This is a genomic window from Kitasatospora sp. NPDC048286 (genome assembly GCF_043201735.1).
Taxonomy (GTDB): Bacteria; Actinomycetota; Actinomycetes; order Streptomycetales; family Streptomycetaceae; genus Kitasatospora.
Map to the genome: position 1 here is coordinate 57672 of NZ_JBICZE010000007.1, position 228014 is coordinate 285685.

Below are 228014 nucleotides of genomic sequence, written 5' to 3' on the forward strand. Positions count from 1 at the left end.
CCGGCGCACCCGGGTGCGGAGTTCCTCGATGGTGGGGGTCTCGGGCGGCTCCTGGACGCTGTGCGCGTCGTTGCCGACCACCCGGTGGAGGCCGTCGGGCAGGGGGAAGACCATGACGGTGCCGTACTCGTTGAAGGCAGTGTGCGCGGCGGGCGGCGCGTCGAGCGTGACGTCGGCCATCCAGGCCCACCGGGTGGCGGACGTGCCGGGGAAGCCGATGCCCGCGGCGGTGCGTACGGTGCTGCGGCTGCCGTCGCAGCCGACCAGGTAGGCCGCGCGCAGTTGCCGGTGCCCGGTGGGGGTGTCGACCTCGACGGTCACCGCGTCGTCGTGCCGGGTCAGACCGGTCACCCGGTGCTCGCGCAGCAGGCGGACGCCGACGGCCTCGGCGTGGGCGGCGATGAGTTCCTCGGTGCGGACCTGCGGCAGGACGAGGGTGAACGGGTAGGGCGTGTCCAGCCGGGAGAAGTCCATCCGGGTGGTGAGCGCGGCGAAGTGCCCGTTGGGCACCCGCAGTCCTTCGGCGAGGAAGGGCGTCACCAGTCCCCGGGCGGCGAACAGTTCGAGGGTGCGCGGGTGGACGGTGAGGGCGCGGGAGTGCGGGTCGGGCTCGGCCCGGGTCTCCAGCACGGTCACGTCGACGCCGTGGAGGCGCAGCTCGCAGGCGAGCCAGAGCCCGACCGGTCCGCCTCCGGCGATGACGACCCCGGTGGCGGCGTCCGGTGCGGTGGCGTGTTCGGCGGTGGCGGGTGCGGTGGTGGTGTGCGTTCCTTCGGGCATGACGAGACTCCCCTTCTTGGTCAGTGACCAATAACGATGCCTCCAGTAGACTAGGTCAGTGACCAAGAAGCAAACCCCGGCCGCCCCGCGAACCCGGCTCGACCCCACCGCCGTGGTGCGGGCGGCACTCGAACTGCTCGACGAGAAGGGCGCCGACGCCGTCTCCCTGCGCGGCACGGCCGAACGCCTCGGCGTACGGATGAACACCGTGCTGTGGCACGCCAAGACCAAGGCCCGACTGCTGGAGCTGATGGCCGACGCGATCGTCGCCGGGATCCCGCTCACCGACCTGCCCGCGGCCCCGGACGAGCGGGCGCGCGAACTGGCCCGCCGCTACCGCCGCTGCCTGCTCGCCCACCGCGACGGCGCGGCCGTCGTCGCCGGCACCTACGCCGCCGAGCCCGCGACCCTCGCGTTCGCCGAGCACCTCGTGGCGGCCCTGCTCGACGCCGGACTCGACGAACGCCGGGCCGCCTGGACGTTCTGGAGCATCCAGTACCTGACACTCGGCCTGACCCAGGAGGAGCAGGCACTCGCCACCTCCGGCGAGGAACACACCCTCGGCCCCGCACTCGCCGCCGGCAGCTACCCCGCGCTCGACCGGGTGGTGCCGCAGCTGGAGGACACGGCGTTCGACGAACGCTTCGAGTTCGGCCTCGACCAGCTGCTGCGCCCCCGACCTATGTGAGCAAGCGTCAAGTACGTTTGACGCCCGGACAAGCCGCTGGTCTACTCCCTCCCCATGACCGCCACCACATCGCCGCCACCTGCGCCGGACGCCCTCGCCGTCGTCGAGTCGATCGCCGACCTGGTCGGCGAGAACTACGTCTTCCCCGACGCCGCCCGGGAACTGGCCTCCCTGCTGCGGCGCCGGAGTGCCGAGGGCTCCTACCGCACCGAATCCGCCCAGGAGTTGGCCGAAGCGGTCACCGCGGACCTGCGGTCCGTCAACGGCGACCTGCACCTGGCCCTCAAGTACCACGCCGTGCCGGTGCCGCGCGAGCGGGGAGCGGCGGTGCTCGCCTCGATGCGGAGGGATTTCGACGCCTCCCTGGATGGTGTCCCGCGGGTGGAGATCCTCGACGGCGGCGTCGCGGTCCTGGAGATCGCCCCCAAGATGTTCCCGCTGGACTGGGCGGCGCAGCCGCTGGCCGCGGCGCTCTCACTGGTGGCCCCCGCCCGCGCCCTCATCCTGGACCTGCGCCGCAACACCGGTGGCGATCCGGACACGGTCGCCTTCGTCTGCGGCTACCTGCTCGACGGCCGCACACACCTCAACACCATGGTCTCGCGGCAGGGAGAGGTGGCCGCGCAGTCCTGGACGCCCCCGTTCGTCCCGGGCGCCCGCTTCGGCGGCGGCAAGCCGCTCTTCGTGCTCACGAGTGGCAGCACCTTCTCCGCGGGCGAGGAACTCGCCTACGACCTGCAGCAGCTCGGGCGCGCCGAGGTCGTCGGGGAAGCCACCCGGGGCGGCGCGCACCCGCGCGAGGGCTGGACGGTGCACCCGCACCTGGAGCTCAGCGTGCCCGTCGCCCGCGCGGTCAACCCGGTCTCGGGCACCAACTGGGAGGGCACCGGCGTCCGGCCCGATGTGCCGTGCGACGCCGAGGCGGCACTCGACCGCGCGCTGGCCCTGGCCGTGGCGCGCTTGACCCAGGAGGCTGATGGGGATGCCGGGCCCCGGCGTCTGGGGCAGCTCTGATCCGATCCGTTGTTCCCAGCTCAGCCCCGCGACTCGTCAACCACCGGGGCCCGAGCCGGTACCGGACTCGCTACGCCACTGCCCGCCGGACGCGGTAGTTCCAGCGCGTGAGTGACCGGACGACGGTTTCGGCGCCGATGGGGTTGGCGCTGTGGACGAAGACGGTTCCGATCCGGAAGGGCCGCCCGTTGAAGGCGGCCTCTTCCATGAGGGTCACCACGGGCATGATGCTGTCGTCGCCGCCGAGATCGTGGTCGAGCCAGAGTTCGTCGACGAAGACCTCGCGATGCTCTTCCAGGAGCTGGACGCCCTCACGGCTGGTGCGGGCGATCCGCGTGACTCCGGGGAGCGGCCGGAGGTCGTCTATGCCGAGGATGACGGGCGTCGGTACGACTGAATCCTCTTTCATCTGATCATCCTTTCAATCGGGCGGCCGCCGGAGCAACGGGGATATCGCGCCCGGCGGGTGACGATGGCCGCTTCCCGCGCCGCTCGGCCTGTTTGCCGACAGAGTGTCGGCAATATGCGACTTAGGTTAGGCTAACCAAAGTTATCGGGGTCTCTCCGACCCGGCCGCATCCGATCCCTGGAGGCCGCATGCCCGCGCCCGCACCCGTCCCGTTCTCCACCATGCTCCGCACCGCCAGCAGCGAGGAGCACGAGGCCGCAGAGCGGTCCTCGTTCATGAGCCGCCTGCTGGGCGGACGCCTCGGGATCGAGGCCTACGCCGACCTCACCGGCCAGCTCTGGTACGTCTACCGGGCGCTGGAGGAGCGGGCCGAGCAGCTCGCGGAGCACCCGCTGGCAGGCCCGTTCATCGACCGGGCGCTGCTGCGCACCGACGCCATCGAACGCGACCTGGCACACCTGCGCGGGCCCGACTGGCGGGACGGGCTGGCGCCGCTGCCCGCCACCGCCGCGTACGTGGCGCGGGTGGAGGAGCTGGCCGCCGAGTGGCCCGCCGGCTACCTCGCGCACCACTACACCCGCTACCTGGGCGACCTGTCGGGCGGCCAGATCATCCGGGGCGTGGCCGAGAAGGCCTGGGGTTTCGAGCGCAAGGGCGACGGCGTGCGGTTCTACGTCTTCGAGGAGGTCGCCAACCCCGCCGCCTTCAAGCGCGAGTACCGGTCCAGGCTGGACGCGGCGGGTGCGGCGATGGACGAGGTCGAGCGGCGCCGGGTGGTCGAGGAGTGCAAGCGGGCCTTCATACTCAACGGGGCGGTGTTCCACGACCTGGACGGGCGCTACCCGCTGAGCGCCTGAGCGTTCCCACTCCCCCGCGGTGAACGCACCGGCCCCGGCGAGCGGTTGCTCGCCGGGGCCGGTGTGCGTTCCCGACCGGGGTCAGGCCTGCGCGCCGCTGCGGCGGGTGCGCACCAGGACGGTGGCGCTGCCGCCGACCAGCAGCAGTCCGGCCGCGGTGGCCAGCAACGGGAGCACCGGGGTGTCCGCTCCGGTGGCGGCCAGCGAACCGGTGCCCGTGCCGGTCAGGCCGGTGCTGGTGAGCGAGGCACCTCCGGCCGTGCCGCCGCCCGAACCCTGGCCACCCGCAGCCGGGTTGGCGCCGGCGGTGCCGGACGTACCGGTGGCGGGCAGCGCGGCGTCCTTGTCGAAGGCCAGGGTGGCGCTGACCGGGTCCAGGGCCGTACCGGCCGGGTAGTTGGAGAAGACCGGGACGCCCTCGGCGGTGAGCGTGGCCGGGACACCGGTGAGCGTGACCAGGCCGTTGACCGGCTTCAGCGCGGAGACGGGGACGTCGAGCTTGGCGATCCGGGCGCCGCTCAGCGTGGTCGACTTGCCGTCCGGGGACTTGCCGTTGACGTCGGCAGTCAGGAAGGCACCATCCCGGTCGATGACCAGACCCGGTGCGGAGAGCGTGGTGTCGAGCGCCCAGCCGTCCTTGCCGGGGTGGGCGAGGAAGCGGACCGAGCCGGTGAAGCCGGCGGTCAGCGTGTGGTCGGCGGTGTTGTACGCGCCGGTGGCGCTGCCGAAGCGGTAGTCGGCCGCGCCGCCGCCGAACTCGACCTTGCCGGCGGCCATCGGGGATTCGAGGTACTTGCGGAAGCTCTCCTTGACCGTCCAGTTCAAGGTGCCGTTCAACACGGGCAGGCGGTCGGGAGCGGTGCTGGGGGTGCCGGTCTGGGCTGGTGTCGTGCTCCGGGTGGCCGTCGGCGAGGGGGTGGCAGTGGCCGACGGCTCGGCGGGGGCCGACGGCGTGCCGGACGGCGTGCCGGTCGGCTGCGCCGTCGGCGAGGCCGTACCGGACGGGGTGGACGTTCCGGACGGGACCGGCGTACCGGACGGCACCGGCGCACCGGACGGGACCGGCGTACCGGACGGAGCGGGCGTCGCCGGGCTCTGCTTGAGCAGCAGCGACAGCGGGTCCATATCCGCCCCGGCCCGGTAGAAGCCCGCGAAGGCCTGGGCGCCCTGCTCGGTCAGCTTGGCGGCGGTCGGCACCCCGGTGGTGGTGTCCCGCCCGACGGTGAAGGTCACCAGCGGCACGTCGTTCCGTCGGGTGGTCTCGGTGGCGCTCGTCGACTCCTTGGAGGCGGTGTCGGCGGTGAGCGTACCGGTGGTGCCGGACGTGGTGACCTTCAGGTCGCTGAGCGCGATGTCCAGCGCGCCGTGGTGGGCGGTGAAGTGCACGCCGCCGGTGAAGGAGGAGCTGAGCGCGTGGGTGGCGAGGTCGTACTCGGCACTCGCCAGGCCGAAGTGGAAGGTGCCGTCGGTGTTGCGGGTCGCACCGCCGGTCAGCTCGACCGCGCCGCCCTGGGAGGCGGGGCCCTCGATGTAGGTGCGGAAGCCGGCCTTCACGCCCCAGTCCAGCGCGCCGGTGTCGTACGTGACGCTGCCAGGGGCGCCGTCGGCCAGGGCCAGCGCGGGGGCGCCGAGGGCCGTCAGGCCGAGGCCTGCGGTGGCGGCGGCGAGGGCGGCCAGCCGGGTGCGGTTGCGGGACATGGTGGTTGCTCCGTTCGGATGGGGGGATGGCGGGGGGAAGGGTCAGGCCGTGCGGTCGGGGCCCGGGGCGGCGGCCGCGCGGCGGCGCCGGACCAGCAGCCCGCCGGTCGTGGCGAGCGCGGCGACCAGCACCGCGCCGCCGGCCGCGGCGGCCACCGGGAAGCCACCCGAGGACGAGCCGGCGGAGGACGCGACGGGCGAGGCGGCCGGCGTTGCCGGGGCGGCCGAGGCGGCGGGCGTGGCCGGGGCGCTGCCGAGGTCGGGCAGCGGGGGCAGTGTGGCGGCCGGGTCGAGGGCGACGGCGAAGCTCAGCGGGTCCATCTCGGTGCCGGCCGGGTAGAGGCCCCCGAAGGCCTCGGCCCCGCCCTGGGCGAGCTTCAGCGGCAGCTCGACGGCCTTCAGCAGGCCGCCCTCGGCCTTGAGCCCGGTGGGGTCGAAGGTCGCCAGCTCGACGCCGGGCAGCTGCCGGGTGGCGCCGTCCGGGGTGCGGCCGGAGACGTCCGCGAGCAGTCGGCCCTGGCCGCCGGCCACGGTGACGCCCGGGTTGGCCAGGGTGAGGTCCAGCCCGTGGCTTTCGCCGCCGCGCAGGCCGGTGAAGCGGACGGTGCCGGTGAAGGCGGCGGTGAGCTCGCCGGTCGCTGGGTCGTACTCGCCCTTGGCCGGGGTCCAGCGGAAGAAGGCCCCGCCGTCGGCCGCGCCGCCGCCGAGTTCCCAACGGCCCTGGGCGATCGCGCCGGTGACGTAGTCGCGGAAGGTGCGGCGCACGCCCCAGTCGAGGGCGCCGTTGCCGAACTCGGTCTTCGCGGGTGCCTGGGCGGCGGGCTCACCGGAAGGGGCGGCCCCGGCGACGGGCGCGGAGCCGACGGAGGGTGCGGCCCCGGCGACGGGCGCGGCCTCGGCGGAGGGCGCGCCCGTGGGCGCGGCACTCGGCGACGGCGCCGCCGAAGTCGCCTGAGCGGCAGGCAGGTTGACCGACAGGCTGAGCGGGTCGAGGGCCGTTCCGGCCTGGTAGAAGTTGCCGAAGGCCTTCGCCCCGGCGTCGGTGAGGGTGGCCGGGACGTTACTCAGGCTCAGGGTGCCGGCCGCGCCGCGCAGGTCGACGCCGGCCAGCGAGAGATCGGCCAGCTTGGCCTGGCTCGCCTCGCTGACCTGCCCGGTCTCCTTGGACTTGCTCCTGACGTCGGCGTAGAGCCCGGCCGCACCACCGTGGACGGCCCGGAAGGTGAGCCGCCCCAGGCTCAGGTCGAGCGCGTCGGCGCCGTTCTCCTGGTGCCCGGTGAAGCGGACACCGCCGGAGAAGCCCGCGGTCAGCGCACCGGTCGCCGGGTCGTACGCGCCGGTCGCGGAGTGGAAGCGGAAGGTGCTGCCGCCGACCGTGGCCGCGCCGCCGCTGAGTGTCCAACTCCCCTTGGCGATCGGCCCGGTGACGTAGGCCAGGAAGGACTGTCTGATCCCCCAGTCGAGCCGCCCGCCGGAGACCCTGCCCTCGGCGGCGACCGCCCGGGCCGGCAACAGGCCCGCCACCGACAGGGCGGCGAGAACGGCCACCAGGGAGGCGGCCAAACGGCGGAGCCGGCTGGGCAGGAACACGCGGATCACTCCTCGAAGGGTCACGGGGGCGCGGCGGGGGGAGGGGTCGGCAGACCGCCACCCCCTTGCAAGACTTAGGTAAGGCTAACCTAATATATAGATCAAGAGCCCCTCCCCGTCCGGTCGGAGGCGGCGACAACCCCCGGCGAAGGGAAGCACGTTGAGCAGCAGTACGATCCGAACCCGGGTGGCCCGCAGGCCGGCCCTCCTGCTGCTCCTCCTCGGCCTGCTACTCCCCCTCACCGCCTGTGGCTCCGCCACCAGGACGGCCACGACCGCCACCACCACCCGCGCCCCCGACGCGGTCGAGCCGCTGCCCGTCGAGCCCGTCCCGCAGCTCCCGGCCACCACCCCCTCCGCCGACGGCCGCCAGGTCACCGTCACCAGCGCCGAGCGGATCATCCCGCTCGACGGCAGCCTCGCCGAGCTGGTGTTCAGCCTCGGCCTCGGCCCCAAGGTGGTCGCCCGGGACGTCTCCACCACCTTCCGGCAGGCCGCCGCGCTGCCGGTGATCACCCAGGCCCACGACGTGTCCGCCGAGGGCGTGCTCTCGCTGCGTCCGACCGTCGTCCTCGCCGACCGCTCCACCGGCCCGGCCGAGGCGATCGCGCAGATCCGCGCGGCCGGCGTCCCGCTCCTTGTCCTGGACGACGCCAAGAAGCTCGCCGACGTCGGCCCGCGCATCGACACCGTCGCCACCGCGCTCGGCGTCCCGGACGCCGGACGGCAGTTGAGGGAACGCACCGAACAGCGGATCGACGCCGCCAGGGCCGCCGTCCCGGCCACCGGCCGCCATCCCAGGGTGGCCTTCCTCTACCTGCGCGGCAGCGCCTCCGTCTACCTGCTCGGCGGCCCCGCCTCCGGCGCCGGCTCGCTGATCGAGGCGGCCGGCGGCGAGGACGCCGGCACCGCCGCCGGGCTCACCGGCGACTTCACCCCGCTCACCAGCGAGGCCCTGGTCAAGGCCGCGCCCGACGCGATCCTGGTGATGAGCAAGGGGCTCGACTCGGTCGGCGGCGTCGACGGCCTGCTCGCACTTCCCGGCGTCGCCCAGACCCCGGCCGGGCTCGACCGCCGGATCGTCTCGATCGAGGACGGCCAACTGCTCAGCTACGGCCCGCGCACACCCCAGGTGCTCCAGGAGATCACCGCCCAGCTCCACCCGGCGGGTGCCGAGTGACCACCGCCGTACGGGAGAAGAGCCTCCGCGGACCGTCCAGGACCACCCTCGTCACGGTCGCGCTCACCGCCGCCCTGGTGCTCTGCGCCCTGCTCGCGGCCGGCACCGGCGCCTACCGCATCCCGCTCGGCGACGTCCTCGCCTCCACCACCCACCGCCTCGGCCTCGGCGGACACGCCCTGGACCGGGTGCCCGAGTCGGTGCTGTGGAACGTCCGGCTGCCCCGGGTGGCCCTCGCCCTGCTGGTCGGCGGCTCGCTCGGCTGCGCCGGGGCGCTGATGCAGGGCGTGTTCGGCAACCCGCTCGCCGAACCCGCCGTCATCGGCGTCTCCTCCGGCGGCGCGGTCGGCGCGGTGGCCTGCATCGTGCTCGGCCTGGACGCCCTCGGCAGCTGGACGGTCACCGCCTTCGCCTTCGCGAGCGGGCTGTTGACGGTCTTCGCGGTGTACGTCATGGCCCGCTCCGGCGGGCGCACCGAGGTGGTCACCCTGATACTCACCGGCGTCGCCGTGAACGCCTTCTGCGGCGCGCTGATCGGCGTCTTCCTGTTCACCGCCGACTCCGCCGCGATCAGCCAGGTCACCTTCTGGCAGCTCGGCTCGCTCGCCCAGGCCACCTGGGGCAAGGTGCTCGCCGTCCTGCCCTTCGCCGCCGTCGGGCTCACCATCGCCCCGCTGTACGCCCGCAGGCTGGACCTCCTGGCCCTCGGCGAGCGCCCCGCCCGCCATCTCGGCGTCGACGTCGAGCGGATGCGCCTGACCCTGATCACCGTGGTCGCGCTGCTCACCGCCGCGGCCGTCGCGGTCAGCGGCATCATCGGCTTCGTCGGCCTGGTCGTCCCCCACCTGCTGCGGATGCTGACCGGCCCCGGCCACCGCTTCCTGCTCCCCCCGTCCGCGCTGGGCGGCGCCCTGGTGCTCGTGACCGCCGACCTCGCCGCCCGCACCCTCGCCGCACCGGCCGAACTGCCGCTCGGGGTGCTCACCGCACTGATCGGCAGCCCGTTCTTCTTCTGGCTGCTGCGCCGGACCAGGACCCGCCAGGGAGGCTGGGCATGAGACTGCACCGACACCGGACGATCCCCGAACGACCGCTTCCCGGCAACGAGTTGCTCACCGCCGAGGCCGTGCGGCTGACCGTCGGCGGCCGTGCGCTGCTGGCCGGCGCCTCCGTGCGGGTCGCCGCCGGCGAACTGGTCGCACTGCTCGGGCCGAACGGCGCGGGCAAGTCCACCCTGCTGTCCGTCCTCGCCGGGGACGTCGCGCCGCACGGCGGCGGGGTGACCCTGCGCGGCCGACCGCTGTCCGCGTACGGCGCGGCCGAACTCGCCCTGCACCGCGCGCTGTTGCCGCAGTCCGCCGCGCTGTCCTTCCCGTTCCCGGCCGACGAGGTGGTCCGGATGGGCCGCGCGCCCTGGGCCGGTACGGCGGCGGCCGCCGAGGACGAGGCGGTGGTCGCCGAGGCGATGGCGGCCACCGAGTCCACCGCCTTCGCCGGGCGCCCGTTCACCGCCCTGTCCGGCGGCGAGCGCGCCCGGGTGGCGCTGGCCCGGGTGCTGGCCCAGCGCACCCCGCTGCTGCTCCTGGACGAGCCGACCGCGGCCCTCGACCTGCGCCACCAGGAGCTGGTGCTGCGGGTCGCCCGGGACCGCGCCGCCGCCGGGGACGGCGTGGTCGTGGTGCTGCACGACCTGTCCCTCGCGGCGGCCTACGCGGACCGGGTGGTCCTGCTGACGGGCGGGGCGACGGTCGCCGACGGACCGGTCGCCGAGGTGCTGCGGGCGCCGCTGCTCAGCGAGGTGTACGGGCACCCCGTCGAGGTGCTGGCGCACCCGCGCACCGGGGCGCCGCTGGTGCTGCCGGAACGGACCTGACGCCAAGGGGACCGGTCGTCCGGCCGGAAGCCGACCGGGCAAGGACACCCCCGGGGCACGCCACTCCCGAGCGCGAAGGCGGCCACGCCCCCGCCACGCCGGTGACCCGCGCATCGCCCGCGGGCCACCGGCGGGCCGTCAGGGTGCCAGGCGGTAGGCGCGCAGCACGGTCTGCTCGACGGTGGAGCCGTCGGCGGCGCGTGCCGCCGGTGGTGGCGCGGCCGGAAGGTCTCGCGGGTGTCCAGGTTGACGAGGTTGACCGTCGACCAGGTGTTCCAGGTGCCCGGCCCGATCGGCGCCCCGTTGCGGTCGACGGCCGTGACGGTGACGTCGTGCCGCACGGCTTCGCGGGTGAGCGCGTAGGCGGTGGTGACGGCGGCGCCGACCGCACCGCCGACGCGCCCAGGGTCCCGCTCTGCGCCACCATCGCCCTGCCCGTCGTCACCCCCCGCCCCGGCGTGCCCAGCCCGCAGGAGGTCGCCCCGCGCACCAGCTGCCACCTGGTCGACCTCCCCTCCGGTGCGCACGGCGAGGCCGTGACCCTGACGCACCCGCAGAACGGCCGCACCTCCCAGTACGTCCGCCTCCAGCGCACCGACGGCCGCACGGTGACCCTCCAGCAGTGGACCGACCAGCCGAACGCCGGCCTGGCCGAGGCCGCCCTCCTGGCGATCGCCGACGACCCCGCCTGGCAGTTCTGACCGGCCCTCCCCCGCCGGGCCGCCGTGCCCCGCGCCCCTCCCGAAGGAGCGCGGGGCGCGGCGGCACCGGTGGCCGGTCCTCAGCGACGGTACGCGGCGGTCGCGATCTCGCCGAAGGACCGGATCAACGGGTTGGTGTCGCCCTCGTTCCAGGCCGCCACCACCCGGCTCGGCGGGATGTCGGTCAGCGGCACCACGGCCAGCTCCGCGGGCAGGTTGTGTCCGAGCGGGGCCAGGCCGACCGTGCCGTTCCACAACACGGCCTGCAGGCACTCCTGGACGGTGCGCACCACCGGGCCCTCGCGCGGCCTGCCACCGTGCCAGTACGACTGCCAGCGGGGGTCGGTGCCCTGCGGGAACCGGAACCAGCGGCGGTCGTCCAGCTCGGCCGACCGCAGCCCGTCACGGCCGGCCAGGGGGTCGTCGGCGCGCAGGACCACGCCGACCGGATCGGCCCGCAGCGTACGCACCGTCAGGGCGGTCTCGTCGAACGGCGCCCTGGTCAGCGCGACGTCGACCAGCCCGGCTCGCAGCCCGCAGGTCGGGTCGGTCAGATCGGTCTCGCGGATGCGGATGTCGACGCCGGGGCGGCTTCGGCGGAAGGCGGCGGCCAGCCTGGCCGCTCCCGGGTCGGTGCCGTCGCCCAGGATGCCGATGGTGACGGTCGCGACGCCGGCCGCCGCGCCCACGCGCACCCGGACGCGCTCGGCGTGGTCGAGCAGCGCCCGCGCCTCGTCGAGCAGCACCGAGCCCACCGGGGTGAGCGTGACCCCCGTCGGCGAGCGGGCGAACAGCAGGGCCCCGACCTCGGCCTCCAACCGCTTGATCGCCCGGCTCAGCGGCGGCTGGCTCATGTGCAGTCGGGTGGCGGCCCGGCCGAAGTGGAGTTCCTCGGCGACCGCCACGAAGTAGCGCAAGGTCCGTAGCTCCACGCTGCAACGATACCCACGGGGTATCGGCCCCGCGGAACGGGTCTTGGACACCGGCGGGGCCCCGGCGGTGCACTCGTGAGCATGACCGAAGAAGCGAAGACCAGCGAGCCGCGGACCGCCCCCGCCGTGTCGGTGGTGGGCCCCGGCGACGGCGAGACGATCGTTCTGGGCACCACGCGCATGCGCGTTCTCGAGGACGGCAGCCACACCGGGCACCGACTCGCGATCGCCGAGTCCGTCCTCGCCCCGCACACCCAGGGGCCGCCGCAGCACCGCCACCGCGAACACGACGAGGGCTTCTACGTCCTCTCCGGCACCGTGCGGTTCACCGTCGGGGAGGAGGAGTACGACGCCGCCGCGGGCACGCTGGTGATGGTTCCGCCCGGCGCCCCGCACACCTTCGCCAACCCGACCGACCAGCCGGCCGTCATGCTCAGCACCTTCACCCCCGACCTGTACGTGCAGTACTTCCGGGACCTCCAGGAGGTGCTCGCCGCCGGCCGCCCGCTGACGCCGCAGACCAACGCCGACGCGATGAGCCGCTACGCGACCGAGCCCGCCACCGACCGCGCCTGAGCCGGGGGGGCGTCGCCGGGGTGTGACCGCGGTCTCAGTGACGGCCCGGTGGGCAGTGACTCAGCGTGACCAGGGTGGGGCGGTCGGCGATGCCGTCGGGGTTCAAACGGTGAGTGCGCTCACATGCGGTTGCGGTGCACGACGACGGCTAGGAATGTCCGTTTTGCCCGCTTTTTGCCAGGGGGTGGATGGTGTTTGCGCAGGTCGGAAGGGGGTGGCGCGCTCGGCGTGGCCCCTCCTTCGAATCGGAGCCGCTCTCCTCGCTACGACGCCGGGTCGTAGCGAGGGGGTCTTGGCGGGGCCCGTTGCGGTCTGGCAACTTTGCATTCGTCGCCAGCCACACCGGCTCCTGTCCCGCCGGATGCGGCTTACCGCCGAGTCACACCCCGCGACCGTTCGGCCCCTGTCCGGCCACGGTCGGGGCGGGGCGTGACACCGGCCCAACCCGATTGAGGTCCTGCTCTACATGCCCGCTTTCAAGCTCCGTATGCGCACCTCTGCCGCGATCCTCGCCGGCGCCGCCGGCGTGACCGCCCTGGGTGCCGCCGTGGTCCCCACGGTCGCCTCGGCCGCCGACGCCTCCCCGCAGGCCCTCGCCGCCCAGATCGTGCCGGCGGACCAGCTCGCCTCGTTCAGCCAGATCATCTCCCACGAGTCGGGCTGGAACGTGACCGCGACCAACCCGAGCTCGGGCTCCTACGGACTGGGCCAGGCCCTGCCGGCCTCCAAGATGGCCTCCGCGGGTGCGGACTGGAAGACCAACCCCACCACCCAGATCAAGTGGGCACTGGACTACATGAACACCCGCTACGGCAGCCCCAACGCCGCCTGGAACTTCTGGCAGTCCCACCACTGGTACTAAGCCGACCCCTCGGCTTCCCCCACACCCCGGGAGCCGGACAGGGACCACCGGAGTGACCCACGAGGGCCCGCGCCGCGCAACCGCGCGACACGGGCCCTCACCCCGTTCCCAACCCGCCGGAACGGCCCGCCGGGCACCGGCGGGCCGCCCCGGGCCCCTGAGGTCAGTACCAGTTGGTGCAGGCGATGTTGTAGCCCCACTGGGGGTTCCCGTACGGGCTCCCCGCCCACTCGGCCGCGGAACAGGCGCGGTACCACACGCCCCCGTCGTCGTACTTCGTCGGCAGGGTGTACCAGCCGCCCGGGCCCACGTACGTCCGGTCGAGGAAGCTGTTCCAGGTCCGGCCGCCGTCGTGGGACTGGTCGTAGTAGAACGCGACGTTGCCGCTCCCGGCGTACAGCCAGCCGACGACGTAGTGGTGGTTGTCACTGCCGACGTACTGGTTGATCTCGACCGTGTTCACGTGCCCGTCGGGGTTGTAGGTGGCGGTGTTCCACACGCCGCTGTCGAGGGCGGGCTTCGCCGACGCGGCCCCGGCCACGGGTGCGGCGCTCGCCGTCGTGGCGGCGAGGGGACAGAGTGCGAGGGTGGCGGCCGCTGCCGTGGCGGCGGCTATGGCGCGAAGACGCATCGTTCCTCCGGTCCTGAGGGCTTGGCTGGCTCTTCGACCGACGACTGGACGTCGGTGCGCGAGGAGTTCGGTCGGCCGGTGGTCCACCGGCACGCGCCGGTCCTCGCTCCCCGGTCCCCGGCCCCTGCTCGGGACCGGCCCCGGTGCGATGGTTCCAGGAAACGCCACGCCACCTGACGGGTCGAATCATTCGAAGTTCTTCGACGGATCGGCGGAGGAGGGGCCGTTCGTGGTACGGACCCGGGTGCCTTCGCCGACCGGACACGGTCCCCGCCTCCGGTCACTCGTCAGGGCGTGATCGGCCGGGCGTCAGCCCGCCGCCCCGCCGCTGACCTGCCAGTCCCTCGGCGTCATGCCGTAGGCGTCGCGGAAGGCGCGGCTGAAGTGGCTGGAGTTGGCGAAGCCCCAGCGCCGGGCGATGCCCGCCACGCCGAGCTCCGCGGCCATCGGGCGCAGCAGGTCCCGGCTGCAGCGCTCCAGCCGCTGGGCGCGGATCCACCCGCCGACCGTGAGGTCCTCCTGCTGGAACAGCTTGTGGAGGAAGCGCACCGACATGAAGTTCGCCTCCGCGATGGTGGCCGGCGAGAGGTCCGGATCGCGCAGGTTGCGCAGGACGTGGTCCTTGACCCGCTCCAGCGAGGCCGCGGTCCGCGAACCCTGCGGCCGCACCAGCCCGGCCCGGTCGTCGACGAGCAGCGCCAGCAGGTCGAGCGCCGTGGACGCGGCCCGGCGCCCGACGGCCTCGTCCAGCCCGGCCGCCTCGCGCGCCATCTGGCGGAGGTAGCCGGCCAGCAGTGCGGCACTGCCCTCGGCGCCGTCGAAGGTGGTCGCGGTGAGCGCCCTCAGGTCCTCGTCCCGGACGTCGAGTTCCGCACGGGGGAAGTGGAAGGACGTGAAGGCGAACTCCTCGTCGATCCTCTTGCGGAACACCCGGGAGGTGTCGGTGAGGGAGAATCCGCCGGGCCGGATGAGCGTCTCCCTGCCGTCCTGCTCCTTGAGCGCGGTGCCGCGCTCCTGCAGGCTGAGGATGAGCGTCGGCGCGTCGGCGTCGGCGATCAGGCGCCTGGTGCGGGTCACCGTCTGCGGCCCGGCCTGGACCCTCGAGATCCGCACCGGACCGAGCCGGTGGCCGGTGAGCTCCCCGGGTGACGGCACCTCCTCCAGGAACTCCACGGCCATCGGCACGAAGGCGTGGGACACGGCGTCGTGCCACACGTCCGCCCGGTCGGAGGCGGACAGCGATGCGGTGGAGAGAGATGCGGTGGAGCGGGAAGGGGACACCGGGTTCCTCTCTGGTCGACGGGTCATCGGAACACCGGGCCCGGGGGGTCCGGCCGGGTGGCCGGCTCGGCGCCGCCGCGGGTGTCGCGCCACCGGCTCGGCGAGATGCCGTACGAGGCACGGAAGAGCCGGCTGAAGTGGGCCGGGTCGGTGAAGCCCCATCGCTGGGCCACGCCGGAGACCGTGCTGTCACCGCCGTCCTCGCGGGTGAGTTCCTCGGCGCTCTCCTGGAGCCGGCGGCGCTGGATCAGACGGCTGACGGTGGTCCCCTCCCCTTCGAAGAGCTTGTGCAGGGAGCGGACGGAGATGTCGTGCGCGGCCGCGATGCTCTGCGGCCCGAGTTCCGGATCCCTGAGGTGCCGGTCCACGTAGGCGTGGATCTCCCGGATCCGGGCGTACCGGGAGTCCTCCGTGCGGGAGTCCTCCGTGGCGGGCGTGTCACGGGCGGCCTGCTCGGCGACGAGGGTGGCCACCAGGTCGGTGACGTTGCGGGCCAGTCGGCCGGCGACGAACTCGGGGCAGTCCTCGGCGGTCTCGGCCAGGGTCAGCAGGGACTGCGCGACCAGGGCGGCCACCGGCCCGCCGGCGTCGGCCACGGTGGCCGTCACCCGCGCCAGCTGCTCGTCCCGCGCGCCGAGGGCCCGGCGGGGGATCAGGCACACCCTGACGTCCACTCCGTCCGGGTAGTCGACCACATGAGGGGTCTCCGAGTACCAGAAGGAGACCGCTCCCGCGGGGACCTCGGTCGTCCTGCCGTCCTGCCGCACCACGGCGCCGGTGGCCCCCATGACGGCGACCACGAGGAACCCCTCGGCCTGCCGGGTGCCACGGGCGATCTCCCGCGGGCCGCGGGTGTAGCACCGGGGGCCCGCCTCCGTCGTGAGGAAGAGCAGGTGCCCCAACTGCCGGGTCGTCATCCGGCCCGGGTCCGACGGAGGCTCGTACGAGGCGACCGTGAAGGGGACGGCGGCGACGGGGACGGCCCCGCTCCGGCGGCGAAGCGTGCTCCCGTCGTCCGGCTGCCCGGCCGTGTCGGTCACGGATGCCATCGGTCCTCTCCCTCCGCTCGACATGGCTTCCAGCATGGGACACGGGATGACTTACGTCGGCGGCAGGATGACTGCGAAGCGACTGTAGGTGATGTGGCGCCGAACACATGACTATCCGCGCACTCGAACCGTGCAATGCGCGCACCTACACTGCAACGGTCCAGGTCAGACCACTGGCGCAGGCGCAGGCGCAGAGGAACTTCGGATGTCAGGCACCACACTGTTCGGCCGGGACGAGGAACTGGCGGCCGTCGACGCACTGGTCGACGCCCTGCCCGGGCGGGGCGACGCGCTGCTGATCCACGGGGCCCCCGGGATCGGCAAGTCCGCCCTGCTGGACCACGCCGCCGCCCGGGCCGGGAGCGCCGGATTCACCGTCCTCAGGGCAGCGGGTGTCCGGGCCGAGACCGAGCTGCCGTTCGCCGGGCTGCACCAGCTGACCCACACCATGACGGAGCGCATCCCGCACCTGCCCGCCGTCCAGGCACAGGCCCTGCTGGGCGCCTTCGGCATGGCGGAGCCGTCCGACGACGCCTCCGCGCCCCGGTTCTTCATGATCGCCCTGGCCACCCTCGGCCTGCTCGGCGAGGCGGCCGCCGAAGCCCCCGTACTGCTGGTCGTGGACGACGCCCAGTGGCTGGACGCGCCGACCCTGGACGTCCTCGGGTTCGTCGCACGCCGCGTCGGCGCCGAACCCCTCGGCCTGCTCCTCGCCGTGCGCGACGACCGTACGGCCAGGCGGGGCGTCCCCGACATCCGCGAGCTGCACCTCGGGCCGCTGGCCCCGAGCGCGGGCGACGCCCTGCTGGACGCCCGCAGTCCCGGCCTCGGCCCGGGGGCGCGCCGCCGGGTGGCGCGGTTGTCGGCCGGCAACCCCCTCGCACTGATCGAGCTCCCCCTCTCCCCCGCGGCGGACGGGGAGCCCACGGGGTTCGTGGGGTCGCCGGTGCTCCCCCTCACCGCCCGGCTCGAGCGCGCCTTCTCCTCGTGGCTGGCCGACCTTCCGTCCGACACCCACCAGCTGCTGCTGGTCGCCGCCACCACCGACGACGGTGCGCTGACCGAGGTGCTCGCCGCGGCCGCGGCCCTGACCGGCACCGAGATCTCCGCGCTGTCGCTGGAGCCCGCCGTGGCCGCCGGCCTGGTGCGCGTCGACGGGTTCCGGATCGCCTTCACCCACCCCCTGGTGCGCTCCGCCGTCCTGGGCTCGGCACCGCTCGCGGACCGTCTGGCCGCCCACGGCGCGCTCGCCGACACCCTCCGGGGACACCCCGACCGGCAGGCGTGGCACCGGGCCTCGGCCGGCGGCCGTCCCGACGAAGCGGTGGCCCGGCAACTGGACCGGGTGGCTCTCGGCGCGCGAGAGCGTGGTGCCGTCGCAGCGGCCCTGACGGCGCTGGAACGCGCCACCGCGCTGAGCGAGGACCCTTCGGGACGGCGGGCGCGCCTCCTCGGTGCCGCGGAGCTGTGCTTCGAACTCGGCCGGGCGGATCGCGTGTCGGCCCTGGTGCAGCAGGCCGAATCGCTGGGCCCGGACGTGCTGGAGCGGGCCCGCGTGGTCCTGCTGCGCGAATGGCTGGAGTCGGAGTCCGACACGAGCACGTCCCGGATCCACCTGCTGATCGCCACGGCGGAGCAGGCCGCCGAGGCCGGCGATCCCGAACTCGCGTTGCGGCTGCTGCGTGTGGCCGCGTGGCGTTGCTGGTGGGCGGACCCGGGGCGGGAACTGCGGGAGCGCGTCGTGACGGCCGCCGAGCGGCTGCCGGTCCCGGAACTCCACCCGGACCTGGTGTGCACGCTGGCGGGGGCCGCCCCGCTGGAGGCCTCGGCGACGGTGATCGACCGGCTGCGGCGCCTCGAACGCGAGGGCGGGTACGACGTCGTGGCCGCCGCCACCCTGGGCAACGCGGCCATCATGGTGAACGGGTTCGACCATGTCACCGGCTTCGCCCGCCACGCGGCGGACGGACTGCGCCGTCAGGGGCGTCGGGGCCCGCTGACCAAGACGCTGGTGCTCCTCGCCCTGGCCACCGTGCACACCGTCGACTGGGAGACCGGGCTCCCGGCGGCGGCCGAGGCGGCCCGGCTGGCCGAGGAGACCGCGCAACCGCGCTGGCTGACCGGTGCCCGGGTGGCGAAGGCACAGTTCGCCGCGCTGCGCGGCGACCTGGACACCGCGCTGGTCGCGATCGGCGAGGCGGAGGGCCAGGGGCTGACCGTGGTCGACCCCTCCAAGCTCGCGTACATCCAGATCGCCCGCGGCCTCATCGCCCTGGCCGCGGGTCGGCACGCCGAGGCGTTCTCCTGCGTCTGGCGGGTCTTCGACCCGGCCGATCCCTCCTACCACCCGTTCATGCAGACCATGGCCATCGCCGAGTTGGCCGAGGCCGCCACCGGCGAGGACCAGCGCGCCATGGCGAAGGCGGCCCTGCGACAGCTCGTCACGTCCGCCGGGGCGAGCGAGGTCCAGATGATCCGGGTGAGCCTGGGATTCGCCCGGGCGCTGCTCGCCGACGACGAGGACGCCGAGGAGCGGTTCCGGGCGGCCTTCGATCTGGACATGTCCCGGGCACCCTTCGTCCGTGCCCGGCTCATGCTCGCCCACGGCACCTGGCTCCGGCGCCACCGCCGGGTGATGGAGGCCCGCACTCCGCTGCGGATCGCCCGGGAGTCCTTCGAAGCCATGGGCGTGGAGCCCTGGCGTGAACGGGCGGCCCAGGAGCTCCGTTCGGCGGGCGAGGGCAGCAAGAGCCAGGGCCGCCCCGACCGGGACCTGCTCACGCCCCAGGAGGTGCAGATCGCCCAGCTGGCGGCGCAGGGCCTCTCCAACAAGGAGATAGGCCGGCAGCTGCACCTGTCACCCCGGACGATCGGCACCCATCTGTACCGGATCTTCCCGAAGCTCGGGATCACCTCCCGCAGCCAGCTGAGCGACCGGCTGGACGCGCCGTCGACCTGACCGTCGGCGCCCGGCCGCGTACCCACGCCGGAACGCAGCGGACGGGAGAAAAGGTGGAGACAGGAATCGAACCCGTCTGAACGGCCCTGCAAGCCGTCGCCTCACCACTCGGCCACTCCACCGCGACACCGGTGGAAACATTACACGGGTATGAACCCGGAACTCTCCGGAAGCGGCGTTTCTTCACTCCGGAAGGCTCTTAGTGGGTCTAGTGCTATTTCTTCCGACATGGCCTCGAAAGGCTCCGGAGGCCCGCACGGGGAAAGGCCGGTTGCGCTAGCCTGTGCCGATATCTCCAACCCGATGGGATTTCATTGATGGCCGTCGAGGAATCACGGTTCCCCCGAACCGCGGAGCTGCGCAGCGAAACCGCCGCGAACCGGTGCCAGTACAAGAACCTGCCCCTGCGCGACCTCCCCCCGCTCGGTGTCGTGCGCCGCGCCCGGATCGCCCGCGAGGGCCTGCGTGAGCGCCGCGACGGCGTTCCGGCGCCGGGCCGGCCCTCCCGCTTCGCCGAGGGGGACTGGGTCCGGGTGAAGGACGAGGCCGCGGTGCGCGCCACCCTCGACGACCGGGACCGCCACCGCGGCCTGTGGTTCACCGGCAGCCAGTGGTCGTTCTGCGGCGGCGTCTACCGGGTCGAACGCGTCGTGCGCCGCATGGTCGACGACCACTACCGGGTGCGGCGCCTGTCGGGCACCGTCGCGCTGGCCGGCGCCACCTGCCACGGCGCCGACGGGGCCCAGGGCTGCGGCATGGACTGCGCGCTGCTGTTCCGCGACGAATGGCTGGAGCCCGCCCCCGCGCCGGCCCCCGCCGAACGGCCCGTCACGCTGTGGGCGACGGTGCGCGGCCTCGCGGAGATCCACGCGACCCTCGGCCCCGACGGGCGCCTGCACGGCGTCCCCTTCCAGGCGGGGATGGAGCGCCACGCCGGCACCCGGCACGGTGCCATCGAGCTGCGTCACCGGTCCCTCGTGTGGTGGCAGTACCCCGCCGGGGGGCGGTGGTTCATCCTCGACGGGCTGCGCTGCGGCGGTGAGCCGCTGGCCGCGGGCTGCGACCGCCGGTGCGCGCTGCTGTGGCACGAGTCCTGGCTCCATGTGGAGCCCGCCGCGGGGGCCGGCGCGGATCCGACCGCGGGATCCGCCGCCGTCCCCCGCTGAGCGGCCGCCCCCACCGAGCGGCCGTCGGCGGCGGTCAGCGCCGCCAGCGGTCGCGCACCAGCTTCGCGGCCAGGTGCAGCGGTCCGTCCCGGTCGCCCACGTAGCAGCGGGGAAGCGCGTACTCCCCGCTGTGGGCACCGGGGCTGACCGCGCACGCGTGGTCGTAGCCGGCCTCGGCCACCGCCTCCACCGCGGCGGCGTCGAGCGAGCCGTACGGGTAGCAGAACCCCGCGACCTCCCGGCCCGTGAGGTCCTCCAGGACGTGGCGGCTGTCGGCGACCTGGGCCTCCAGGTCCCGCGCGTCCAGGCCCGCCAGCCGCCGGTGGGTCAGCCCGTGCGAGCCGATCTCCATCCCGGCGGCCGCGGCCTCACGGACCTGGCGGGCCGTCATCAGCGGCTTGCGCGGGCCCTGCCGGTCCCAGTCGTTGTAGCCGCCCAGCCGGTCGGCCACCACGTAGACCGTCGCGGTGAAGCCGTGCTCCGCCAGGGCGGGCATGACCTCCTCGACGAAGTCGCGGTACCCGTCGTCGAAGCTGAGCCCCACCATGCCCGCCGCGGTGCCGTCCCGGTGGGCGCGCATCAGCGTGCCCACCGACACCCCGCGCAGGCCGCGGGCGGACAGCCAGCGCAGCTGGCGGCGGAACCGTGCCGGATCGACGGTGATCAGATAGGGATCGTCGAGCGCCGGCGCCACCGAGTGATACATGAGCGTCCACGGAAAGCCGCCCGCGACTGCACCGGGCCTCTTTTCCGAACTAATACGCGGCTGAATGATTCGCATGTTCCGCTCCAGCTGTCCGATGGCGCCGACTGTGCGGGTGGACCCCGAGGAAATTGCATTCTGGCAGCGCCGGCCCCGGCTTCATTCCGCGCCGGGCGGCGCCGCGCCAATTCACCCGGATGCCGGATCGGGAATCGCCCGCCGAGGGTCCGGCCCGAACGGCCCGGATCCGACGCCGAGGCCGCCGGAAGCGGACTCGGGAGCGGTGCGGGGACCCGGCCGGCCGAGGCCGTCGCCGTCGCTCGCCCGGCCGTCACCCGCCACCGCATCCACGCCGCCTCCGTCGCAGGACCGCGCGGAAGGTCTGGTTCCAGATTGTGACGTGCTCCTGTCTAGTTCGTCTCCGTCCTGGTGTGGTGGGATGAGGCCTCACGGGGATGAACCGCTGACGGGGGTGTGTGCTGGTGCTGAGTCGATGGCTGCGGGAGCTGGACGGGGACGCGGCGTGCCTGACGGCCGTGGGGCTGGTGCGGCTGGGGGCCGAGGACCGGCTGAGCACGGCGAGCGAGTCGACCACCTGGGTCGGCGGGGTGCGGGCGGCCTCGTTCGCCGATGCCTGGCTGGCCTTCGGGGACGGGTCCGCGGCCGGGCTGCGGGCGCCCGCGCCGGCGGTGCTGCGGGCCGTGGTGGCCCGGGCCGCGGAACTGGTGCTCCGCCGCTGCCGGGAGGACGGGCCGGCGGCGCTGGAGTGGCTCGGGCAGCGCTCGGCGGAGACCCGCGAGCAGGCGCAGCGGGCCGGCTCCTCGCACCCGGCCGAGCCCTGCGCGCTGACCCTGGTGTGGCACGGGGTGCAGGCGCTGACCGCCGACGACGGGCCGGGCCACATCCACCGGATCGAGGAGCGCGCCGAGGCGTACGTACGGGAACACCACCGCCGCCGGGACACCCTGGCGCTGGTGCTGTGCTGCACCGGGATCGCCGCGTCCGCGCTGGTGGAGCTGTGCGAGGGCGATCCGGAGCGGGTGGCCGACTGGCTGGAGCAGGACGCGGCGCGCTGCATGCCGCGCGGCGGCCGGGTGCCGCTGTGGGTACCGGGCCGGCCCGCCCAGCCGGCCGGCTGAGCGCGGCGGTCGGCCGAGCGCGGCGGTCGGCCGAGCGCGGCGGCGGGCCGAGCACGGCGGCGGGAACCGGGCGAGCGCGCCGGTCAGGCCGCGTCGAGCAGCCGGGCGACCTCCGTCATGGCCGGCCCCAGCGGCAGGTCGAGCCGGAGCGCGGCGAGTTCGTCCCCGCGCGTCGCCCCCTGGTTGACGATCGCGACCGGCAGTCGCGACCGGGCGGCACGGCGGACGAAGCGCAGCCCGGACAGCACCGCCAGGGAGGAACCGAGAACCACCAACGAGTCGGCCGCGTCGACCAGTTCGTAGCAGCGCTCGACCCGGGGCGGCGGGACGTTCTCGCCGAAGAACACCACGTCGGGCTTGAGCACCCCGCCGCAGTCCGCGCAGGCGGCGACCCGGAAGCCGTCCACCACGGACTGCGGCAGCCGCGCGTCACCGTCGGGCCGCAGCTGCGCGCCGGGCCGACGGAAGCCCGGGTTGAGCTCCTCCAGCCGCCGGTCCAGCTCGACCCGGGTGGCGGTGCGGCGGCAGTCGAGGCAGACCACCCGGTGGAGTCCGCCGTGCAGCTCCACGGCCTCCCGGGTGCCGGCCGCGTGGTGGAGGCCGTCCACGTTCTGGGTGATGACCGCCGCGACGTGCCCGGCCCGGCGCAGCCGCTCCACCGCGTGGTGCCCGGCGTTGGGCCGGGCCCCGGCGATCGCCGGCCAGCCGGTGTGGCTGCGGGCCCAGTAGCGGCGCCGGGCGTCGGCGCTGCCGGTGAACTCCTGGTACGTCATCGGGGTGCCGCTGCGGCGGCGGCCGGTGGCGCCCCGGTAGTCGGGGATGCCGGACTCCGTGGACAGGCCCGCCCCGCTGAGCACCACCGCGCCGCGCCGGTCCAGCAGCCGTACCAGGGCTTCCAGCCCCTCCCCCGGCGGGACGACGGCCTGGCCGCCCGGATGTTCGAACGCGTCCATACCGTCGAGGTTAGACCGCCGGGCCGCGGCCACCCGGCGGGACGGTCGGATCCTCGGCGGCGCGGGTGGCGAAGGCCGTGATCCGCTCCAGGGGCGGGGCCCAGCCGCGGGTGGTGTCCACGGCCAGGCAGGGGGCGTCCAGCGCGATCGGCACCCAGGACTCGATCGGCCGCTCGCCGCGCGCGATGCGGCCCAGCAGCTCGCCGTCCGCGTGGACGGCCCGCCCGGGCGCCTCGGCGGCCCGACGGGCGATCCGCTCGCGGGCGACCTCCGGCTCGACGACGCAGCGCACGACGCGCAGCTCGGCGAGTTCGGCGAGCGGCGCCAGGCCGGGCCGCCACAGCCGGTCCTGGTAGGCCGCCTCGGCCACCACGTCCGTCCCGGCGCGCAGGTGTCCGTCGAGGGTGTGGAAGAACGCGGCCAGCGTCCGCCGGTCCAGTTCCTCGGCCGGCGTCTCCCGGGCGGCGGCCATCCGCTCCTTGATCTCGTCCCGGCAGACCGCCGGCCGGCCGAGCGCATCGGCCAGGGCGTGCGCCAGTGTGGTCTTGCCCGCACCGGGCGGGCCGCTCACGACGAGCAGCTGCGGGCGTCGGTGCACGGTCGGGCGTCGCGTCATGCCCGGTGAGTCTGCCCGGGAGGGCCGCCGCCCGCCACCTCCCCCGCGAGTGGCGGACGGCGGACGGGCGGTGGAGGCCGCCGGGACCGCCGCCCCAGTGGACCTTCCCCCGGTACACCAGGCCGACGCGCAGGTGAACGGGGCCGAACCGCCGCTACAGGAGCAGGTGTTGACGCACCCGGGGGCGCGCACCTCGGCGAGCGGCGCCGCGGCCCCCGTCCCGCCGGGCTCGGCGGGAGGCGTCACGGGCGGCGGGCCCAGGCGGAGATCATCGGGGCGGTGGCCAGGTCGAGCCGGCCGGTGGCGACGTTGGCCAGGTGGCGGTCGATCTCCTCGTCCGTCGCGAGGCCTTCGGCCACCAGCAGCCGGCGGATCTGCCGGACGGTCGCGTCCTCCAGGACGGCGCAGGCCGGCGAGGTGATCGGGAAGTACGCGTCGGCCTGGACGTCGATCAGGCCCGCTTCGCGCAGCGCCCTGGGCAGCGTCCGGCCGTACGCGAGGTCGGCGCCGCGCCCGGCCATCAGGGTGCGGAAGCCGGACCGCAGGCGGTTGGCGAGGCGCTCGTCGGGGCCGGACTCGTCCGGGCAGAGCAGCGGTTGCAGGGCCGGGTCGGCGTCCTCCAGCAGCAGCCGGCCGCCGGGGCGCAGCGCCCCCACCATCCGGCGCAGGGCCTCGGCGCGGTCGGCGACGTGGACCAGGACCAGCCGGGCGTGCACCAGGTCGAAGCCGCCGGGCGGCGGCGGGTCGGCCGCCACGTCGTGGCGCAGCACTTCGATCACGCCGCCGGCGGCGGGGGCGGTCCAGGAGACGTCGATGTCGGTGGCGACCACCGCGCCGGTCGGGCCGACGCGTTCGGCGAGTCCGAGCGGCACCGAGGGGCCGCCCGCGCCGACCTCCCAGCAGCGCATGCCGGGGCCGATCCCGAGGGCGTCGACGTGCCGGAAGGTCACCGGGTCGAACAGCTCGGCGAGGGCGTCGAAGCGGATGCCCGCCTCGGTCTGCCGGTTGTCCAGGAGGTAGCCGTGGTCGCTCTCGTGCTCAGCCATGCCGGAATTCTCGCAGGCGGGCGAGGCGACGGGGCGGCCGGCTCGGGGCGGCCGCCGGTCAGGCGCCGGGCGGCCGGCCGTCCCTTCGACCGAAAGCCTTGACAGCACGGCTTGTTGACGAAAAGTCAGTAAGTTCCGCCCACCGCCTTGACGGCGCGCGGTCACGCCTGGAACGTATGGAACCCGGAAACGCCGCGCGCTCCCCGGTCCCCACCGCTCGGGAGCCCGCGAGAGGACGTCTTCTCGCCCCTCACCGAGGAAGAGGTTTCCCATGCGCTTCAGCCGCCACCTTGCCGTCACCGCCGCCGCCGTCTGCGCGACCACCGCGCTCGCGCTGGCCGCCGTCCCCGCCTCCGCGTCGCCGGGGGCCCTCGCCGCCGGCCCGGTGCTCACCACCGGGAGCGCGGGCGGCACCGCCGTCGCCGTGGGCGACGCGCTCTCCGCGCCGCTCGCCTCTGGCACCAAGGCGACCTTCTACTCGACCGCGACCAGCACCACCGGCGTCACCTGCGCCACCTCCCAGCTCTCGGCCTCGGTGCTGAGCAACCCGGCGGCGCCGGGCAGCGCGACCGCGTCGCTGACCGGGCTGACCTTCGGCTCGTGCACCGCAAACGTCACCGGGGTCACCTCGGTGCGCAGCCTGACGGTCGGCAACCTGCCGTACGGCGTCACCGTCTCCGACGCGCCCGGCCTGCCGGTCACCCTGACCGGCGGGTCCGCCGGGCCGATCCAGGCCACCGCGGTGCTCGACACCTGGTTCGGCACCATCACCTGCTCCTACCAGCTGAGCGGCGCCTTCACCGGCAGCGCCGACAACACCGCGCACAGCCTGGCGTTCCGCACCGAGCACTTCGCCAAGAGCGCCGGCTCGACGCTCTGTCCGGGCGACGGCTACTTCTCCGCGGCGTACGGCCCGGTCGCCGACACCGGCCAGCCGGGAAGCCCCGTGGTCGTCGTCAACTGACCTCGCCCGCAGGACCGCTGGGGTGGGTGCGGCGGCGCTGCCGCGCCCACCCCGGCAGCAGCCAGGCCCAGGGCACGCCGAGCTCCCGGGTGGTGGCCCGGAGTACGGCGATCAGCGCCAGCAGCATCAGCGCGCCGTGGGCCGGCATCGACAGGTACGGCGCCACGCCGGGTGCGATGAACTTGAGGTAGCTGCCGAAGGACGAGAGCTGGACCAGGACCGGCAGGTACCAGAGCTGCCGGGGCCGTTGGAAGGCGACGATCACGCTGAGGACGTCCGCGACGTAGAAGTAGCGCTCGTGCATGGACGGCAGCAGGAACGGCACCGCGATCGCGAAGACGGTGGCCAGCAGCAGGATCCTGGTCCCGGTGAGCCCCGCCTGCCCGCTCCCCTCCGTGGACCTCCCCGGCTCCGCCCCGCCGTCGGTGCGTCGCACGGCCCGGACCGCCAGTGCGACCAGCGCCAGCACCAGCACGCCCGCGACCAGGACGCCCGCCCGGCGCACCGGGTCGTCCCCGCCGGGCGGCACCGAGACGAACTGGTAGATCGACGGCGCGTTGAGCGCGAGGTCCCGGTAGGTCCCGGTCTGCCGGGCGTACACCGTCAGCAGCGGCCAGGGGTCGGCGCCGAGCAGCAGGGCGGGCACGTCGAGCGCCAGGTACACGGCCGGGACGGCCAGCAGGCACCGCCACGGTATCCGCCGGTACAGGACGACGACGAGCAGCAGCGGGAAGAGGAAGACCGCCTGGAGCTTGAACGCCAGGGCGATCCCGAAGAACGAGCAGGTCCACCAGGGGCGGCCGCGCAGGAGGTGGTGGACGCCGCCGATCAGGAAGGCGGTGAATATCGCGTCGGCCTGGCCCCACCACCCGCTGTTGGTCACGACCGTGGGCAGGAACAGCACGGTCACCGCCGCGGCGAACGGCCGCCAGGGCCGGTGCGGGCCGCACCGCGAGACGATGCGGTGGGTGTAGTAGGCCAGCGCCAGGTCGAAGAGGATCGACACGCACTTGACCGCCGCCATCCCGGGCACCGGAAGGTAGCCGAGCGCGGCCATCAGGTACAGGTAGGGGACGTTGTAGTCCGAGAAGCCGATGTCGCCGAGGGCCTGGAATCCGCCCTTCGCCTCGATGTACCCGTACCAGGGGCCGAGGAAGTAGTGCCAGTCCGGCGACTCGTACTCCAGCAGCAGGCCGCGGAGCAGGAGCGCGAGCGCCACCGCCGTCACCGCGGCCACAGCCGGCACCATCCGATCGGCCGGGCGGCGGGGCAAGGTCCCCCGCTCCGGCTCGGCTTCCCGGTGGTCGCCTCGCGGGTCGGTCTCTGGTCGGGCTGGGCAGCGGTTCATACCACCAGGACGCAGCAGCCGCCGGAGACGGATGACAACGGGACGGTACGGATTTCCGCGGGCCGGGCCGGCCGGGCCCGTCCGGCCCGGCCGCCCGCTCAGGCCCCGGCCTCCCGGTGCCGCCACCGCACCGGGTCCGTCGCCCTCGCGGCCCCCGCCGCGCCCGGTGCGCTCCGGGCCGGCGCCCGGTAGCCCGCGGTGGAGAGCACCAGCATCTCGTCGGCCCCCGGCTGGAACTCGTAGGCCACCCGCTCCACCCGGCTGGGGACGCCGAGCTCCGCGAGGTCCGCGCGCAGCGCCCCCAGCCCCTCGTAGCGCGCTCCGGTGTCGTACACCACCAGTGGGAAGACCCGGACCTCCCGGCGCGCGACCCGGGCGAGCTCCAGCAGGCCCGCCCGCTGGAACTCCCCGCCCAGCCGGTTGCCGTACGAGAACAGCAGGTGCGAGCAGAGCGCCAGGTCGAAGGAGTCGTCGGCGAAGGGGAGTCCGGGCAGCGAGCCGGCCACGTAGCGCTCCGGGCGGGCGGCGATGTCGGCGCCGAAGGCTCGGGCGTTGGCGGTCCACCGGCGGATCATGTCGTCCGCGTCGGCGTACCAGGACCAGACGTACCCCGCGGTCTCCTTCACCAGCAGCTCGCGCTTGAAGGCGGTCTCCCGTTCCACCAGCACGCCCAGTTCCTCGCGGTGCTCGGCGTACTGGCGGTCGACGGCGACGGCGTCGATGCCGAGCCGCCCGGCCTCGGCGACGAAACTCGCCGCGCCGGCCGGGCAGTCCAGGATGCGCTGCTCCAGGTCGCGCTCGGTGAGCGCGAACATCGCCCGGTACTCCGCGAAGGAGCGCGCGCTGACCAGCACGGCTCAACCCCTCCCGACGAACGGCATGGTGGTCGGCAGCACCACCAGGGACTGGATGGTGGTGTCCGGCGGCTGCGAGGCCATCAGCACCAGGGCCTCGGTGAAGCGGTCCACCGGGATGGTCGCCTCGACGGCCATGGTCCGGTCGGCCTGCATGGCGGCCGGCTGCGGGCCGCCGTCCACCGGGGTGACGTTGCCGACGTCGATCTGCCCGCAGGAGATACCGTACGGCCGGCCGTCCAGGGCGAGCACCTTGGTGAGGCCGAGGACGGCGTGCTTGGCGGCGGTGTACGCGATCGAGTTGGGGCGCGGCACGTGGGCGGAGGGCGCGCCGTTGTTGATGATCCGCCCGCCCTGCGGGGTCTGGGTGCTCATCACCCGGAAGGCCTCACGGGCGCAGAGGAAGCCGCCGGTGACGATGGTGTCCAGCACCCGGTTCCAGTCCTCGAACGGGGTCTCGGTGATCGGCCGACGCGGGGCGGCGGCGCCCGCGTTGTTGAAGAGCAGGTCCAGTCGGCCGTACCTGTCGAGCACGGTGTCGAAGAGCCGGGCGACCTCCTCCGGGCTGCGGATGTCGGTCGGGACGGGCAGCACCCGGTCGGCCCCGGGGCCGGCCAGGGCCGCGGTCTCCTCCAGGGCGTCCTTGCGGCGCCCGGCGACGACCACCGTCCAGCCGGCCGCCAGCAGGGCCAGCGCCGACGCCCGGCCGAGGCCGCTGCCCCCGCCGGTGACGATCGCCACCCGTCCGTGCGGCGCGGTCCCGCCGCCGCCCTCTCCCGTGGTCGTCACAGCGCCCACTCCTCCCCCTCGTTCACCCAGATCCGCAGCATCCGCCGGGAGTACGGCCCGGGCTCGTCGACGTACGGCGAACGCCCGTGCAGCACCCGGCTGTTGCGGATGATCAGCAGGTCTCCGGCGGCCATCGGCAGCCCGAAGGCGATCTCCGGCCGGTAGAGCACCTCGTCCAGCACGCCGAGCGCCTCCCACTGACGGTCCGTCAGTTCCGGTCCGCCGCGGTCGGGGGAGGAACGGACCGTACGGGTCTGGTAGTAGCAGCCGATCGTCCCGTCCTTGCGGTCGTACAGGATCGGGGTGACCACCACCTGCGGACCGGCCCGGCCGCTGCGGTCGAAGGTCCAGTCCTCGCGGAGCGTGGTCAGCGCGTCCGGGCGCTCCCGCTGGATCAGGTCGTGGACGTGCCGGGCGCTCGCCAGCTTGGTCAGCCCGCCGCCGTCGAAGGCGGGCCGCAGGCAGAGCAGGACCAGTAGGTCGCAGGTGTCGCAGTGGAAGCCCAGTTCGGTGTTGCCGTCGCCGTCCTGGTCGTGCAGCACCGAGGTGAGGTCGCCGCGCCCGTTCTGCGGGACGATCCGGCCGAAGTCCCGCAGCAGGAAGGAGAGCACCTCGGTGATCTCCTGCTCCGGGCGGGCCGGGTCCACCAGGCCGCTCACATGGGTGACGCCCACCGAGTCGGCGGCGTTCCGGACGAACTCCCGTAGCCGGCCCCGCACTTCCTCGGCCGCGCCCCAGCGCCCGGCCCGCGCGTCGGCCCAGAGCAGCCGCCGCTCCCGCTCCCCCAGCGGGAGCGACCAGAGCTCCCGCCGGGCGTCCAACTCCAGGCTGCTCCAGCCGATTTCGGTCACCGCATCCATGTCCTCTCCTTCCTACCGGCCGCCGGCCGCGACGGCCTTCGCCCACAACTCCAGGCCCTCGTCGATCTGTTCGGCCGTGACGACCAGCGCCGGGATCATCCGGACCACGTTCAGGTGGATCCCGCACAGCAACAGCAGCAGGCCGTGCTCGGCCGCGGACTGCTGGGCGCGCCGGGCCGCCTCCGGGTCCGGGGTGCCGTCCGGGCGGCAGAACTCGCTGGCGGCCATCAGCCCGAGCCCGCGGACGTCGGCGATCCCGGGCGTCCCGGCGGCCACCGCCCGCAGCCCGGCCAGCAGCCGGGCGCCCTGCTCGGCCGCGTTCTCGACCAGCCGCTCCTCGCGCAGCACGTCCAGGGTCGCCAGGGCGGCGGCACAGGCCACCGGGTTCCCGCCGTACGTGCCGCCCTGCGATCCCGGCCAGGCGCGCCCCATCAGCCCGGCGGGCGCGGCGATCGCGGACAGCGGGAAGCCGCTGGCCAGGCCCTTGGCAGTGATCAGGACATCGGGGAGCACCCCGTTCTCGTGCTCGTGGGCCCAGAACCGGCCGGTGCGGCCGAAGCCGGTCTGCACCTCGTCCACCACCAGCAGGATCCCGTGCCGGTCGGCCCGCTCCCGCAGCCCGGCCAGGAAACCGGGCGGCGCCGGGACGTAACCGCCCTCGCCGAGCACCGGCTCGACGAACATCGCGGCCGTCTCGGCGGGCGCGGAGACGGTGGCGAGCACCTCGTCCAGTCCGCGCAGGGCGTGCGCCACCGCCTCCTCCTCGGACAGTCCGAGCCGGAAGGCGGCCGGGAAGGGCGCCACCGCGACCCCGGGCATCAGCGGGCCGATGCCGGCCCGGAACCGGGTGCCGGCCGTGGTGAGCGAGGCCGCGCCCATGGTGCGGCCGTGGAAGGAGCCCTCGAAGACGATCACGTTCTGCCGGCCGGTGGCGTGCCGGGCGAGCCGCAGCGCGGCCTCCACCGCCTCGGTGCCGGCGGTGGCGTAGAACAGCGAGTCCAGGCCGGCGGGCAGGACCTCGCCCAACCGCTCGGTGAGAGCGAGGAGTCGGTCGTGCAGCACGGTGGTGTACTGCCCGTGGATCAGCCGGCCGGCCTGGTCCCGGACGGCCTCGACCACCTTCGGGTGACAGTGGCCGGTGCTGGTCACCCCCACACCGGAGGTGAAGTCGAGGTGACGGCGGCCGTCGGCATCGTAGAGGTGGAGTCCTTCGCCGCGTACCGCGACGACCGGGGTGGCCTGCTTGAGCACCGGGGAGAGCTGGGACACGGGGCCTGCCTTCACGGGTTGGTCCTGCCTGCACGGATGTCGTCTCGGATGTCGTCACAGCTGCCGTGACGGGTGTCGTCACGGATGTCGTCATGGCTGTCGTGACGGGTGTCGTCACGGATGTCGTGACGGGTGGTCGGGGTCGGACCGACGGGCGGCAGGTAGCCGGCCCCGGCGGCCCAGGTGAGCGCGGCCGACCACCACCGCGGGGTCGGCGCGGCGAAGCGCACGCCCAGCCGGTCGAGCACCGCGGTGGTGTACGCGCTGTCCACCAGGACGCGGCGCTCCTCCTGCGCCGCCCAGGCGGCGGCCACCCGGGCGGCCGTCGGGTGGCGGCGCTCGGCCCGGGCGAGGGCGGCCGCGAAGGCCTCCTCGTCGGTGAGCCGCACGGGGTGGCCGTGCCCGGCCAGCCACCGCACCAGTTCGTCGTGCGGGACGGCGTGCGGCGACTCCACGTGGTACGCGCCGGGCGCGGCGTACCGGTCGAGGGCGATCGCGGCGATCCCGGCGGCCACCGTGTCCACGTACGAGAACGCGAAGGCGGTGTCCGGCCGGCTCGGCGCGGCGCCGGCCAGCAGGTAGCCGCGGATCAGCTGGTAGATCCGGTTGTCCCCGGCGTTGGCCTGGAACGCGCCGGTCCGGCTGTGCGCCGCGATGTGGCCGCTGCGGTGCAGGTAGGCGGCGTGCCCGCCCGCCGCCCAGGCCCGGACGGCCCGCTCGGCCCGGTACTTGGTCCGCTCGTACGGGGTGCGGAAGTGCTGGCCGATCTCCAGGTCCGCCTCGCTGAAGCGACGCGGCGGGCCGTCCACCCCGCCCGAGACGGCGAGCGTGGAGACGTGGTGGAGCCGGGCGTCCGGGGCGTTCTCGCCGATCCAGTCGAGCAGCCGGCGCACCGCGAGGTGGTTGGTGCGCTCCAGTTCGTCGGGCGAGGCCACCAGCCGGACGTCCGCCGCCGCGTGCACCACCAGGTGGGCGCCCCTGGCGAGTTCGCGTCCGGCCGGGGAGAGGCCGAGGCCGTCCCGGTCGACGTCCCCGGCGAGCGCCCGGACGGCGCCTCCGGCTGCGTTGTCGGCTCCGGCTCCGGCTCCGAGCCGTTCCAGCGCCGTGGCGTCGTCCGTGGCCCGCACCAGGCAGGTGACCTCGGCACCGCGCCGGACGAAGGCCTCCAGCAGGTGCCGGCCGAGGTAGCCGGTGGCGCCGGTGAGCAGCACCCGGGCGGGTTCGCGCACCGTCGCCCGGGCGGCGGTCGGGGAGACGCCGGGGTGCAACAGCTGGCCGGAGGTGGACAGCGCCGCCCGGACGGGCGGTGCGGTGTCCGGCGCCTGCGCCTCGGCCGCCACGGCCCGGGCGAAGCGCCCGGTGATCCGCCCGGCGGCGGGGTGCGGCAGGCCGGGCCGGCCGTACACCAGGTCGGCTACCAGCCGGTGCTCCACCACCCGTGCGGTGAGGCGCAGTTCGTACAGCGGGTCGCCGCCGGCGCAACGGGCCGTGCCGGCCTGTTCGGCGGCGACGGTCCAGTCCAGCGCGGGCTCCTCGGGCAGCCGGAAGGTGCCGAGGAAGTTGAAGCCGACGACGGGCCGTTCGCCGGGCGCGTCCATCGGCCGGACGGGCGTCTCGCGCAGTCGCCGCGCCACGGTGTCCGGGGTGGCCCCGGCGTCCAGCTCGACGTGCTTGACGGCTGTGAACCAGCCGACGGTGTCCAGGAATTCACCCGGGTCGCCGACCGCGTCCCGGCCGTGGGTCTCGACCTCCACCGCGAGCCGGGGGCGGCCGTCGTCGCCGGTGACGGCCTTCGCGAAGGCGGCCAGCAGCACGGCCTCCAGCCCGGCCCCGGCACCGTGCCGGGCGATCAGCCGGGCGGTGGCGTCCGGGTCGAGCGCCCAGCTGAGCGTGCCGGGCGCCTCGAACTCCGCTGCCGCTTCGGCTTCCTGGGCTTCCTCGGTCTTCTCGGCCGTGCGCTTCTCGTCGCCGTCGACCTGCTGGGCATCGGGCGAGGCGAGCGCCGCCCAGGCGTAGAAGTCGGCCGTCGGCGGCAGGTCGACCGGCTTCCGGTCGAGCACCGCCCGGTACGCGTGCGCCAGGTCGTCCAGCAGGATCCGCCAGGACAGTCCGTCGACCACCAGGTGGTGCGCGATCAGCGCGAGCCGGTCGTCCGTGCCGGGCGGGCCGGTGAACAGGTGGGCGCGCAGCAACCGGCCCGCCGACGGGTCGAGGCTGCGGTGGAGTTCGCTGCAGACCCCGGCGACGGTGTCGGCGAGGTCCCCGGCGGCGCGCGGGATCCGCGAGAAGGAGACCGGGTCGAGGTCGGCCACCGCCCGCGGTTCGCCGCAGCCGTCCGGGGTGACCGGCCGGCGCAGCGCCGGGTGCCGCTCCAGGACGGCCGCGACGGCGGCCGAGAGTGCCGCCGAGTCGACGGCGGTACGACAGCGCAGCAGCACGGACTGGTTCCAGTGCCGCAGGTCCCGCGGCGTCCGCTGCCCGTACAACCAGCGCTGGGCCGGGGCGAGTCGGAGCCCGCCGGTGGAGCCGCGCGGGGCCGGGGCGGACGGCGCGGCCGGGACGGCGGCCGCCGCCAGGCCCTCCGCCGTCGGGTGCCAGTAGAAGTCCTCGTAGGCGACCCGCAGGCCGGAGCGCCGCAGGAAGGCGATGGTGCGCATGGCGAGAATGGAGTCGCCGCCGAGGCCGAGCACGTCGGCGCGCGGCCCGACCGCGGGCAGGCCGAGGGCGCCCGCCCAGAAGCTCGCGATCTCCCCGGCGAGGCCGCTCCCGGCGGTGTCGCCCGGCTCCCCCACGCCGGCCGCGCCCGACTCGGCCCGGGCCTCGACCAGTTCGGCCGCCAGCTCGGCCAGCCGCTGCCGGTCGAGCTTGCCGTTCGGTCCGACCGGGAACCGCGGCAGCACCAGGATCGGCTGCGGCACGGAGTAGCCGGGGAGCCGGTCCCGCAGGTACGCCCGTAGCCCCTCCAGCCCGGCCGAGCCGTTCGAGGAATCCGACAACCCTACGATGCCCATCAGTTGGTTGCCGAGCGAGGTTTCCCGCAGCAGCGCCGCCGAGCAGACGACGCCGGGGTACCCGTCCATGGCCCGCTCGACCTCGGCGAGGTCCACCCGGTACCCGCGGACCTTCACCTGGCGGTCCACCCGGCCCAGGAAGACCAGCGTCCCGTCGGCCCGCCGGCGGCACAGGTCACCGGTGCGGTAGACGGGTCGGCCGTCGTGCCGGACGAAGCCGCGGGCGGTCTCGGCCGGCCGGCCGTAGTACCCGGCCGTCACGCCCCGGCCGCCGATGAGCAGTTCGCCCACAGCGCCGTCCGGGGCCTCCCGGCCGGTGCCGTCCACCACGGTCAGCAGCACCTCGCCGATCGCGGTGCCGATCGGTACGGTCGGCTCCTCGGCGGGCAGTTGGCGGGCGGAGGTGACGAGCAGGCAGGTGGCGCCGACGGTGGTCTCGGTCGGGCCGTAGTGGTTGACCAGCCGCGCGGTGGTGCCGCCGTCGAGCAGGGCGGCGGCGAGCTGGCGGGGCAGCGCCTCGCCGCCGAGCAGCACGGTGCGCAGCGGCGGGGAGTCGGCCGGGCGGCCCTCCAGCAGGGCGGTCAGGTGCGAGGGGGTGGTCTTCAGCACGTCCACCCCGGCCCGGCGCAGCGAGGCCCAGAAGGCCTCCGGGTCGCGCACCTCGCGGTCCGGCACGAGGTGCACCGAACCGCCGGTGGCCAGGGCGAGCAGCCAGGAGGTGTGGCCGAGGTCGGCGGCCAGGGTGGTGACGTGCGCTGCGCACGGCGCGTCGGCCGCGGTGAGGTCGAGCCGCCCGGCCAGCGCCCGGGCGTAGTGCACGGCGTTGGCGTGGGTGACGGCCACCGCCTTGGGCTCGCCGCTCGACCCGGAGGTGAAGGAGAGGTACGCGAGGTCCTCGCCCCGCACCTCGGCCCGCGCCTCACTCTCTCCCGACGGCAGGCCCGGCAGCGCCTCGACGTCCACCACCTCCCCGCCGAGCCCGCCCTCGGTGGCGAGCACCCGGGCCACCCGGACGGAGGCCAGCCGCCGGGCCAGGTCCGCCGCCGACCAGTCCGGATCGGCCAGTACCGCGGCCGCGCCCGAGCGCAGCACCCCGTGCAGCAGCACCAGCATCCGGGCGTCCCGGGGCCCGACCAGGGCGACCCGGTCCCCCCGGCCGGTGCCGGCGGCGGCCAGCCGGTCGGCGATCCGGTCGGCCGCGGCGTCGACGGTGCGGTAGTCGAAGCCGCGGACGCCGTCGGTCAGGGCGGTCCGGTCGGGGTGGGCCCGGGCGAGGTGGGCGAGCAGCTCGGGCAGCGAGCGGGCACAGTGGGCGGGGTCGGCCGGGTGGCCCGAGGACGCGGACCGGACGTGCTGCGTCGCGGTGGTCACGCCGACTCGTCCCCCGTCCGGCCCGCCCGGGCGGGCTCGGCGACCACCGCCGGGTCGCCGACCAGGTAGCCGTCCAGCAGCGGCCGCTCGGGCAGCCGTCCGGCCAACTCCCAGGCCAGCATGCGGTGCAGGCCGTCGAGGTGGATCAGACCCGACCGGACCGCGAGGTCCCCGTAGTCGGTGTGGTCGACCGGGGAGGTGCTGAGGAAGAGGGGCGTGAACGGGGCCCGGCGCAGCAGCCGGAGCTTCGCCGCGCAGACCGGGTTGGCGGTGGTCCAGACCGCCCCGCCGGCGCGGACCCGCTCGGCCGCGTCGGCCACCGTCAGTCCGCGGCGCGGCACCAGTTCGAGCTCCCCGCCCTCGCTGAGGTGCCAGGGCAGCACGACGCCCAGGACGTCCGCCCGGGAGAGCCGGATCCGCCACCAGCCGCCGCGGATGCGGTCGGCGCGTTCGATGTTCTCCTCGCCGTACATGTTGCTGTTCGCCTCGTGGGCCCGCTCCACCGGGTGGTCCCGCAGGTAGGCGTCGTGGACCTCGGGGTAAGCGGCGGCGGTGACGATCTCCACGGCAGTGCTCCTCAGACGGTTCCGGTGTACTCGGTGCCGGACGGTCCGGTGCCGGCGTACTCGGTGCCGGACGGCCCGGTCCCGGCGTACTCGGTGCGCCCGGTACGCCCGGTACGGCTCGTGCCGGTGTACTCGGTGAAGTGCCGCTCCGCGAACAGCTCGGGCCACTGGCCGTCGGCCAGGTCCAGTTCGCGGGCCCGGGCGAGCATCCGCCGCCAGTACGGCTTCACCGGGCGCCAGCGCGCCCCCACCTGGCAGTAGGAGGCGTCGACGAAGTACCGGGGCCGGCCCGGCCCTTCGGGCGCCGGCCGACGGGTGTGGAACAGCGCCGAGTTGAGCAGCACCGTCGAGCCGGGCGGCAGCCGGTCGATCACCACCTCGCCGGGCAGTTCCGCGGTGCCGTGGTGCGCGTAGGCGGACTTGTCGGCGGTGCGCAGGTGCGAGCCGGGCAGGACGGCCAGACTGCCGACCTTCCCGTCCAGTCCGCCGAGGTAGTGCAGCGCGTGGACCATCAGCAGCGACGGGTCGGAGCGGTCGTTGGGCTCGCAGTCGTGGTGCCAGGCCTTGCCCGGGATCCCCGGGTCCTGGCGGTCGCTATGCAGGTGATGGAAGACGAAGTCCGGCCCGAGCAGACGGGTCAGGGCGAGCAACAGCGGTGGGAAGGTGAGGAGTTCACCGTGGGCGGGAAGTTCCAGCTCCAGCAGCGGCGGCGGTCCGTACCGTAAGGGGTCGGCGCAGGCGGCGATCGAACGGGCCCGCAGGCCCTCGTCCACCCACCGGTCGACCTCGGGGGCGAGCCGTTCGCGCAGCGCTTCCGGCAGCAGGCCGGGCAGGACCAGGTATCCGGCTTCCAGGAACTGGCGGCGGTGCTCGGTGTCGAGGGCCTCGCGCCCTCCGGATGGCGGTGTCACCGAACCGATCCCCTCCTTCTGTTCGGCGTGGCACACACAGGGACGTGGCGCCACGGGGCGTGGCGCGGGCAGTGGAGGTACACGGCGTCATCCAGACCTCGGGTGGCGGCGGAGCGTCCGTCACAGGCGCCTCGGCCGTCACAGCTGAATCGCGATCACCACGAAGAGGCATGCGTTGATCACGCAAGGTAGTCCGCCTCAGGAGTATGAACCTGTCCTCGCGTCCACGACAAGGCCGATGCCAACCCGTGGACACCTTCCCGCCACCGTGCCGTTCAGCTCCGGCCACTACTCGGCTCCCGTCCCACGGGGAACTCCGCGCCGTTCGCGCCCCGGTGATTCGCCGCCGCAACAGCGGATGCGGCACAGTGAGGTCATGAGCGACAGGACCAACCCCGCCCCCGGACCGGTCAGGCGCCGCCCGGTCCAGCAGCGCAGCCTGGAGCGGTACGGCCGCATCCTGGACGCCTGCGCCGGACTGCTGGACGAGGTCGGGGCGACCGCGCTCACCACCAAGGAGGTGGCCCAGCGCGCCCAGGTGCCGATCGGCACCCTCTACCAGTTCTTCGCCGGCAAGGAGGACCTGCTGGCCGCGCTCGCCGGCCGCAACCTCGACCGCTACCTCCAGCGCCTGGACGCCCGGCTGGCCGCCGCCGCACCGGTCGGCCCGGCCGTCTTCACCGACCTCGCGGTGGAGGAGTTCGTGGCGATGAAGCGCGCGGTGCCGGGCTTCGGCCAGCTGGACTTCGGCCTGGCCGTCCCGGCCGTGCCCACCGACTTCCTGGACGACCGGCACCTGCTGGACACCGGCGTCGACAACAACACCGCCGTCGCCCTTCGGCTCCAGTCGCTCGGCGGCGAACTGTTCCGGGCGGGCGACCCGACCGCCACCACGCTCACCCTGCGGGTGGCCCTGGAGGCCGCCGACGCGGTGCTCAAACTGGCCTTCCGGGAGGCCCCGGACGGCGATCCGGCGCTGATCGCCGAGTGCAAGCGGCTGGTCCGCGGCTACCTCGCGCAACAGCCGTCCGCCCGCTGACGCCCGCCCCGGGCGCCCGAGGCGTTGCGCACCCGCCGCCCCCGCAGCACAGTGGATAGCGGGAGAGGCCGCGCAGGCGGCCGGCACACGACCCGAGGGAGCAGACCATGCACGCGGCGGTAGGTGACCAGCTCCACATCCACAGCAGGTCGGTGGGCATGGTGGACCAGAAGGGCGAGATCGTCGAAGTCCGGGGCACCGACGGCCAGCCGCCGTACGTGGTCCGCTTCGAGGACGGCCACGAGGGCCTGATCTACCCCGGCCCCGACTGCAACATCGAACAGCGCCAGGCGGGACACTGACCGACGCCCCCGCCACCTTGCCCCGCGCGAGGTGGTGAGGAGCGGTGTCCGCCCCCGCGACCCCGCTGCCCGGGGCGCTCGCCGGGCTCGCGCCACTGCTGGACCACTACGGGTACCTCGCGGTGGCGCTGCTCGTGCTGCTGGACAACTGCGGCATCCCGGTGCCCGGGCAGACCATCCTGGTGCTGGCCTCGGTGTACGCCGGCGCCGGGCACCTCGACTTCGCCGCCGTGCTGCTGACCGCGGCCGGCGCCGCCGCGGTCGGCAACAGCCTCGGCTACCTGATCGGCCACACCGGCGGGCGCGCCTTCGTCCACCGCTGGGGCCGCTACGTGCTGCTCACCCCGGCCCGGATGGAGCGCGCCGACGGCTTCTTCGCCCGGCACGGCGGCAAGGTGGTCACCGTCGCCCGCTTCGTGGACGGGCTGCGCCAGTACAACGGGATCATCGCCGGGACGACGGAGATGCCCTGGCGCCGGTTCCAGCCGTTCAACCTGCTCGGCGCGGCGCTGTGGACGGCCGTCTGGGGCACCTTCGGCTACGTCGCCGGGGCCCACATCGGCACCGTCTACCACACGGCGCTGCGCTACCAGGTCTGGTTCGCGGTCGCTCTCGGTGTGCTGGTCGCGGCCTTCCTGCTCCGGCAGCTGCTGCGCTACCGGCGCCGGCGCCGCGCGGGCACCGACGCCGACGCTCCTGTGGACGGGCCCCAAGGCCCCGACGGCCCCCAGGGCCCCGACGACGCCGGAGGCCCCGACGGCCCCGAGGCTCCTAGCTGAGCGGGAACACCTCGAACGACACCGCGAAACGCGTCCCCAGCCGGGTCCCGGCGCCCCGGCCGGCGCCCTCCAGGAACTCCCGCGGCTCCGCCATCGCCCCGCCCAGGCCGGCCAGGTACGCCCGGTGCTCCTCCAGCGAGGCGACGCCCCGGTCGAAGGTGTCGGTGGTGTCCACCGCGTGCCCGGCGTCCGGCGAGGCCGCCGCCCAGATCTGCCGCACGCCGTTCCACGGTTCGTGGCCCTCGGCCAGCAGCTCGCGGAACACCCAGCGGTTCCCGGCGTCCCGGACCCCGTCCAGGGTGGCCCGGCCGACCGCGATGTGGTCGGCCTGGTTGAGGAACACCCCGCCGTAGGTGTCCCGGAAGTTGCTGGTGATCACGATGTCCGGCCGGTGTCTGCGCACCAGCCGGGCGATGTCCCGGCGCAGCGGCAGCCCGTACTCGACCACGCCGTCCGGGTAACCGAGGAACTCCACGGTGTCGACGCCGACCACGCGCGCCGAGGCGAGCTGCTCGGCCTCGCGCAGCGGGCCGCACTCGGCCGGGTCCAGCCCGTCGATGCCCGCCTCGCCGCTGGTGACCATCGCGTAGACGACCGTCTTGCCCTGCGAGGTCCAGCGGGCGACGGCCGCGGCCCCGCCGTACTCCATGTCGTCGGGGTGGGCGACGATCGCCAGCGCCGTCCGCCAGTCCTCGTCGACGGGCTCGAAGGGCTCGGGGGCCTGCTCGCTCATGCTGCTCGTTCCTCTCGGTGCGGCTCACGGTCGTCCGGGGGCCCGGCCGCGGACCATGATCCGGCGGCCGACTGGGAACCTACCCCGCGTCAGGTGGCGTCGAAGGGGCATGACCCGCTCCCGGCTCGCCTTCGTCTACGCGGCGCTCGCCCTGCTCATCGTGGAGACCGTCGCCGCCGTCATGCTGTTCCTCATCGCCTCCCCGATGATCGGCGGCCTCTCGCTGCGCCACGACACCTGGGACGTGCCGCTCGGCGTGCGGATCGCGTCCGTGGTGGGCGTGTCCGCCGTGCTCAACATGTGGGCGGTCAAGGCGGTGTCCCGGATGGGCATGGCGGGCGAGCGGACCGGGCGCCGCAGGCTGGCCCTGGCCGGCGCCGCGGTGGTCCAGCTCGGCCTGGCCGCGCTGGGCCTGCGGCACGAGAACACGCCGGCCGTCCTCTACCCGGTCGTGGTGCTGCTCCTCCTCGCGGCGCTGTGCGGCCGGCTTGCCTCTGACGCGGGCGTCAGGGGTTAGCGTCCGGGCGTCCGGCGGCGGCACCAGCCGCCGCCTCCCCCGCTTCGAGGAGCGCCGCCATGGCCCTGCCCACCACCGTCCGTGTCGTCCGGCTGACCGCCGCGCCCGAGGGGTTGCCCACCCCGGGGGACTTCGCCGTGGTCGAGGAGCCGCTGGCGGCGCCCGGACCCGGGGAGGTGCTGGTCCGCAACCGGGCCTTCCTGGTCTTCCCCGCCCTGCGCACGCTGATCGGCGGCGCGGGCTCCGGCCTTCCGCTGCCGGGCATCGCCCCCGGGGACGCGCTGTTCGGGCCCGCCCTCGGCGAGGTGCTGGCCGCCCCCGGGGGCGGGCCGCTGCGCCCGGGCGACCTGGTCACCCACCTGTACGGCTGGCGGGACCACGCGCTGGCCGGGGCCGCACAGTTCACCCCCGTCCCGGCGGACTTCCCGGACCCGCTCGCCCTGCTCTCCCCCGCCGCGGCCGGCTACGGCGGGCTGACCCGCTCCGCCGGGGTGCGCCCGGGCGACGTGGTGCTGGTGACCGGCGCGGCAGGAGCGGTCGGCACGGTGGCCGGACAGGTCGCCCACCCGCTCGCCCGCCAAGGCCAAGCGGCTGACCGCCGAACTCGGCTACGACGCGGTGCTGGTGCCCGGCGAGCGGCCGTTCGCCGAGCAGCTGGCCGGGGCCGCGCCGGATGGCGTCGACGCCGTGCTGGACCTGGTCGGTGGCGAGCAGCTGACCGCCGCCGTGGACGCGGCCCGGCGCGGCGCCCGCTTCGCCCTGGTCGGCGCGCTGGACGGGCAGCTCGCGCCGGAGCGCCGGGGAGGCGACGCGCCGACGGTGATCGACGCCTTCCGGGTCCTCACCCTCGGCCTGAGCCTGCGCGGCTTCACCGTACTGGACCACCCGGACCTGGAGTCCGAGTGGCGGGAGCGCCTGGCCGGCTGGCTGCGCGCCGGGGAGATCGTCCTGCCCCGGACGCCGGTGGCGGGCATCGACCGGGCCGCCGAGGCGTTGGCCGGACTGTTCACCGGGGACACCTTCGGGACCACCGTCGTGGAACTCTGACCACCCGGTACGACGACCGGGTACGACGACCAGGGAGCGGGCATGCGGATCGGCGACGCGGCGGCAGCGGCGGGCACCACGCCCAGGGCACTGCGCTTCTACGAGCAGCGCGGCCTGCTCCACCCGCCGGCCCGCTCCGCCTCCGGCCAGCGCGAGTACGGCCCGGACGACGTCGCCCGGGTCCGGGTGATCCGCCAACTCCTCGCCGTGGGGCTGACGGTGGACGACCTGGCCAGCCGGGCCCACCGCCTCGACCTGCTCGGCCAGGACCCGCCGGTCCGCTGCTCCGGCGCTCCCGGCCCGGACACCTTCGCCCCCGTCGTCCACGCCCGACTGGCCGCCCTGGACGCCGAGATCGACCGCCTCACCGCACTGCGCGCCAGGCTCGCCCACCACATCGCGACCGGCGGCGCGGACGTCCCGGCCGAGGCCTGACGGATGCGGAAAGCCAGTCCGAAGGATGCGGGAAGCCCGTCCGGCACCTCGCGACGGGGGTGCGCGTGGTGCCGGACGGGAGTTCGGGGGTGTCAGGACGCGTCGGCGGCGAGTCGGGCGTCGGCGGCCGGGGCGGCGGCGCTGTCCTGGCCGGTCCAGCTGATCCGGGTCGCACAGAGGGAGACGACGGCCGCCGAGGCGGCAACGGCGGCCATGCCCCAGAGCAGGCTGGTGGCACCGGCGATGAAGCCGATCACGGCGGGCCCGGCCAGCAGGCCGGTGGTGCCCATGGCCGCGACCAGCGAGAGGGCGTCGGCGCCCTGCCGGGCGGCGGCGACGTAGACGCACGGGGTCACCGCGGCCACGCCGAGGCCGACGCAGGCGAAGCCGAGCAGGGTCGGGACCACGCCGCCGACCGCCAGCGCGAGGGCGAGTCCTAGGCCGGCCAGCAGGCTGCCGGTGCGCACGATCCGGCCGTCGCCGAAGCGGGTGCGCCAGCCGTCCGCGAAGATCCGGGCGCAGACCATCATCACCGAGACCACCGCGATGCCCATCGGGGCGAGTCCGGCGCCGGCGTGCACGTAGTCCTTGAGGTAGAGCGCCGACCAGTCGTTCATGGCGCCCTCGGTGACGGTGCCGAACACCATCGCCAGGCCCATCCACAGGGTCGCGACGGTCGGCAGCACGAAGCCGCGGCGCTGCTTCTTCTCCGCCGTCTCGGCGGCGTCGCCGGTGTCGGAGGCGTCGGCGGCCGCGGCCGGGCCGTCCGCGAGCAGCCCGGGCCGGGCGGCCACCACCAGCACCGCGAGCAGCGCGGCGGCGAGCCCGAAGTGCACCGCCAGGGTGCCGGTGGCGGAGGTGACGCCCGAGGCCAGCAGCGCGGCGAGCAGCGAGCCGGCGCTGAAGGTGGCGTGCAGCCTGGACATCGTGGTCCGCTCGAAGCGGGCCTCCAGCGCGGCGCCCTGGGCGTTCATCGCGACGTTCAGGCAGCCGACCGCGACGCCGTCGAAGAACAGCACCAGCAGCGTGACCGGGTAGTTCGGCACCACCGACAGGGCGAGCAGGATCACGCCGAGGGCGAGTGCGGACAGCACCGAGAGCAGCCGGGAGCCGAGCCGCCGCATCAGCACCGCGACCACGGGGAAGGACACCGCCGCGCCGATGCCGCAGGTCATCAGCAGCAGGCCGATCTGGGCCTCGCCCAGGTCGAGCCTGGCCTTGAGCGCGGGCACCCGGGAGACCCAGGTCGCGTACTGGAATCCGAGGACGAAGAACAGTGCGCCGATGGCCACTTGGGACCGGCGGAACTCGTCGCGAACGGGGGACATCGGTATCAGCCCACTTCGGCTCTGGGACGCGGCCCGGGGACCGGGTCGGTGGAGTGCGGCAGCGGCCGGGCCGGGACGGGGTCCAGCGGCATCGCCATGTAGACCGCCCGGGTGCCGTAGCTCTCGGGCAGTTCGATCTCGGGCCGGGCGCGGTAGCCCAGCGGGGTCCACAGCACGTGCGAACCGCGGACGGCGACCAGCGAGGCGGTGCGGTAGCCGGACGCCCGGGCGGTCTCCTCCAGGTGCCGCAGCATCCGCAGGGACAGGCCCCGGCCGCGCAGGTCCTCGGAGATCACCAGGTCGTGGGCGTGCATGTTGGTCGGCCGCTCGCCCGCGCCGGGCGTGGCGCCGCCCTCGTCCTCGCTGCGGCCGAGGTCCGGGCAGCGGAACAGCGGGTACGGCAGGGCCAGCAGGTAGCCGCCGAGGCCGCCCGGGTGCTCCAGCACGAAGCAGGTGTCCGGCGAGGCGCGGTGCCGGGAGCGGAGCGCCTCGCGGCCCTCGGACAGGCCGCTGGCGGCGTAGGCGCGCTCCTCCAGCGCGACCACCTCGTCCCAGTCCTCCTCCCGGAGCAGCCGGATGCGGTACTCGCTCATGCGCTTCCTTCCTCGCGGCGCCCGCCGACGCAGGTGTACGGCAGCGGCGCGAAGCCGTTGAACCCCTGGGTGGCGTAGGCCGTGGCGTACGCGCCGCAGGAGTGGATCCAGACCGGGTCTCCGGAGCCGAGCGCGCGCGGGACGCGTACCAGGCCGTCCTCCTGCGCGTACGCGTCGTCGCTGTCGCAGGTCGGGCCGGCCACCGCGGCGTTGACGAACTGGCCGCCGGGGTGGGTGGGGAACTCCAGCCGGTACTGCAACTGGTCCATCTCGTACAGGCCGTTGAACTTGCCGCAGCTCAGGTAGAGCCAGTCGTCCCTGGTGCCGTCGAGGCGGCGGCGGGAGGTGAGCCGGGAGACGTGGGCGCGGATCGCGCCGTGGTCGGCGACGAGGTGGCGCCCGGGCTCCAGCAGGAACTCCAGCGGCCCGGCGTTGACGGCGCGCAGCCGTTCCATGCCCTCGCGGATCACCGTGAACATCTTGTCCAGTGGCGGGTCGAGCGGGCGGCCGCCGCGGTCGAGGACGCCGAGGGCGGGCAGGCCGCCGCCGAGGTTGATCCGGGTGGGGGTGATGCCGCGCCAGTTGAGCGCCTCCAGCACGGCGGCCAGCGAGTCGATCGCCGCGGCCCAGGCCTCGGCGGTCATCTGCTGGGAGCCGACGTGCACCGACAGGCCGGAGGGCACCAGCCCGGCGGTGCGGGCTTCGTCGAGTACCCGCAGCGCGTCCTCGGGTGAGCAGCCGAACTTGTGACTCAGGCCCCACAGGGCGCCCTCGCCGCTGGTCGCGATCCGGCAGAACACCCGTGCGCCGGGGGCGTGTTCGGCGATCGCCGCGACGTCCTCCACGCTGTCGGTGGCGAAGTCGCGCACGCCCAGCCGGTGGGCCTCGGCAATGTTGCGGTCGGACTTGACGGTGTTGCCGTAGTGGATCAGCCCGGGCGGTACTCCGGTGCGCAGCGCCTGGGCGATCTCCTGCGGGCTGGCCGCGTCGAAGCCGGAGCCGAGCGCGGCGAGGTGGTCCAGCACCTCGTCCACCGGGCAGGCCTTCATCGCGAACCGGACGGCCACGCCCGGCAGTTCGGCGCAGAGCGCGGCGAACTGGCGGCCGATGCCGTCGAGGTCGTAGATGATGGTGTCCTCGGTGGCGGCGGCCAGTGCGGCGCGCAGCGCGGAGTGGTCGTGCTCGTCGGGGCGCGGCGGGTTCGCCGGGGGCGCGTCGGTGTGCACCGCGGAGACGGCCGGGATGCGGTGCGTGGTCCCCGTGGTCCGGTGTGTCGCGGTCTGGTGCGTCACGGTCTGCGGTGTCACGGTCTGGTGTTTCACGGTCGGGCGTGTCACGTGGAGCTCCCCCTCGGCCGGCGCGGCAGCCGGTCGGCGGGGGTGGCCTTGCTCGCCCGCACCAGCGGGCCCCACGCGTCGATCAGTGTCGCGAAGTCCTCGATGTCCGCCTGCGCCTCGTCGAGCAGGCGCGCCCGCAGGGGCGCCAGGTGGTCCGCGAACTCGGCGTACTTCCCGCCGAGCCGCCGGTAACAGCGGTCGAGTTCGGCGAGCCTGCGGTGGTTCTCCGCGCGGTCCGTCGCGGCGCTGCGGCGGGCGGAGTCGGCGATCGGCTCGGGGCGGACGTGGTGCTGCTCGTCGAGCAGGGCGTCGCCGGCGGCCTCCATCTCGGAGTAGACCGGGTAGAGGTAGAGCATCGACAGCAGGAACTTGGCGTAGCGCAGCTGGTAGGCGGTGAAGCCGGGGCCGGTGCGCCGTTCCGGGGTGTGGTAGTTGACGATGTGACGGTTGTGGGTGACGCCCGGCAGGGTCGCGTCACGCACCAGGTGGTGCAGGAAGTAGTCGCTGCCGATGGTGTCGGTGGCGGGCGGCAGCGGCACCCGTTCGTACACCTCGTGGTGGAGGCCGATGTTGCACATGTCGATGTGCCAGATGTCGGGCAGGTCGAGCACCGCGCGGTCGGTGGTGAACGGTTCGGTGCCGCCGCCGGTGAAGGATTCGGCGACCAGTTCGCGCTTCTCCTCCTCGCTCGCGCCGGTGGGCGCCCAGAGCGCGACGACGTCGTGGTGGACCTCGGGGTCGATTTCGCGGATCTCGCCGACGTCGACGGAGAGTTCACCGACGAAGGAGGCGCCGACCAGGGCGACCTGCTTGTCCGCGTGGACCGGGTCGAGGGTGTTCCGGGTGACGGCGGCGGCCGCGTCGGCGGCCTTCAGCCCGAGCGTGGCCAGCTCGTGCTCGATCGGGAACACCGGTTCGCCGTCGAGCAGTTGGTAGCGGCTGTCGGAGTCCCGGCGGTGCACCGACTCGCAGCCGAGGGCGGCGGCCAGCAGGAACGCCCGGTTGGTGCAGGCTCCGTAGGAGACGGCGTCGGGCAGCATGAGGTCCAGCAGCCGGTCCGGTCCGGCCTCGCCGGCCGCTCCGGAGCGCTCGATCACCGAGCACAGGAAGCCGCGTTGGGCGTCCTCGTCCAGGTGGTGGACGACCACGCCCTCGACGGCCGGCAGGGCGGCGAGGGCCCCGGCGTGCCGTTGCCTGGCCGCCGGGTCGGCGGAGTCCAGCACCAGCAGATGCACCCGGACGCCGAACCGCCGTACGGCGTGGGCGGCTTCGGCGCCGATCGCGGTGATGGTGTCCGCGCACTCGCGGTTGGTGGGCAGGGTCAGGCAGACGTCGCGCATTCCCGCTCCCCCGTGGCGGCCGGCCGGTCGTTCCCGTACTCCTCGAAGGGCTTGCCGCTCCAGGACCGCAGGCCGAGCAACTTCTCCCCCAGCTCGGTGAGTTCGGCGGTCCCGTAGCGCTGCGCCTCGGGCCGGTCGGCGTCGCCGACCAGGGTGCGGTTCCAGTCCGGGGTGGCGAGCGTGCGCCAGGACTCCACCCGGGAGCGGCGCAGCCTCTCGGACTCCTCCAGGGCCGGCATCATCGACAGGTACTGCACCGCGCGCACGCCGTTCTCGGAGGTGTTGCGCTCCACGCCGTGGGCGAGCAGGCCGTTCCAGATCAGCAGGTCGCCGGCCTTCAACTCGGGCCGCACGACGGGGAACTCGGTGCGGTCGACGTCGGGGCGGATCGGGTCGCGGTCGGCCGGCTGGGCGGCCTGCCACGCGTTGAAGCGGCGGAACAGCTCCGGGTCGCACTGGAAGCCGCCGTGGTCGGGGGCGGTGTCGTCGAGCGCGACGATGCCCTGGACGCGCTGCGGCAGGATGCCCTGGGTGGTGTCGACGTCCCAGTGCAGTTCGATGTCGAAGCCGCGGTCGGTGGGCTCGATCAGCGCGCGGTCGCGGTTGCGGACGTTGGGCGGGTTGAGGTTGAGCCGGTCGAGGGTGACCCAGAGCTCCTCGCAGTCCCAGACGTCCACGAAGGCGTCGTAGACGCGCTGCGACTGGCGGCTGTCCCAGAGGAGTTGGTGGTGGTAGGCCTCGACGAAGCCGTAGATGTGCAGGTGCCGGTCGAGGTCGTCGCGGTAGTCGCGCTCGCGGTACCAGTCCTCGGGGCGGTCCGGTGACAGGCCCTGGAACTCCCAGGCGAAGTCGAGCAGTCGGCGCGCGGCCTCGGCCGGGATCGCCTGCTTCACCACCACGTAGCCGTAGGTCTGCCAGAACGCGTGGTCCTCCTCGGAGAGCACCCGCAGCGGGTGCTTCTTGCGGATGTCGCGCAGGGCCGTGCGGGCGAGGTAGCTCTCGGTGTCGGCGCTGAAGTAGGGGCGCTCCGACGCGGCCCGGTACAGGTACTCCCCGGCGGGCGCGTCGGGGCGTTCGGCAGGGCTCGGCATGGGCAGTCACTCCATGGTTCGTAGTCGGCGCAGCGCTTCCTCATGCGCTCGGTGCGGGCACGGCGGGTCGGCGGCCGGTGAACGGCCGCGGCGGGAATTCGGGCGCACGGCGGAGGGTCCGTCCGCACACGGTCCTTGCCGCCTCGCCCCACGGGCACGGAACAGCGCCACGTCAGGGGGCCAACTCGCCCGCCCGGCAGGGCGTCTCACCCCACATCAGCCACTGCCGGACCGCGCTCTCCATACGTTGGACTAGACCAACTAATGGTGTCAACCCTTTCCCGCGGGTTGCCGATTGGGAAATCGGCGCAGCTCACAACGCCTCTCGGGGTTCGCTTTATGTTTCGGAGACTGACATAAGCGCGGGTATGTTTCCGGAATTGACATAAGCGCGAACGGTGAACCGGACGGGCCGGCCGTACGTTGGGCGTATGGCACGCGCGCTGACGGCTCCCTCGTGGCTGACCGAGGGCCTGCGGCCCCGGGCCGCGCCGATCCCCCGGGCCGCGGTCGCCCGCGCCTCCGTCGCACTCGCCGTCCCGCTCGCGGTGGGCACCGCCACCGGGCGGCCCGCGTACGGCGCGCTGGTGTCGATGGGCGCGCTGTCCGGAGTCATCGGGGACACCGCCGACGCGTACCGGATGCGGGTGTTCAACATCGCCGTGCCCCAGCTCTTCGGCGCCCTCGGGATGCTGTGCGGCACCCTGGTGTTCGGCTCCGGCTGGGCGGCCGTCGCGACGGTGACCGTCGTCGCCCTGGTCTCCGGCATGATCTCCTCGATCGGCGCGGTCGCCTCCGTCTCCGGACTGCTCCTGCTGCTCAACGCCGTCGTCGGGGCCGGCCTGCCGCTGCCCTCGCCCTGGTGGCTGCCGCCCGCCCTGCTGCTGCTCGGCGGCCTGGTCGTGCTCGCCCTGACCCTGCTCGCCTGGCCGCTGCGCCTGGGCGTCCCCGAGCGGGTGGTGGTGGCCGACACCTACCGGGCGGTCGCCGACCTGCTGGCGGCCACCGGCACACCGGAGTACGACGGCCGCCGCCGCGAGCTCACCCGCTCGCTCAACCAGTCCTACGACCTGCTGCTCGCCCGCCGGGCCCGGCAGCACGGCCGCTCACCCACCCTGGTGCGGCTGCTCGCCCAGCTCAACGCGGTGATCCCGGTGGTCGAGGCGGCCCCGGCGGCCCAGCTGCGCCCGCCCGAGTTCGGCCCGCTGTCCGCCGGCTACCCGGCCGCCGTGCGCGCGCTGGCCGACGCCGTCGAGCAGGGCCGCACCGGCCCGCCCCCGCCGCTCGACCTGCCGGTCCCGGCCGGCCCCTCCACCCGCGCGCTGGTCGAGGCGGTCGGGCACGCCGCCGCCGTCGTGTACGAGGCCGCGCCCGACCCGTACGCCGACGAGGACCGGCTCGGCCGGCCCGCCCACCTGGCGGTCCGGGCCCGGCGCGCGGCCAGGGCACTGCTGCTGTCCGACACCTCCTGGCGGTACGGGCTGCGGCTGGCGCTGTGCATCGGGCTGGCGCAGGTGCTGGTCTCGGCGATCGCGGTGCCCCGCTCCTACTGGGTGGCGCTGACCGTGACCTTCGTGATGAAGCCCGACTTCGGCTCGGTGTTCTCCCGCGCGGTGCTGCGCGCGCTCGGCACCGCGGCCGGGCTGCTGATCGCCATCCCGGTGCTGGCCGAGGTGCCGCACGGCTGGTGGGACGTCCCGGTGATGGCGGCGCTGGCCGCGCTGATCCCCGCGCTGTCCGCCAAGGGGTACGCCTTCCAGACCGCGGCCATCACCCCGGTCATCCTGCTGCTCTCCGACCTGCTCAACCACCAGGGCTTCCACCTGGTGCTGCCCCGGCTCTACGACTCGCTGATCGGCTGCGGCATCGCGCTGCTGGTCGGCTACCTGCTGTGGCCGGAGTCCTGGCACACCCGGATCGGCGACCGCCTCGCCGACGCCGTCCAGGACACCGCCTCGTACGTGTCGCTGGCCCTCACCACCGCGCCCGGACAGGACGAACCGGCCCGCGCCCGCTACCGGCGGCGGCTCTACCGGGACCTGTCCACGGTGCGCAGCGAGTTCCAGCGGGCGCTCACCGAGCCGCCACCGGTCGGCCCCCGGGCGGAGGCGTGGTGGCCGGTGGTGATCGCGGTCGAGCGGATCGTGGACACCACCACGGCCACCCGGGTGCGGATCGAGCACGGCGCGCCGGTGCCGACCCCCGAGGACGTCGCCGCCGTCACCCGGGAGCTGACCGGCCTGGCCGAGGCGCTGCACACCGGGGCGCCGCTGCCGGCGGCGGAACCGGACGTGCTGTCGCCGGACTGCGCGCTGGCCCGGCTGCACCACGAGGTGCACGCGGCCCGCTCGGTGGCGGCGCCGGTGGCCTGAGCGGCGGCCGGTGCGGCCGCCGTCGGCCGAGGGCGCCGGCCGCCGGGCTCGGCCGCGGCATCGCCGGGCTCAGTCCTGGATCCGCCGCCAGGGCCGGTCCGCCTCCAGCGCGAAGGCCAGTTCCAGCAGCAGCCGCTCCTGCCCGTGCGCCGCCGACAGGTGCACCCCGACCGGCAGCCCACCGGGCGCGGAACCGGCCGGCAGCGCGATGCCCGGACCGCCGGTCACGTTGTTGACCGGGGTGAAGGCGACGTAGCGCATCAGCCGGTCCATCAGCTCGTCGAAGTCGACGTTCGGGCTCAGGTGCCCGATCGGCGGGGCGGTGTGGGCGAGCACCGGGGAGAGGATCACGTCGTGGCCGCGGAAGATCCCCGCGTACACGCCCTCGGCCCGGCGCAGCCGCCGCAGCACGCCGGGGGTCCGCGGGAACTCGGCCTGGAACCGGCGGCGCAGCCCGGTGGTCAGTCCGTCCAGCTTCCCGGCCCGGAAGCTCGGGTCGATCAGCAGCCGGCCGGTGGCCGCGATGGCCCAGGCGATGTAGCCCCAGTAGCTGACGAAGTCACGGGAGAACTCCTCACCGAAGGGCAGTTCGGTCGGCTCGACCAGATGGCCCATCGCCTCCAGCCGGGCGGCCGTCTCCTCGACCACCCGCCTGGTCGGCTCGTCGGTCTTGGCGATCGGCGAGTCCACCACCAGGCCGATCCGCAGCCGCCGTTCACCCGGCCCCTCGACCAGGCCGAGCGGGGGCAGCGCGGGGTTGGCGCGGTGCCGCTCGGCGGCGGCGAAGAAGGCGGCGGTGTCGCGCACCGAGCGGGTCAGCACGCCGTCGGTGACCAGGTCGATCGGCAGTTTGCCGCTCTGGGCGTTGGTGACCAGCCGGCCCCGGGTGGGCTTGAGCCCGACCAGTCCGCAGCAGGCCGCCGGGATGCGGATCGAGCCGCCGCCGTCGTTGGCGTGCGCGATCGGCACCACACCGGAGGCCACCAGGGCCGCCGAGCCGCCGGAGGAGGCGCCGGCCGAGTGCGAGGGCTTCCAGGGGTTGCGCACCGGCCGGGCGGCGGCGAACTCGGTGGAGGCGTTGAGGCCGAACTCGGGCAGCCTGGTCTTGCCGAGGACGGCGAGGCCGGTGGCGAGGAACTGGTCGGTGAAGCGCGCGTTGCGGCGGGCCGGTCGGGCGCGGTAGGCCGCGCTGCCCATCGCCGTCGGCAGGCCGCGCAGGTCCACGTTGTCCTTGAGGTACGTCGGCACGCCCCACAGCGGGCCGCCGATGCCCTCCCGGCTGATCCGCGGCCTGTCGTACGAGGCGTGGGCGACGGGCAGCAGCGCGCCGTCCACCCGGGCCGCCCGGTCGACGGCCGCGCGGACCAGCTCCCTCGGGTCGGCCTCGCCGGCCCGCACCAGTGCGGCGAGCGCCACCGCGTCGTGAGCGCCCAGGGCGTCGTCGGCGAACGCGTGGACCCGCTCGTCGGTCATCCGAACTCCCCACTCCTGCCGGGCGTCTCGCCGTCCGGCGATCGCACCGGCTGGTCGTTCCTGCCCGGTTCTACTGACCGGTAATCTCGCAAGGGCTTCGAGTGTAGGCGTGGCCGACAGCTCCCGCCGAGCCGGGGCGCCGTTCCGCGGATGAACGATTCGTCACATCGCCGAGGGCGCACGACCGTTCAACCCACGCCCCCGCGTTCACCCCGTCCGCCGGTCCACGATCGTTTCACCGCACGCCGCCGGGAAAGATCACGTTCACGATTCGTCCCGGTCCTCCCGCCCCAACCAAGGTGACGCCCGTGCCGACCCCCTTCTTCCCGACCACCCGGTTCACCGCGGCCCTGGCCCCCGGCGGCCTCCCCCTGCTCGGCCACGCCCCCGCCCTGCTCCACCGCCCGCACGAGTTCGTGGCCCGGCTGCCCGCCCACGGCGACCTCGTCCGGCTGCGGCTCGGCCCGCTCCGCGCGTACGTGGTCTGCCACCCCGAGCTGGTCCACCGGATGCTCGCCGACGACCACACCTTCGACAAGGGCGGGCCCCTCCTCGCCAAGGCCAGGGAGGTCGTCGGCAACGGCCTCGCCACCTGCCCCGCCGCCGTCCACCGGCGCCAGCGCCGGATGCTGCAGCCCGCCTTCCACCGTGAACGGCTGCCCGGCCACGCCGCCCTGATGGCCGAGGAGATCGCCGGCGCCACCGCCCGCTGGCACGACGGCGACGTGATCGACGTTCCCGCCGCGATGCACCGCCTCAGCACCGCCGTCACCGCCCGCTGCCTGTTCGCCGCGCACGAGCGGGCCGGCTCGCCACCGGTGCACCGGAGCATGGACGTCGTGACCCACGGCCTCGCCCGGCGGCTGCTGCTGCCGCTGCCCGACGCCGACCGCCTCCCCACCCCCGGCAACCGCCGCTTGCGCCGCGCCCGGCAGGACCTCCGGGAGACCACCCGGCGGCTGATCGCCGACCACCGCGCCACCGGCACCGACCGGCACGACCTGCTCTCCACGCTGCTCGCCGCCACCGACGAGGACGGCCTGGGCCTGTCCGACGCCGAGATCCACGAACAGGTGCTCAGCTTCCTGCTCGCCGGCGTGGAGACCACCGCCGCCACCCTGTCCTGGGCCTGGACGCTGCTCGCCGCCAACCCGGCCGTCCGCGGCCGGCTGCACGCCGAGCTGGACACCGTCCTGGACGGCCGTCCCGCCCGCCACGAGGACCTGCCCGCCCTGCCGCTCACAGCACGTATCGTCAGCGAGACCCTGCGGCTCTACCCGCCGCCGTGGATCCTCAGCCGCACCGCCACCACCGACGCGGAGCTCGGCGGCCACCGCATCCCGGCCGGCACCACCCTGCTGTTCAGCCCCTACCTGCTGCACCGCCGGGCCGACCTGTTCCCCCGCCCCCACCGCTTCGACCCCGACCGCTGGCTCACCACCGCCAGCCCCGCCCCCGGCACCTACACGCCGTTCGGCCTCGGCGCCCGCCGCTGCATCGGCGACGACTTCGGCACCACCGCGGCCGTCCTCGCCATCGCCACCATCGCCGCCCGCTGGAGCATCACCCCCGCCCCCGACCGGCCGGTCCGCCCCCGGCGCGGCTCCTCCCTCGCGCCCCGGCCCTTCACCGCACGGCTGACCCGCCGCATCCGCTGACCGGACGCCGACCGGCGTCCGGGGACGGGGCTTCGGTACTGTCCCGGCGTGGCCGGCCGTACGGGCGCCGGCCGGAACCAGGCCGCTCGACCGGGACACCACCACGCCATGAACGCTCGAACCCCACGGGGACTCCTGACCGGGGCGCTGCACGCCGTCCGGACGTACCCGCGCCGCTCACCGCTGACCTTCGGCTACGTCGTGCTGCTCCTGCTCGGGCACGTCTGGGTCGAGAGCGTGCTCGCCGCCGACCGGGCGGACGCGCTCCGCGACCACATCAGCACCAACCTCGACAACCTGCACGACCACCCGGTCACCGCCCTGTTCGGCAGTGCGCTGCTCTTCGACGGCACCCTCACCGAGGTCCTCTCCACCGGCTTCGGCAGCACCCTGATCACCCTGGGCCTGGGCGTCTGCTGCTGCCTCGCCTGGACCGAGCGCCGCCACGGCAGCCTGCGCGCCGCCGCCGTCTTCCTCGGCGGGCACATCGGCGCGACCCTGCTCACCGCCGCGGTGATCCTGCTCGCCCTGCGACACGGCTGGTACCCGCAGGACGTGCGGCAGGCCTCGGACTACGGCATCAGCTACGGCGCCCAGACCGTCCTCGCCCTCGCCACCCTCGCCGTACCCCGGTGGGCCCGGCTGCCCTGGGCCGCCTTCGTCCTCGCCTGGCCGCTCGCCGGCGGCGGCGGCGAATGGCCAGGCCCGCTCCCGGAGTTCACCACCGTCGGCCACCTCCTCGCCGCCGCCCTCGGCTTCACCCTGGCCGCCGCGGTGGCCCTCACCGCCTCCCGCCGCCGTCGCGCCGGGGCTCCGGGATCCGCCTGACGACACCCGCACGGGACCCGGGCGGGCGTCAGCCGGGCGGGCGTCCGCGGGGCAGCGGCGGGCGTCCGCGAGGTCGGCGTCAGCGGGGCGGGCGGCGGTCGGCGGCGATGGCGGCGAGCAGCCGCTCGATCTCCGCCAGCCGGCGCCGCAGGTCCTCGACGTCGCCGCGGGTGGCGTTCTGCTCGTCCGCCTTGAGCTCGACCAGCAGCTGCCCGTCCGGCTCCAGCCGGGCGCGGGCCACCTCGCCGAGGTCGTCGCCGTTCTGGATCCGGACGGCGTGCTCCAGCTCGGACGGGCGCAGCGCCAGGTCGTGCAGCGCTCCGGGCACCAGCCTGCCGTCCCGGACCACGGTGGTGGCCCTGCCCTCCAGGATGCGGGCGGCCCTCGGGTCGCGGGCGAGCCAGCGGGTGACGCCGGCGTTCACCGCGACCAGGGTGACCGCCCCGATCGCGCCGCCGAACAGGCTGTTGTCGTTGCCGATGATGGCGTTCTGCACCACGTTGGAGAGCAGGAAGACGACCACCATGTCGAAGGTGTTGAGCCCCGCCAGCCCGCGTTTCCCGGCGAGCCGGAACAGCACCAGGATCAACACGTAGACGGCGATCGTGCGGAGGACCTTCTCCACGATCGGAATCTGGACCGCCACCAGGTCGTGCCACACTGCCCCGCTCCTCCCGCCTCGGCTGTTGGGAACGGGGCAGAGGCTACGCCTCGGTCACCGCTTCGGCCTGCCACGCCGGGCCGCCGCGCCGCGCCCGCCGGCCTTGGCACCTCCGGCCTTCGTGCCCTTCGGTCCCCCGGCCCGCTGGCCGCCCGCCTTCTGGGCGCCCGTCTTCTGGCCGCCCGCCTTCTGGGCACCGGACTTCTGCCCACCGGCCTTCTGCTGCTGCGGCTTGCGCGGGGCCGCCGCCTTCCCGGGCCGGTCCTCGGGCGCCGCCTGCCCGGCCCCGCGGCCGCGCGAGCTGTTGACCGTACGGCCGCGGACGATCCCGATGAACTCCTCCACCAGGTCCGTCGTCCGCTCCTGCGGCCAGGACAGCGCCACCTGGGACTGCGGCGCCTCCACCACCGGCCGGTAGGTGAGGTCCCGGCGGTGGTGCAGCCGGGCCAGCGACTGCGGCACCAGGAGCACGCCGACGTTCGCCGCGACCAGCTCGATCGCGTCCTCCGTGCTGTCCGGTCGCGCGATGGCGGGGCGCCCGGGCAGGGTCTCGGCGGTGAAGCCGAGGGAGTCGTCGAGCGGGTGGAAGACCACCTCCTCGGCCAGGTCCGCCAGCGGGACCTCCTCGGCGGCGGCGAGCCAGTGGTCCTTGGGGAAGACCACGACGGTGGTCTCGGTGTAGAGCGGGATGGCGCTCAGCACGTCCTTGTCCACCGGCAGCCGGACCAGCCCGGCGTCCGCGCCGCCCTCGCGCAGGGTGCGCTCGGCATCGCCGAACGGGACCGCGAGGAGGTCCAGCGGCACGTCCGGGAGCCGCTCGCTCCAGACCCGGACCCATTTGCCGGGGGTCACGCCCGGGACGTACACGAGCCGGAAGGACGGGTTCACCTGCATGTCTGTCACAGGGCAAGGCTACCGACCGTGACCGGAAGCGCCCGCGCGCTCCCTTACCCTTGTCACCATGACATCGCTCAAGCAGAAGACCAGCCAGACCATGAAGCCGGCCACGGCGGCCAAGAAGCTGGGGATCTACCTCGACGCCGCGCCGACCGACTTCCAGGAGGGCGTGGTCTCCCGCGAGGAGCTGAACGCGCTGCAGGCCGAGCCGCCGCAGTGGCTCCAGGACCTGCGCAAGAACGGCCCGCACCCGCGCCCGGTGGTCGCCGCCAAGCTCGGCATCTCGATCTCCGGCCTGGCCCGCGGCGGCGTGACGGAGGCGCTGACCACCGAGCAGATCGAGGCCGTCAAGGCCGAGAACCCGCTCTGGCTCCAGCACGAGCGCGCCAACCAGGTGGACGTCCGCAAGGAGACCGCCCGGATCAAGGAGAAGCACGAGAAGGAGGCCTCCGCCCAGGCCGCCAAGGAGGGCAACGCCGCCCAGGCGCGCTGACCCGTCTCCCCTCGGTGCGGCCGTGGCGGAAGGGGTGGAACTCCCCTCCCGCCGCGGCGTATTGACCGGGCCGTCGATCGCTCCGAATAATCGGCGGGATCGGGCGCGGCGGTACGCCGCACCGCGGCAACCGCACCGGGGGAGCGACCAGTGATCGAGCAGCCTCAGGACACAGGGCGGACTCAGGACGCCGAACAGCACCAGCACGCAGGGCAGCCTCGGGACACCGGGCAGCCTCGGCACGCGGGGCACGCGGGGCTCGCCGCGCTCGCGGACGAGTTCTTCGCCGCCGAGAACACCCACAACCCGTTCGACGCGACCCTCAGCGGGGTCGAGGGCTACGCCCACCTGGTGCCCGACCCGTCCCGCGAGGCCGCGCACCGCCACCGCGGGACGCTGCGCGGCTTCGCCGACCGGCTGGCCGCGATCCCGCCGGACACGCTGGCCGGCGAGGACCGGATCACCCACCGGGTGCTCGCCCGGCTGATCGACAACGGCATCGGCCAGATCACCCACGGGCTGGCCGACTTCAGCGTCTCGGCGACCATCGTCGCCCCGCAGAACGAGGCCTTCTCCGCGCTCGCCATGACCTCGGTCGAGCAGGAGGGCGCCGAAGCCTACCTGGAGCGCCTCGCCGCCCTGCCCGGCTTCTTCGACGCCACGCTGCGCCGCACCCTGGACGCCGCCGCCGAGGGCCGCCGCCCGCCGCGCAGCGGGGTCGACGCCGCCGTCGCCCAGCTGGAGGCCCACCTGGCCACCGCCCCGGCCGAGGACCAGCTGCTGCGGCCGCTGGCCGGCCGCCGGGAGTCCGAGCGGGCCCTGGCCGTCGTGCGCGACGCCGTCCGCCCGGCGGTGGCCCGCTACCGGGCCGGGCTGGCCCAGCAGCTGGTACCGGTCGCCCGGCCGGACGACAAGCCCGGGGTCTGCCACGTGCCGGGCGGCGCCGAGGGCTACGCGGACGCCGTCGCCCGCTTCACCCGGCCGGGGCTCACCCCGCAGGAGGTGCACCGGATCGGCCTGGAGGCCGTGGCGGCGCTGCGCGAGGAGTTCGCCGAGCTGGGCGGCAAGGTCCTGGGCATCACCGAGCCCGCGGCCGTGCTGACCGCGCTGCGCGAGGACCGCTCGCTGCGCTTCGGCAGCGCGGCCGAGATCGTCGCCCTGGTGGACGGGGCGCTGGAGCGGGCCCGCCTCGCCTGCGCCGACTGGTTCCGCCCGTACCCGATCGCCGACTGCGTGACCAGGGAGATCGACCCGATCGAGGCGGAGAACGCGCCGCTGGCCTACTACCAGCCGCCGGGCCCGGGCGGGCTGCCCGGAACCCACTGGATCAACACCCTGCGCCCGGAGAGCCGGTTCAGCTACGAGTACGAGGCGCTCGCCTTCCACGAGAGCGTGCCCGGCCACCACCTCCAGCTCGCCGTCGCCCGGACCCTGCACCACCTGCCGCTGTTCCGGCGGAACCCGAGCGGCCAGCTGACCGCCCACGTCGAGGGCTGGGGCCTGTACACCGAGCGGCTCGCGGACGAGATGGGGCTGTACAGCTCGGAGCTGTCCCGGTTCGGCATGCTCTCGATGGACGCGCTGCGGGCGGTCCGGCTGGTGGTGGACACCGGGATGCACCACTACGGCTGGTCCCGGGAGCGGGCGATGGCCTACCTGCGGGCCAACACCGCGACCCCCGCGGCCAACGTCCGCAACGAGATCGACCGCTACATCGCCTGGCCGGGCCAGGCCACCGCCTACCTGATCGGCCGCCGGGAGATCGTGCGGCACCGCGAACGGGCCGAGGCCGCGCTCGGCGCCCGGTTCGACGTCCGGGAGTTCCACCACCAGCTGATCGGGCACGGCAGCCTGCCGCTGGGGGTGCTGGAGGAGCTGGTGACGGACTGGATCGCGGCGCAGTAGGCCGTACGTCCCGCCGCCCTGCCACCGCTGCGCGTCCGCCTCGGTGCCGTCCGCCGGACGGCACCGGGGGCTCCACGCCCGCCCCGGTGCCGTCCGGTCGTCGTCAGAACCGGACGGTCCGCAGGACCGAGCCACCGCCCTGGAGCCCGGCCAGGTAGAGGGTGTGCCCGTCCGCCCCGAGCTGGACCTGGACGACGGAGTCCAGGCCGAAGCCGGTGACGGTCTCGCCGGGGACGGCCGCGCCGGTCGCGGGGTCGTACGAGAGCAGCGCGGCCTGCGCGGTCTTCGCGCCGGTGAACACGCGGAGCCGGCGCGAGTCGGGGCTCGCCCCGAGCAGCTGGGGGCCGTTGTCGAAGGGCCCCAGGGAGAAGCCGGACCGGAAGGTGTTCGTCGCCGGGTCGAGGGTGTCGAGGGAGACGGTGCCCCATTCGCGGTAGCCGCTCGCGTAGACGGTGCGGCCGTCGGGGGCGGGCACGACCGCCTCGGCGGAGCCGAAGCCCGCCACCCGGTCGATGACCTGCGGGACGGCGCCCTCGACGTCCAGGTGGTACAGGTTGTCCGCGGTGCCGACCCAGGCGTCGGTGGCGTCGGGGCCGAGCACCACCTGGTTCACGGTGAAGCCGGTGAGCGTCACGCTGCCGGGGAAGGTCCGGGTGGCGGGGTCGTAGGCGAGGACGCGGCCGGCCCGACTGCCCATGCGCACGCCGTAGGGGCCGTACTGGGACAGCCAGAGCCGGGTGCCGTCCGGGCTGACGGTCACCTCGTTCAGCCCGCCCTTGGTCATCGCTCCGGGGCGGGGCTGGTCGGGCGTGGCGATCCGGGCGAGCAGCCCGCCGGTGACGGCGTCGAAGGTCAGCAGGTCCCAGTTGACGGTCACGTATACCCGGCTGCCGTCCGGGCTGACGGTCGGACGGCCGACCATGTCGAAGGAGGAGACGGTGAGCAGGTCGGTGCTCACCCCGGTCCGGAGGTCGAGACTGCGGACCACGCGGGCCCCGTGTCCCGGGTCGATGTCGTAACTGGCCACCACGAACGCGCGGCTGGCGTCCGGGCTGACGGCGAACGACTCGCCCTTCGCTCCCAACGCCACGGTGTCCGAGGCCACGGTGTCCGAGGCGACGCCCTGCCGGACCGTCACCGCCGGGCCGGCCGGCGCGGCCGCCACCGCCTCCGTCCCGGTCACCAGCAGCGCCCCCGCCGCCACCACCGCGCCAAGCCAACGCGCTTTCCGCACAAGCCCGTTCATGCTTCCCCTCCCGCCGGTCGGATCGCGGCTTCGCCGCGTCCGCGTCAGGCTACGACACGTTCGCGGGGCCCGCGTAGCGGTTCGGCCGGAGTCGGTCCCACTCCGGCCGAACACAGCCCCTTCACGACACCGCCAGAACCGGAATCGGCCACGGCGTCGGCGTCATGCGTCATGCGTCATGCGTCATGCGTCGGCGTGGGCCTCGGCGTCAGCCGGATTCGCCGCCGTCGCGGAAACGGTTCCGCGCGCCCGGCGAAGGCTTCCCGCGCCCGAACGCGGCGTCACCCCAACGGCCCTGCCGACACGGTAGGGTCCGCTGGCACGGCCACCGGCACGCCCGGCGACCGCCGCCCGCGCCCACCCCGTTGGAGGAACCCGTGCCGGCTCCCGCCCGCCGCGCCCTAGCCATGGCCGCCGCCGTCCTGTTCGCCGCCGCGGCCGCGGGCTGCTCGCCCGGCGGCGGCCACACCGCCGGGAGCGTCAGGTCCGACTCCGCGGCGGCCGCCCCGCCCGCCGCCTCGATCGTCACCGGCCCCGGCCCGAAGGACAGGTACGAGGTCCAGCCGCAGCCCGCGCCGGGCAGCTGCCACTACCGCCACACCGCGGACCAGCAGCCACTGCCGGACCCCGCCTGCACCCCGGGCGCGATCAGCCCGGCGGTCAGCCAGGACAACCTCAAGGACACGATCTGCAAGCCGGGCGGCTACACCTCGACCATCCGCCCGCCGGCGAACGTCACCGGCAAGGAGAAGGCCGAGAACGCCAAGTCCTACGCCTACACGGGGCCGCTGGCCGACGCCGAGTACGACCACCTGATCAGCCTCCAGCTCGGCGGCGACCCCAACGACCCGCGCAACCTGTGGGTCGAGCCGCCCTCCCCCGGCCACGTCCCCGGCAAGGGCCCGAACAACCCCAAGGACACGGTGGAGACCCACCTGCACACCGCGATCTGCAAGGGCCAGATCACCCTGGCCGCCGCCCAGCAGGCGATCGCCACCGACTGGACGACCGCCGAGGGCCGACTCGCCGTCGGCACCGGCTCCGCCCCGACCCCCGCGCCCGACGCCGACGGGGACTGACGGGGACTGACGGGCCGCCCCGGCTCAACTGCTGGGCACAGCATCACCGTTGCGACCACTCGGGTGACGGGACAGGTGAGCGCCGGCCCACCGCCGTGACACCCGCCCCACCGGTAACCTGACCGAACGCGTGAACGAGCGACATCAGGGGGCGGGCGCAGTGGCGAGGACGGGCGTCAAGGGGCTGGGCAGAGAGACGACGGATCTCAGGGCCGGAGCGGTGTTCGCCGTGCTGTCGGTGGTGCTCGACGGCTTCCTGCTGTCCAGGATCTGGCGCTGGGCCGGGGAACAGACACCCGGGGAGCACCACTCGGCGGTGCTGCAGACCTGGGGGCTCCTCGCGGGCATCGCGTTCACGGTGCTGCTCGGCGTGGCCGTCGCCGGTCAGCGGTCGACCCCGCAGCGCCGCTGGCGCTGCGCGATGCTCGGCCTCCTCCTCGGCCATCTGGCCCTGGCGGCCTTCCTGGCCCTCGTGGTCGCCCTGCTCCTGGGCGGCGCCATCGGCGGCATTCCCTAGCAAGTGATACCGGACCGCCCGGGCCCGTCGACCACCCGGCCGCCGCCCGCCGCCCGGCCACCGAGGGGTCCGGGAGACGGGCGGCGAAGGCGGGGGCCCGGCCGGTCAGGCCACCGGCGGGACGACCGGCAGGTTGCGCTTGTGCTCGGTGCGGCGGTAGTGGCCGAGGACGGTCCGGAAGACCTCCTCGCTGACCGGCAGGCCCTCCAGGAAGTCGTCCAGGGCGTCGTAGCTGACACCGAGGGCGTCCTCGTCGGGGCGGCCGGGGGCGAGGTTCTCCAGGTCGGCGGTCGGGACCTTCTTGACCAGCTCGGCCGGCGCGCCCAGTGCCTCGGCGATCGCCCGCACCTGGCGCTTGGTCAGGCCGGACAGCGGCATCACGTCGGCCGCGCCGTCGCCGAACTTGGTGAAGAAGCCGACGGCGGCCTCGGCGGCGTGGTCGGTGCCGACCACCAGCCCGCCCTTGGCGCCGGCCGCCGCGTACTGGACCACCATCCGCTGGCGGGCCTTGACGTTGCCGCCGACGAAGTCCTCGTGGCCGTGGTCGGTGTAGGTCAGTCCGGCGGCCTTGAGGGCGGCCAGCGCGCCGTCGGTGGCGGGCTTGACGTCGACGGTCAGCACCTCGTCGGCGCGGATGAAGCCGAGCGCGAGCTGGGCGTCCGCCTCGTCCGCCTGGACCCCGTACGGCAGTCGCATCGCGGTGAAGGTCACCTGGCGCCCCTCGGCCCGCAGCCGCTCGACGGCGAGCTGGCAGAGCCGCCCGGCGGTGGTGGAGTCGACGCCGCCACTGATCCCCAGCACCAGGCTGCGCGCGCCGGTGGTCCGCACCTGGTCGGCCAGGAACTCCACCCGCCGCTCGGCCTCCTCCGCGGGGTCCGGCACGGGCACGACCCCGAGGGCACGGGCGATCTCCCGCTGGACGTCGGCAGGCAGGGGCTCGGTCATTCCGACTCCTCGGGACGGTGGGTACGTGACGCGCTCACGAGGATACGACCCCCGGCGGCACGGCCGTCACGGGCGGGGGGTCTCCCCCGGCTCCGCCCGCCCCTCGGGTCCGTCGGGCTTGCGCAGCGAGACCGGCTGCCCCGGGCCCGGTCCCGGGTGCGCCAGGATGTCCAGCACCACCCGGCCGTCCACCGTCTCCTTGGCGACCAGCAGCGCCGCCAGCTCGTCCAGGTGGTGCCGGTGCTCGGTGAGCAGGTCGAGGGCCCGCCGCTCGGCCCGGCGCAGCAGGCCGGCCACCGCCTCGTCCACGGCGCGCTGGGTCTGCTCGGAGTACGGGCGGCGCAGCAGGTCCTCGGGGTTGTCGCCGAGGTAGTGCGGGGTGCCGCTGGAGTAGCCGACCGGGCCGAGCTCCGGGGAGAGGCCGAACTCGCGGACCATCCGGGTGGCGACCGAGGTGGCGTTGGCGAGGTCGTTGGCGGCGCCCGTGGAGCCCTCGCCGAAGACCACCAGCTCCGCCGCCCGGCCGCCGAGCTGGACGGTGAGCAGGTCGGTCAGGTAGCCCTCGCTGTACAGGTGCCGTTCGGCCTCGGGTAGCTGCTCGGTGGCGCCGAGGGCGACGCCGGCCGGGAGGATCGTCACCTTGGCGACCGGGTCGGCGCGCTCGCACAGCGCGGCCATCAGCGCGTGCCCGGACTCGTGCACCGCCACGGCGTGCCGTTCCTCGGGCAGCAGCGCGTTGGAGGACTCCCGGCGGCCGAGCAGCACCCGGTCTCGGGCTGCGTCGAGGTCGTCGGCGGTGAGGACGGACCGGTCGGCGCGCACGGCGTTGATGGCGGCCTCGTTGACCAGGTTGGCGAGGTCGGCGCCGGAGAAGCCGGGGGTGCCGCGGGCGAGCCGCCCGAGGTCGACGTCCGGGTCCAGGTTCTTGCCCCGGGCGTGCACGGCGAGGATGGCGGCCCGTTCGGCCTGGTTGGGCAGCGGGACGGTGACCTGCCGGTCGAAGCGGCCGGGGCGCAGCAGGGCCGGGTCGAGGGCGTCCGGGCGGTTGGTGGCGGCGATGACGACGATGCCGGTGCTCTGGTCGAAGCCGTCCATCTCGGCGAGCAGCTGGTTCAGGGTCTGCTCGCGCTCGTCGTTGCCGCCGAGCCGGGTGCCGCCCGCGCGGCGGCCGCCGACCGCGTCGATCTCGTCGATGAAGATGATCGACGGCGCGCGTTTGCGGGCGTCGTCGAAGAGGTCGCGGACCCGGGAGGCGCCGACGCCTACGAACATCTCCACGAAGCCGGAGCCGGTGACCGAGAGGAAGGGCACCGAGGCCTCCCCGGCGACAGCGCGGGCGAGCAGGGTCTTGCCGGTGCCGGGCGGCCCGACCATGATCACCCCGCGTGGCCCCTTGGCCCCGGCGGCGGCGTACCGCTCCGGGCTGCGCAGGAAGTCGACCACCTCGCTGACCTCCTGCTTCACCCCCTCGTAGCCGGCCACGTCGGCGAACCCGGTGTTCGGCCGCTCGGCCTCGATGATCTTCGCCCGGGACCGTCCGATGGCGCTCAGGCCGCCGCCCAGCGAGCGGGCGGCCATCCGGCCGGACCAGAGGAACAGCGCGCCGAAGACCAGCAGCGGCAGGAACAGCAGCAGAGTGGACCAGATCGAGCCGCCACTGCTGGTCCGGCTGCCGGTGACGGTCACCTGGTGGTCGGTGAGCGCGCTGCTGAGCTGGGAGGTGTCCAGGGCGGTGGGGATCTGGCTGGTGAAGTGGGTGCCGTCCTTGAGCGTGCCGCTCACCCCGCCGGTGTCGCTGACGTCCACGGTCTGCACCTGGCCGGCGTTGACCCGGCTCACGAAGTCGCTGTAGCCGTAGCGGGTGCCGGGCTTGCCGGGGTTGGAGAAGAGCACCAGCAGGAGCAGCGTCACCAGCACGGCTACGGGCAGCAGCCAGCGGCGCCACGAGGGCGGCGGGGGCTTGCCGGGGCCCCCTGGGCCGCCCGGGCCGCCGGGCCCCGGGCCCTGGTTCCGCCCCTGGCCCGGGCCCTGGCCGCGCGGCTGGTCCCAGCCCGGCCTCTGGCCCGGACCGGTGCCGGGGCCGGCGCCCGAGTCGGTGCCCGGGCCGGAATCGGGCCCCGGTGGAGTCGTGGGGTGACGGGCAGCGCGCAGCCGGATTCGTACGATCATCCACGCTCACCGCCTCTCGGGGCCGAACTCTCGGGAGGCCGAACAGCCTCCGCCCCTCCATGGTCGGACGGTCCGCGCCCGGACGGGAGACCGAACGGGGTGGTAACGGTCCACCCGGGGGAGAACGGCGCGTGCGGCACCCCGGGCCGACAGCCGCAGAGCGCGGGCGTCCGCCGGGCTCCGGCCCCCGGCTGCTCCGCCGGCCACGGTGTCGGCCACGCTCACGGCACATCCGGGCACGGGGAGTGGGCGATCGAGCGGCCTGCCAGGGCTGTTCGTGACCTAGAGTAGCCGCATGGTCGACGAGGAACTGCCCGCCATACGCACGACGCCCGAGGCCGCCATGGAACCCCGGGCCGGGGACAGCGACCGGGAGGCGGTGGCCGAGCAGCTGCGGGTCGCCGCCGGCGAAGGCCGCATCGACCTCGCGGAGTTGGAGGAGCGACTCGACCTGACCTACGCCGCGCGGACCTACCGCCAACTCGACGTCCTGGTGGCGGACCTCGGCGGGCGGGTCGGGCCCGGAGCGGAGTCCGCGGAGGAGGCCCTCGTGCTCCGGCCCCGGATGAACAACATGGTGCAGGCCGGCCGGTGGTCGGTGCCCCGCCGGATCGTCGCGGAGACCAGGATGTCGCTGCTCACGATCGACTTCACCGAAGCCGTCTGCCCCCACCGGGAGGTCACGGTGGAGGCGTCGACCGGCATGGGCCACGTGCGGCTGATCGTCCCACGCGGCTGGGGCGTACGGATCGATCCGTCGAGCACCAACACCGGGAACATCGTCAACAAGGCCGCCGAGTCGGCGGAGCCCGGCGCCCCGACGCTGGTCCTGATCGGCCACCCACGGTCGGGGCCGATCAGGATCAAGCAGCGCCGCCGGGACTGAGGGGCGGGGGCGGTCTGGCCTGGCCTGGCCTGGCCTCTGGCCGCGTCGGGCCTGCTCGGGTCAGGAGAAGTCGAGGCCGCCCGTCCGGGTCCGCTTGAGTTCGAAGAACTTCGGGTAGCCGGCCAGCAGCCGCACGCCCTCGAAGACCCGTACGGCGTCCTCGCCGCGCGGGATGGCGCTCAGCACCGGGCCGAAGAAGGCCACGCCGTCCACGTGGATGGTCGGCGTGCCGACCTCCTCGCCGACCGGGTCCATGCCCTCGTGGTGGCTCTTGCGCAGGGCCTCGTCGTGATCGGTGCTGTTCGCCGCCTCGGCCAGCTCCTCCGGCAGGCCCGCCGCCGCCAGCGCCTCCCGGATGACGGTGTCGTCGGCGGGCCGGTCCTGGTCGTGCAGCCGGGTGCCGAGCTCGGTGTACAACTCGCGCAGCACCTGCGGGCCGTACTGCTCGGCGGCGGCTATGCAGACGCGTACGGGGCCCCAGCCCGTGGTCATCAGGCGCTGGTAGCGCTCGGGCAGGTCGGTGCGGCCCTCGTTGAGGACGGACAGGCTCATCACCCGGAAGTTCAGGTCGAGTTCACGCTGCCGCTCGACCTCCAGGATCCACCGCGAGGTGATCCAGGCGAACGGGCATACGGGGTCGAAGTAGAAGTCGACCTTGACGGTGTCGCTGTCGGGCCTGTGGCCGTTGTCGAGGGGCTGGATGGCGTGGTGGGCAGGGTGCTGGTCGAGCACGCTGTTCGTCACATCGTTCGTCACGTCGTTCGTCACGTCGAAGAGGCTAGCGGCCGAATGGCCCACCCTCCAGGGCCAATCGACAGCTGCCGTGGTGGGCCACTCTCGCACCCGAGCTCACGCCCGACCGCCCCGCTCAGGCACACGTCGTCCCGTCCGCCGGCACCGTGCCGTCCAGCAGGTAGGCGTCCACGGTCTGCTTCAGGCACGCGTTGCCGGTGTTGTAGCCGCCGTGCCCCTCGCCCTGCAGGGTGACGCTGACGCCGACCCCCGCGCCGAGCTGCTGCGCCATCGCCCGGGCGCCCTCCACCGGGGTGGCCGGGTCTCCGGTGGTGCCGACCACCAGGATCGGGGCGGCGCCCGGCGCGGAGACCTCCGGATGGGCGGTCTTGCCGGGGACGGGCCAGCCGGTGCAGCCGCTCAGGCCCCAGGCGGTGTAGGTCCCGAACACCGGGGAGGCGGCGCGGAACTGCGGCAGCTGCTGCTGCACGTCCTGGTCCGAGTAGCGCTGCCGGGCGTCCACGCAGCTGATCGCCCGGTTCGCGGCGTTCAGGTTGTTGTAGTGCCCCTGCGGGTCGCGCCCGTTCAGCGCGTCGGCGAGCTGGAGCAGCGTGTCACCGGTCCCCTGTTCCATCGCCTCGGTGAGCCCGCCGGCCAGCGCGGGCCAGGTCGCCTGGCTGTACAGGCCACCCGCGATGCCGGTGACCGCCAGGCTCTCGGTGAGCTGCCGCCCCTGCTTGGTGGGCAGCGGCGACTGGTCCAGCCGCTTCAGCAGTGCGGCGACCTTCGCCGTCCCCTCGTCGCCGCCCGCGCCCGTCGGGCAGGCGGCACCGGCCTGGGCCGCGCAGGCCTTCATGAAGTCGCCGAGGGCGAGTTGGAAGCCCTGGGCCTGGCCGAGCGCGGCCTGCTGCGGGTCCTGGGTGGGGTCGACCACCGAGTCCAGCACCATCCGGCCGACCTGCTGCGGGAACAGGTGGGCGTAGACGCCGCCGAGCTGGGTGCCGTAGCTGAAGCCGAAGTAGGACAGCTTCTGGTCACCCAGTACCTGGCGCATCAGGTCCATGTCGCGTGCGGCGCTCTCGGTGTCCACGTACGGCAGCACCGCGCCGGAGTTGTGCTCGCAGGCGGCGACGAACCCGGCGTTGGTGTCGTCCAGGGCCTTCACCTCGCCGGGGGTTTCGGGGGTGCCGTCGGAGGCGGTGGCGGCGTCCATCGCCCGGTCGTCCAGGCAGGTCACCGTGGCGCTGGCACCGACTCCGCGCGGGTCGAAACTCACCAGGTCGTAGCGGGTGTTGAGGGAGGCGTAGGTCGCGGCGAGGGCGTGCAGGCCGACCACGCCGGAGGCGCCGGGGCCGCCGAAGTTGAACAGCAGCGAGCCGATCCGCTGCTGCTCGTCCTTGGCGGGGGTGCGGATCAGGGCGAGGTCGATCGTCGCGCCGTCCGGTTTGCCGTAGTCCAGTGGGACCTTGAGGGTGGCGCACTGCCAGTCGGCCGCGGGCGCGGTGCCGGCGCCCTGGGCGCTGGTGGGGGCGGCGCAGGCGTGCCAGTGCAGGCGCTGGGTGGCCAGGGCGGTGGCGACTTCGGAGGTGCCGGTGGCCGTCCCGGTGCCGGTGGCCGGCGAGGTCGGTGCGGGCTCGGCGGCGGAGGGTCTGTCGGCCTGGCAGCCGGTGGCGGCGGTGAGCAGCAGGGCGGTGAGGCCGAGCGCTCCGGCGCCGCGGACGACGGTGTGCATGGGGTGGGTCCACCTCTCGGTCGGCCGGGCGCCCCGGCGCGCGGTCACGGGCCTTTGGGCCTTTGGGCGTTTGGGCCTTGGGCCTTGGGCCTGCGGGTTTGCGGGCCTTTGGGCCTGCCGGACGCCCGTGCGCTCGGCGGGACGGCGTACGCCCGGCACTCGGTTCGTCGACGCACCGCAGACCCTAGGGGCTGGAGCCCGCCGGTACCGTGCGGAGGCTCACGGACGGGGGCGTGCGCCGAACCGGCTGCCACCGGCCGAACGGGTGAGGGGCCGGTCTGCGCGGCCCGGCTGCGGGGCGCCTGCCTCCCCCTGCCCGGTCTCCGCCCTGCCGATCGGCAGGGTGGAGACCGGGGGTTACGCCTCGGGAACCTCCCGATCGGCACATGTGCGACGGACCGGCAGCACGCAAGGATGACGGGCATCGGGGCCCCGCCGGTGGGGCCCGGGAAGGAGCCCTGCCGTGACCGCCCTGTTCCTGTCGCTCTCCCTGTCCGCCGCCTTCTGCGTCCGCCTCCGCTTCGCCCTCGGCGCAGGCCTCGGCGCAGGCCTCGGCTCCGCAGGCTTCGACTCCGCAGGCTTCGGGGGTCGCCGACGCGCCCCCTCAGCGCAGCGCCATGCCCGGGGTTCCCCGCACCGCGTACGCCGGCAGGCGCAGCCCCCCGAGGGCCGCGCGGGGCAGGCTCAGCCCGAAGCGCCGTTCGACGGCGCCGAGGGCACGTCGCCGGGCGGCGCCGCCGGCCTCCCGCCCGGGGTCACAGGAGGTCACGCCGTCGGCCTCCAGGACTCTGGCGGCGACGAGGTCCGGCACCAGCAGGTCCGGCTCCTGGCCCCAGCGCCAACGCTCCTCGCCGAGGCCGAAGCCGCACAGCACGGCGCCGTCCCGGGCGTAGTCGAGCAGGGCCGGCCGCTGCTCCGGCATCGGGCGGAAGTGCACCACCTCGGCTCCGTCACGCGCTATCTCGGTGATCAGCTCACCGCCGGTGGAGTCGCCGTACTCGATCGCGAACGACCAGCCTGCGCAGCTGCCGACGCGGATCACGCCGTCGCCGTCGTCACCGGGGCGGTAGACCTCGATGTCCAGGTCCCGGATCTCGGCGTCGCTGATCGGCTCGGTCGCGGTGGCCGGGTCGGCGCCCATCCGGCGGGCGAGCTCCTCGGGCGTGATCCCCCGGGCGAAGACGACGCCGCCGAGTTCACCGTCCGTGTCGGCGCCGCCCGTCGGGCATCGCCCGGTGCCGGGCCCGCCGATCTCCGCGAGCCACTGGATGCCGTCGCCGTCCTGCCCAGCTCCCCCGTGCGTGCCGTCGGTCATGCCGCCCTCCCCTCGCGCACGGCCTGCGGTGACCGGGCGCGCCGGTGGGCACCCTAACCGACCCGGCCGACAGCCGGACTCCGATCACCGGATCACTGCTGGAACCAGCCGTACGCGGGCCGACAACCACCGCCGATCGATCGGAAGGAGACTGACCCGAAGCCGAACTCGCCCGGCCCGAGCCGCCGTTCACCCGGACACGGCCGGCGCCTCCTGTCCCACCGCTTCGAACAGCATCTTCGCGGCGACCATCGCCCCGTCGGTGCGGATGCCGCCGGCCACGGCCTCCGCCCGTGCCCTGGTCTCCGGCGCCAGGGCCCTGGTGAGCGCGGCGGAGAGCGAGTCGACGGTCGGCGTGCGGTCGAGGTGCGCCACACCGATGCCCAACTCGGCCACCCGGGCGGCCCAGTAGGGCTGGTCAGCGATCCGGGGGACGACCACCTGGGGCACCCCCGCCACGGCCGCGGTCGTCGTGGTGCCCGCACCGCCGTGGTGGACGACGGCGGCCACCCGGCGGAACAGGGCCTGCTGGTTCACCTCGCCGACGACGTGGCAGTCCTCCCGGCCGTCGATCGGGGCGAGCCCGGCCCAGCCCCGGGCGAGGAGCAACCGGCGGCCATGCGCGCGGGCCGCTTCGACGGCCACCCGCGCGATGCCCTCCGGAGCGTACGCGGCCATGCTGCCGAAGCCGACGTACACGGGCGGTTCACCGGCGTCCAGGAACGCCTCCAGGTCGGTCGGGAGCGGGCGGTCGTCGGGCAGGATCCACGCCCCGGTCGGCACCACGTCGAGTTCCGTCATGCCCTCGGACGGGCACAGCACCGGGTCCGCCGCCAGCCATGGCCGCTCGGTGAAGACGTGGTCGCGGACGTTCTCCACCGGCGGCAGTCCGATCGCCGCCCGGTGGCTGTTGAGCGCCTCCCCGTACAGCGCGTTCACCCGCTGGGCGTCCTGCTCCCACAGCTTCCGGTAGTCGGTCTCGTCCTCCGGGGACGGCGTTCCCGGCCGCTGCCCGGGCCGGAAGTGCCGCGAGGGCAGCCCGAAGATGTGGAAGCAGGCCAGCACGTAGTGGAGGCCCAGCTTCTCCGCGACGTCCCGCGCCCCGGCCGGCATCAGCCCGGTCGCCAGCAGCACGTCACAGCCCTCGGCAGCGGCGGTCAGCGTCTCGAACCGCGCGGCGACCAGCTCACGGGCCAGCCGGAACGCGTCCTCCGCCGTCGGCGGCTTCGGACCGGCGACCACCGACCGCACCGTCGGGCCGAGCGGCACCAACGGCACCCCGGCCCGCGCCAGCACCGCCACGAACTCCTCGTCCGGCGGCGCACACACCCGCACCTCCGCACCGAGCCCCCGCAGCGCCGCCGCCAGCCCGGCCAGCGGCTCGACATCCCCGCGCGATCCCCACGTCGTCATCAACACACGCATTTCACGACTCCCGTTCCCGCAGGTCATGGCCTTACGAACGGGATTCTGCGACAGATCGGGGGCCTTGCCGCAAGCCCCGGGTCACGCTATAGCTTGATAGTGGCAAGGGGATTGACTCTCCTTGCCCCTTCCTTTGGCCGCGTGGTCCCGCCCGCTCTCCCGAACCGGCCATCCCGTAGCAATCCCGCCGGACCCCCAGCGCAGACTGCCGGCCGTCCCCAGCGGCCCCCGCTGCCCTCGCCAACCCGCGGGACCCGAGCAGCCGCCATGCATCAGCCAGGGACGCGCTCCACCACCCGGCCGCACCAACCACCCACCAGCACGGCGCACAGACCCGCCACCACCACAACGCCCGCCGGCAGAAGCGCGCCCCGGGCCAGGCCCCGCACAACGCCGGCCAGGCGCTCACCGCGCTGTCGGCGGTGACCGCCGGCGCCGACCCTGCGGCCGGCGAAGAGTCGCGGGGGGTGGTCACCGTCGGCCGCCGCGCGGACCTCCCCGTCGCCCGCTCAGCACGCCGGACACCGACGGGCACGCGGCTGCTGCCCGGGCACTGGACCGCGCGGGCGAGGCGCCGCCGAACGAGCTGAGTCCAAACCAACTGCTGCTGCAAGTCCTGCTGGAGGGCGACCAGGCCACCGAGACAGCACGCCCGCGACGACCTGACCCCACACCCTGTTGCCGGCCGTCCTGGTCGCCCTCGCCGCACTCGCTGTCCAGGCGCACGGTTGGGGGCTCGGCGTAGCCCCCGGCTACCTCCCGGTCACCATGATCGGTACGGGCCTACAAGCGGACGGGCCGACAGGCGGCCGGGCACGAGACCCGCCCGGCTCCTCGCTCCTCCGCGCGCGCCTGTCAGCCCGTGAACCGGCCGTCCCGCGCCACCACCCGGCCCGCGCGGACCACCAGTTCGCGCGTCGGCAGGTCGACCACCACCTGCGGCAGGCACTCGCCCGTCACCAGCATGAAGTCGGCGGGCGAGCCCGGCTTCAGGGTGGCGGCCGGCAGGTCCAGCAGTTCGGCGCCGCCGTCGGCCGCCAGGGCGAAGCAGTCGGCCAGCTGCTCGTCGGTGCGGGCGTCGGTGGTCCAGCCGAGCAGGTGGGCGCGGTGCAGGAGGTCGGCATTGCCGTACGGGCTCCACGAGTCGCGCACGCCGTCCGAGCCGAGGCCGACCCGCACCCCGTGCGCCCGCAGCTCGCGGAACGGCAGCACCTGGTGGGCGGAGGGCGCCACGGTGGTGAGGCCGACTCCGGACTCGGCCAGCTCGGCGGCGAGGTCGGCGAGCGGCGCGCCGGTCAGTTCGGGGACGCAGAAGGCGTGGCTGACGACCACCCGTCCGGCCAGTCCGGCCGCCCTGGTCCGCGCGGCGATCTCGCGCAGCGGGCCGAGGCCGCGCTCGCCCCGGTCGTGCAGGTGGATGTCCAGACGCAGTCCGTGCTGTTCGGCGAGTCCGAACAGCAGCTCCAGCTGGGCGGGTCCCTCGCCGTCGGAGCCCTCGGCCGGGACGCCGTCGAAGCCCGCCGGGTCGATCCCGCCGATGGCGTCGATCAGGCCGCTCGCCGCCGCCTCGGCGAGCAGCGCGCCCGCGCCGGGCATCCGCCGGACGCCGTGCTGGGGGAAGGCCACCAGCTGGACGTCCAGCACTCCGCCCAGCCGTTCGCGCGCCTCGGCGAGGCCGGTCACCCCGGCCAGTCCGTACGCGGGCGCCACGTCCACGTGGGCCCGCACGGCGCGGGTGCCGCGCGTCACGGCGTGGCTGAGCAGCCGGTGGGCGCGGTCGGCGACGGGGGTGCGCTGGTGCCGGTGGAGGTCGACGTCGCCCTGCACGTACTCGGGCAGCGAGCCGGCCGGGCGGCGGCTGTACCAGGGCTCGCCCCAGGCGGTCTTGTCGGGGTGGATGTGGGCGTCCACCAGGGTGGGCAGCGCGATCCGGCCGCCGCCCTCGACCACCTCCGGCACCGCCCCGTCCGGCAGTCGCTCGGCCAGCTGACCGTCCACGGCGATCAGGTCGACGGCCCGGTCGGCGCCGTACGGGCGGACGTTCCGGAAGAGGGTGACGGAGGGCCTGGTCATGGGCTGCTCGCTCTCGTTCCTGGTCCCGGGGTGGTCGGTGTACGTGTCCGTGGACGGAATGTGCTCACCAGGCAAAACGTCCCACCTTTCCTTCAACAGTCTGTTTATCATCTCCGGGTTCCCGTCCCCCGTCCGGAGTCGCTCACGCATGCCCACACCACCGCCCGCCGACACGCCGCGACCGCATCCGCTGCACGCCCTGCGGGCCGCCGTCTTCGCCATCGGCGCCCTGCTCCTGCTGGTCGGGGTGGGCGTACTGCTCGACCAACCACTGCTGATCCCGTCACTGGCCGCCAGCGCCGCGCTGGTGCACGGCGCGCCCGGGCTGCCGATCTCGCAGCCGCGCAACCTGATCGGCGGTCAGCTGATGTCGGCCCTGATCGGCTTCGCCACCCTGGCCGTCACGGGCAGCACCACCTGGGGCGCGGCCGTCGCCGCCGGGCTCTCGCTGGGCGCGATGATGCTCACCCACCTCTCGCACTCCCCGGCCGTGGCCACCGCCGTGATCGTCGTCCTGCAGGCGCCGCACCCCGTGCCCTTCCTCCCGTTGCTCGTGCTGGCCACCGGACTGCTGGTGCTCATCGGCCTGCTGCCCTGCCGGATCGGCGGGCACCCGGTCCGTTACCCGGTGTCCTGGTGACGGCCACGCGGCGATGACGGCCACGCGGCCGCGACCGGCCGCACGGTCACGACCGGCCTCGCGCCGGTACCTGACCTCCACTCTCCTGCCGAACGCCGACGGCCGGGTCATCCGATCGGATGACCCGGCCGTCATCCGTTCCGCCCGACCGGGGCCACCGCCCCGCCGACGCCGCCGAGCGCCCGCGACGGCAGGCTGGGACCGTCGCGCAGTCCGCCACCCCGCCGAGGAGCCCCGCCATGACCGCCCGCCCGCTCTCCCCCGCCGACCAGGCCCTGCTGGAGGCCGCCGACCGCGGCGACGTCGACGCCGTCCGTACGGCCCTGACCGCGGGCGCGGCCCTCGAGGCCCGCGACGTCCAGGGCCGTACGCCGCTGCTGCGGGCCGCCCTCGCCCACGGCGCCGATCCGCTTCTCCCCGACGCCGACGGCGTCACCGCCCGTGCCCACGCCGAGCGCCGCGGCGCTGCGCACGGCGGAGACCGCCCTCAACGACGGCACGGGCACTACCGACTGAAGCCCACCCCGCCCCGAGGGGCCGGGATCAGCGCTCGGCCAAGGCCTGATCCCCCTGCTCGGCCAGCGACTTGATGCCGTCGAGGGTGGCCGCCATGCCGGTGCGCAGCTCGTTCAACCGGAAGTCGACGATCTTCTCCTCCAGCTCCGGCGTGGCGTCGATGAACAGGCTGGGGCCGCTGCGGCCCGGACCGATCACCACCGACTGGCGCAGCCGGGTGCCGCCGTCCTCGGGGGTCAGCTCGAAGCGCCACCGGGCCAGCGCCCCGAGGAGGTCGGACACCGGCTCGCCGTAGCGGCCGTCCGCGTCCATCACGCCCCAGGCGAAGACGCGCCGGTCGCCCGGCCCGGCCGGTGCCGTCGCCCCGGTCGGCTCGGTGATCTCGGTCAGCTCGGTGATCTCGGTCAGCTCGGTGATCTCGGTCAGCTCGGTGATCTCGGAGACCGTCCGCCAGTCGGGCATGCCCGCACGGCTGTTGTGCCCCTCGAAGCGGGCGCCCACCGCGGGGCCGTCCGCGCCGTCCAGCCAGGCGACCCGCTGGAGCTCCGGACTGAGCCGGGCGGGCAGGCCGATGTCCGTCACCAGGTCCCACACCCGCTCCACCGGCGCCGCGACGAACACCTCGCACTGCGTACCCGGACCTTCGGCGTACCGCATTCCCGTCCCCCTCTGCCTTCCTACGTCACCGCTCTTGCGCATCGATGCGGGTCGACACCCGCCCGCGACCCCGCCTCGGCGTCCGGACGCCGGCGAGGACAGCGGGCGGGTTGCCGCCCTGGGCCCTGCTTCGATGATCGATCCGGCGGAACACCCAAGTCAATCCGCCGATTTACTGGGACGCCTCCAAGCGATACCTTGGGCCTCCGTGACCATTGACGACCTCCGTGTCTTCGCCGCGGTCTGCCGGGCCGGCTCGCTCAGCGCCGTGGCCCGCGAGCTGAACTGCACCCAGTCCGCCGTCAGCCAGCACGTCAGGCGGCTGGAGCGGGAGGTCGGCCTCGCCCTGATCGAGCGCCACCCGCGCGGGGTCGTCCCCACCACTGCGGGGAGCCTGCTGCGCACGGCGGTCGCCGCCGGCCTCGGCAGCATCGACCACGCGCTGCACCGGATCGCCGAACTCGCCCGCGGCGAGGGCGGATCCGTACGGATCACCACCGGCGCCACCAGCATCCGGCACTTCATGTCCGCGGCCGTGGTGGACTTCCGGCGGCGCTTCCCGCAGGTCAGTCTGGAGTTCCAGACCGAAGTGTCCAGCCGTAGCTGCCTGGAGTCGCTCAACGCCGGGCGGGTCGACCTCGCCTGGATCACCCTCGGCGCCCCGGCCCGGGGCGTCGACCGGCGGCCGGTGGTCGAGCTGCCCTGGGTGCTCGCGGTCGCGGCGGGTGACCCGCTCGCCGCCCGGGCCCGGATCTCGCCCGCCGACCTCCAGGACGCCCGGCTGATCGGGCTGCCGCAGAACTCCGTCTCCCGCTCCCAGGTCGAGGCCTGGCTGGGGAAGTCGGGCATCCGGCCGGTCTTCGACACCAGCGTCGCCGACTGGGACACCGCGATCCTGCTCGCCGAACTCGGCCTCGGCCACGCCGTCGTCCCGGCCCTCCCGCAGTGGCAGGGCCCCGGCCACCCGGGCCTGCGGCTGCTTCCGCTGCCCGACCTGCCCGCCCTCACGGCCGGTTGGGCCGTCCGCGACTGGGAGAACCTCGGCCCGCTCGCACGCGCCTTCGCCGACACCGTCGCCACCCACTGCGGTCGCGACACTCCGCGGCCCGGAGGCCCGGAGGCGGGCTGACGGCGGCGCGGCCGGCCGCCGTCACCCCTCGCCCTCCGGAGCCGTCCGTCCCCGGCCGACAGGACGGGACCGACCGGCGTCCACACGCCGTCCCGAGCCGCCGCCGTCCGCAGCGGGGCGAAGTCCTCCGGCGGGACGTCCAGCAGGCTGCGCACGCGCTCCCCTCCCCGCACGGCGTTCGCCACCTCGCACCGCAACCGCGGTGGTGGCTACGGCCGGTGGGACAGCCGGTGCCACAGCGCCGGCCGCGACCAGTGCCGGCCCCGCGGTTCCGCCTACGCCCGCGCCCATGCCCACGTCCACGTCCGCGCCCACGCCCGGTCCGACCGACGGGTGAGACCGAACCCTTCCGCCCGTTCCTCCAGCCGCACGGCCGCCGTACCGTTGTCGCGTAGCCGTCGTCAGCCGCTGTGGAAGGAGTCGCTGCGCCCGATCTGCGCGAAGCCCCGGCGGGCGTACCACTCGAGCGGCCAGTCCACCGCGTCCGCGAGCAGGAACAGCTGCGGGACGCCGACTTCGGCCGCCAGTGCCAGGCCGGTGGCGAGCAGGGTGTCGCCGTGCCCCGCGCCCCGATGCCGTGAGGCGGTCACCAGGTCCTCCAACTGGGCCAGCCCGAGGGACGGTTCGAGGTAGAGGTCGCTCCAGGCCGCGACCTCGCCGACCCGCGTCCGGGCGGCCAGGAAGTGCACCCCCGCGGCACCGCGCAGCCGGGCGGCGCGGCGGTCGGTGAGCTGCCGGCCGAGCTCCTCGTCCTCGCTCCACTCCCGCTGCTGGCGCAGCACCGCCTCCCGCATCTCGGCCAACTCCACGGGAAATGCGGCCGGTTCGGGCCGTAGGCAGCCGCCCGTCGGCCGGGCCAGGATCACCACGCTCTCCCGCTCGTACCCCGCCGCCGTCAGCACCGGGGCGGCCCGCTCGCCCGAGTCCGGGTCCAGCACCGTGATGCGGTACCGGAGGCGCCGCCCCAGCCATCGGGCGGCGAGCTCGGGCAGCATCGCCGGATCGGTGCCCGGCCCCTCGACGATCAGCTGGTTGTGCTCCTCCGAGCGGGCGAACTCGGCATCACGGACAGCGAACACCCCTGGGAACTCTGGAAGTTCGAGGAGTTCAGCCGCCTGGCGGCGGGCGAACGCGGAGCGGAAGGTGGTCACGCGCGCAAGCAGATCCGACATCCCGCCATGATCACCCCCGCGACCGCCCGCGGACAACGGCTTTCCCGGGCCCGCACCCGCGCGCCCCGCACACCACACACCACACACCGGCAGACCGCGCCTCGCACACCGCCCCGGCGGACTAACGCTCCAGGAACCGCCGGATCCCGTCCCGCACACCGTCCGTCGGCACGGTCGCCGCGAAGGCCGCCGCCTCGACCGCCAGCCCTTCGTCGATCGGCAGGTTGATGCCCCGGGTCACGGCCCGCAGGCAGGCGGCCACGGCGGTCGGCGCGTGACGGATGATCCGCTCGGCCAAGTCGCTGGCGGCGTCCAGTAGTTCGTCCGCCGGGACGACGGAGTTGACCAGGCCGAGCCCTGCGGCCCGGGTGGCCGGGATCGGGTCGCCGGTGAGGATCAGCTCCAGACCGCGCTTGCGGCCGACGTGCCGCGGCAGCCGCTGCGAGCCGCCGAAGGGCGGCGGGAAGCCGAGCGAGATCTCCGGCTTGGCGAAGGTCGCGTGCTCGGCCGCGACGGCCAGCGGGGCGGCCTCGGTGATCTCGCAACCACCCCCGTAGGCCAGGCCGTTGACGGCCACGATGACCGGCTTGGGGAACTCCTCGATCCGCCGGGTGAGGGTGTGCCCGCGCCGGACGAACTCGCGCAGCGCCCGCTCCGGCCCGCCAGCGATGCTGGCCGCCAGCGACGGGATGTCGGCGCCCGCGCTGAACGCCCGCCCGCCGGCGCCGGTGAGGATCACGGCGCGGACGGTGTCGTCGGCGTCGATCAGGTCGAGCTCGGCGAGCAGCGCGTCGATCGTCGGGTAGTCGAGGGCGTTGAGCTTCTTCTCCCGGTCGATGGTGAGGGTGACGACGTGCCGGTCCCGCTCGCTGCGGATGGTCATGGGCGCGTGCTCCGTTCCTGGCCTCGCTGCTGGATGTGACGAGGCTAGGAACACCCGCCCAGGACAATCCACTTATTGTCCTGGATACACTCCGGTACCCGCCCGCACGCCCGGGCGGGCCTCCGCCCCCAGGAATCCCACTCCAAGAACTCCACTCCAAGAACTCCACTCCGGGAACTCCACCCCCAGGAACGGCAGGTGCCCCGTGCGGCCGCCCACCTACAAGGCCGTCGTCGACGAGTACGCGGCCGCCATCCGCTCCGGCGCGCTCCCGGCCGGCACCCGGCTGCCGACCCACCGCGCCCTCGCCCGCGAACGGCGGATCGCCCTCGCCACCGCCACCCGGGTCTACGCCGAACTGGCCGCCGCCGGACTGGTGGTGGGCGAGCAGGGGCGCGGCACCTTCGTCCGGCTGCGGTCCGGCTACGACGGCCCCGAACCCTCACGAGCGCTCCCGGTGCCTCGGGTGGCCGACCTCTCCTTCAACCAGCCGCTCGCCCCCGGGCAGGGCGACCAGCTCCGGCGGGCCCTGCGCGCGCTCGCCTCCTCGGGCGACGCCGAGGCCCTGCTGCGCCAGCACCCGCCGGGCGGCCACCGGCACGACCGGGCCGCGGTCGCCACCCACCTGCTGGACCGCGGGATCGACACCCCGCCCGAGAACATCCTGCTCACCAGCGGCGCGCAGCAGGCCCTGGACTGCGTCCTGCGCACGCTCACCCGCCCCGGGGATGTCCTCGCCGTGGACGCGCTCGGCTACCCGGGCATCAAGCTGCTCGCCACCGCCCACGGGCTGGACCTCGCCCCCGTACCGGTCACCGCCGCGGGCCCGGACCTCGACGCGCTCGACCGGCTCTGCCGCACCCGGCCGGTGCGGGCGGTGTACACCCAGCCCACCGTCCACAACCCGCTCGGCTGGGTGCTCGACGCGGCGCAGCGCGAGCGCCTCGTCCGGCTCGCCGCCGACCACGGCTTCATCCTCGTCGAGGACGGCACCTACGCCTTCCTGGAGGCCGGACCGCCCCCGCCCCTGCACACCCTCGCCCCCGAGCGCACCTGCTACCTGGCAGGCCTCTCCAAGAGCGTGGCACCCGGTCTGCGGTTCGGCTTCGCCGTCCTGCCCACCCACCTGGTCCGGGCCGCCACCACCAACCTGCGCACGGCGGCCTGGGGCGCCCCCGGGCTGATCACCGCCCTCGCCACCGGCTGGCTCACCGACGGCACCGTCGCCCGGCTGGAACGGGAACGCCGTACGGACGCCGCCGCCCGCCAGTCCATCGCCCGCACCGCCCTGGCCGGCCTGACCACCACCGCCCACCCCACCTCGTACATCGTCTGGCTCACCCTCGAACCCCACCAGCGCCCGGACCACGCGGCCGCCGCCCTGGCCGCCGAGGGCATCCTGATCTCCACCGCCGACGCCTTCGCCACCACCCCCCATCACCCCAACGCCCTCCGCCTCGCCCTCGCCACACCCCCGCTCCCCACCCTCCCCGCCGTCCTCACGCGCCTCCGCACCACCCTCGAAGCCATCGCCCCCTGACTCCCCCCAGCCGGCACAGCATCAGAAGTCGGCCTCGCCGACTTCTCCCTCCCCCGCCGCGCGGGCGAAGCGGGCGCTCCAGTCGGCGAGCAGGCTCCGCAGGGCGGGTGGGGCGAGTACGTGGAACTCGGCGCCGAGGGAGCCCAGGGCCATGGCGGGCCAGTCGAGGGAGTCGGCCGTCATCCGCAGGCGGCAGCGGTCGGGGGTGACGGGTTCCACGGTGGCCCAGCGGCCGACGCGGGCGCGGACGTGGTCGGCCGGCGCCTCGACGAGGGCCTCCACGAGGTGCGGCCGGGGCATGCCCTGGAGGCCCGCGCGGACGAACTCCGCCGCGTCGGCGGCCGGGAGGGCCCGCGGGGCGAAGCGGGCGCCGCTGCCGGACGGGGCGGTGAGGCGGTCGATGCGGAAGCTGCGCCAGTCGGCCCGGTCGAGGTCGTACGCCACCAGGTACCAGCGGCGGTTCAGGCAGACCAGCCGGTGCGGTTCGACGTGCCGCTCCGTACCGCGCCCGTCGGCGGCCGTGTACGAGAACCGCACCCGTTCGGCGTCCCGGCAGGCGAGCGCCACCACGGTCAGGACGTCCGGGTCGACGCCCGCACCCGTCCCGGTCCCCCAGTCCACCGGGACGGTCACCGCGCGCAGTGCCTCCACCCGTCGGCGCAGCCGGACCGGCATCACCTGGACCACCTTCGCCAGCACGCGCACCGAGGCCTCGGCGACGCCCTCCACCGGGCTCTCGGCCGCCGCCTGCAGGCCCACCGCGAGGGCCACCGCCTCCTCGTCGTCGATCACCAGCGGCGGCAGCGCCGCGCCCGCCGCCAGCTGGTAGCCGCCGTCGACGCCGCGCTGCGCCTCGACGGGGTAACCGAGTTCGCGCAGCCGGTCGATGTCGCGGCGCAGGGTGCGGACGGAGACGCCGAGCCGGTCGGCCAGTTCCTCGCCCGGCCAGTACCGGTGGGTCTGGAGCAGGGAGAGCAGTCGCAGCGTCCGGGTGCTGGTGTTGGCCATGCCCCCGATTCTCCCGGGATTCAGGACAGGAAGTGGCCGCAATGGTCCGTAGCGTTGTTCTTGCCCGAGGGAGCGGGACCCGAACAGGGCCCACCAGACCCGCAGGGCCCACCAGACCCGCAGGACCCGCAAGACCAGAGCAAAACCAGAGCAAGACCCGTGCAGGAACCGTGCAGGACCCGAACGAAAGGCCGTCACGATGACCACGCCCACCACCCCCGCCGCCACCCCCCGGAACCTCACCGGCGAGCGCGCCGACCTCCTGGTGGCCCTGGAGAAGCAGCGGCACTTCCTGCGCTTCACCACCCGCGACCTCACCGACGAGCAGGTCGGCCTGCGGACCTGTGCGAGCGAGCTGTGCCTGGGCGGCCTGATCAAGCACGTGACCAGCGTCGAGCGGCTCTGGGCGGAGTTCATCGTGCAGGGGCCGTCCGCGATGCCCGACTTCACCAGCTGGACCGAGGAGGACCTCGCCCGCCGCGCGGACGAGTTCCGCATGCTGCCCGGCGAGACGCTGGCCGGTGTCCTCGCGGCGTACGCCGAGGTCGCCCGCCGCACCGACGAGCTGGTGGCCGGCCTCCCCGACCTGGACGCCACCCAGCCGCTGCCGAAGGCCCCCTGGTTCGAGCCGGACGCCGAGTGGTCGGCCCGCCGGGTGCTGCTGCACATCGCCAACGAGACCGCCCAGCACGCCGGCCACGCCGACATCATCCGCGAGTCCCTGGACGGCGCGAAGAGCATGGGCTGAGCCGGTCCCGGACCGGCCGGGGTCCGCCGGCAGCCGCCGCCGGACCCCGGGAACCCACGGACCTGCCCCGGAACCGCCCCGGAACCGCGCTCAGGCCCGCCCGACGAAGGTGAACCCGGCGCCGTCGACCACGCCGCGGACCAGGGCCTCGTCCAGCGGCTGCGCGGAGGCCACGGTGACCCGGCCGCTCGGTGCGTCGGCGCTGACGTCGGTGACACCCGGCAGGACGGCGAGTCCGGCACTGACCGTCTTCTCGCAGTGGCCGCAGCTCATGCCGTCGACGGCGAAAACAGCGGTGGTGGACATGGCGGCGCCTCCGATGGCAGGTCAGACGGAACGAGGTCGACCCGGACGGATCGACCCGCCCCCCACCACACCCGAATCCGACGGCGGCGCCCAGGGACACGCCGCCCGGGTGACACCATCGAGCGGTTCCGGGAACCGCCCGGGCCTCCCGTCCGACTGGCGTCCGCACGGCGGCCGGCCGTGGTGACGCGCGCCACTCCCTGAACCGCCGCCGCTCCCCGCCGCGTCACTCCAGGTACGACCGTTTCGCACGTTCGGGCGACGGCCCGGCCCGCAGATCCCGTCCTGTCCCGTCCTGGAGCACTTCCGCGATGTCCACCCCGGCCCCGTTCGGCGGCCACCCGGCCACCACCGCCCTCCCGCTCACCCACACCGGCCACACCGCAAGAACCGCCCGCACCGCGGGAGCGGGCTGTTGAGGGCGCCCGCGCTGCTCGCCCGCCGACGCCCCCGGCACGCCGTCCTCGCCCTCGCCCTGGTCGCGGCACTGGCTGCCGGGCTGCTCTGGTGGCGGCCGTGGAGCGGGGGCGAGGACGGGGACCGGCTGGCCTTCACCACCGCGCCCGGCGGCTCCGCCCGCTTCGGCACGGGCGAACACCTGTACCGCTACAAGGTGCGGGTGGAGAACGGGATCGCGGAGAGCCCGGCGCAGTTCGCCGCCGAGGTGGACGCCGTGCTCGGCGACGTCGGGCACGGCTGGGCGGCCGGCGGCACGGCCTCGTTCCAGCGGATGCCCGCCGACCCGGTGGACTTCACCGTGTACCTGGCCACCCCGGAGTCCACCGACCGGATCTGCGGCCAGTACGGACTGGACACCGGCGGCTGGGTGAACTGCGGCGTCACCCACCAGGTGGTCATCAACCTCAAGCGCTGGAACGAGCTGTCCGAGTTCTACCAGGGCCGCCCCGAGCAGTACCACGCGCTCGCCGTCAACCACGAGGTCGGCCACATCCTCGGATACGGCCACGTCGACTGCCCCGGACCTGGCGCCCCGGCGCCGGTGATGATGCAGCAGATCAAGGGCCTGCACGGCTGCGTCCCCAACGGCCGGCCGTACTCGGACACCGGCGCCCTGCTCACCGGCCCGCCCGTCCAGGCCCCGAGCAACGCGCCCTGACCTGCCGGCACCCGCCCCCCGTGCCGGGCCGCCTGCCGAAACACGGATAATCCTGGTCGGACCGGACGCACCGCACCGCGCGCCCGGTCCCGGTCGTGTTCCAGTCGGTGCCGGTGGAGGAGAAGCGTTGAACGGTGTGCCCGGCGGGGAGATCCTGGACTGGCCGGTGCTGCTGGAGGCCGCCGAGGCGGCCGCCCGGGCGACCACGGGCCGGGGCCGGGTCGCCGACTACATCCCGGCCCTCGCCAGCGCCGACCCGGAGGCCTTCGGCATGGCCGTGGCCACCGTCGACGGGGAACTGCACGGCGTCGGGGACTGGGAGCGGCCGTTCTCCGTGCAGAGCGTCTCCAAGCTGTTCTCGCTCGCCCTCGCGGTGGCCTACGGCGGCGACACGCTCTGGCGGGGCGTCGGCCGCGAGCCGTCCGGCAACCCGTTCAACTCCCTGGTGCAGCTGGAGACCGAGCACGGCATCCCGCGCAACCCGTTCATCAACGCGGGCGCCCTGGTGGTCACCGACCGCCTCCAGACCATGACCGGCGACGCCTCGGGCGCGGTACGGGAGTTCCTGCGCCGCGAGTCCGGCAACCCGCTGCTCGACACGGACCCGGTGGTCGCCGCCTCGGAGGCCGAACACGGCCACCGCAACGCCGCGCTGGCCCACTTCATCGCCAGTCACGGCAACCTGGAGAACCCGGTCGAGACCGTCCTGGAGCACTACTACGCCCACTGCGCGGTCGCCACCAGCTGCCGCGACCTCGTCCTGGCCGGCTCCTTCCTCGCCCGCTACGGCGTGCGCGCCGACGGCACCCGGCTGATGTCCCGCAGCGAGGCCAAGCGGATCAACGCCGTCCTGCTCACCTGCGGCACCTACGACGCCGCCGGCGAGTTCGCCTTCCGCGTGGGCCTGCCCGGCAAGAGCGGCGTCGGCGGCGGCATCCTCGCCATACTCCCCGGCCGCGCGGCCGTCTGCGCCTGGGGCCCGCGCCTGGACCAGGCCGGCAACTCCGTCGCCGCGGTCGCCGCCCTGGACACCCTGACCACCCTCTCCGGCTGCTCGGTGTTCTGATCCCCGGCGGGGAACCGGGCCCCGGCCGTCCGCACAGCGACCGGGACCCGGTGGTTCGAAGGGCGGCCGGCCGCCCTCGGGGAGGGCTACTCCACCGTCACGCTCTTCGCCAGGTTGCGCGGCTTGTCCACGTCGCGGCCGAGGGAGACGGCGGCGTGGTAGGCCAGCAGCTGGAGCGGGATGTTGAGCAGCAGCGGGTCCAGCTCGGGCTCGCTCTTGGGCACCAGGATGCAGTGGTCCGCGAGCTTCTCCTCGGGCCGCCGGTGGGCGATCGCGATGACCCGCCCGGAGCGGGCCTTGATCTCGCCCAGCGTGGTCAGGTTCTTGTCCAGCAGCTCGTCGTCCGGAACCAGTGCCACGGTGGGCAGTTCGGGGCTGATCAGCGCCAGCGGGCCGTGCTTGAGCTCGCTCGCCGGGTAGGCCTCGGCGTGCACGTAGGAGATCTCCTTGAGCTTCTGCGCGCCCTCGCGGGCCACCGGGAAGCCGCGCACCCGGCCGATGAACATCATGCCCGTCGACTCGGCGTACTCGGCGGCGAGTCCGGCGATCGCCTCGCTCTGCTCCAGCACCTCGCGGATCTGGTCGGGCAGTGCCTGGAGCGCCGAGACGATCCGACGCCCGTCGGCGGGCGACAGGTCGTGGATGCGCCCGAAGTGCAGGGCGAGCAGCGCGAAGGCGACCACGGTGGAGGTGAAGGCCTTGGTCGAGGCGACGGAGACCTCGGGACCGGCGTGCAGGTAGATACCGCCGTCACACTCTCGGGCGATAGCGCTGCCCACGGTGTTGACGACGCCGAGCACCCGGCCGCCCTTGCGCTTGATCTCCTGGACGGCGGCCAGCGTGTCGTAGGTCTCACCGGACTGGCTGACCGCGACGTACAGGGTGTCCGCCTCGATCACCGGGTTGCGGTAGCGGAACTCCGAGGCCGGCTCGCTGTGCGCGGGGATGCGGGCCAGCTCCTCGATCAGCTGCGCGCCCATCTCGCCCGCGTAGTAGGCCGATCCGCAGCCGAGGATCTTCACCCGGCGGATCTCGCGCAGCTCCCGGGCGTCCAGGTTGAGGCCGCCGAGGTGGGCGGTGGCGAAGCGCTCGTCGAGGCGGCCGCTCAGGGTGCGCTCGACCGAGCCGGGCTGCTCGTGGATCTCCTTGAGCAGGAAGTGCTCGAAGCCGCCGGTGTCGTAGGAGTCGACCTCCCAGTCCACGGTGGACGGCTGGCGGTGCGTGGTGCGGGCGTCCGCGGTGAAGGTGCGGAAGCCGTCGGCCCGGACGGTGGCCAGCTCGCCGTCCTCCAGGTGGACGACCTGGCGGGTGTAGCGGACCAGCGCGGAGACGTCCGAGGCGGCGAACATCTCCTTCTCGCCGATGCCCAGCACGATCGGGCTGCCGTTGCGGGCGACCACGATGCGGTCCGGCCGCTCGGCGTCGAGCACCGCGATGCCGTAGGTGCCGACCACCCGGCTCAGCGCGGCGCGCACCGCGTCCTCCAGCTCCACGCCCTCGGCGACGTTCGCCGCGATCAGGTGGGCGAGCACCTCGGTGTCGGTCTCGGAGTGGAACACGGCGCCGTCGGCGGTGAGCTTGGCGCGCAACTCGTCGGCGTTCTCGATGATGCCGTTGTGGACGACGGCGATCCGCTCGGCGTTGTCCAGGTGGGGGTGGGCGTTGGCGTCGCTGGGGACGCCGTGGGTGGCCCAGCGGGTGTGGCCGATGCCGGTGGTGCCCTTGAACCGGGCCGGCACGGCGGCGGCCAGGTCGGCGACCCGGCCCTTCACCTTGCGGAGCTTGATCCCGCCGCTGCGCCCGGTGACGGCGACGCCGGCCGAGTCGTAGCCGCGGTACTCCAGCCGCGCCAGCCCCTCCAGCAGGAAGGGGGTCGCGTCCTTGGGGCCGATGTAGGCCACGATTCCGCACATGCGTGGTCTCCTCTTCGAAGTCTTCGGAAGGTCGGGAACGACGGTCTAGTCGGGAACCGCGGTCCGGTCGGGAACCGCGGCCCGGTCGGAAGGAACGGCGGCCCAGCCGGCTCGGACGGCTCAGCCGTAGACGATCCGCCGCAGCTGGCGGGCCGACAGCTCCGGCGCCGAGACCCGGCGCTGTGGCAGCTCCTCGGCGAGCCGGGCGAAGATCTGCTCGTTGGTCAGACCGCGTGCCTGGAGCTCGGTGTGGCGGCGGCGCACGTACTCCTCGGTGCTCTCGGAGAAGTACGCCAGCACCTCCGCCACGACCCGCGCCGCCTCCCGGGGCCCGAGCGGGCTGGTCCGGGTGAGGTGGGCGAGGAGGTCTTCGTGAGGGTGGGATGAGCTCGGCACGAATGAGGAGCCTAGGTCGGGCTCCCCGCCGAAGCCAAAGTTTCTGCCCGAAATCGGGCAGACATTACGACTTTCAGACCACGTTCACGCCTCCTTCACATTCGACCGTCGATCGGCCACCCGATCACCCCCGTTCTCGAAAGCCCCTTGAAGCGACGCCAACTCCGCACGTAGCGTGACCCCCTGAACACGAAGCGGAAGACCGGAGGCTTGCGGATGTGCGGGATCACCGGATGGGTCGCGTTCGAGCGCGACCTCACCGCCGAACGGGGGGTCATCGAGGCGATGACGGCCACCCAGGTCCGTCGCGGCCCGGACGCCGGCGGCGTGCACCTGGAGCCGCACGCCGCGCTCGGCCACCGCCGGCTCGCGGTGATCGACATCGCGGGCGGCGTCCAGCCGATGACGGTCGAGCACGACGGCCGGACGCTGGCCGTGCTCACCTACAGCGGAGAGGTCTACAACCACCGCGAACTGCGCGCGGACCTGGAGGCGGCCGGGCACCGCTTCCGCACCCGCAGCGACACCGAGGTCGTGCTGCGCGCCTACCTGGAGTGGGGCGAGCACCTGGCCGAGCGGCTCAACGGCATGTTCGCCTTCGCGATCTGGGACGTGCGGCGCGAGGAGCTGCTGCTGGTCCGCGACCGGATGGGCGTCAAGCCCCTGTACCTCCACCGCACCCCGGACGGGGTGATCTTCGGCTCCGAGGTCAAGGCCCTGCTCGCCCACCCCGCCGTCCGCCCGGTGGTGGACCTGGACGGGCTGCGCGAACTGCTCGGCTACACCCGCACCCCCGGCCTCACCCCGTACCGGGACATCCACGAGGTCCGGCCCGGGCACGTGGTGCGGGTGCGCCGCGAGGGCCTCACGGTGCGCCGCTACTGGGCGCTGGAGGCGCGCGAGCACGGCGACAGCCTGGAGGCCACCGTCGCCACCGTCCGGGCCCTGCTGGACGACATCGTGCACCGCCAGCTGGAGGCGGACGTCCCGCTCTGCTCGCTGCTCTCCGGCGGCCTGGACTCCAGCGCCGTCACCGCCCTCGCCTCCCGGACGCTGGGCGCCGCCGGGGCCGGCCCGGTGCGCTCCTTCTCCGTCGGCTTCGCCGGGCAGAGCGAGACCTTCCACGCCAACGACGTCCGGCAGACCCAGGACGGCCCGTTCGCCCGGCTGCTCGCCGAGCACGTGGGCGCCGACCACAGCGTCGTCGAGCTGGACGCCGCCGACCTGACGGACCCGTCCCGGCGCTCCGTCGTGCTGCGCGCCCGTGACCTGCCCAACGGCGTCGGCGACATGGACACCTCGCTGCTGCTGCTCTTCCGGGGCGTGCGCCGGCACTCCACCGTCGCGCTGTCCGGCGAGTCCGCGGACGAGCTCTTCGGCGGCTACCGCTGGTTCCACGACCCCGAGACCATCGCCGCCGAGGACTTCCCCTGGGCGCTCGGCCTCACCGGCATCGCCGGCGGCGGAGCCACCCCGCGCGAGTACCTCCTGGACGCCGAACTGCTCCGCAAGCTCGACCTGGACGGCTACCGCAGGGCCCGCTACCGCGAGGCGATCGCCGAGGTCCCGCACCTGCCGGCGGCGGATCCGCTGGAACGGCGGATGCGCGAGATCTCGTACCTCAACCTGACCCGCTTCGTCTGCATCCTGCTCGACCGCAAGGACCGGATGAGCATGGCCAACGGCCTGGAGGTCCGGGTGCCGTTCTGCGACCACCGGCTGGTGCAGTACGTCTTCAACGCCCCGTGGGCGATGAAGACCTTCGACGGACGGGAGAAGAGCCTGCTGCGCGCCGCCGTCCGGGACGTGCTGCCGCCCGCGGTCGCCGAGCGGCCCAAGAGCCCGTACCCCGTCACCACGGACCCGCACTATCCGGCGAAGCTGCGCGCCGAACTGGCCCGGCTCGCCGTCGAGCGCACCTCACCGGCCCTGGACCTGCTCGACCGGCGGCGCCTGACCGACGCGCTCGCCCCGGACACCGACCCGCAGTCCGTCCGGCTGGCCGTGGACCTCGCGCTGGACTTCGACGCCTGGCTGACGGAGTACCGGGTGACGCTGGAGCTGTGAACGCGGGCGCCCCGCGGGCCCCGGGAGAGGCCCGCGGGGCGCCGGGGCGCGGGTGCCGCCACCCGGACGGCGCAGTTGGTGACGTCCGCGCCCCCATACTCCGTCCGGGTGATTGTGCGGAGCCCCATCCCGCCGGGCCCTGCGGTCCCACGGTGCGGTAGCGTCGCCGACACCTCCCGAACGGCGGGCGAATACGCGGATTACCCGCTCATCTGCCGTCAGGATGGAAGCGAAACGTTCACCTCGATCCGCCGGGGGATCCCGTCATGCAGCCGCGAGTCTTCGCGATTCTCACCGCCCTGCTCCTGGGCGTCCTGGGCCTGGGGTCGGTGGCCGTCACCGACTGGTCGCCCGCGGCGGCCACCGCGCCCCAGGCCGCCGCCCCCGGGGGCACCGCCGCCGGCGCCAAGCCGGCCGCGGCCGGTGCCGCGAGCGCCACCCCGACCGGCGACCCGGCGGTGTGGACCCGCTCCACGCTGCGCAACAAGCTGATGGCCGAGATGGACGCCACCGACCCCGGCGTCGCCCTGGCCGACCTCGACAAGATCACCAAGGAGAAGCCGTACACCGTGCGCTTCTGCCACCCGATCGCGCACGAGCTCGGCCACGCGGCGGTCAAGCGCTTCAACGCCGACTTCCAGAAGGTCATCTCCTTCCCGCACGAGACCTGCGCGGCCGGCTACCTGCACGGCGCGGTCGAGGAGATGCTCAACGCCTCCACCCAGCCCGAGACGGACCTGCTCAAGCTCTGCGCGCCCAAGAACAACGGCCCCTGCATCCACGGCGTCGGCCACGGCACGATGTTCGTCGCCAAGCAGGACGTCGCCAAGGCCCGCGACCTGTGCAACAAGTTCCCCTCCGACCAGAACCGGATCCGCTGCTCCGAGGGGCTGTTCATGCAGCTCTTCGGCCCGGACGAGGAGGACGAGCAGGCCAAGGCCAACCTCCCGGCCGACAAGCTCGCCCAGGACCCGCTCTACCCGTGCAAGGACCAGCCGGCGCTGTTCCAGTCCGCCTGCTTCTTCTACGCCCCGACCTTCTACCTGTCCTCGCACGACTACCCGAACCACCCCGAGGTCTACGCCGACGCCCTCAAGTGGTGCCTCGGCGGCAAGGCCGGCGGCGGGGCGGTGGACTGCAGCCGCGGCGTCGGCTCGCGCACCATGAAGTACAACCTGGACCGCGAGGACTGGGCGGCCGAGCAGTGCGCCACCGCCGCCGACGGCTGGCAGCGCAAGGCCTGCGCCGAGGGCCTGGTCAGCTACTACACGGTCAACTACACCGACGGGGGCGCGGCCGGACGGCTCTGCGCCAAGATCACCAACAAGGAGATGCAGGGCTACTGCCGCTCGGCGAGCGGCCTGTCCAGCACGCTGGACTGACGCCCCGGCCACCCGGACCGACACCCCGGTCTCAGCATGAGGGCCCGCGCCGCACGGCGCGGGCCCGTTTGCGTAGGATCACCCGATCATCGCCTGATCAGGGTGCGCCAAGAACGCCGCGCCTCGCCCCACCCCTCCCCGGCCTCCCTGGAGCACGCCATGACCACCGAGGACATCCCCGGCGCCGATTTCCGCCGTGCCGCCCACGCCACCGCCGACCTGGTCTCCGACTACCTCGCCGAACTTCCCGGGCGCCCGGTCTGGCAGCCCATGGACGAGGCCGCCCGCCAAGCCCTGCTCGACGCCCCGCTGCCCGCCGAGGGCCGCCCACTCGACGAGCTGGTCGGCGCCATCGGGCGGGACGTCCTCCCGTACCCGATGGGCAACGGCAACCCGCGCTTCTTCGGCTGGGTCAACTCCGCCCCCGCCCCCGCCGGGGTGCTCGCCACCCTCGCCGCCTCCGCGATGAACCCCAGCTCGGCCGGCGGCGACCACGCCGACGTCCACCTGGAGCGCACCGTGGTCCGCTGGACAGCCGAGCTGGTCGGCTTCCCGCACCCGGCCGGCGGCGGCCTGCTCACCTCCGGCACCTCGATGGCGACCATCGTCTGCCTCGCCGCCGCCCGCAACCGCGCCGCCCGGCGGGCCGGCCGGGACGTCCGCGAGGAGGGCCTGGCGGGCCTGCCCCCGCTGGTCGGCTACGTCACCGGCGAGACCCACTCCTGCGTCCGCAAGGCCGCCGAACTCCTCGGCCTCGGCAGCCGCCACCTGCGCACCGTGGCCACCGGCCCCGACGGCCGACTGGACACCGCCGACCTGCGGGCGGCCGTCGAGCGCGACCGCGCGGCCGGCCTGCTGCCCTTCCTGGTGGTCGCCTCGGCCGGCACCGTCGGCGCCGGCGCGGTGGACGAGTTCGGCCCGATCGCCGACCTCTGCGAGGAGCAGGGCCTCTGGCTGCACGTGGACGGCGCGTACGGCGCCTTCGGCCGGCTCGACCCGGCCATCGCCCACCGCTACGCCGGCCTGGAGCGCGCCGACTCGCTCGCCCTCGACCCGCACAAGTGGCTCGGCGTCCCGGTCGACTGCGGCTGCGCGCTGGTCCGCGACACCGAGGAGCTGCGCGGCACCTTCAGCCTCGTCCCGTCCTACCTGCGCGACGAGTCGGCTGGCGCACTCGGCTGGTTCTCCGAGTACGGCACCGAGCAGACCCGCCCCTTCCGGGCCCTCAAGGTCTGGGCCACCATCGCCCACAAGGGCCGCGCCGGCCTCGCCCAGGACATCGCCCACTGCACCGCGCTGGCCCGACGACTCGGCGAACTCGTCGAGGCGGAAGAGGAGTTGGAGCTGCTCGCCGAGGTGCAGACCTCGATCGTGGCGTTCCGCCACCGCGCCCCCGGACTGGACGACGCCGCCCGCGACACCCTCAACCGCGACCTCCCCGTCGCCGTCCAGCGGCGCGGCCGGGTCTTCGTCACCGGCGCCCGCCTCGGCGCCGCCGAGATGCTCCGCGCCTGCCTCCTCAACGCCGCCACCACGGAGGACGACCTGCACCTCCTGCTCGCCGAGGTCAAGGCCGCGGCCGCCGAACTGCTCGGATAGCGGAACCGGATCCGCGCCCACCGCCCCGGCCCGTCCGGCGGGCGCGGATCCGACCGGCGGTCAGTCCTTCGCCTCGACCTCGACCGCCGCGCGGACCTCCAGCGTGTTCTGCGCCACGTCCTCCGTCCTGCCGGCGCCCGTGTGGTCGACGACGATGCCGACGGTGCTGCCGTCCGCCCAGACGCAGGCGGTCTCCGAGGTGGACGGGTACACCAGCACCGCGCACATCAGCTGACCGCCGAGCGGGCCGGCCGGGAAGTCCTCCACCTCGGTGACCGTCTCTCCCCCCGCGTCGCCGTTCCCCAGGCGCCCGAAGTACTTCAGCACCTCCTGCTGCGGATCCGAGAAGATCCCGGTCAGCCCGATCACCGTCAGCGTGGTCTCGGTGGTCCCGGCGGTTCCGTAGCCGGCCACCGTGACCTCCCGGTACGGGCTCAGGGCGGTCAGCCGCCGCTGGTAGTAGCCGCGCGCGGCCCGGGCGTTGCCGTCCTCCGGCATCCGCACCTGGTAGCCGAGCTCCTCCGGCAGCAGGATCCGGTGCGGGGGCGGGGCACCCGCACCGGTCACGGCCGCGACGGTCAGCGCGGTCGCCAGACCGACGACGACCGCGCCCGCCGTCACGAGCTTCAGGGGCACCCTGCGGTACCAGGGCAGCGGAGCCACCGGCTCCAAGGTGTTGGCCCAGATCGCCTTCAGGCCGCTGGATCTCTCGGGGGCCTGCTCGGATTCCATACCGACCGTCTCATCTCACTCGCATGATCAAATGCCGAACGAATTCACGGATGGTATGGCAACGCACCGAGCCCACGCACCGGTGTTCCGGGGGCGGCTCCGTCAGGAGCGGCTTCCGGGGTCGTTCGGGTGCGGTTCCAGGGCCGTCACCGTGGCCGTCATCCACGGCCACAGCGGCAGGGTGCCGAGCACCTTCTCCCGGAGTTCCGCCTCGTCGGCCGCCCGCCAGACGCCGATGCTGCGCCGCTCGCCGACCGGCCGCCACAGCCGTGCCAGGTGGCCGGCGGCGGCCAGCTCGCGGGCGCGGACGGCCTCGGCGGCGCGGCGGCGGTCCACCTCCTCCTCGGGGGTGCCCGCGGGCACGGCGGTCGTGATCTCGACCAGGAACTCGTTCACGGCAAGGCTCCGTTCTCCAGGGATCCGCGGCGGGGTCACACCTCTCGCCGCCCTTCGCACTACCAGGTCCCGCAACTGCCCTGAGCCGCCCGCACCGCGCCGGCGGGGCGCGGTGCGGGCGGGCCGCCTCAGCCCCGCCCGGCGGGCCGCACCGTGCAGGCCGCGTTGGCGAGCATCGGCCCGAAGCCGCCGAACAGGGCGCCGATCACCTGGTGGCAGGTGGCGGCCTCCTCGGGCGTCCTGGGGCCGTTGTCGGCGGCGCCGGCCGGCCGGGCGAGGGCGAGCGGCGCGGCCAGCAGCAGGGCGCAACAGGCCGTCGCCAGTGCGGAGTTCCTCACGGACGTGGAAGCGGACATCGGAAAGCCCCTTTGGAAGGAGTCGGGATCGGCGGAAAGCCGAGCCATCCCTATCCGAAGGGGCTCCCCCGCTCAGGGATCCTGGGCCATCCGTGAGCGTTTCCGGATCATCCGACCGGAAGCGGCAGCCGCTCGGCGGCACCGTCCGGTCAGCGCCCCGGCCGCCCGCCGGGCACCGTCCGCTCCACCTCCCGGATCGCGGCGGCCAGCTCGGCCACCCCGTGCTCGCGCAGCACCCCGTAGTGGTCGCCGGCCAGGTCGACCACGGTGGGCGGGGCGGCCGAGTAGCCGCTGCGGCCCTCGATGAAGGAGTAGTCGTCGCCCGCTGCCTTGAAGAGGGTCACCGGCGCCTCCAGCCGCCGCTCGGCGAGTTCGCGGAAGCTGTACTCGAACTCGTAGGTCTCACCGACGATCCCGGTGATCCGCCGGATCAGCTCCTCGTCCAGCTCCGGCAGCATCCGGTGCACGAAGGCGACGAAGGTCGGCTCGTCCACCGTCTCGGCCAGGCAGCGTTCCAGTTCGGGGCCGCCGATCCGGCCGGTGAACACCCCGAACAGGATGGTCAGGTACACCGGGTCGGTGTACGAGGCCTCGCGGCCCCGCCGACGGCCGTCGTTCCGGCGCACCTTCGGGTTGCCGGGGCAGATCAGCAGCAGGCGTTCCACCCGCTGCCCGGCCCGCTCCAGCTGCCAGGCCGCCTCGAAGGCGACCCGGGCGCCGAAGGAGAAACCCCACAGCGTGTACGGGCCCCGCGGCTGCACCCGGCGCAGCTCGGCGACGTCGGCGGTGGCCATCTCCCGGATGGTCGGGTACGGCGTCTCGCCGGGGTTGACGCCGTACGCCTGGACGCCGTAGAACGCCCTGCCCCCGCTCGCCTCGCGGCCGAGCGGCCGCAGGTTCATCGGGTAGCCGCCGAGGCCGGGCCAGCAGAACACCGCCCGGCCGGCGTCGCCCGGGTGCAGTGGTATCAGCCGGGAGGCCGCGCCCCTGCCGCCGCTCTCCCCGCGGCCCGCGCCGTCGCCCTCCCCGCGCGCCCGCTCGATGCGCGCGGCCAGGTCACCCAGCCGGGGGCACTGGAAGAGCACCTGCAGCGGCAGGGCGACGCCGAACTCCCGGTTGATCCGGTTGACCAGGGCGACGGCGATCAGCGAGTTCCCGCCGACGGCGAAGAACTCGTCCGTCACCGACACGTCCTCGTAGTCCAGCGCCCGCCCCCAGGCCTCGGCCAGCCACCGCTCGTACCCGGTGGCCGGGGCGACGAACTCGCCGCGCACGTCGGCCGTGCGGACGGCCTCGGACGCGGCCAGCGCCTTGAGGTCCACCTTGCCGTTCGCGGTGAGCGGCAGGGCGTCCAGCACCAGCACCCGGTTGGGCAGCATGTAGTCGGGCAGCAGGGTGGCCAGTTCCTCCTTGATGATCTCGGCCGGGCCCTTCATGTGGACGGTGTCCTCGTGCATGCCCTCGCTGCGGATCTGCTCCTCGCTCACCTTGCCGCCGAGGAAGAAGTACGACGGCCCCGGGGTGATCCCGCGGCCGGCCAGGATCTCGTCGATGCGGCGGGCGGCGGGCAGCGGGTGGCCGGACTTGGAGCTGTAGCCGGAGGACATGAGGCCCAGGGCCAGGCCGTTGCACTGGAGGCGGTGCAGCACCGCGCCGAGTTCGACGTACTGCAGCCACTCCTCCTCGGCGCGGCTGACGGCGGTGATGCCGAACGAGGCCCGGGCGTAGACGGCCTGGTTGATCGCGATCACGTGCCGGGACTCCACCACCTCGTCCGCAACGTGCGTCAACTCGCCGTCGGCGTACCGGTAGAGGCCGCCGGGCAGGCCGTCCACCCGGCCCTCGTGGGCCTGGACGTACAGCTCGACGCGCTCGGCCCGCGCCGGGCCGCCGGCCCGGACGACGGCGAAGCCGCCCAGGTAGTGGTCCTCCTCGGCGACGTCCAGCCGGTCCTTGGCCGCCGGGTCGGGGCCGAGCGGGCGCACGTCCAGCCCGTACCCGGGCAGCACCTCCGCCAGGACGCCCAGCATGTGGCCGGTCTCGAACTCCAGCACCTCCCGGATGTTGTTCCTGTAGACCGGCTCGACGGCGCCGTGCTTCCCGGAGAAGTGCAGCGTCAGGCAGGCCTCGGGCGCGGGCTCGGCGGGCCCGATCCGGACCAGGACGTGCTCGACCGGGTGGTAGTAGTACAGCCCGGCGGCGAGCCCGTCCAGGCCGTCGGTCTCCAGGTACAGCTGGGTCGCGTACAGCGCGCCGGGCGAGGCGTAGGAGTACTTGGGCAGCAGCCGCTCCTCGCTGTGGAACTGGCCGAACCACCGCAGGACGCGGCCGAGTTCGGGCAGGCCCAGAAGCTCCGGGTCGCGGCCGGTGGCGTCGGCCGGGCGCGGGGCGAGCAGCGCGGTGAGGTCGTCCCGGGTGACGGCGCCGCCCTCGTAGAACCGGTAGGTCTTGCGGGCGAAGGTCTCCCGGCGCTGGTCCTCGGTCTCCTTCCGTCCGGGCAGCTCGACCCGTTCCCGGCCGGCCAGTGCACTCCGGTCGCGCAGGCCCGGGTCGGACAGCTGGGCCTTGACCTGGAGCTTGCTGGCCTTGGACTGGTGGTGGCCGCCGTGGCTGCCCTGGTCCATCAGGGCGGCCTCGCGCGGGTTGAGTTCGACGCAGGCGACCAGGTTCGGGTGCCCGGTGCGGTCGTCCCCGGTGACGACCGCGGCCGAGCGGCGCACCCAGGTGTGCTCCTCGATCGCGCGGGCGATCTCGTCCAGCTCGACCCGGTACCCGCGCAGCTTGACCTGGTTGTCCACCCGGCCGGCGAACTGCAGGGTGCCGTCCGGGTTCCGCTGCACGAGGTCGCCGGTGCGGTACAGCCGCTCGCCGGAGTCGAACGGGGCGCGGACGAACCGCTCCGCGGTCAGCTCCGGCCGGTTCAGGTAGCCGCGGGCGAGCTGGACGCCGCCGATGTACAGCTCGCCGACGCCGTCGGCGGCGACCGGCAGCAGCTCCTCGTCGAGGACGTAGCACCGGGTGTCGGCCACCGGCCGGCCGATCGGCACCGAGCCCGCGCCGTCGCCCGGATCCGCCGGGTCCACCAGGTGCGAGGTGGCGTTGATGGTGCACTCGGTCGGGCCGTACAGGTTGACCAGCGCGGCCTGCGGCAGGGCCTGGAGCAGGTCGCGGGCGAGCCGCCGGGAGAGTGCCTCGCCGCCGGCGAACACCCGGGTCAGGCCGGTGCAGTCGGTGAAGCCCTCGGTGTCCAGCAGCGCCCGCAGCAGGGTGGGCACGCACTGGAGCGCGGTCACCCGGTGCCGCCGGACGGCCGCGACCAGCGCCTCCGGGTCGCGGTACAGGCCGGGCGTGCCGGCCACCACCCGGGCGCCGACGGCGGGGGCGAGGATCTCCCACTGCGCGGCGTCGAAGCTCATCGGGGTCTTCTGCAGCACCGTGACCTCGGGGTCCAGGTGCCCGGCGGAGTGCATCCAGCGCAGCTGGGAGACCACCGAGCGGTGCTCGATCATCACGCCCTTGGGCCGGCCGGTGCTGCCCGAGGTGTAGATCACATAGGCGAGCGACTCCGGCGCGGCGGCCTCCTCCGCCGCTTCCTCCGCGGCTTCCTCCGCCGCCGCGTCCGGCACCGGCTCGGAGTCCTCGAAGGTGACGACCGCGGTCCCGGCGGGGGCCAGTGCGGCGAGCCGCTCGCGCAGGTGCGCCTGGGTGAGCACGATCCGGGTGCCGCTGTCCTCGATCATGTAGCGGATCCGGTCCTCGGGGTACTCGGGCGACAGCGGCAGGTAGCCGGCCCCGGCGTGGAGCACGCCCCAGGCCCCGGCGACCAGTTCGACGGACGGCTCGACGTACAGGCCGACACAGCCGTCCGGGCCGGCGCCCAGGCGGCGCAGCCGCGCGGCCAGCCGGCGGGCCGTCCCGGACAGCTCCCGGAAGGTGAGGCCGCCACCCTCGCCGAGGACGGCCGGCGCGTCGGGCCGGATGCCCGCCTGCCGGTCGAGCAGCCCGGTCAGCGCGGTGCCGACCGGAGCACGGCGGGCATGCGGGACGGCGGGGGTGGCGGTGTCGGTGGTGGGGACGGACGGGGTGTCGCGCATGAGACATGACCTTCGATGGTGCGTGGACGGACGGCCCCGGCGCTCCTGCTCACCAGGAGCACCGGGATCGCCACCCACCGTCGGCCGCCCGGCGTCCCGGCCGCATGAGGCACCGGTCGGGACCTGCGCCGGTGCCGTCCCGGCCGGCCCGCCCGACGTCCCGGGCGGGAGCCCGCCCGGTCCCACGCCGCCCGAGCGCCGCCCGGGCATTCGCGCGTTCACGATCACGTAACCGAACGGAAGCGCACCGTCGGTAGCGTCGGCGGCATGAAGGCATCCCGCACGCGCCCCGAACGGCTCTGGCACCGGCCCTTCCGCAGGTCCGACCGCAGGTGCGCGGCGCCCCAGGGCCAGGCGACCCGGCTGCCCGCGCTCACCGGCGGCCCGTACCGGACCGGCCGGCCGCAGCCGCCCGCGGAGCGTGCCGCCGGTCAGGCACCGGAGGCCCCGTCCCGGCTGTCCCTGCCGGACGGGACCGAGCTGCTGCTGCGCCCGGCCGGGCCGGCCGACCGGGCGGCGGCACTGGCGATGCACGGCCGCTGCTCCCCCGCCGCGCTGCGGCTGCGCTACCACGGCCCGGTCCGCGACGCCGGCCGCTACCTGGACCACCTGCTGGACCCCCGGCACGGCCGCAGCCTCGTCGTGACCGCCCCGGACGGGCGGGTCGTCGCGCTCGGGCACCTGATGTGGGACGACGGCGAGGCCGAGCTGGCCGTCCTGGTCGAGGACGCCTGGCAGCGGCGCGGGCTGGGCCTGGCGCTGCTGCGGCGGCTGTCGGCGGTGGCCCGGGCGGCCGGTGTGGGGACGGTGTACGCGGTGACCCACGGCGACAACGCCGGGCTGATCGCCGCGATGCGGCGGCTGGACGCCCCGCTGGACTTCCGGGCCGAGGACGGCACCCTGGTGATCACCGCCACGTTGGCCGCCGCGGATCCGGCCGGATGCGCCCACCGTCCGAACCGCTGATCATTTCTTCACCAGATCCTTACCCGGGCCGCTCGGGAACCCCGCGGTGCCCGTGGAGCGTCGTGAAGGAGTGGGGGTTTGGAGCCGATCCCTTGGGGCTGCTCCGTACACCGCTCTCCCCGACAGGCCGTCAGCGACGCCCGCGAACGCGTCGCAGCAGGCGGCACGGGGTCCGGATCGTCCGGTCGGGCTACGGAGTCGGTAGGCTGACCCCCGTCCCCGCCGCCCGTCGGCCCGTTATCCGGCCACGGGTGGTGCCGCAGCAAGGAGGAACCACTGAGCATGGCAGGCACCGAATCGGAGCCCACAGGCGCACGCGACGCCTCGCTGCCGGCCCGCGCCAAGATCGCGGTCACCGCCGGCCGGGTCGCCGCCGCCGTGTCGCGCAAGGCCGGGCGCGGGAGCGGCTCGGTGATCGGCGGCAAGGTCGCCCTCAAGCTCGACCCCGACCTGCTCGCCACCCTCGCCGACCACCTCGACGTCGTCCTGGTCAGCGCGACCAACGGCAAGACCACCACCACCCGCCTGATCGCCGAGGCGCTGCGCGCCGCCGGCCCGGTGGTCTCCAATGCCCTGGGCGCCAACATGCCGGCCGGCATCACCTCCGCCCTGGCCGGCGGCACGGACGCCCGCTTCGGCGTGATCGAGGTCGACGAGAAGTACCTGGCGACGGTCGCCCGCGACACCCGCCCCAAGGCGATCGCCCTGCTCAACCTCTCCCGCGACCAGCTCGACCGCGCCGCCGAGACCCGGATGATGGCCGAGAAGTGGCGCGAGGGCCTGCAGAACACCGAGGCCGTGGTCATCGCCAACGCCGACGACCCGCTGGTGACCTGGGCCGCCTCCTCCTGCAAGAAGGTGGTCTGGGTGGCCGCCGGACAGGCCTGGAAGGAGGACGCCTGGTCCTGCCCCGCCTGCGGCGGTGTCATGCAGCGCCCCGGCGACGACTGGTTCTGCCAGGACTGCGGCTTCCGCCGTCCCAACCCGCACTGGGCGCTCCAGGGCACCCACGTGATCGACCCGCAGCGCGGCGCCTGGCCGATCCAGCTCCAGCTGCCGGGCCGGGCCAACCTGGCCAACGCCACCAGCTCCGCCGCCGTCGCCGCCGTGTTCGGCGTCGCCCCGCAGGTCGCCCTGGAGCGGATGCGCTCGGTGGCCGCCGTGGCCGGCCGCTACGACGTGGTCCAGTACCAGGGCCGGGACATCCGCCTGCTGCTGGCCAAGAACCCGGCCGGCTGGCTGGAGACCTTCTCGCTGATCGACGGCCCGCCCGCCCCGGTGATCCTCTCCGTCAACGCCCTCGACGCCGACGGCACCGACACCTCCTGGCTGTGGGACGTCGACTACGAGCGCCTCGCCGGGCACCCGGTCTTCGTGATGGGCCAGCGCAAGCTGGACCTGGCCGTCCGCCTGGAGGTCGCCGGGCTCCAGTTCCACGTGGTGGACACCCTGGAGCAGGCCGTCCGGATGGCCCCGCCCGGCCGGATCGAGGCCATCGCCAACTACACCGCCTTCCAGCAGCTGCGGAAGGTCGTGGCCGGCTGATGCCGCGCCCGCACACCAGTCTTTACGTGACGGAAGGCCTTCGAGGATGAGTGAGAGCAGCCTGCGCGTGGTCTGGGTCTACCCGGACCTGCTCAGCACCTACGGCGACCGGGGCAACGCCCTGGTCGTGGAGCGCCGGGCCCGCCAGCGCCACCTCAACGTGACCCGGATCGACGTCCGCTCCGACCAGGCGATCCCCACCAGCGGGGACATCTACCTGATCGGCGGCGGCGAGGACCGCCCGCAGCGCCTGGCCGCCGAGCGGCTGCGCGCCGACACCGGCCTGGTGCGGGCCGCCGAGAACGGTGCGATCATCTTCGGCGTCTGCGCCGGTTTCCAGATCATGGGCCACGAGTTCATCAACGACCTCGGCGAGCGCGAGCCGGGCCTGGGCCTGCTCGACGTCTGGACCACCCGCGGCGAGGGCGCCCGCTGCGTCGGCGACGTGCTCGCCGACGTCGACCCCCGGCTCGGCCTGCCGCAGCTGACGGGCTTCGAGAACCACCAGGGCGTCACCCACCTCGGCCAGGGCGTGCAGCCCTTCGCCACCGTCAACGTCGGTCGGGGCAACGGCACCGGTGACGGCACCGAGGGCGCCTGGCGGGACACCGTGTTCGGCACCTACCTGCACGGCCCGGTGCTGGCCCGCAACCCCGCCGTGGCCGACATGCTGCTGAAGCTGGCGCTGGACGTCAGCGCGCTGCCGCCGGCGGACACCACCTGGTACGACGCGCTGCGCGCCGAGCGCATCGCGGCCGCGACGCGCCCCCAGTAGTACATCCGTACGCCCCGGCCGGGTGCCCGCCATGCGGTCACCCGGTCCGCGGGCGGCCCCGGAAGTACCACAATGGGGCTGCCTACTGCACACCCTCCTCGGCAGCAGGCTGCAATTCCGCGCGGGGGCGCCGACGGCGCCGCTCCCGCGTCGGCTCCTGCCCGGCCGGACCAGGGGCCGTATGCTCGACTTCGCGGCCGTTTTCGGACGTTCTGTCCGGATCGGCCGGTCCTTCACCCCTCGGCCACCTCCCCGCCACCCCGGCGTGGGAGCGACCCGTTACGGTGACGGCTCGTCGTCCCAGCCTGTAGTCCGGCCGTTCCTCGGTTCTGCTCGGGAGTTGCAAAGCTAATGCGTATCGGAGTGCTGACCAGCGGCGGTGACTGCCCCGGCCTGAACGCGGTGATCCGTTCCGTGGTCCACCGGGGGGTGGTCGACCACGGCGACGAGATCATCGGGTTCGAGGACGGGTGGCGCGGGTTCCTGGAGGGCCACCACCGCCCCCTGACCCTGGACTCGGTGAGCGGCATCCTGGCCCAGGGCGGCACCATCCTCGGTTCCTCCCGGGTCCAGCCGAGCCACCTCCGGGACGGCGTCGAGCGGGCCAGGAAGTACTGCTCCGACCTCGGCCTGGACGCGGTCATCCCGATCGGCGGCGAGGGCACCCTGAAGGCCGCCAAGCTGATGAGCGACGCGGGCCTGCCGATCGTCGGCGTGCCGAAGACCATCGACAACGACATCGCCGCCACCGACGTGACCTTCGGCTTCGACACCGCCGTCTCGGTGGCCACCGAGGCGCTGGACCGCCTGAAGACCACCGCCGAGTCCCACCAGCGGGTCATGGTCGTCGAGGTCATGGGCCGCCACACCGGGTGGATCGCGCTGAACGCGGGCATGGCGGCCGGCGCCCACGCCATCGTCGTCCCGGAGCGCCCGTTCCACATCGACAAGCTCACCGAGGTCGTCCGCGAGCGCTTCGACCGGCAGAAGAAGTTCGCCATCGTGGTCTGCGCCGAGGGCGCCAAGCCCGAGCCCGGCACCATGCACTGGGAGGAGGGCACCAAGGACATCTACGGCCACGAGCGGTTCACCGGCATCGCCACCCAGCTCTCCCGCGAGCTGGAGCACCGTCTCGGCAAGGAGGCCCGCCCGGTGATCCTCGGCCACACCCAGCGCGGCGGCACCCCGACCGCCTACGACCGGGTGCTCGCCACCCGCTTCGGCTGGCACGCCGTCGAGGCCGTCCACAAGGGCGCCTTCGGGCACATCACCGCACTGCAGGGCACCAACATCAACCTGGTGCCGCTGGCCGAGGCGGTCGCCGAGCTGAAGACCGTGCCGCAGGACCGCTATCTGGAGGCCGAGACGGTCATCTGACCGCCCGCCCGCACCCGCAGGCCCCCGGACCCGCCCCGCGCGGTCCGGGGGCCTCGTGCTCGCCGGATCCGGCGGACAACGGCCCCGGCTTCGGGTGGGCGCGGTCTCCCGCCTCGGGTGGGCGCGGCCCGGCCCCGGCCGTTAGCGTGTCCGGCATGGAGATCCTCGCGTACGGAGTGCAGGCCGACGAACGGCCACTGCTGGAGCAGGCCTTCGCCGGCCGGCACGGGCTTCGCTGCCTGGACGTGTTCCTCAACCGCGACACCGCGCCGCTGGCCGTCGGCTACCCGGCCGTCAGCAGCAGCGTCAACGCCGTCCTGGACGCCGAGACCCTCGCGGCGCTGGCGGCGGGCGGCACCAAACTCATCGCCCAGCGCTCCACCGGCTTCAACAACATCGACCTCGACGCCGCCGCCGAGCTCGGCCTCACCATCGCCCGGGTCTCCTACTACAGCCCGTACTCGGTGGCCGAACACGCCTGGGCCCTCGCCCTCGCCGTCAACCGCCGCCTCACCCGCGCCGCCAACCGCACCCGCGAGTTCGACTTCCGCCTCGACGGCCTGCTCGGCCGGGACGTCCACGGCATGACCGTCGGCGTCATCGGCACCGGCAAGATCGGCGAGTGCTTCGCCCGGATCGCGGCCGGCTTCGGCACCGAACTCCTCGGCTGGGACATCGCCCCCAACCCCGCCTGCCTCGACCTCGGCATGCACTACACCGAACTGCCCGAACTCCTCACCCGCGCCGACCTGGTGAGCCTCCACGTTCCCCTCCTCCCCGCCACCCACCACCTGATCGACGGGGACGCGCTGGCCCGGATGAAGGACGACGCCATCCTGATCAACTCCAGCCGCGGCGGCCTCGTCGACAGCGCCGCCCTGGTCGAGACCCTGCGCGCCGGACGCCTCTCCGGCGTCGGCCTCGACGTCTACGAGGAGGAGACCGGCCTCTTCTTCACCGACCGCTCCATCCAGGGCATCACCGACGACACCCTCGCCCGCCTCGTCACCTTCCCCCAGGTCCTGGTCACCAGCCACCAGGCCTACTTCACCCGCACCGCCGTCGGCCAGATCATCGACGCCACCGCCCGCAACATCGACGACTTCGCCGCCGGCCGCCGCAACGAGAACACCCTCGTCCCCAAGAGCACGTGAGCCGCGGTGCTCGACGGCCGGCCGGACCGGCAGGTGCGGCACCGCGCCGCCGCGACCGGGACTCCCGACGAATCCGTGGCCGCCGCCTTGCAGGACGCGGCGCGACGGGCCGCCCGGCGCGGCGGCATCGCCGCGGCCGTCACCGCGCTGGAACATGCCGCCGCGCTCAGCGAGGACGCCGACCGGCGTGCCGAACTCCGGGCAGGGGGGAATCTCACTGAGCGCTCCAAGGCGGGTGACGGGTGACGGAGGGTCGGCGCCCCCTGGCTGGGTGCCGGGTTCGGCGGACATCGGTCGTGCCGCCGTCCGCGAGGTGGTCAGGCCTGCCGGCCCCGGCGGCGCAGCCAGGGGGCGCCGCGTCCGCGACCTGGCGCCGGCCGCTGTCGACGGTCAGCGAGTGCCCTTCGACCGCCGGCCCCTTTCCGCCCCCGAACCATCACGATTGTCTAACTGACCGTCAATTCACAGAATCTGCTTACGCTTTCCTCTCGCCGTCCGTAGTCTTCCCAGCGTCATCCGACCGCCGAGCCGATCGGCGCGGGCCACAGGGAGTACGAGGCGCGTGAGGCTCTACGGACAGGAGGCCGTCCTCGACGGCCTCGTCCCCCAACTGGTGGGACTCGACCGCACCACCAACCGACGACCGCACCACCGGCGCGCCGCCCCGGTCGTCCACCTGGTCGGCGCGCGCGGCAGCGGGAAGACCACCCTTCTCGACGACCTCCGGAACAACTACCGCAACCGGGTCCCCCTGGTCCGGGCCGACCTGGCAAGGGAGGACTTCGGCTTCGAAGGACTGGGGAGGCTTCCGGGCGACGACCTCCCGAACGCCTCCCACCACACCAGCCTGCTCTACCTGGTCTCCCACTACCTGCAACTCGCCGTCCCGGGCTCCTGGACCAGCCTCAAGTTCCGCAGGCTCTCCCTCGGTCTCCTCGTCGTCACCACCTGGCCGGCCTCCACCCCCGCCGACCCCGACGAACCGGCCGACCTCCACAACCTCCGGCAGCAGCTGGACCGCTTCCGGACCGTCATCACCGCCGACAGTGTGGACCGCAGACGCCGCAACGAACTGATCAAGCAACTGTTCGACGCCTTGCTCCCCCTGATCAGCACCGTCACCGCGATGCCCCCCGGCGCCGACGCCCTCGCCCAGACCGTCCTCACCACGGCCCGCGACGCCCTCCTCTCCCCGCGCGGTGACCGGGGCGCCCTCAACTGGTGGAAGAAGAGGCTCGGCGACTACCAGGGCGACGCCATCCAGAGGCTCTACCGGTTCGGCCAGACCTTCCAGCAGCAGGACCACCGACGGAACGGGATCGAGGCACTCCTCACCGCCGCCCTCATCGCCGACATCGACGACAGCTACGACCTCAGACGACGTCTCAACGACACCCCCCGGCCGCTCATCCTGCTCGACAACCTCGACGCCCTCCCCGACGACCGGCTCATCGCCCCGCTCCGAGACGCCTTCGCCCACCTCGACGCCGACCGACCCGGCACCCACCCCGTCTTCGTCGTCACCACCCAGGGCCCCTCCCGGGGCCTCCCGCCCCTCACCCGCGACCCCATCCCGGACGGGACCTGGATGACCATGGGCCTGCCCCCCGTACGGCAGCGGGAGATCCGGACGATGCTCGGCACCACCCTCTACCCGACCGAACTCCCCCTCCTCGTCGACCGGCTCAGCGGCGGACGCGCCGCCACCGCCTGCACCCTCCTCGACGCCTTCGACAGGGTCCACCAGGCCGCCGACCGCACGGGCGCCGCCGGCAGCACCCGCGCCCTCACCGACCAGCTCCGCTCCCCCAGCGACACCGGGACCCTCGCCGGCCTCCTCCACGACCTCGTGGACCAGTTCCTCCCCGACCCCGCCCTGCGGGCCCGCATCCGCCTCCTCTCCGCCGCACTCGACCGCGGCGAGGCCATCGCCCTGCTCACCTCCTACCGCCAGGAGACCGACCCCGTCGACCGGCTCGAAGAAGTCCAGGCCCACCTCACGGCCAACCACGCCGACCCGTACCACTGGCCCTCGTACGGACCCGGCACGCCCTACCTCGCCGACCGCGCCCTGCGCACCCTGCTCCTCCAGGAACTACGCGCCGAAACCTCCTGGGCCGGCTGGGAGCAGATGCACAACCTCCTCCGGGACCGCTACCCGAGCCCCACGGACGGCACCCCCCGCTCGGCGGAAGCCGAAGCCAAGTACCTCCACCACACCCTCGCCCTGGGCCACATCGCGGAAGTCACCAACGCCCTCCACCGGCGCTTCCTCGCCGACCGGCCCGCCGACTGGCTCACCCTCCTCAACGTCGTCTGCTCCGCCCCCCAGCCCCCCGACGTGCAGACCGTCCCCGCACCCCTGTCCTGCCCCACCTGCACGGGCCCCGGTGCCGCCGCCGGCTCCCCCACCGTGCACCTCGCCGTCGCCCGCCTCCTCACCGCCCTGTGGCAGCAGTCCGCACCCCTCGCCGCCACCGACGAGGACCACGTCAACGAGATCGCCGCGCACCTTCGCACCCTCCGCGCGGTGAGCGACGACCCCGAACTCAGCCTGCTCCGGGCCCGCGACCACTGGCCCGTCCAGCTCCGGCAGGGCACGCAGGCACCCGACCTGCCGATAGAGAGAGCGAACGCATGAGCATCTCCGACATCTACGACGGCTGGGGGCGGCTCACCAAGGTCCTCGCCCTGGTGGCGGCCCTCGCCGTCGTCGCGGGCGCGATCGTGGCGGGCATCGAACTCACCCGCCCCGATCTCTCCTGCGGCAAGGGCGTGAGCAAGCAGACCCCCCACGGGGAGTGCACCGGCGTCACCGACGGCGCGTTCAGCTTCTCGCCCGCCCTCGACGCCGTCTCCCACCGGATCAAGGCGGAGAACGACAGCATCGCCGACCGCCCGCACGTCACCGTCGCCGTGATGGTCCCCATGACGGGCCTCGCCCAGTCCGTCAGCCAGGACCGCGTCCTGCGGCAGCTCCAGGGCGCCTACCTCGCCCAGTACCGCGCCAACCACGACGACGGCGGCAGGACCCCGCCCATCCGGCTCGTCCTCGCCAACCCCGGCTCCGACAGCTTCAACTGGAGGCCGGTCACCGAACAGCTCGCCGGCATGGCCGCCTCCACGCAGGACAACCTCCGCGCCGTCACCGGATTCGACCGCAGCGTCCCCTCCACCAAGGAGACCATCGCCCACCTCACCCGCGACCTAAAGATCCCCGTCGTCGGAGGGGCCATCACCGCGGACGACCTCGCCAACAGCCCCCAGGGGCCGAAGGACTTCCCCGGCCTCGTCCGGGTCGTCCCCACCAACACCGGCGAGGCCGACGCGCTCTCCTACTACGGCGCCCAGACCGGTACGCCCGAGAGTGCCGTCGTCGTCGAGGACACCCGCGAGGACGACAACTACATCACCACCCTCAAGCGTGCCTTCGAACGGAACACCAAGATCACCGCCGCCCACCAGCCCCAGACCTACACCTCGCCCCAGGACATCAACCAGGTCGGCAACATCCCCAACGTGTTCGACATCATGATCCAGAACATCTGTCAGTCCCAGGCGAACACCATCTACTTCGCCGGCCGCTACCTCCAGCTGCGGCTGTTCATCAACCGGCTCGGGGCACGCGGCTGCACCATGAAGCCGTACACCCTCATCAGCGGCTCCGAAGCGAACTCCCTGCTCACCGACCCCGAGCTCGACTGGGCGGCCCTCTCCAAGAACGTCACCGTACGCTACGTCTCGCTCGCGCACCGGGACATGTGGACCGGACCGACCGTCAACGGAGGCTCCGCCGAGGACCTCCAGGCACTCTCCGCCCGCGTCGACCAGGCCGCCAAGGAACCGGTCGGCCCCATCGGCCCCACCGACCTCTTCGACTCCCGCACCATCGTCATGCACGACACCGTGTGGACGGCCATCAGCGGCATCCGCCTCAGCGTCTCCGGAACCACCCCGCCCGCCACCTCCGCCAACCCGCTGCCCAGCATCACCGACGTCGCCAACATCTGGCAGTTCATGCACTCCAAGGCGATGGTCAAGGGCGCGGGCGGCTGGATCTGCCTCGACCAGAACGGCAACCCCTACGACAAGGCCCTCGCCATCGTCGAACTCCGGGACAACCCCCACGCCGCCAAGTTCGTCGGGCTCGCCTGGCCGACCGGCAAGCCCCCGGAGGAGGACTGCACCGCGCCGAACTCCTGAGCACGCCTGCCGGGCATGCCTTCCGAGCGGGATCGGCCGGCGGTGCCGGCACGGTGACCGACGTCCTGGTCGTCACCGGCGCGCAGAGGAGCACCCCGCCCGCGCTGCCGGCCCGGGTCATGGCGGCCACCACCCGCGCCGTCGTCGACCGGATCACCGACGACGACACCGCGGGCCGCCGGACGCCGACGCGCACGGGCGACGGCGTCCGGCCCCGGAAGGCGGCGTCGGCTCAGAAGGCCGCGTTGGCGCAGGCCAGGCGGCTGCCGGCCTTGCCGGCCGAGCCCGCGGCCGTCTCCGTCTTCATCGCGTGCAGGATGACCGACTTGGGCGCCCGGCCGTCGGAGAAGTCCCAGGGCTGCTTCGACCAGACCACGGCGTGGCCCTGGGCGTCGGTCTGGAAGTCCAGCCAGATCTCGTTGGTGGGGTTGGCGAACTGCGGGTCCGTCGAGGCGCCCTTCGGGTCGGGGGTGTGCTCGAAGTGCCCGCCGGCCGCGTCGCCGTTGGCACCGCAGGCGTTGACGTGCGCGTGCGAGCCGTAGACCGTGCTCGGCAGCAGGCCGCTGACCTCCATCCGCACCAGCGTGCTGCCACCCGCCGCGACGACCTGCACGGTGGCCTTCGCGCCCGCCGGGACCTTGGTGGTGTCGTACGTGGGCGCCGCCGGGTTCGCCGCGAAGTCACCGAAGACGGCGTCGGTCTTGTGGGCCGCGCCCAGGTCGGTCTTGGTGTCGCCGTCGGTCATCGCGCCGTGCATCGCCGTCCCGGGGGCCATGTGACCGGAAGACATGTCCATGTCCATGGTCGACGGGGCCGAAGCCGTGGCCGGCGCGGCCGAGGCGGACGTGCCGGACGCCGCCGGGGCGGTCGCGGAGGAACCGCAGGCAGCGAGCAGCGGAGTGGCCACGAGGGCGGCGGCGAGAGTGAGGGCGGAGCGCTTCATGATCAGTTGGCCTCGTCTGTTCGGTACAGGAGTCGGCGGCGCTCGGCGCGACCGCCTCGACGGGCACCCGGCCGGTCCCTCCGGCGGCTGCCCGCCAGAGTGCACGTAGCACCCGCACGACCGGTTCAATCAGTGCTGGTCGAACGGGGTGGCGGCGTCACCGCGACGGCCGTCGGCGGCGGGCGACACCCCGGAGCCGACGAGGCCGGTCGCCCCGGTCGCCCCGGTCGGCGCGGCCGCGGGGTGCGCCGCCGGTCCGTGTTCCGTCGCCATCCTCCGAGCCTCCCTGCCGACCGGTCGGCCGGTCCGGCCAGGACGGGCGCGCGGTGGGGAGCCACCCGTACGGAGGGGGCGGGGGTAGGCCCGAGGTAAGGCCCGCCTAGGCTGTATGCCAAGCAAAAGGGGCGAACCGGACCCGCACCAGGGACCACGAGGACGGAAAGCAGGACCCGCCGATGGGCGACGGAATGTCAGGAATGCACCACCACGGCGGGATGACCCAACTAGGCCCGTTCACCTTGTCGAACGTCTGGACCTGGTCCCCGGACTGGGTGTTCCTGATCGGCGGTCTCGTCGTCCTGGGGCTGTACGCGGCGGGCGTGGTGCGGCTGTACCGGCGCGGCGACCGCTGGCCGATCGGCCGGATGGTCGGCTGGGCCCTGGGTGTCGCCAGCCTGCTGCTGGTCACCTGCACCGGGCTGAACGACTACGGCATGGTGCTGTTCAGCGCGCACATGATCCAGCACATGGTGCTCTCCATGCTGACACCGATCCTGCTGCTGCTCGGCGCCCCGATCACGTTGGCCCTGCGGGCGCTGCGCCCGGCCGGCAAGGGCCGTCCGCGCGGGCCGCGCGAGCTGCTGGTGGCGCTGCTGCACAGCCGGTACATCCGGATCGTGTCGCACGCGGCGTTCACCATCCCGATGTTCATCGCGAGCCTGTACGGGGTCTACTTCACCCCGCTGTTCGACTTCCTGATGCAGTACCGCCTCGGGCACATCTTCATGATGGTGCACTTCCTGCTCACCGGTCTGGCCTTCTTCTGGCCGATCATGGGCGTGGACCCTGGCCCGCACCGCCCCGGCCACGTGATGCGGATCATCGAGCTGTTCATGGGGATGCCGTTCCACGCCTTCTTCGGCGTGGCGGTGATGATGGCCGGCCACCCGCTGGTCACCACCTTCACCGTGGAGGGCGCACCACCGGGGACGAACCTGCTGGAGGACCAGAAGCTGGCCGGCGGCATCACCTGGGCGTTCGGCGAGATCCCGACCGCGATCGTGCTGATCGCGCTGGTCTACCAGTGGATGGGCTCCGAGCAGCGGCAGGCCCGCCGCCGCGACCGTTCCGAGGAGCGCACCGGCGACGCCGAGCTGGAGGCGTACAACGCCTACCTGGCCTCGCTGCACAAGCGCGACCGGCGCGCGGGCGCGGCCCCGACGGCCCCGGTCGCCCCGGTCGCCGGCGCCGCCCCGGCAGCCGACGCGGGCTGAGGCCCGCCGTCCGCCGCGGAACGCTCGTTCCCGGGAACCCCCGTTCCGCCTCCGGAACGGGGGTTCCGCCGTTACCGGGGCCTGGGACAGCGGTGCCACCCGGTGCGGAACGGTCGTTCCGGCGCGGGCGTTCGAACAGGTATGCACGTCCTGCTGATCGTCGCCGTCCTGCTCTGCGGGTACGTCCTGCTCTGGCTGCTCGGCTTCCTCGGCTTGGCGCTGTACCACCGCCACCGCAGGCCCGCGCCGGCCGGCCCGGACTACCTGGTGGTCCTGGGCGCCGCGCTGGACGGCTGTGAGCCCGCGGCCCCGCTGGCGGCCCGGCTGGACGCCGCACTGGAACGTCTCGCCGCCGAGGAGGCCGCCGGGTACGCCCCGCTGGTCCTGGTGACGGGCGGGAAGGGCCCGCACGAGGAGTGCACCGAGGCCGCCGCGATGGCCCGCTACCTGGTGGCCAGGGGCGTCCCGGTCGAGCGGATCCGGCGCGAGGAGCGCGCCGTGAACACCGCCGAGAACCTGCGCTTCAGCGCCGCCCTGATGGCCGCCGAGCGCCCCGGCTACCGCTGCACGGTGGTCACCAACGGCTTCCACACCGTCCGCTCCGCGCTGGCCGCCCGCCGGGCCGGCGCCCCCCCCCGCCGCGGTGCTCGGCGCGGACGGCCCGCTGGCGCACGGCCCGTACCTCCTGCTGCGCGAGGCCGTCGGCACCGCCCTCGCCCTGCTCGGCCGCGCCTGAACCGGGACAGCCCGAAGGCCCCGGGTCCGATCCCTGGGTTTCAGGAATCAGAGCCGGGGCCTTCGTCAGCTCGACTCGACCGGAATCAGCCGAGGTTGGCGAGCGCCTCGTTGAAGGTCTTCGACGGGCGCATCACGGCGGCGGCCTTGGCCGCGTCCGGCTGGTAGTAGCCGCCGAGGTCGACCGGCGAGCCCTGGACGGCGATCAGCTCGTCCACGATGGCCGACTCCTGCTCGGCCAGCGTCGCGGCCAGGCCGGAGAAGGCCTGGGCCAGCTCGGCGTCGGCGGTCTGCTTGGCCAGCTCCTGGGCCCAGTACATGGCCAGGTAGAAGTGGCTGCCGCGGTTGTCGATGCCACCGAGGCGGCGGCTCGGCGACTTGTCCTCGTTGAGGAAGGTGCCGGTGGCGCGGTCCAGGGTGTCGGCCAGCACCTGGGCGCGGGCGTTGTCCGTGGTGCTCGCCAGGTGCTCGAAGCTGGCGGCCAGCGCGAAGAACTCGCCCAGGCTGTCCCAGCGCAGGTAGTTCTCCTTGACCAGCTGCTGGACGTGCTTCGGGGCGGAGCCGCCGGCGCCGGTCTCGAACAGGCCGCCGCCCGCCATCAGCGGGACGACCGACAGCATCTTGGCGCTGGTGCCCAGCTCCAGGATCGGGAACAGGTCGGTCAGGTAGTCACGCAGCACGTTGCCGGTCACCGAGATGGTGTCCTCGCCGCGGCGGATGCGCTCCAGCGAGAACTCGGTGGCCTCGACCGGGGACTTGATCTCGATCTGCAGGCCGGCGGTGTCGTGCTCCGGCAGGTACTGCTTGACCTTCTCGATCAGCACCGCGTCGTGGGCGCGGGTCTCGTCCAGCCAGAACACCGCCGGGACGCCGGTGGCGCGGGCGCGGGTGACGGCCAGCTTGACCCAGTCCTGGATCGGCAGGTCCTTGGTCTGGCAGGCGCGGAAGATGTCGCCCGGCTGGACGGCCTGCTCCAGCACCACGTTGCCCTCGGTGTCGACCAGGCGGACGGTGCCCGCGGCGGCGATCTCGAAGGTCTTGTCGTGCGAGCCGTACTCCTCGGCCTTCTGGGCCATCAGGCCGACGTTCGGCACCGAGCCGATGGTCGCCGGGTTCAGGGCGCCGTGGGCGCGGCAGTCGTCGATGACGGCCTGGTACACGCCGGAGTAGCTGCTGTCCGGCAGCACGGCCAGGGTGTCGGCCTCCTTGCCGTCCGGGCCCCACATGTGGCCGGAGGTGCGGATCATGGCCGGCATCGAGGCGTCGACGATGACGTCGCTCGGCACGTGCAGGTTGGTGATGCCCTTGTCGGAGTCGACCATGGCCAGGGCCGGGCCCTCGGCCAGCTCGGCCTCGAAGGAGGCCTTGATCTCGGCGCCCAGGTGCGGCACGTTGTCGAGCCCGGCCAGGATGCCGCCGAGGCCGTTGTTCGGGTTCAGACCGGCGGCGACCAGCACCTCGCCGTACTTGGCGAAGGTCTTCGGGAAGAACGCGCGGACCACGTGGCCGAAGATGATCGGGTCGGAGACCTTCATCATGGTGGCCTTGAGGTGCACCGAGAACAGCACGCCCTCGGCCTTGGCACGGGCGACCTGCGCGGCCAGGAACTCGTTCAGGGCGGCGGCCCGCATCACCGAGGCGTCGACGACCTCGCCGGCCAGCACCGACACCTTGTCGCGCAGCACGGTGGTGGTGCCGTCCTCGCCGAGCAGCTCGATGCGCAGCGCACCGTCGGCGGCGATCACGGAGGACTTCTCGGTGGACCGGAAGTCGTTCTCACCCATGGTGGCGACGTTGGTCTTGGAGTCGGCCGTCCAGGCACCCATGCGGTGCGGGTGGGTCTTGGCGTAGTTCTTGACCGACTGCGGGGCGCGGCGGTCCGAGTTGCCCTCGCGCAGGACCGGGTTGACGGCGCTGCCCTTGACCTTGTCGTAGCGGGCGCGGACGTCCTTGTCCTCGTCGGTCTGCGGGTCGTCCGGGTAGTCCGGCAGGGCGTAGCCCTGGGCCTGGAGCTCGGCGACGGCGGCCTTGAGCTGCGGCACCGAGGCCGAGATGTTCGGCAGCTTGATGATGTTGGCACCCGGGGTCTTGGCCAGCTCACCCAGCTCGGCCAGCGCGTCGCCGATCCGCTGCGCCTCGGTCAGACGCTCCGGGAAGCTCGCGATGATCCGCCCGGCCAGGGAGATGTCGCGGGTCTCCACCCGCACACCCGCGGTCGAGGCGTAGGCCTGGACCACCGGCAGGAACGAGTAGGTCGCCAGGGCCGGAGCCTCGTCGGTGTGCGTATAGATGATGGTCGAGTCAGTCATCGGTACTCCGCTTCACGTCTCCAACGTCTTGACGTCAAGATATCTCGTCACAGGCCTCCGGCTCCACCTCCCCCCGTCTTCGGGTGCCCACCGCTCCTGCGGAGGGCGTGACGGGAGGCGTGACCGGGGGATGCGACCGGGGCCGAATTCCACGGTGGTCCGGGTCGGGACGCGTGGCAAGCGGAGGGCTCGGGCAGTGGTCCAGGGCCCGTCCTGTCGATCAGCTCGGCCCCGGGAACGATCGGCGGGACGGGCCCCGGTCCAGTCGGGTGAGCCGGGCGTCAGGAGTGCGTCAACGCACGACCCCATTCGGTCAACGGCGCGTCAGGACCGGGGATCCCCGGGCCGGTCCGCCCTAGCGTCGAGGCAGTAGTTCCGGCAGGCACCACCACCCCACTCGGGAGCATCCGCATGGCCCGCGTCGTCTGGCACGTTCCGGTCACCACCTCCGGCACCGGAAGCACCACCGCACTCCGCCTGTTCCGCCTGCGCGACGGCCGCCGCTGCGCGGTCGGATTCTCCAGCCCCGAGGCCCTCGCCGCCCTCCTCGGGCCCGGCCAGGCCCGCACCGAGCTCGCCGAGCCCGCCCTCCGCGAGCTCACCGCCCCGCTCGGGATCGACACCCTGGTGCTGGACCCGCGACTGGTCGCCCCCTCCGTGTCCACGCCGTCCGCCAGCGCACCGTCCCTGACGGCCCCGCCCGGCACCGCCCCCGTCGGCCCGGCCCCGGCCCCGACCGTCCAGTTCCAGCACCGGTGACCGCCCCGCTCCAGCTCGTCCCGGACGATCCGGCCCAGGGCCCGCCGGGGCCGGGGCGGGCCCGGCCGGCCCGGGCGCTGCACGCGATCGCCCGGATCAGCCACGGACCGGTCCCGCTCGACTTCGACCGTCTCGCGGCGCAGTTCCCGGCCGTCCAGAGCGGCCTGGCCCTGGCCGGCGAGGCCGACCTCGAGCTGCGCCTCGCCTGCACCGGCCCCGAGGAGTTACGGGCGATCGCCGCCGCCCTGCACCGCGCGGGCGCCGCCAGGGTGCACATCGACCTCGTCCTGCGCTCCCTCACCCCCGCCCCGGTCACCCTGCGCCCGGTGCCGTGACGCCGGTAGCGAACGGCGCCCCGCTCCCCTGCCCGGGGGCGGGGCGCCGGGCCGCGCTCACTCCTCCCCGGGGCGCGGATCCGGGTTGATCGCCTGGCCGTCGACGGGCTGGCCCCAGGCGTCGTCGCCGGCCGCGTCGACGCAGTAGCCGCTGCCCTCGACGTGCCCTCCCGCGCTCCGGCACTGGTCGGCGGTGACGTCCCGGCGCCCGCTCGCCGCCGCCGGTCCGGCGGCGGCGAGCAAGGCCCCGGCGGCGCCCGCGGCGACGGCGGCGAGCAGGAGGACGGAGGCGGTCGCGGCGGCCCACCGGGCCGGGAGTGAGCTGTTCATGCGGACCACGACAGCACGCCACCAGGCCCCCCGGCGACCACAGGACGCCCGCCCGGGTGGCCGCCGCCCACCGCCCGCCGGTCTACGGCCGCGCCAGCGCCGCGATGGCCGCGAGCAGCAGCGCCGAGCCCGCCAGCAGGCCCGCCGTCAGCGGCTCGCCGAGGAACAGCACGCCGATCACCGCCGCGGTCGCGGGCTCCAACAGGACCAGCACCGCGGCCGTGGTGCTGGGCACGGCGGTCAGGCCGGTGAAGTACCAGCGGTAGGCGAACAGGGTGGGGACCGTACCGAGGAAGAGCAGCGCCACCGCGGTCACCACCGGGTCCCCGCCCGTCGGCAGGACGCCCTGGGCGCCCTGGACGGCCGCGAGCGGCAGCAGGCAGAGCAGGCCGGTGGTGAAGGCACCGGTGCCGGCCCTGGCCGAGCCGCCGCCGCGGGCCCAGAGGGTGAGGCCGCTCTGACCGGCGCCCGCGAGGACGGCCAGCGCGACGCCGAGCGCCGGGCGCGGGCCCGCCGCCGGGGCGGCGACCAGCAGGGCGAGGCCGGCCAGGGCCAGGGCCACCGCGGCCGCGGCGCGACGGGTCAGCCGCTCGCCGAGCAGCAGGTGGGCCCCGAGGCTGGTGAACACCGGGCCGGCGCCGATGGTGATCAGCGTGCCCAGCCCGAGCCCGGCGTACCGCACCGAGCCGAAGTAGGCGCACTGGCTGACCGCCAGGCCGAGTCCGGTCAGCCCGGCGGCGCGCCACCGGGCGGTGCCGCGCTCACCGCCGCGCCCACCGTGCGGTTCACGGCTCGGCAGCAGGGCCAGGCAGAGCGCGGCGACGCCGAAGCGCCAGCAGGAGACGCCCGCCGGGCCGAGCCCGCCGGTGCGCATCAGCAGCGCGGACACGGCGCCGCCCACGCCCCAGGCGACGGCGGCGGCGGAGATGGACAGGAGGCCGTGCCGGAAGGGCACGGCGGCGTTCGAGGTCATGCGTCGGTACTCCACGATGAGTTGCCGGTTCGGGTCCGCGGGGTACGCGGGCGGCAGTCACCGCCCCGGCTGCGGGCTGGTCCCGTCGGGCCGGAGTGGGTGGAGTGGGCCGCCCGCTAGCGGGCCGGCGGGGGGAGGATCACGAAACGCACAGGAACAGCCTATGCCGCCGTTCGGTGATCGCTTCAGGCCCGCTCGGGCCGCCTACGAGACACCACGGACCAGCCGACCTGCGGCGAGGTCGAGTCCGCCGGCCGTCGGCCCCCGTCGAGCGGCGGGCGCCCCCCGTGCCCGACCCGGCACAGCCCCTCGGCGCGAACCTCGGTGCCCGCGATTTGGCATGCCGTCATTCCGGTCCGCCATCGCAGACAGGCCGACAGCACTCCAAATGAGCGAGGGGGGCCGGACGCGATCTCACCGACCTCGTCCGCATCGTCAACTCACGTTGGAATCAGGGGATTTGAGAAACGTGACAGCCAGGCAAATCGACCGGGGAGACAGTTCGATGACGCATCTGACCACCCATTCGGCCCCCACCGTCAACCATTTGGCACGGATTAATATGACAAGCAATTAGCCAGTCGATACGTTCATTCATGTCGGCACCAAGCCGATCCAGTCCAGATCAGGAAACCAGGAGAAGGTCCATGAAGAACATGACCACCGCCATTGTCCTCGCGGCGTCGGCGGCCGTGGCCGTGACCGGCATCACCTACGCGTCGGCCGCTTCCGAGCCCGTGACTCAGGCGGCCCCGGTCGTTCAGAAGGCCGCCCCGGCGGCCGCTCCCGCCCCGGCGGTCGCTCCCGCCCCGGCGGCCGTTCCCGCCCTGGCTCCGCTCGACGGCGGCTCGAAGGGCAACGAGGGCAAGGGCGAGGAGGGGCGTCGCGGGGGTCGCGAGCACCACGAGCGTCGCGGCATCATCCACGTCAACGAGCGGTCGTACTCCGCCGACGACTTCGGCTGCATCACCGTCGTCAGCGGCCTGGGCGCCAAGACGCTCAACATCCGCAACGACAGCCACCGGTCCGTCGAGCTCTTCAGCGGCGCCGTCTGCGACAACGGCGCCCCCATCGCCACCGTCGGGCCGCACAGCTCCAGCGACGGTGTTCGCCCGCGCCACCACGGTCACGGCATCGAGGTCGAGGACGGCGTCGTCGGCAGCTTCCGGGTCGTGAGCCACGACTTCGGCTTCGGCGGCGGCTTCGGCGGCGGGCGCGGCGGCGGCGGCGGCTTCGACAAGAAGTGATCCAACGGCATAAGTGGAGCCCCGGCCCGCCGTAATCGGGCCGGGGCACCGACATGGGCATCCTCCCACAGGTCCACACGCTCTGCCCGCGAACGATGACCGTCGCGGCGGCGCAGCAGCGACCGCCCCATGATCCGGAGAGCTGAACCCACCACATCGACAGCACCTTGGGCAACGCTGCGCGGAGGTCCCGCGATCCGGTCGATCGGATCGCGGGACCTCTTCACGGTCACCCGCGGCCACCGCTCGACACCCACCGGCCCGCGCCCGCCCACCCCGTGTCATGGCTGTACGAAAGCTGTCACTTCCATGCGTGGATGGGCGCTCCAAGTTGCCGGGGCCCGAGAGGGAAGCTCAATTCGCGCTCAAACGGTGAACCTGCTCACCGGTCACGTAACAGACAACTGAACAGACAGCCTCCTACCTGCAAGGACGTCCAGAAAAAAAATGTAAACATTCAGTAATGAAATCTGTGCAGGGGCAGCTGAAAAGTCCTACTGTGTGGCAACTCTCATCGCTCCGCCCACCTCGGGGCCCCCACCCACAGAGAGATCGTTCATGGCTTCCCTCAACCAGATCTCACCGCCCGATCAGGGCACCGGCTCCGACTCCGGGACCACCCACCGGTCGCTGCGTCGCCACGTCGGGCTCGTCGGCCTCATGTGGGCCTCGGTCGGCTCGATCATCGGCTCCGGCTGGCTCTTCGGCGCGAAGGAGGGCGTCATGGCGGCGGGCCCGGCCGCTGTCCTGTCCTGGGGCATCGGCACGGTCGCGATCGTGCTGCTCGCGCTCGTCCACGCCGAGCTCGGCAGCATGTTCCCGGTCTCGGGCGGCACCGCGCGCTACCCGCACTACGCCTTCGGCGGCCTGGCCGGCATGTCCTTCGGCTGGTTCTCCTGGCTCCAGGCGGCCACCGTCGCGCCGATCGAGGTCGAGGCGATGATCGGCTACGCCCGGCACTGGCCGTGGGCGGCCGGCCTGCTCAACGACAACAACACCCTCACCGTCAGCGGCTTCGTCGTCGCCACCGTGCTGATGGCGGTGTTCGTCGCGGTGAACTTCCTCGGCGTGCGCGTGCTGGCCCGCACCAACAACATCGCCACCTGGCTGAAGATCTTCGTCCCGCTGCTGACCATCTTCGTGCTGGCCGTGACCAACTTCCACGGCTCCAACTTCACCTCGCACGGCTTCGCGCCGTTCGGCGCCAAGGGCGTGCTCGCGGCGATCAGCACCAGCGGCATCATCTTCGCCCTGCTCGGCTTCGAGCAGGCCATCCAGCTCGCCGGCGAGAGCCGCAACCCCAAGCGCGACATCCCGCGCGCCGTGCTCGGATCCGTCGCCATCGGCAGCCTGATCTACACCCTGCTCCAGGTCGTCTTCATCGGCGCCCTGCCGGTCAGCACCTTCGCCAACGGCTGGGACAAGCTCGACTTCCCCGGCATCGACGGCCCGTTCGCGGGTCTCGCCACCCTGGTCGGCCTCGGCTGGCTGGCCTGGGTGCTGTACGCCGACGCCGTGATCTCCCCCGGCGGCAGCGGCCTGATCTACACCACCTCGACCTCCCGCATCTCCTACGGCCTGAGCCGCAACGGCTACGCCCCGCAGCGGTTCGAGGAGCTGGACAGGAACGGCGTGCCGTGGTTCGGCCTGGTGATCGCCTTCGTCACCGGCGTGATCTGCTTCCTGCCGTTCCCGAGCTGGCAGGAGCTGGTCGGCTTCATCACCTCCGCCAGCGTGCTGATGTACGCCGGCGCCCCGCTGGCCTTCGGCGCGATGCGCCGCCGCCTGCCCGGACACGAGCGCCCCTACCGGCTGCCGGCCGGCGGGCTGATCTCCCCCGCCGCGTTCGTGGTCTCCAGCCTGATCATCTACTGGTCCGGCTGGCACACCCTCTCCCGCCTGGGCATCGCGATCGTGCTCGGCTACCTCCTGCTCGGCAGCTACGCCGCGTACGCGATCAGGAAGGGCCTGCCGAACGCGCCCCGGCTGAGCTGGAAGTCCGCCCAGTGGCTGCCCCCGTACCTGGTGGGCCTCGGCGTGATCTCCTGGCAGGGCGGCTTCGGGGACGGCACCGGCCGGATCCCGATGTGGGGCGACATGGCCCTGGTGGCGGTGTTCTCGCTGGTCATCTACTACTGGGCGATCCGGGTGGCGCTGCCGACCGAGGCGATCGAGCAGGAGATCGCCGACGTCGAGGTGGTCGACGAGGGCGGCCACTGACCGACCCCGGACAGACGCGGAAGGGCCCGCCGTGCGACCGGCGGGCCCTTCCGCGTCCCGTCCTCAGAGGCCCAGAACCGTCCGCAGCACCGTGGTGAACTCGGCCTCCGCGTCCTGCGCCGGGCCGGTCGAGCGCCAGCCGACGAAGCCGTCCGGGCGGACCAGCACCGCACCCCGGGGGCCAATGCCGTGCAGCGCGGCGAAGTCCGCGCCGGGCTCCGGCGCCAGGTCGTCCTCGGCGCCGTCGCCGACCCGGAAGCCGTCCAGCGGGACGGCCAGCCGGTCGGCCGCGCGCCGGGCGCCCGCCTGCCAGGCGCCGCCCTCCGGGCCGGTCAGCAGCACCATCGCCTGCTCGTACAGGTCCAGCGTGGACAGCCGCACCCCCGCCCGCAGCAGCCACTGGTGCGGGGCCCGGCTGCCCGGCTCGCCCGCCGACTCGAACTGCTCGGGGACGACCGGGCCGTTGCGGTCCGCGCCGACCACCGCGCCCACCGGGTACCGGTAGCCCAGCGCCACCGCCAGCACCCCGGCCTGCCGGCCGACGCCCGGCACCACCGCGTAGCCCGGGTGGCTGTGCTCGGCGGAGCGGGCCGAGGCCCGCTCACCGGTCACCCGGGCGACCGGGCGGCGCTCCTGCCCGTACGACTCCAGCAGCCGCGGCCCGGCCCAGCCGCACAGCACGGCGGCGATCTTCCAGGCCAGGTTGTGGGCGTCCTGGATCCCCGTGTTGGAACCGAACGCGCCGGTCGGGGACATCTCGTGGGCGGAGTCCCCGGCGAGGAAGACCCGCCCGGCGCCGTACCGGTCCGCCACCCGCTCGGCGGCGTGCCAGGGCGCCCGGCCGGTGACCTCGACGTCCAGCTCCGGCAGCCCGACGGCGGTGCGGATGTGCCGCTCGCAGCGCTCGTCGGTGAAGGCCTCCAGCGGCTCGCCGTGCTCGGGGTGCCAGGGCGCGTGGAAGACCCATTCCTCCTGGTTGTCCACCGGCAGCAGCGCGCCGTCCGCCTCCGGGTTGGTCAGGTAGCAGGCGATGAAGTGCCGGTCGCCGACCACCTCGGCCAGCCGTTTGGCCCGGAAGGTGATGCTGACGTTGTGGAACAGCTCGCCCTTGCCGGACCGGCCGATGCCCAACCGCTCCCGGACCGGGCTGCGCGGGCCGTCCGCGGCGATCAGGAACTCCGAGCGCACCACCCGCTCCTCGCCGCTCTCCCGGCTGCGCAGTACCGAGGTGACGCCGTCCGCGTCCTGCTCGAAGGAGACCAGCTCGGTGCTGAACCGCAGGGCGCCGCCGAGCTCGCGGGCCGCGCGCCGCAGCACCGGCTCCAGGTCGTTCTGGCTGCACAGGCACCAGGAACTGGGGCTGAACCGGGCCAGCCGGCCGCCCGGGTCGATCTCCCGGAACAGCCACTCCTGCTCGGCGCCGGTCAGCGACGGCGCCTGGAGGATGCCGTGGTTGGGGGCGAGGACCGAGGCCGCCTCGCGGATCGCCGGCTCGATCCCGGCCACCCGGTACAGCTCCATGGTGCGGATGTTGTTGCCGCGCCCCCGCGGATGGTGCGAGGTGTCGGCGTGCTTCTCGACCAGCAGGTGTCCGACCCCGAGCCGACCGAGGAAGAGTGAGGCGGACAGCCCCACCAGCGAGCCGCCCACGATCAGGACCGGCACCCGGTCGTCAACCTTCGGATTCATCAATTGCTCCGCCCTGTCAGGGGATTCCGCGGCCCGGCGGTTGGGCTCGGCGCCGCCCACGACGGGCCCGCTCAGCCGGGGGCCCCGCTCTTCCATCCCCCGCCGGAGGGGGCCCGTGGCACTCCTTCGCCCGGATGGCCCGCAAATCTCGCGCCGCGCCCGGTGCGCCGCCCACGATCGACCTCAGGCCTGGCGCCGACTCGCCCGGCCGAACCGCCGTCGCACCGCACTCCCAGGCCGGGGAGCACCCGCCGGACACGGCCGACACGGCCCGCAGCGTGCGGCCCAGAGCAGAAAGTGGATCATGACGACTCTGTCAGAACCCCAGCCGAAGCAGCAGGACGAGGCCGACACCCGGCTGCGGGTGGTGCTGATGCTGGAGATCCAGGACGGCGCCCAACAGCGCTTCCTCGACGTGTACGAGCAGCTGCGCCACCAGGTGGCCTCGGTCCCCGGCCACGTCAGCGACCAGCTGTGCCAGTCGATCAACGACCCGCGCCAGTGGCTGATCACCAGTGAGTGGAAGGACCAGGAGACCTTCCTGGAGTGGGTGGACAGCCCGGCCCACCGGGAGATGGTCAAGCCGATGCACGGCTGCGTCAGCGACAGCTTCCGCTCGCTGCGCTACGCCGTGCTGCGCGAGACCTCGGCGGCCGGCTCGACCGGCACCCGGGCCCCGCTGGAGGTGCCACCCGGGCTGCCGCGCACCGCGCCCGCCGGGCACGTCGGCCCGCCCAAGGCCGAACCGGGCCCGGACGGCATCGTCCGCCACGCGCTGACGTTCACCGTCAAGCCCGGCAGCGAGCCCGAGGTGGCCCGCATCCTCTCCGGCTACTCCTCGCCCCGGGCCGACGTGGACCAGCACACCCGGCTGCGCCGCACCTCGCTGTTCATGCTCGGCAACCGGGTCGTCCGCGCCGTCGAGGTGATCGGCAACCTCGGCGACGCGCTGCGCCACGTGGCGATGCAGCCCGAGGTGCGAGCCGTCGAGGAGGCGCTCAACCCGCACCTGGAGGAGGCCCGCCAGCTGGGCGACCCGCAGGCCGCCCGGGCGTTCTTCGCCAGGGCCGCGCTGCCCGCCCGGCACCAGGCGATCGCCAGCTCCCCCGCCTCCGCGCGGCTGCACCGGCACGCCGTGCTCTACCCCGTCCGCCCGGGCCGCGGGCAGGCCGTGGCCGAGCTGCTGGCCGAGCACGACAACCTGGCCACCGCCGACCCGACCGGGCCGGTCGCGGCGGCCACCGTCTTCCACCGCGAGGACGTGGTGGTACGCCTGGTCGACCTGCGGGTGCCGGCCGAGGCCGACCCGGCGGCCGCCCTCGGCGTGGCCGACGACGAACAGGCCGCCGTGCTCGCCGGGCTGCTCGACCTCGGCCCGCAGGGCGACCTGCGCACCGTGGCCGGGCTCGGCGCCTTCCTCGCCGCCCGCGCGATGAACCCGGTCACCGACCGCACCTCCCCCGACCCGATCAACAACTGACGCTCCGACACCTTCACGGGAGATCTTCATGACCACGCAGTCCCCACGGATCGTCAGCGTCCACGAGGCACCGGAGAACCGCCGTCACGGCGCCGAGCTGCGCACCATGCTCACCCCGACCACCTGCGGCGCGACCAGCGGCTTCATGGGCCTGGCGATCGTCAAGCCCGGCGAGCGGATCGGCGAGCACTACCACCCGTACTCCGAGGAGTTCGTGTTCGTCGTCTGCGGCGAGCTGGAGGTGGACCTCGACGGGAAGCCCCATCCACTCAAGCCGGACCAGGGCCTGATGATCCCGATCAACATGCGCCACCGCTTCCGCAACGTCGGCGACACCGAGGCCCGGATGGTCTTCCACCTCGGCCCGCTCGCCCCACGCCCCGACCTCGGCCACGTGAGCACCGAGGGGACCGCGGCCTCCGGCCCGCCGGAACACGCCAAGGTGGGCTCGTGACCCGGCGCGTCGCCGTCACCGGGATCGGTGTGGTCGCGCCCGGCGGGGTCGGCGTCCCGGCGTTCTGGGACCTCCTGACGGCCGGCCGCACCGCGACCCGGGGCATCACGCTCTTCGACCCCGCCGGGTTCCGCTCCCGGATCGCCGCCGAGGTCGACTTCGACCCGGCGGCCCACGGGCTGGGCCCGGAGGACGTCCAACGGGCCGACCGCTACGTGCAGTTCGCGATGGTCGCGGCCGACGAGGCAATCGCCGACGCCGGCCTGGACCTGGCCGCCGAGGACCCGTGGCGGATCGCCGTCTCGCTCGGCACCGCCGTCGGCGGCACCACCCGGCTGGAGCACGACTACGCCCTGGTGAGCGCGTCCGGCGCCCGCTGGGACGTGGACCACCGGCAGGCCGAGCCGCAGCTACACCGGGCCTTCGCGCCCAGCACGCTGGCCTCCGCGGTGGCCGAGCGGACCGGCGCGCACGGCCCGGTGCAGACCGTCTCCACCGGCTGCACCTCCGGACTGGACGCGATCGGCTACGGCTTCCAGGCGGTCGAGGAGGGTCGCGCCGACATCTGCGTCGCCGGCGCCTCCGACTCCCCGATCTCGCCGATCACCGTCGCCTGCTTCGACGCCATCAAGGCCACCAGCGAGCGCAACGACGACCCGCAGCACGCCTCCCGCCCCTTCGACGCCGACCGGGACGGCTTCGTGCTCGGCGAGGGCGGCGCCGTCCTGGTGCTGGAGGAGCTGGAGCACGCCCGCCGCCGCGGCGCCCGGATCTACGGCGAGATCGGCGGCTTCGCCACCTTCGGCAACGCCTACCACATGACCGGCCTCACCAAGGAGGGGCTGGAGATGTCCCGGGCGATCGACCACGCGCTCGCCCACGCCCGGGTGGACCGCACCGAGGTGGACTACGTCAACGCGCACGGCTCGGGCACCAAACAGAACGACCGCCACGAGACCGCCGCGGTCAAGCGCTCACTGGGCGGGCACGCCTTCGGGACCCCGATGAGCTCGATCAAGTCGATGGTCGGGCACTCGCTCGGCGCGATCGGCGCCATCGAGGTGGTCGCCTGCACCCTGGCGCTCGTCCACGGCGTCGTGCCGCCGACCGCCAACTACGAGACTCCGGACCCGGAGTGCGACCTCGACTACGTGCCGCGCACCGCGCGCGAGCTGCCGCTGAGCCACATCCTCTCGGTCGGCAGCGGATTCGGCGGATTCCAGTCCGCCGTCGTGCTCAACAGAACGGGGTGAGTTCCATGACGTCACGTCAGCAGGGCCGCCGGGCGGTGGTCACCGGCCTCGGCGTGGTGGCGCCGAACGGCGTCGGGGCCGACGCCTTCTGGAAGGCCACCAGGCAGGGCGTGAGCGTCCTGGACCGGATATCCCGCGAGGGCTGCACCGACCTGCCGCTGCGGATCGCGGGCCAGGTGAACGGGTTCGATCCGCAGTCGGCGATCGACAACCGCTTCCTGGTGCAGACCGACCGCTTCACGCACTACGCGATGGCCGCCGCCGACCTTGCGGTGTCGGACGCCGGGTTCCGGCCCGACCCGGAACAGCCCTTCGCGGTCGGCGTGGTGACCGCCGCCGGCTCCGGCGGCGGCGAGTTCGGCCAGCGCGAGCTCCAGCAACTCTGGGGCCAGGGACCGAAGTTCGTCGGACCGTACCAGTCCATCGCCTGGTTCTACGCGGCCAGCACCGGCCAGATCTCGATCCGCGGCGGCTACAAGGGCCCCTGCGGGGTCGTCGCCAGTGACGAGGCCGGCGGACTGGACGCCGTCGCGCACGCCGCCCGGGCGATCGAACGCGGCACCGACGCGGTGGTGGTCGGCGCCGCCGAGGCCCCGCTGGCGCCGTACTCGATGGTCTGCCAGCTCGGCTACCCCGAGCTCAGCCTGGCCGAGCAGGCCGATCGGGCGTACCTGCCGTTCACCGCGCAGGCCTGCGGCTTCTCCCCCGCCGAGGGCGGCGCGATGCTGCTGCTGGAGGACGAGCAGTCGGCCCGCCTGCGTGGCGCCCGCGTTCGGGCGCAACTGGCCGGCCACGGCGCCACCTTCACCGGGGCCTCCCGCTGGGCGGAGTCCCGGGAAGGACTGGCGGCCGCCATCCGGATCGCACTGGACGACGCCCGCATCACGCCCGATGAGATCGACGTGGTCTTCGCGGACGCCCTGGGGCTGCCCGCCGCCGACCGCGCCGAGGCCCTGGCACTGGCCGACGCGCTCGGCCCGGCCGCCGAGCGCATCCCGGTCACCGCGCCCAAGACCGGTACGGGCCGTGCCTACTGCGGCGCGCCGATGCTCGACGTGACCGCCGCCGTACTGGCCATGGAGGACGGCGTGCTGCCGCCCACCCCCAACGTCACCGAGGTCTGCCACGACCTCGCCCTGGTGACCGGCCGCGCCCGCCCGGCCGAACTGAACACCGCGCTGGTGCTCAGCCGCGGGCTGATGGGCTCCAACTCCGCGCTGGTGCTCCGGCGCGCGCGGCCCTGAACCACTCCGTCACACCTTCGAAGGGACACCCCGTGAGCAACACCCTCAGCTATCCGGAACTCGCCGAGCTGCTCCAGGCCCGGGCCGGCGTCACCGTCGACCCGGGCGACCTGGCGCGGCCGGGCGCGGAGTTCGACACGTTCGGCATCGACTCGCTCGGCCTGCTCGGCGTCGTCGGCGAGCTGGAGAACCGGCACGGCCTCAAGGTCACCTCGGGCGCCGAGTCGGCCAAGACCCCGTCCGAGTTCCTGGAGCTGGTCAACTCCTCCCTCACCGCGAAGGCTGGTGCCTGAGATGCCCGGACACACCGACAACGAGATCGTCATCGCCGCTCCGCTCGACCTGGTCTGGGAGATGACCAACGACCTGGAGAACTGGCCGCAGCTGTTCAGCGAGTACGCCTCGGTGGAGGTGCTGGACCGGCAGGGCGCCCGGGTCCAGTTCCGGCTCACCATGCACCCGGACGAGAACGGCCAGGTGTGGAGCTGGATCTCCGAGCGGGAGACCGACCGGGACGCGCTCTCGGTGCGCGCCCGCCGGGTCGAGCCCGGCCCGTTCGAGTTCATGGAGATCCGCTGGGAGTACGCGGAGGTGCCGGCCGGCACCAGGATGCGCTGGATCCAGGACTTCGCGATGAAGCCGACCGCCCCCGTCGACGACGAGGGCATGACCGGCCACATCAACCGCAACTCCAAGATCCAGATGCAGCTGATCCGGGAGAAGGTCGAGAAGCGGGCGGCGGAGCTGTGACCGGCGTGCACAGGGCGCTGATCGTCGCCCGGATGAAGCCCGAGGCCGCACCGGACATCGCCGAGGTGTTCGCCGAGTCCGACCAGGGCGAACTGCCGCACCTGATCGGCGTCACCGGCCGCAGCCTCTTCCAGTTCGGCGACGTCTACCTGCACCTGATCGAGGCCGACCGACCTCCGGGCCCGGCCGTCGCCAAGGTCGTCGGGCACCCGGAGTTCCGGACCGTCAGCGACCGCCTGACCGCCTTCGTGCAGGCGTACGACCCCGCCACCTGGCGGGAACCCAAGGACGCGATGGCGCGGGAGTTCTACCGCTGGGACCGCTGACCCTGCGACGCCGCTGATCCGCGGCTCCCTGATGGGCCCGCCCCCGGCCGCGTGCCGGGAGCGGGCCCACGCGTGTCCGGCGGCCGGGTGACCCGGGCGGATTCACCCGGATCGACCGGCCAACCGGGTGAACACTCCCGGGACTCCACCCGAAGGGCGCACGCTGCGCACCGGCGCTGCCACGCTCCGGTGGCAGGCAGCCGCACGGTGGATGACGGTGGATCAGGCGCACCCACCGCGAGTCCCCTTGTCCGACACCGTGTCGGGCAGTCGCGGTCCTGAGCGCCGGAAGGATCATCCTCATGCGTTCTGCACGCACGCTGCTCGCCGGGGCGGCCGTCGCCGCCGCGCTCACCGTCGGCACCCCCGTCGCATTCGCCGACGGAGCCGCCGACCAGGGCAAGAACCTCACCTGGCAGGAGAAGCAGGACAAGCCCGAGAGGACCTCCGACAACGAGCGAAGCTCCGGCAACTTCAAGGGCGACGACGACAGGAAGGGCGGTGGCTCCGAGGAGCGCAAGGGTTCCGACGAGCGCAGGGGCGAGGACCAGAAGGGCTCCGACGACCGCAAGGGCGAGGACCAGAAGGGCTCCGACGACCGCAAGGGCGAGGACCACAAGGGTTCCGACGACCGCAAGGGCGAGGACCACAAGGGTTCCGGCGAGCACAAGGGCGAGGACCACAAGGGTTCCGGCGAGCACAAGGGCGAGGACCACAAGGGCTCCGGCGAGCACAAGGGCTCCGAGGCCAAGGGCGAGGACCACAAGAGCCCGCGCGGAGGCGTGCACACCGGTGGCGGCGGCCTGGCGCTGTCCGGTGGCGGGCTCGCCTCCGGCGCGGTGCTGCTGCTCGGCGGGCTCGGGGCGGGCGCGTTCGCCCTGCGCCGCCGCCGTTCCTCCGGCGCGGTCGCCTGACCCCCGGCACCATGCTTGCGCCGCCTCCGGGCGCCCGCCCCGCACGGGGCGGGCGCCCGGAGGCGGCGGGCCGTTGCGGAACCGGTCGATCGGAGGACAGGAATGACGGGCGCTCCCGCCTCTGGAATGCCCCGGCTGCTGCGCGCGGGAATGGGCGCGGCGGTGGTCGGGCTGCTGCTGATCTACAACTCGGTGGACACCGGGTCGAACGCCGGCGCGCAGGACGGCCGGCCCGCTCCCCCGGCGGCCGGCGCGCCGGCCGTCCCCGGGCCTTCCGGCGCCGCCTCCACGGCCCCGAGCGCGACGTCACAGGCGCCGGTGCTCAAGCGCGCCAAGCCGACCCGGCTGCGGATCCCGCAGATCGCCGTGAACGCGCCGTTCACCGAACTGGCCCTCAACCCGGCCGGCCAGCTGGACGCGCCGCCGCCGAACGACAAGAACCTGGTCGGCTGGTACCGGGACGGCGTCAGCCCGGGCGAGCGCGGCAGCGCGGTCGTCGCAGGGCACGTGGACACCTCCAAGGGCCCGGCGGTGTTCCTGCTGCTGAACTTCCTGCTGCCGGGCAACAAGATCGAGGTGAGTCGCGCGGACGGGACGGTCGCGGTGTTCTCGGTGGACTCCGTGGAGACCTTCGCCAAGAACAACTTCCCCGACGCCAAGGTGTACGGCAAGACCCCCGACGCCCAGCTCCGGCTGATCACCTGCGGCGGCACGTACGACAAGAAGCGGCGGGACTACCTGGACAACGTCGTGGTCTTCGCCCACCTGGAGTCCTCGCACCCCGGGTGACCCGGCCGGCCGCGCGTGCACGACCGCCGGCCCCCGGCCCCCGGGGGGGATCCAGGGGCCGGGGGCCGGCGGTCGTGTGGCCGTACGCGCGTAGGGGCGTACGGGCCGGGGCGGCGGTTCAGCCGTTCACGACGGCCTCGAAGGCGTGCAGGTAGGGGTTGACCGGGCAGACCCCGGTGACCGTCAGTCCGGCCTCGGCCATCAGCCCGACCATGCTCTCCTCGGAGTGCTTGGCACCGCCCACGTTGAGCATCAGCATCAGGTCCATGGCGGTGGTGAAGCGCATCGACGGGCTGTTGTCGACCAGGTTCTCCACGACCACGACGCGGGCGCCGGAACCGGCCGCCTTCACCACGTTGGAGAGGGTGCGGCGGGTGCTGTCGTCATCCCACTCCAGGATGTTCTTGATGATGTAGAGGTCGGCGTGGACCGGGATCTCCACCCGGCAGTCGCCGGGGACCAGCCGGGCCCGGGCGGAGAAGACGCCGCCGTCCTGGAGCCGGGGATCGGCGCCGGCCACCACCTTGGGCAGGTCGAGCAGGGTGCCGTGCAGCGCCGGGTGCTTCTCCAGCAGGCTGGCCAGCACGTGACCCTGGCCCCCGCCGATGTCCGCCACCGAGTCGATGCCGGTGAGGTCCAGGTACTCGGCGAAGTCCTCGGCGGACTGCCGGCTGGAGGTGGTCATCGCCTTGTCGAAGACCTTCGCCGAGTCGCCCGCGTCGCTGTGCAGGTACTCGAAGAACTCCTTGCCGAACAGGTCGGGGAAGACGTTGCGGCCGGAGCGGACCGCCTCGTCCAGCTTCGGCCAGGCCTCCCACGTCCACGGCTCGGTGCACCAGAGGGAGATGTAGCGCAGCGAGTTGGGGGCGTCCTCGCGCAGCAGCCGGGACATCTCGGTGTGCTCGAAGCGGTCGTCGCCGCTCTCCGCGAAGATGCCGTAGCAGGCGAGCGCGCGCATCAGACGGCGCAGCTGGCGGGGCTCGGTGTCGAGGGCGACGCCGAGGTCGGTGACGCTGGTCGGGGTGTCGCCGAGCACGTCGGCGACACCGAGGCGGGCGGCCGCGCGGACGGCCGCGGCGCAGGCGGCGCCGAAGACGAGTTCGCGCAGGCGCATCGCGGCCTGGGAGGTGGTGTGGGCGGGTGCGGTGGTCATGGCTGGGTTTCCTCGGGTCCTTGGGAGTTCCTGGGCGGCTGGCGGCGAGGGGGTGCCGGGGCTCAGCAGCGGCCGTCCGGCTCGGAGCGTTCACAGGTGTTGTGGGCGAAGGTGTTGTCCGCACCGGAGTCGCGGTCGGCGAGGTCGGCCGGGCCGTTCCCGCTCAGCGTGTTGCCGGTGATCACGGCGCGGGCGTTGGAGACGCCGACGACGCTCCTGAAGAGGACGATGCCGCCGGAGAAGTCCGAGGTGCCCGTGTTGTCGAGGACCTCGTTGTCGGTCACCCGGACGTCCTCCGTGCCGGTGAGCACGATGCCGGCGCCCTGGATGGCGCCCAGGCGCGGGTTGGCCGGGCAGAACTCGTTGTTGGCGACGACGCTGTTGCGCCGGACGTCGAGGTCCCCGGCGCGGGGCACGCCCTCGTCGCCGACCACGAAGACGCCGGCGCAGTTGCCGCTGATCTCGTTGTCCTGGACGGCCAGCCCGCGCAGCCGGCGGACGGTGACGCCGACCCGGTTGCCGGTCAGCTCGTTGCCCTCGACCACGGTGCCGCCGGTATCGGGCGAACCGCCCTCGCGATAGGCGTAGTTGGCGAGGAAGACGCCGGACTGGCCGTTGTCCGTCGAGCGGTTGTCGCGGATGGCGGCCCGGGTGGACATCTCCTGGCTGATGCCCTGCTGGGCGTTGTCGTGGACGTAGGTGCGGCTGACGGTCAGACCGGTGGTGCCGCTGGCGTCGATGCCGTTCTTGCGGAAGCCGGCGACGGCGAGGCTGTCGATGGTGACGTCGGGCAGCGGCTGCTCCTCGGTGCCGACCACGCAGATGCCGTGCCCGGCGGTGGCGCAGGCGTTCTCGGTGCCGTCCCCGGGGGTGATCACGGTGTCGGCGCCGGAGCCGAGCAGGGTGAGGCCGGGGGTGGTGATGCGGACGCTGCCGTGGAAGGTGCCGGGGAGCACCTTGACGGTGTCGCCGGGGCGGGCGGCGTCGACGGCCTGCTGAATCGATTCTCCGGGGTGGACGAAGCGCATCGGGAGGCCGCTGTCGGCGTGGGCCGCGGGGGCGGCGGCCAGCGTGGTGAGGACGGTGGTCAGGGCGGTGGCGGCGGCGGTGGCCGCGGCGAGGTGGTGGACCCGTCGCGTGGGCATGAGTGGTGACCTGGTTTCTTTCGGCGCGTTTCTTGCGGCGCGCGCGGTGTTCGTGCGGGTGTGTCGCGGTCTCCCGCACGGTCCGGCGGTGTGGGCTGACGCGCTGTGCGCGGGCGGGGACGGCCGGTGGGTGCAGCCGGTGTCGACGGTATGGGCGGCCGGGTGGGCCCGCCACCAGGGCTGGGCTGCGGGGCTGACCGGGCGTCGACCGGAGGTGGGACGGCCCGGCGTGGCGCGGGGGCGGGCGCGCCGGGCGTGGCGTGCGACGGGGGTGGGCGGCGGGAGGTGCCTTGCGGTGGGCCTTGGGGTGGGCCTTGGGTGGGGGCGGATGTGGCGACGCGCCCGACCGCGGGTGGCGGTGGGGCGCGTCGGGTGCGTCGGGTGCGTCGGGTATGTCGCGTGTGTCAGGTCGCGGCCTGCGGCCCGAGGCGGACGGGCACCGCGGCGAGGTGCCAGGCAGCCGGGTTCGGTCCGCGCTCGACGGCATCCGGCCCGACGGCGAGCGCCAGCTCCGGGTACGTTTGCAGCAGCGTGCCGAAGGCGACGACCGCCTCCTGGTGCGCCAGCACCGCGCCCAGGCAGCGGTGGGTGCCGTGGCCGAAGCCCAGGTGTGCCTCGTGGTGCCCGGCGCGGTCCGGCCCGCCCGCCCGGCAGACGTCCAGGCGCTCCGGCTCGGCGTAGGCCCGCGGGTCGTGGTTGGCCCCCGCCAGGATCGGCATCACCGCCTCGCCCTTGCGGACCGGGGTGCCCGCCAGGGTGAGGTCCTGCGTCGCGTAGCGCGGCACCCCGCCGATCGTCGGGCCGCACCAGCGCATCAGCTCGTCGACGGCGGCGGGCAGCAGGCCCGGGTCGGCCCGGACCAGCTCCAGCTGTTCCGGGTGGGCGAGCAGCGCGGCCGTGCCGTTGCCGATCAGGGTGGCGGTGGTCTCGTGGCCGGCCACGATCAGGTTGAGGATCAGCGAGACGGTCTCCACCGGGGCGAGGGTGTCGCCCTCGGCGGCGGCCAGCCGGGAGACCAGGCCGTCGGCCGGCTCGGCCCGGTGGCACTCGACCAACTCCCGGGCGGCGGCCACCATGGCGCGCAGCGCCTCGTCCAGGCCGGGCCCGGCGCCCCGGCCGAGGTAGGAGCTCCAGCGGCGCCACTGCGGGCGGTCCACCTCGGGGATGCCGAGCAGCTCGCAGATCACCGCGACGGGCAGCGGGTAGGCGAAGTGCGCGACCAGGTCGACCACGCCGTCCGGGCCGGCGTGTTCGGGCAGCGCCCGGGCGTACTCCTCGGCGAGCCGTTCGATCCTGGGCCGCAGCCGCTCCACGGCGCCGGCCGTGAAGGCGGGGTGCACCAGGCCGCGCATCCGGCGGTGCCGGGCGCCGTCGGCACCGAAGACCCCGGCGCGCAGGTACTTCGCGCACTCGGGCGGCATGCCGCGGGCGCGCCAGACCTGCTCGGTGCGGTGCGCGGGGACGGGTGCGGCGACGTCGTCGGGCGCCGGGCCGTCGGGGGCGGGGCCGTCGGGCAGCAGGTCGTCGGGGGCGGCGCCGTCGACGGCGTTCACGTCGTTGACGAAGCGCGGGTCGGACAGCACGGTGCGGACGTCCTGGTAGCGGACGGCGATCCAGAACGGTTCCACGCCGGGGATGGTGGCGCGGGCGAGCGGGGCGCGCTCGCGCAGGTCGGCGAAGGCGGCGAAGGGGTCGCGGATCAGGTGGTCGGCGCGCAGGTCGACGGTCTCGGCCGGCTCGGCGGTGGTCACGGCTGCCTCCTCAGGAGTCGTGAGGTCCTTCTGGTCACGGATCGTGACGGAGCCAGGGAACACGGTTTCCGGTTTCCGGGCCGAATTCACTCGATCGGGGACAGCGGATCGTTTCTCCGGTCGCCTGGAGCCCGGCCTCCGGGCCCCTGACCTGGCCCGCCCGACGACCGCGTCCGGGCGCGTGACATGCTCGGGGCCATGACCACCGTGCCCGTGCCGCCCGTACCCTCCGTCGCCGCCCTCCGCAACCCGATCGGCGCCCACGTCCCGGTGGCCGGTCGCGGGCTGGCGGGCACCGGCCTGGCGTACGCGGACCGGGTCGGCGCGGAGACGGTGCAGGTGTTCGTGGCCAACCCGCGCGGCTGGGCCACTCCCCCGGGCAACCCGGCCCAGGACGAGGAGTTCCGCACCGCCTGCGCCGAACAGGGCGTCCCGGCCTGGGTGCACGCCCCGTACCTGATCAACTTCGGCTCGGACAACCCGGCCACCCGGGAGCGCTCGGCCGACTCCCTGTGGCACTCGCTGCGCCGCGGCCACGCCATCGGCGCGCTCGGCGTCGTCCTGCACACCGGCTCGGCGGTCGGCACCGCGCCCGGCGGCGGCTCGCGCCGGGCCGAGGCGATGGCGCAGGTCCGGGCGGACGTCCGGCCGCTGCTGGAGGAGCTGGACAAGCTCGGCGAGGACGCGCCCTGGCTGCTGCTGGAGCCGACGGCGGGCCAGGGCAGCTCGCTCTGCTCGCGGCTGGAGGAGCTGGCCGAGTACGTGGAGGCGCTGGACCACCACCCGAAGGTGGGAGTTTGCCTGGACACCTGCCACGCCTTCGCCGCCGGGCACGACCTGGCGAAGCCGGGCGGGGTGACGGTCGCGCTGGACGCCCTGGCCGCCGCGGCCGGGCCCGGCCGGCTGCGGCTGATCCACGCCAACGACTCCGAGGACGTCGTCGGCGCCCGCAAGGACCGGCACGCCAACATCGGGGCCGGGATGATCGGCGCCGAGCCGTTCCGCGAGCTGTTCGAGCACCCGGAGACGGCCGGGGTGCCGCTGGTGGTGGAGACCCCGGACCGCAAGCACGGCGGGGACGGCACCGGGCACGCGATGGACATCGCGGTGCTGAAGGAGCTGCGGGACCGGGCGGCGGTCCGCGTCTGAGACGCGTGGCCGGACAGCCACCGCCCGGCCGCAGGGCCGCGGCCGGACAGCCGTGAGCCCGGAGGCCGACGGACGGCCTCCGGGCTCGGGGAGCCGAGGAGATCAGCAGCCGCAGTCGCTCTCGCCGTGCTCGGCGAAGTTGAACCAGGTGGCGTGCGGACCGAACAGGCCGACGCCCGCGGTGCCGGACTCCAGGCTCTGTCCCTCCGACTGCGTCGGAGCGAAGCCCCCCGCCATGGCCGAGGTCGGGACCGCCACCACGGCACCGGCCACGGCGACGATCACGGCGAGCTTGCGGATCTTCCCACGAAGCGACATCTGATGTCCTTTTGGTTCGTCTCTGGTCCTCGGACCCGTGCCCCCGACCGGCCGGACCGGCCGCCCGACGGGCCGGGCGACGCCCCACCGGGGAGGCGCCGGGCCCACGTTTGCACACGAACCCGCACCTCCGGGCACGCGCCGCAACCGGGCTGAGGCATTCGGGTGAGGCAACTCCCCCGGCCGGGCGAATCCGGGCGCACACCGGACGAATCCGGGCGTACATCCGTGAATCCGCTCGAACAGCCTGCCGGAGGGCGCCGGACGAGTGCCCGTCCGGGCGCCCCGCGACCGCAAGTCTTGCGGTGACGGACCGGGCGAACTGAACAAATCCCGGCGATTTGGCGCACGGTCCAGCCTCATCCGAGCATGAAAAGTCGCTCCATGGCGCTCCACCGGGAGCGAGCAGGACCACGAAAGGCGCACCACCCTCATGCAGACCAGTCCCGCCGCACCCCCGCAGGCGGCTCGACCGAGCGTTCCGGAGACCCCGGGGCCGGTCGGCTCCGCGCCCCCGGGCCCGACGCCCGAGAAGAACAGCCGCCGCTTCGGGCTGACGACCGCCACCGCCCTGGTGATGGGCAACATCATCGGCGGCGGCATCTTCATGATCCCGGCCGCCGTGGCCCCGTTCGGGACGGTCAGCCTGCTCGCCTTCGCGGTGCTCACCGTCGGCGCGATCGCGCTGGCGCTGGTCTTCGGGCAGCTGGCCCGCCGCAGTCCGCGCACCGGCGGACCGTACGTCTACGCCCGCGAGGCCTTCGGGGACTTCGCCGGCTTCCTGTCCGCCTGGTCGTACTGGATCACCACCTGGGTCAGCAACGCCGCGCTGGCCGTGGCCGCCGTCGGGTACCTGGACGTGCTGCTGCCGCTCCACCACTCCATCCCGCTGGAGATCACCGCCGCGCTGGCCTTCCAGTGGCTGCCGGCGCTGGCCAACCTGGCCGGCACCCGTTACGTCGGGGCGGTCCAACTCGTCTCCACCGTGCTGAAGTTCATCCCGCTGGTGCTGGTCTCGATCGGCGGCCTGTTCTTCTTCGACCCGAAGAACCTCGGCCCCTTCGACGCCACCGGCCACGGCTGGGCGGGCGGCATGTCCGCCGCGGCGGCGATCCTGCTCTTCAGCTACCTGGGTGTGGAGTCGGCCGCGATGAGCGCCGGCCAGGTCCGTGACCCGGAGCGCAACGTCGGTCGGGCCAGCGTGCTCGGCACCACCGGTGCGGCGGTGGTGTACCTGCTCGGCACGGTCGCGGTGTTCGGCACCGTCGCGCACGAGCAACTCGTCCACTCCAGCGCGCCGTTCTCGGACGCCGTGGACGCCATGTTCGGCGGCACCTGGGGCGGCACGGTGATCGCGATCGCCGCGCTGGTGTCGATGGCCGGGGCCCTGAACGGCTGGACCCTGCTCTCCGCCCAGGCCCCGTACGCGGCCGCCAAGGACGGCCTGTTCCCCGCCGCCTTCGGCAAGGAGCGGCGCGGGGTGCCGACCTTCGGTGTGGTGGTCGGCGTCTCCCTGGCCTCGGCGCTGACCGTGATCAACTTCGCCAGCGGCGCGAAGGGCGCCTTCGAGATCCTGGTGCTGGTCACCACCTTCACCGCCACCGTGCCGTACCTGCTCTCCACCGCCGCCCAGCTGTACTGGCTGGTGCGCGGGGCCGGCGAGCGGGTCGACCGCGGACGGCTGGTGCGGGACGCCGTCCTCGGCCTGGGCGCCTTCGGCTTCTCGCTCTGGCTCGTCGCCGGAGCCGGCTACGCCGCCGTCTACCAGGGTGTCCTGTTCCTCTTCGCGGGCGTCCTGGTCTACGTCTGGATGGCGGCCCGCCGCCGCGACTGAACGCCCAGCCGCACCTTGGCAGCGGCCGGAAAACCGGACACATCAACATGAACCACCGTGACGCGCACCGGACTTGTCCGGTGCGCGTCCAATATCCACGAGGATTTCACTTCCCCGATCTACCCGCGTAGGTGACGGGATCGCCACACTGGCGCACGCAATTCAGCAGTTCATCCGATCTGATGATGGAGCGTCCGCCATGGCCCCCACCGCACCCGCGCGCCGGTTCCTGTCCGCCATACCGGCTGCCGCCGCCCTCGCCGCCGTGACCGTGGTCACGGCCGGCACCCCCGCCCAGGCCGCCCTGCCGACCCCGATCTCCGCCGCCACCGCCCGCAGCTACCTCGCCGCGATGCCCGCCACCGCGGAGACCCACGGGAACACCTACGACCGCACGCTGTTCCCGACCTGGATCACCATCAGCGGCACCTGCGACACCCGCGAGTGGGTCGTCAAGCGGGACGGCAGCAACGTCGCCACCGACACCTCCTGCAAGTCCACCAGCGGCAACTGGTCCTCGCCGTACGACGGCGCGACCACCACCAACGCCTCCTCCTTCGACGTCGACCACCTGGTGCCGCTCTCCGAGGCCTGGGCCTCCGGCGCCTGGTCCTGGACCACCGCGCAGCGCCAGGCCTTCGCCAACGACGTCACCCGCCCCCAGCTGCTGCTGGTCTCCGCCAGCAGCAACCGCTCCAAGGGCGACCGCGACCCGGCCGAGTGGCTCCCCCAGGCCTCCTACCGCTGCACCTACGCCCGCGCCTGGGTGCAGGTGAAGCAGTACTACGGCCTCGGCGTGGACAGCGCCGAGAAGACCGCGCTCACCGGCATCCTCAACAACTGCTGAACCCGGCAACCACCGCGGCCCGGCGCTCACCCCGCGCCGGGCCGCGGTGCCGTGCGCGCCGGGCCGGTCGACCGGTTCGCGGGGCAGCCGGCCTCGGGCCGGTCGACCATCGGGCCGGTCGACCGTCGGGCCGGTCAGTCGGTCGAGTCCGGCGGGAAGGCGACCGGGTAGGCCTCGGCGAAGTCGGCCGAGCGGGCCACCTCGCGCCACCTGGTGTCCTCCGCCAGGAGCTGCCGGTCCATGGCGATCGAGCCCTCGGCCGCGTTGACCCCGAGCGGCAGGTGGTGCGGGACGTCGCGGCGCTTGGCCACCCGCACCAGGATCTCGGCGGCGCGCACCGGGTCACCCGCGGCGCCGGCGCCGCCCTGCCGCATCCGCCGGTTCATGGCGCCGACCGTCTCCTCGTAGGCCTCCGGGACGTCGTGGACGACCATCGAGGAGCCGGCCCAGTCGGTACGGAAGCCGCTGGGTTCGACCACCAGCACCCGCACGCCGAACGGCGCGGTCTCGGTGCGCAGCACCCGGCTGAACCCGTCGATGGCGAACTTCGCGGCCTGGTACGAGGCGATGCCCGGCGAGCCGCCGACCCGCCCGCCCATCGAGGAGAACTGCACGACCAGCCCGCCCTTCTGCTCGCGCAGCAGCGGGAGCGCGGCCTTGGTGACGTGGTAGACGCCCCAGAAGTTGGTCTCGAACTGGGCGCGGAAGTCCGCGTCCTCGGTGGTCTCGATCGGCGAGACGTTGGCGTAGCCGGCGTTGTTCACCAGCACGTCGATCCGGCCGAAGGCGGCCCGCGCCTCGGCGATGGCCGCGCGGGCCGCCGCCGGGTCGGTGACGTCCAGCGCGATCGGGTGGATCCGGTCGCCGAACTCCTCGACGAGGTCGGCGAGTTGCTCGGGCTTGCGGGCGGTCGCCGCCACCCGGTCGCCGGCTTCCAGCGCGGCACGGACGAGGGCGCGGCCGAAGCCGCGCGAGCTGCCGGTGATGAACCACATCTGTTCCGTGCCCTGCTCGATGTTCTGCTCCATGCCGCTAGTAAAACACCGTTGCGTTATTAGCGCAACGGCGTTGCAGTATTACGGCAACGGCGTTGCCCTACCATGGGCGAGTGGATGACGCATCGGAGTTCCAGCGGGCGCGCTCGCCCGAGGCCAAGCGCCGGCGCGAGGCCGCGATCCTGGCGGCGGCGCGGTCGCTCGGCCGCGAGCAGGGCATCAGGGACATCACCCTGACCGACATCGCCGCGGCCGTCGGGATGCACAAGTCGGCACTGCTGCGGTACTTCGAGACCCGCGAGGAGATCTTCCTGCGGCTGACCGCCGAAGGCTGGGCCGAGTGGTCGGACGCCCTCACCGCACGGCTGCGGGAGACCACGGAACCCGGCCCGGCCGCCGTGGCCGGGGCGTTCGCCTCCACCCTCGCAGCCCGCGGGATGTTCTGCGACCTGCTCGCCCACGCACCGCTCAACCTCGAACGCAACGTCTCGCTCGACGCCGTACGCGACTTCAAACTCGCCACGCTCGCCGCCCGCGTGCCGATCAGCGCGGCCGTCCGAGCCCAGCTGCCCGCCCTGGACGAGCAGGACGTCGTCGACCTGGTCGCCACCGCCGTCTCGCTGGCCGGGGCCATGTGGCAGATCGCGAACCCGGGCAGCGAGGTCGCCGCCCTCTACCGCTCCGACCCCCGACTGGCCCACGCCGTCATCGAGGTCGAACCCCGGCTCACCCGCATCCTGACCGCCACCGTCACCGGGCTGGCCACCGGACGGACTTGAGCGCGGCCCGCCCCGTCCGACCGCTCCGTCCGCCCGGGCCGGCACCCGTTCCGGGCCGCCACCGCGTGCACTCGGATGGATCATCTGACGTGCCGCGCAAGGGATTTGACCCTACGGTGCGGTGCCAGGGGGTTATCCGAGCGGAAGGCTGATTCTGAACATGGCTGGCAAATTCGAACTGTTCGTGGACGAGGGCGGCATGCACCGGTTCCGGCTCAAGGCGAGCAACGGGGCGATCGTGGTGACCGGCGACCCGCAGGAGAGCAAGGACGACTGCCTCAAGAGCATCGAGTCGATCCGCAAGCTCGCGCCGTACGCGGAACTCAAGGAGACCGCCGGATCGGTGTGACGGGCCGGGCTTCCGAGGACGCGGGTCGGTGGTGCAAATCGCCGACCCGCGTTCGCCTCCACGACAGATCCCTTTGGCCGGGTGCACGCCGGACCCGGACAGAACACCGGCATGCGCGTCGTCATCGTCACCGAATCCTTCCCGCCCGAGGTCAACGGAGTCGCCCACAGCGTGCTGCGGACGGCCGAGCACCTGGTCCGCCGGGGCCACCAGCCCCTCGTCGTCACCCCCGCCCCGGCACGGGGCGCCGAGTGCCCGCCGGAGACCTTCGGCGGGCACTCGGCCGGGGAGATTCCCGTGGTGCGCATCCCGTCGGTGCCGCTGCCGGGGTACCCGCAGGTGCGGATCGCGCTGCCCAGCCGGCAGCTGGCGGCCGCCGTCGCCGGGCACCGGCCCGACATCGTCCACCTGGCCAGCCCCTTCGTGCTCGGCGCGCGCGGGATGCAGGTCGCGGCACGGCTCGGGGTACCCGCCGTGGCCGTATACCAGACCGACCTGGCCGGGTACGCCCACGCGTACCGGGCCGGGCGGGGCCTCGGCGAGGCCGCCGCCTGGCGGCGGATCCGGGCCGTGCACCGCGCCGCGGCCCGCACCCTGGCACCCTCCACCCCCGCCGCCCAGGACCTCACCGCGCACGGCGTGCCGCGGGTGCAGCTGTGGCCGCGCGGAGTGGACTCGGCGCGGTTCCACCCCCGGCACCGGGACGAGGCGCTGCACCGGGCGCTGGCACCGGGCGGGGAGGTGCTCGTCGGGTACGTCGGACGGCTGGCGCCGGAGAAGCGGGTCGACCTGCTGGCCGCCGCCTCGGCGCTGCCCGGCGTCCGGGTCGTGGTCGTCGGGGACGGCCCCTCCGCGCCCGGCCTGAAGGCCTCGATGCCGGGCGCCGTGTTCCTCGGCCGCCGGACCGGTGACGAGCTGGCGCGCTGCTTCGCGACCCTCGACGTCTTCGTGCACACCGGCCCGCTGGAGACCTTCTGCCAGACCATCCAGGAGGCGATGGCCAGCGGCGTGCCGGTGATCGGCCCCGCGGCGGGCGGCCCGCTGGACCTCGTCGCCCACCACCGCACCGGCCTGCTGGTGCCGCCCCGGGACGGCACGGCGGTGGCCCGGGCGGTCGCCGAGCTGGCCGCCGACCCGGCGCGGCGGGCCGCGTACGGGCAGGCCGGGCGGGCCGAGGTGACCGCCCGCACCTGGGAGGCGGTCGGAGACCTGCTGCTGCGGCACTACGCCGAGGTGCTGGCGGAGCACCGCGGGCTGCCACTGCCGGCGGCCGCCGCCGCGCCGGCTGAGCCGGTGGCGCCCGTCCTGCCGGAGGAGCTGCCGGCATGACCTCCGGATCCGACGGCGAGACGCCGACCGCTCCCGACGGTGCGACGCCGGCGGTCGGCCGGGCGTCGGAGGTCGGCGCGGCGCCGAGCGCGGGCGAGGCCCTGACGATCGTCCGGCTCGCCAACTTCGTCACCCCGGTCTCCGGTGGCCTGCGCACCGCGCTGCGCCACCTGGGTGCCGGGTACCGGGCAGCCGGGCACCGCCCCGTACTGATCGTCCCCGGGGAGCGGCGCTCCGAGGAGGAGACCGAGCAGGGCGTGGTGGTCACCCTGCCCGGCCCGGTGCTGCCGGCCAGCGGCGGCTACCGGCTGCTCACCGACCGGCGGGCAGTGGCCGCCGAGCTGACCAGGTTCTCCCCCGACCGGCTGGAGGTGTCGGACCGCACCACGCTGCGCTGGACCGGCGCCTGGGCGCGGCGGCACGGGGTGCGCTCGGTGATGGTCTCGCACGAGAGCGCCGCCGGGGTGCTGCGCACCTGGGGCCTGCCTGGCCCGCTGGCGGACGCCGCGGCCGACCGGCTCAACGCGGCCACCGCCCGCGCCTACGACTCGGTGCTCTGCACCACCGACTGGGCGGCGGCGGAATTCCGGCGACTGGGCACCCCGAACCTGGTCCGGGCCCCGCTGGGAGTGGACCTGGACGCGCTGCGACCACCGACGCCGGCCGCACGGGCGGCCGAGCGGGCACGGTACGCCGCGCCGGACGAGACCCTGCTGGTGCTCTGCTCGCGACTCTCGGCGGAGAAGCGGCCCGAACGGGCGATCGACGCCCTGGCCGCCCTGCGGGCCGGACGGCGGCCCGCCGTCCTGGTGGTGGCCGGCACCGGCCCGCTGCGGGAGCGCCTGGCGGACCGGGCCGCCCGGCTACGGCTGCCGGTGCGCTTCCTCGGACACCTCGGCGGACGCGCGGAGCTGGCCCGGCTGCTGGGCTGCGCGGACGTGGTGCTCGCCCCCGGGCCGGTGGAGACCTTCGGGCTGGCCGCGATGGAGGCGCTGGCCTGCGGGACCCCGGTGGCGGTCAGCCGCTCCTCCGCGCTGCCCGGCCTGGTCGGGCTCGCCGGGGTGGCGGCCGTCGACACCGGCAGTGGATTCGCCTCCGCGGTACGGCAGTTGCTGGACCGGCCGGAGGAACTTCGGCGGTCCGCCGCCCGGGCGCAGGCCGAGCGGTACGGCTGGCCGGCGGCGGTGGCAGCGTTCCTGGCGGCGCACGGCGTACGCGACGACGAAGCGGTGGACGGGGGTCGGGATGAGCATGCTGGAAGCCGGGCGTGACCGGACGGCGCGGGAGCGCCCCGCGGCGGGCGAGCTGTTGCGCTTCGTCGCACTCGGGGACTCGCTCACGGAGGGGGTCGGCGACCAGGTCGGCGAGGGCTGGCGCGGCTGGGCCGCCGTCCTGGCCGACTCGCTGGCACCCGAGGGGCGGAGCGTCGAGTTCACCAACCTGGCGTACAGCGGGGCGCTCACCACTGAACTGACGACACGTCAACTACCGGAGGCGATCGCGCAGCGGCCCCAGCTCGCGGCGGTGGTGGTCGGCGGCAACGACACCCTGCGCACCGGCTTCGACATCCGGCGCGCCACCCTGGAACTGGACGCCACGATGGGTAAACTCTCCGGCCACGGCGCCAGGTTGCTGACCGCCTGCCTCCCCGACCCGGGCAGCCTGCTCCGGCTCCCCGCGCCGCTCGCCCGCCCGCTGGCACGCCGGATGCGGGCGGTCAACACCGTGGTGCACGCCCTCACCGAACGCCACCGGGCGGTGCACCTGCACATCGCCGAACTGCCCTGGCTGACGGAACGACGGCTGCTGAGCGTGGACCGCCTGCACCCCAGCGCCGAGGGCCACCACCTGATCGCCCGACGGTTCCACGACCTGCTCACCGAGGCCGGCCACCCCCTCGGCCCACCCCCGGCCGCCGCACCCGCCGAACCCCCACCGACCCTGGCCGCCGACCTCTGGTGGATGGCCACCCGGGGCACCCGCTGGCTCGCCGCCCGCAGCACCGACCTCCTGCCGGGCCTCCTCGCCCTCGCGGCCACCGAAGGCACCGCCCGACTGCGCGGCGGAAGCGGGCGACACGACGAGCAGATGGCCCGGGCGGCGGCACAGGCGCTCGCCTCCCTGGGGTGAGGGGCGCACACCGGAGTCCCGGCGGGCGGGCGGGACAGCGGAAGCGGACGGGCCCGCCGAGGCGCCGGGCGTGTCTCGGCTGTGAACCCCGGGTCGCCCGATCGTGGTGGTCGGGGGTGCCGTCGGATGGGAACCATCGGGGTGGCCCGGGTTGTCTTGTCCGGGGAGGGTGCGGCGGAGGGTGCGGCGGAGGGAGTCAGGGTGGAGAGCGCGGGTGCGGGCGGCCGGGAGGTCATGGCGGCGGCGGGGGTGCTGTTCCCGGACGGGGCGGGGCGGGTACTGGTGGTGCGGCTGCCGTACGACCGGAAGCATCCGGTGGCGATCCCGGGCGGCGGCTGGGAGCCGGCCGACCGGTCGCCCCGGGAGACCGCGCTGCGGGAGATCCGCGAGGAGTTGGGCTTCACGCCCCGGCTGGGGCCGCTGGCCGGCGTGGACTGGGCGCTGCTGCGGGACGGCGACCGACCGATCGTGGTGTACCTGTACTGGGCCGAGCCGCTGACGTCCGAACAGGTCGCGGCGTTCCGGCCGGACGCGGCGGAGGTCGGAGGCTGGACCTGGCTGACGACGGAGCAGGCCGGGCACGCGCTGCCGCCGCGGCTGTCGCGCCGGATGACGGCCTGCCTGCGGGCGCCGCGCGAGGCCGGGCCGCTGGAGCTGGAGGACAGCCGGCCGGTCGGGCACACGCTCGGCTGGCTGCCCGCCGACGGGCCGGTTCCCGCGTACGCCGGGCTGGCCGCCGCACCCGGGCTGACGCCGTCGACCGAGGAGCGGCCGGAGCCGCCGATGGACCGGGACACCTACTACGCCACCCGGCCGCGCATCCGGGCGAAGGCGCGGGCGCTGTTCACCGATGACGCCGGCCGGGTGCTGCTGGTGCGGCTGCGGCCGTGGGACGGGCCGCGCGGGCGGGTCCCGTACTGGACGCTGCCGGGCGGCGGGGTCGAGGCGGACCGGGAGATGCCCAGGGCGGCGGCCCGGCGGGAGATCCGCGAGGAACTCGGCTGGGAGGCCGAGCCGGGGCCGCTGCTGGCACTGGACTGGCAGCCGGGTGCGGCGGCCGACCCGGAGGCGGACCCGGCGACCGGCCGGGACACCGCCGTCCTGGTGTACGTGTTCGACGGGGGCACGGTGACGGAGCGGATGCTCGGTTCGATCGTGCTGCCGGAGGCCGAGCTGGTGGAGTGGCGGCTCTGCGCTCCGGCCGAGGCGCGGGCCCTGCTGACCGGCCCCTCCTGGGACCGTACGGCCGCCGCGCTGGCCGCCCGGGAGCGGCCGGGCGGGCCGGTGGAGCTGGTGCGCGGACGGGCCGTGGAGCCGGACTCGCCCCGGGAGTGAGGACTGGCGGAAGGGACCCCGGCGGCGGGCCTGAGCCGCCGCCGGGGCCTCGTCCGGCCTGGCGGTCCGTCCCGCCGGGAGCGGTGCGTCAGACCTCCAGGTCGGTCTCGATCCGGCTCAGCTGGTGGCGGGCCATCGCGAGGTTGGCGCGCGCCTTGTCCAGGGCGAGGTAGAGGAACAGGCCCTTGCCGGTGCGGCCGGCGAGCGGACGGATCAGGTGGTACTGGCTGGTGAGGGTGATCAGGATGTCCTCGATCCCGTCCTGGAGGCCGAGCATGTCCATGGTGCGCATCTTGGCGCGGACCACGTCGGTGTTCCCGGCGGCGGCGACGTTGAGGTCCAGGCCGCCGGGGCCGTCGAGGGTGGCCAGCGCCATGCCGCTGTTGTAGTCCACCAGGGCTGCGCCGATGGCGCCCTCGATGCTGGTCATGGCCTGCTTGAGTGCGCCGGCTGCGTCGGTCATCTGGGTAACTCCCGTTCGGTGGTGGGTGGTTCGGGTGGGTGATGGCGCGGTGGTCGGCCCCGGTCAGCCCGCTTCGCGCGGGTCCTTGGGCACGAGGGCGTCGTTGAGCAGCCCCGCGATGCGCTGCGCGCTGCGGCGGGCCTCCAGGTGCAGCCGGCCGACGTTGACGTCGGGGTGCGCCAGCAGGGTCAGCACGCAGCTGCCGCCGGCCGCGTAGGTTGCGACGTAGCCGTTCTCACCGCGCACCAGCGACTCGCGGAACTCGCCCTGGCCGGTGGTGTCGGCGAGCCGCTGGGCCAGCGAGAGCGAGGCCGCCGTCATCGCGGCCAGTCCGGAGGGTTCGGCGCCGTGGGTGTCGTGCGCGATCAACAGGCCGTCCACGCTGGCGACCAGCCCGCCCGCGAGGTGCGGGACGCGGTGTTTGACGGCGCGCAGTTCGGCGAGCAACTCGGTCTCCAAGGCGATCAGTTGTCTCCTTCCGACACGCTGTTTGAGCGCCCGCCTCATGGCCGGGACGACGGGGTCGCGGGCGGGGAGTGGGTCAAAGTCGGGCCTCCAGAAGGTTTCGGACCCGGGTCAGCAGCGCGATGTCCGGGTCGGGGACGGCCAGCGGGTGGGCCGCTGCCGCGGTGGGCGGGTGTTCGGAGCGTGTGGGGGCGTCGGGGGCGGCGTGGCTCCCGGCGTCGGGCCCGGCTGGGCTCCCGGGGTGGGTCCCGGTGTGGGGTGCGGCGGGTGCGGGCGCGAACACGGGTGCGGCCGTGACCGGGGCGCCGGGGAGTCCGGCACCCCGCAGGCTGGCGCCGGGGACCCTTCGGTGCAGCCCTCCGGCCGGTCTGCTCGCGACCGGCGGTCCGACTTCGGCCGCAGGTATGGCTGTTGACGGATCGTCGGGCACCGTGGCCGCCTTCGGCGCGTCGGCCTGGCGTGCGGCGCCCGCTGGGCACGAGGCGCCCGACGGACGCTGGACGTCGGGCTGCCGGGGCGCGTCCAGCAGTCCGGCGGCGGCCAGTCGGCGGACGTCGGCCGTCACGCCGAAGCCGGAGCGGCCGAGCAGCCGGGCCAGGTCCGCCGGGGTCCTGCGACCGTCGGCGTGGTCCAGCAGTTCGCGGCGCCGGCGGCCGGAGGGGCGGTGGGACGGCCGACGGCCGTGCCCGGCCGGCCGGACGGGCGCGGTGTCGAGCTGCCCCCAGGGCCAGATCCCGTCGAGCAGCCGGCGTCGGCGCTCGACCTCGCGGCGGATCCGGCCCGGGGCGACCTGGGCGACCGGTCCGAGCCAGTGCCTGACGTCGGCCTCGAACCGCCAGACGCCGCCGCCCGGGTCGGCGAGGACGAAGAAGGCGGCGTCGAACAGCGTTCCCAGGTGGCCGAGTTCGAGCTCTCCCCGGGTGAGCAGCCGCCGTTCGACGAGCGCGTCGCCGACCGTGGCGCGCGGGCCGTGGACCCGGAGCAGCTCCGCCCAGTCCTCGGGGGTGATCCGGCCGCAGCCGGTGAGCAGGTCGGCCAGGCCGGGAGCCCGGGAGGATTCGGCGGCGGTCACCTGGCCGTCGACCAGGTGGAGGCTGCCGAGCGGCCCGTGGAGGGCGCCGGTGGCGCGGCGGTCGGCGAGCAGGGTGAGTGCCTCGCCCGGGGTCCTCGGGGTGGCGGTTTCCAGCGGGGGCGGCGGCACGGTGCCGGTTGCGGCGGTCACGCGGCGCTCACCCCAGCACCAGTTCCTCGGTGAGTGCCTGGAGGCGGAAGCGGGCGACGGCGAGGTTGCCCTCCGCCCGGTCCAGCCAGAGGTGCAGGACGAGCCTGCTGTCGAAGACGGTGTCGATGAAGCGGATCAGGTGGTAACTGCGGCCGGCGGTGACGATGATGTCCTCCAGCGGGGCCCGACGGTCCTCCGTGGCGGTGAAGGTCTGGCTCTCAACGGCCGCCCGTACCAGGTCGGTTGCCTCGGCGGCGGAGGTCTCGTGCTCTCCGGCCGGGCTGTCGCCGAGGCTGCCGAGGGCGAGCCCACTGCTCCAGTCGACCAGGCTCGCGGCGCGGGCCCCGGGGATCGCCATCGCTCCGGAGAGGCATTCGTCGATACCGGGCACACCGGCTCCTTCGCGGGGTCTGGGCGGCCGGGCGCGGCGCCGACCGATTCACCACCAGCAGTGGCTAGTTCGACACGGAAGGCTACTGCCGGATTCCATACGACGAACATTCCAATGGCATATTCACATCAGTAGAGACCAGTTCCAGCCAAGAACTGACGTGACATCAGAACGGGCCGGATGGCCGCGTCACTGGTGGACCGGGACCGTTGGGGCACCGTTCATCGGCCACCTGGTACGGCACCTTGGCCGACATCGAGCCCCGAGGGAGGGTTTCGAGGCCGAAAGTGCGATAAGAGGACATGGCTCTGGAGCGCGAACACGACGAAGGGGCCCGTTCCGCTGGACGGAACGAGCCCCTTCGATGGGAGCGCCAGGCCCGGGTCGCACGGACTCTCCCTACTGAAAGTAGGGTGTGCTCTGGTAGCACCACTGACGCCTGTTCGAGATTCGTTTCCCTGGAGGTCACTTCCTCTCGACGGGAAGAACACTAGCAGGTCATCACGCCTGGTCAGAAATCCCGGCCGGGGCGCCCGGACCGACCGGAAGCGGCCGGCCCAGCAGCGCCCGATAGCCCCCGACCAGCGCGGTGAGTCCGAGCTCGAAGGCCCGGTCGGCGCGCTCGCGCCCGGCGGGGACGGCGTCCAGGGCCCCGGCCAGCCGCGGGGTGGCGACGCGGTCGACGGCGTCGACCATGACGTCCGGGGCGACGAGGTCCAGCGCCGAGCCCAGGACGAAGCTCTCCAGGGCGGTGATCAGGCCCATCACGTCCTGGGCGGCGAAGCCCGCGTCCTCCAGGGTGGCGACGGCCCGCTCGTACAGCTCGTGCATGAACGGTTCGGCGAGTGGCGCGGTGGCCAGCAGCCGGACGATTCCGGGATGTTCGGCGAAGGCGTCCCGGTAGGCGTGCGCCCAGGTGCGCAGCGCGGCGTCCCAGGGCTGGTCCCACATCGACTGCTCGCCGATCGTGCGCACCAGCTCGGCGCGCATCAGGGCGACGATCTCGGCCCGGCCGGCCACGTGGTGGTAGAGCGCGGACGGGCTTACCTTGAGCGCACCGGCCAGCGCGGGGATGGTGAGGTCCCCCGCCTCGTCGACCAGCCGGAGCGCGGTGTCCACGATGCGCTGCCGGTCCAGCAGGGGTGTGCGCGGCCTGGGCATGCCCGGTTCCTCACCTTCGGGGCCGCCGAGCCGCCCGTCGGCCCCGGCAGGCCAAGATCGTCGTTATCCAAGCGTTACTGAACGGCTTTCAGTAAAACCCTTCCGCACCCGCCGGTGCCGCGCCTACGGTAACCGAACCCCATTCGGTTAGGCAGGCCGCGCACCCGTCGGCCCGCCCTGCCCCGGAGAGGACGCACACCCCCGTATGCGTGCCGAAACGATCTTCACCGGCGGCCGGATCCACACCGGAGACCCCGCCCTCCCCCGCACCCACGCCCTCGCCGTCAGCGCGGGGCGGATCGCCGCCCTCGGCGACGCCGCCCTCGCCCTGCTCGACGAAGGCACCGAGACCGTCGACCTCGGCGGCGGCGCCCTGCTGCCCTCCTTCGGCGACGGCCACGTCCACCCGCTGCTCGGCGGCATCGGCCTGCGCGGCGTGCCGGTCCGCGGCTGCACCAGCCTGGAGCAGGTCGTGGCGGCCGTCCGCGACTGGGCGCAGCGCCACCCCGAGGCCGAGTGGATCACCGGCGACGCCGTGGACCCGTGGCTGGCCGAGGGCGGACTGTTCGACGCCCGGCTGCTCGACGCCGCCGTCCCGGACCGGCCGGTGCTGCTGCGCACCATGGACCACCACACCGGCTGGGCCAACAGCGAGGCGCTGCGCCGGGCCGGATACGGGCCGGACACGCCCGAGCCGGTGGGCGGCGAGATCGTCCGCCGGCCGGACGGCAGCCCGCTCGGCACCCTGCGCGAGTTCGGCGCGCTCAACCCCGTCCTCGCCCTCGTCCCGCCACCGCCGTTGGCCGAACAGGTCACCGCGCTGCGGGAGACCACCGCCGCGCTCGCCGCCGCCGGACTCACCTGGCTCCAGGACGCCTGGGTCGAGCCCGCGCAGGTGGACACCTGGCTGGCGGCCGTCGCCGGGGAGGACCTGCCGGTCCGGGCCGGGCTCGCCCTGCTGCTCGAACCGGACGGCTGGCGCGAGCGGCTCCCCCGCCTGGCCGCCGACCGCGACCGGGTCGAGGCCGCCGGACGCGGGCAACTCACCGCGCGGGCGGTCAAGTTCTTCGCCGACGGCGTCATCGAGTCCGGGACGGCCGCGCTGCTGGAGCCGTACAGCGACTGCCCGCACTCCCACGGCGTCGCCAACTGGACCGGCGCCGAGCTGGCGGACGCCGTCACCGCCGTGGACGCGCTGGGCTTCCAGCCGCACATCCACGCGATCGGCGACCGCGGTGTGCGGATCGCGCTGGACGCCGTCGAGGCCGCCGTCCGCCGCAACGGGACGCGTGCCCGCCGGCCGGTGATCGCCCACGTCCAGCTGGTCCACCCGGACGACCTGCCGCGCTTCGCCGAACTCGGCGTGATCGCCAACTTCGAGCCGCTGTGGGCACAGACCGACCCGCTGATGACCGAGCTGACCCTGCCCCGGATCGGCCAGGAGCGCGGCTCCCGGCAGTACCGGATCGCCGCCCTGCTGCGCGACGGCGCCCGGGTCTCCTTCGGCAGCGACTGGCCGGTCACCCGCTACGAACCACTGGCCGGGCTGGCCACCGCCGTCACCCGGCAGACCCCGGACGGCCTGCCCGACGGCGGCTGGCTGCCCGAGGAGCGGATCGGGCTCCCCGAGGCGCTGGCGGCGTACTCGGCGGGCGTGGCGCACCAGGCCTTCGAGGAGACCGAGTGGGGTGTGCTGCGGCCGGGCATGCGGGCCGACCTGGTGCACCTGGCCACCGACCCGTACGCGGTGCCGGCCGGCGAGCTGGCCTCGATCGAGGTGGCCGGCACCTGGCTCGGCGGGCGGCGCACCCACGGTGGGCCGCCCGGTGGCGACCGCGGCCGCTCGGCGGGCTCCACGCGCTCCACGCACCAGAGCCGCTGAGGCGTCCCGTTCGCCCGGCCGTCCGGCCGCGTGCCCGCTCCGACGGGCTCGCGACCGGTTCCGGCTGGTTCCGGCCGTCCCCCACGGTGGCCGTGACTCGTTCCCCGGTCGGCGGCCGACGCCCCGTCCGCCGCCGACCGCCCCACCCCCCGTTCGTACGACCCCAGGAGAGCTCCCCCATGACCCCGCCCTCCGACGCGGCCTCCTCCTCCGCACTCCGTCCGCCCGGCTCCGCTGCTCCCAACGCCTCATCCGCCGCCGCTCCTGACCCGGCCGGTTCGGCCGGCTCGCCCGGCGGGCTGGGGCGCGGGGTGCTCGGCACCGGCGACATCGTCTTCTTCGTCGTGGCCGCCGCCGCGCCGCTGACCGTGATGGCCGGCGTGGCGCCGTTCGCGATCTCCTTCGGCGGCATCGGCGCGCCGGTCGCCTACCTGGCCACCGGGGTGGTGCTGGCGCTCTTCGCGGTCGGGTTCACCGCCATGACCGCGCACATCCGCAACGCGGGCGCCTTCTACGCCTACGTCACCCGCGGCCTCGGCCGGGCGGCCGGGCTGGGCGCGGCACTGCTCGCGGTGCTCTCGTACAACGCGATCCAGATCGGCATGTTCGGCGCCTTCGGGTTCTTCGCCCACACCACGGCCGCCGACCTGCTCGGGCTGGACCTGCCCTGGCCGGTCTGGGCGCTGCTCGGGGTCGCGGTGGTCTGGTTCCTCGGCTTCCGCTCGATAGACCTCGGGGCCAAGGTGCTCGGGGCGCTGCTGATCGCCGAGACCGGCATCCTGCTGGTGCTCGCGGTGGCGGTGCTGGTCAAGGGCGGGGCGCACGGGCTGAGCCTGTCCTCGTTCGCCCCGGAGCACGTGTTCTCCGGCGGGATGGGCGGGGTGCTCGGGCTCTCCTTCGCCGCCTTCATCGGCTTCGAGGCCACCACGATCTACCGCGAGGAGGCCCGGCAGCCGCACCGGACCGTGCCGCGCGCGACCTACGCCGCGATCGCCTTCCTCGGCCTCTTCTACACCTTCGTCACCTGGATGATCGTGCAGGCCTTCGGCGACGCCGAGGCCGTCGCGACCGCCACCGCCGACCCGGCCGGGATGTTCTTCACCGCGATGACCGACTACGTCGGCGGCTGGGCGACGGACGTGCAGCGGGTGCTGATCGTCACCAGCCTGCTCGCGGCGCTGCTCGCCTTCCACAACACCATCACCCGGTACGGCTACGCGCTGGCCGCCGAGGGGGCCGCCCCGGCCGCGCTCGGCCGGATCCACCCGCGCCACGGCTCGCCGTGGATCGGCGGCATCGCGCAGTCGGTGCTGGCGGCGGTGGCCGTCGGGGTGGCGGCGCTGGTCGGCGCGGACCCGTACAACCAGTTCTTCCTCTGGGTGAACTCCCCCGGGGTGGTCGGCATCCTGGTGCTCCAGGCGCTGGCCGGCCTCGCGGTGTTCGCCTTCTTCCGCCGCGAGCGGGCGGCCGCCGCGAGCACCGGGGCGTTCCGTACCGTCGTGGCGCCGCTGGCCGCCACGGTACTGCTGTGCGGGGCCACGGGGCTGGTGGTGTGGCGGCTCGACCTGTTCACCGGCGCCGGACCGGAGGTCAACTGGCCGCTGGTCGCGATCGTGCCGGTGGTGTTCCTGACCGGCGTCGGAATCGCGTTGCGGCTGCGGGCCCGCCGGCCTGAGGTGTACGCGCGGCTCGGCACGAGCGAGGTCGACGCGGGCTGAGCGGCGGGCGGGTGGCGGGTGAGCGGGGGCCGGGAGTCCGGGAGTCCGGGAGTCCGGGAGTCCGGGGGTCCGGGGGTCCGGGGGTCCGGGGGTCCGGGGGTCCGGGCCCCGGGCCCCGCTCAGGCCTGGCCGACGGCTTCGGCGAGGAGCCGGTAGGAGTCGAGCAGCGCGGTGCGGTCGTAGGTGCTGGTGGTGACCAGGAACTCGTCCGCCCCGCTGCGTTCGACCAGCGCCGCCAGCTCGGCGGCGGCCTGCTCCGGGGTGCCCGCGATGTGGCCCTTGGACGACTGCTCGAACGCGGCCCGTTCCCGGGCGGTCATCTCCCGGGCCAGGATCTCGGCGGCGGGGGCCAGTGGCGGGAACTCCCCGTGGGTGCGGGAGTACGCCCCGGACCAGGCCTCCGGGACGAGCAGCTCACGCGCCCGCTCGGCCGTCTCGGCGACGGCCACCGCGCCCGAGACCACCACGTACGGCTCGGCGGCCTGCGCGGAGGGGCGGAACCGGCTGCGGTAGCGGTCGATCGCCGCGAGCATCCGCTCCTTCCCGCGCGGGGCGGCGACCACCAGTGGCAGCCCGGCCTTGGCGGCCAGGTCGGCGCCCTCGCCGGTGGCCAGGACGAAGGCCGGGACGTGCAGGCCCTCGGCGGGCCGGGCGTGGACTCCGCGGTGTGCCTGCTGCGAGCCGTCGAAGTAGCCGAGCAGCTCGGCCAGCTGGGCACCGAAGCCGTCCGCGGCGTCCTTCTCCCGCCCCAGCGCCCGCCGGACACCGTCGGTGAAGCCCACCGAGCGCCCGAGCCCCATGTCGATCCGCCCCGGGAACAGCGCGGCCAGCACCCCGAACTGCTCGGCCACCACCAGCGGCTGATGGTTGGGCAGCATCACCCCGCCGGTGCCGACCCTGATCCGTGTGGTGGCCGCCGCCACCGCCGCGGCGAGCACGGTGGGCGCCGATCCGGCCGCCCCCGGCACGCCGTGGTGCTCGGAGACCCAGAACCGGTGGTAGCCGAGCTGCTCCGCCTCCCGGGCGAAGGCCACCGTGTCCCGCAGTGCCTGGGCCGGCTCCTGGCCCTGTCTGGTCCGGGAGCGGTCGAGCACGGAGAGCCTGATCGTGGGCGCGGCACTGGTCACTCGACGGACAACGCCCGCCCGCCGCATGGGCATTCCCGAACAGCCGGGCCCGGGGCCGAGACCGACGGCCGGAGCCGGGGCGGAGACCGCAGGCCGGCCGGTCAGGCGCCCGCCCCGGGTATTCGGCCCGGGCGGGGGTGCGCGGGCTCGGCCCCGGTACCGGCCCCGGCTCCGCCCCTGGCCGTGACCTTGCGGCGGCCCCAGGGCTTGTACACCGAGAGGACCACGTTGACCAGGTAGAGCGTCAGCGCCACCGCCGGAACGATCACCGTGTTGTAGCGGACGAAGCCGAGGTCCGCCACCGTGATCGGGCCGGTCGGATGCGCGTCCGCCACCCGCACCGCGTCGTGCAGCCGGTCGGGGAGGGCGAGGACGGAGGCCGTCATCGCCCCGAGCGTCAGCCAGAACTTGGCGCTCACCCAGTGGTACCGGAACAGCCCCCAAGGCGTGCCGAGCCCGAGCACCACCCCGCTCAGGAAGGTGAGCAGGCTCAGCGGCAGGATCAGCGCGTCGCCGAGCAGGCCCATCGCCCGGTAGGCGGTGCGCAGCCGCTCGGCGTCCCCGGCCGTCAGCGCCGTCACCGCCAGGGTGAGCAGGCAGAGCATCAGCGCCAGCCAGCTCACCGAGGCGACGACGTGCAGGACGACCAGTGGTTTGCGCGCCGCCGGCGGCAGGCGGCGGCCCGCGGACGCGGGCACGGGCACGGATGCCGCCCCGGCCTGTGGCATCGGCTCGGACGCCGGGACGGCGCCGGTGGGCGAGCGCACGGGTACCTCCTTCGAGTCGGGGTCACGAGGACGGCCCCAGGCTCTCCCGTCCGCGCCTCATCCGGCATCTGACGGTGGAAGTAACCTCGCCTACTCCCTGGCGAGTACGCGCCCCCGACGACAGCAGCGCCGCGCCTCCCCCGGGAGCAGCACCGCACCTCCCCCGGGAGCAGCACCGCTCTCAGTCGACCACCGCGAACCCCTGTGCCGCGCCGAGCCGGTTCAGCGAGGCCTGCCCGGGAATCCCGTCCGCCGCGCCCGCCTCGTACCCGCACCGCCGCTGCCAGGCCGCGTACGCGGAGACCGTCCGGCTGCCGAACGAGCCGTCCACCCACCGCTGGTCGAGCAGCCCCTCGTCGACGAGCGCCTGCTCCACTATCGCCGCCTCGGACCCGTACGTCAGGTGCCCCTGCTCGGCTCCCGGGTCGGTGCGGGCGGCCGCGATCACGTGGGACACCGAGACCGTCCGCGGGCCGGGCAGGTAGCCGAGCAGCCGGCGCAGCGAGCCCTCGCCCGGGACGCCGTCCGCCGCCTGCCCGGAGTAGCCCAGACTCCCCTGGTAGTCCGCGTAGTTGTCGGTGTCCGCGTCCGTCCAGTCCGGGCCGGGGCCGGAGCGGTAGTGGTCGCCGAAGCCGTGCGAGACCAGCGCCCGCCCGACCGCCGTCACCTGGTAGCCCCGGGCGCCGTAGCCGTACGGCAGGCCGTTGATGCTGACCTGGTAGCGGGCGGGCGTGGCCGGGGGCACCGGGTGCTGCTGCGAGGGCGGATCGTCCGGGAAGCCGGGCCCGGCGGTGAAGTCGGGCCAGGAGCCGGGGTCGGTGTGGTCGTTGTAGGGCACGTGGGCGTGTGCGTACCAGCCGCCGAAGGCCTCCCAGGCCCGCTCGTCGCGGTGGCCGGAGAAGTCGGTCGGCCGGCCCATCGGCCAGATGTCGGGCACGCCCCAGGAGGAGATCCAGGCGTGGATCCGGTTCCAGCCCGCGCAGGGGGTGTCGACCAGCCGCGGGTAGACGCGGCCCTGGTAGCGGCAGTAGGGGAAGAACACCGCCTCGATCTGGATCACCACCCGCCCGGCCCGATTGGTGCGGGTGGGGCTCTGGGCGGGGCTGAGCAGGCTCTTCGAGCGGGAGTCGGCCGGGAACAGCTGCGCCGTGCGGCCGCTGAACGGGTCCCAGACCAGGTGCGGCGCGTCACCGGCGCCGCTGCCGGTGAAGTAGCCGACCAGGTCCTCGTAGGAGCACCAGTCCTGCGGCGCCGCGGCGGTCGCGTTGCGGTCCCAGGTGATGTGGGCGATGGCCTTCGGCGGGTACTGCTGATCGGTCGGCGCGTGGTCGCCGAGGTCGTGGATATCGGCTCCGGGCAGCCACAGGTCGGGCATGACGGGCTCCTCCGAACGGCGTAAGGGCATCACCTCGGGTATCGGCAGGTGGGGTTCGCGGATTGACCCCGACGGCGTGATGCCCGGCGGTGAACCCCCCGCACCCGTGCGGCCGTTCGACTCGACAGGGGGCATTCGCCCCCGCGTGCGATTCGAGCGCCCGTGCGGGGGCACCCGATCGCCCGGAAGGGGGCGCATTCCACCCCCGGCGGGGCCTCGCTGTCAATCGTTGACATCAAAAGTGGTCTAGTCCACGGTTGTCCGGCGGACCGGCCCGAGCTTGCGCACGGGGCCCTCATGTACGCCCAACTGGCCTTTGCCGCAAGGAATCTGACGAACCGACGGAGATGCCCGCACCATGCAGAGAATCTGCCTCGCCCTGCCCACCATGCGCCCCTGCCCCGAGACCATCACGGACCTCGCCGAGGAGGCGGCCTACGCCGTCGCGACCTTCGGGGTCGAGGTGCACCTCCTCGTCCTCGACACCACCGACGCCGCCGACTTCGCGCGGAACGCGGGCGCCGTGGCCGCGCTGGCCCCCACCCCCGGCGTGGTCGTCCACCACCTGGGCGAGGCGCGGCAGCGGGAGTTCCTGCGCCGGGTGGCCGAGCGCTCCGGCGCCGCCGACCCCGAGCTGCTGCTCGACCTGATGCTCCCGCGGGCCGTCGCGTACGGCTCCTGCGTCAACCGGCTCTTCCTGGGCGCGGCCGCCCTGGGCTGCACCTCGGCGCACCTGCGCAACGACGACTTCGACTACCAGGTCGTCGACGGTCGGAAGATGTTCCCGATCCACCACGAGCTGCTCTCGATCGGCCGGCCGGCCGGCGAGGCGGTGACCGGCGTGACCCGCTCCGAGCTGGACCCGGCCGACGCGGACAAGCCGGTGATGCTGGTCAGCGGCTCCTTCATCGGCGAACTCAACGTGGACATCGGCGAGATCCTGGAGCTGGACCCGGCCGTCTACCGCGAGGTGGTACGCCTGTGGACCCCGCCGGTGTGGTCGCAGGAGGAGCGGGACGCGATGGTGGACGTCTCCTTCAAGGGCGACTCCGAACCGTTCGGCACCGACGAGTCCGTCCTCGGCGTGCCCGACATCTGGGACGTCTACATGTGCAACATCGCCCTGGACCACCGGGCCTACGAGGTGCTGCCGCTGCTGCCCTCGATCGAGACCATCGGCAGCGACTACGCCCTCCTGCACGCCATGGTCCACTCCGGGATGCCCGGCGTCGTCCACAACCGCCACATCGTCAACTACTACACGCCCGAGCGCCGCACCGGCGCCGGCTTCGTCTCCTACCAGCTGCGGTTCGTCAAGTTCCTGCTCTCGATGCTGTACCTGTACCCGGTCTACGGCGGGATGATCGACCTCGGCCGCGGGCTGCTGGACGAGCGGCACGGGCTGAGGGTCGAACCGGTCCTCGACCTGGTGCGGGGCAGCGTCGACTGGGACCGGGCCGGGAACGAGCACTGCCTGGACGTCCTGGACCGCTCCTACCGCAAGCTGGGCGGCAAGTACGCCGAGCTCGCGGACGTGGTGGCCGGGCGGCGCCGGCAGCTCCTGGACGAGGCGCGGGCGGACGCCGAGCGCTGGGCGGTGCTGGTGGAGGCCTGGGCGGCGCTGGTGGCCGCCTCCCGCGCGGAGGGGCTCGGCGCCGCCTCGGAGGGTCCGGCCCGGTGAGCGAGGACCTCCGGATCCGCCTCCTGGCCGACGGCGACTGGGACGCCGTGGTCGCGCTGGAGCACGACGCCTACGCGGCCGACGGCCTGTCGGAGGGCCGGGAGGCGCTGCAGTCCCGCGCCCGCAGCTCGCCCGGCACCTGCTTCGTGCTGGAGCGGCGGGGCGCAGTGTGCGGCTACCTGCTGAGCCTGCCGTACCCGCCGCTGCGCTGCCCTGACCTCGACCGGCCGGAGGCGGCGGCATACGAGTCGCGCAACCTGCACGTGCACGACCTGGTGATCGCCGAGGAGCTGCGCGGCCGGGAGGTCGCGCTGGGGTTCATCCGGCACCTCCGGTCGCACGCGCAGGAGCTGGGCTTCGAGCGGATCTCGATGGTCGCGGTGCGCGGCGCCGACATCCTGCTGCGGCTGCTCGGCTACCGGGCGCACCGGGAGGTGGCGGTCCCGGCGTCCTACGGGCGGCGCGCGGTGTACATGTCGATGCCGGTGCGCTGACCTGCGGGGATACGCGAACGAGCGATCACTCCTTCGGCCTAGTTTGAACGGCGAGGATCACCCTGTCGGGTGCGGCTGGTGGCGGCTGTGTTCCCCGCGCAGCCGCCCGCAGTACCCGCCGGCAGTACCCGCCGCACGCCCGAGGAGCCAGCGCATGAAGGCCGCCGTCGTCCGCGATTTCACCGCACCGCTGGTCGTCGAGGACCGTCCGGTACCCGAACCGGCCGCGCACCAGGTCCGGGTCCGGATCGAGACCTCCGACCTGTGCCACACCGACATCCACGCCGCCCACGGCGACTGGCCGGCACCCTCGTCCTGGTCGCCCTCCCGGCCGGCGGCACACTCGAACTCCCCGTCTTCGAGACCGTGCTGAACGGCACCAAGGTCATCGGCTCGATCGTCGGCACCCGCGAGGACCTCGCCGAGGTCTTCCGCCTGCACGCCCTCGGCCGCACCCGGGTCATCCGCGAAACCCGCCGCCTCGAGGACGTCAACACCTGCTTCGACGAAGTCCTCAGCGGCAAGGTCTCCGCCCGCCTGGTCTTCGACCTGCGCCGACCGACCCCACCCGGCCGGGCCACACCGCGAAAACCGCTGGCGGGCCCGGCCGGACGGCGGCACGATGCCCGGATGCCGCCGCTGCTGTACGCCGTCGCCCGCAACCCCGCCCTGCCGCCGGACCTCCTGGAGCTGCTGCTCGACACCGCCGACGCCGACGAGGAACTGGCCCACGCCCTCGCGGAGCGGACGGACCTCGACCCGAAACAGGTCCGGCGGCTCGCCGGGCGGCACGAGGAGGCCGCTACCCGACTCGCCGTCGGCGGGCTGCTGCCCGCCGCAGAGGTCGATCCGCTCGCCCGGCCGGGCGTCGCGATCGCCCTGCTGGAGGAAGGGCGTGGGGCTCCGACCTGGGCCCTTGCGCTGTCCGGCGTTGCGGACCGGTACCTCCGGATCCGGCTGGCCTCCTGCCCGGGGCTTCCGGACGAGGCCGCCGAAGCCCTCGCGGCCGACCAGGACACCGACGTGGTGGCCGAACTCGGCCTCCACACCCGCCGACCGGACCTGCTGGCCCGCCTCGCCCGACGCCCCGGGAACGATGTGCGGCGCTGGGTCGCGGCGAACGAGGCGGCTCCGCCCGAGCTGCTCACAGCGTTGCTCGCCGACGAGGACGTCCACGTCCGCGGCCACGCGGCGGGCAACCCGGCGACCCCCGCGACGGCCGCCGCCCGGGTCCTCACAGACGATCCGATGGTCCGGCGGAAGCTCGCCGAGCACCCCGGGCTGCCGGCCGGGCTCTACCACCGGCTCGCCGAGGACGACACCCCCTGGATCCGGGACAACCTCGCTCGGAACCCCGGGATCGACCCGCCGCTGCTGCGCCGGCTCGCCACCGACCCGGACCGCGACGTGCGACACCGGCTCGCCCACCACCCGTACGTCCCGCTCGACGTCCTCGGTCGCCTCGCCGTCACCGTCCGGCTCGGCCCCACCCTGCTCCCCCGGATCGCCGGCGCCTCCCCGGACGAACTCGCCACTCTCGCAGGCGACTCGGAGCCCCGCGTGCGGATGCTCGTCGCCCAGCACCGCGACCTGCCCGCGCCGGTGCGCGACCGGCTGGCCGAGGACCCGGACGCGAGCGTGGCGAACTCCGTCGCCCCGCACGCCGGCCTCGCGCCCGCCCGGCTCGCCGGTCTGCTCGACCGGTTCGGCTCCACGGTGGCCGCCGCGCTGGCCGCCAATCCCGACGCCCCGGCCGCCCTGCTCGACCGCATCGCCGCCACCGAACCCGTCCCCGCCAAGGCCCTGCGAGCCATCGCCGCCCACCGCCACGCCACCCCCGACGCCCTCGCCCGCTGCCTCACCTCCCCGGACCCCCGCACGGCCGAGGCCGCTGCGGCCAACCCCGCACTGCCCCCGAACGCCCAACGGGCGCTGATCGGTTAGAGCCCGTCTGCCGATCGGCTCGGATCGGGGCGCGGCATCGGGGTGCCTGCGCCGCGAGGCGGAGGCGGGAGCGCACCTCCCGGCCGAAGGCTGAGCGCGGAGCCACTGCGGTGGGGGCACCTCCCGGCCGAAGGCTGGGGGCCATCGGCGACCGGCGACCGGCGCGGTGGGGGACCGCAGGACGCGCCTGTACCGGTGGCGTCCGGGTGGCGTTGCGGTTGCGTCTCCGTTCCGTTCGGCGTGGGTACGAACCGGGCCGCGGTCCGGAATGGTGAGGGCAACCACTCGTGCGGCAAGGGGAGTTGCCATGGGGGACGGCCTGGGTCCGGCATCGGACGCGGTGGCGGCGCTGCTCGGGGACGGGCCGCATCAGGCGGTCGCGGACGTCCTGCGGGCGCGGTTGCGGATGGTGCCGGAGGGGGCCCGGGCGCTCGCGGCGGCGGAGGCGAGCCCGGGGGACGCGCAGGCGCGGGCGCTGCTGACCGCCGCCGTCGCGCACCTGCTGGCCTCGGACCCGGCGTTCGCGCACTACCTGGCCACCACGGGGCTCGGGAAGCCCGGCGATCCGCCGACCGTCCAGCTGTGCGGCGAGCCCGGCACCGTGCAGCTGCGGCTCGGCCCGCCGTCCGCGCCACCCCCGGAGGGCCCGACCACCGTCCACCTGCGGACCGGCCCCGCGGACGCCCGCGCCCGGGCGTTCGCCGCCCGCAGGAGCGGCACCGGGATCGTGGTGGCGCTCGCCCTGGTGCTGGTCGCCGCGCTGGCCGCGCTCGGCGTCCACCTCGCCTCGCGCCCGCTGCTGAAGCCGGGCGGGCCCGATCTGGCGCACGCCGCACGGCCGCTGGACGATCCGAGGCTGGTGGCGAGGGTGCTGCCCGACGAGGGGACGATGACGGGCGGCTGGCGGCTGCGGCTGGGGCCGACGGCGGGGATCGGCAGCGGCAGCGAGCTGCCGTGCCTGCTGCCGGACTCCTGCGACCGGCAACTCGCCTACGGCGTCGTGACGTACGGTACGGATGCGGCGCAGACCGCGGAGTTCGACGTGGTCACCTTCGCCTCCCCCGAGGCCGCCACCCGCGCCTTCCGCAACGCGCTCGACCGGGCCGGTGACCCGAAACCGTCGACGGCCGTCCCCCTGATCGGCGACCAGGGCGCCGTCCGCGTCCAGGACGGCCGGTCGGCGGTGGCCGTGATCCGGGTGGGCAGCGTGCTGCTGCTCGTACGCGTCGAGGCTCCGGGCGCCGACCTCGACACGTCCGGGTTCCTCGGACTCGCCCGGCTGGCCGCCGAGCGCGCCCGGCAGGTGCAGGAGGGGCAGCTGCCCGATTCCTCCTGGCCGACGGCGACCCGACGGGACTGACCGTAGCCGCGGCCGGCCCGGGCCCGCCAACCGCCGACCGGCGGGGCGGCGGGGCGGCGGGGCGGCGGGGCGGCGGGGCGGCGGGCCGTCGCCCGAATGCATGTATCGGTCTCTTGACTGGCGTCACCGACGCGCGATACTGGGCTCACTCCCCGCTCGCACAACGAGGTGCCGCCCATGGAGCTCTCACCCTCGGCGCACGTGGACACGTTCTGCCGAGACCACCTCCCACCCTTCGAGCAGTGGCCCGAACTCCTCTTCGAACTCCCGGAGTTGGCCTATCCCGACCGTCTGAACTGCGCCGCCGCCCTGCTCGACGACACCATCGAACGCCTCGGACCTGACCGCCCCTGCCTGCTCACCCCCACCGGGCGGTGGACCTACGGCGAACTGCGCGACCACGCCGACCGGATCGCCCGCCTGCTGACCGAGGACCTCGGCCTCGTCCCCGGCAACCGCGTTCTACTGCGCGGACCCAACACCCCTTGGCTGGCTGCCTGTTGGCTCGGCGTACTGAAGGCCGGCGCAGTGGCCGTCACCACCGTGCCGCTGCTGCGCGCCGCCGAGCTGACCGAGCTGCACGACATCGCCGGGCCCGTCCTCGCCCTGTGCGACCACCGCTTCCTGGACGAGCTGCACCGGGCGCGGACCCCCGGCCTGCGCGTCCTCGGCTACGGCGGCACCGGCCCCGAGGACCTCACCGCCCGCTGCGCCGCCAAGCCCGCCGGATTCCCCGCCGTCCCCACCGCCGCCGACGACGTCGCGCTGATCGCCTTCACCTCCGGCACCACCGGCCGCCCCAAGGCCACCCTGCACTTCCACCGCGACGTGCTCGCCATCGCCGACACCTTCTCCCACCACCTGCTCCGCCCCACCCCCGAGGACCTCTTCACCGGCACCCCGCCGCTCGGCTTCACCTTCGGCCTGGGCGGCCTGCTGGTGTTCCCCCTGCGGGCGGGGGCCGCCAGTCTGCTGCTGGAGCAGACCACCCCCGAGCAGCTCGCCGAGCAGGTCCGGCGCCACGGGGTGAGTGTGCTGTTCACCGCGCCGACCGCCTACCGGGCGATCCTCGCCGCCGGGCTGGCCGACCGGCTGGCCGGGGTGCGGCGCTGCGTCTCGGCGGGCGAGCCGCTGTCCGCCGCCGTCTGGCAGGCCTTCCACGCGGCCACCGGGCAGCGACTGATCGACGGCATCGGCGCCACCGAGCTGCTGCACGTGTTCGTCTCGGCCGCCGACCAGGACATCCGCCCCGGCTCCACCGGCCGGCCCGTCCCCGGGTTCCGGGCCGCGGTCCTGGACGGGCAGGGCCGCCCGGTGCCGGACGGCGAGCCCGGGCTGCTCGCCGTCAAGGGCCCGACCGGCTGCCGCTACCTGGACGACGAGCGCCAGCTGGACTACGTCCGCGGCGGCTGGAACCTCACCGGCGACACCTACGTCCGGGACCGCGACGGCTACTTCTGGTTCCGGGCGCGCAACGACGACATGATCGTCTCGGCCGGTTACAACATCGCCGGGCCCGAGGTGGAGCACGCGCTGGCCGCCCACCCCGACGTGGCCGACTGCGCGGTGGTCGGCGCGCCGGACGAGCGGCGCGGCACGGTGGTCAAGGCGTACGTGGTGCTGCGTGCGGGTGTGCCGGCCGGGCCCGAGACGGCGCGCGGGCTCCAGGAGCACGTCAAACGCGCCATCGCACCGTACAAGTACCCGCGGGCGGTCGAGTTCGTGCCCGAGCTGCCGCGCACCGCGACCGGCAAGCTGCACCGCGCCGAGCTGCGCCGACGGGCCGCGCGGACTCCCGCCAGTGTCAGCGTCGAGCGCCGGGTGGAGTGGTTCGACACCGATGCCGCCGGGCACTACCACTTCTCCGCCGTGCAGCGCTGGGCCGAGGCGGCGGAGGCGGCCCTGCTGCGCCGGCTGGGGCTGGCCGACCTGTTCGGGCGGATCCCCCGGGTGCACTTCGAGGCCGACTACCGAGAACGGCTCTGGTTCGGCGACCTCGTCCGCACCGAGCTGCGGGTGGACCGGGTCGGCGGATCCTCGCTGCACTACGCCTTCGAGGTGCACGGTCCGCACGGGCTGGCCGCGAGCGGGCGGATGTCGGTGGTGCACTCGGCGCCGCACGACGGGGGCTCCCGGCCGTGGCCCGCGCAGGTCCGCCGGACGCTGGCGGAGGCCGGGCCGCAGCGGCCGGAGGTGGTCGCATGAGCCCCCGGGCAGCCACGAGCCAGGAACCGGCCACCAGCCCCGAGACGGCCACGAACCCCGACGCCGCCACCAGCCCCGAGGCGGACACATGACCGCGGCACGCGACCGCGCCCGGATCACGGTGGTCGGCGCCGGCCCCGGCGGGCTCTACTTCGCCGCCCTGGCCAAACAGTCGGCGCCCGACCGGGAGATCACCGTCTTCGAACGGGACGCCCGGGACGACGAGTCCGGCTTCGGCGTGGTCTTCTCCGACGAGACCCTGGACGGCATCGCCCGGGCCGACCCGCGCGTCTTCGCCGCGATCAGCGCCGAGTTCGCCCGCTGGAGCGACATCGACATCCGCTACGCGGGCGAGGTCCGCACCAGCGGCGGCCACGGCTTCGCCGCCCTGGACCGCAACCGGCTGCGCGCCATCCTGCAACAGCGCTGCGCCGAGCTGGCGGTGGACGTGCGCTACCGCACCCCCGCCCCGCCGGTGGACCGGCTCTGCGCCGAGTACGACCTGGTGGTGGCCGCCGACGGCATCCGCTCCGGCACCAGGGCCGCGTATCCGGAGAGCTTCCGCCCCGACCTGGACGAGCGCCACTGCCGCTACATGTGGCTCGCCACCGACAAGGTCTTCGAGGCCTTCACCTTCATCGTCGAGCGGTTCGACTTCGGCGTCCTCCAGGTGCACGCCTACCCGTACAGCGCCACCCGCTCGACCTTCATCGTCGAGGCGGCCGCGGACTCCTGGCGCCGTGCGGGCTTCGAGGCGCTCGCCGCGCGGGAGCCGGCGCGCGGCGAGAGCGACCTGGCGAGCGTGCGGCGCTGCGCGGAGCTGTTCGCCGGGCACCTGGACGGCCACCGGCTGATCCCCGACGCCTCCCGCTGGATCCGCTTCACCACGGTGCGGAACGCGAGTTGGCGCCACCGCAACGTGGTCCTGCTCGGCGACGCCGCGCACTCCGCGCACTTCTCGATCGGCTCGGGCACCAAGCTCGCCCTGGAGGACGCCCTCGCCCTGGCCGCCGCGCTGGGTGAACAGCCCACCCTGGACGAGGCCCTGGCCGCCTACGAGGCCGAGCGGCGCCCGGTGGTGGAGTCCACCCAGCGTGCCGCGCAGGCCAGTCTGGAGTGGTTCGAGACCATCGGGCGGCGGATCGGCCAGGGCCCCGACCAGTTCGCCTTCAACCTGCTCACCCGCAGCCGGCGGGTCACCTACGGCAACCTGCGGGCCCGCGACCCCGGCTTCGTGGACGCCGTGGACACCGCCTTCGGCGGCTCGCCCGGGGTGCCGCCGATGTTCCGGCCGCTGAAACTGGGCGCGTTGGAGCTGCGCAACCGCGTCGTGGTGCCCCCGCTCGCCACCTACACCTCGCCCGACGCGCTGCCCAGCGACTTCGACCGCGCCCAGCTGACCGGCCACGCGCTCGGCGGCGCGGGGCTGGTGCTCGCCGGAATGACGGCGGTCGGCCCCGAGGGCCGGACCACCGACCGCAGTCCGGGCCTGTGGACCGACCGCCAGGAGGGCGCCTGGCGTCAACTCGTGGACGCGGTACGGGCGGTGAGCGACACCCCGCTCGGCATCCAGCTGACCCACGCCGGGCGCCGGGGCGCGACCGACATCCCCGGGCCGGACGGCGTCGGGCGCCCGCTCGCCGACGGCTGGCCGCTGATCGCCCCCTCGGCCCTCCCCTGGGACCCGGACAGCCCGGTGCCGCACGAGGCCAACGACATCCAACTGGCCGCCGTCACCGCGGACTTCGCGGCCGCCGCCGAGCGGGCCGCGCGGGCCGGCTTCGACGTGCTGGAGCTCCAGTTCGGCCACGGTCACCTGCTCTCCTCCTTCCTCTCCCCGCTCACCAACCACCGCACCGACCACTACGGCGGCCCGCTCACCCACCGGCTGCGGCTGCCGCTGGAGGTGCTGACGGCGGTGCGCGCCGTCTGGCCCGCCGGCCGGCCGCTGCTGGTGCGGATCTCGGCGAGCGACTGGGCGCCCGGCGGCACCACCGAGGAGGAGGCCGTGGCGATCTGCCGCGCGCTCGCCGGGGCCGGGGCCGACGCGCTGGACGTCTCCACCGGCGAGGTGGTGTCGCACCAGCGGCCGCCGTACGGGCGCGGCTACCAGACGCCCTTCGCCGAGCTGATCCGCGCCGCCACCGGAGTGCCGACCATCGCGGTCGGCGCGATCTCCGGCTTCGACGACGCCGACTCCGTGCTGCTGGCCGGACGGGCCGACCTGGTCGCGGTCGGCCGCGCCCAGCTGTACGACCCGCTCTGGACACTGCACGCCGCCGCCGAGCAGGGCTACACCGGGCCGGGCGCCCGCTGGCCGGAGCCCTGGCGGGCGGGCAGCCGCAAACCGCCGGGCCCGAACGCCGACCGGGTCGCCCCGCACCTGCGGCTGCTGCGCGAGCCGCCCCCGCCCGTCCACCGCCGCTGGTCACCGCCCCGTCCCGACGACGCCCCCGAGGAGTGACGAGGAACCATGCCGCAGCTGCCCCGATTCACCGCCGCCGCCGTCCAGGCCGCCCCGGTCTACCTGGACCCGGCCGCCACCGTCGACAAGGCCGTCGCGCTGATCCAGGAGGCGGCCGGGCACGGCGCCGAACTGGTGGTCTTCCCCGAGGTGTTCGTGCCCGGCTACCCGTACTGGAACTGGACGATGAACCCGGTGCAGGGCTCGCCCTGGTTCGAGCGCCTGTACCGGGCCGCCGTGGACGTCCCCGGCCCGTACGTCGACACCCTGCGGGCCGCCGCCCGGCAGGCCGGCGTGGTGCTGGTGATCGGGGTCAACGAGCGCGGCGGGCCCGGCCTCGGACTGCTGTACAACACCCTGCTGACCATCGACGCGGACGGCGAACTGCTCGGCGTGCACCGCAAACTGGTGCCGACCTGGGCCGAGAAGCTGACCTGGGGGCAGGGCGACGGCAGCACCCTCACGGTGCACCCCACCGCCGTCGGCCCGCTCGGCGCGCTGGCCTGCGGCGAGAACACCAACCCGCTGGCCCGCTTCGCCCTGCTGGCGCAGGGCGAACTGGTCCACGTCGCCTGCTACATCGCGCTGCCGGTGGGCCCCGAGGACTACGACATGGCGGACTCGATCGCGCTGCGCACCGCCGCGCACTGCTTCGAGGGCAAGGTGTTCTCCGTGGTCTCCTGCTCCACCGTCTCGCCCGAGATCGTGGACCTGATCGCCGGCGACGACCCGAAGGTCCGCAAGCAGCTCGCCCGGCCGCACAGCGCCCTGTCCGGGATCTTCGGCCCGGACGGTCGCCCGGTCACCGAGCCGCTGGTGGACGAGGAGGGCGTCGTCTACGCCGAGATCGACCTCGGCCGCTGCGTCCAGCCCAAGCAGATGCACGACATCGTCGGCCACTACAACCGCTTCGACGTCTTCCGGCTGCACGTGGACAACCGTCCGCTGCGGCCGCTGGTGCTCCCCGAGGAGGAGGCATGACCAGCACGGACCGCGCCCCCGAGCCCGTCACCGATCGCACCCCCGAACCCGTCACCGCGAGCACCCCCGAACGCCTCGTCGAGCGCGCCCCCGCCCGTGACGACGACCGTGACAACGACCGTGACGACGACCGTGACGACATCCACGACGACGACCGGATCGGCCGGGCCAGGGTCACCGACAGTCCCGAACTGCTGGCCTACTACGAGGAGTTGGCCGAGCGCCAGGCCGGCGCCCTGTGGACGGTCGCCAACGAGATCGAGCCCTGGTACCCCCAGCCGCGGTCCGTCCCGGTGCTCTGGCGCTACGCCGACCTCCGACCGCTGGTGCGCAAGGCGCTGCCGCTGGTGAAGGCCGACGACGCCGGGCGCCGGGTGGTGATGCTGGTGAACCCCGGCCGCCGCGAACTGAGCGCCGCCGTCGGCCTGTTGTACACCGGACTGCAGATCATGGGCCCCGGCGAGGCGATGACCGCGCACCGCCACCAGGCCTCCGCCCTGCGCTTCGTCCACGAGGGCACCGGCGCCTGGACCGTCGTGGACGGGCAGAAGCTCAAGGTCGGCCCACGCGACTTCGCGATCACCCCGAACAACACCTGGCACGAGCACGGCAACGAGGCCGACGACGCCCCGGTGATCTGGCAGGACGGCCTGGACATCCCGCTGGTCAACACCCTCGACGCCAACTTCTACGAGGTCCACCCGGAGCTGTACCAGCGGCCCGGACCGGTCGTCAACTCCTCGCTGCTCAGCCACGGCGGCAACCTGCTGCCGTACGGCGTCGAGAAGTGGACCCGGCCCTACTCGCCGCTGCTCGGCTGGCCCTGGGAGCCCAGCTACGAGGCGCTGTGCCGGCTCGCCCGCGCCACGGAGGGATCGCCCTACGACGGCGTGATCATGGAGTACACCAACCCCGTCACCGGCGGGCCGGTGATGCCGACCATGTCCGCCCACCTGCAGCTGCTGCGCCCGGGCCAGGCCACCCGCGCCCACCGGCACACCGGCTCGGTGGTGTACACCGCGGCCAAGGGGCGCGGCGTCTCGGTGATCGCCGGACGGCGCTTCGAGTGGCAGCAGGGGGACGTCTTCGTCGTCCCGTCCTGGGCCTGGCACGAACACGCGAACCTCGACCAGGGCGAGGACGCCTGCCTGTTCTCCTTCAACGACTTCCCGGTGATGCACTCGCTCGGCCTGCACCGCGAGGAGGCCCACCCGGACGGGCAGCAGCCCACCACCACCGCCTGACCAGGAGCCCCGCCACCATGCACCTGCTGACCTTCCGCACCGACGACACCGACGACACCGACGGCACCGGCGGCACCAGCGGCACCGACACTCCCCGTCTCGGCGCCCGGATCGACGGCGACCGGGTCGCCGACCTGACCGCCCTCGCCACCGCCGCCGGGGCCCAACTTCCGCCCGACCTCCTTGGGTTGATCCGCGCCGGGGAGCCGGCCCTGGCCACCGCCCGCCGGCTGCTCGCCGGGGCCCCCGCCACCAGGCCGCTCGCCGAGGTCTCGCTGTGCGCGCCGCTGCGCCCCGGCAAGATCGTCGGCGTCGGTCTCAACTACGTGGAGCACGTGGCGGAGTCGCACCGCACCTTGGACACCGACCGCGAACTGCCCGACCGCCCGGTGCTGTTCGGCAAGCCCTCGACCGCCGTCACCGGCCCGGGCGGGCCCATCCCGCACAACGCCGCCCTCACCAAGCAGCTCGACTGGGAGTGCGAACTCGCGGTGGTGATCGGCGCACCGGCCTTCCGGGTCGCCGAGGAGGACGCACTGCGGCACGTCTTCGGCTACAGCATCGTCAACGACATCAGCGCCCGCGACCAGCGCCGCTCCGGCCAGTGGTTCTTCTCCAAGGGCCAGGACGGCTACGCCCCCTTCGGCCCGGTCGTGGTGACCGCCGACGAGATCCCCGACCCGCAGCGGCTCGACCTCTCGCTGAAGGTCAACGGCGAGCTGCGGCAGGACTCCAACACCCGCCACATGCTGTTCGGCGTCGCCCGGCTGATCGCCGACATCTCCTCCGGCGTCACCCTGGAACCGGGCGACGTGATCGCCACCGGCTCCCCCTCGGGCGTCGGCGCCGGGATGGTGCCCCCGCAGTTCCTCCAGCCCGGAGACCTGGTCGAGGCCACCATCGAGCGGATCGGCACGCTCGCCAACCCGGTGATCGACGCCCGCTGACCCGCCCTGGACCGGAAGGAGCACCCACCCGATGACCACCTACCGGATCGGCCAGATCGTCCCGAGCTCCAACGTCACCATGGAGACCGAGGTCCCCGCGCTGCTGCGGGCCCGCGAGGCGGTCGCGCCCGAGCGGTTCACCTTCCACTCCAGCCGGATGCGGATGACCAGGGTCACCCCCGAGCAACTGCGGGCCATGGACGGCGAGTCCGACCGCTGCGCCGCCGAGCTGTCGGACGCCCGGGTGGACGTGATCGGCTACGCCTGCCTGGTCGCCGTGATGGCCACCGGCCCCGGCTACCACCGCCAGGCCGAGCGGCGGCTGCACCTGCGCACCGTCCAGAACGGCGCCCCCGCGCCCGTGGTCACCAGCGCCGGCGCGCTCGTCGCCGGGCTGCACGAACTCGGGGCCGCGAAGGTCGCGATGGTCACCCCGTACCTGCGCCCGCTGGCCCGCACGGTGGTCGAGTACCTCGCCGCGGAGGGCATCGAGGTGCTCGACCACGCCGCCCTGGAGATCGCCGACAACCTCGACGTGGCCGCCCACGACCCGGCCCGGCTCCCCGCGATCGCCCGCGCGCTCGCGTACACCGAGGCGGACGCCGTGGTGCTCTCGGCCTGCGTGCAGATGCCGTCCCTGTCCGCCGTCGAGGAGGCCGAGCAGCAGCTGGGCAAGCCGGTGGTCTCGGCCGCCGTCTGCACGGCCCACCAGCTCCTGCGGGCCCTCGGCCTGCCCGCCTTCGCGCCCGGAGCCGGGCACCTGCTCTCCGGCGCCTACCCGTAGCGGGTGTCGCGCTCCCGGCGGCACCCGCCGGGAGCGCGGCGCCGGTCGTCGGACACGCCTTAACAGATGATCCCCGCCGTTCCCGCCCGATCGGCGGAGACGGCAAAGATCGGCAAGACACCGCCCAGGACCCGCGCCCTCGTTATGATCGCCACCAGTCGCTGGGGAGGAGGGCCCGCGCATGTCCGAGCACACGCCCCGGCCGAGCTCCCTGATCCACACCGTCTACGGCGAGTTCGTCCGCCGCCTCGGCGGCTGGATATCCATCGCCGACCTGATCGCCCTGCTGGCCGAACTGGACGTCGACGGCCCGGCCGTCCGCTCGGCGACCTCCCGGCTGAAGAAGGCCGGCACCCTGCTCCAGGAGCGCCGCGCGGGGACGGGGTACCGGCTCGCCGGGGCGATGGAGCCGGTCTTCGAGGAGGGCGACCGGCGGATCTTCCACAGCCTGGAGCCCGCCGCGCTCGCCGACGGCTGGGTGGTGGCGGTCTTCTCGGTGCCCGAGTCCGCCCGCGCCCACCGCCACCAGCTGCGCTCGCGGCTGAGCTGGCTCGGCTTCGGCAACGCCGCCCCCGGGGTCTGGCTGGCGCCCGCCCGGCTGCTGCCGGACGCCCGTCGGCTGCTGGACCGGCTCGGGCTGAGCGCCTACGTCCACCTGTTCCTCTCCGCCGAGTACGCCGGCTTCGCCGATCCCCGTACCGCGGTGGCGGGTTGGTGGGACCTCCCGGCGATCGAGGCGCAGTACGCGGCCTTCTCCGACGCCTGGCGCCCGGCCGCCGAGGAGCTGCGCGGACGGCCCTCGGTCGATCCGGCCGAGGCGTTCCGCGACTACGTGTCGATGCTCACCCGGTGGCGCCGGCTGCCGTACCTCGATCCCGGGCTGCCGGCGCAGCTGCTGCCCGCCGACTGGAACGCGGTGCCGGCCCGCGCGGTGTTCACCGAGTTGCACGGACTGCTCGCCGAGCCCAGCCTTCGGTACGTGGAGAAGGTCACCGGGCTGTCCCGTTCCCAGGAGCCGCGATGACCGACCCCGCCCCCGCCGACCTGTTGATCCGCGCCGCCGCGGTGCACACCCTGGTGCCCGGCGAGCCGCCCCGCCGGGCGCTCGCCGTCACCGGCGGGCGGATCACCGCCCTCTCCCCCGCGCCCGACGGGCTGGACGCCCTGATCGGCCCGGGCACCGAGGTGGTGGACGCCCCGGGCTCGACCGTGCTGCCCGCCTTCGACGACACCCACACCCATCTGATCCTGGCCGGGCACAGCGTCCACGGCGTGCCGGTGCACCGGGCCCGCGATCTCGCCGGGTTCCTCGGCCTGATCCGCGAGCGCGCCGCCCGCACCCCCGCCGGGGAGTGGATCCACACCACGGTCAACTGGCAGGAGATCCTGCTGGCCGAGCAACGGATGCCCACCACCGGGGAGTTGGACTCGGCCACCGCCGACCACCCGGTGCTGGTGCGCCGCGGCGCGTACAACATGGTGCTGAACTCGGCGGCGCTGCGGCTGGCCGGGATCACCGAGGCCACCGAGGCGCCGCCGGGCGGTGTGATCGAGCGCGACGAGCAGGGCCGGCTCACCGGGCGGCTGATCAACCGGGCGGTCGAGCTGGTCGAGCGGGTGGTGCCGCGCCCCTCCCTCGCGGAGCGGATCGAGGGCCTGCGCGCCGCCTCCGCCGAGTTCGCCGCCACCGGGATCGGCACCGTCCGCGACTGCCTGGTGCCGGCCGAGGACCTCGACGTGCTGGACGCCGCCCGGGCCGAGGGCGCGCTGGCCGTCCGGGTCCGGGTGCTGGTCTCCGGCTTCGCCGCCCGGACGCCGGAGCAGGTGGACGCGCTGCTGGACCGGATGGACGACTGGCGGGCCGCCGGCCGGGACGACGACCGACTGCGGCTCTGGGGCGTCAAGTTCGGCATCGACGGCGGTTTCGAGGCGGCCGCGGTGGAGGAGCCGTACCGGGGGCAGCCGTGCTACCACGGCCGGCTGCTCTGGGAACCGGCCGAGCTGCTCGCGGCGGTGGAACGGGTGGTCGGGCGGGGCCGGCGGGTAGGCGTGCACGCCTGGGGTGACCGCGGACTGCGCGTCCTGCTGGACGTCTTCGAGCAGGTGGTCGCCCGCCACCCCGGCCTGCCGCCCGGCACACTGGTGGTCGAGCACGGCGGTCTGGCCCGGCCGGAGCTGCGGGCCCGGGCGATCGCCCTCGGCATCCCGGTGACGGTCCAGCACCCGCTGCTGCACGACGGCGCGCTCACCCAGCAGCGGGCCTGGGGCGAGGAGCGCACCGCCGCGGTCTTCCCGCTGCGCGAGTGGCTGGACGAGGGCGCGCTGATCACCGGCGGCTCGGACTTCCCGGTCGGCCCGTACGGCGCGATGGTGTCGGTGTGGGGCATGACCACCCGGGGCACCACGGCCGGGGTGGTCGGCCCGGAGCACGCGATCGGCCGGTCCGAGGCGGTCGCGCTGCACACCGTGAACGCGGCCCGGCTGACCGGCGAGAGTGCGGTGCGCGGCAGCCTGCGGCCGGGGGCGTTCGCCGACCTCACGGTGTGGCCGGTCGATCCGCTGGACTGCCCGGTGGAAGCGCTGAGCGAGCTGCGGCCCACCCGGACGATCGTCGACGGGCTGACCACTCACCGGAGTTGACGGATCGTCAGGCTGCCGCGAGCTCCCGCAGGTCGATGCCGCGGTGCAGCGCGCGCAGGTCCTCGTGCAGCGTGGACGGCGGGACGGTGAGCACCCCGCAGCGGGCCCGACTCAGGCAGCGCCGGGTGACCGAGCGGCGCGCCAGCCTGCGCAGCCCGACCCGCAGGCCGCCCTGTTCGCCGGTGCTGACCACCAGCAGGTCGCCCGGACGGTCGGCGAGCCCGGTCAGCATCGTCGCGGCCTCGCCGCGCACGACCAGCGGCCGCACCGGCACACCGATCGGCAGACCGCCGAAGGCCTGCTCCAGCACGTCCGCCATCCGCGCCTCGGCGAGTTCCTGCCAGGCGCGCAGCAGCGGCGGGCAGGGCCGGGCGCGGTAGCTGCGCTCGCCGCCGACCGGCGTCCAGGCGAGCACCGGCACCAGGACGGCCTGCCGGGCCCGGGCCTCCTCGGCCGCCCGGTGCAGGGCCGTCAGGCTGTGCAGTGAACCGCTGACTCCGACGATGACGCGGGCGCCGTCCGACATGATCCTTCACTTTCCGATGTCAAAGCTCTTCAATGTCTGCGATTAGGCTGCCACATTCCTTGTTTGACCTGCAAATCGAAGGTATTCACTGAATATCACCTTGCATCACCCGGCATATCCATGCCCTGGCCCGACCCACCCCGGCCCGACCCGCCCTGACCTGGCCCACCCCGACCCGACCCACCCGGGCCCCGGCCGTCCATCGGGCGGACCTCCTGGAGCAGCCCCCAGGTGAAGTCGGCCTCGCACGGACGCGGCCGCCCGTCGGCGTCCGGTGCCGCGAAGTCCAGCCGGAACCTGGTCGGCGCACTCCCCTCGCGCGGCACGGCCGGCGGGAACGCGGCCCCGACGTCACCCACCACGCAGCTCCACGGCGCGAGGTCGGCCAGGGTGCGCAGCACGGGGGCCGGCGCGTCCGCTGCCCGCACCAGCCACTCGTTGAGCAGCGGCCCGCCGATCTCCGCCGGGCCGAGCAGGATCTCGAAGCGCAGCTCGGGCCAGAGCGGCAGCGTCCACTGCCGGGCGACGCAGGCGAGGTCCCCGATCCGGCGCGGGGCGCTCGCCTCGGCCGGCCCGAGCACGGCGGCGTAGCGGGCGGCGCCGCGCGGGAACCGCGGGGCGCGGACCATCGCCTGCCAGCGCTTGTTGGCCTCGCGCATCGACGTCCGGGTGGCGCCGAGCCGCCGCACCGCCTCCTCGACCAGCCCGGGCTGGAAGTCGGCCATCCTGCGCAGCAGTACCAGCTGGAACTCGGTGGCCCCGAAGCCGTTGATCGCCATACCCGCAGCCTAGAACCCGCATATTCGAGCATGTGTTCGAACGAAGGCGTACGCTGGCCCCATGCACGGCACCGTCCACCTCCAGCCCTCGCTGTTCGACGACACGGAGCGCGGCGGCATCCGCCTCCGCCCGCTCGACGGCCTGCGACGGCAGCCGCTCGGCGACGGCGCCTGGCTGGACCTGCTCCCCGGCTGACTGCACGGGGCGGACGAGCTGTTCGAACAGCTGGCCGCCACCGTGCCCTGGCGGGCCGAACGCCGCGAGATGTACGAGCGGACGGTCGACGTCCCGCGCCTGCTGGCCTCCTACCCGGCGCACGCCGAACCGCCCCACCCGGTGCTCGGCCTGGCCCGGGCGGAGCTGAGCCGGTACTACGCCCAGGAGCTGGGCGAGCCCTTCCGCACCCTCGGGCTCTGCTACTACCGGGACGGCCGGGACAGCGTGGCCTGGCACGGCGACCGGATCGGGCGCGGCGCCCGCGAGGACACCATGGTGGCGATCCTCTCCGTCGGCGAGCCGCGCACCCTGGCGCTGCGGCCCCGCTCCGGCGGCCCGGCGGTCGTCCGCCACCCGCTCGGCCACGGGGACCTGGTGGTGATGGGCGGCTCCTGCCAGCGCACCTGGGAGCACGCGATCCCCAAGACGGCCCGCCCGGTGGGCCCGCGGATCAGCGTCCAGTTCCGGCCGCACGGGGTGTCCTGAGACGTGCCCTGCGGGCACCCCGCTTGCCGCCCACCCGCCGGGCGCGGAGGCTGGCGGGTGGGGCCGGTGGCGCTCGGCGCGCCGGGCACCGAAACGCCGGGCCCGCCAGGAGGGCCGCATGCCGAAGCCGGGCAGCTACCACGCCGGGGTCCCGTGCTGGGTCGTGCTCACGACGCCGGACCCGGCCCGGGCGCAGGCCTTCTACGGCGCCCTGTTCGACTGGGAGTTCGTCCCGACCGCCCCCACCGAGACGGTGGCCACCCGGTACGGCGCCCAGGTCGCGGCCGTCGAACGGGCCCTGCCGGCCGAACCGCCCGCCTGGACCACCTTCCTCGCCTGCCCGGACCCGCTGCGCACCGCCACCGCCGTCCGGGCCGCCGGCGGGCGCCTCGCCCGCGAGCCGTACGAGGTGCCCGAGCAGGGCCGTGCCGCGCTCGCCGTCGACCCGCTCGGCGCCCGCTTCGGACTCTGGCGGGCCGGCACCATCGACGGCGCGGGCCTGGTCGACGAGCCGGGCGCGCTCGCCTGGAACGAGCACCTCTCCCCCGCCCCCGACGCCGCCCGGGCGTTCTACCGCCGGGTCTTCGGCTACACCTACGACCGGCCGCGGGAGGGCCACGCCCTCGCCCGGGTGGACGGCCTGCCCGCGTGCAGCATCGGCCCCTCCCGCCCCGGCCGGGGCGCGGGCGCGCGCTGGCTGGTCCACTTCGCGACCGAGGACACCGACCGCGCCGCCGACCGGCTGCGCGCCCTCGGCGGCACGGTCCTCTCCGGGCCGGCTCCGGCGCCGTACGGCCGCACCGCGCTGGTCCGGGACGACGCCGGCGCGGAGTTCGTGCTCGTCGCCGTCCCGTCCCGCGGCTCCGCGGCGGTGGCCTGAGCCCGGGCCGCCGACGCCTGCGCCTCCACCGCCCCGGAACCGGCGCCATCCCTTCCGAGCAGTCAACTTGCCTCTGTGGCAAGAAGGTTCAGCGCGGCCACCGGCGCCCAGGACGGTTGGCCCCGCCCGGCCCGCTGTCCGTTGCGACCGCTACCGTGCTGGCATGAGTTCCTTCCTGAGCGCATACCTGGTCGACCCTGCGGAGCTCCGCGCCCGTGTCGGCAGCGGCAACGACGGGGCGGTCGACGAGGCCCTCGCGTACTTCGGCCCGTCCCTGGACAGGTCCGACGAGTACTTCGCCGACGAGATCGCCCAGGGCGCTCCGACCGCCCGGGAGGCACTGCGCGCTGTGGTGCACGGCGGGCCCTTCTCCGCGGACGAGGACCACGCCTTCCAGTACGGCTACGCCTACCGGCGGCTGTGCTGGCTGGTCGGGCAGCCCCTGGAGGTCGACTCCTTCGGCCCGTTCCGGGGCGACTGGCTGGCGGTCGTGGACGGGGGCCTGAAGGCGTACGGGATCACCGCCGTCTCGGTCGAGGAGTTCCGCTACGGCGGCCTGCCCGACGGACTGCCCCACTGCGACGTGCCCTCCTGCAGCACCTGGTCGGCCGAGGACTGCCGGAAGGCGCTGGACCAGTTCGAGCGGGCCGAGCGCGAAGGCCGCACCCCCGTGCCGGAACGCGAGGTGGCCGAGGCCGTCGCGGAGGTCGCCGGCTGGCTCCGGCTCGCGCAGCGCTGGAAGGACGGTCAGATCGTCGGCTTCGTCTCCTGAGCCCGAACGGCCACGGCCGTCGGCGTGGGCCCCGGACCGCCGCGGGAACCGGACCGCCGCGGGAACCGGACGGCCGCGGGAACCGAACGGCTGCGGTCCTCTGACGGCTGCGGGAGTCCCGGCCGATGGCGGGGACTCCCGGGTGCGCGGCCCTCGGCCGACGTCAGTCCTTCACCGCGCCGGCCAGCCCGGAGACCAGCCTGCGCTGCACCGCGATGAAGAAGATCAGCACCGGCACGGTCATCAGCGTGGACGCCGCCATGATGCCGCCCCAGTCGTTCTCGTCCGGCTTGAAGAAGACCAGCAGCGCCGAGGGCAGCGTCTGGTTCTGGGTGGCGCTGATGATGAAGGTCTTGGCGAAGACGAAGTCGTTCCACGCCGCGATGAAGGAGAACACGCTGGTCGCGGCGAGGCCGGGCGCCACCAGCGGCAGCAGGATCCGCCACAGGATGCGGGTCCGGCCGGCCCCGTCGATCTGCGCCGCCTCCTCGATCGAGACCGGGACGGCCGCGACGAAGCCGCGCATCATCCAGATCCCGAACGGCAGCGAGAACGCCAGCTGCACCAGGACCAGCGAGGCCAGGGTGTTCAGGCCGACGCCCGGGGCGAACCGGCCGGCGTCACGGAACATGAAGAACAGCGGGATGGTCAGCGCCTCGACCGGGATCATCTGGGCGATCAGGAACATCACCATGATGGTGGTGCGGAACCTGAACCGGAACCTGGTCACGGCCACCGCCGCCAGGAAGACCACGATCGCCGACAGCACCACCACCGACAGCGCCACCACCAGGCTGTTCGCGAAGTAGCGGCCGAAGCCGTCCACGCTGAGCACCTGCCGGAAGCTGTCCAGCGTGGGGTGGGCGGTCCACGGCCTGGGGTCGAGCGACTGGATCTCGCCCTTCGGCTTGAAGGCCGAGAGCACCATCCAGAAGATCGGGAAGGCGGTGACCACGGCCAGCACGATCGCACCGGTGTTGGCGGCCAGCCGCCACCGGCCCCGGGTGTTCCGGCGGCCACCGACGGACCTGGCCGATGCCGGAGCCGGCGCCGCCGCCGATGCCGACGCCGACGCCGACGCAGCGGAGGGGAGGGAGTTCGCCGGGCTCACAGTTCGTTCCCCGTCCGTCGCAGCGTGCGGATGTACAGGACCGTCGGGATCACCAGGATCAGCAGCATGATCACGCCGATCGCCGCGCCCAGCCCGTACTGCGAGGAGGCGAACGCCTTCTGGTACGCGTACACGTTGAGCACCAGGTTCTGGCCGGCGATGCCGCCGCCCTCGGTCATCACATAGACCTGGGTGAAAACTTTGAAGTCCCAGATCACCGACTGGATCACCACGACCGTCAGGATCGGCCGCAGCATCGGCGCGGTGATCCGGCGGAAGGTCGTCCAGGTGCCGGCGCCGTCCAGGGCGGCCGCCTCCAGGATCTCCTCCGGGATGGCCCGGATGCCCGCGTACAGGGTGACCATCACGAACGGGTAGGAGTGCCACACCACCACGGCGCCGACGATCAGGAACGCCGTCCACTTGTCGTAGAACCAGTTGAACTCGTGGAAGCCGGAGAGCCCGAGCCCCTCCAGGGTGTGGTTGACCAGGCCGAGGTTGGTGTCGAACAGGAAGCTCCACACCGTCGAACCGGTCATCGCCGGCGCCGCCCAGGCGGCCATCGCCGCGGTGGTCAGCACCAGCCGCGGCCACCGGCCGACCCTGGTGAGCAGCACCGCGAGGGTGGCGCCGACGGCCAGGGTGGCGACCACGCAGAACGCGGCGAAGCCGATGGTCTGGACGAGCACCGTCCAGAACTGCTCGTCCTCCAGGATCCTCGTGTAGTTGCCGAAGCCGACGAAGGAGGTCGGGGCGCCGCCGGAGGCCTGGGCCTGCCCGAAGTCCAGGACGGACAGCAGGCCGAGCTGGTAGATCGGGTAGGCGACCAGCGGGATCAGGACGACCGCGGCCGGCAGGAGCAGCAGCAGCGGGGGCCGCCGGCGCCGGCCGCCCGGGGGTGCGGCCGGCGCCCTGCCCCCACGGCGCCGCTGCGGGGAAGGCGGCGCCGGGGCGGTCGGGGTGGATACGGACACGTGCGGGACCTGCTCTCTGAGGCGAACCGGGAGGGGGCCGTCAGTGCGCGGCGAAGGCCGAGGAGATCTGCGCGGCGGCGTCGGCCGAGGCCTTGGCCACGTCCGCCTTGCCGGTGACGACCTGCTGGAGCATCGTCGGGATCACCGACTGGGCGTCGATCTGCGCCCACGCCTGGTCGAGCGGGACGAACTTCGTGCCGGCCGCGATGGTGTCGGTGAAGGGCTTCAGGAACGTGTCCTTCGCCGCGACCCTGCCGCTGACGGACTTGAGCGTCGGCAGGTTGCCCATCGCGTCGTACATCTGCTCCTGGTACCCGGGGCTCGCCAGCAGCTGCGCGAACTCGACCGCCAGCGTGCGGTGCTTGGCCGCCTTCATCACGCCCAGGTTGTTGCCGCCGGCGAAGGCCGGGGCGATCGAGCCAGGCTTCTCGCCGGGCAGCGGCACCACGCCGTACCTGCCCTTGACCGCGCCGGCGTCCACCTTGCTGCGCGCGGAGTTGGGCATCAGCGCCATCGCGGACTTGCCGGCCGCGAACAGGTCGATGATCTTGCCGCCGGTCAGGTCCGCGCACTGCTGGGCGGGGCAGCCGTCCGGGCCGAACAGGTCGGTGTAGCGCTTGATCCCGGCCTGCGAGGCGGGCGAGTCGATCGCCGCCTTGAACGTGGAGCCGTCCTTGGTGGCGATGTCGCCGCCCGCGTCCCAGACGAAGGGCAGCGCGCCGAAGGTGTACTTGCCGCCGACGGCGATGCCGAAGGTGTCCGGGTGCGCGGCGTGGACCTTCCGGTTGGCGGCGACCAGTTCGGCGTACGAGGTCGGCGGGGTGAGGCCGGCCTCGGTGAACAGGTCGGTGCGGTAGTACAGCGCGCGCACGCCGACCCACCAGGGCAGGCCGTAGGTCTTTCCGTCGACGACGGCGGTCCTGGCGATCGCCGGGTCGAGGTCCCCCTTGTCCTGCCACCTGTCCAGGTCGGCGGAGATGTCGGCGAGGCCGCCGGCGGCGACGTAGCCGGGCAGGTCGGTGTTGCCGAACTCGACCAGGTCGGGGGCGCTGTTCGGGTCGTTGAACGCGCCCTTCATCTTGGCCGCACGGGCCGAGGCGTCGGTGTCGATGTAGCTGACGTTGACGGTGACGCCCTGGTGGGAGGCCTGGAACTCGGTCACGGCCTTGGCGATCACGGCCTCCTTGGCCGCGTTGCCCGCCTCGCTGTACAGCCAGACCTGCAGCGTGCCGGTCCGGTCGTCGGCGGCCTTGCCGCCCACCGACGAGGCGGTGCCGGGGGCACAGGCGGTGGCGGCCAGGCAGCCGGCGGCGAGCACGACGGCCGCGGCGGTCCGTCCGATGAGTCGCATGGTGGAGACCTCCCCTCCCGACAGCTGCCGCCGAGACGTCCGCCGCCGGGGACGGGCACGTCGAAGCAGGCCCTGACCGGGGCCGATGGTGGGTGAAGTGGTGGGGGTACGGCAGGGCGCAGCGCTCGGGTGGGGCGACGTCGCCTGCTCGATGGCAGGGACGTTAGGCGGGGGCGATCGGCGCCAACAAGGGGGAGTTGGCGAAAGTTTTGCACTGCACAACGTTGTGTCGAGGATGCGGCGATCCGGCCGCGAACGGGTACGTTCTGACAACCGCCGCCGACCCGCGGGGGAACACCGCCGGAACAACACCAGGGAACGGACCCATGACGGAGACGGCGCCCAAGAAATCCGCGACCGAACGCAACCAGTCCTCCTCGCTGCGCCGCGCGCTCGCCGTCCTCGGCTACGTCCGCGACCACGGCGACGGGCGCGGCGTCCCGCTCGCCCAGCTCGCCGACGGACTCGGCCTCAACAAGAGCACCGTGCTGCGGCTGGCGGGCCCCCTGCTGGACGAGCACCTCCTCGACCGGGACCGCGAGACCGGCTGGTTCCGGCTCGGCCACGGCTCGCTGCGGCTCGGTCAGGCCTACCTGACCACCCTCGACCTGCGCAGCGTCGCCGCCGAGCACCTGCGCCGGCTCCAGCGCGAGGCGGGCGAGACCGTCCACCTGACCGTCTGGCAGGCCCCCGGCATCGTCTACCTGGACAAGGTCGAGGACGAGACCAACGTCCGGATGGCGTCCCGGGTCGGCAGCCGGGCCCCCGCCTACTGCACCGCCACCGGGAAGGCGATCCTCGCCTGGCTGCCCGAGGAGGCCGTCGCCGAGGTGGTCGCGGCCGGCCTGCGCCCGGTGACGGCCTGGACCATCGCCGACGAGCCGCGGCTGCGCGCCGACCTGGCCCGGATCCGCGCCCGCGGCTACTCGATCGACGACCGGGAGAACGAGCCCGAGGTCCGCTGCGTCGCCGCCCCGATCTTCGACCACACCGGCGAGGTCACCGCCGCCCTGTCCGTCTCCGGCCTCACCTCACGGATGACCGCCGCCCGGGTCCGCGCCCTCGGGCCGGTCGTCGCCCAGGTCGGCCTGCGGATCTCCCGCGAGCTGGGCTCCGACCGCCAGCCGTCCTGATTCCGTTCCCTCCCGGAAACGCGGACGGAGCCCGGCGCCGATTCCTCGGCACCGGACCCCGTCCGTTCTGGAGCGCCAGGCCCGGGTCGCACGGACTCTCCCTACTGAAAGTAGGGCGTGCTCTGGTAGCACCACTGACGCCTGACGAGGAATCACTCCCTCGCGACGAGAAGTACAGTAGCAGCCCCGTGATCATTCACCGAATCGGAGGGAAATCCCGGATGACGAGCACTCGGCTCGAGGTGGTTCCGTACGCCGCCGGGCGGCTGATGGACGTCCACGTTCCGGCCGCCGGCACCGCCGGGGCGGCCCCCTCGGTGCTGCTCTGGCACGGCAGCGGCCCGAACGAGCGTGACGTGCTGCGGCCGTTGGCCCGGGAGGCCGCCGGGCTGGGCCTGCTGGTGCTCGTCCCGGACTGGGACGCCGGGCAGCCGGACGGCGGCCGTGCCGAACTGCTCGCCTCCCTGGCCGGGGCCCGCCGGGCCGCCGCCGGGCACGGCGGGGATCCGGCGCGCTTCGTGCTGGCCGGCTGGTCGCTGGGCGGCCGCGAGGCGATCGCCGTGGCCACCCACCCCGACACCCCCGCCGAGCTGCGCCCCGGCGCCGCCGTAGGCATCGCCTCGCACTACTCGGCCGCGGCCGTCACCACCGGCGACGCCCCGCTCGACCACCTGTCGGCCGCCCGCTCCCCCGTCCCGCTCCGGCTGGTCCACGGCACGGCGGACGAGCTCGTGGACGTGGAGCACACCCGGCGGTTGAACGCTGCTCTGACAAAGCAGAGCTCCGCGGTACGGACCCTCGAACTCCCCACGGACCACGCCGGCGTCGTGATGACCGCCTACTCCCCCGAGGCCCGCCGCTGCCTCCCGGCCACGGACCCCGCCACCTTGGCCGCCGGCCGGCGGACCGCCGCCGTCCTCGCCGAGGCGGCGGGGCTGTCCTAGGGTGTGTCTTCAAACTCGCGTCTGCGGGGCGCCGCCGGGGCACGCACCTCGCCGCGTTGTCGTCGGTCGCCAATGCTCCGCAGTGGCTCCCTCCTCCGCCTTGCGATGCACGCACCCCAACGCCGCCCCGCCCGCCCTCCGGGCGAACGACGGGAGTTCGAAGACACACCCTAGGGGCTGCCAAAGACGCCCCGGCCGCGGTTCCCCGCCGCCGACTCCCGGAGCCCGTGGCCACGTCGGAGGGCCTCCAGATCCCGTTGCAACGGCGGCTGCGGGACGGCCAGGACGGGGCAGGTGGCGTGCCGGACGCAGTAGGCGGCGACCGAGGGGTGCACCAGTCGGGCGAGACGGCCGCGCTCCCGGCCGGCGCCGAGGACGAGCAGGTCCCCGGGCCGGTCGGCGCACCGCACCAGGGTGTGGCCGGTGTCGCCGCGGACGGCCTGGCAGCGCAGCCGGACGCCCGCGTGGCGGCCGGCGAAGGCCTCGTCGAGGGCCTGCCGCAGCCGGGCCACGGCGGCGTCGCGGCCGGCGTCGACCACCGGCGGGCACGGGGTGCGGCGGTAGCCGAGTTCGTCGCCGGGCGGGGTCCAGCAGAGCACCGCCAGCACCTCGGCGTCCGTCCGGCGGGCCTCGGCCACCGCGTGGTGCAGCGCGGCGAGGCTGCCGAGCGAGCCGCTGACGCCGACCACGATCCGGCTCTCGTCCGCACCACTGTCCCTCATGGCCCCGCTCCCGCCTCTGCGTCCGCCCGCGCGTCCTGGTGCCCGGCTGCCCGTGCACCGGACCGCGCCGAACCGGACCGCGCCGCTTCCACCCCAGCAAAGCGGCCCGCACCCCTGCGGCTCCGGCCCGTTGACGCGGCTCTGACGCGGCGGCCGGCCTTCCGTACGCGTCCCTGACGCCTGTGCGCGCTCGGTGCCGCGCGGGCGACGCGCGTGCTCAGGCCTGCGGCGGCTCCGCCTCCCAGAGGTCCGCGAACATTCGGTCCAGGTGCTCCTCACCGATCGGCGGGACCGGCAGCGGATGGCCGGCCCGGGCGCGGAAGCCGTCGAGCAGGAGCGCGAGGTAGCGGCGCCAGAGGTCGGGGCGCAGCTCGGTGGCGGCGGGCAGGGCGCGGCAGAGCGGGCCGAGGAGGAAGAGCAGGTCCATGGTGACCACGTCGCGGCGCATGGTGCCCTGCTCCTGGGCGCGGGCGATCAGGGCCCCGACGGTGGCGGCGTGCCGGTGGCTGATCTCGGTCATTCCGGGGATGGTCGGGATGGCCTGGGTGACCAGGTCGTTGATGCCCCGGTCGGCGGCGACCAGTTCGAAGATCCGCCCGAAGTACCGTTCGAGGCCGCTCCAGGCGTCCTCGGCGGCGAGCGCCTCCTCGCCCGCGGCGGCCAGTCCGCCCCCGGCGTCCGCGAACACCTCGGCGATCAGCGCCTCGCGGGTGGGGAAGTGCCGGTAGAGGGTGGCGTTGCCGACCCCGGCCTCCTTGGCGATCTGGTCCAACGGCACGTCCAGGCCGTGTCGGGAGTACATGTCGCGGGCGGCGGCGAGCAGCAGGTCACGGTTGCGCTGCGCGTCCCGCCGGAGCCGCCCCGGGGGGTTCGCGCTGCTCGGTGGTGCCATGCCCCCGACCCTAGCAAGGGCCGGACGGATCCCGCCGGGGCCGCCCACCACGCTCGCGGGTACCGCCCGCCACACCGACCGGGGCCCTCAACTACCCTCTGGGATCGGCACGATCCACGGAACGCGGACGCCAAGGGGGCGGCAGGACGATGGCCACGGTGACGGAGCTGCGGTACTACCCGGTGAAGGGGTGCGCCGGAGTGGCGGCCGCGCAGGCGGAACTCACCCCGGCGGGGCTGGCCCACGACCGGGCGTTCATGGTGGTGGACGAGGAGGGCGTGTTCCGCTCCCAGCGCCTGGATCCGGCGCTGGCCACCGTCCGCCCGACGGTGGCGCAGGACGGCCGTACGCTGACGCTGGCCGCCGCGGGGGTGGAGCCGGTGTCGGTCGCGGTGGACGCCGAGGGCCCGCGGCGCGCGGTGCGGCTGTTCAAGCTGCCGCTCCTCGGCATCGACCAGGGCGAGGAGGCCGCCGGCTGGCTCTCCGAGGTCCTGGGTGCGCGCAGCCGGCTGGTCCGGGTGCCGCCGGAGCACGACCGGGTGACCGACGGGCTGGTCCCGGGCACCTCGGGCTACGCGGACAGCTGCGCCGTGCACATGCTGTCGCGCGCCTCGCTGGAGCGCTTCGACGAGCTCTCCGGTGCCCGGCCGATGCCGATGGACCGGTTCCGCCCGAACGTGGTGGTGGACGGCTGGAGCGAGCCGCACACCGAGGACCTGGTCCGCCGGGTCGAGGTGGGCGGGGCCGAACTGGGCTACGCCAAGCTCGCGATCCGCTGCGCGGTGACGCTGGTGGACCAGGACCGCGGCACCAAGGCGGGCCCGGAGCCGCTGCGCACGCTGGCCCGGTACCGCCGGGCGGCGGCCGGCGGGGTGGCGTTCGGCAGCAAGTTCGCGGTGCTGCGGCCCGGCACGCTGCGGGTCGGGGACGAGCTGACGGTGGGGGCCTGGGGACCGTCCGAGCTCTGAACCCGGCCGCGGCTGCCGCCCGGCCGCGGCTGCCGCGCTGCTGCGGCAGTCACGGCCGGGCGGCGGGAACTCAGCAGGTCTGGTCGATCAGGGAGAACGTGGCGTAGTGGTCGCCGGTGTAGTAGTCCTCCTGGTAGGCCTGGCCGGTCACGATCCGGCGGGCGCCGCGGGTCGGCGAGCCCGGGGTGACGACGGTGTACTCGTGGTAGTAGCCGTAGGACTCACCGGGCAGGACGCCCTCCCGGTTCTGGAAGACGACGCCGTCCTGGGAGTAGGGGAACGGCCCGTCGGAGGCGATCAGGTCGAGGGTGTCGGTGGCCTGCGGCGGGAGGGCGGAGAGGCAGACCGAGCCGCTCACGTCGGCGTGCGCGTCGGTGGCGACGGCGACCGGGGCGAGGGTCATCAGGGCGACGGCGGTGACGGCGGCGGCGCGGGACTTCCACGCGCGTAGAGTGCGAGTCATGTCCACCAGTGTGGCGAGACACCGTCAACTCCGGAAGCCTTCAGGAAAACTATTAACCAGCGAGTAACTACCCTTTACCCAAGGGGACTTGAGCCGTACGCGCACTGCCGCGCCCACCCCTCCGGCCGGCCGCGAAACGTCCACGAACCGCCCGCCAGGCGCAGGGGCCGACCGTCGTCGAACGTACGCCGAGGCCGCCCCGAGCGCCCGACGGGGCCCTCGCCGCGCCCGGACCCCACCGCATAGAGTGACGGATCACGGCGGGCCGGACGATCTCTGACGGGGTGGACATGGGTACGGGCTCGGGCACGGCACTGACGGCCCACCAGTTGATCGGCCTGCTGGTCGACCCGGGCGGCTTCCGCGGCTGGGACGAGCCGCCGGCCGTCGACCGGGCCGATCCCGGCTACCGGGCCTCGCTCGACCGCGCCCGCGAGCGCACCGGCCTGGACGAGGCGGTCCTCACCGGCGTCGGCCTGATCGACGGCCGGCCGGTCGCCCTGGTCGCCTCCGAGTTCGGCTTCCTCGGCGGCTCGATCGGCGTCGCCACCGCCGAGCGGATCACCCGCGCCGTCGAACGCGCCACCGCCGAGCGGCTGCCGCTGCTCGCCCTGCCGGTCTCCGGCGGGACGCGGATGCAGGAGGGCTCCGCGGCCTTCCTCTGCATGCTGCGGATCACCGCCGCCGTCCAGGCCCACCGCGCCGCCGGCCTCCCCTACCTCACCTACCTGCGCAACCCCACCATGGGCGGAGTCTTCGCCTCCTGGGGCACGCTCGGGCAACTGGTCCTCGCCGAGCCGGGCGCCCGGCTCGGCTTCCTCGGCCCGCGCGTGTACGAGGAACTGCGCGGCGTGGAGCTGCCGCCGGACGTCCAGCGGGCCGAGACGCTCGCCGGCCAGGGGCTGGTGGACGCCGTCGTACCGCCGCAGGAGCTGCGCGAGCTGCTCCGCCGTACGCTCGCCGTCCTCACCGCCACACCGCCCTCCCCTCCTACTGCGCCACCGTCTCCCACGGCAGCGGTGTCCCCTGCCACGGACCCCGCGCGCACGCCGGGAGACCCCGACGCCTGGGACTCCGTCCGCCGCACCCGGCGCCCGGACCGCCCGGGCACCCGCGAGCTGCTGCGGCACACCACCGAGGAACTCGTCCTGCTGGACGCCCCCGGCGGCCGTGACGGCGCGCTGGTCCGGGCGCTGGCCGTGCTCGGCGGGCGGCCCGTCCTGGTCGTCGGCCAGCAGCGCCAGACCCCGGACCACGATCGCCCCTTCACCGCCGCCGACCTGCGGGCCGTACGGCGCACCGCCCACCTGGCCGAGCAGCTCGGGCTGCCGCTGGTCACCGTGGTGGACACGGCGGGCGCCGAGCTGTCCGCCGAAGCCGAGCTGGAGGGCATCGCGGTGGAGATCGCCCACTGCCTGACCACCCTGCTCGCACTGCGCACGCCCGTCCTGGCGGTGCTGCTCGGCCAGGGCTCGGGCGGCGGGGCGCTCGCCCTGCTCCCGGCGGACCGGGTGATCGCCGCCGAGCACGCCTGGCTGGCGCCGCTGCCGCCGGAGGGCGCCTCGGCGATCGTCCACCGGGACGGCGCGCACGCCGCCGAGCTGGCCCGCTCCCAGGGGATCGGGGCGCGCCACCTGGCCGAGGTCGGGCTGGTCGACGAGGTGGTCCCGGAGCTGCCGGACGCCGCCGAGGAGCCGGAGGCCTTCTGCACCCGGCTCGGGCAGGCGGTCGGTGCGGCGCTCGGCACCCTGGCGGCGGCCACCGAGGCGGATCGGCTCGCCGCCCGCGCCCTCCGGCACCGGCGGCTGGGCGACCTGCGCTGAGGAGGGCGTCCCGACCACCGCGGTGTGGCGCCGGCCTCAGGGTGACGGTGTGGCGCCGGTCTCAGCGCCGGGTTGATCGTCTGTACCCACCGTGCCGCGCCCGGGCCGGGGCGTGACGCCCACCGGGCCCCGCACGGTGAGTGCGCTCACACGTGATCAACCACCACGACGGGCGGTAGTAGACGCCTCCGGGGCGCCCGCGCCGCCCCCACACCCCCCGCGTTCGCGCAGCTCAGCGCCGATCGGCGGGCCCCGCGCGAGCGCGCATTCGAATCCATGGCCGGCCGTTCCGGTACGACCGTGAGTCGTACCGAGGGGGTCTTGGCGACGGCCCGCCCGGTCTGCCAACAATGGCTCCGTCGTCAGCCGCACCGGCTCCTGTCCCACCGGTGAACGGCTTGCCGCCGATTCACACCCCGTGACCTTTCCGGCCCCTGTCCGGCCGTGGTCCTGGGCGGGGAGTGATCCGGCCCAACCCGATTGAGGTCCTGTTCTTCATGCCCGCTTTCAAGCTCCGTAAGCGCACCTCCGCCGCGGTTCTCGCCGGCGCCGCCGGTCTGACCGCCCTGGGCGCGGGTGTCATGCCCGCCACCGCGAACGCCGCCACCGCCTCCCCGAAGGCGATCGCCGCCCAGATCGTGCCGGCCAACCAGCTGGCGTCGTTCAACCAGATCATCGCCCACGAGTCGAGCTGGAACGTGACCGCGACCAACCCGAGCTCGGGCGCGTACGGCCTGGCTCAGGCGCTGCCGGGCTCCAAGATGGCCACGCACGGCTCGGACTGGCGGACCAACCCGACCACCCAGATCAAGTGGGCGCTGGACTACATGAACTCCCGCTACGGCAGCCCGAACGCCGCCTGGAACTTCTGGCAGTCCCACCACTGGTACTAAGCCGACCCACCGGCTCACCGAACTCCACCCGTGACCTGACCACTCCCCCCACACCCCGGGGGTCGGACAGGGGCCACCGGGGTGCCCGAGAGGGCCCGGACCCGCGCAACCCGCGTGGTCCGGGCCCTCTCGTGGTTTCCCGGGTGGCCCGGGTGCGGCTCCGCGGGCGGTGTGGCTCCCCGGGGCGGCGTGGCTCCGCGGGCGGCCCGGAAGGTCCGTCCGCGGACTACAGCTCGCCGGTGAGCCCGAGCAGCTCGCGCATCCGCGCGTACTTGGCGCTCAGCCGCTCGGCGGTCGCCGGGTCCAGCGTGGCGAGGCGGGCCGGATCGGAGTTGTGCGCCAGGTCCGCGCGCTTGACCAGCAGCGCGCCCGGCGTGTCCAGGATGCGCGCGGTGTACTCCTCGACCGGTTCGTCCGGGCGCCGGGTGAGCGCGTCCACGATCGCCTTGGTCTCCTGCGGCAGCGCGGCGCCGGCCAGCCACTCCCGGCTCAGCCGGTCGTCCTCGACGGTGTCGTGCAGCCAGCCCGCCGCGATCTGCGCGTCGCTGCCGCCGCGCGCCGCCGTCCCGCGGGCGACCGCCGCGATGTGCTCGCCGTACGGGTGGCCGTTCTTGTCCACCTGCCCCTGGTGGGCCCGGCGCGCGATCGACTCCACCTCGGACAGGCTCAGGTACTGGTCCTCCATCGGCTCATCGTAGGCCCGGACGGTCGGCCCGACCCGGGGGGCGGGCTCCGTACCACCGGCCCGGCTCCCGTACGACCGGCCTCCTCGGACCGCCGCGGGCCGGGCCCGTCGACCACCCCGCCGACGGCCACTGGTTTACTGCCCCGGGGGTTCATGGGCTTCGGGGGGTCACCGCGCTCGGGAGTCGCGCCCCCGACGGGAGACCCCCGTCGCACCCGGCAGACCCGTCCGAGCGATCCGAGGAACCATGCCAGCCCTGCACCCCCTGCTGTCCGCCTTCGCGCCGATCTGGGCACTCACCGGCGTCGGCTACGTGGTCGGCCGTACCGGGCTGCTCGGGCCGCAGGCCGAGACGGTGCTCAACCGGTTCGTCTTCCATGTGGCGATGCCGGCCGCGCTGTTCCTGATGATCTCCCGCACCCCGCTGGACCGTTTCGCCAACGCCTCGATGCTCGCCTTCACGGCGGGCACCGTGGTCGCGATCGGCCTCGGGCTGCTCGCCGGGCGGCTGCTGTTCCACCGCAAGCCCGGCGAACTGGCCGTCGGCGCGATGGCCTCCGGCTACGTCAACTCGGCCAACCTCGGCATCCCGGTGACCATGCAGGTCCTCGGCGACGCCTCCTTCGTCGCGCCCGTCGTGCTGTTCCAGATCCTGGTGGTCACCCCCGCCGTCCTGGCCGTCCTGGACGGCGGCGCGGCCGGCCGGCGGGCCCTGCTCACCCTGCCCGTCCGCAACCCCATCCTGCTGGCCACCGCACTGGGCGCGCTCGCCTCGGCGACCGGCGCCCACCTGCCCGCCGAGCTGAATCGTTCCTGCGAACTGCTCGGCGGCGCGGGCGTTCCGACCGCCCTGGTCACCCTCGGCATCTCGCTGCACAACCGCCCGCCGGTCGACAGCCGTCCACGCCGCACCGAGGTCGGACTGACCGTCGTGCTCAAGACCCTGGTCCAGCCGCTGGTCGCCCTCACCGTGGCCGGCCCGCTGCTCCACCTGCCGGCCCACCAACTCCTCACCGTGGTGCTGTTCTCCGCGCTGCCCACCGCGCAGAACGTGTACACCTACGCCCGCGAGTACGGGCAGGGCACGGCCCTCGCCCGGGACGCGGTGCTCTGGTCGACGCTGCTGTCGATGGCGACCCTGTCGGTGATCAGCTGGACCCTCGGTCCCGCGTAGCCACGGCCGGTCACCTCTCCCGGGCGGCCGCCACCACCTCGGCCATGGCGGTCAGGAAGCGCCGGGCCGTGTCCAGCTCCCCCGGCCCGAACTGCCGCATCGCCGCGACCAGATCGCCGATCAGCCCGCCGAAGAAGCCCTCCCCGAGCTCCATCGCCCGCTCCTCCACCAGCAGCCGCACCCGGCGCCGGTCCCGCGAGTCGCGCTCGCGCCGGATCAGCCCGAGCCGCTCCAGCCGGTCCACCAGTCCGGTGGTGCCCGCCGAGTTCAGACCCAGCGCCTCGCCGAGCCGGCCCGGGGTGACCACCTCCCCGGCCCTGGCCGCGTCCAGCAGGTGGATCAGCGCCCGCAGATCGGTCGGGTGCAGACCGTTGCGGGCCGCGAACTCGGCGCCGAACAGGTCGAGTTCGACGGTCAGCCCGCGCAGCAGATGGACCAGCCGGATCGGCTCGGCAACCTCGGACACCCTGTCGTCCTTCCTCGGGTAGGCATGTGCCACTATTCTCTCGCTCAGCGAGATACTTGTTCAGCGTGACACTTGTTCGGCGAGTGGTCCAGCCCACTCGGCCGCCATCACACCACACCAGCGGAGGCCCGGATGTCCGCCCGCACCACCCCCTCCCTCACCCCCTTCCTCGCCGCCTACGACGCCCTGCTCGCCCGCTGGCCCGTCCCGGTCGAGGCACTCAACGTCCGCACCGCCCACGGCACCACCCGGATCAACGCCTGCGGACCCGCCGACGGCCGCCCACTCGTCCTGCTCCACGGCGGCGGCGCCACCTCCACCATGTGGTTCGCCAACGCCGGCGCCTGGGCCGAGGCCGGACACCGCGTCCTCGCCGTCGACCTCATCGGCGACCCCGGCCGCAGCGTCCACGACGGCGCCGCCCTCGACGGCGTCCCCGGGCTGCTCGGCTGGCTGGACGCCGTCCTCGACGAACTCGGCGTCCCCCGGGCCGACTTCTGCGGCCACTCCTACGGCGGCTGGATCGCCCTGGAGTACGCCCTGCACGCCCCCGCCCGGGTCGGCCGGCTCGCCCTGCTCGACCCCAGCCTGTGCCTCACGAGCTACCGCCCCGGCTACCTGCTGCGCGCCCTCCCCCTGTTCCTCCCGGGCCGCACCCCGGCCCGCGCCCGCTCCTACCTCGACTGGGAAGCCGGCGGCACCCCCGCCCTCGACCCCGCCTGGCGCGAGCTGTACGCCCTCGGCTACGCCGACTTCCCCGCCTCCCGCGTCGTCACCGGCCCCCGCCCCTCGGCCGAGCGCCTCCGCACCCTCACCGCCCCCGTCCTCACCGTCCTCGCCACCCACAGCCGCGCCCACGACCCCCAGCACGCCGCCCGGACCGCCCGGACCCTCCCCCACGCGGAAGTCGCCGTCCTCCCCGACACCTCCCACCACAACCTCCCCATGGCCGCCGCCCGGGCCCTCAACCCCCTCCTCGCCACCTTCCTCTCCCCCACCCACCACCCCTGACCACCGACAGAGCACAAGCCACTCTCCTGGCCCCGGGTACGAGGCACCCTCGTCGGCCTCCCCACCGACACCGCCCCGCCACAGGCTGGCCTCCGCCCACCGCCTCCACGACAATGACCTTCGTCGGCAGAGCGAGCGGGGGCACCATGGGCGATCGGCGCAACGGGCAGCACTACTTCAAGGCGCCGATCCGGTTCCGGCGGACGGGCCGCAGGACCCTGGTCCTCTTCCCGACCACTCTGGCCTGCGCCCTCGCCTTCGTCCTCACCGCGGCGGCCAAGGGCCCGAATCCCGCGGTGACCGCCCTCTTCGCAGCCTGCGTGATCGTCGCCTACGTCATCGCCGCCTCCTTCGTGGGCCCCTTCTGCGGCAGTACCACCGTGCACACCGCGGGCCTCACCACCCGGACCCTGTTGCGGACACGGGTGGTCACCTGGCCGCAGGTGCGGTCGTTCGGGTTCTCGCCGGAGGTCAACCGCGGCATCGATCACTGCCTCCTCGAGGTACGCCTGCACAAGGGGCGGGCGGTCGTCCTGCCGGGCCTGGTCGCTCCGAACGCCGACGACCCGGAACTCAGGTCGCGTCTCTCGGAGCTGCGGGCCGCGTGGGCCGCGGCCCAGCCCGGTGCCACGACCGAGTAGTCCGCCTCGACCCCCCTGCGGCGACCCGGGCCGCCTGGGCACCGGCGCCGACGACGAGCCGACCGCACCGCCCGGCGACCGGCCGGGCGGCGCCTGACCGAACCGGGCCCAGGAGGCCGTCGCCTGATGCGGCACCGGCTGGACAGGCGCTAGGACAGCAGCTGCGCGGGAACGTCGGTGGCCCGGGTGAACACCGAGAGCGGGAGCTGGGTGTCGCAGTACTTGTTGCCGGTGGAGACCACGCCGATCACCACGCCGCCGACGACCAGCGGCCCGCCCGAGTCCCCCTTGCAGACGCTGTCGGTCGTACCGGCCCGCGGCAGACCGCAGACCTTGAGCAGCGGCGAGTCGCCGGGCGAGGTGTACGGGTCGCAGGAGGCCGGCGGGGCCAGCGTCAGCTGCGCCTGCTTGAGGTGCGTGCCGGGCCCGTCCGAGCCGGTGCGCCCGAAGCCCAGCAGCGTGGCCGTACGGCCGTACCGGTACAGCGCCGCGTCCCCCTCCCGGGCCACCCGGGCCGGCGTCTGCGGCAGCGGACGGTCCAGGGTGAGAACGGCGGAGTCGTGGTCCAGGGCGGCGGTGTAGCGCGGGTCCACCCGGTAGCCCTTCACCCGGCGGACCTGGCCGCCGGAGCCGGTCAGGTCGGTCCGCCCGGCGATCACCCGCAGTGAGCCCGGGTCCTGCGCCTCGGCGACGCAGTGGCCCGCGGTGAGCACCTTGGTCGGCGCGATCAGCGCGCCGGTGCACCACTGCTCGCCCGTGGCGGTCTCCAGGGCCACGACGAACGGGTGGGCCTTGGTCGTGGTGTCCGATCCACCGTGGACCGCGGCGGCCGGGGTGGCCCCGGCGGCCAGCAGTCCGACGGCGGCCAGGAGGGTGGCGGTCAGGCGTCGGTTCGAGGTGCGCATGGCGGGGATTCCTTCTGGGTCGGTGGTGCGTGACGGGGCGTTCGGTGCCGTGGCCGCGTTCGGCGGCGGGCGGACGGCGTCGGCCACCCGCCCCTCGGGCTCGGTGCCGATCGCCGCCGGACCACAGACTGTCCCGGGATCCGTCCCGCCCGCCAGCCGTGCCCGGCGGTTCGGGACGCTGGAACGGTGAAACCCACTGTGACCTGCGCTTTTGTCGCCTCCTGGAACGCCGTGGCGGGACGCGGGAGGCCCTGGAACGGGCGGCGTGGGAGCGGTGACGTGGGAGCGGCGGCGTGGAAGCGGCGGCATGCGGGTGACGGCATGCGGGTGACGGCGAGGTGGGCCGGGCGTGGATCCGGCTGACATGCGGTCATTCCGGTGGCGGAGCGCGGTCGGCCCCGGCTTGCGCGCAGGGGCCGCGCAGGTGGTGGTCACCGGGAGTGCCGGCGTCGGGGACAACACCGCGAGCTGGGACCCGACGATCTCCGTCGACCTGCCCGCCGGCGCCGTCGGCGGGTCCTACTCCGGAACGCTGACCCACTCCTTTGCCTGAGCGGATGAGGCGTGGGTGCCGCTGCTGGGTCCTGCTGATGGTGCTGGCCGTCGTCCAGGCGCTCGGGGTGACGCCGGCGACGGGCACGACAGGCACGACGGGCACGACGGGCACGGCCGGCCGGCCGTGCCCGTCATCGGCGCACGGGCCGCCTCCGGGCGATCAGCGCAGGACGGCGAGTTCGGCGACCACGGCGCGGTGGTCGCTGCGCGGCAGGGCGTGCTCGGAGACGTCGACGGCGGTCAGCGCGGACCCGTGCAGGACGTGGTCGATCTGGATCACGGCCGGGACGCGGTAGTCCGGGTGGTCCTGGGGCCAGGTCGGGAAGAGGCCCGCGCCGAGCTCCTCGTGGGTGTCGGTGAGGCCGGTGCCGATCAGGTCGCGCATCGGCCTGTGGTCGAGGGTGGCGTTGAAGTCGCCCAGCAGGACCGCGTTGTGGGTGCGCCCCGGCGCGGCGGCGCGCAGGTCGTGCAGTCCCTCGGCCCAGCGGCGGGCGTCGCCGAGCGGGTAGTAGGTGTGCACGGCGACCAGCTGCACCGGGCGGCCGCCGACGTCGACGGTCAGGTTGGTGGTCGGCCAGGCCGGATCGGCGCCGGAGCTGACGGGCAGCCTCGTGTAGAGCGCGGTGTCGGTGCCGGCCGGACGCTCGCGGTGCGGCAGCAGGGCGCGAATGCCGGCCGCGTCCAGCGCGTCGGCGGCGGAGTCGCTCTGCTCCTCGACCGCGAGCACGTCGATCCGCTGCTCGCGCACCAGGTCGACCAGGGACTTCGGGGAGACCTGCCCCATGAAGTTGTTGCTGGTCGCCACCCGCAGCCGGGGCGTGTCGGCGGGCGCGTCGGCCCCGTCCGGGACGAGCCGGGGTATCAGCCACCACAGCTGCAGGGCCATCAGCACGGCCGCGGCCACAGCCGTCCACCGCCCGCGCAGCAGCGTCACGACCGCCAGCAGCAGCACGCTGAACAGCGCCGCGTACGGCAGCCCGGCCATCGGCAGGGCCCACACCGTGCCGTCGTCCCACCCGCACAGCCGCACCACGGCGAGCACGGCCGGGCCCAGCAGCAGCACCCCGCACCCGATCAGCGCGGCGCGACGCCAACGGCCTCTGCCGGCGGGCGACGCGCTCTTCGATCTACCGTCCGTCACGGTGCTCCTTCCAGGGCGGCGGCCGACAGCCGTGATCATCGGCCGCCGTCGCGAAGGACGGACGCGCGCGCCCGGGGCCCGGTTCCGCACAACCGATCGAGGCCCGGGCCCTCGGGTCGTCGGGCCCTCGGGTCGTCAGGCCTTCAGGCCGTAGAAGCGGATCGGAGAGTTCGGCTCGAACCCGATGCGCGGGTAGACGGGCGCCCCGGCGACGGTCGCGTGGAGGGTGGCGCGGGTCAGCCCGGTGGCGCGGGCGCCCTCGTGGAGGGCCTTGCGCGTGACCGCCTCGCCGTAGCCCCGGCGCTGCCACTGCGGGTCGGTGGCGACCAGGACGACGAAGAGGCGGCCGTCCGTCTCCACGGTGGCGGCGCAGGCGACCGGGACGCCGTCGCGCAGGGCCAGGTAGGCGTGGACGTCCTTCTTCCACAGGACGGATCCGAGCAGGCCGTCACGGCCGTCCTCCAGGGGGAAACCGTAGCCGCGGGAGTTGATGTCCGCGTAGGCCCGCAGGTGCTCGTCGGTCGCCACCCGGACGAAGGTCAGCTCGGGGTGGGCGGGCTCCGGGATGGGCAGGAGGTCCCCGGCCATGCCCGTCCCCGGGAAGGCGTACTGGAGGCCCGCCTCGTCGGCCGCCGTCGTCAGCGCCGCCCGGGCCTCGTCGGTGAGCAGGTCCTCGAACAGCCAGAGGAAGCCCGGGTGTTCCTTGGCGCGCATGATGTCCGCGGCCTGCCGCAGCCGTTCCCCGACGAGGTCCGCGCCCGCGCCCACATCGGTCAGCGTGACGCAGTTCCAGAACGCGAACCGGCAGTCGGCCCAGCGCACGGCTATGCCGGGGAGGTCCCGCACGTCGGCGCCGGCGTCGCGGTCGAGCACCATGGTCCGCCAGCCCGCGGCGAGTTGCCGGACCGATTCGATGGAGTCCGAGAGGTCTGTCACCGCGCCCCCAAGCGTCAAGAAGTTTGCCGAACAAGGAACTTGCCGAGATCGGCACGTACCCTACCCGGCGAACGCGGCGCGGTGGCCGGCCGTGCCAAGGGTCCGCCCCCGCGAACGGGGACGGACCCTACTCCCTTGGTGGGAAACGGACTTCGGGACGGGGGGCGAAGCGCCGGCTCCCCCGGGGGGCTCCCGCTCAGTGCAGGACGTCGAGGACGTTGTCGGCGTTGTTGACGAAGTAGACGGCGTCGCGGTCGAGGTCCAGTGCGAGGCCGAAGAGCGCGCCCGCGCCGGGCGGGCTGCCCTCGTTGTTGATCTGCTTGACCGCCACCTGCCGGCCGGCCGGGGTGGTCTCGACGATGTTGCCGTCCCCGCCGTTGACCGTCAGGACGTCGCCGCGGGGCGTGAGGGCCATCCCCAGCGGGCCGTTGAGGGCGCCGCCCGAGGTGATGACCCGCCCGATCCCGGCGCTGTCCTGCCGGTCCAGCGCGTGCGGGATCGCGGTGATCCGGCTGAGCACCGTGTCGGCGACGAACAGCGTGCCGTCGTGGCCGAGGCCGACGCCGGTCGGGCCGACCACCAGGGCCGCCGGGTCCGTCCGTTCGGGGAAGCCCGACCCGACCTCGGTGGTGGCCACCCGCTGCGGCAGGCCGCCCTCCTCGGTGCACAGGGTGATCCGCAGGACGGTCCCCTGGTCGACCTGGGCTCCGCCGGCGGCGACCGTCCCGTTGAGGACGTTGGTCACGAACAGCTCGCTCCGCTCGCCGAAGCTGACGGCGGTCATGTCCCACGGCCCGTTGATGCCGTCCCCGGCGATGGTCTCGCGGACCGTGCCGTGCTTGTCGAGCACCAGCAGACAGCCGGCCTGGGCGGTGTCGGAGGTGCCGTCGGCGGTGGGGAGGCTGCCGACCACGACCCAGCCGCCGGGCAGGACCGTCAGCGCCGTGGTGAGCCCGACCCCGCCGGGGCAGGGGCCCGGCAGGTTGTTCGGGTCGATGGTGGCGAACGTGGTCCTGGTCCCGTCCGGGGTGATCTGGACCAGCGTCGTGCCCCGGCCCTGCTCCCCCGCGGGCGGGTTCGCCGCGTTGTTGAAGTTGCTGACCAGGACGTTGCCCCGGTGCAGGTTGCCGGTGCTCTCCTGGATCGTGAACACGCCGTACGGGTTGACGTCGCCGTTCTCGGGGACGGTGGACGCGACGGTGGACACGGTGTTGAGCCGGTCAAGGAACGGCCGGCCGGCGTCCCCGGACGGGGACGCGGCGGCGGTCAGCGCGAGGGTGAGCGCGCCGGTCACCAGCGCGCTCGAGCATGCCCGAAGCTTCATGTGTACTGCCTTCTGGAAGGCGGACGGGACCGGTCGTCCCGACCCGCGGAAGTGCTCCGTGTGGCCCCCCGGGTCGCCACGCTAGACATCCGCCGCCTCCACCGCCCGGCGGCATCGGCCAAATGCCGGTCACGCTGGGTGGCGGCTGACGCCGTGACGTTCGCGGGTCGGTGCGCCGGCCCGAAGGCCGCGCGGGCTCACCGGCGGCCTTCGGCGCGGGCGCGGGTCCAGGCGGCCTCGCGCAGCAGGCGCAGGCCGTTGAGGCCGACGATGACGGTGGAGCCCTCGTGGCCGAGGACGCCGAGCGGCAGCGGGAGGGTCGCGACCAGGTCCCAGACCACCAGGCCGGTGATGAACACCGAGGCGATCACCAGGTTCTGCACCACGAGGGCGCGGGCGCGGCGGGAGAGGCCGACGACGGCGGGGACGGTGGCGAGTTCGTCGCGCACGATGACCGCGTCGGCGGTCTCCAGGGCGAGATCGGAGCCGGCCCGGCCCATGGCGATGCCGGTGTGGGCGGCGGCCAGCGCGGGGGCGTCGTTGACGCCGTCGCCGATGACCATCACCTTCCGTCCGGCCGTCTCCCGCTCCCGGACGGCGGCGACCTTGTCCTGGGGCAGCAGCCCGGCGCGCACGTCGGTGATGCCGACCTCGGTGGCCAGGCGGGCGGCGGCGCGCGGGTTGTCGCCGGTGACCAGCATCGGCGCCGTACCCGTCAGGGCGGTGAGCGCGGTGACGGTGGCGGCGGCGTCCGGGCGCAGCCGGTCGGCGAGGCCGAGCACGCCGACCGGGACGCCGTCGGCCTCGACCAGGACCGCGGTGCGGCCGCCGTCTTCCAGTTCGGCGACGAGGGCGGAGACGGCGTCGTCGGCACTGTTGCCGAGCCGGGCCGGGGCGCCGACCGCGACGGCGCGGCCGGCGACGGTGGCGGTGACGCCGATGCCGGGGGCGGAGGCGAAGTCCTCGGCCGACGCCAGGGCCAGGCCGCGGGTGCGGGCGGCGTCGACGACGGCGCGGGCGAGCGGGTGCTCGCTGGGGTGCTCGGCGGCCGCCGCCAGTGCCAGCAGTTCCTCCTCCGTCAGTCCGGCGTCGGCCAGGGGGCGGATGTCGGTGACGCGGGGCGTGCCCTCGGTGAGGGTGCCGGTCTTGTCCAGGGCGACGGCGTCGACCTCGCCGAGCCGCTCCATGACGACGGCGGACTTGACGAGCACGCCGTGCCGGCCGGCGTTGGCGATCGCGGACAGCAGCGGCGGCATGGTGGCGAGCACCACGGCGCACGGGGAGGCGACGATCATGAAGGTCATCGCCCGCAGCAGCGAGCCGGTGAACGCGGCGCCGAAGGCCAGCGGGACCGCGAAGACGGCCAGGGTCGCGATCACCATGCCGATCGAGTAGCGCTGCTCGACCTTCTCGATGAACAGCTGGGTGGGTGCCTTGGTCTCGGAGGCCTCCTCGACCATCTTCACGATCCGGGCGATCACCGAGTCGGAGGCGTCCCGCTCGACCTTGATCCGCAGCGCGCCGGTGCCGTTCAGGGTGCCGGCGAACACCTCGTCGCCCGTCTCCTTGGCGACGGGAAGCGGCTCGCCGGTGATGGTGGCCTGGTCGACCTCGCTCGCGCCGTCCAGGACCCGCCCGTCGGCGCCGATCCGTTCACCGGGCCGCACCAGCACGGTGTCGCCCACGGCCAGCTGCCCGGTCGGGACGGTCTCCTCGGTGCCCCCGTCCGCCAGCCGGGTCGCCGTCGCCGGGGCGAGGTCGAGCAGGCCGCGCACCGAGTCGGCGGTGCGGGCGGTGGCGACGGCCTCCAGCGCGCCGGAGGTGGCGAAGATGACGATCAGCAGGGCACCGTCCATCACCTGGCCGACGGCGGCGGCGCCGAGCGCGGCGACGATCATCAGCAGGTCGACGTCGAGCGTCTTCTCGCGCAGCGCCTGCAGCCCGGCCCAGGCCGGCTCCCAGCCGCCGGTGGCGTAGGCGAGCGCGTACAGCGGGCCCCAGGCCCAGGCCGGGGCGCCGGTCAGTTGCAACGGCAGCGCGGTCAGGAACAGCAGCGTCGCGGCGAGGGCCCACCGGGCCTCGGGCAGCGAGAGGATCCGCGTCCGCCGACGGGGGGCGGCGCCGACGGACGCGGCGGCCGCCTCGGGGGCGGAGCGCTCGATCAGGGTGGAGGACATGGCAGGCAGGACCCTTCGCACAGGCCACGGGCAGGAGTGACGACCCGATCCACAATACAGGAATACATGAACACCTCTTCATGTGTCGTCTGTAGTATTGGCGCATGGGTCATGGAGCCGCTCCCGCGAACAACGCCGTCCCGCGCACCCGCCTGGACGCGGACAACGCCGTGCGGGTGGCGACCACCCTGCAAGCCCTGGCCACCCCGTCCCGGCTGCTGATCCTCGCCCGCCTGCGCGAAGGGCCCTGCGCGGCCACCGAACTCGCCCACGCCGTCGGCATGGAGCAGTCCGCCTGCTCCCACCAGCTGCGACTGCTGCGCAACCTCGGCCTGGTCGTCGGCACCCGGCAGGGCCGCTCGGTGGTGTACGCCCTGTACGACAACCACGTCGCCGAACTCCTCGACCAAGCCGTCTACCACACCGAGCACCTGCGCCTCGGGCTCAGCGACGCCGCCGGTGCCGAGGACACGGACCTCGTGGACGGCACGGCGGCCCGACCCACCTCCTGACCGACCCCCGCTCACCCGCCTCCGCCGTGCGCGAACGCCGCTGCCCGGCCCGCTCGTGGGGAGCGGACCGGGCAGCGGCGGACGGGGAGGGTGCGGTCGGTCAGCCGTCCGTCTCGTCGTAGCGGCCGTGGCCGAGGCGGCGCAGGTCGAAGGACCAGATGCCACGGCCGAAGGTGGCGGCGTAGAGCTTGCCGTCGGGGCCGGTCTTCAGCTGCTGCACCGCGGTGGTGGGCAGATTGCGGCCGAGGACCCGCCAATCGGTGGTGCCCGGTGCGCGGTAGAAGGCGGCGAGGTCGCTGCCGAGGGCGAGGCCGCCGTTGGGCAGGATCCTGACCGAGGTGGCGGGGACGTCGGGCAGGTTGGCCGAGACGTCGGTCCAGTTGGCGCCGCCGTCGCGGGTCTCGAAGAGGTGGCCGACACCGGCGCCGGGGCCCTCGGTCCAGGTGCGCGAGAACCCGTTGAAGGCGACGAAGACGTGCTGGGCGTCGTTCTCGTCCACCGCGAAGGAGGAGATGTAGCGGTTGGGCAGGGTGCCGTCGACCGGCAGGTCGAGCTGGTGCCAGCCGGTGCCGTCGGTCTTGCCCACCGCGATGCCGCGGCTGAAGCCGACGTTGTTGCACGGGCCGCACCAGCCCGCGTACACGGTGCCGTTCACGGTCGCCACCGCGGTGGCGACGTGGCCGGCGCCCAGGTCGTAGGCGCTGGTCCACTCGCTGCCGCTGCGGATCGCGTAGCCCTTGTGCTGCACCCAGACGTGCCGGCCGCCGGCGATCCAGGTGTCGACGTTCTTCGGGTCGGCGGTGATCGGCGCGATGAAGCGGGCCTCGCCGGTTTCCTTGTCCGGCGGGGCGACCTCGTACGAGGTGGCCTTGGCCGGGTCGGTCTTCCAACTGCCGTCGTTGACGGCGCAGTTCTGGGTGACCCAGATGTCGAGGTAGACGTACTCCTCGGCGATGTTGCAGCCGTTGTTCGGGTCGACGATGGTGTCGGCGCCGTCGCCGCCGAAGTTGGAGCCCATCACCTTGTCGTGGGCGCGCAGGATCGACTCACCGTTGTCCTGCATGCCGCCGCTGACGATCACGCCCCGCCCGGAGCGGTCCGCCGGGTCCTTGCCGACGCCGACCGAGTAGTACTGCAGGGTGTCCATGGTGCCGTCGGCCAGGGACTTCCAGTCCGTGGCGTGGCCGGACGCGTCGGCCGCGCCGTTGACCGGGCGGCTGTAGATCCCGCCGTCGTTGCCGACGTACACGCTGGACTTGCCCTTGTACGCGCCGAAGGCGACGGCGTGCTGGTCGGAGTGGGTGGTCTGCGAGCAGTCACCGCTCTGCTTGGCCGGGTCGATGCTCCAGCACGGGAAGCCGAAGTTCCAGTACGGGCCCGGGACGGTCCAGGTGGAGCCGCCGTTCTTGGTCTCCAGGACCTCCTCCAGGCCCGCGTAGACGTGGTCCGGGTCGGCCGGGTCGACCTGCAGGGACTGGTTGTACCAGGCCTGGATGCCGGGCTGGTAGCCCTCGTCCTGCAGCGCGGAGCCCGAGTTCCTGAGCTTCTCCTTGTCCGCGATCTGGGTCCACGGCCCGAACGGGGAGCCGGACTTGGAGACGTAGATGCCCTTGAGACCGGTGTCGGGGTCGGTCGCCGCGACCTCGGGCGACTGGTCGATGGCGTAGTAGCGGGAGCCGTCCGCGGAGGCGGCGAAGGTCACGTTGCCGACGTTCGCGGCGTCGGTCGGCAGGTCGCCGAGCGAACCGACGCGCTGCCAGCTTCCGTCCGCGGCCTTGCTGTAGAAGCCGTTGTAGGTGTCACCGCCGCGCCAGCCGACCGCCAGCACGACCTTGCCCGGGTCCCTGGGGTCGATCGCGATGTCGTTGGCGATGTTCTTGTACGGCGCGGCCGGGTCGCCGGCCTTCGAACCGCCGGGCAGGTACTCGGGGTTGGGGGCGAACTCCAGCACCCACGGGCCCGAGAGGTCCGTCGTGGAGTGGCTCCACACGCCCCGGCTGGTGGCCGCCCACACCTTGCCGCCGCCGAAGCGCAGCGCGTGGATGATGGTGGACTCCAGCTCGGCGCCGCCGACCCGCATGCCGGGCTGGAACTCGCCGCGCTTCGGGTCCGCGAGCACGTACACGCCGGTGCCGACGTACGAGGTCGCGCCGGTGTTGGACTCGCCGGTGGCGTACCAGAGCCGGCCGCCACCGTCCAGGTTCAGGGTGCCCGTCGAGAGGGACGGGAGCTTGTCCGAGATGGACTGCCACTGGCCGCCGCCGGTGCGGGAGCGGAACACGCCGCCGTTGGCGCCGCCCGCGTACACGTAGCCGTCGGCGTCGGCCGCGATCCCGGTGATCCGGCCGGTCACGTACCCGGATCCGCCGCTGGAGTTGGAGTTGACGTCCCGGTAGCGCGGGTCGTCGGAGTCGTACGGCTTGTCGGTGACGTGGTCCCAGTTGCCGCCGGTGTGCGGCATCGACTGCAGCTGCGCCCAGGCCGCACCGTAGGCGCCCGGCGCGACCACGCCGGGGGCGGTGCGGGCCTCGGTGTACTGCGCGGTGCCCTCGGCGGAGTTCTCCGCCTCGTCGCCCCCGTCCTCCCCGGGAGCCTCGGACCTGGCGTTGAACGACGGGCCGGCGGCAGCCGCCTGGGCCCGGACCTTCTTCGCGTGCTTCTGCCCGATCTCGGCCTGGTGCCGGGCCTGGTGCGGACGCGGCCCGGGCTCGGCGGAGGGCGCGGCGAGGGCCTGGGTGGTGGTCAGCCCGAGCACGGTCAGGGTGACGGCGGGCAGCAGCAGCCGCCGGTGTTGCCTCGTGGGCACGATGGTGGGTCCTCCCCGTACGGCGCCGGCGGCGCGGTCGCGCGTTCCGGCGGAAACAGAGCGAAGCCTTGCGGGTCTGCCGTCGCCGAGGAAGGGCGGCGACCGTAACGACTTGTTAAAAGCGTTACTGTTGAACGCTGTTGCATTCACCGAATGGCGGCGCGCCGACCGGGAACCGCTCCTCCGTCACCCCTGCCGGGGCTTTGCCCGCATCCGGAGGTCGCCCGGTCCGAACGACGCTCCCAGAACGGGGCGGAGCTTCCCCTGGCCGGGCAGGTGTTCCAGGCGGGGCAGGTCGGCGTACGTGGCGGGGCGTGCGCGCAGGACGGTGTCGACCTCGCGGTGCAGCCTCCGCTCGATCTCGGGGTGGCGGGCCGGCAGGTCCAGCGGGTCCCGCGCCGGCGGCACCAGGTGGCCGATCAGGGGCCAGGCGTGGGGGGTCGCGGGGATCCGCCGTAGGCCCTTCACTCGTGCCCCGCGCTGAACGCCCATGACCACCCTCCGGAAGTGCCGTACTTCGATCCGCCACTCGACGAGCCCGCCCGACCGGGGAGTGGCGATATTCGGTTTTCACGCGCCATTTCGGCCGCCCCGGGAGAGGCCTGCCCAAGGCGGACCATCCGATCCGCCGAATACTCGTGATTCACCCGGATGGCCGCACTCGCAGGCGCGGCACGGCGCTCTGCGGGACGGCTGGGGCCATAGTGCTGGTCGTGCGTGTACGCCGAGACTGCGGATCGAGGAAGAGTCCATGACGAACGATTCGGGACAGCAGGATGACGACCGCTTTCCGGATGAGGACGTCGCCCTGATCGAGGAGACGAGGAAGTTCTTCGGGATCGATCGGGAAGTCAGGGTGGTCCTGGCACCTGCGGACTACCCGGCCGACAAGCTTTTCAGGGATTATGACAGGAAGTACCTCTACCACGTCGACGGGGACTTCGGCGGCAAAAGCGTCTGCACCGTGATCCCGCGGCCTCCCTGCTCGAACGACACCCGCGCGGATTCCCAGCTCGAGCAGAGTCGAGGCGGGGCCTACTTTCCCGACCACGACCTGATTCTCATCTCGGAGGAACCGACCGGGGGGTTCACCAGGAAGCAGGTGCTCGTCCATGAGATCGGGCACATTCGGCAGGTCTGCCAGAAGTACGTCCTCGACCCGGCTCACGGCAGTCAATCGATGTGGGAATATCACAATATCGCCGTGAATGAAAACCCTGTCAGATTCAAGGACGGAGAACAAGCGCGCCTCATTTACGACGATCCGGACTGGACGCTGACATCGAGTGCCGCCGATCACTACCAGATGAGGGCTTCACCCAATCTGGAGGACGTCTGGGGAATTTTCAAGGGGCACGTCACCGGCACGCAGGATCTCAAGATGCTGGAAGAGTTCGAGAACACTGTGGAGGACAAAGCCTACGACACCGAACAACAGGTAGCGCGAGGTTCGCTGAAGGTCACCAGCAGAACCCATAAATACAAGCGCAGGGATTTCATCAAGACACGCCTCGCGTGCAGATTCCTCAATGATCTCCACAAGGCCAGAACATAGGACCGAAACGAAGCCCCCGGCCCTTCTCCCTCCCCGACCGATCAGCACACATCACCGAGAGGACTTCTGCCATGAGCGACCAGGACCAGCCGACGTCCGGGGCGACGGACGCCGAGATCCTGACGGCCCTGCGGGACCGCCTGGTCCAGGAGGGCGGCGGCACCTCCGACCGGCAGTACCCGCTGAACAGCACCACGCTGCCGGCCGGGGTGCCGGGCAGCCCCGACGTGGTGTTGCGGTTCCTCGACCAGCACCTGGGGGACGGCCCGGTGGTCGGCTCGGACACCGACCCGGTGCTCGACACCAAGGCGGGCACGCTCACCCTCAAGGGCCGCTCCGCCGTCCTGGCGAGCGAGAGCGGCGCCACCACGGTGACGTTCACCGTCTCCGGCGGCAAGCTGCGGGTGGACTGGCGGACCGTCCCCGGCGAGCACTGGAAGCTGAGCCACACCTATCCCGCCCTGCACGGCACCCCGTTGGAGACCCTGCCGCTGTACGACCCCCTCTTCGTCCTCACCGACCACGAACAGCCGGCGTCCGACGGCGTGTTCTTCGCGCTCAAGGCCGGCCTGCACTTCCAGGGGGCCGTCACCGTCGGCCCCGACCTGGTGCCCGTGGCACGGAAGTCCCCGCCGGCCGGCAGCACGGAGGTCCGGGTCGGCGGCCCGCTGTCGGTCGCCGCGGGCCAGGTCCCGTCGTTCACCTGGCCGGCCGACAGGTCCTTCGCGGCCTTCCAGGTTCGCCGCCCCGGGCAGGCCGATCTGTCCCTCCAGGACGGCCGCCTCACCCTGACCTGCCGGCCGTCGGCTACGGCCGGCAGCTGCGAGGCGGAGGCGGCGGTCGTGGGAACCGTGGACTTCGAGGGCGGCCGGCGCAGCGCGAGCCTCGCCCCGCCGCAGGGCACCCCGAGCACCCGGACCCTGACGCTCACCGCGGCGAGCTGGCCCGCCACCGTCAAGGAGGCGCTCGCGGTGACCGGCTGCGGCGAGCAGATCGAACCCCGCGTCCCCGCGAAACTCCTCGCCCTGACCGGGTCGCGGATCGACGCCTGCACCCTCACGTTCGCCCCGGACGGCAAGGGCCCCACGGTGACCGGTGTGCGCATCGGGTGCGGGTCCGGCGTGGCCTGGCAGGCGACCGACGGCATCGCCTTCTCCGGCGTCGCCCTGGAAGCCGCTGCCACCCGCACGACCGTGGGCACCACCGTCGTCACGAGCTGGACGGTGTCGGTGCTCGGCACCGTGCGCCTGGGATCGGCCGATCTCGCCATGCGCGCCTCGGCCGGCGCCTGGGGCTGCTGGCACATCGAGCCGACGGACCCGGCCCGGCAACTGCCGTCGCTGGACACGCTGGCCGGGCTCACCGGCCTGGCCACGGCCTCGGTCACGGCTCTGCTGCCGGGCTCCCTGTACGACACGAAGCAGCCGCTCGCGCTGTCGCGCGCGGGCCTCGACCTGGACCCGGCCGACTGGACCCTGTGCGCGGTCTCCTTCACCCTCGCCCAGACCACGCCGTGGTCCGTGATCGACAAGGTGCTGACCCTGTCGGGCTGGACCGCCGACGTACGGCTGGAGAAGACCGCGGGCACCTGGCGGGCCATGGGCCTGCTGTCCGGCGCGCTCGGCCTCGGCGCGACGCAGCAGCCGAAACTGGCCGTGACGATGGTGGTCCCCGTCGGCAAGGACGCACTCTGGACGCTCCGGCTGCAACCGGGCACGCAGGTCACGCTCCCGTCGGCCCAGGACGTCTTCGGTCTTCTCACCGGCTCCCAGGCCTCCCTGCCACCCGGTGTCGGCTCGGTCGGCGGTCTGGAGGTCTTCGACCTCCTCGTGGCGGTCGCACCGTCACCGCCGGCCGTGCGACGGCTCGGCTTGCGGTTCGCCCAGCAGAAGGAGTGGACCGTCGTCGACAAGGCGGTCACCGTCCAGGACCTCACCGGGGCGGTCGACCTGCGCCGTGACGACGGCGCCGGCACCGCCACCGGCGAGCTGTCCGGAGTGCTCACCCTGGCGGGCCAGTCGGTCGACGTCCGCGTGGAGCGGGACGAACAGCACCACTGGCTGCTGCACGCCGCGCAGGCCCTGCCCGTCCACGTCCCCGGCTTCGACAAGCTCGACTCCTGGCTCTCCCCGGACGAGGCCAAGTCCGCCCTGCCCGCCGAACTGCCGCTGTCCAAGGGGATCGACGTGGCGGACGTGTCCGTCGGCTTCGGCGGCGACCACGGCGCCGTCGACCGGATCGGCCTCACCGTCGGCACCGCCGAACTGTGGACGATCGTGCCCGGATCGCTGTCCCTGGACGACGTGTGGGCCGAGCTGAGCATGCCGTACCCGGTGAAGGCCGACGGGATCACCGGCACGGTCCGAGGGAGTCTCACCCTGGGCGGCCTGGCCGTCCTGATGACGGCGCACAGGCCGAAGGAGGCCGGCGGCACCTGGGAGTTCACCGGCACCGCGCAGTACGGCCCGCAGCAGCCACTGGCCCTGGACACGACCGCGGACGCGGTGACGAAGCCCACCCAGGACAGCACCTGGGCGCAGGTCGTCCCGAGCGGGATGAAGAAGCTGGAGCTCAGCGCGGCAGCCTCGCTGTACCTCGATCCGAGCCGCCCGCTGTTCCTCCTCTTCGGACGGGCGTCGTTCGGCCCGGCCCTGGCCGCCGACGCCCTGCTGTACTGCGCCCGGCGGTCGGCGCAGGACAGCACCTGGGTCTACGCCGCGGCGGCCCGCCTCGGTCAGGACTTCCGCCTCAGCGCGCTGAGCCCGGCCCTGTCCGGGCTCGACGACGTGCTCCGGTGCGACGACGTCCGGCTGGTGGTCTGCGACCTGGGAAGCGGGGACCTGAAGGGCCTCGCCGACACCACCGACACCCTGCTGCAGAAGCTCGATTCGAAGGCCGCTCCCCCGCTGAAGGACCTCCCCGACACCGCCCTGCCACTCACCAAGGGCGTGTACCTGGCCGCCCGGACCGCCCTCGGCTCCTCCCCCGTCCTCACCCACCTGGTGGACCTCACCAGTGACGGAAAGGCGCCCGCCGTCACCGTCACCGCCGTGGTCGACCGGAAGGCGCCGACGCGGACGACGTTCACCGCGGACCTGCCGTGCATCACCGTCCTGGACACCCTGACCCTCGGCCAGGCCACGGGCACCTCCGGTGTCCGGCTGACCTTCCAGCCCAACCAGCACCGCGCCTTCACCCTGGTCGGCCCGGCCCGGCTGAAGCTCTTCGACACCGAGTACGCCTTCGACCTGACGCTGTACGCCGACACGCAGAAACTCACCTCGAAGGCGACACCGTCCACCCAGGAGCTGGACCAGCCGTTCGGCCTGCCCGGCCTCGTCGTGTCCGGGCTGGCGCTGTCGGTGGACTGCACCTGGGCCGTCCCGGCCAAGGACGGGCAGCCGGCGCAGCCGAGACACTCGCAGTTCACGGTGCAGGGCTCGGCGAGGATCGGACCGGCGCCGGGGAGCGGGAAACCGGACCAGCGGCTGGCGGCCACCGCCGCGCTGGCCCTGGCCGACGGGCACCCGGCGCTGCTGCTCGCGACGCTGGACGCCGACGTGTCCATCGGGTCCTTCCTCGCGCAGTGCCTCACCGGCGACGCGAGCACCTGGCCCTCGGACTTCGTCGAGCTGACGGTCCGCAAGGGCTCGACGGTCTACTACTACGACGCGAAGAAGGACCCGGGCAAGACCCTGGAGAAGTTCGGCGGCGCCACCACCCCGTACCTCGACCAGTTCCACCTCGACGCCCGGATCCGGCTCACCCTCGACGTCCAGGTCGACGTCCGCGGGCTGCTCTCCTTCCGCCGCGAGAACGGCCGGACCACCGGGATCACGGGCACCCTCGCGCTGGAGAAGCCCGTCGACCTCGCCGTCGTGGAACTCGCCGGCACCACCGTGGAGAACGGCCGCTACACCGGCGGCCCGGAGCTGAGCCTCACCAGGGACGGCGGAGCGAAGGACGGCGGAGCGAAGGACGGCGGAGCGAAGGACGGCGGGGCGAAGGACGGCGGAGCGAAGGACGGCGGGGCGAAGAAGTTCGTCCTCAGCACCGGCGTCAACTTCCTCCAGGCCGCCTTCACCACCGTCGAGGTCTCGGCCGCCCCGCAACCGGACGGCGGGCGGCGCTTCACCGGCACCCTGACGGCCCGCAAGGAACTGCCCCCCTTCGGCACCCTGGGCTGCGGCTTCACCTACACCACCCACCCCTCCCCCCGGAAGGCCGAACTCGCCATCGACTGGCCGGAGTTCGACTGGTCGGGGAAGGTCATCGACCTGCTCAAGAAGATCCAACAGATCGCGGACTCGTCCGGCGGCGGCTCGGGCTGCGGCAAGCTCGCCGACATCGCCGTCCAGAACGCGTACACCGAGAACCTCGCGCTCCGGCCCAAGGTGTCGCTGTCCGACGCCGGGAAGCTGCGCTTCGCGATGTCGCCCACCTTCTCCCTGAGCCTCAAGGACGCCGAGAAGCCCTTCTTCTCGCAGGACCTGCCCTCACTGACCGTCGACGTGCCGGCCGACACCACCTGGTCGGACCTGCCCGCCGTGCTGGGCAAGGGCCTGGCGGACGGCGCCCGGGACTACGTGAAGAAACTGCTCCAGGACACCGGCAAGATCGCCCTGATCGCGGCCTTCGTCTTCGGGAAGAAGGCCGCCGCCTACCTGGCGGGCCTGGTCTGCCGGGGCCTGGCGAACAGCGACGCACCCGCCGCGGGCAACGCCGGGGCCGACGCGGCGTCCGGCGCGGACGGCGGCATCGGCGGTGCCGGCGCCGCGGCGGCGGCCGCAGCGGCGATCGCCAAATCGATCCTGAACTCGAGCGACCACAAGAAGAAACAGGGCAACAACGACGGCAGCCACGGCGGTTCCGACCCCACTCCCGGACGGCCCACGATGACCTCGCTCACCTACGACAAGGGACAGCTCACCGCCTGCTGGGACACCGCCCCCTATGCGACCGGCTACGAGGTCGAGGTCGTCCGCCCCTCGGGCCAGACGCTCGCCTCAAACACGGTCGACAACGTCATCACCAGGAGCGTGGCCGTCGATGCCGCCACGCTCGCCCCCGGCACGTACACCTACCGGGTCCGCTCCCGGCGCGGCGGCAAGACCAGCGAGTGGGCGCAGCTGACCATCGACAAACCGGTCTCCCCCGCACCGGACCTGACGTGGGAGGACACCAAGGCGCAGCTCCGGGCGCAGTGGACCGGCGCGGCAGCGGACAGCTACCACGTGCGCTTCACCGACCCCGCCGGCAAACAGCTCGGCCGGGAGCAGACCGTCACGGCGGCGCCGTACACCGCGGTCCAGCCGGTGACCGCCCCCGTCACGGGCCAGTACGCCGCCACCGTCCGGGTCGAGCGGGCCGGAACGATCCCCGCGGACCCGGGCAAACCGGGCACCCGCGACATCATCGACAAGCCGACACCCGTCATCCAGGAGGTCTGGTACGAGGACGACCGCGTCCACGTGCGGTGGAACGGCGGCGAGGGCGCCACCCACTACCAGGCCCAGGTGCTCAAGGACTCCACCGTCGTCGCCTCCTGCGACACCGAGGGATCGGTCCGGCAGGCGGCTCTCGGCCCCCGGAGCGGGACCTTCACGCCCGGCACGCGGTACCGGGTCCAGGTCCGCGTCCACACGGAGGGCGGCGACAGCGCCTGGGCCGGGCAGGACTTCACCGTGCCGACGATCCAGCCGCCTACCGTGCCGCCCTGGACCGTCGACGCCGGTCGGATCGTCGTCGGCTGGAAGCCGCTCGCCGCCGACGCGTCCGCGGGTGCCGTCAGCTATGACATCCGCCTCTTCGCTACGGCCACCCCGGACCAGCCGGTCGCCACCGCCGACGCCGTCGCGGCGCCGCCCGTCACGCTCGTCCCGTCCGGCGGCGGCCACCTGGTCGACGGCACCGAGTACGGCGTCCGGGTGCGCGCCCGGGTGGGCCGCGACACCGGGCCGTGGTGCCAGCCCGTCACCCGGACCTTCCGGGCCCTCCCGGCCCCCGGCTCCCCGAAGCTGGAATTCTCCGGGACGCGGCTCGACGCCTCCTGGCAAGGCGCCGAAGACCCCCAGGGCGGCAAGAGCTCCTACGAGCTGACCCTCAGCGCCGGTGACGGCCACCTGGCCGGACCGCTCACCGTCGACGACCAGGCGTACGCCTTCACACTCCCCCAGCCGCTCCCCGACGGCCAGGAGTGCACGCTGCGCGTCCGGTGCAAGCAGGACGGCGACACCAGCGCGTGGGTGGAGGCCACCACCAGGTACCCCGGAGCCGTGACACTCACGGAGGCCCGGTACGCCGACGGGCGGGCCACCGTCACCTGGGCCGCCTCTCCCCTGGCGGACGCCGGGTACCAGGTCGACATGACGGAGGAGCCCAGCGGGAACACCACCAGCGACACGCTCCACCCCCAGGGACAGCACCCGGCGGCCACCACGACGAGTTTCGCCGTGCGGCCGCCGACCGCCGGCGTCGTGCTGCGGTTCGAGGTCACTGTGGTGATCGACCTGTCCTCGGGGCCGTCCAGCCCGCCGCTGCGCATCGCCGCCGCCGAGCCGCCCACCGGCGTGACACCGACCTGGAACGCGGACGGCCAGCTGGAGGTCGCCTGGCAGGCCGCCGGCGCCTCCGGCTACCGCGTCACCGTCACCGACCAGGCGGGCCACCGGGCCGTCACCGACACCCAGGGCCCGGCTACCAGCACGGTGGCCGGCACGGACGGGCTCGTCCCGCACACCCCGTGGACGGTGACCGTGGCCGTCCTGGTCGACGGCATCGCGGCCGAGCCCTCGGCGGCCGTGCCGGTGCCGCCCCAGCCCGTACCGCCGCCCACCGTGAAGTCCACCGTCATTCCCGGCGTGGTCCGCCTCTCCTGGGACCGTGTGGAGGACGCCCGGACGTACGAGGTCCAACTGCTCAGGAACGGGGACGTCGAGCTGAGCGACGACAGCGACCAGTACCCGTCGAAGGACTTCTTCGCCCCGACCCACGACGATCCCTACCAGGTCAGGGTCCGGGTCCGGACGCCGCACGTCGGCGCGTGGTCCGACACCGTGACGGTCGGCGTCGTTCCGCCGGACCTGGCCAGGCCGTTGTCGCTGTTCACACTGCTCGCGTACCACCTCTGGGTACAGGATCCGGCCCTGGCGGACGACTTCCAGGCCGTCTTCGGCGGCATCGGCCAGAACGCGACCACCTCCGACCCCGCCGGCTCCGGGCCGTACACCGCCGCGTGCCTGGGCGCTCCGCCCGGCGGAAGCTGCACACTCGACGGCGCGACCGTGCCCTTCGCGGCCGTACACGAGCAGATCTCGGCCGAGCGGCTCATCGCGGCCTACCACACGGACGAGCCGCAGACCTCAGGGTGGGCGATCATCGGCTCGGCGCCGGCCTCCGCCTCGCTGTTCGACCTCGCCGTGCGTCTGGCGCGGGCGGCGGTGGGCGACCAGCAGGTGGAGTCCCTGATCAGCGCGGCCCGGAAGGCCGACGTCGCCTGCGCCTACCCCGGGGACGGCTACCGCATGATGGCGGTGTGCGACGGTGCCTTCATCGACCGGGTCCCGGGGTCCGGGAACGTCGGGGACGTCATTCTGGACCTGGGCTGGGACGAGGCGCACGACGGCTACGTGGTGACGGGAGACTGGCAGCTCCTGGAGCAGAGCCCTTACGCGGTGGAGCAACTCGCCGTCAGGCTGGCCGCGTTGCTGGTCGGGAAGGGCAAGGTGAGCGCGGAGGACGCCTATCGGGTGTTCAACAACCCGTGACGGCCGACCGGCCGAACCCCGGCCGGGTCGGCACCGTCCGCGACCGCCGACCCGGCCGTCTCCATGACCGTTGACACTCCGCCCTCGGTCGGTGGAGGTCGCCGCCGAGTCGCCACCGCCAGTAAGATCGTCGGACCGATCTCCGTGCCGCCCACTCGGCGGCGCTCGCTGCCGCGAGCCGTCAGGACCCTTGCCGGGCAAGCGAGTCGGACTTCCTGGAACGGGTGAAGACATGACCGGATCCGCGGACGCCGTCGCGTCCGTCGCGCCTCTCGCGGCCCTCGCGCCCCTCGCGCCCCTGTCGACGGAGGAGTTCATCGCGGGCATCGAGGCGGCCGCCGCGCGGTTCGACGCGGCGACCTACCCGCAGCGGGAGTTGCCCGCCGAGGACTGGGCCGTCCTGACGGAGGCGGGCGTGCTGCTGCCGGTGCTGCCGGCCGAGTACGGGGGCCGGGACAGCCACGTCGAGATGTGCCGGGTCGTCGAGGTCCTGGCCGAGCGGAACCTGGCCCTCGCCGTCTACACGGCGGTCGTCACCGGGCTGGCGCTGCGGCCCGTCGTGCTGTGGGCCGGTGAGGAGGCCAGGCGCGAGGTGCTGCCGCTGTTCGCCGGCCCGCTGGCGCCGACGGCGGGCTTCGCCTCCACCGAGCCCGGCTGCGGCTCGGCCATGTCGGGCCTGACCACCACCTTCGAGGAGGTCGAGGGCGGCTACCGCATCCGCGGCCGCAAGCACTGGCAGGCGCTGAGCGCCACCGCGTCCTGGTGGTTGGTCGTCGCCAGACGGGACGGCGACGACGGCCGCGAGTACGGGTGGTTCGTCGTCGAGCGCGGCGACGGCTTCCACACCTCGCACCGGTACGAGGCGCTGGGCCTGAAGGTGATCGACTACGGGGTCAACGACATCGACGCGTTCGTCCCCGCCCACCGGCGCATCGAGGTCGGGGCCGGGAACCTGAGCTCGATGGTGGACATCTACCTGTCGGGACGGGCACTGATCGGCGCGCTGGCCTGCGGGTTCCTGCGCCGCGTCGCCCGCGAGGCACGCGCCTACGCCGACGCGCGTCGCATCGGGCGCTCGCCGCTGTCGGCGATCGGGTTCGTCCGCTACCGGCTCGAAGCCGTCGACAGCGCGCACACGGTCTGCGCGGCGCTCAACCACCACGTCCGGACCCGGCTGGACCTCACGTCCGACCTCGCCCCCGCGTTCGCCTCCATACAGGCCGTCAAGATCGTGGCCACCGAGCTGATGGTCAGCTCCGCCAACCACTACCAGCAGCTCACCGGCGGTGAGGGCTACCGCAGCGGCTCGCCGACCAACATCGCCGCCCAGGCGTTCCTGGACTCCCGGGTCTTCACCATCTTCGACGGCACCAACGACCTGCTCAGCCAGCAGCTCGCCCAGCACTGCCTGGACAGGGCGGGCAGGGCGGACGGCTCGGGCAGCTTGGACAGCTCGGGCAGCCCGGACGGCTGGGACGGCTCGGACGGGCGCGGCCTCAGCGCCTTCCTCGCCGACTGGGCGCCGACCGCGCCCGCCGTCTCGGCGCACGGCCTCGACCTGCGCTTCCTCGACGGCGAACTCGGCCAGGAGCACCTGGTCCTGGCCGGCCGGGTGATCGCCTACACCTTCGCCGCCGCCCGCGTCCTGGAGTGGGCCGCCGAGCCGGCGCCGACGCCGACGGCCGGGCCCGCAAGGCGGCCGCGTTCCTCCAGGCCGACATCGAGCGCGTCCGCGTGGAGTTCGACCTCCTGGCGCGCCTCGGGGCCGGTCACGGGGCCGACGTCTGAACCGGGGCCCGCCGGCCTGTCCCGGGCCTCACACCAGCGCGTTGTCCCGATCCCGAAGACTTGGGAGAGTTGGGCCATGCCCAAGAAGCGTCAACGTCCCGCGACCCTGGCCGAGATCACGGCCGCGCTGCCGCCGGTCGAGTACTGGTACGGCGAGGGCATCCCGTCCCCGGCCGGCCGTACGGAGTTCACCGACGACGACGGTCGGCTGTGGCGGAAGGTCCGCGGTCCGCTCCACCGCAACCTCGCCAGGCGTCTGGTGACCCAGGCGGACGAGCTGATCGTGGGAGAGGGCGCCGGCGGGCACTTCCGCCACGTTCCACCGGCCGACCGGCTCACGGCCTGGCACGAGATCAAGGACCGGCTGCACGCGGACGAGGCACCGAGCTACCACCCCTACGAGTTCGCCTCCATGGACGGCCTCCTGACCCTCCTCTACATCGAGGAGAGCTGCTGAGGCCTCCGGTGGGCGGGAGGGGTTGGAGCCGGAGCCGGCGCCGGGTCGGGTTCGGTTCCCGACCCGGCGCCGGGGCCGGCTCCAGCTCCAGCTCCAGCTCCGACCGTCGCGCCGGTGCTACCGCTCGGTCAGCGCCCGCGCCCGGACGGCGCGGCGCAGCGTGTCCAGCTGGTCCACCAGTCCGCGCCGGGTCGCCGCGGTGAGCTCCGGGTCGGCCAGGCAGGCCTCGGCCGCCCGTACCGTCTGCTCGGTGGCGGCGAAGGCCGGGAAGCCCACCGTGGCGAGCACCCGGGCCAGCGCGGGGCCGCGGCGGCCGGTGGCCGGCCCCAGCTCCTTGAAGTAGCGCGCGGTCAGCTCCTCCAGCAGCTCGGCCTGCTCGGGCTGCCACAGGCCCCGGGCGGTGGCGATGGCCAGGTAGTTGGAGAGCTCGCCGTGGAACAGCGCCTGCCAGGCGGCCTCCTTGGCCGCGGGGTCGGGCAGCGCGGCGCGGCAGCGGGCGGCGCCCTCCTGGCTGGTGCTGCTGGGGTCGGCGGCGAGTTCGGCGGCGATCTCCGGCTCGCCCGCGGCGCCGAGCACGCACAGCCGCAGCAGCAGCTGCCAGCGCAGGTCCGGGTCGAGCACCGGCCCGCCGGGTACCGTGCCGGCCGCCAGCCAGTCGCGCAGTTCGGCGGCCTGCTCCTCGCCGTCGGCGGTGGCGATCACGCCGCGCACGGTCACCAGGCGCAGATCGGTGCGACCCGGCTCGCCCTCGGTGCGTCGCAGCAGGGTGCGGCAGACCTGGGCCAGTCCGGCCAGTGCCTCCGGGCGCCGGGACGGCGGCAGCGCGCAGTCCACCACGAACTCGCGGGCGAAGGAGAGCACCGCGTCCACCAGGTGCACCGAGGTCTCGCCGGGCAGGTGGTCGGCGACCAGCCGCAGGTACTCGCCGGGCGCCAGCTCCCCGTCGCGCACCTGGTCCCGGGCGGCGCTCCAGAGCACCGCGCGGGCCAGTTCCTCGGGCACGGCGCCGAGCGAGGAGCGCACGGCCTGCCAGGAGCCGGGGTCGAGGCGGATCTTGGCGAAGGTGAGGTCGGTGTCGTTGAGCAGGGTCAGCTCGGCCTCGGCCGGCCGCGTGACCGTGGCGTCGGCCGCCAGGTCGACCGACACGCGGTCGGCCTGCTCCAGGGTGCCCTGGGCAGTGCGCCGGTAGTGGGCCACGGTCAGCTGGTGCGGGCGCAGCGTGCCGTCGGCCGAGGTCTGCTCGATCCGGCCGTCGGTCAGCCGCAGGGTGTCCACGCCAATGGTGCGGAGCCAGCGGTCGGCCCAGCCGTGGACGTCGCGGCCGCTCGTCGCCGCCAGGGCCCGGAGCAGGTCGTCGAGGGTGGCGTTGCCGAAGGCGTGCTCGTCGAAGTAGTCGTTGACTCCGGCCAGGAAGGCCTCCTCGCCGAGCCAGGCGACCAGTTGGCGCAGTGCGGCGGCACCCTTGGCGTAGGAGATGCCGTCGAAGTTCTGCAGCGCCTGGGCGGTGTCGTCCACCGTGCCGGGTGCCACCGGGTGGGTGGAGGGGCGTTGGTCGGCGTCGTAGCCCCAGGTCTTGCGGTTGGCGGCGAAGCCGGTCCAGGCGCTGGTGAAGCGGGTGGAGGAGGCGGTGACGCTGTAGGCCATGTACTCGGCGAAGGACTCGTTGAGCCACAGGTCGTCCCACCACTTCATGGTGACCAGGTCGCCGAACCACATGTGCGCCATCTCGTGGATGACCACCATGGCGCGCTCCTCGCGCTTGGTGTCGGGCACGGCGGACCGGAAGACGAACTCGTCGCGCAGGGTGACGCAGCCCGGGTTCTCCATCGCGCCGGCGTTGAACTCCGGTACGAAGCACTGGTCGTAGCTGTCGAAGGGGTACCGGTGCCGGAAGACCCGGTGGTAGTGGTCGAAGCCCTGCCGGGTGATCTCCAGCAGCTCGTCGACGTCGGCGTCCAGGTGGGCGGCGAGCGAGCGGCGGCAGTGCAGGCCGAGCGGGATGCCGTCGTGCTCGGCGCGCACCGAGTGCAGCGGGCCGGCCACCACGGAGACCAGGTAGCTGCTGATCGCCGGGGTGGGCGCGAACTCCCAGCGGCCGGGCGAGACCTGGCGGCCCAGGCTGTTGCCGACCACGGTCCACTGCTGCGGCGCGGTGACGGACACCGTGTACCGCGCCTTGAGGTCGGGCTGGTCGAAGGACGCGAACACCCGCGGGCCGTCGTCGAGGAAGGACTGGGTGTAGACGTAGTCCTCGCCGTCGGCGGGGTCGGTGAAGCAGTGCATGCCCTCGCCGGTGTGCGAGTAGGCCATGTCGGCCTCGACCGTGAGCTCGTTGTCGGCCGCCAGGTCGGTCAGCGGGAAGCGCCCGGCCCGCAGGGCGGCGACGTCCAGTTCGCGGCCATTCAGCACCACCCGGTGCAGGGCGGCCGGCTTGACGTCCAGGAACGTCCCGGCGCCCGGGGCGGCGCAGCCGAAGCGGATCACCGTGGTGGAGCCGAACAGCTCCTGCCCGCGGGTCAGGTCGAGGTCGACGTGGACGGTGTGGACGTCGAGCAGCCGGTGGCGCTCGACGGCCTCGGCGCGAGTGAGTACTGAGGTATCGGACACAGGGGCCATGCTGCTCCATCCAAGGGGCGAACGGTACGGGCTTTTCGGCTCCGGGCGCGCGGGCTTCGTGACATCCGGCCACGGCGCCCGCGCGGGAACCGTCGGCGGATCGCGGTGACGACTGCTTACTTTGCCGGAGGCCGTGCGAGAGTACGAGGAGGTGGTACCCGTGAACGCAGTAACGACATGGGTGCTCCCCTCCGGGGTCACGGTCGGGCGGTAGGTCGTCGTCCGGGAGCGCCGTCTCTGAGCACTCCCGAAAGGCACGACCATGCACTTCACTCAACCAGCCCCAGCAACACGGAGACGATCACCATGCCCCTCGATGACCAGCACATCTGGGCTCTGCTGAGAGACCTCGACGATCCCGACCACATGGAGTTCCCCCAGTACTACGACCACAACGCGACCCGAGCCCGATTCGACCAGCTGGCCGCCAGGCTGGATCAGCGGTTCCGCTGCACCTGCTCCGTCGATCTCGGCGTCCAGGACGGCAGCCACCACGGGACAATCGTCATCCCCACCACGGCGACTGCCAGCGGCGACCACATCGCCATCCGCGTCAGCAACTTCGGCAACCTCGTCGCCGTGACGCTGGGGAACCCCGGCAGCTACGACGAGGAAGAGGAAAGCCTCCTCTTCGAGACTGCCGACCGGCACCGCATCAAGGACGAACTCGAAGCACTCGGCTACATCGCCGTCTCCGAGCACCTGCTCTGGACCCGATACGACGGTGTCAGCAACTTCGGTTCCTACTTCGAGCCACAGACCTGGTGGAACCGCTTCTTCGACTACCTATGAGTCCGCCCCGAGCATCTCTACAAGGCAGGCATTCAGACAGCTCCAATACCCGACGTCCCCATTACACGTCAGCTGGTGACGTCAAACGATCAAGTGGCCCCGTCGGGAACGATCCGGCGGGGCCACTTGAATATGCTGCCAATCTCGCGGGAAGGAGATGTTCGTTGATGAATTAACATCATCGAGTTGGCGTCAAACGATTACAGTGGATCCGCTATGCAGAATCCAGGGAAGCTGCCGTTAATCTCAAGATTCACCTCACTTCCGAAACTGAAATCTCATATCAAACGATCGGGAGGGTGAGAGCATTTTGCGATGCTGCTCATTCTGCCTCTTTGATGCCCCAGTGGCGGTGAATCTTGAGATACCTCGATTCGCAAATCCGCCGAGGCGCCAGACTCGACTATCCGAACCACAAGGCGGCGCTCGGGATGGCTCGCCATGAGTCGGACCTGCCATGTTTCCACAAGAAACCCGCTGAGCAGCCCATGCATTTCCTCGAAAGTCGAAGTTTGATCAAATGGGTGGCTGCCATTTGGACTCAAAGGTAGAAAATTCGATGAAATAATCGATCACTCTCTCCAATGAGCCCGGGTCGCAGGCCGCCACGAACTTGATTCCGTCACTCTTTGCCGACATCCATGATCCATCAACTGATTGATCTACCCTGTCGCAGCTGTGGCCGGATAGCGGCGTTTGGGCCAGGTCGACAATCAGGATCCAGCCGGGATTGTCGGTAGTTTCAATTCGAATGCCGTATGAATGCTCCCAGTCTCCATTGCAGGAGGATTCGTACCACTTTTGGAGAGTCTTCAAAGATGAATTCATGGGTTCCTTCTGGGGATTTCCCAAGGCTCCGCCGGAACTGCCGATCCGTCCGGAAGGTTTACGTGCGGCGTCGGGACTTCGGTCCTGGTCTTCTTGTCGAAGTGAGGTTTACCCTTCACGTCAACTCGTTTCGTTGGAACCCAAGGCCTAGGATCCCGAGGATCTGACGGTCGATCATAGGATTCATAGTGGTCGATCTCGCCAGTCGCTCCATCTCGACGGAATGTCGTGTGGGGCCCTTCTGCGTCTGGGTGCGGACAAAGATTTCCCGCGCGAGAATTATGAACGAGGACTGGGGATTCACCTGCCAGCACATAGTACGTGTGGAGCTGAGCGACGGTGAGGTTGCGGGCTTCCTGAGGGGCGGTCTCGTAGTTGTGGACGGTCTGGACGGTAAGGAGGGTGCCGTTGGCTGCGCGGAGCTGGTCGCCTGAGTGGAGGTCAGCGGCTTCGGTCCAGCGCTGGGTGGTTTCGTTCCAGTAGGGGTGGCGCTGGGTGGAGGTGCTGGTGACGGGCGGGGCCCGGGGGTCGGCGTCGGAGGTGAGGGTGAGGTCGGTGAACTCGTGGTCGTCGGGGGTGATGATGACGTCGGTGACGGGTTCGGCCGCGGTTTCGCCGGTCTGGGGATCGGTGGCGAGGACCGAGTCGCCTGTCTGAACGTCCCCGATGGGTTTACTGCTGCCGTCGGCTAGTAGGACCAGTGTTCCTGGTGTGAAACTGTGTTTCACACCTCTGATCGGACAACTGCCCACGACCTGTTCGGCCTCGCGGGCGAGCTTGGATTCCTTGCGCCAGGCCTGGAAGCCGTCCCAGAGTTCACTGGCGAGCCGCTTGACGGTCTTGCCCAGTTCCCAGGCCTTGTCCCAGTGGAACATGTACTTCTTGGCGAGCTTGGCAAGCGGGCCGCCACCGATGAGGCTGCTGACGACGTTGAGGGCGGTCTCGCCGCAGGCTCCGAGGTCGCCCTTGGTGACGCAGTCGAAGGCGTCGGTGATGCCGAGCTCGTCAGCGGCGATCTTCGCCAGCTGCTTGCCGGCGTTCATCACCTTCTGCTTCGTTTCGTCGGCCCTCTTCTTCGACTCCTCCGCCTTCTGGACGGCGACGACCTGCTGCACGAACTCGGGCTGCTCGGTCGCTGCGGTCACAACTGTCTGCGTGGCAGCCGCAATCGCATTCAGGGCGTTGCGGATGATGCTGGCGAACGAGAACAGCCCGCTCGGGTCGGACCTGTTGACCGGATCGTTGTTGCTGTAGGCGTAGGCGTTCCACTGCTGCGGGTCGGCGCTGCTGAGGATCGGGTCCGGGTTGAGGAAGCGCCCCGTGGTTGGTTGGTACTGGCGGGCGCCGAGGTTGGTGAGGCCGGTGACGTCGTCCTTGGTGCCGCCGACGAAGCCGCGGTCGCCGGCCCAGGCCGAGGGCTGGGTGCCTCGGGGGTTGCCGAACGGGTCGGTCGGCCTGCGGGATTCGGTGAGGGTGGCGGAGTCGAGCGCCAGGCCGCCGGTGCCGTGGTGGTCGGCGATCTGGTAGGTGAGCCGGCCTCCGCCCTGGCGGACGAGGGTGGTGCCGCCGGGAATGCTGTAGTAGCGGGTGCCGACGGTGGCCTTGGTGTTGGTGTCGTAGACGAGTTCGTCGTCGCCGATGGTGATGGTGGTCCTGCCGGGGTTCCGGCGGATCAGCTGGTTGCCTTCGGGGTCGTACAGGTACGTCGTGGTGCCCGCGCTGGTCTTGGCGAGCGATTCGAGCTTGCCCTCGCTGTTCCAGGTGAGTGTCGCCGTGCCGGCGGTGTCGGTGATGGCGGTCGTGTTGCCGACCTGGTCGTACTGCGTGGTGCTGGTGGTCGGCGCGTTGTTGCCGGTGCGGCTGCTGGAGGTGAGCAGGGCGTGCGGGCCTCCGGTGCCGCCGCCGGTGTTGGGCGCGCTGGTGGGGGTGTTGCGGGTGCCGCTGGACGGGAAGGTCTGGGTGACCGTCGTGTCCTTGGTGGTGTCACCGCCCGGGTTGTGGGCGACGAACTGCGTGCGGTTGCCCGTCAGGTCGTACTGGTAGGTGTGCCAGTACGGGACGCTCCCACCGACGGTGGTCCGAGCGGGTGCCTGGGCTCCGCTCGTGGGGCTGTTGTTGGCGCAGGCGCCCTGTCCCCCGACCGCGGGACCGGGCACCTGGTTGAGCCGGCCCGTGTCCGTCCAGGCGGTGGTCAGGCGTCCGAGGTAGTCGTAACCGAAGCACTGGAGGTCCGTGGCGTTCGGGTCGCTGTTCGGGATGGAGCGGATCGCCGTGATGCGTCCGGACGGGTCGTAGGCGTAGGTGGTGTTCTGGACGACGCCGGTGGTCGAGGTCTGCGTGTCGACGAACTGGGTGAGCAGACGTCCGGTCGACTCGTCGTAGGTGTCGGTGGTGACGACCTGGGTGCCCCAGGGGTTCATGGTGGAGCGGATGTTGCGGCCGTAGGCGTCGTAGTCCGACTGGAGGTCGTACGTCTGGCCGGCGACCGCGCCGAACCTCAGAAGCGGTCCGTATTTCTCGTAACCGTATTCGATGGTCTCGGCGAAGACGTCGCCGACGGTGGGTCGGGTCTCTTCGTTCAGTGCGCCGGTGATGGGGTCGTACTTCGCCTTGCTGGTGAAGGTGACGTTGCCGGTCTTGCCGATCTCGCTGCCGGGGATGGTCAGCGTGGTCTTGGTCGGACGGTAGGCGATGTCGACGCTGAGGACGGCCTTCGTGTAGGAGGCGCCGTTGGAGTAGCGGGTGGAGCTGTCTAGCTGTCCCTTGGCGACGGTGTCGTAGGCGAAGCCGGTCAGCTGGTTGGCCGGGGAGATGGTGCCGTCGTACGTCCCGGTCTTGCGGCCCAGGAGGTCATAGGTGGTCGCGATGGTCTTGCCGCGACCATCGGTCGTGGAGGTGACCCGCCCGGCATTGTCGTAGACGGTGGTGCTGTTGCCCGTGTCGGGGTCGCTGCCGCTGGTCTGACGGCCACGCTGGTCGTAGCTGTAACTCCAGCTGTTGCCGGCGGCGTCCGTACGCGACGTCTCCTTCCCCGCCGGACTGTAGGTGTACGTCGTGACGTCCGCGTCGCCCGGGTTGCCGGTGGCGGTGGGCGTGCGGTACTGCCAGAGCTGGGTCGTGCGGCCGCGCGAGTCGGTGACCTTGGTGCCCGGGGTCGCGCCTGCCGGAGGCGTGACGTCGGTACGGTCGACGCCCGGGAAGGCGGTCGTGATGGTGGACTGGGTGGTTCCGAAGGCGCGGGTCTGCGTGCTGACGGCCCGGCCCATGCCGTCGAAGACGGTGTAGGTCTGGTTGGGGACGGTCGCGTCGTCGGGTTCGAAGCGGGTGGTGCTCGGACCCACGAGGTCCTTGTAGTAGGTGTTGTTGACGCGCGGAGTGCGGCCCTGGGAGTCGTAGTACGTGTCGGTGATCAACCGACCGGTGTACGCGGAGATCGCCGGGTCGGTCTGGGTCTGGATGACCCGGGCCAGCCCGTCCAGGATCTGGATGGATGTCGCGTAGCTGCTGCCGCCGGCCCGCAGGGTGCGGCTGGTGATGGTGCTGGGCTTCGCCGAGCCGTTGAGGTCGTAGGTGAAGATCTGGCTGGCGGGGTCAGCGGTGGTGCGGCCGGCCTGCCACGCGGAGGTCAACCGGCCGAGGCCGTCGTAAGCCTCGGTGATGGAGCGGCCGTTGGCGTCCGTGCTCACCAAGGGCAGGGAGCGGGCTGGGTCGAGGGTGACGGTCGAGACGCGGCCGGTGTCCGCGTCGGGGGCGCCCGCGGGCGCCGGGGCGGTGATCGTCGTCTGGTTGGGCAGTTCACCGGGGTTGGCGGAGCTGCGCGTGGTGGTGGTGGACGCACCGGAGGGGTGCTTGGCGTCGGTGACCGTCGGATCGGTGACGGTGACCGTACGGCCGTAGGCGTCGTAGGTGGTCAGCCCGGTGGTGATCCAGCGGGCGTTGCCGTTGGCGTCGTAGCCGTCGAGGGCCTGGATGCCGCTGACGAGGCCCTTGGAACCGGCGGAGCCGTAGGGCTGGCTGTCGAACAGCGTGCGGGCGCCGCTGATGGTGTTGGCCGCAGTGGCGGCGGCGGTGCAGGCGTTCACCCCGGAGACGGAGATCGTCTCGGCCACCATGCCGGACATGACCGGGTCGTTGTTGGCGGCGTAGGAGGTGCGGGCGCAGACATCCGGGGTGCCGTCGGCTGCGCTGAGGACGGTCTTGGGACGGTTGGAGTGGTCGGGGTCGTTGGTGGTGGTATCCGTCGTGGTGCGCCAGGTGCCATCGCTCTTCAGGGCTCCCGCGGTGGTGACGGACGTGGTGGCCGAGTACCGGGCGATCAGTGGTGGCAGGGTTCCGCGAGCGTGCCTGGCGGTCTCCACCTCCCCGGCGCGGGTGTTGATGCTGTAGGCGACCGGCGCAGTGGCGTCGGCGTCGGCGTAGGTGTCGCTTTCGAGGACTTCCCCCGACAGCCAGTCGGAGTCCTGGACCGCTGCGCTGACCGGGCCCTTCACCTTCACCGAGCGGGTGCCCGTGGTGGTGATGTCGCCGTCCATGCCCTGGTAGTAGGTCCGGGAGGTCTTGCCCTTGATGCCGTCCTTGCCGTTGCCGGTGACGGCGGTGACGGAGGCGAACCCTCTGAACTCGTCCCAGGTGCGGTCCTTGTCCTCGATGAACGGGGAGTCGTTCCGGTGCCAGGCCGCGTCGCCGTACGTGTAGGTGGTCGTCTGCGGGAGGGCTCCCTTGACGAGGTCGGATCGCGGGTCGACCGTGACGGACTTGACCGGGTAGCGCAGGAACCAGTCGTCGACCGGCGGGTCGGTGGGCTTGGAGTTGGTCTGGTACCACTTGACGTTGTAGCAGGCCAGCTTGTTGTTGTCCGCGGAGGTCGGCATGACGCCCGCCATCCGGGAGCAGGAGGCGGAGTAGTAGTCGACGCCGATGGTGCCACCGGTCTCGGTGGTGACGAAGGCCATGCGCGGCCGGTTGTACTCGGGACGCGCGGGGCCCGCACCGTCGACACGGTTGGGCAGCAGCATGTTGGCGAATGTGACCAGCGGGACCTTGACCTCGGCCTGGCCGTTGGCAGTGTCCTTGCCGGTGCGCCGGATCGACGCGAGCCACGGGACGGCGGTGTTCTCCGTGGGGTTCTCGACCTGCTTGAAGACGTGGGTCAGCTCGTAGTGGTCGACATCACGGTAGCCACCGCCCGAGCGGATCTGGGTGGTGATGGTGTTGAGCCACTTGGTCGTCCAGTAGCTCGGTCCGCTGTTGGAGCAGGGGTCGTTCTGCTGGCACTGCTTGTCGAGCGGTACGTCGGGCCAGTTGACCGCGTTGGCGGCGGTGCGCTGTCCCGGGTCGCACGCGGTGGGGCTGGTGAGGCAGCGCTCGCCGCTGTCGAGGACGATCCTCGACGCGCCCTGGTAGTTGCCGTTCGCTGCGATCTGGTCGCTGAGCAGCTGACCGTAGGCGATGGTCCGGACGACACCGCCGCGGGTGTAGGCGCTGTTGACGCCGTTGCCGCGGTTCTGGCCGGCACCCCGTGCGTAGTAGTTGGTTTCCGGGGCGTAGGTGTAGGTGGTGAGGTTGCCGTGGACATCGACCACGTAGTCGAGGTTCCAGCGCCAGGCCATCTGACACCACGATGCCTGCCCCTGGCCGGCGTTGTAGCAGGGATCGCCGGCGTTGGGAGAGTAGACGGGGACGGTCCAGGCGGAGTTGGAGTCCGGCCCGGTGGCCGTTGCGCCACCGCCGACGGACGGCAGGTGGTTGAGGCCGAAGTAGTAGGCGGTGCCCGCCGCGTCGGTGAGCTTGATGTAGGAGCCGCTCCAGGTGCCGTTGGCGGCGCCGGTCAGGAACTCGATGCGGCTGCCGTCATCGCTCTTGAGGCGCCAGGTGCACTTGGACTGCTCGTCCGTGGAGGTTCCGGTGGCACACGAGCCGTCCTTCGGGACCAGTTCACCGGAATGACCTGCGAGCGAGAGCGTCAGGTTGGCCCCGCCCCAGCACTGGTCGCCGGATCCCGCGATGCCCGCCTTGGAGCACGGCTTGTAGACCCGCTCGACGAACCCGGTTCCGAGGTCCCAGCCGTCACCGAGCCATGAGGCCTGCGAGTTGGTGGACGACGTACGGCCGTCCACCGAGGCCGAGCTGTACCCGAGGGCGAGTTGGGGAGCGGTGCCGCCGAGGGTCGGCGGAGACTGGATCGGATAGGTGTAGTTGAACGAACCGGACGCGTCACCGGCGGTCCAGGCCTGGCTCGGGGCGAGGCTGGTTGCGCCGAAGGTTCCACCGCCTCCGGCGTCGGTCGGTGCGTCCAGGGTGAGGACCATCGGTGCGAGCGCCGTGACCGACTTGGCGGAGACACCACCTTGGGCCGGTGCCGCCGCCGTCGACGGCAGGTCCACTTCTGCGACCAGCCGCTTGGTGGCGGCGTCGTAGTGCGACGCGACGGGCGTGCGCTCCCGGCAGCCTCCCGTCTGGGGAGTGGTCAGTGAGCAGGCCGGCAGGGCGTAGAGGCCGGCCCGTTGGGCCCACCCGGCACCGATGCCGCCGCTGATCACGTCGGGGTCCAAGGCCACCTGGACCTTGCCGCCGATGTCGGATGTCGGCGTGAGGGTGACGAGGCCGCCGTGGGATCCCACGGCCTCGGCTGCCTTCGCGTCGGTCACCTCTACTCGGAGAACGGGGCCCGCAGTGGCAGGACCGCTCTTGGCGGCGACCTCGGCACCGGTCGTTGCAGGGTTCTGTCCCGCTGCCGTCGCCACCGGGGCGAGCCAGACCGGCAACGTCCCGGCCCGCTGCGACGCGCCTGCGGGCGCCTGAACGGGCGCCACCGCATTCGAGCCTCCGGACGCCGTCCGGGCCTCAGCGGCCTGACGTGCGGACAGGTCCACAGTGGCACTGCCGCGCTGCGCAGTGGTCGGCGACTTCGGCGGCACCCAGTCCGGAGTGCCCGTGGGCGGAGCCACCGGGTTCGGAGGAGCCGCATCCTTGCCGGAGACCGAGGGAGTTCTCGGCAACGGCGTGGTCGGCGGGGACCAGACCTTGTTCTTGTCGACCGTGGCACCGAACGCGGGCCCGGCGACCGGAGTCAGTAACGCCGCGACCACTGCCAAGGTACTCAGCAGTGCGACCCGTGAACGGCCGGTCGCGATAACAGCGTGTCTACGCACAGAGCGGACACGAGGAAGTAACACCGAACCCCCCAGATGAGTCCCAATGTCAGTTCGAAGACACAGGGACGGCCATTAAAACGTCGGCGACTCTACGGACTTGTCGACATGTCAGTCGAGATGAAGATTCGATGAGAAAGGGGTGATCTAGATCACCCCACTTGGCAAAGGCCGCCGACATCAGCAAACCGGGCATTCGCGTCGATTGTCAGTTGACGGATCACTTGATGATCAGTCAGGTTGTGCGTGTCCTGTGTGTATCCGCCCGATACCCGGCGGTGACCGCACCCTCGTCACTTCCGGGAGCGCTTCGGTATGCCCAAAACTCCGCCTGGTCCACCACTCAGACGCGAACACCACCCGCAGAGTCGGCTCCGCCTGCTGTCAGCGTTCGCCGCCACGGTGCTCGCCGTCGGTGTCACGTCGCCCGTGGCCTTTGCCGGCCAGAACGCCGGTGGCATACCGAACACCGACGTCATGAACGCGGCTGATGCCGCTCATCGAAAGGACCTCCCCCAGCTTCCGGACGACAGCGCGTTCGCCCAGGCCAAGGCCACCGGCAAGGACGTCCCGATCGAACGATTGACGACGGAGTTCACCGAAACGCTCGCCACTCCGGACGGGCACCTCCGGCAGGTCCGACACCCCGACCAGCAACGGCTCAAGGGCAACGGGGCCTGGCAGACACTGGACGCCACCCTGACCGCGCACGCGGACGGGACGTACTCTCCCAAGGCCGTCCCGTCGGGTGTCACACTCTCCGCCGGCGGGAACGGGCCCCTCGCCACCATGACCAGTTCGGATGGCAAGAAGCTCTCCCTGAGCGCGCCGTTCGGCCTGCCCGCGCCCCGCGTCGAGGGCAACTCCCTGCTCTACCCCGGCGTGATCGGACCCGACACGGATCTCAGGGTCAGCGTCGGCAAAAACGGCAGTGTGCGCACGGTCGTCGTCGTCAAGACCGCCCAGGCGGCCGCAAACCCGGCACTGAAGAACCTCCACTTCGGCACGAGCACCGACGGCGTCTCCCTCACGTCGGACGCCGACCACAACGTCACCGCGACCGGTGCCGACGGCGTACCGCGCTGGAGCGCCCCGGCGCCCCGCATGTGGGACAGCACCCCCGCGGCACCCGTCAACACCCCGCCCGCACCGACTCCGGCACCCACGACGGCCGCCAAGGCCATGGCACAGGCGGCGCAGCCGACGCCCACCACCGCTACGCCCGCACCCGCGCCGACGGCCTCCGCCGGCGCCTCCGGCAAACCCGCAGCTCCCGCCTCCAGCAGCCCCGACGGCCCCGGCGCCGGAGCCAAGGTCTCGACCATGCCGGTCAGCGTCTCCAGCACCGGCATCGATCTGGCGACCGATCAAGAGGTCCTCTCCACCGGCACGGCGCCGTACTTCATCGACCCGGACTGGATTCCGTGGTCGCGCGGAAGCAACGGCTCGACCTACGTCCAGTCGAAGTACCCGAACACGCCCCACTACAACGTCAACGGATCCAACGACAGCGACCACCTGGGCGTCGGCAGGTGCGGCGTGTATCCCAGCGCGCCCAGCTGCAACCCCTCCGACCTCATGCGCTCCTACTTCCAGTTCGACACCAGCGACCTGCGCGGAGCCATCATCAAGAACGTCCGCCTGGACTTCTGGGAGTACACCTCCGCCGACTGGGACTGCAACAAGACCTACGGTGTCGACGTCTACCTCGTCGACCGCCAGATCAACTCCGGCACCGTGTGGAACAACAAGCCGGAGCCGGTCGGCGGACGACTCGACTCGACCCAGGTCGCAGGGTCTGGGCGCAACCCCTGCCATGACAACGTCGATGTCCCCTACTGGAACCTCGACGGCCTCAAGCAGTACATCCCGGCCAACAACGTCCTGACCGTCGGGTTGCAGGCCTCGGACGAGAACAACATCTACGCGTTCAAGCGCTTCGACTACGGCGCGAGCCTCAGCGTCACCTACGACCGCACCCCCGACACCCCCACCCACCCGTACGTCTACCCGGATCCGAAGACGATGGACCCGAGTCAGGTCACCCAGGGGTGCGCAGGCGCCCCATGGGGCTGGCTGAACTCAAGCGCCCTGGCGCAGGGGGCTGTCACCCTCAACGCCACCGTCTCGAGCCCGGTGCAGGGCCAGCTGTACTCCTGGTCGCACATCTGGGACTACAACCTCCCTGGATCTCCCAACGTCGCGGAAGGCTTCTCCGACCTCGTCACCAACGGCAGCAATGCGGCGTTCGTCGTACCGAGCAACGTCATCCAGGACGGTCACGCGTACGGCTACAGCATCATGGCCGGCGACATGCTCGTAGGCCTCTCCGCTTCCACGCCCGACTGCCGGTTCGCGGTGGACGCCACTCCGCCGCGGCTGAGCCTCCCCACACTCAACGACCAGCTTCCCGACAGCGCTCTCGCCGACCAGTTCCCGCCGGCCGGCAACGGGCAGACGAGCAAGAAGCGCCTCGGCGACTCGGGCGTCGTCCCGTTCAGCGCGGTCGACCCGGCTCCCAACGGTGGATCGCCGTCGGGGGTCGTCTGTGCACGATGGGGCTGGGATCCTCAACTGGCGGGCAGCACCTGGCAGTGCGGAGCGTCCCTGCCGCAGGGCGGCGTCTCCGTACGACCTGGCAGCTGGGGCACCAACATCCTCTTCATGCAGGTCATGGACAACGCCGGGAACCAGTCACCGATCCAGTCCTACGCCTTCCACGTTCCGTGGAACCCGGCCGGCCCGCCCCCGGTGTTCGGCGACATCACCGGCGACGGCGCCCCCGACATCCTCGCAGCCGACCAGGCCGGCAACCTCCAGGCCTACAGCGTGCCCGGCAACCCGCTGGCCAAGAGCCCAGCCGTTTCGGTCGCCGCGTTGAAGTCCTACTCCCCTGTGAAAGACGGAGACTGGAAGACCGACATCCAGTTCACCCACCGCGGCGCGCTCACCGGCGGCAAGAACGTCGACGACCTGATCGTCCACGCCAAGGGCGACACGCAGCTCTGGTACTACGGCAACCCGGGGAACACCCACTACACCGGCCGGTTCGACACCAAGCAGCTCCTCAACAAACCGGCCTGCGAAGCCCCCGCGAGCGACTCCCACTACTGCGACGGCTACAGCACCAACTGGTCGACCGTCGTTCGCCTCGCCTCAGTCGGCGACCCGATCCATTCCGACCTCGACTACAAGCTCCAGTTCCGCAACGGAGCGGGACTGCTCACCACCGAGACGACCGCGAACGGTGCCGACGCCGCACTCTGGTACTACCCGACCCTCGGTACGCACTTCGGGGCACCAGTGCGCCTCAGTGCGACCGGTTGGAAGAACATCGAACTGCTCAGCCCCGGGGACTGGGCCAACCAGGGGCACCCCGGCTTGTGGTCACGCAACATGACCACCGGCGAGCTCAGGGGCTACACGTTCACCACAGGTGTCTACGCACCGACCGTCGACGGCGAACCCGTTCTGGACCCGGTCACCGGCCAGCCCGTCAGCGCTCCCACGCTCGTCGGCATCGACACCAACTCCTACCTGGGCTTCGTCCAACCGAACGACTATCCCGTCCTCGGCTCCGACGGGGACCTCACCGGCAACGGTGCGCCCGCCCTGTGGGGGCGCAGTGCCAACGGCCAGATCCAGATCTGGTGGGGCCATCGCACCGGCACCCCCTCCGCGCCCGGAATCGATTGGGAGGCCGGCCCGGTCACCGTTGCCGACACCAAGGTCAGCCCGGTCTGGTACGCCCTCGACAACAAGCCCGCCAACGTCACTGTCGACAGCTCCGCTTCCAATCCCCTCGTGACGGCCGGGAACCCGGCAGCGGTCGCGGACCACAACGGCGTTCCGAACGGCGCCATCGCCCTGAACGGCGGCTACTACCGGACCTCGCAGAGCCCGAACATCGACACCCGGCAGAGTTACAGCATTGCCGCCTGGGTCAAGATCAACAGCACGAACGGCTACCAGACCGTCGCGACCCTCGTGGGCAACCAGCACAGTCCCTTCTACCTCCAGTACTCGAAGGCCTACGGCCGCTGGGCCTTCGTCTCGCCCGGGGAGGACAACGCCAACACCAGCGCCTACTACGCCGCCTGGGACTCGAGCGGCGCACCACAGGTCGGTGTCTGGACACACCTGATCGGTGTCTACAGCTCCGGCGACAAGACCATGACCCTCTACGTCAACGGCCAGGCCGTCGGCAGCGCCGTCAACCCCAGCACCTGGACCACGTCCGGTCCCCTCTCCATCGGCGCCCAGATCACCAATTCCTCCCCCGCGAGTCCCGCCTTCGACGGGTCGGTCAGCGACGTACGGATGTACCCGTACCCGCTCACCGAGCAACAGGCCAACAACCTCGCCACCAGCAACTCCAGCGTCCAGATCCACAGCCTGCAGCGCACGGCCACCTGCCTGAACAACTGGGGAGGCGGCGGAGAGATCGCAGTTCAGGACTGCGGAAACGATGCCAACCAGCACTTCACCTTCAACGACGACCGCACGATCACCAGCGCCGGCAAGTGCCTCGGCACCAAGGACAACGCAGGCACGAGCGGCACGCCTGTCGTCCTTCGCCCGTGCGACGCCACGAGCGGCAGTGCCCCCAAGGACGGCGAAGGTCAGCAGTGGATCCGCAGTTATGACGGGACCATCCGGAACGTCCAGTCCGGCCTCTGCATCGACATTCCCCACGGCATCACGACCAACGGCACCCGCGTGATCGTTTGGACCTGTTCGGCCGACAGCAACCAGAAGTGGTTCGCGCGTGCGCACCTGAACGGCTGATCCACACCTGCTACGAGGAGCGGGGTCCGAGGACTTGCCCTCGGACCCCGCTCCTTTCCCACCCGTCGACATCGCCTTCCGAGTGATCGGCGGGCGTCCGTGGAAGGGTCGTCCGCGGCCGCCGAAGAGACCTCACCGTCCACCACAGGAAAACGCACCAGTCTCCGTGTCCGGCGCCGCTGTTGTCAGTCCGTATGGTTCCGGGTTCCGTGCTCCACGGCGGGTGGCTACCGTCCGAACCGTCGGATATCCGGCGGTCCGGACGGGCCGCCGTCACGCGCCTTCTGGAGGTCACGGTGACCGCGAACCACCCCACCCGCAGGAGCATCCTCAAGTCCGCCGGCGGGCTCGGCGCCGCGCTGGCGCTCGGCGGCGCGAGCGTCCTCGCGACGGCTTCGGCGGCCCGCGCGGCCGATGACGGCTTCGGGCTGCACATCACCGACCGCAACGAGGGCGACGCCCGGATGTGGTACTACCGCTTCGCGACCGCCGAGATCGGCTGGCAGCCCGCCGTCAACGTGCTGCTCCCCGACGACTACCACACCAGCGGGCGCACCTACCCCGTGCTCTACCTGCTGCACGGCGGCCTCCAGGACTTCATCGAGTTCGACCACCAGGGCGTGCGCGACTGGACCGTCGGCAAGCCGCTGATCGTCGTGATGCCCGACGGCGGGCAGGCCGGCTGGTACTCCAACCCGGTCAGCACCGGCGTCGGCCCCCGCAACTGGGAGTCCTTCCACATCAACCAGCTGATTCCCTGGGTCGACGCCAACTTCCGTACCTACGCCGAGTACGACGGCCGCGCCGTGGCGGGCTTCTCCATGGGCGGCTTCGGCGCCCTGAAGTACGCCGCCAAGTACTGGGGCCACTTCGCCTCCGTCAGCGCCCACTCCGGCCCGGCCAGCCTGCGCCGCGACAACGGCGCGGTCGTGCACTGGGCCAACGTGTCCGCCGCGGTCAAGGACCTGGCCGGCGGCACCGTCTACGGCGCGCCGCTGTGGGACCAGGCGAGGGTCACCGCCGACAACCCGGTCGAGCGCCTGGAGAGCTACCGCAACAAGCGGATCTTCCTGGTCGCCGGGACCAGCCCCGACCCGACCAACCCCTTCGACACCTTCAACGAGACCGCGGTGCTGGCCGGTCAGCGGGAGTTCCGCGCCCTGCTGGACGGCGCGGGCATCCCGTACGAGGCCCACGAGGAGCCGGGCGGTCACTTCATCCGCGACTACATGTTCCGGCGCGACATCGACGGCATCATCGACCGGCTCCGCAAGGCGTGAGGGGCGCTCCGATGATCTCCCGCTTCTCGCGGCCGGCCCTGGCCGCGGTCGCTGCCCTGTTGCTGCCGGTCGGCGTGCTGGCCGCTACCGCCCGGGCCGCCACGGCCGCCGGGTTCGCGGCGGCCTGCCCGGCCCGCGGTCAGGTCTCCCAGCACTACTCCGCGGAGCACAACGGCATCGACATCGCCAACGACTACGGCACGCCGATCTACGCGGTCGGCGACGGCCAGGTGCTGATCTCCGGCACGGCCCAGGGCTACGGCCAGTGGATCCGGATCCTGCACCCGGACGGAACCATCACCGAGTACGGGCACATGTACGAACGGGACGTGGCCGCCGGGGACCACGTGACGGCCGGCCAGCAGATCGCGCTGATGGGCAGCGAGGGCGAAGCCACCGGCCCGCACCTGCACCTGCGGGTCTGGGCCGACCCGGACGCGTCCGTGCGCACCGACCCGGAGCCGTACCTCACGGAGCGCGGTGTCACCGTGCCCTGCGTTCCCGGAAGCGGCCCGAGCCCCGCCCCGCTGGTGTATCCGGCGGAGTCCGGCCGGGTGGTCTCGGCGCGGTCGGCGGACGGACGCCTGGAGGTCTTCGCCGCCGGGGCGAACGGCGTCTCCCACGCCTGGCAGACCGCGATCAACGGCGCCTGGTCGGAGTGGGAGGACCTCGGCGGCCCCGGTGGTGCCCAACTCGCCATCGGTCCGAACGCGGACGGCCGGTTGGAGGTGTTCGCCATCAACGGCAGCACCTTCCAGCACCGTTACCAGCTCCAGCCCTCCGGCGCCTGGTCGGGCTGGGAGGACTTCGGCTCCGGAGGCCACGACATCGCCGTCGGCTCCAACCAGGACGGACGCCTTGAAGTCTTCGCCTCCGGACCGGTCGGCGTCTACCACCGCTACCAGACCGCGCCCAACGGCGGCTGGTCCGGCTGGGACCCCACCGGCGCAGGCCCTACCGGCGCAGGCTCTACCAGCGCTGGCTCCACCGGCGCTGGCCCCGCCAACAGCGAGATCGAACTCGGCAAGGCCCCCGACGGACGCCTCGAAGTCTTCGCCCTCAACGGCAGCACCTTCCAGCACCAGTGGCAGACCGCCGTCAACGGCGCCTGGTCGGGTTGGGAGGATTTCGGCACCGGCGGCCACGACCTCACCGTCAGCCACAACCAGGACGGCCGACTCGAAGTCCTCGCCTCCGGACCCGCCGGCGTCTACCACAAGTACCAGACCAGCCCCACCAGTTGGTCCGGCTGGGACCCCACCGGCGGCCCCGCCGACTCCCGGCTCACCAGCCGGCAGACCGCGGACGGCAGGGTCGAGGTCTTCGCCATCAACGGCAGCACCGCGCAGCACATCTGGCAGACCGGCCTCAACGCGCCGTACGGCCAGTGGGACACCTTCGGCACCGGCGGCACCGAGATCGCCGCCGCCACCAACGCCGACGGCCGGATCGAGGTCTTCGCCTCCAACACCGACGGCGTCCACCACAAGTGGCAGACCGGATTCTCCACCTGGTCCGACTGGACCTGGCTGAACACCACCCCCGGACCCGCCGTCAGCCGAGGAGCCATCCGGTGACCAGAGCGCACCTCCCCCTGCTGTCCGCGCTCACCTCGCTGGGCGTGGCAGCGGGCCTGATGGTCGGCGCCACGCCCGCGCCCGCCGCCACCGGCATCGACCTGTGCACCGAGGTCGGCTACGCCGCGGGCTTCCGCGGCGACGCCC

The 228014-nt window shown here is 73.6% G+C and carries 188 protein-coding genes, 1 tRNA gene and 5 pseudogenes (2 of these 194 cut by a window edge); 105 read left to right on the top strand and 89 right to left on the bottom strand.

Translation table 11 applies throughout. The features are described 5' to 3' along the window. A protein-coding gene (locus tag ACGF13_RS18475) for an FAD-dependent monooxygenase (protein WP_392875932.1) crosses the window boundary here: on the bottom strand, positions 1–780 show its beginning. Its footprint begins 783 nt before the window's first position; only the first 780 of its 1563 coding nucleotides appear in the window; the start codon lies at positions 778–780; its stop codon lies off the left edge, out of view. 58 nt (positions 781–838) lie between these two features. Between ACGF13_RS18475 and ACGF13_RS18480 the strand changes: the two genes are divergently transcribed. Both ACGF13_RS18480 and ACGF13_RS18485 read left to right on the top strand, forming a co-directional pair. Further along, positions 839–1468: a TetR/AcrR family transcriptional regulator C-terminal domain-containing protein gene (locus ACGF13_RS18480; RefSeq protein ID WP_392875935.1), complete on the top strand. Its 630-nt coding sequence runs from the start codon at positions 839–841 to the stop codon at positions 1466–1468. A 54-nt stretch (positions 1469–1522) separates the two neighbouring features. After that, positions 1523–2482: a S41 family peptidase gene (locus ACGF13_RS18485; protein WP_392875938.1), complete on the top strand. Its 960-nt coding sequence runs from the start codon at positions 1523–1525 to the stop codon at positions 2480–2482. A gap of 70 nt (positions 2483–2552) precedes the next feature. Here ACGF13_RS18485 and ACGF13_RS18490 read toward each other — a convergent pair whose 3' ends face one another. Beyond that, positions 2553–2891, bottom strand: a complete 339-nt coding sequence (locus tag ACGF13_RS18490; protein WP_392875940.1) for a cyclic-phosphate processing receiver domain-containing protein — start codon at positions 2889–2891, stop codon at positions 2553–2555. 188 nt (positions 2892–3079) lie between these two features. Here ACGF13_RS18490 and ACGF13_RS18495 point away from each other — a divergent pair, with 188 nt between their 5' ends. Then, entirely contained in the window at positions 3080–3748 is a 669-nt protein-coding gene (locus ACGF13_RS18495) for a heme oxygenase (biliverdin-producing) (protein WP_392875943.1), read from the top strand. Between the two features lie 81 nt (positions 3749–3829). Here the strand turns inward: ACGF13_RS18495 and ACGF13_RS18500 are convergent, their stop codons facing one another. Next, positions 3830–5446 carry an HtaA domain-containing protein gene (locus ACGF13_RS18500; RefSeq protein ID WP_392875946.1) on the bottom strand — a complete coding sequence of 539 codons (1617 nt, stop codon included), beginning with the start codon at positions 5444–5446 and terminating at the stop codon, positions 3830–3832. 42 nt (positions 5447–5488) lie between these two features. After that, positions 5489–7036, bottom strand: a complete 1548-nt coding sequence (locus ACGF13_RS18505) for an HtaA domain-containing protein (RefSeq protein ID WP_392875948.1) — start codon at positions 7034–7036, stop codon at positions 5489–5491. A 187-nt stretch (positions 7037–7223) separates the two neighbouring features. On the opposite strand from ACGF13_RS18505, the gene ACGF13_RS18510 reads away from it, so the two are divergent. The 4 genes from ACGF13_RS18510 (at position 7224) to ACGF13_RS18525 (ending at position 10790) form a co-directional block, all read left to right on the top strand. Then, positions 7224–8216: a hemin ABC transporter substrate-binding protein gene (locus ACGF13_RS18510; RefSeq protein WP_392875951.1), complete on the top strand. Its 993-nt coding sequence runs from the start codon at positions 7224–7226 to the stop codon at positions 8214–8216. After that, positions 8213–9274, top strand: a complete 1062-nt coding sequence (locus tag ACGF13_RS18515) for a FecCD family ABC transporter permease (protein WP_392875954.1) — start codon at positions 8213–8215, stop codon at positions 9272–9274. The genes ACGF13_RS18510 and ACGF13_RS18515 overlap by 4 nt, the downstream gene beginning before the upstream one ends. Continuing rightward, the gene (locus ACGF13_RS18520; RefSeq protein ID WP_392875957.1) at positions 9271–10089 is read left to right on the top strand and encodes a heme ABC transporter ATP-binding protein; all 819 of its coding nucleotides are present in this window, start codon (positions 9271–9273) and stop codon (positions 10087–10089) included. Before ACGF13_RS18515 ends, ACGF13_RS18520 begins: the two co-directional genes overlap by 4 nt. A gap of 332 nt (positions 10090–10421) precedes the next feature. Further along, positions 10422–10790, top strand: a complete 369-nt coding sequence (locus tag ACGF13_RS18525; protein ID WP_392875960.1) for a hypothetical protein — start codon at positions 10422–10424, stop codon at positions 10788–10790. An 80-nt stretch (positions 10791–10870) separates the two neighbouring features. Here the strand turns inward: ACGF13_RS18525 and ACGF13_RS18530 are convergent, their stop codons facing one another. Then, positions 10871–11722, bottom strand: a complete 852-nt coding sequence (locus ACGF13_RS18530) for a LysR family transcriptional regulator (RefSeq protein WP_392875963.1) — start codon at positions 11720–11722, stop codon at positions 10871–10873. 81 nt (positions 11723–11803) lie between these two features. On the opposite strand from ACGF13_RS18530, the gene ACGF13_RS18535 reads away from it, so the two are divergent. Together ACGF13_RS18535 and ACGF13_RS18540 are read left to right on the top strand one after the other, a co-directional pair. Next, complete coding sequence (locus tag ACGF13_RS18535; RefSeq protein ID WP_392875966.1) at positions 11804–12298, top strand: cupin domain-containing protein; 495 nt, start codon at positions 11804–11806, stop codon at positions 12296–12298. Between the two features lie 487 nt (positions 12299–12785). Continuing rightward, entirely contained in the window at positions 12786–13160 is a 375-nt protein-coding gene (locus ACGF13_RS18540; RefSeq protein ID WP_392875969.1) for a transglycosylase SLT domain-containing protein, read from the top strand. Between the two features lie 163 nt (positions 13161–13323). Here the strand turns inward: ACGF13_RS18540 and ACGF13_RS18545 are convergent, their stop codons facing one another. From ACGF13_RS18545 to ACGF13_RS18555, 3 genes are all read right to left on the bottom strand, one after another. Beyond that, complete coding sequence (locus tag ACGF13_RS18545) at positions 13324–13791, bottom strand: hypothetical protein (protein WP_392875972.1); 468 nt, start codon at positions 13789–13791, stop codon at positions 13324–13326. Positions 13792–14100: 309 nt separating this feature from the next. Continuing rightward, positions 14101–15072 (bottom strand): helix-turn-helix domain-containing protein, encoded by a 972-nt coding sequence (locus tag ACGF13_RS18550; RefSeq protein WP_392875975.1) that lies wholly within the window; start codon positions 15070–15072, stop codon positions 14101–14103. A 23-nt stretch (positions 15073–15095) separates the two neighbouring features. After that, the gene (locus tag ACGF13_RS18555) at positions 15096–16121 is read right to left on the bottom strand and encodes a helix-turn-helix domain-containing protein (protein ID WP_392875978.1); all 1026 of its coding nucleotides are present in this window, start codon (positions 16119–16121) and stop codon (positions 15096–15098) included. A gap of 205 nt (positions 16122–16326) precedes the next feature. Between ACGF13_RS18555 and ACGF13_RS18560 the strand changes: the two genes are divergently transcribed. Further along, complete coding sequence (locus ACGF13_RS18560) at positions 16327–19080, top strand: helix-turn-helix transcriptional regulator (protein WP_392875981.1); 2754 nt, start codon at positions 16327–16329, stop codon at positions 19078–19080. Between the two features lie 51 nt (positions 19081–19131). Here ACGF13_RS18560 and ACGF13_RS18565 read toward each other — a convergent pair. Continuing rightward, a tRNA-Cys gene (locus tag ACGF13_RS18565) sits at positions 19132–19202 on the bottom strand. 195 nt (positions 19203–19397) lie between these two features. Here ACGF13_RS18565 and ACGF13_RS18570 point away from each other — a divergent pair. Then, on the top strand, positions 19398–20246 hold the full coding sequence (locus tag ACGF13_RS18570) for a hypothetical protein (protein ID WP_392875984.1): 849 nt from the start codon (positions 19398–19400) through the stop codon (positions 20244–20246). A 34-nt stretch (positions 20247–20280) separates the two neighbouring features. Here the strand turns inward: ACGF13_RS18570 and ACGF13_RS18575 are convergent, their stop codons facing one another. Then, positions 20281–20952: a polysaccharide deacetylase family protein gene (locus ACGF13_RS18575; protein WP_392875987.1), complete on the bottom strand. Its 672-nt coding sequence runs from the start codon at positions 20950–20952 to the stop codon at positions 20281–20283. A gap of 479 nt (positions 20953–21431) precedes the next feature. Here ACGF13_RS18575 and ACGF13_RS18580 point away from each other — a divergent pair, with 479 nt between their 5' ends. Continuing rightward, positions 21432–22088 (top strand): hypothetical protein, encoded by a 657-nt coding sequence (locus ACGF13_RS18580; RefSeq protein ID WP_392875990.1) that lies wholly within the window; start codon positions 21432–21434, stop codon positions 22086–22088. Positions 22089–22171: 83 nt separating this feature from the next. Here ACGF13_RS18580 and ACGF13_RS18585 read toward each other — a convergent pair whose 3' ends face one another. The 3 genes from ACGF13_RS18585 to ACGF13_RS18595 all read right to left on the bottom strand — a co-directional run bounded on the left by ACGF13_RS18585 (position 22172) and on the right by ACGF13_RS18595 (position 24703). Further along, on the bottom strand, positions 22172–23041 hold the full coding sequence (locus ACGF13_RS18585; protein WP_392875993.1) for an NAD-dependent protein deacetylase: 870 nt from the start codon (positions 23039–23041) through the stop codon (positions 22172–22174). A 10-nt stretch (positions 23042–23051) separates the two neighbouring features. Beyond that, positions 23052–23657, bottom strand: coding sequence for an AAA family ATPase (locus tag ACGF13_RS18590; protein WP_392875996.1), 606 nt, complete (start codon positions 23655–23657; stop codon positions 23052–23054). 242 nt (positions 23658–23899) lie between these two features. Next, entirely contained in the window at positions 23900–24703 is an 804-nt protein-coding gene (locus tag ACGF13_RS18595; protein ID WP_392875999.1) for a class I SAM-dependent methyltransferase, read from the bottom strand. A 271-nt stretch (positions 24704–24974) separates the two neighbouring features. Between ACGF13_RS18595 and ACGF13_RS18600 the strand changes: the two genes are divergently transcribed. Then, complete coding sequence (locus tag ACGF13_RS18600; protein ID WP_392876002.1) at positions 24975–25667, top strand: Tat pathway signal sequence domain protein; 693 nt, start codon at positions 24975–24977, stop codon at positions 25665–25667. Here ACGF13_RS18600 and ACGF13_RS18605 read toward each other — a convergent pair. The 8 genes from ACGF13_RS18605 to ACGF13_RS18640 form a co-directional block, all read right to left on the bottom strand. Beyond that, positions 25660–26904, bottom strand: a complete 1245-nt coding sequence (locus ACGF13_RS18605) for a glycosyltransferase 87 family protein (protein ID WP_392876005.1) — start codon at positions 26902–26904, stop codon at positions 25660–25662. The genes ACGF13_RS18600 and ACGF13_RS18605 overlap by 8 nt on opposite strands. 209 nt (positions 26905–27113) lie before the next feature. Next, positions 27114–27869, bottom strand: a complete 756-nt coding sequence (locus ACGF13_RS18610) for a hypothetical protein (protein WP_392876008.1) — start codon at positions 27867–27869, stop codon at positions 27114–27116. Between the two features lie 3 nt (positions 27870–27872). Beyond that, positions 27873–28667, bottom strand: a complete 795-nt coding sequence (locus tag ACGF13_RS18615) for an SDR family oxidoreductase (protein WP_392876011.1) — start codon at positions 28665–28667, stop codon at positions 27873–27875. Further along, on the bottom strand, positions 28655–29518 hold the full coding sequence (locus tag ACGF13_RS18620; protein WP_392876014.1) for a TauD/TfdA family dioxygenase: 864 nt from the start codon (positions 29516–29518) through the stop codon (positions 28655–28657). Before ACGF13_RS18620 ends, ACGF13_RS18615 begins: the two co-directional genes overlap by 13 nt. Before the next feature lie 12 nt (positions 29519–29530). Continuing rightward, positions 29531–30787 (bottom strand): aspartate aminotransferase family protein, encoded by a 1257-nt coding sequence (locus ACGF13_RS18625; protein ID WP_392876814.1) that lies wholly within the window; start codon positions 30785–30787, stop codon positions 29531–29533. A gap of 11 nt (positions 30788–30798) precedes the next feature. Continuing rightward, positions 30799–35169: an AMP-binding protein gene (locus ACGF13_RS18630; RefSeq protein ID WP_392876017.1), complete on the bottom strand. Its 4371-nt coding sequence runs from the start codon at positions 35167–35169 to the stop codon at positions 30799–30801. Next, positions 35166–35735: a DUF6309 family protein gene (locus ACGF13_RS18635; RefSeq protein ID WP_392876020.1), complete on the bottom strand. Its 570-nt coding sequence runs from the start codon at positions 35733–35735 to the stop codon at positions 35166–35168. Before ACGF13_RS18635 ends, ACGF13_RS18630 begins: the two co-directional genes overlap by 4 nt. 11 nt (positions 35736–35746) lie before the next feature. Further along, entirely contained in the window at positions 35747–36646 is a 900-nt protein-coding gene (locus ACGF13_RS18640; protein ID WP_392876023.1) for a phytanoyl-CoA dioxygenase, read from the bottom strand. A gap of 376 nt (positions 36647–37022) precedes the next feature. Between ACGF13_RS18640 and ACGF13_RS18645 the strand changes: the two genes are divergently transcribed. The 3 genes from ACGF13_RS18645 (at position 37023) to ACGF13_RS18655 (ending at position 38766) form a co-directional block, all read left to right on the top strand. After that, on the top strand, positions 37023–37685 hold the full coding sequence (locus ACGF13_RS18645; protein WP_392876026.1) for a TetR family transcriptional regulator: 663 nt from the start codon (positions 37023–37025) through the stop codon (positions 37683–37685). Between the two features lie 107 nt (positions 37686–37792). Further along, positions 37793–37987, top strand: a complete 195-nt coding sequence (locus ACGF13_RS18650) for a DUF1918 domain-containing protein (RefSeq protein WP_392876029.1) — start codon at positions 37793–37795, stop codon at positions 37985–37987. Between the two features lie 44 nt (positions 37988–38031). Continuing rightward, positions 38032–38766 (top strand): DedA family protein, encoded by a 735-nt coding sequence (locus ACGF13_RS18655; protein ID WP_392876032.1) that lies wholly within the window; start codon positions 38032–38034, stop codon positions 38764–38766. Here the strand turns inward: ACGF13_RS18655 and ACGF13_RS18660 are convergent. Next, the gene (locus tag ACGF13_RS18660; protein WP_392876035.1) at positions 38759–39499 is read right to left on the bottom strand and encodes a PIG-L deacetylase family protein; all 741 of its coding nucleotides are present in this window, start codon (positions 39497–39499) and stop codon (positions 38759–38761) included. The two genes, ACGF13_RS18655 and ACGF13_RS18660, sit on opposite strands and share 8 nt — an antisense overlap. A 109-nt stretch (positions 39500–39608) precedes the next feature. On the opposite strand from ACGF13_RS18660, the gene ACGF13_RS18665 reads away from it, so the two are divergent. The 3 genes and pseudogenes from ACGF13_RS18665 (at position 39609) to ACGF13_RS18675 (ending at position 41498) form a co-directional block, all read left to right on the top strand. Further along, positions 39609–40016 carry a hypothetical protein gene (locus ACGF13_RS18665; protein WP_392876038.1) on the top strand — a complete coding sequence of 136 codons (408 nt, stop codon included), beginning with the start codon at positions 39609–39611 and terminating at the stop codon, positions 40014–40016. Between the two features lie 59 nt (positions 40017–40075). Continuing rightward, positions 40076–41063 (top strand): annotated as a pseudogene (locus tag ACGF13_RS18670) (MDR family NADP-dependent oxidoreductase). Between the two features lie 42 nt (positions 41064–41105). After that, positions 41106–41498 (top strand): MerR family transcriptional regulator, encoded by a 393-nt coding sequence (locus tag ACGF13_RS18675; protein WP_392876040.1) that lies wholly within the window; start codon positions 41106–41108, stop codon positions 41496–41498. Positions 41499–41590: 92 nt separating this feature from the next. On the opposite strand, the gene ACGF13_RS18680 is transcribed toward ACGF13_RS18675, so the two are convergent. The 5 genes from ACGF13_RS18680 to ACGF13_RS18700 form a co-directional block, all read right to left on the bottom strand. Further along, complete coding sequence (locus ACGF13_RS18680; protein ID WP_392876043.1) at positions 41591–42826, bottom strand: MFS transporter; 1236 nt, start codon at positions 42824–42826, stop codon at positions 41591–41593. A gap of 5 nt (positions 42827–42831) precedes the next feature. Beyond that, positions 42832–43419 (bottom strand): GNAT family N-acetyltransferase, encoded by a 588-nt coding sequence (locus ACGF13_RS18685; RefSeq protein WP_392876046.1) that lies wholly within the window; start codon positions 43417–43419, stop codon positions 42832–42834. After that, on the bottom strand, positions 43416–44645 hold the full coding sequence (locus ACGF13_RS18690) for a type III PLP-dependent enzyme (protein WP_392876817.1): 1230 nt from the start codon (positions 44643–44645) through the stop codon (positions 43416–43418). Before ACGF13_RS18690 ends, ACGF13_RS18685 begins: the two co-directional genes overlap by 4 nt. A 107-nt stretch (positions 44646–44752) precedes the next feature. Next, on the bottom strand, positions 44753–46096 hold the full coding sequence (locus ACGF13_RS18695; RefSeq protein ID WP_392876049.1) for a DUF6271 family protein: 1344 nt from the start codon (positions 46094–46096) through the stop codon (positions 44753–44755). Next, a complete protein-coding gene (locus ACGF13_RS18700) occupies positions 46078–47187 on the bottom strand; it encodes a phytanoyl-CoA dioxygenase family protein (RefSeq protein ID WP_392876052.1) in 1110 nt (369 codons plus the stop codon). Before ACGF13_RS18700 ends, ACGF13_RS18695 begins: the two co-directional genes overlap by 19 nt. 431 nt (positions 47188–47618) lie before the next feature. On the opposite strand from ACGF13_RS18700, the gene ACGF13_RS18705 reads away from it, so the two are divergent. Beyond that, entirely contained in the window at positions 47619–49559 is a 1941-nt protein-coding gene (locus tag ACGF13_RS18705; protein WP_392876055.1) for an FUSC family protein, read from the top strand. Between the two features lie 69 nt (positions 49560–49628). Here the strand turns inward: ACGF13_RS18705 and ACGF13_RS18710 are convergent, their stop codons facing one another. Next, the gene (locus ACGF13_RS18710) at positions 49629–51032 is read right to left on the bottom strand and encodes an amidase (RefSeq protein ID WP_392876058.1); all 1404 of its coding nucleotides are present in this window, start codon (positions 51030–51032) and stop codon (positions 49629–49631) included. A 308-nt stretch (positions 51033–51340) separates the two neighbouring features. On the opposite strand from ACGF13_RS18710, the gene ACGF13_RS18715 reads away from it, so the two are divergent. Together ACGF13_RS18715 and ACGF13_RS18720 are read left to right on the top strand one after the other, a co-directional pair. Then, on the top strand, positions 51341–52690 hold the full coding sequence (locus tag ACGF13_RS18715) for a cytochrome P450 (protein WP_392876061.1): 1350 nt from the start codon (positions 51341–51343) through the stop codon (positions 52688–52690). Positions 52691–52798: 108 nt separating this feature from the next. Continuing rightward, on the top strand, positions 52799–53518 hold the full coding sequence (locus ACGF13_RS18720; RefSeq protein ID WP_392876063.1) for a rhomboid-like protein: 720 nt from the start codon (positions 52799–52801) through the stop codon (positions 53516–53518). 79 nt (positions 53519–53597) lie between these two features. Here the strand turns inward: ACGF13_RS18720 and ACGF13_RS18725 are convergent, their stop codons facing one another. Next, positions 53598–54179, bottom strand: coding sequence for a DUF421 domain-containing protein (locus ACGF13_RS18725; protein ID WP_392876066.1), 582 nt, complete (start codon positions 54177–54179; stop codon positions 53598–53600). A 54-nt stretch (positions 54180–54233) separates the two neighbouring features. Beyond that, entirely contained in the window at positions 54234–55073 is an 840-nt protein-coding gene (locus tag ACGF13_RS18730) for a LysR family substrate-binding domain-containing protein (RefSeq protein ID WP_392876820.1), read from the bottom strand. A gap of 67 nt (positions 55074–55140) precedes the next feature. Here ACGF13_RS18730 and ACGF13_RS18735 point away from each other — a divergent pair, with 67 nt between their 5' ends. Beyond that, entirely contained in the window at positions 55141–55569 is a 429-nt protein-coding gene (locus ACGF13_RS18735; protein WP_392876069.1) for a DUF5997 family protein, read from the top strand. A 150-nt stretch (positions 55570–55719) separates the two neighbouring features. After that, positions 55720–57474 (top strand): DUF885 domain-containing protein, encoded by a 1755-nt coding sequence (locus tag ACGF13_RS18740; RefSeq protein WP_392876072.1) that lies wholly within the window; start codon positions 55720–55722, stop codon positions 57472–57474. 103 nt (positions 57475–57577) lie between these two features. Here the strand turns inward: ACGF13_RS18740 and ACGF13_RS18745 are convergent, their stop codons facing one another. Then, positions 57578–58720 (bottom strand): YncE family protein, encoded by a 1143-nt coding sequence (locus ACGF13_RS18745; RefSeq protein ID WP_392876075.1) that lies wholly within the window; start codon positions 58718–58720, stop codon positions 57578–57580. A gap of 407 nt (positions 58721–59127) precedes the next feature. Here ACGF13_RS18745 and ACGF13_RS18750 point away from each other — a divergent pair, with 407 nt between their 5' ends. Beyond that, a complete protein-coding gene (locus ACGF13_RS18750; protein WP_392876823.1) occupies positions 59128–59799 on the top strand; it encodes a hypothetical protein in 672 nt (223 codons plus the stop codon). A gap of 130 nt (positions 59800–59929) precedes the next feature. Further along, positions 59930–60316: a hypothetical protein gene (locus ACGF13_RS18755; RefSeq protein WP_392876077.1), complete on the top strand. Its 387-nt coding sequence runs from the start codon at positions 59930–59932 to the stop codon at positions 60314–60316. 105 nt (positions 60317–60421) lie between these two features. Here the strand turns inward: ACGF13_RS18755 and nadE are convergent, their stop codons facing one another. Together nadE and ftsH are read right to left on the bottom strand one after the other, a co-directional pair. Beyond that, positions 60422–61261, bottom strand: coding sequence for an ammonia-dependent NAD(+) synthetase (gene nadE, locus ACGF13_RS18760; protein WP_392876080.1), 840 nt, complete (start codon positions 61259–61261; stop codon positions 60422–60424). 66 nt (positions 61262–61327) lie between these two features. Next, a complete protein-coding gene (gene ftsH / locus ACGF13_RS18765; protein WP_392876083.1) occupies positions 61328–63430 on the bottom strand; it encodes an ATP-dependent zinc metalloprotease FtsH in 2103 nt (700 codons plus the stop codon). A 295-nt stretch (positions 63431–63725) separates the two neighbouring features. On the opposite strand from ftsH, the gene ACGF13_RS18770 reads away from it, so the two are divergent. After that, positions 63726–64316 (top strand): DUF1707 domain-containing protein, encoded by a 591-nt coding sequence (locus ACGF13_RS18770; RefSeq protein WP_392876086.1) that lies wholly within the window; start codon positions 63726–63728, stop codon positions 64314–64316. A 60-nt stretch (positions 64317–64376) separates the two neighbouring features. Here ACGF13_RS18770 and ACGF13_RS18775 read toward each other — a convergent pair whose 3' ends face one another. The 5 genes from ACGF13_RS18775 to ACGF13_RS18795 all read right to left on the bottom strand — a co-directional run bounded on the left by ACGF13_RS18775 (position 64377) and on the right by ACGF13_RS18795 (position 71593). Continuing rightward, positions 64377–65018, bottom strand: a complete 642-nt coding sequence (locus tag ACGF13_RS18775; RefSeq protein WP_392876826.1) for a DsbA family protein — start codon at positions 65016–65018, stop codon at positions 64377–64379. Between the two features lie 166 nt (positions 65019–65184). Then, positions 65185–66780: an alpha/beta hydrolase gene (locus tag ACGF13_RS18780; protein WP_392876088.1), complete on the bottom strand. Its 1596-nt coding sequence runs from the start codon at positions 66778–66780 to the stop codon at positions 65185–65187. Between the two features lie 604 nt (positions 66781–67384). Beyond that, positions 67385–68095 (bottom strand): DUF6461 domain-containing protein, encoded by a 711-nt coding sequence (locus ACGF13_RS18785; protein ID WP_392876091.1) that lies wholly within the window; start codon positions 68093–68095, stop codon positions 67385–67387. Positions 68096–68284: 189 nt separating this feature from the next. Next, the gene (locus ACGF13_RS18790) at positions 68285–69520 is read right to left on the bottom strand and encodes a glycosyltransferase (protein ID WP_392876094.1); all 1236 of its coding nucleotides are present in this window, start codon (positions 69518–69520) and stop codon (positions 68285–68287) included. 855 nt (positions 69521–70375) lie between these two features. Further along, on the bottom strand, positions 70376–71593 hold the full coding sequence (locus ACGF13_RS18795; protein ID WP_392876097.1) for an amidohydrolase: 1218 nt from the start codon (positions 71591–71593) through the stop codon (positions 70376–70378). A 148-nt stretch (positions 71594–71741) separates the two neighbouring features. On the opposite strand from ACGF13_RS18795, the gene ACGF13_RS18800 reads away from it, so the two are divergent. Next, positions 71742–72233, top strand: coding sequence for an HPP family protein (locus ACGF13_RS18800; protein WP_392876100.1), 492 nt, complete (start codon positions 71742–71744; stop codon positions 72231–72233). Positions 72234–72364: 131 nt separating this feature from the next. Here ACGF13_RS18800 and ACGF13_RS18805 read toward each other — a convergent pair whose 3' ends face one another. After that, complete coding sequence (locus ACGF13_RS18805; protein ID WP_392876103.1) at positions 72365–72733, bottom strand: hypothetical protein; 369 nt, start codon at positions 72731–72733, stop codon at positions 72365–72367. 43 nt (positions 72734–72776) lie between these two features. Then, a complete protein-coding gene (locus ACGF13_RS18810) occupies positions 72777–73406 on the bottom strand; it encodes an SRPBCC family protein (RefSeq protein ID WP_392876106.1) in 630 nt (209 codons plus the stop codon). Between the two features lie 208 nt (positions 73407–73614). Between ACGF13_RS18810 and ACGF13_RS18815 the strand changes: the two genes are divergently transcribed. Further along, positions 73615–74535, top strand: coding sequence for a LysR family transcriptional regulator (locus ACGF13_RS18815; RefSeq protein WP_392876109.1), 921 nt, complete (start codon positions 73615–73617; stop codon positions 74533–74535). Positions 74536–74936: 401 nt separating this feature from the next. Here the strand turns inward: ACGF13_RS18815 and ACGF13_RS18820 are convergent, their stop codons facing one another. Both ACGF13_RS18820 and ACGF13_RS18825 read right to left on the bottom strand, forming a co-directional pair. Continuing rightward, the gene (locus tag ACGF13_RS18820) at positions 74937–75707 is read right to left on the bottom strand and encodes a GNAT family N-acetyltransferase (RefSeq protein ID WP_392876112.1); all 771 of its coding nucleotides are present in this window, start codon (positions 75705–75707) and stop codon (positions 74937–74939) included. Positions 75708–75828: 121 nt separating this feature from the next. Next, positions 75829–76590 carry a crotonase/enoyl-CoA hydratase family protein gene (locus ACGF13_RS18825; protein WP_392876115.1) on the bottom strand — a complete coding sequence of 254 codons (762 nt, stop codon included), beginning with the start codon at positions 76588–76590 and terminating at the stop codon, positions 75829–75831. 205 nt (positions 76591–76795) lie between these two features. On the opposite strand from ACGF13_RS18825, the gene ACGF13_RS18830 reads away from it, so the two are divergent. Continuing rightward, positions 76796–78130 carry a PLP-dependent aminotransferase family protein gene (locus ACGF13_RS18830; RefSeq protein WP_392876118.1) on the top strand — a complete coding sequence of 445 codons (1335 nt, stop codon included), beginning with the start codon at positions 76796–76798 and terminating at the stop codon, positions 78128–78130. A 21-nt stretch (positions 78131–78151) separates the two neighbouring features. On the opposite strand, the gene ACGF13_RS18835 is transcribed toward ACGF13_RS18830, so the two are convergent. Beyond that, positions 78152–79138, bottom strand: a complete 987-nt coding sequence (locus tag ACGF13_RS18835) for a helix-turn-helix transcriptional regulator (protein ID WP_392876121.1) — start codon at positions 79136–79138, stop codon at positions 78152–78154. Between the two features lie 199 nt (positions 79139–79337). On the opposite strand from ACGF13_RS18835, the gene ACGF13_RS18840 reads away from it, so the two are divergent. Beyond that, entirely contained in the window at positions 79338–79886 is a 549-nt protein-coding gene (locus ACGF13_RS18840; protein WP_392876124.1) for a DinB family protein, read from the top strand. A 90-nt stretch (positions 79887–79976) separates the two neighbouring features. On the opposite strand, the gene ACGF13_RS18845 is transcribed toward ACGF13_RS18840, so the two are convergent. Next, complete coding sequence (locus ACGF13_RS18845; RefSeq protein ID WP_359898470.1) at positions 79977–80192, bottom strand: heavy-metal-associated domain-containing protein; 216 nt, start codon at positions 80190–80192, stop codon at positions 79977–79979. 415 nt (positions 80193–80607) lie between these two features. Between ACGF13_RS18845 and ACGF13_RS18850 the strand changes: the two genes are divergently transcribed. Further along, positions 80608–81309: a DUF3152 domain-containing protein gene (locus ACGF13_RS18850; protein ID WP_392876127.1), complete on the top strand. Its 702-nt coding sequence runs from the start codon at positions 80608–80610 to the stop codon at positions 81307–81309. Between the two features lie 154 nt (positions 81310–81463). Continuing rightward, a complete protein-coding gene (locus tag ACGF13_RS18855; protein WP_392876829.1) occupies positions 81464–82375 on the top strand; it encodes a glutaminase in 912 nt (303 codons plus the stop codon). 86 nt (positions 82376–82461) lie between these two features. Here the strand turns inward: ACGF13_RS18855 and glmS are convergent, their stop codons facing one another. Together glmS and ACGF13_RS18865 are read right to left on the bottom strand one after the other, a co-directional pair. Then, on the bottom strand, positions 82462–84288 hold the full coding sequence (gene glmS / locus ACGF13_RS18860) for a glutamine--fructose-6-phosphate transaminase (isomerizing) (RefSeq protein ID WP_392876130.1): 1827 nt from the start codon (positions 84286–84288) through the stop codon (positions 82462–82464). Between the two features lie 120 nt (positions 84289–84408). Next, entirely contained in the window at positions 84409–84684 is a 276-nt protein-coding gene (locus ACGF13_RS18865; RefSeq protein ID WP_392876133.1) for a hypothetical protein, read from the bottom strand. A gap of 216 nt (positions 84685–84900) precedes the next feature. Between ACGF13_RS18865 and asnB the strand changes: the two genes are divergently transcribed. The 3 genes from asnB (at position 84901) to ACGF13_RS18880 (ending at position 89732) form a co-directional block, all read left to right on the top strand. Continuing rightward, the gene (gene asnB, locus ACGF13_RS18870) at positions 84901–86751 is read left to right on the top strand and encodes an asparagine synthase (glutamine-hydrolyzing) (protein ID WP_392876135.1); all 1851 of its coding nucleotides are present in this window, start codon (positions 84901–84903) and stop codon (positions 86749–86751) included. Positions 86752–87017: 266 nt separating this feature from the next. Next, positions 87018–88133, top strand: a complete 1116-nt coding sequence (locus ACGF13_RS18875; protein ID WP_392876138.1) for a hypothetical protein — start codon at positions 87018–87020, stop codon at positions 88131–88133. Positions 88134–88292: 159 nt separating this feature from the next. Continuing rightward, positions 88293–89732: a pyridoxal phosphate-dependent decarboxylase family protein gene (locus tag ACGF13_RS18880; protein WP_392876141.1), complete on the top strand. Its 1440-nt coding sequence runs from the start codon at positions 88293–88295 to the stop codon at positions 89730–89732. A 60-nt stretch (positions 89733–89792) separates the two neighbouring features. Here ACGF13_RS18880 and ACGF13_RS18885 read toward each other — a convergent pair whose 3' ends face one another. The 4 genes from ACGF13_RS18885 to ACGF13_RS18900 all read right to left on the bottom strand — a co-directional run bounded on the left by ACGF13_RS18885 (position 89793) and on the right by ACGF13_RS18900 (position 95310). Then, positions 89793–90464: a hypothetical protein gene (locus tag ACGF13_RS18885; RefSeq protein ID WP_392876144.1), complete on the bottom strand. Its 672-nt coding sequence runs from the start codon at positions 90462–90464 to the stop codon at positions 89793–89795. Between the two features lie 102 nt (positions 90465–90566). Further along, positions 90567–90860, bottom strand: coding sequence for a muconolactone Delta-isomerase family protein (locus ACGF13_RS18890; RefSeq protein WP_392876147.1), 294 nt, complete (start codon positions 90858–90860; stop codon positions 90567–90569). A gap of 128 nt (positions 90861–90988) precedes the next feature. Next, entirely contained in the window at positions 90989–91216 is a 228-nt protein-coding gene (locus ACGF13_RS18895) for a hypothetical protein (RefSeq protein WP_392876150.1), read from the bottom strand. Between the two features lie 149 nt (positions 91217–91365). After that, positions 91366–95310, bottom strand: coding sequence for an amino acid adenylation domain-containing protein (locus ACGF13_RS18900; protein WP_392876153.1), 3945 nt, complete (start codon positions 95308–95310; stop codon positions 91366–91368). Positions 95311–95577: 267 nt separating this feature from the next. Between ACGF13_RS18900 and ACGF13_RS18905 the strand changes: the two genes are divergently transcribed. From ACGF13_RS18905 to ACGF13_RS18940, 8 genes are all read left to right on the top strand, one after another. After that, a complete protein-coding gene (locus tag ACGF13_RS18905; RefSeq protein ID WP_392876155.1) occupies positions 95578–96276 on the top strand; it encodes a GNAT family N-acetyltransferase in 699 nt (232 codons plus the stop codon). Positions 96277–96558: 282 nt separating this feature from the next. Next, positions 96559–97821, top strand: a complete 1263-nt coding sequence (locus tag ACGF13_RS18910; protein ID WP_224281748.1) for a MurT ligase domain-containing protein — start codon at positions 96559–96561, stop codon at positions 97819–97821. 46 nt (positions 97822–97867) lie between these two features. Continuing rightward, complete coding sequence (locus ACGF13_RS18915; RefSeq protein ID WP_392876158.1) at positions 97868–98596, top strand: type 1 glutamine amidotransferase; 729 nt, start codon at positions 97868–97870, stop codon at positions 98594–98596. Between the two features lie 351 nt (positions 98597–98947). Further along, complete coding sequence (locus tag ACGF13_RS18920) at positions 98948–99973, top strand: 6-phosphofructokinase (RefSeq protein WP_392876160.1); 1026 nt, start codon at positions 98948–98950, stop codon at positions 99971–99973. A 155-nt stretch (positions 99974–100128) separates the two neighbouring features. After that, positions 100129–101127 carry a 2-hydroxyacid dehydrogenase gene (locus ACGF13_RS18925; protein ID WP_392876162.1) on the top strand — a complete coding sequence of 333 codons (999 nt, stop codon included), beginning with the start codon at positions 100129–100131 and terminating at the stop codon, positions 101125–101127. 6 nt (positions 101128–101133) lie between these two features. Continuing rightward, positions 101134–101373: a hypothetical protein gene (locus ACGF13_RS18930; protein WP_392876165.1), complete on the top strand. Its 240-nt coding sequence runs from the start codon at positions 101134–101136 to the stop codon at positions 101371–101373. Between the two features lie 316 nt (positions 101374–101689). Next, positions 101690–103768, top strand: a complete 2079-nt coding sequence (locus ACGF13_RS18935; RefSeq protein WP_392876168.1) for a hypothetical protein — start codon at positions 101690–101692, stop codon at positions 103766–103768. Continuing rightward, complete coding sequence (locus tag ACGF13_RS18940; RefSeq protein WP_392876171.1) at positions 103765–105330, top strand: ABC transporter substrate-binding protein; 1566 nt, start codon at positions 103765–103767, stop codon at positions 105328–105330. The genes ACGF13_RS18935 and ACGF13_RS18940 overlap by 4 nt, the downstream gene beginning before the upstream one ends. A 232-nt stretch (positions 105331–105562) precedes the next feature. Here ACGF13_RS18940 and ACGF13_RS18945 read toward each other — a convergent pair whose 3' ends face one another. Then, positions 105563–106273 carry a superoxide dismutase gene (locus ACGF13_RS18945; protein WP_392876174.1) on the bottom strand — a complete coding sequence of 237 codons (711 nt, stop codon included), beginning with the start codon at positions 106271–106273 and terminating at the stop codon, positions 105563–105565. Positions 106274–106402: 129 nt separating this feature from the next. Beyond that, entirely contained in the window at positions 106403–106546 is a 144-nt protein-coding gene (locus ACGF13_RS18950; RefSeq protein ID WP_392876177.1) for a hypothetical protein, read from the bottom strand. Positions 106547–106749: 203 nt separating this feature from the next. Here ACGF13_RS18950 and ACGF13_RS18955 point away from each other — a divergent pair, with 203 nt between their 5' ends. Beyond that, positions 106750–107766 carry a cytochrome c oxidase assembly protein gene (locus ACGF13_RS18955; RefSeq protein WP_392876180.1) on the top strand — a complete coding sequence of 339 codons (1017 nt, stop codon included), beginning with the start codon at positions 106750–106752 and terminating at the stop codon, positions 107764–107766. A gap of 141 nt (positions 107767–107907) precedes the next feature. Then, entirely contained in the window at positions 107908–108669 is a 762-nt protein-coding gene (locus ACGF13_RS18960) for a YdcF family protein (RefSeq protein WP_392876183.1), read from the top strand. Here the strand turns inward: ACGF13_RS18960 and ACGF13_RS18965 are convergent. Then, entirely contained in the window at positions 108588–110810 is a 2223-nt protein-coding gene (locus tag ACGF13_RS18965) for an NADP-dependent isocitrate dehydrogenase (protein ID WP_392876186.1), read from the bottom strand. The genes ACGF13_RS18960 and ACGF13_RS18965 overlap by 82 nt on opposite strands. A 411-nt stretch (positions 110811–111221) precedes the next feature. Here ACGF13_RS18965 and ACGF13_RS18970 point away from each other — a divergent pair, with 411 nt between their 5' ends. Together ACGF13_RS18970 and ACGF13_RS18975 are read left to right on the top strand one after the other, a co-directional pair. Further along, positions 111222–111569, top strand: coding sequence for an SAV_915 family protein (locus ACGF13_RS18970; RefSeq protein WP_392876189.1), 348 nt, complete (start codon positions 111222–111224; stop codon positions 111567–111569). Further along, on the top strand, positions 111566–111904 hold the full coding sequence (locus ACGF13_RS18975) for a hypothetical protein (RefSeq protein WP_392876192.1): 339 nt from the start codon (positions 111566–111568) through the stop codon (positions 111902–111904). The genes ACGF13_RS18970 and ACGF13_RS18975 overlap by 4 nt, the downstream gene beginning before the upstream one ends. A 57-nt stretch (positions 111905–111961) precedes the next feature. On the opposite strand, the gene ACGF13_RS18980 is transcribed toward ACGF13_RS18975, so the two are convergent. Both ACGF13_RS18980 and ACGF13_RS18985 read right to left on the bottom strand, forming a co-directional pair. Further along, positions 111962–112234 (bottom strand): hypothetical protein, encoded by a 273-nt coding sequence (locus tag ACGF13_RS18980; RefSeq protein ID WP_392876195.1) that lies wholly within the window; start codon positions 112232–112234, stop codon positions 111962–111964. A gap of 82 nt (positions 112235–112316) precedes the next feature. Further along, positions 112317–113207: a DMT family transporter gene (locus ACGF13_RS18985; RefSeq protein WP_392876197.1), complete on the bottom strand. Its 891-nt coding sequence runs from the start codon at positions 113205–113207 to the stop codon at positions 112317–112319. A gap of 647 nt (positions 113208–113854) precedes the next feature. Between ACGF13_RS18985 and ACGF13_RS18990 the strand changes: the two genes are divergently transcribed. Both ACGF13_RS18990 and ACGF13_RS18995 read left to right on the top strand, forming a co-directional pair. After that, complete coding sequence (locus tag ACGF13_RS18990) at positions 113855–114454, top strand: hypothetical protein (protein ID WP_392876200.1); 600 nt, start codon at positions 113855–113857, stop codon at positions 114452–114454. Between the two features lie 558 nt (positions 114455–115012). Beyond that, positions 115013–116674, top strand: a complete 1662-nt coding sequence (locus ACGF13_RS18995; protein WP_392876203.1) for an APC family permease — start codon at positions 115013–115015, stop codon at positions 116672–116674. A gap of 63 nt (positions 116675–116737) precedes the next feature. On the opposite strand, the gene ACGF13_RS19000 is transcribed toward ACGF13_RS18995, so the two are convergent. Beyond that, positions 116738–118459, bottom strand: a complete 1722-nt coding sequence (locus ACGF13_RS19000; RefSeq protein ID WP_392876206.1) for an FAD-dependent oxidoreductase — start codon at positions 118457–118459, stop codon at positions 116738–116740. A 208-nt stretch (positions 118460–118667) separates the two neighbouring features. Here ACGF13_RS19000 and ACGF13_RS19005 point away from each other — a divergent pair, with 208 nt between their 5' ends. The 9 genes from ACGF13_RS19005 (at position 118668) to ACGF13_RS19045 (ending at position 125573) form a co-directional block, all read left to right on the top strand. Continuing rightward, positions 118668–119843, top strand: a complete 1176-nt coding sequence (locus ACGF13_RS19005; RefSeq protein WP_392876209.1) for a SchA/CurD-like domain-containing protein — start codon at positions 118668–118670, stop codon at positions 119841–119843. 28 nt (positions 119844–119871) lie between these two features. Then, entirely contained in the window at positions 119872–120297 is a 426-nt protein-coding gene (locus ACGF13_RS19010; RefSeq protein ID WP_392876212.1) for a cupin domain-containing protein, read from the top strand. Further along, positions 120294–121550 (top strand): beta-ketoacyl-[acyl-carrier-protein] synthase family protein, encoded by a 1257-nt coding sequence (locus ACGF13_RS19015; RefSeq protein WP_392876215.1) that lies wholly within the window; start codon positions 120294–120296, stop codon positions 121548–121550. Before ACGF13_RS19010 ends, ACGF13_RS19015 begins: the two co-directional genes overlap by 4 nt. A gap of 5 nt (positions 121551–121555) precedes the next feature. Next, entirely contained in the window at positions 121556–122794 is a 1239-nt protein-coding gene (locus ACGF13_RS19020; protein ID WP_392876218.1) for a ketosynthase chain-length factor, read from the top strand. Between the two features lie 32 nt (positions 122795–122826). Beyond that, a complete protein-coding gene (locus ACGF13_RS19025) occupies positions 122827–123087 on the top strand; it encodes an acyl carrier protein (protein WP_392876221.1) in 261 nt (86 codons plus the stop codon). A gap of 1 nt (position 123088) precedes the next feature. Next, a complete protein-coding gene (locus ACGF13_RS19030; RefSeq protein WP_392876223.1) occupies positions 123089–123544 on the top strand; it encodes an SRPBCC family protein in 456 nt (151 codons plus the stop codon). Positions 123545–123549: 5 nt separating this feature from the next. Next, the gene (locus ACGF13_RS19035) at positions 123550–123870 is read left to right on the top strand and encodes a TcmI family type II polyketide cyclase (protein ID WP_097235013.1); all 321 of its coding nucleotides are present in this window, start codon (positions 123550–123552) and stop codon (positions 123868–123870) included. Positions 123871–124172: 302 nt separating this feature from the next. Next, positions 124173–124784: a hypothetical protein gene (locus ACGF13_RS19040; RefSeq protein WP_392876226.1), complete on the top strand. Its 612-nt coding sequence runs from the start codon at positions 124173–124175 to the stop codon at positions 124782–124784. A 102-nt stretch (positions 124785–124886) separates the two neighbouring features. Beyond that, complete coding sequence (locus ACGF13_RS19045) at positions 124887–125573, top strand: class F sortase (protein ID WP_392876229.1); 687 nt, start codon at positions 124887–124889, stop codon at positions 125571–125573. Positions 125574–125691: 118 nt separating this feature from the next. Here the strand turns inward: ACGF13_RS19045 and ACGF13_RS19050 are convergent, their stop codons facing one another. The 3 genes from ACGF13_RS19050 to ACGF13_RS19060 all read right to left on the bottom strand — a co-directional run bounded on the left by ACGF13_RS19050 (position 125692) and on the right by ACGF13_RS19060 (position 129622). Continuing rightward, positions 125692–126726 (bottom strand): methyltransferase, encoded by a 1035-nt coding sequence (locus ACGF13_RS19050; protein ID WP_392876232.1) that lies wholly within the window; start codon positions 126724–126726, stop codon positions 125692–125694. A 62-nt stretch (positions 126727–126788) separates the two neighbouring features. Then, positions 126789–127871: a nitrous oxide reductase family maturation protein NosD gene (locus ACGF13_RS19055; protein ID WP_392876235.1), complete on the bottom strand. Its 1083-nt coding sequence runs from the start codon at positions 127869–127871 to the stop codon at positions 126789–126791. Positions 127872–128275: 404 nt separating this feature from the next. Further along, positions 128276–129622: a cytochrome P450 gene (locus ACGF13_RS19060; protein ID WP_392876237.1), complete on the bottom strand. Its 1347-nt coding sequence runs from the start codon at positions 129620–129622 to the stop codon at positions 128276–128278. Positions 129623–129820: 198 nt separating this feature from the next. Here ACGF13_RS19060 and ACGF13_RS19065 point away from each other — a divergent pair, with 198 nt between their 5' ends. Beyond that, the gene (locus ACGF13_RS19065) at positions 129821–130771 is read left to right on the top strand and encodes a deoxyribonuclease IV (protein ID WP_392876239.1); all 951 of its coding nucleotides are present in this window, start codon (positions 129821–129823) and stop codon (positions 130769–130771) included. A 102-nt stretch (positions 130772–130873) separates the two neighbouring features. On the opposite strand, the gene ACGF13_RS19070 is transcribed toward ACGF13_RS19065, so the two are convergent. Then, positions 130874–131089: a hypothetical protein gene (locus ACGF13_RS19070; protein ID WP_392876242.1), complete on the bottom strand. Its 216-nt coding sequence runs from the start codon at positions 131087–131089 to the stop codon at positions 130874–130876. A 433-nt stretch (positions 131090–131522) separates the two neighbouring features. Here ACGF13_RS19070 and ACGF13_RS19075 point away from each other — a divergent pair, with 433 nt between their 5' ends. Further along, positions 131523–132923 carry an amino acid permease gene (locus tag ACGF13_RS19075; RefSeq protein WP_392876244.1) on the top strand — a complete coding sequence of 467 codons (1401 nt, stop codon included), beginning with the start codon at positions 131523–131525 and terminating at the stop codon, positions 132921–132923. A 199-nt stretch (positions 132924–133122) separates the two neighbouring features. Next, entirely contained in the window at positions 133123–133770 is a 648-nt protein-coding gene (locus ACGF13_RS19080) for an HNH endonuclease family protein (protein WP_392876247.1), read from the top strand. Between the two features lie 134 nt (positions 133771–133904). Here ACGF13_RS19080 and ACGF13_RS19085 read toward each other — a convergent pair whose 3' ends face one another. Then, a complete protein-coding gene (locus tag ACGF13_RS19085) occupies positions 133905–134798 on the bottom strand; it encodes an SDR family NAD(P)-dependent oxidoreductase (protein WP_392876250.1) in 894 nt (297 codons plus the stop codon). An 80-nt stretch (positions 134799–134878) separates the two neighbouring features. Between ACGF13_RS19085 and ACGF13_RS19090 the strand changes: the two genes are divergently transcribed. The 6 genes from ACGF13_RS19090 to ACGF13_RS19115 all read left to right on the top strand — a co-directional run bounded on the left by ACGF13_RS19090 (position 134879) and on the right by ACGF13_RS19115 (position 140687). Beyond that, positions 134879–135544 (top strand): TetR family transcriptional regulator, encoded by a 666-nt coding sequence (locus ACGF13_RS19090; RefSeq protein ID WP_392876252.1) that lies wholly within the window; start codon positions 134879–134881, stop codon positions 135542–135544. Positions 135545–135704: 160 nt separating this feature from the next. Then, a complete protein-coding gene (locus ACGF13_RS19095; protein ID WP_392876255.1) occupies positions 135705–135893 on the top strand; it encodes a YegP family protein in 189 nt (62 codons plus the stop codon). Positions 135894–136004: 111 nt separating this feature from the next. Then, the gene (locus ACGF13_RS19100) at positions 136005–137222 is read left to right on the top strand and encodes a glycosyltransferase family 4 protein (protein WP_392876258.1); all 1218 of its coding nucleotides are present in this window, start codon (positions 136005–136007) and stop codon (positions 137220–137222) included. Next, positions 137219–138493, top strand: coding sequence for a glycosyltransferase (locus ACGF13_RS19105; protein ID WP_392876261.1), 1275 nt, complete (start codon positions 137219–137221; stop codon positions 138491–138493). The genes ACGF13_RS19100 and ACGF13_RS19105 overlap by 4 nt, the downstream gene beginning before the upstream one ends. Then, entirely contained in the window at positions 138468–139352 is an 885-nt protein-coding gene (locus ACGF13_RS19110) for an SGNH/GDSL hydrolase family protein (protein WP_392876264.1), read from the top strand. The genes ACGF13_RS19105 and ACGF13_RS19110 overlap by 26 nt, the downstream gene beginning before the upstream one ends. A gap of 201 nt (positions 139353–139553) precedes the next feature. Continuing rightward, positions 139554–140687: an NUDIX domain-containing protein gene (locus tag ACGF13_RS19115; RefSeq protein ID WP_392876267.1), complete on the top strand. Its 1134-nt coding sequence runs from the start codon at positions 139554–139556 to the stop codon at positions 140685–140687. Positions 140688–140775: 88 nt separating this feature from the next. Here ACGF13_RS19115 and ACGF13_RS19120 read toward each other — a convergent pair whose 3' ends face one another. The 5 genes from ACGF13_RS19120 to ACGF13_RS19140 form a co-directional block, all read right to left on the bottom strand. Next, complete coding sequence (locus ACGF13_RS19120; protein ID WP_392876270.1) at positions 140776–141150, bottom strand: hypothetical protein; 375 nt, start codon at positions 141148–141150, stop codon at positions 140776–140778. A 63-nt stretch (positions 141151–141213) separates the two neighbouring features. Continuing rightward, complete coding sequence (locus ACGF13_RS19125; RefSeq protein WP_392876273.1) at positions 141214–141609, bottom strand: roadblock/LC7 domain-containing protein; 396 nt, start codon at positions 141607–141609, stop codon at positions 141214–141216. A gap of 82 nt (positions 141610–141691) precedes the next feature. After that, on the bottom strand, positions 141692–142837 hold the full coding sequence (locus tag ACGF13_RS19130; protein ID WP_392876276.1) for a hypothetical protein: 1146 nt from the start codon (positions 142835–142837) through the stop codon (positions 141692–141694). 7 nt (positions 142838–142844) lie between these two features. After that, on the bottom strand, positions 142845–143228 hold the full coding sequence (locus ACGF13_RS19135; protein ID WP_392876279.1) for a hypothetical protein: 384 nt from the start codon (positions 143226–143228) through the stop codon (positions 142845–142847). Between the two features lie 501 nt (positions 143229–143729). Further along, positions 143730–144389, bottom strand: a complete 660-nt coding sequence (locus ACGF13_RS19140; protein ID WP_392876282.1) for a TetR/AcrR family transcriptional regulator — start codon at positions 144387–144389, stop codon at positions 143730–143732. A gap of 205 nt (positions 144390–144594) precedes the next feature. On the opposite strand from ACGF13_RS19140, the gene ACGF13_RS19145 reads away from it, so the two are divergent. Both ACGF13_RS19145 and ACGF13_RS19150 read left to right on the top strand, forming a co-directional pair. Beyond that, positions 144595–146271, top strand: a complete 1677-nt coding sequence (locus ACGF13_RS19145) for an amidohydrolase (protein WP_392876285.1) — start codon at positions 144595–144597, stop codon at positions 146269–146271. A 179-nt stretch (positions 146272–146450) separates the two neighbouring features. After that, positions 146451–147989, top strand: coding sequence for an APC family permease (locus tag ACGF13_RS19150; RefSeq protein WP_392876288.1), 1539 nt, complete (start codon positions 146451–146453; stop codon positions 147987–147989). A gap of 119 nt (positions 147990–148108) precedes the next feature. Here ACGF13_RS19150 and ACGF13_RS19155 read toward each other — a convergent pair whose 3' ends face one another. From ACGF13_RS19155 to ACGF13_RS19165, 3 genes are all read right to left on the bottom strand, one after another. Further along, entirely contained in the window at positions 148109–149116 is a 1008-nt protein-coding gene (locus tag ACGF13_RS19155) for an MsnO8 family LLM class oxidoreductase (protein ID WP_392876291.1), read from the bottom strand. A gap of 101 nt (positions 149117–149217) precedes the next feature. Beyond that, positions 149218–149883, bottom strand: coding sequence for a DUF2269 domain-containing protein (locus ACGF13_RS19160; protein ID WP_392876293.1), 666 nt, complete (start codon positions 149881–149883; stop codon positions 149218–149220). 181 nt (positions 149884–150064) lie between these two features. Next, positions 150065–151258, bottom strand: a complete 1194-nt coding sequence (locus ACGF13_RS19165) for a peptidoglycan-binding protein (protein ID WP_392876296.1) — start codon at positions 151256–151258, stop codon at positions 150065–150067. A gap of 358 nt (positions 151259–151616) precedes the next feature. Between ACGF13_RS19165 and ACGF13_RS19170 the strand changes: the two genes are divergently transcribed. The 14 genes and pseudogenes from ACGF13_RS19170 (at position 151617) to ACGF13_RS19235 (ending at position 168002) form a co-directional block, all read left to right on the top strand. Continuing rightward, on the top strand, positions 151617–152939 hold the full coding sequence (locus tag ACGF13_RS19170; protein ID WP_392876299.1) for a DUF6271 family protein: 1323 nt from the start codon (positions 151617–151619) through the stop codon (positions 152937–152939). Beyond that, positions 152936–153433 (top strand): GNAT family N-acetyltransferase, encoded by a 498-nt coding sequence (locus tag ACGF13_RS19175; RefSeq protein WP_392876302.1) that lies wholly within the window; start codon positions 152936–152938, stop codon positions 153431–153433. Before ACGF13_RS19170 ends, ACGF13_RS19175 begins: the two co-directional genes overlap by 4 nt. Positions 153434–153727: 294 nt before the next feature. Further along, positions 153728–153985, top strand: a pseudogene (locus ACGF13_RS19180) (zinc-dependent alcohol dehydrogenase); the annotation flags it as partial. 78 nt (positions 153986–154063) lie between these two features. Further along, positions 154064–155377 (top strand): hypothetical protein, encoded by a 1314-nt coding sequence (locus tag ACGF13_RS19185; protein WP_392876832.1) that lies wholly within the window; start codon positions 154064–154066, stop codon positions 155375–155377. A 307-nt stretch (positions 155378–155684) separates the two neighbouring features. Further along, positions 155685–156737, top strand: a complete 1053-nt coding sequence (locus ACGF13_RS19190) for a hypothetical protein (protein WP_392876305.1) — start codon at positions 155685–155687, stop codon at positions 156735–156737. A 177-nt stretch (positions 156738–156914) separates the two neighbouring features. Then, positions 156915–158540: pseudogene (locus ACGF13_RS19195) on the top strand (AMP-binding protein); the annotation flags it as partial. 78 nt (positions 158541–158618) lie between these two features. Beyond that, positions 158619–158942, top strand: a pseudogene (locus ACGF13_RS19200) (acyl-CoA thioesterase); the annotation flags it as partial. Between the two features lie 88 nt (positions 158943–159030). Continuing rightward, complete coding sequence (locus ACGF13_RS19205; RefSeq protein ID WP_392876308.1) at positions 159031–161406, top strand: FAD-dependent monooxygenase; 2376 nt, start codon at positions 159031–159033, stop codon at positions 161404–161406. A gap of 9 nt (positions 161407–161415) precedes the next feature. Then, positions 161416–162387: a carbon-nitrogen hydrolase family protein gene (locus ACGF13_RS19210; RefSeq protein WP_392876311.1), complete on the top strand. Its 972-nt coding sequence runs from the start codon at positions 161416–161418 to the stop codon at positions 162385–162387. Continuing rightward, positions 162384–163631, top strand: a complete 1248-nt coding sequence (locus tag ACGF13_RS19215) for a cupin domain-containing protein (protein ID WP_392876314.1) — start codon at positions 162384–162386, stop codon at positions 163629–163631. The genes ACGF13_RS19210 and ACGF13_RS19215 overlap by 4 nt, the downstream gene beginning before the upstream one ends. A 17-nt stretch (positions 163632–163648) precedes the next feature. Beyond that, positions 163649–164578, top strand: coding sequence for a fumarylacetoacetate hydrolase family protein (locus ACGF13_RS19220; protein WP_392876317.1), 930 nt, complete (start codon positions 163649–163651; stop codon positions 164576–164578). A gap of 31 nt (positions 164579–164609) precedes the next feature. Further along, on the top strand, positions 164610–165362 hold the full coding sequence (locus tag ACGF13_RS19225) for an Asp/Glu racemase (protein ID WP_392876320.1): 753 nt from the start codon (positions 164610–164612) through the stop codon (positions 165360–165362). A 181-nt stretch (positions 165363–165543) separates the two neighbouring features. Further along, positions 165544–166386 (top strand): PaaX family transcriptional regulator C-terminal domain-containing protein, encoded by an 843-nt coding sequence (locus ACGF13_RS19230; RefSeq protein ID WP_392876323.1) that lies wholly within the window; start codon positions 165544–165546, stop codon positions 166384–166386. Further along, positions 166383–168002: an amidohydrolase gene (locus tag ACGF13_RS19235; RefSeq protein ID WP_392876326.1), complete on the top strand. Its 1620-nt coding sequence runs from the start codon at positions 166383–166385 to the stop codon at positions 168000–168002. The genes ACGF13_RS19230 and ACGF13_RS19235 overlap by 4 nt, the downstream gene beginning before the upstream one ends. A 7-nt stretch (positions 168003–168009) precedes the next feature. Here the strand turns inward: ACGF13_RS19235 and ACGF13_RS19240 are convergent, their stop codons facing one another. Further along, on the bottom strand, positions 168010–168528 hold the full coding sequence (locus ACGF13_RS19240) for a universal stress protein (RefSeq protein ID WP_392876328.1): 519 nt from the start codon (positions 168526–168528) through the stop codon (positions 168010–168012). A 95-nt stretch (positions 168529–168623) separates the two neighbouring features. Continuing rightward, positions 168624–169307: a hypothetical protein gene (locus ACGF13_RS19245; RefSeq protein WP_392876331.1), complete on the bottom strand. Its 684-nt coding sequence runs from the start codon at positions 169305–169307 to the stop codon at positions 168624–168626. A 61-nt stretch (positions 169308–169368) separates the two neighbouring features. On the opposite strand from ACGF13_RS19245, the pseudogene ACGF13_RS19250 reads away from it, so the two are divergent. From ACGF13_RS19250 to ACGF13_RS19260, 3 genes and pseudogenes are all read left to right on the top strand, one after another. Then, positions 169369–170010: pseudogene (locus tag ACGF13_RS19250) on the top strand (alpha-ketoglutarate-dependent dioxygenase AlkB). Between the two features lie 118 nt (positions 170011–170128). Then, entirely contained in the window at positions 170129–170890 is a 762-nt protein-coding gene (locus ACGF13_RS19255; protein WP_392876334.1) for a VOC family protein, read from the top strand. 163 nt (positions 170891–171053) lie between these two features. Beyond that, complete coding sequence (locus ACGF13_RS19260; protein WP_392876337.1) at positions 171054–171662, top strand: hypothetical protein; 609 nt, start codon at positions 171054–171056, stop codon at positions 171660–171662. Between the two features lie 163 nt (positions 171663–171825). On the opposite strand, the gene ACGF13_RS19265 is transcribed toward ACGF13_RS19260, so the two are convergent. The 3 genes from ACGF13_RS19265 to ACGF13_RS19275 all read right to left on the bottom strand — a co-directional run bounded on the left by ACGF13_RS19265 (position 171826) and on the right by ACGF13_RS19275 (position 175098). After that, a complete protein-coding gene (locus ACGF13_RS19265; protein WP_392876835.1) occupies positions 171826–172650 on the bottom strand; it encodes a carbohydrate ABC transporter permease in 825 nt (274 codons plus the stop codon). Positions 172651–172769: 119 nt separating this feature from the next. Next, positions 172770–173747, bottom strand: a complete 978-nt coding sequence (locus tag ACGF13_RS19270; RefSeq protein ID WP_392876340.1) for a carbohydrate ABC transporter permease — start codon at positions 173745–173747, stop codon at positions 172770–172772. Between the two features lie 40 nt (positions 173748–173787). Then, positions 173788–175098: an extracellular solute-binding protein gene (locus ACGF13_RS19275; RefSeq protein WP_392876343.1), complete on the bottom strand. Its 1311-nt coding sequence runs from the start codon at positions 175096–175098 to the stop codon at positions 173788–173790. 326 nt (positions 175099–175424) lie between these two features. Between ACGF13_RS19275 and ACGF13_RS19280 the strand changes: the two genes are divergently transcribed. Together ACGF13_RS19280 and ACGF13_RS19285 are read left to right on the top strand one after the other, a co-directional pair. After that, on the top strand, positions 175425–176231 hold the full coding sequence (locus ACGF13_RS19280; protein WP_392876345.1) for an IclR family transcriptional regulator: 807 nt from the start codon (positions 175425–175427) through the stop codon (positions 176229–176231). A 221-nt stretch (positions 176232–176452) separates the two neighbouring features. Beyond that, complete coding sequence (locus tag ACGF13_RS19285) at positions 176453–177175, top strand: alpha/beta hydrolase family protein (RefSeq protein ID WP_392876348.1); 723 nt, start codon at positions 176453–176455, stop codon at positions 177173–177175. Between the two features lie 170 nt (positions 177176–177345). Here the strand turns inward: ACGF13_RS19285 and ACGF13_RS19290 are convergent, their stop codons facing one another. Further along, positions 177346–177897, bottom strand: coding sequence for a universal stress protein (locus ACGF13_RS19290; RefSeq protein WP_392876351.1), 552 nt, complete (start codon positions 177895–177897; stop codon positions 177346–177348). 217 nt (positions 177898–178114) lie between these two features. Next, positions 178115–178789: a TetR/AcrR family transcriptional regulator gene (locus tag ACGF13_RS19295; RefSeq protein ID WP_392876354.1), complete on the bottom strand. Its 675-nt coding sequence runs from the start codon at positions 178787–178789 to the stop codon at positions 178115–178117. Between the two features lie 149 nt (positions 178790–178938). Between ACGF13_RS19295 and ACGF13_RS19300 the strand changes: the two genes are divergently transcribed. Continuing rightward, positions 178939–179757, top strand: a complete 819-nt coding sequence (locus tag ACGF13_RS19300) for an MOSC domain-containing protein (RefSeq protein ID WP_392876357.1) — start codon at positions 178939–178941, stop codon at positions 179755–179757. Positions 179758–179827: 70 nt separating this feature from the next. On the opposite strand, the gene ACGF13_RS19305 is transcribed toward ACGF13_RS19300, so the two are convergent. Further along, positions 179828–180220 (bottom strand): ribonuclease, encoded by a 393-nt coding sequence (locus ACGF13_RS19305; RefSeq protein WP_392876360.1) that lies wholly within the window; start codon positions 180218–180220, stop codon positions 179828–179830. A gap of 290 nt (positions 180221–180510) precedes the next feature. Here ACGF13_RS19305 and ACGF13_RS19310 point away from each other — a divergent pair, with 290 nt between their 5' ends. Then, on the top strand, positions 180511–182043 hold the full coding sequence (locus ACGF13_RS19310; RefSeq protein ID WP_392876363.1) for a carboxyl transferase domain-containing protein: 1533 nt from the start codon (positions 180511–180513) through the stop codon (positions 182041–182043). A 497-nt stretch (positions 182044–182540) separates the two neighbouring features. Next, a complete protein-coding gene (locus ACGF13_RS19315) occupies positions 182541–182936 on the top strand; it encodes a transglycosylase SLT domain-containing protein (RefSeq protein ID WP_392876365.1) in 396 nt (131 codons plus the stop codon). 226 nt (positions 182937–183162) lie between these two features. Here the strand turns inward: ACGF13_RS19315 and ACGF13_RS19320 are convergent, their stop codons facing one another. Next, positions 183163–183621, bottom strand: coding sequence for an HD domain-containing protein (locus tag ACGF13_RS19320; protein ID WP_392876368.1), 459 nt, complete (start codon positions 183619–183621; stop codon positions 183163–183165). A 247-nt stretch (positions 183622–183868) separates the two neighbouring features. Between ACGF13_RS19320 and ACGF13_RS19325 the strand changes: the two genes are divergently transcribed. After that, the gene (locus tag ACGF13_RS19325; RefSeq protein ID WP_392876371.1) at positions 183869–184795 is read left to right on the top strand and encodes an AEC family transporter; all 927 of its coding nucleotides are present in this window, start codon (positions 183869–183871) and stop codon (positions 184793–184795) included. Positions 184796–184805: 10 nt separating this feature from the next. On the opposite strand, the gene ACGF13_RS19330 is transcribed toward ACGF13_RS19325, so the two are convergent. Beyond that, on the bottom strand, positions 184806–185261 hold the full coding sequence (locus ACGF13_RS19330; RefSeq protein WP_392876374.1) for a MarR family transcriptional regulator: 456 nt from the start codon (positions 185259–185261) through the stop codon (positions 184806–184808). A gap of 132 nt (positions 185262–185393) precedes the next feature. Between ACGF13_RS19330 and ACGF13_RS19335 the strand changes: the two genes are divergently transcribed. Together ACGF13_RS19335 and ACGF13_RS19340 are read left to right on the top strand one after the other, a co-directional pair. Further along, positions 185394–186272, top strand: a complete 879-nt coding sequence (locus ACGF13_RS19335) for an alpha/beta fold hydrolase (protein WP_392876377.1) — start codon at positions 185394–185396, stop codon at positions 186270–186272. A gap of 146 nt (positions 186273–186418) precedes the next feature. After that, positions 186419–186913 carry a PH domain-containing protein gene (locus ACGF13_RS19340; protein ID WP_392876380.1) on the top strand — a complete coding sequence of 165 codons (495 nt, stop codon included), beginning with the start codon at positions 186419–186421 and terminating at the stop codon, positions 186911–186913. Positions 186914–187062: 149 nt separating this feature from the next. Here ACGF13_RS19340 and ACGF13_RS19345 read toward each other — a convergent pair whose 3' ends face one another. Beyond that, on the bottom strand, positions 187063–187818 hold the full coding sequence (locus tag ACGF13_RS19345; protein ID WP_392876383.1) for a S1 family peptidase: 756 nt from the start codon (positions 187816–187818) through the stop codon (positions 187063–187065). Between the two features lie 364 nt (positions 187819–188182). Between ACGF13_RS19345 and ACGF13_RS19350 the strand changes: the two genes are divergently transcribed. Further along, complete coding sequence (locus ACGF13_RS19350) at positions 188183–188371, top strand: hypothetical protein (RefSeq protein ID WP_392876385.1); 189 nt, start codon at positions 188183–188185, stop codon at positions 188369–188371. A 162-nt stretch (positions 188372–188533) separates the two neighbouring features. Here the strand turns inward: ACGF13_RS19350 and ACGF13_RS19355 are convergent, their stop codons facing one another. The 4 genes from ACGF13_RS19355 to ACGF13_RS19370 form a co-directional block, all read right to left on the bottom strand. Then, the gene (locus ACGF13_RS19355) at positions 188534–189514 is read right to left on the bottom strand and encodes an endonuclease/exonuclease/phosphatase family protein (protein WP_392876388.1); all 981 of its coding nucleotides are present in this window, start codon (positions 189512–189514) and stop codon (positions 188534–188536) included. Between the two features lie 135 nt (positions 189515–189649). Beyond that, positions 189650–190450: a GNAT family N-acetyltransferase gene (locus ACGF13_RS19360; RefSeq protein WP_392876391.1), complete on the bottom strand. Its 801-nt coding sequence runs from the start codon at positions 190448–190450 to the stop codon at positions 189650–189652. Positions 190451–190646: 196 nt separating this feature from the next. Next, positions 190647–191774, bottom strand: a complete 1128-nt coding sequence (locus ACGF13_RS19365; protein ID WP_392876394.1) for a hypothetical protein — start codon at positions 191772–191774, stop codon at positions 190647–190649. A 197-nt stretch (positions 191775–191971) separates the two neighbouring features. Continuing rightward, entirely contained in the window at positions 191972–193951 is a 1980-nt protein-coding gene (locus ACGF13_RS19370) for a heavy metal translocating P-type ATPase (RefSeq protein WP_392876396.1), read from the bottom strand. A gap of 104 nt (positions 193952–194055) precedes the next feature. Between ACGF13_RS19370 and ACGF13_RS19375 the strand changes: the two genes are divergently transcribed. Next, on the top strand, positions 194056–194463 hold the full coding sequence (locus ACGF13_RS19375) for an ArsR/SmtB family transcription factor (protein WP_392876399.1): 408 nt from the start codon (positions 194056–194058) through the stop codon (positions 194461–194463). A 100-nt stretch (positions 194464–194563) separates the two neighbouring features. Here ACGF13_RS19375 and ACGF13_RS19380 read toward each other — a convergent pair whose 3' ends face one another. Both ACGF13_RS19380 and ACGF13_RS19385 read right to left on the bottom strand, forming a co-directional pair. Continuing rightward, positions 194564–197269: a glycosyl hydrolase gene (locus ACGF13_RS19380; protein ID WP_392876402.1), complete on the bottom strand. Its 2706-nt coding sequence runs from the start codon at positions 197267–197269 to the stop codon at positions 194564–194566. 186 nt (positions 197270–197455) lie between these two features. Then, the gene (locus ACGF13_RS19385) at positions 197456–197761 is read right to left on the bottom strand and encodes a hypothetical protein (RefSeq protein WP_392876404.1); all 306 of its coding nucleotides are present in this window, start codon (positions 197759–197761) and stop codon (positions 197456–197458) included. Positions 197762–198020: 259 nt separating this feature from the next. Between ACGF13_RS19385 and ACGF13_RS19390 the strand changes: the two genes are divergently transcribed. The 3 genes from ACGF13_RS19390 (at position 198021) to ACGF13_RS19400 (ending at position 208835) form a co-directional block, all read left to right on the top strand. Next, positions 198021–198824 (top strand): hypothetical protein, encoded by an 804-nt coding sequence (locus ACGF13_RS19390; protein ID WP_392876407.1) that lies wholly within the window; start codon positions 198021–198023, stop codon positions 198822–198824. Positions 198825–198895: 71 nt separating this feature from the next. Continuing rightward, on the top strand, positions 198896–206590 hold the full coding sequence (locus ACGF13_RS19395; protein ID WP_392876410.1) for a hypothetical protein: 7695 nt from the start codon (positions 198896–198898) through the stop codon (positions 206588–206590). A 232-nt stretch (positions 206591–206822) separates the two neighbouring features. Then, the gene (locus ACGF13_RS19400) at positions 206823–208835 is read left to right on the top strand and encodes an acyl-CoA dehydrogenase family protein (protein ID WP_392876413.1); all 2013 of its coding nucleotides are present in this window, start codon (positions 206823–206825) and stop codon (positions 208833–208835) included. Between the two features lie 117 nt (positions 208836–208952). On the opposite strand, the gene pepN is transcribed toward ACGF13_RS19400, so the two are convergent. Further along, the gene (gene pepN / locus ACGF13_RS19405) at positions 208953–211442 is read right to left on the bottom strand and encodes an aminopeptidase N (RefSeq protein ID WP_392876416.1); all 2490 of its coding nucleotides are present in this window, start codon (positions 211440–211442) and stop codon (positions 208953–208955) included. Between the two features lie 315 nt (positions 211443–211757). On the opposite strand from pepN, the gene ACGF13_RS19410 reads away from it, so the two are divergent. Then, positions 211758–212243: a hypothetical protein gene (locus tag ACGF13_RS19410; RefSeq protein WP_392876419.1), complete on the top strand. Its 486-nt coding sequence runs from the start codon at positions 211758–211760 to the stop codon at positions 212241–212243. Positions 212244–212759: 516 nt separating this feature from the next. Here ACGF13_RS19410 and ACGF13_RS19415 read toward each other — a convergent pair. Together ACGF13_RS19415 and ACGF13_RS19420 are read right to left on the bottom strand one after the other, a co-directional pair. Beyond that, positions 212760–213059 (bottom strand): Imm53 family immunity protein, encoded by a 300-nt coding sequence (locus ACGF13_RS19415; protein WP_392876422.1) that lies wholly within the window; start codon positions 213057–213059, stop codon positions 212760–212762. An 8-nt stretch (positions 213060–213067) separates the two neighbouring features. Beyond that, positions 213068–219718, bottom strand: coding sequence for a polymorphic toxin-type HINT domain-containing protein (locus ACGF13_RS19420; RefSeq protein WP_392876424.1), 6651 nt, complete (start codon positions 219716–219718; stop codon positions 213068–213070). A gap of 981 nt (positions 219719–220699) precedes the next feature. On the opposite strand from ACGF13_RS19420, the gene ACGF13_RS19425 reads away from it, so the two are divergent. The 4 genes from ACGF13_RS19425 to ACGF13_RS19440 all read left to right on the top strand — a co-directional run. Continuing rightward, the gene (locus ACGF13_RS19425) at positions 220700–225010 is read left to right on the top strand and encodes a LamG-like jellyroll fold domain-containing protein (protein ID WP_392876427.1); all 4311 of its coding nucleotides are present in this window, start codon (positions 220700–220702) and stop codon (positions 225008–225010) included. Between the two features lie 296 nt (positions 225011–225306). After that, positions 225307–226290, top strand: coding sequence for an alpha/beta hydrolase (locus ACGF13_RS19430; RefSeq protein ID WP_392876430.1), 984 nt, complete (start codon positions 225307–225309; stop codon positions 226288–226290). Between the two features lie 11 nt (positions 226291–226301). Then, positions 226302–227867, top strand: coding sequence for a peptidoglycan DD-metalloendopeptidase family protein (locus tag ACGF13_RS19435; RefSeq protein ID WP_392876432.1), 1566 nt, complete (start codon positions 226302–226304; stop codon positions 227865–227867). A 59-nt stretch (positions 227868–227926) separates the two neighbouring features. Next, positions 227927–228014, top strand: partial view of a hypothetical protein gene (locus ACGF13_RS19440; RefSeq protein WP_392876838.1) — the 5' end (the start) only. The gene runs 1313 nt beyond the window's last position; the window shows 88 of its 1401 coding nt (coding positions 1–88); its start codon is at positions 227927–227929; its stop codon lies beyond the right edge, outside the window.

Excerpts from the sequence above, each read along its gene's own strand:
- ACGF13_RS18780 (WP_392876088.1), bottom strand. The coding sequence starts at position 66,780 with ATGCACACCGTCGTCCGCGGCGCCGGAGCGCTCGGCCTCACCGCCCTG.
- ACGF13_RS19400 (WP_392876413.1), top strand. The coding sequence starts at position 206,823 with ATGACCGGATCCGCGGACGCCGTCGCGTCCGTCGCGCCTCTCGCGGCC.
- ACGF13_RS19185 (WP_392876832.1), top strand. The coding sequence starts at position 154,064 with ATGCCGCCGCTGCTGTACGCCGTCGCCCGCAACCCCGCCCTGCCGCCG.
- ACGF13_RS19165 (WP_392876296.1), bottom strand. The coding sequence starts at position 151,258 with ATGCCCGACCTGTGGCTGCCCGGAGCCGATATCCACGACCTCGGCGAC.
- ACGF13_RS19010 (WP_392876212.1), top strand. The coding sequence starts at position 119,872 with ATGACCACGCAGTCCCCACGGATCGTCAGCGTCCACGAGGCACCGGAG.
- ACGF13_RS19170 (WP_392876299.1), top strand. The coding sequence starts at position 151,617 with ATGCAGAGAATCTGCCTCGCCCTGCCCACCATGCGCCCCTGCCCCGAG.
- ACGF13_RS18915 (WP_392876158.1), top strand. The coding sequence starts at position 97,868 with ATGAGTGAGAGCAGCCTGCGCGTGGTCTGGGTCTACCCGGACCTGCTC.
- ACGF13_RS19280 (WP_392876345.1), top strand. The coding sequence starts at position 175,425 with ATGACGGAGACGGCGCCCAAGAAATCCGCGACCGAACGCAACCAGTCC.
- ACGF13_RS18750 (WP_392876823.1), top strand. The coding sequence starts at position 59,128 with ATGGCCGCCGCCGTCCTGTTCGCCGCCGCGGCCGCGGGCTGCTCGCCC.
- ACGF13_RS18970 (WP_392876189.1), top strand. The coding sequence starts at position 111,222 with ATGGCCCGCGTCGTCTGGCACGTTCCGGTCACCACCTCCGGCACCGGA.
- ACGF13_RS19310 (WP_392876363.1), top strand. The coding sequence starts at position 180,511 with ATGGGTACGGGCTCGGGCACGGCACTGACGGCCCACCAGTTGATCGGC.
- ACGF13_RS18845 (WP_359898470.1), bottom strand. The coding sequence starts at position 80,192 with ATGTCCACCACCGCTGTTTTCGCCGTCGACGGCATGAGCTGCGGCCAC.
- ACGF13_RS18735 (WP_392876069.1), top strand. The coding sequence starts at position 55,141 with ATGACATCGCTCAAGCAGAAGACCAGCCAGACCATGAAGCCGGCCACG.
- ACGF13_RS19350 (WP_392876385.1), top strand. The coding sequence starts at position 188,183 with ATGCGGTCATTCCGGTGGCGGAGCGCGGTCGGCCCCGGCTTGCGCGCA.
- ACGF13_RS18570 (WP_392875984.1), top strand. The coding sequence starts at position 19,398 with ATGGCCGTCGAGGAATCACGGTTCCCCCGAACCGCGGAGCTGCGCAGC.
- ACGF13_RS19375 (WP_392876399.1), top strand. The coding sequence starts at position 194,056 with ATGGGTCATGGAGCCGCTCCCGCGAACAACGCCGTCCCGCGCACCCGC.
- nadE (WP_392876080.1), bottom strand. The coding sequence starts at position 61,261 with ATGACCGAGCCCCTGCCTGCCGACGTCCAGCGGGAGATCGCCCGTGCC.
- ACGF13_RS19045 (WP_392876229.1), top strand. The coding sequence starts at position 124,887 with ATGACGGGCGCTCCCGCCTCTGGAATGCCCCGGCTGCTGCGCGCGGGA.
- ACGF13_RS18995 (WP_392876203.1), top strand. The coding sequence starts at position 115,013 with ATGGCTTCCCTCAACCAGATCTCACCGCCCGATCAGGGCACCGGCTCC.
- ACGF13_RS19295 (WP_392876354.1), bottom strand. The coding sequence starts at position 178,789 with ATGGCACCACCGAGCAGCGCGAACCCCCCGGGGCGGCTCCGGCGGGAC.
- ACGF13_RS19435 (WP_392876432.1), top strand. The coding sequence starts at position 226,302 with ATGATCTCCCGCTTCTCGCGGCCGGCCCTGGCCGCGGTCGCTGCCCTG.
- ACGF13_RS18875 (WP_392876138.1), top strand. The coding sequence starts at position 87,018 with ATGCAGCCGCGAGTCTTCGCGATTCTCACCGCCCTGCTCCTGGGCGTC.
- ACGF13_RS18665 (WP_392876038.1), top strand. The coding sequence starts at position 39,609 with ATGACCCGCTCCCGGCTCGCCTTCGTCTACGCGGCGCTCGCCCTGCTC.
- ACGF13_RS18745 (WP_392876075.1), bottom strand. The coding sequence starts at position 58,720 with ATGAACGGGCTTGTGCGGAAAGCGCGTTGGCTTGGCGCGGTGGTGGCG.
- ACGF13_RS19395 (WP_392876410.1), top strand. The coding sequence starts at position 198,896 with ATGAGCGACCAGGACCAGCCGACGTCCGGGGCGACGGACGCCGAGATC.
- ACGF13_RS18990 (WP_392876200.1), top strand. The coding sequence starts at position 113,855 with ATGAAGAACATGACCACCGCCATTGTCCTCGCGGCGTCGGCGGCCGTG.
- ACGF13_RS18585 (WP_392875993.1), bottom strand. The coding sequence starts at position 23,041 with ATGGACGCGTTCGAACATCCGGGCGGCCAGGCCGTCGTCCCGCCGGGG.
- ACGF13_RS18905 (WP_392876155.1), top strand. The coding sequence starts at position 95,578 with ATGAAGGCATCCCGCACGCGCCCCGAACGGCTCTGGCACCGGCCCTTC.
- ACGF13_RS18770 (WP_392876086.1), top strand. The coding sequence starts at position 63,726 with ATGGTCGACGAGGAACTGCCCGCCATACGCACGACGCCCGAGGCCGCC.
- ACGF13_RS18965 (WP_392876186.1), bottom strand. The coding sequence starts at position 110,810 with ATGACTGACTCGACCATCATCTATACGCACACCGACGAGGCTCCGGCC.
- ACGF13_RS18835 (WP_392876121.1), bottom strand. The coding sequence starts at position 79,138 with ATGGCCAACACCAGCACCCGGACGCTGCGACTGCTCTCCCTGCTCCAG.
- ACGF13_RS19095 (WP_392876255.1), top strand. The coding sequence starts at position 135,705 with ATGGCTGGCAAATTCGAACTGTTCGTGGACGAGGGCGGCATGCACCGG.
- ftsH (WP_392876083.1), bottom strand. The coding sequence starts at position 63,430 with ATGATCGTACGAATCCGGCTGCGCGCTGCCCGTCACCCCACGACTCCA.
- ACGF13_RS19190 (WP_392876305.1), top strand. The coding sequence starts at position 155,685 with ATGGGGGACGGCCTGGGTCCGGCATCGGACGCGGTGGCGGCGCTGCTC.
- ACGF13_RS18590 (WP_392875996.1), bottom strand. The coding sequence starts at position 23,657 with ATGACGCGACGCCCGACCGTGCACCGACGCCCGCAGCTGCTCGTCGTG.
- ACGF13_RS19055 (WP_392876235.1), bottom strand. The coding sequence starts at position 127,871 with ATGCCCACGCGACGGGTCCACCACCTCGCCGCGGCCACCGCCGCCGCC.
- ACGF13_RS18900 (WP_392876153.1), bottom strand. The coding sequence starts at position 95,310 with ATGCGCGACACCCCGTCCGTCCCCACCACCGACACCGCCACCCCCGCC.
- ACGF13_RS19235 (WP_392876326.1), top strand. The coding sequence starts at position 166,383 with ATGACCGACCCCGCCCCCGCCGACCTGTTGATCCGCGCCGCCGCGGTG.
- ACGF13_RS18705 (WP_392876055.1), top strand. The coding sequence starts at position 47,619 with ATGGCACGCGCGCTGACGGCTCCCTCGTGGCTGACCGAGGGCCTGCGG.
- ACGF13_RS18895 (WP_392876150.1), bottom strand. The coding sequence starts at position 91,216 with ATGTCCGCTTCCACGTCCGTGAGGAACTCCGCACTGGCGACGGCCTGT.
- ACGF13_RS18545 (WP_392875972.1), bottom strand. The coding sequence starts at position 13,791 with ATGCGTCTTCGCGCCATAGCCGCCGCCACGGCAGCGGCCGCCACCCTC.
- ACGF13_RS19230 (WP_392876323.1), top strand. The coding sequence starts at position 165,544 with ATGTCCGAGCACACGCCCCGGCCGAGCTCCCTGATCCACACCGTCTAC.
- ACGF13_RS18810 (WP_392876106.1), bottom strand. The coding sequence starts at position 73,406 with ATGCGGTACGCCGAAGGTCCGGGTACGCAGTGCGAGGTGTTCGTCGCG.
- ACGF13_RS18555 (WP_392875978.1), bottom strand. The coding sequence starts at position 16,121 with ATGGCATCCGTGACCGACACGGCCGGGCAGCCGGACGACGGGAGCACG.
- ACGF13_RS18595 (WP_392875999.1), bottom strand. The coding sequence starts at position 24,703 with ATGGCTGAGCACGAGAGCGACCACGGCTACCTCCTGGACAACCGGCAG.
- ACGF13_RS18675 (WP_392876040.1), top strand. The coding sequence starts at position 41,106 with ATGCGGATCGGCGACGCGGCGGCAGCGGCGGGCACCACGCCCAGGGCA.
- ACGF13_RS19120 (WP_392876270.1), bottom strand. The coding sequence starts at position 141,150 with ATGACCGACGCAGCCGGCGCACTCAAGCAGGCCATGACCAGCATCGAG.
- ACGF13_RS18560 (WP_392875981.1), top strand. The coding sequence starts at position 16,327 with ATGTCAGGCACCACACTGTTCGGCCGGGACGAGGAACTGGCGGCCGTC.
- ACGF13_RS18985 (WP_392876197.1), bottom strand. The coding sequence starts at position 113,207 with ATGACCTCGAACGCCGCCGTGCCCTTCCGGCACGGCCTCCTGTCCATC.
- ACGF13_RS19205 (WP_392876308.1), top strand. The coding sequence starts at position 159,031 with ATGACCGCGGCACGCGACCGCGCCCGGATCACGGTGGTCGGCGCCGGC.
- ACGF13_RS19050 (WP_392876232.1), bottom strand. The coding sequence starts at position 126,726 with ATGACCACCGCACCCGCCCACACCACCTCCCAGGCCGCGATGCGCCTG.
- ACGF13_RS18650 (WP_392876029.1), top strand. The coding sequence starts at position 37,793 with ATGCACGCGGCGGTAGGTGACCAGCTCCACATCCACAGCAGGTCGGTG.
- ACGF13_RS18800 (WP_392876100.1), top strand. The coding sequence starts at position 71,742 with ATGCCCACACCACCGCCCGCCGACACGCCGCGACCGCATCCGCTGCAC.
- ACGF13_RS19140 (WP_392876282.1), bottom strand. The coding sequence starts at position 144,389 with ATGCCCAGGCCGCGCACACCCCTGCTGGACCGGCAGCGCATCGTGGAC.
- ACGF13_RS19325 (WP_392876371.1), top strand. The coding sequence starts at position 183,869 with ATGCCAGCCCTGCACCCCCTGCTGTCCGCCTTCGCGCCGATCTGGGCA.
- ACGF13_RS19335 (WP_392876377.1), top strand. The coding sequence starts at position 185,394 with ATGTCCGCCCGCACCACCCCCTCCCTCACCCCCTTCCTCGCCGCCTAC.
- ACGF13_RS19080 (WP_392876247.1), top strand. The coding sequence starts at position 133,123 with ATGGCCCCCACCGCACCCGCGCGCCGGTTCCTGTCCGCCATACCGGCT.
- ACGF13_RS19410 (WP_392876419.1), top strand. The coding sequence starts at position 211,758 with ATGCCCCTCGATGACCAGCACATCTGGGCTCTGCTGAGAGACCTCGAC.
- ACGF13_RS18880 (WP_392876141.1), top strand. The coding sequence starts at position 88,293 with ATGACCACCGAGGACATCCCCGGCGCCGATTTCCGCCGTGCCGCCCAC.
- ACGF13_RS18685 (WP_392876046.1), bottom strand. The coding sequence starts at position 43,419 with ATGAGCGAGTACCGCATCCGGCTGCTCCGGGAGGAGGACTGGGACGAG.
- ACGF13_RS19290 (WP_392876351.1), bottom strand. The coding sequence starts at position 177,897 with ATGAGGGACAGTGGTGCGGACGAGAGCCGGATCGTGGTCGGCGTCAGC.
- ACGF13_RS18490 (WP_392875940.1), bottom strand. The coding sequence starts at position 2,891 with ATGAAAGAGGATTCAGTCGTACCGACGCCCGTCATCCTCGGCATAGAC.
- ACGF13_RS19260 (WP_392876337.1), top strand. The coding sequence starts at position 171,054 with ATGAGTTCCTTCCTGAGCGCATACCTGGTCGACCCTGCGGAGCTCCGC.
- ACGF13_RS18955 (WP_392876180.1), top strand. The coding sequence starts at position 106,750 with ATGCACCACCACGGCGGGATGACCCAACTAGGCCCGTTCACCTTGTCG.
- ACGF13_RS18790 (WP_392876094.1), bottom strand. The coding sequence starts at position 69,520 with ATGCGTGTGTTGATGACGACGTGGGGATCGCGCGGGGATGTCGAGCCG.
- ACGF13_RS18885 (WP_392876144.1), bottom strand. The coding sequence starts at position 90,464 with ATGGAATCCGAGCAGGCCCCCGAGAGATCCAGCGGCCTGAAGGCGATC.
- ACGF13_RS18925 (WP_392876162.1), top strand. The coding sequence starts at position 100,129 with ATGGAGATCCTCGCGTACGGAGTGCAGGCCGACGAACGGCCACTGCTG.
- glmS (WP_392876130.1), bottom strand. The coding sequence starts at position 84,288 with ATGTGCGGAATCGTGGCCTACATCGGCCCCAAGGACGCGACCCCCTTC.
- ACGF13_RS19225 (WP_392876320.1), top strand. The coding sequence starts at position 164,610 with ATGACCACCTACCGGATCGGCCAGATCGTCCCGAGCTCCAACGTCACC.
- ACGF13_RS18980 (WP_392876195.1), bottom strand. The coding sequence starts at position 112,234 with ATGAACAGCTCACTCCCGGCCCGGTGGGCCGCCGCGACCGCCTCCGTC.
- ACGF13_RS18695 (WP_392876049.1), bottom strand. The coding sequence starts at position 46,096 with ATGCGCGACGTCTGCCTGACCCTGCCCACCAACCGCGAGTGCGCGGAC.
- ACGF13_RS19210 (WP_392876311.1), top strand. The coding sequence starts at position 161,416 with ATGCCGCAGCTGCCCCGATTCACCGCCGCCGCCGTCCAGGCCGCCCCG.
- ACGF13_RS19245 (WP_392876331.1), bottom strand. The coding sequence starts at position 169,307 with ATGGCGATCAACGGCTTCGGGGCCACCGAGTTCCAGCTGGTACTGCTG.
- ACGF13_RS19000 (WP_392876206.1), bottom strand. The coding sequence starts at position 118,459 with ATGGAAGAGCGGGGCCCCCGGCTGAGCGGGCCCGTCGTGGGCGGCGCC.
- ACGF13_RS19305 (WP_392876360.1), bottom strand. The coding sequence starts at position 180,220 with ATGACTCGCACTCTACGCGCGTGGAAGTCCCGCGCCGCCGCCGTCACC.
- ACGF13_RS19105 (WP_392876261.1), top strand. The coding sequence starts at position 137,219 with ATGACCTCCGGATCCGACGGCGAGACGCCGACCGCTCCCGACGGTGCG.
- ACGF13_RS18785 (WP_392876091.1), bottom strand. The coding sequence starts at position 68,095 with ATGACCGACGGCACGCACGGGGGAGCTGGGCAGGACGGCGACGGCATC.
- ACGF13_RS18540 (WP_392875969.1), top strand. The coding sequence starts at position 12,786 with ATGCGCACCTCTGCCGCGATCCTCGCCGGCGCCGCCGGCGTGACCGCC.
- ACGF13_RS19345 (WP_392876383.1), bottom strand. The coding sequence starts at position 187,818 with ATGCGCACCTCGAACCGACGCCTGACCGCCACCCTCCTGGCCGCCGTC.
- ACGF13_RS19240 (WP_392876328.1), bottom strand. The coding sequence starts at position 168,528 with ATGTCGGACGGCGCCCGCGTCATCGTCGGAGTCAGCGGTTCACTGCAC.
- ACGF13_RS18820 (WP_392876112.1), bottom strand. The coding sequence starts at position 75,707 with ATGTCGGATCTGCTTGCGCGCGTGACCACCTTCCGCTCCGCGTTCGCC.
- ACGF13_RS18495 (WP_392875943.1), top strand. The coding sequence starts at position 3,080 with ATGCCCGCGCCCGCACCCGTCCCGTTCTCCACCATGCTCCGCACCGCC.
- ACGF13_RS18910 (WP_224281748.1), top strand. The coding sequence starts at position 96,559 with ATGGCAGGCACCGAATCGGAGCCCACAGGCGCACGCGACGCCTCGCTG.
- ACGF13_RS19145 (WP_392876285.1), top strand. The coding sequence starts at position 144,595 with ATGCGTGCCGAAACGATCTTCACCGGCGGCCGGATCCACACCGGAGAC.
- ACGF13_RS19110 (WP_392876264.1), top strand. The coding sequence starts at position 138,468 with ATGAGCATGCTGGAAGCCGGGCGTGACCGGACGGCGCGGGAGCGCCCC.
- ACGF13_RS19040 (WP_392876226.1), top strand. The coding sequence starts at position 124,173 with ATGCGTTCTGCACGCACGCTGCTCGCCGGGGCGGCCGTCGCCGCCGCG.
- ACGF13_RS19320 (WP_392876368.1), bottom strand. The coding sequence starts at position 183,621 with ATGGAGGACCAGTACCTGAGCCTGTCCGAGGTGGAGTCGATCGCGCGC.
- ACGF13_RS18710 (WP_392876058.1), bottom strand. The coding sequence starts at position 51,032 with ATGACCGACGAGCGGGTCCACGCGTTCGCCGACGACGCCCTGGGCGCT.
- ACGF13_RS19340 (WP_392876380.1), top strand. The coding sequence starts at position 186,419 with ATGGGCGATCGGCGCAACGGGCAGCACTACTTCAAGGCGCCGATCCGG.
- ACGF13_RS18960 (WP_392876183.1), top strand. The coding sequence starts at position 107,908 with ATGCACGTCCTGCTGATCGTCGCCGTCCTGCTCTGCGGGTACGTCCTG.
- ACGF13_RS19365 (WP_392876394.1), bottom strand. The coding sequence starts at position 191,774 with ATGAAGCTTCGGGCATGCTCGAGCGCGCTGGTGACCGGCGCGCTCACC.
- ACGF13_RS18520 (WP_392875957.1), top strand. The coding sequence starts at position 9,271 with ATGAGACTGCACCGACACCGGACGATCCCCGAACGACCGCTTCCCGGC.
- ACGF13_RS19315 (WP_392876365.1), top strand. The coding sequence starts at position 182,541 with ATGCCCGCTTTCAAGCTCCGTAAGCGCACCTCCGCCGCGGTTCTCGCC.
- ACGF13_RS18720 (WP_392876063.1), top strand. The coding sequence starts at position 52,799 with ATGAACGCTCGAACCCCACGGGGACTCCTGACCGGGGCGCTGCACGCC.
- ACGF13_RS18600 (WP_392876002.1), top strand. The coding sequence starts at position 24,975 with ATGCGCTTCAGCCGCCACCTTGCCGTCACCGCCGCCGCCGTCTGCGCG.
- ACGF13_RS19100 (WP_392876258.1), top strand. The coding sequence starts at position 136,005 with ATGCGCGTCGTCATCGTCACCGAATCCTTCCCGCCCGAGGTCAACGGA.
- ACGF13_RS18485 (WP_392875938.1), top strand. The coding sequence starts at position 1,523 with ATGACCGCCACCACATCGCCGCCACCTGCGCCGGACGCCCTCGCCGTC.
- ACGF13_RS19020 (WP_392876218.1), top strand. The coding sequence starts at position 121,556 with ATGACGTCACGTCAGCAGGGCCGCCGGGCGGTGGTCACCGGCCTCGGC.
- ACGF13_RS19285 (WP_392876348.1), top strand. The coding sequence starts at position 176,453 with ATGACGAGCACTCGGCTCGAGGTGGTTCCGTACGCCGCCGGGCGGCTG.
- ACGF13_RS18535 (WP_392875966.1), top strand. The coding sequence starts at position 11,804 with ATGACCGAAGAAGCGAAGACCAGCGAGCCGCGGACCGCCCCCGCCGTG.
- ACGF13_RS18620 (WP_392876014.1), bottom strand. The coding sequence starts at position 29,518 with ATGGATGCGGTGACCGAAATCGGCTGGAGCAGCCTGGAGTTGGACGCC.
- ACGF13_RS18660 (WP_392876035.1), bottom strand. The coding sequence starts at position 39,499 with ATGAGCGAGCAGGCCCCCGAGCCCTTCGAGCCCGTCGACGAGGACTGG.
- ACGF13_RS19385 (WP_392876404.1), bottom strand. The coding sequence starts at position 197,761 with ATGGGCGTTCAGCGCGGGGCACGAGTGAAGGGCCTACGGCGGATCCCC.
- ACGF13_RS19005 (WP_392876209.1), top strand. The coding sequence starts at position 118,668 with ATGACGACTCTGTCAGAACCCCAGCCGAAGCAGCAGGACGAGGCCGAC.
- ACGF13_RS19085 (WP_392876250.1), bottom strand. The coding sequence starts at position 134,798 with ATGGAGCAGAACATCGAGCAGGGCACGGAACAGATGTGGTTCATCACC.
- ACGF13_RS19075 (WP_392876244.1), top strand. The coding sequence starts at position 131,523 with ATGCAGACCAGTCCCGCCGCACCCCCGCAGGCGGCTCGACCGAGCGTT.
- ACGF13_RS19390 (WP_392876407.1), top strand. The coding sequence starts at position 198,021 with ATGACGAACGATTCGGGACAGCAGGATGACGACCGCTTTCCGGATGAG.
- ACGF13_RS18700 (WP_392876052.1), bottom strand. The coding sequence starts at position 47,187 with ATGCCGAGCCCTGCCGAACGCCCCGACGCGCCCGCCGGGGAGTACCTG.
- ACGF13_RS19255 (WP_392876334.1), top strand. The coding sequence starts at position 170,129 with ATGCCGAAGCCGGGCAGCTACCACGCCGGGGTCCCGTGCTGGGTCGTG.
- ACGF13_RS19425 (WP_392876427.1), top strand. The coding sequence starts at position 220,700 with ATGAACGCGGCTGATGCCGCTCATCGAAAGGACCTCCCCCAGCTTCCG.
- ACGF13_RS18795 (WP_392876097.1), bottom strand. The coding sequence starts at position 71,593 with ATGACCAGGCCCTCCGTCACCCTCTTCCGGAACGTCCGCCCGTACGGC.
- ACGF13_RS18950 (WP_392876177.1), bottom strand. The coding sequence starts at position 106,546 with ATGGCGACGGAACACGGACCGGCGGCGCACCCCGCGGCCGCGCCGACC.
- ACGF13_RS19370 (WP_392876396.1), bottom strand. The coding sequence starts at position 193,951 with ATGTCCTCCACCCTGATCGAGCGCTCCGCCCCCGAGGCGGCCGCCGCG.
- ACGF13_RS18825 (WP_392876115.1), bottom strand. The coding sequence starts at position 76,590 with ATGACCATCCGCAGCGAGCGGGACCGGCACGTCGTCACCCTCACCATC.
- ACGF13_RS19275 (WP_392876343.1), bottom strand. The coding sequence starts at position 175,098 with ATGCGACTCATCGGACGGACCGCCGCGGCCGTCGTGCTCGCCGCCGGC.
- ACGF13_RS18680 (WP_392876043.1), bottom strand. The coding sequence starts at position 42,826 with ATGTCCCCCGTTCGCGACGAGTTCCGCCGGTCCCAAGTGGCCATCGGC.
- ACGF13_RS18645 (WP_392876026.1), top strand. The coding sequence starts at position 37,023 with ATGAGCGACAGGACCAACCCCGCCCCCGGACCGGTCAGGCGCCGCCCG.
- ACGF13_RS18945 (WP_392876174.1), bottom strand. The coding sequence starts at position 106,273 with ATGAAGCGCTCCGCCCTCACTCTCGCCGCCGCCCTCGTGGCCACTCCG.
- ACGF13_RS18575 (WP_392875987.1), bottom strand. The coding sequence starts at position 20,952 with ATGTATCACTCGGTGGCGCCGGCGCTCGACGATCCCTATCTGATCACC.
- ACGF13_RS18840 (WP_392876124.1), top strand. The coding sequence starts at position 79,338 with ATGACCACGCCCACCACCCCCGCCGCCACCCCCCGGAACCTCACCGGC.
- ACGF13_RS19065 (WP_392876239.1), top strand. The coding sequence starts at position 129,821 with ATGACCACCGTGCCCGTGCCGCCCGTACCCTCCGTCGCCGCCCTCCGC.
- ACGF13_RS18500 (WP_392875946.1), bottom strand. The coding sequence starts at position 5,446 with ATGTCCCGCAACCGCACCCGGCTGGCCGCCCTCGCCGCCGCCACCGCA.
- ACGF13_RS19215 (WP_392876314.1), top strand. The coding sequence starts at position 162,384 with ATGACCAGCACGGACCGCGCCCCCGAGCCCGTCACCGATCGCACCCCC.
- ACGF13_RS18920 (WP_392876160.1), top strand. The coding sequence starts at position 98,948 with ATGCGTATCGGAGTGCTGACCAGCGGCGGTGACTGCCCCGGCCTGAAC.
- ACGF13_RS19300 (WP_392876357.1), top strand. The coding sequence starts at position 178,939 with ATGGCCACGGTGACGGAGCTGCGGTACTACCCGGTGAAGGGGTGCGCC.
- asnB (WP_392876135.1), top strand. The coding sequence starts at position 84,901 with ATGTGCGGGATCACCGGATGGGTCGCGTTCGAGCGCGACCTCACCGCC.
- ACGF13_RS18730 (WP_392876820.1), bottom strand. The coding sequence starts at position 55,073 with ATGCAGGTGAACCCGTCCTTCCGGCTCGTGTACGTCCCGGGCGTGACC.
- ACGF13_RS19070 (WP_392876242.1), bottom strand. The coding sequence starts at position 131,089 with ATGTCGCTTCGTGGGAAGATCCGCAAGCTCGCCGTGATCGTCGCCGTG.
- ACGF13_RS18940 (WP_392876171.1), top strand. The coding sequence starts at position 103,765 with ATGAGCATCTCCGACATCTACGACGGCTGGGGGCGGCTCACCAAGGTC.
- ACGF13_RS19220 (WP_392876317.1), top strand. The coding sequence starts at position 163,649 with ATGCACCTGCTGACCTTCCGCACCGACGACACCGACGACACCGACGGC.
- ACGF13_RS19150 (WP_392876288.1), top strand. The coding sequence starts at position 146,451 with ATGACCCCGCCCTCCGACGCGGCCTCCTCCTCCGCACTCCGTCCGCCC.
- ACGF13_RS19030 (WP_392876223.1), top strand. The coding sequence starts at position 123,089 with ATGCCCGGACACACCGACAACGAGATCGTCATCGCCGCTCCGCTCGAC.